The organism is Nocardioides sp. FY1077, assembly GCF_058681775.1.
Window position 1 is genome coordinate 55,530 of the sequence record NZ_JBZWDB010000001.1, and the last position, 226,931, is coordinate 282,460.

General features: G+C 74.9%; 208 protein-coding genes, 4 tRNA genes, 1 other RNA gene and 2 pseudogenes (2 of these 215 cut by a window edge). 87 read left to right on the plus strand and 128 right to left on the minus strand.

Features of this window, described 5'->3' with window-relative positions; genetic code table 11:
* The 4 genes in view from AC4OR8_RS00285 to AC4OR8_RS00300 are tightly spaced (each overlapping or abutting the next) and all read left to right on the plus strand, a layout consistent with a single transcriptional unit that may run on beyond the window.
* Positions 1-199 carry the final stretch of a glycosyltransferase family protein gene (locus tag AC4OR8_RS00285; protein ID WP_492163570.1) on the plus strand. 1,001 nt of this gene lie to the left of the window's left edge, so 199 of the gene's 1,200 nt are visible here — the last part of the coding sequence; its start codon lies beyond the left edge, outside the window; it ends in the stop codon at positions 197-199.
* A complete protein-coding gene (locus tag AC4OR8_RS00290) occupies positions 196-1,275 on the plus strand; it encodes a glycosyltransferase (RefSeq protein ID WP_492163571.1) in 1,080 nt (359 codons plus the stop codon). Before AC4OR8_RS00285 ends, AC4OR8_RS00290 begins: the two co-directional genes overlap by 4 nt.
* A complete protein-coding gene (locus AC4OR8_RS00295; protein WP_492163572.1) occupies positions 1,272-2,339 on the plus strand; it encodes a glycosyltransferase in 1,068 nt (355 codons plus the stop codon). Before AC4OR8_RS00290 ends, AC4OR8_RS00295 begins: the two co-directional genes overlap by 4 nt.
* Positions 2,336-3,160 (plus strand): glycosyltransferase family 2 protein, encoded by an 825-nt coding sequence (locus tag AC4OR8_RS00300; protein ID WP_492163573.1) that lies wholly within the window; start codon positions 2,336-2,338, stop codon positions 3,158-3,160. Before AC4OR8_RS00295 ends, AC4OR8_RS00300 begins: the two co-directional genes overlap by 4 nt.
* A 290-nt stretch (positions 3,161-3,450) precedes the next feature.
* Here the strand turns inward: AC4OR8_RS00300 and AC4OR8_RS00305 are convergent, their stop codons facing one another.
* The 6 genes from AC4OR8_RS00305 to AC4OR8_RS00330 all read right to left on the minus strand — a co-directional run bounded on the left by AC4OR8_RS00305 (position 3,451) and on the right by AC4OR8_RS00330 (position 9,099).
* On the minus strand, positions 3,451-4,104 hold the full coding sequence (locus tag AC4OR8_RS00305) for a helix-turn-helix transcriptional regulator (protein ID WP_492163574.1): 654 nt from the start codon (positions 4,102-4,104) through the stop codon (positions 3,451-3,453).
* 130 nt (positions 4,105-4,234) lie between these two features.
* A complete protein-coding gene (locus tag AC4OR8_RS00310; RefSeq protein ID WP_492163575.1) occupies positions 4,235-5,260 on the minus strand; it encodes an NAD(P)/FAD-dependent oxidoreductase in 1,026 nt (341 codons plus the stop codon).
* A gap of 63 nt (positions 5,261-5,323) precedes the next feature.
* A complete protein-coding gene (locus AC4OR8_RS00315) occupies positions 5,324-6,700 on the minus strand; it encodes a glycosyltransferase family 2 protein (protein WP_492163576.1) in 1,377 nt (458 codons plus the stop codon).
* A complete protein-coding gene (locus tag AC4OR8_RS00320; RefSeq protein ID WP_492163577.1) occupies positions 6,697-7,743 on the minus strand; it encodes a glycosyltransferase family protein in 1,047 nt (348 codons plus the stop codon). Before AC4OR8_RS00320 ends, AC4OR8_RS00315 begins: the two co-directional genes overlap by 4 nt.
* Positions 7,740-8,678, minus strand: coding sequence for a WcbI family polysaccharide biosynthesis putative acetyltransferase (locus AC4OR8_RS00325; protein ID WP_492163578.1), 939 nt, complete (start codon positions 8,676-8,678; stop codon positions 7,740-7,742). The genes AC4OR8_RS00320 and AC4OR8_RS00325 overlap by 4 nt, the downstream gene beginning before the upstream one ends.
* 133 nt (positions 8,679-8,811) lie before the next feature.
* Positions 8,812-9,099, minus strand: coding sequence for a DUF1330 domain-containing protein (locus tag AC4OR8_RS00330; protein ID WP_492163579.1), 288 nt, complete (start codon positions 9,097-9,099; stop codon positions 8,812-8,814).
* 195 nt (positions 9,100-9,294) lie between these two features.
* Between AC4OR8_RS00330 and AC4OR8_RS00335 the strand changes: the two are divergent.
* From AC4OR8_RS00335 to AC4OR8_RS00345, 3 genes and pseudogenes are all read left to right on the plus strand, one after another.
* Positions 9,295-9,345: pseudogene (locus AC4OR8_RS00335) on the plus strand (hypothetical protein); the annotation flags it as partial.
* A 104-nt stretch (positions 9,346-9,449) separates the two neighbouring features.
* On the plus strand, positions 9,450-9,566 hold the full coding sequence (locus tag AC4OR8_RS00340; protein WP_492163580.1) for a DUF3140 domain-containing protein: 117 nt from the start codon (positions 9,450-9,452) through the stop codon (positions 9,564-9,566).
* A gap of 113 nt (positions 9,567-9,679) precedes the next feature.
* Positions 9,680-10,291 carry a flavin reductase family protein gene (locus AC4OR8_RS00345; protein ID WP_492163581.1) on the plus strand — a complete coding sequence of 204 codons (612 nt, stop codon included), beginning with the start codon at positions 9,680-9,682 and terminating at the stop codon, positions 10,289-10,291.
* On the opposite strand, the gene AC4OR8_RS00350 is transcribed toward AC4OR8_RS00345, so the two are convergent.
* The 4 genes from AC4OR8_RS00350 to AC4OR8_RS00365 form a co-directional block, all read right to left on the minus strand.
* Complete coding sequence (locus tag AC4OR8_RS00350; RefSeq protein WP_492163582.1) at positions 10,272-11,015, minus strand: GAF and ANTAR domain-containing protein; 744 nt, start codon at positions 11,013-11,015, stop codon at positions 10,272-10,274. The genes AC4OR8_RS00345 and AC4OR8_RS00350 overlap by 20 nt on opposite strands.
* Before the next feature lie 142 nt (positions 11,016-11,157).
* Positions 11,158-11,715, minus strand: a complete 558-nt coding sequence (locus AC4OR8_RS00355) for a helix-turn-helix transcriptional regulator (RefSeq protein ID WP_492163583.1) — start codon at positions 11,713-11,715, stop codon at positions 11,158-11,160.
* 182 nt (positions 11,716-11,897) lie between these two features.
* Positions 11,898-12,353 (minus strand): SRPBCC family protein, encoded by a 456-nt coding sequence (locus tag AC4OR8_RS00360; protein WP_492163584.1) that lies wholly within the window; start codon positions 12,351-12,353, stop codon positions 11,898-11,900.
* Positions 12,354-12,458: 105 nt separating this feature from the next.
* A complete protein-coding gene (locus AC4OR8_RS00365; protein ID WP_492163585.1) occupies positions 12,459-13,640 on the minus strand; it encodes a zinc-dependent alcohol dehydrogenase in 1,182 nt (393 codons plus the stop codon).
* A 322-nt stretch (positions 13,641-13,962) separates the two neighbouring features.
* Between AC4OR8_RS00365 and AC4OR8_RS00370 the strand changes: the two genes are divergently transcribed.
* Entirely contained in the window at positions 13,963-14,877 is a 915-nt protein-coding gene (locus AC4OR8_RS00370) for a sigma-70 family RNA polymerase sigma factor (protein ID WP_492163586.1), read from the plus strand.
* 881 nt (positions 14,878-15,758) lie between these two features.
* Here the strand turns inward: AC4OR8_RS00370 and AC4OR8_RS00375 are convergent.
* Positions 15,759-17,096 carry an HNH endonuclease signature motif containing protein gene (locus AC4OR8_RS00375; RefSeq protein WP_492163587.1) on the minus strand — a complete coding sequence of 446 codons (1,338 nt, stop codon included), beginning with the start codon at positions 17,094-17,096 and terminating at the stop codon, positions 15,759-15,761.
* 287 nt (positions 17,097-17,383) lie between these two features.
* Here AC4OR8_RS00375 and AC4OR8_RS00380 point away from each other — a divergent pair, with 287 nt between their 5' ends.
* Positions 17,384-17,545, plus strand: coding sequence for a hypothetical protein (locus AC4OR8_RS00380; RefSeq protein ID WP_492163588.1), 162 nt, complete (start codon positions 17,384-17,386; stop codon positions 17,543-17,545).
* A gap of 92 nt (positions 17,546-17,637) precedes the next feature.
* Here the strand turns inward: AC4OR8_RS00380 and AC4OR8_RS00385 are convergent, their stop codons facing one another.
* The 5 genes from AC4OR8_RS00385 to AC4OR8_RS00405 form a co-directional block, all read right to left on the minus strand.
* Entirely contained in the window at positions 17,638-18,300 is a 663-nt protein-coding gene (locus tag AC4OR8_RS00385; RefSeq protein ID WP_492163589.1) for a DUF3618 domain-containing protein, read from the minus strand.
* Positions 18,276-18,770, minus strand: coding sequence for a phage holin family protein (locus tag AC4OR8_RS00390; RefSeq protein ID WP_492163590.1), 495 nt, complete (start codon positions 18,768-18,770; stop codon positions 18,276-18,278). The genes AC4OR8_RS00385 and AC4OR8_RS00390 overlap by 25 nt, the downstream gene beginning before the upstream one ends.
* Positions 18,767-19,537 carry a hypothetical protein gene (locus AC4OR8_RS00395; RefSeq protein ID WP_492163591.1) on the minus strand — a complete coding sequence of 257 codons (771 nt, stop codon included), beginning with the start codon at positions 19,535-19,537 and terminating at the stop codon, positions 18,767-18,769. The genes AC4OR8_RS00390 and AC4OR8_RS00395 overlap by 4 nt, the downstream gene beginning before the upstream one ends.
* A 124-nt stretch (positions 19,538-19,661) precedes the next feature.
* Positions 19,662-19,805: a hypothetical protein gene (locus tag AC4OR8_RS00400; RefSeq protein ID WP_492163592.1), complete on the minus strand. Its 144-nt coding sequence runs from the start codon at positions 19,803-19,805 to the stop codon at positions 19,662-19,664.
* Between the two features lie 10 nt (positions 19,806-19,815).
* Entirely contained in the window at positions 19,816-19,965 is a 150-nt protein-coding gene (locus AC4OR8_RS00405; protein WP_492163593.1) for a hypothetical protein, read from the minus strand.
* A 135-nt stretch (positions 19,966-20,100) separates the two neighbouring features.
* Here AC4OR8_RS00405 and AC4OR8_RS00410 point away from each other — a divergent pair, with 135 nt between their 5' ends.
* A complete protein-coding gene (locus AC4OR8_RS00410) occupies positions 20,101-21,102 on the plus strand; it encodes an alpha/beta hydrolase (protein WP_492163594.1) in 1,002 nt (333 codons plus the stop codon).
* Positions 21,103-21,116: 14 nt separating this feature from the next.
* On the opposite strand, the gene AC4OR8_RS00415 is transcribed toward AC4OR8_RS00410, so the two are convergent.
* A complete protein-coding gene (locus tag AC4OR8_RS00415; RefSeq protein ID WP_492163595.1) occupies positions 21,117-22,397 on the minus strand; it encodes a uracil-xanthine permease family protein in 1,281 nt (426 codons plus the stop codon).
* A 193-nt stretch (positions 22,398-22,590) separates the two neighbouring features.
* On the opposite strand from AC4OR8_RS00415, the gene AC4OR8_RS00420 reads away from it, so the two are divergent.
* Complete coding sequence (locus AC4OR8_RS00420) at positions 22,591-24,054, plus strand: aldehyde dehydrogenase family protein (RefSeq protein ID WP_492163596.1); 1,464 nt, start codon at positions 22,591-22,593, stop codon at positions 24,052-24,054.
* 55 nt (positions 24,055-24,109) lie between these two features.
* Here the strand turns inward: AC4OR8_RS00420 and AC4OR8_RS00425 are convergent, their stop codons facing one another.
* The 3 genes from AC4OR8_RS00425 to AC4OR8_RS00435 all read right to left on the minus strand — a co-directional run bounded on the left by AC4OR8_RS00425 (position 24,110) and on the right by AC4OR8_RS00435 (position 27,004).
* Complete coding sequence (locus tag AC4OR8_RS00425) at positions 24,110-24,964, minus strand: tryptophan 2,3-dioxygenase (RefSeq protein ID WP_492163597.1); 855 nt, start codon at positions 24,962-24,964, stop codon at positions 24,110-24,112.
* A gap of 76 nt (positions 24,965-25,040) precedes the next feature.
* Entirely contained in the window at positions 25,041-25,754 is a 714-nt protein-coding gene (locus AC4OR8_RS00430; protein WP_492163598.1) for a hypothetical protein, read from the minus strand.
* Positions 25,755-25,987: 233 nt separating this feature from the next.
* Positions 25,988-27,004, minus strand: coding sequence for a PIG-L deacetylase family protein (locus tag AC4OR8_RS00435; RefSeq protein WP_492163599.1), 1,017 nt, complete (start codon positions 27,002-27,004; stop codon positions 25,988-25,990).
* Between the two features lie 133 nt (positions 27,005-27,137).
* Here AC4OR8_RS00435 and AC4OR8_RS00440 point away from each other — a divergent pair, with 133 nt between their 5' ends.
* The gene (locus AC4OR8_RS00440; protein WP_492163600.1) at positions 27,138-27,851 is read left to right on the plus strand and encodes an FkbM family methyltransferase; all 714 of its coding nucleotides are present in this window, start codon (positions 27,138-27,140) and stop codon (positions 27,849-27,851) included.
* A gap of 111 nt (positions 27,852-27,962) precedes the next feature.
* Here the strand turns inward: AC4OR8_RS00440 and AC4OR8_RS00445 are convergent, their stop codons facing one another.
* The 4 genes from AC4OR8_RS00445 to AC4OR8_RS00460 all read right to left on the minus strand — a co-directional run bounded on the left by AC4OR8_RS00445 (position 27,963) and on the right by AC4OR8_RS00460 (position 32,039).
* A complete protein-coding gene (locus tag AC4OR8_RS00445) occupies positions 27,963-28,844 on the minus strand; it encodes an O-methyltransferase (protein ID WP_492163601.1) in 882 nt (293 codons plus the stop codon).
* Positions 28,837-29,004 (minus strand): hypothetical protein, encoded by a 168-nt coding sequence (locus tag AC4OR8_RS00450; RefSeq protein ID WP_492163602.1) that lies wholly within the window; start codon positions 29,002-29,004, stop codon positions 28,837-28,839. Before AC4OR8_RS00450 ends, AC4OR8_RS00445 begins: the two co-directional genes overlap by 8 nt.
* Positions 29,005-29,484: 480 nt before the next feature.
* Positions 29,485-30,519: a zinc-binding dehydrogenase gene (locus AC4OR8_RS00455; protein ID WP_492164453.1), complete on the minus strand. Its 1,035-nt coding sequence runs from the start codon at positions 30,517-30,519 to the stop codon at positions 29,485-29,487.
* Positions 30,520-30,530: 11 nt separating this feature from the next.
* The gene (locus AC4OR8_RS00460; protein WP_492163603.1) at positions 30,531-32,039 is read right to left on the minus strand and encodes a flavin-containing monooxygenase; all 1,509 of its coding nucleotides are present in this window, start codon (positions 32,037-32,039) and stop codon (positions 30,531-30,533) included.
* Between the two features lie 69 nt (positions 32,040-32,108).
* Between AC4OR8_RS00460 and AC4OR8_RS00465 the strand changes: the two genes are divergently transcribed.
* Together AC4OR8_RS00465 and AC4OR8_RS00470 are read left to right on the plus strand one after the other, a co-directional pair.
* Positions 32,109-33,119, plus strand: coding sequence for an AraC family transcriptional regulator (locus AC4OR8_RS00465; protein WP_492163604.1), 1,011 nt, complete (start codon positions 32,109-32,111; stop codon positions 33,117-33,119).
* Between the two features lie 194 nt (positions 33,120-33,313).
* Positions 33,314-33,634 carry a GNAT family N-acetyltransferase gene (locus AC4OR8_RS00470; RefSeq protein ID WP_492163605.1) on the plus strand — a complete coding sequence of 107 codons (321 nt, stop codon included), beginning with the start codon at positions 33,314-33,316 and terminating at the stop codon, positions 33,632-33,634.
* Positions 33,635-33,649: 15 nt separating this feature from the next.
* On the opposite strand, the gene AC4OR8_RS00475 is transcribed toward AC4OR8_RS00470, so the two are convergent.
* Both AC4OR8_RS00475 and AC4OR8_RS00480 read right to left on the minus strand, forming a co-directional pair.
* The gene (locus AC4OR8_RS00475) at positions 33,650-35,320 is read right to left on the minus strand and encodes an FAD-dependent oxidoreductase (RefSeq protein ID WP_492163606.1); all 1,671 of its coding nucleotides are present in this window, start codon (positions 35,318-35,320) and stop codon (positions 33,650-33,652) included.
* Between the two features lie 5 nt (positions 35,321-35,325).
* Positions 35,326-36,222 carry an AurF N-oxygenase family protein gene (locus AC4OR8_RS00480; protein ID WP_492163607.1) on the minus strand — a complete coding sequence of 299 codons (897 nt, stop codon included), beginning with the start codon at positions 36,220-36,222 and terminating at the stop codon, positions 35,326-35,328.
* Between the two features lie 119 nt (positions 36,223-36,341).
* On the opposite strand from AC4OR8_RS00480, the gene AC4OR8_RS00485 reads away from it, so the two are divergent.
* Positions 36,342-37,079: a TetR/AcrR family transcriptional regulator gene (locus AC4OR8_RS00485; protein WP_492163608.1), complete on the plus strand. Its 738-nt coding sequence runs from the start codon at positions 36,342-36,344 to the stop codon at positions 37,077-37,079.
* A gap of 36 nt (positions 37,080-37,115) precedes the next feature.
* On the opposite strand, the gene AC4OR8_RS00490 is transcribed toward AC4OR8_RS00485, so the two are convergent.
* The 5 genes from AC4OR8_RS00490 to AC4OR8_RS00510 form a co-directional block, all read right to left on the minus strand.
* Positions 37,116-38,012, minus strand: coding sequence for a bacteriorhodopsin (locus AC4OR8_RS00490; RefSeq protein ID WP_492163609.1), 897 nt, complete (start codon positions 38,010-38,012; stop codon positions 37,116-37,118).
* A 51-nt stretch (positions 38,013-38,063) separates the two neighbouring features.
* Positions 38,064-38,936: a helix-turn-helix transcriptional regulator gene (locus tag AC4OR8_RS00495; protein WP_492163610.1), complete on the minus strand. Its 873-nt coding sequence runs from the start codon at positions 38,934-38,936 to the stop codon at positions 38,064-38,066.
* A 23-nt stretch (positions 38,937-38,959) separates the two neighbouring features.
* On the minus strand, positions 38,960-39,724 hold the full coding sequence (locus AC4OR8_RS00500; protein WP_492163611.1) for an SDR family NAD(P)-dependent oxidoreductase: 765 nt from the start codon (positions 39,722-39,724) through the stop codon (positions 38,960-38,962).
* 158 nt (positions 39,725-39,882) lie between these two features.
* Positions 39,883-40,839, minus strand: coding sequence for a 5'-3' exonuclease (locus AC4OR8_RS00505; RefSeq protein ID WP_492163612.1), 957 nt, complete (start codon positions 40,837-40,839; stop codon positions 39,883-39,885).
* A 146-nt stretch (positions 40,840-40,985) separates the two neighbouring features.
* Positions 40,986-42,296: a DUF3500 domain-containing protein gene (locus AC4OR8_RS00510; protein WP_492163613.1), complete on the minus strand. Its 1,311-nt coding sequence runs from the start codon at positions 42,294-42,296 to the stop codon at positions 40,986-40,988.
* A gap of 156 nt (positions 42,297-42,452) precedes the next feature.
* Between AC4OR8_RS00510 and AC4OR8_RS00515 the strand changes: the two genes are divergently transcribed.
* The 9 genes from AC4OR8_RS00515 to AC4OR8_RS00555 are packed head-to-tail and all read left to right on the plus strand — an operon-like array spanning position 42,453 to position 50,784.
* Positions 42,453-43,292, plus strand: coding sequence for an amidohydrolase family protein (locus AC4OR8_RS00515; RefSeq protein ID WP_492163614.1), 840 nt, complete (start codon positions 42,453-42,455; stop codon positions 43,290-43,292).
* A gap of 32 nt (positions 43,293-43,324) precedes the next feature.
* Positions 43,325-43,849: an MSMEG_0572/Sll0783 family nitrogen starvation response protein gene (locus tag AC4OR8_RS00520; RefSeq protein WP_492163615.1), complete on the plus strand. Its 525-nt coding sequence runs from the start codon at positions 43,325-43,327 to the stop codon at positions 43,847-43,849.
* A 12-nt stretch (positions 43,850-43,861) separates the two neighbouring features.
* Positions 43,862-44,935 carry an MSMEG_0568 family radical SAM protein gene (locus AC4OR8_RS00525; protein ID WP_492163616.1) on the plus strand — a complete coding sequence of 358 codons (1,074 nt, stop codon included), beginning with the start codon at positions 43,862-43,864 and terminating at the stop codon, positions 44,933-44,935.
* Positions 44,932-46,353 carry an MSMEG_0567/sll0787 family protein gene (locus tag AC4OR8_RS00530; protein WP_492163617.1) on the plus strand — a complete coding sequence of 474 codons (1,422 nt, stop codon included), beginning with the start codon at positions 44,932-44,934 and terminating at the stop codon, positions 46,351-46,353. The genes AC4OR8_RS00525 and AC4OR8_RS00530 overlap by 4 nt, the downstream gene beginning before the upstream one ends.
* Positions 46,350-47,213: a carbon-nitrogen hydrolase family protein gene (locus AC4OR8_RS00535; protein WP_492163618.1), complete on the plus strand. Its 864-nt coding sequence runs from the start codon at positions 46,350-46,352 to the stop codon at positions 47,211-47,213. The genes AC4OR8_RS00530 and AC4OR8_RS00535 overlap by 4 nt, the downstream gene beginning before the upstream one ends.
* A 1-nt stretch (position 47,214) precedes the next feature.
* The gene (locus tag AC4OR8_RS00540; protein WP_492164454.1) at positions 47,215-47,529 is read left to right on the plus strand and encodes an MSMEG_0570 family nitrogen starvation response protein; all 315 of its coding nucleotides are present in this window, start codon (positions 47,215-47,217) and stop codon (positions 47,527-47,529) included.
* Entirely contained in the window at positions 47,526-48,845 is a 1,320-nt protein-coding gene (locus tag AC4OR8_RS00545; RefSeq protein ID WP_492163619.1) for an MSMEG_0569 family flavin-dependent oxidoreductase, read from the plus strand. Before AC4OR8_RS00540 ends, AC4OR8_RS00545 begins: the two co-directional genes overlap by 4 nt.
* Positions 48,845-49,684: a carbon-nitrogen hydrolase family protein gene (locus AC4OR8_RS00550; RefSeq protein ID WP_492163620.1), complete on the plus strand. Its 840-nt coding sequence runs from the start codon at positions 48,845-48,847 to the stop codon at positions 49,682-49,684. The genes AC4OR8_RS00545 and AC4OR8_RS00550 overlap by 1 nt, the downstream gene beginning before the upstream one ends.
* Positions 49,681-50,784, plus strand: coding sequence for an MSMEG_0565 family glycosyltransferase (locus tag AC4OR8_RS00555; RefSeq protein WP_492163621.1), 1,104 nt, complete (start codon positions 49,681-49,683; stop codon positions 50,782-50,784). The genes AC4OR8_RS00550 and AC4OR8_RS00555 overlap by 4 nt, the downstream gene beginning before the upstream one ends.
* Positions 50,785-50,804: 20 nt before the next feature.
* Here the strand turns inward: AC4OR8_RS00555 and AC4OR8_RS00560 are convergent, their stop codons facing one another.
* On the minus strand, positions 50,805-51,272 hold the full coding sequence (locus AC4OR8_RS00560) for a BLUF domain-containing protein (RefSeq protein ID WP_492163622.1): 468 nt from the start codon (positions 51,270-51,272) through the stop codon (positions 50,805-50,807).
* A gap of 221 nt (positions 51,273-51,493) precedes the next feature.
* On the opposite strand from AC4OR8_RS00560, the gene AC4OR8_RS00565 reads away from it, so the two are divergent.
* The 5 genes from AC4OR8_RS00565 to AC4OR8_RS00585 all read left to right on the plus strand — a co-directional run bounded on the left by AC4OR8_RS00565 (position 51,494) and on the right by AC4OR8_RS00585 (position 54,358).
* On the plus strand, positions 51,494-51,838 hold the full coding sequence (locus tag AC4OR8_RS00565; RefSeq protein ID WP_492163623.1) for a hypothetical protein: 345 nt from the start codon (positions 51,494-51,496) through the stop codon (positions 51,836-51,838).
* Between the two features lie 170 nt (positions 51,839-52,008).
* Complete coding sequence (locus AC4OR8_RS00570) at positions 52,009-52,728, plus strand: hypothetical protein (protein WP_492163624.1); 720 nt, start codon at positions 52,009-52,011, stop codon at positions 52,726-52,728.
* 191 nt (positions 52,729-52,919) lie between these two features.
* A complete protein-coding gene (locus tag AC4OR8_RS00575) occupies positions 52,920-53,111 on the plus strand; it encodes a hypothetical protein (protein ID WP_492163625.1) in 192 nt (63 codons plus the stop codon).
* Between the two features lie 178 nt (positions 53,112-53,289).
* Complete coding sequence (locus AC4OR8_RS00580) at positions 53,290-54,027, plus strand: Ig-like domain-containing protein (protein WP_492163626.1); 738 nt, start codon at positions 53,290-53,292, stop codon at positions 54,025-54,027.
* Between the two features lie 118 nt (positions 54,028-54,145).
* Positions 54,146-54,358, plus strand: a complete 213-nt coding sequence (locus AC4OR8_RS00585) for a hypothetical protein (protein WP_492163627.1) — start codon at positions 54,146-54,148, stop codon at positions 54,356-54,358.
* 560 nt (positions 54,359-54,918) lie between these two features.
* Here the strand turns inward: AC4OR8_RS00585 and AC4OR8_RS00590 are convergent.
* Both AC4OR8_RS00590 and AC4OR8_RS00595 read right to left on the minus strand, forming a co-directional pair.
* Positions 54,919-54,994: transfer RNA gene (locus AC4OR8_RS00590), tRNA-Thr, on the minus strand.
* 286 nt (positions 54,995-55,280) lie between these two features.
* On the minus strand, positions 55,281-55,475 hold the full coding sequence (locus AC4OR8_RS00595) for a hypothetical protein (RefSeq protein WP_492163628.1): 195 nt from the start codon (positions 55,473-55,475) through the stop codon (positions 55,281-55,283).
* 104 nt (positions 55,476-55,579) lie between these two features.
* On the opposite strand from AC4OR8_RS00595, the gene AC4OR8_RS00600 reads away from it, so the two are divergent.
* A complete protein-coding gene (locus AC4OR8_RS00600) occupies positions 55,580-56,506 on the plus strand; it encodes a LysR family transcriptional regulator (protein ID WP_492163629.1) in 927 nt (308 codons plus the stop codon).
* Between the two features lie 14 nt (positions 56,507-56,520).
* On the opposite strand, the gene AC4OR8_RS00605 is transcribed toward AC4OR8_RS00600, so the two are convergent.
* The 6 genes from AC4OR8_RS00605 to AC4OR8_RS00630 form a co-directional block, all read right to left on the minus strand.
* On the minus strand, positions 56,521-58,110 hold the full coding sequence (locus AC4OR8_RS00605) for an alpha/beta hydrolase (protein ID WP_492163630.1): 1,590 nt from the start codon (positions 58,108-58,110) through the stop codon (positions 56,521-56,523).
* Positions 58,107-59,306: a DNA polymerase III subunit delta' gene (locus AC4OR8_RS00610; protein ID WP_492163631.1), complete on the minus strand. Its 1,200-nt coding sequence runs from the start codon at positions 59,304-59,306 to the stop codon at positions 58,107-58,109. The genes AC4OR8_RS00605 and AC4OR8_RS00610 overlap by 4 nt, the downstream gene beginning before the upstream one ends.
* Positions 59,303-59,950 (minus strand): dTMP kinase, encoded by a 648-nt coding sequence (gene tmk, locus AC4OR8_RS00615; protein ID WP_492163632.1) that lies wholly within the window; start codon positions 59,948-59,950, stop codon positions 59,303-59,305. Before tmk ends, AC4OR8_RS00610 begins: the two co-directional genes overlap by 4 nt.
* 93 nt (positions 59,951-60,043) lie before the next feature.
* The gene (gene topA / locus AC4OR8_RS00620; protein WP_492163633.1) at positions 60,044-62,821 is read right to left on the minus strand and encodes a type I DNA topoisomerase; all 2,778 of its coding nucleotides are present in this window, start codon (positions 62,819-62,821) and stop codon (positions 60,044-60,046) included.
* 150 nt (positions 62,822-62,971) lie between these two features.
* Positions 62,972-64,480, minus strand: a complete 1,509-nt coding sequence (locus tag AC4OR8_RS00625; protein ID WP_492163634.1) for a DUF7059 domain-containing protein — start codon at positions 64,478-64,480, stop codon at positions 62,972-62,974.
* A 58-nt stretch (positions 64,481-64,538) separates the two neighbouring features.
* Positions 64,539-65,261, minus strand: a complete 723-nt coding sequence (locus AC4OR8_RS00630; RefSeq protein WP_492163635.1) for an SDR family oxidoreductase — start codon at positions 65,259-65,261, stop codon at positions 64,539-64,541.
* A gap of 103 nt (positions 65,262-65,364) precedes the next feature.
* On the opposite strand from AC4OR8_RS00630, the gene AC4OR8_RS00635 reads away from it, so the two are divergent.
* A complete protein-coding gene (locus tag AC4OR8_RS00635; protein WP_492163636.1) occupies positions 65,365-66,213 on the plus strand; it encodes a LysR family transcriptional regulator in 849 nt (282 codons plus the stop codon).
* A 101-nt stretch (positions 66,214-66,314) separates the two neighbouring features.
* Here AC4OR8_RS00635 and AC4OR8_RS00640 read toward each other — a convergent pair whose 3' ends face one another.
* Entirely contained in the window at positions 66,315-68,723 is a 2,409-nt protein-coding gene (locus AC4OR8_RS00640) for a sodium-translocating pyrophosphatase (protein WP_492163637.1), read from the minus strand.
* 230 nt (positions 68,724-68,953) lie between these two features.
* The gene (locus AC4OR8_RS00645; protein WP_492163638.1) at positions 68,954-69,304 is read right to left on the minus strand and encodes an anti-sigma factor antagonist; all 351 of its coding nucleotides are present in this window, start codon (positions 69,302-69,304) and stop codon (positions 68,954-68,956) included.
* A 187-nt stretch (positions 69,305-69,491) separates the two neighbouring features.
* On the opposite strand from AC4OR8_RS00645, the gene AC4OR8_RS00650 reads away from it, so the two are divergent.
* Positions 69,492-71,834, plus strand: a complete 2,343-nt coding sequence (locus AC4OR8_RS00650; protein ID WP_492163639.1) for a DEAD/DEAH box helicase — start codon at positions 69,492-69,494, stop codon at positions 71,832-71,834.
* Positions 71,835-71,869: 35 nt separating this feature from the next.
* Here the strand turns inward: AC4OR8_RS00650 and AC4OR8_RS00655 are convergent.
* From AC4OR8_RS00655 to ssd, 7 genes and pseudogenes are all read right to left on the minus strand, one after another.
* A pseudogene (locus AC4OR8_RS00655) lies at positions 71,870-72,205 on the minus strand (Rv3654c family TadE-like protein); the annotation flags it as partial.
* On the minus strand, positions 72,202-72,636 hold the full coding sequence (locus AC4OR8_RS00660; RefSeq protein ID WP_492163640.1) for a TadE family type IV pilus minor pilin: 435 nt from the start codon (positions 72,634-72,636) through the stop codon (positions 72,202-72,204). The pseudogene AC4OR8_RS00655 and the gene AC4OR8_RS00660, both read right to left, overlap by 4 nt.
* The gene (locus tag AC4OR8_RS00665; RefSeq protein ID WP_492163641.1) at positions 72,633-72,896 is read right to left on the minus strand and encodes a DUF4244 domain-containing protein; all 264 of its coding nucleotides are present in this window, start codon (positions 72,894-72,896) and stop codon (positions 72,633-72,635) included. Before AC4OR8_RS00665 ends, AC4OR8_RS00660 begins: the two co-directional genes overlap by 4 nt.
* 174 nt (positions 72,897-73,070) lie before the next feature.
* Complete coding sequence (locus AC4OR8_RS00670; protein ID WP_492163642.1) at positions 73,071-73,802, minus strand: type II secretion system F family protein; 732 nt, start codon at positions 73,800-73,802, stop codon at positions 73,071-73,073.
* Positions 73,799-74,641: a type II secretion system F family protein gene (locus AC4OR8_RS00675; RefSeq protein WP_492163643.1), complete on the minus strand. Its 843-nt coding sequence runs from the start codon at positions 74,639-74,641 to the stop codon at positions 73,799-73,801. Before AC4OR8_RS00675 ends, AC4OR8_RS00670 begins: the two co-directional genes overlap by 4 nt.
* Positions 74,638-75,831, minus strand: a complete 1,194-nt coding sequence (locus tag AC4OR8_RS00680; protein WP_492163644.1) for a TadA family conjugal transfer-associated ATPase — start codon at positions 75,829-75,831, stop codon at positions 74,638-74,640. Before AC4OR8_RS00680 ends, AC4OR8_RS00675 begins: the two co-directional genes overlap by 4 nt.
* The gene (gene ssd, locus AC4OR8_RS00685) at positions 75,828-76,907 is read right to left on the minus strand and encodes a septum site-determining protein Ssd (RefSeq protein WP_492163645.1); all 1,080 of its coding nucleotides are present in this window, start codon (positions 76,905-76,907) and stop codon (positions 75,828-75,830) included. Before ssd ends, AC4OR8_RS00680 begins: the two co-directional genes overlap by 4 nt.
* A 203-nt stretch (positions 76,908-77,110) precedes the next feature.
* Here ssd and AC4OR8_RS00690 point away from each other — a divergent pair, with 203 nt between their 5' ends.
* A complete protein-coding gene (locus AC4OR8_RS00690) occupies positions 77,111-77,902 on the plus strand; it encodes an HAD family hydrolase (protein ID WP_492163646.1) in 792 nt (263 codons plus the stop codon).
* 331 nt (positions 77,903-78,233) lie between these two features.
* Here AC4OR8_RS00690 and AC4OR8_RS00695 read toward each other — a convergent pair whose 3' ends face one another.
* Positions 78,234-78,962, minus strand: coding sequence for a Fic family protein (locus AC4OR8_RS00695; RefSeq protein WP_492163647.1), 729 nt, complete (start codon positions 78,960-78,962; stop codon positions 78,234-78,236).
* A 51-nt stretch (positions 78,963-79,013) separates the two neighbouring features.
* Here AC4OR8_RS00695 and AC4OR8_RS00700 point away from each other — a divergent pair, with 51 nt between their 5' ends.
* From AC4OR8_RS00700 to AC4OR8_RS00720, 5 genes are read left to right on the plus strand one after another with little or no spacing between them, the layout of a single operon-like run.
* The gene (locus tag AC4OR8_RS00700; RefSeq protein WP_492163648.1) at positions 79,014-79,997 is read left to right on the plus strand and encodes a class I SAM-dependent methyltransferase; all 984 of its coding nucleotides are present in this window, start codon (positions 79,014-79,016) and stop codon (positions 79,995-79,997) included.
* A gap of 7 nt (positions 79,998-80,004) precedes the next feature.
* On the plus strand, positions 80,005-81,129 hold the full coding sequence (locus AC4OR8_RS00705; RefSeq protein WP_492163649.1) for a sensor histidine kinase: 1,125 nt from the start codon (positions 80,005-80,007) through the stop codon (positions 81,127-81,129).
* Entirely contained in the window at positions 81,126-81,839 is a 714-nt protein-coding gene (locus tag AC4OR8_RS00710) for a LytR/AlgR family response regulator transcription factor (protein WP_492163650.1), read from the plus strand. Before AC4OR8_RS00705 ends, AC4OR8_RS00710 begins: the two co-directional genes overlap by 4 nt.
* The gene (locus tag AC4OR8_RS00715) at positions 81,836-82,219 is read left to right on the plus strand and encodes a hypothetical protein (protein WP_492163651.1); all 384 of its coding nucleotides are present in this window, start codon (positions 81,836-81,838) and stop codon (positions 82,217-82,219) included. The genes AC4OR8_RS00710 and AC4OR8_RS00715 overlap by 4 nt, the downstream gene beginning before the upstream one ends.
* Complete coding sequence (locus AC4OR8_RS00720; protein WP_492163652.1) at positions 82,216-83,754, plus strand: sodium/solute symporter; 1,539 nt, start codon at positions 82,216-82,218, stop codon at positions 83,752-83,754. Before AC4OR8_RS00715 ends, AC4OR8_RS00720 begins: the two co-directional genes overlap by 4 nt.
* A 15-nt stretch (positions 83,755-83,769) precedes the next feature.
* On the opposite strand, the gene AC4OR8_RS00725 is transcribed toward AC4OR8_RS00720, so the two are convergent.
* The 7 genes from AC4OR8_RS00725 to AC4OR8_RS00755 are packed head-to-tail and all read right to left on the minus strand — an operon-like array spanning position 83,770 to position 93,667.
* Positions 83,770-84,465: a sirohydrochlorin chelatase gene (locus AC4OR8_RS00725; RefSeq protein ID WP_492163653.1), complete on the minus strand. Its 696-nt coding sequence runs from the start codon at positions 84,463-84,465 to the stop codon at positions 83,770-83,772.
* Positions 84,466-84,496: 31 nt separating this feature from the next.
* Positions 84,497-85,675: a uroporphyrinogen-III synthase gene (locus AC4OR8_RS00730; RefSeq protein ID WP_492163654.1), complete on the minus strand. Its 1,179-nt coding sequence runs from the start codon at positions 85,673-85,675 to the stop codon at positions 84,497-84,499.
* On the minus strand, positions 85,672-86,031 hold the full coding sequence (gene nirD / locus AC4OR8_RS00735) for a nitrite reductase small subunit NirD (RefSeq protein WP_492163655.1): 360 nt from the start codon (positions 86,029-86,031) through the stop codon (positions 85,672-85,674). Before nirD ends, AC4OR8_RS00730 begins: the two co-directional genes overlap by 4 nt.
* Positions 86,028-88,598, minus strand: a complete 2,571-nt coding sequence (nirB, locus tag AC4OR8_RS00740) for a nitrite reductase large subunit NirB (RefSeq protein WP_492163656.1) — start codon at positions 88,596-88,598, stop codon at positions 86,028-86,030. The genes nirD and nirB overlap by 4 nt, the downstream gene beginning before the upstream one ends.
* On the minus strand, positions 88,595-90,052 hold the full coding sequence (locus AC4OR8_RS00745; protein ID WP_492163657.1) for an FAD-dependent oxidoreductase: 1,458 nt from the start codon (positions 90,050-90,052) through the stop codon (positions 88,595-88,597). The genes nirB and AC4OR8_RS00745 overlap by 4 nt, the downstream gene beginning before the upstream one ends.
* Positions 90,049-92,145, minus strand: a complete 2,097-nt coding sequence (locus AC4OR8_RS00750; protein ID WP_492163658.1) for a molybdopterin oxidoreductase family protein — start codon at positions 92,143-92,145, stop codon at positions 90,049-90,051. Before AC4OR8_RS00750 ends, AC4OR8_RS00745 begins: the two co-directional genes overlap by 4 nt.
* A 1-nt stretch (position 92,146) precedes the next feature.
* Complete coding sequence (locus tag AC4OR8_RS00755) at positions 92,147-93,667, minus strand: MFS transporter (protein WP_492163659.1); 1,521 nt, start codon at positions 93,665-93,667, stop codon at positions 92,147-92,149.
* A gap of 340 nt (positions 93,668-94,007) precedes the next feature.
* Here AC4OR8_RS00755 and AC4OR8_RS00760 point away from each other — a divergent pair, with 340 nt between their 5' ends.
* The 5 genes from AC4OR8_RS00760 (at position 94,008) to AC4OR8_RS00780 (ending at position 100,187) form a co-directional block, all read left to right on the plus strand.
* Positions 94,008-94,403: a DUF485 domain-containing protein gene (locus AC4OR8_RS00760; protein WP_492163660.1), complete on the plus strand. Its 396-nt coding sequence runs from the start codon at positions 94,008-94,010 to the stop codon at positions 94,401-94,403.
* Between the two features lies 1 nt (position 94,404).
* Complete coding sequence (locus AC4OR8_RS00765) at positions 94,405-96,039, plus strand: monocarboxylic acid transporter (protein ID WP_492163661.1); 1,635 nt, start codon at positions 94,405-94,407, stop codon at positions 96,037-96,039.
* A gap of 159 nt (positions 96,040-96,198) precedes the next feature.
* Positions 96,199-98,181: an acetate--CoA ligase gene (gene acs, locus AC4OR8_RS00770; RefSeq protein ID WP_492163662.1), complete on the plus strand. Its 1,983-nt coding sequence runs from the start codon at positions 96,199-96,201 to the stop codon at positions 98,179-98,181.
* 192 nt (positions 98,182-98,373) lie between these two features.
* Positions 98,374-99,699 carry a Na+/H+ antiporter NhaA gene (gene nhaA, locus AC4OR8_RS00775; protein WP_492163663.1) on the plus strand — a complete coding sequence of 442 codons (1,326 nt, stop codon included), beginning with the start codon at positions 98,374-98,376 and terminating at the stop codon, positions 99,697-99,699.
* An 83-nt stretch (positions 99,700-99,782) separates the two neighbouring features.
* Positions 99,783-100,187 (plus strand): phage holin family protein, encoded by a 405-nt coding sequence (locus AC4OR8_RS00780; protein ID WP_492163664.1) that lies wholly within the window; start codon positions 99,783-99,785, stop codon positions 100,185-100,187.
* A 282-nt stretch (positions 100,188-100,469) separates the two neighbouring features.
* Here AC4OR8_RS00780 and AC4OR8_RS00785 read toward each other — a convergent pair whose 3' ends face one another.
* Genes AC4OR8_RS00785 through nth form a run of 3 tightly spaced genes read right to left on the minus strand, consistent with a single transcriptional unit; the run spans position 100,470 to position 103,111 of the window.
* Positions 100,470-101,660 (minus strand): MarP family serine protease, encoded by a 1,191-nt coding sequence (locus tag AC4OR8_RS00785; protein WP_492163665.1) that lies wholly within the window; start codon positions 101,658-101,660, stop codon positions 100,470-100,472.
* 3 nt (positions 101,661-101,663) lie between these two features.
* Positions 101,664-102,410 carry an NUDIX hydrolase gene (locus AC4OR8_RS00790; protein ID WP_492163666.1) on the minus strand — a complete coding sequence of 249 codons (747 nt, stop codon included), beginning with the start codon at positions 102,408-102,410 and terminating at the stop codon, positions 101,664-101,666.
* Positions 102,407-103,111, minus strand: coding sequence for an endonuclease III (gene nth, locus AC4OR8_RS00795; protein WP_492163667.1), 705 nt, complete (start codon positions 103,109-103,111; stop codon positions 102,407-102,409). Before nth ends, AC4OR8_RS00790 begins: the two co-directional genes overlap by 4 nt.
* 194 nt (positions 103,112-103,305) lie before the next feature.
* Here nth and AC4OR8_RS00800 point away from each other — a divergent pair, with 194 nt between their 5' ends.
* The 3 genes from AC4OR8_RS00800 (at position 103,306) to AC4OR8_RS00810 (ending at position 105,910) form a co-directional block, all read left to right on the plus strand.
* Positions 103,306-103,983, plus strand: coding sequence for a Crp/Fnr family transcriptional regulator (locus AC4OR8_RS00800; protein WP_492163668.1), 678 nt, complete (start codon positions 103,306-103,308; stop codon positions 103,981-103,983).
* Between the two features lie 80 nt (positions 103,984-104,063).
* Complete coding sequence (locus AC4OR8_RS00805; RefSeq protein WP_492163669.1) at positions 104,064-104,567, plus strand: SigE family RNA polymerase sigma factor; 504 nt, start codon at positions 104,064-104,066, stop codon at positions 104,565-104,567.
* Positions 104,564-105,910 (plus strand): WD40 repeat domain-containing protein, encoded by a 1,347-nt coding sequence (locus tag AC4OR8_RS00810; protein WP_492163670.1) that lies wholly within the window; start codon positions 104,564-104,566, stop codon positions 105,908-105,910. Before AC4OR8_RS00805 ends, AC4OR8_RS00810 begins: the two co-directional genes overlap by 4 nt.
* Here the strand turns inward: AC4OR8_RS00810 and AC4OR8_RS00815 are convergent.
* The 5 genes from AC4OR8_RS00815 to AC4OR8_RS00835 are packed head-to-tail and all read right to left on the minus strand — an operon-like array spanning position 105,889 to position 109,581.
* Entirely contained in the window at positions 105,889-106,710 is an 822-nt protein-coding gene (locus AC4OR8_RS00815; RefSeq protein ID WP_492163671.1) for an MBL fold metallo-hydrolase, read from the minus strand. The two genes, AC4OR8_RS00810 and AC4OR8_RS00815, sit on opposite strands and share 22 nt — an antisense overlap.
* Positions 106,707-107,618, minus strand: a complete 912-nt coding sequence (locus AC4OR8_RS00820) for an NUDIX hydrolase (RefSeq protein ID WP_492163672.1) — start codon at positions 107,616-107,618, stop codon at positions 106,707-106,709. Before AC4OR8_RS00820 ends, AC4OR8_RS00815 begins: the two co-directional genes overlap by 4 nt.
* Entirely contained in the window at positions 107,618-108,079 is a 462-nt protein-coding gene (locus AC4OR8_RS00825; protein ID WP_492163673.1) for a RidA family protein, read from the minus strand. The genes AC4OR8_RS00820 and AC4OR8_RS00825 overlap by 1 nt, the downstream gene beginning before the upstream one ends.
* Positions 108,076-108,228 carry a Sp36 family protein gene (gene sp36 / locus AC4OR8_RS00830; protein ID WP_492163674.1) on the minus strand — a complete coding sequence of 51 codons (153 nt, stop codon included), beginning with the start codon at positions 108,226-108,228 and terminating at the stop codon, positions 108,076-108,078. Before sp36 ends, AC4OR8_RS00825 begins: the two co-directional genes overlap by 4 nt.
* Positions 108,229-108,273: 45 nt before the next feature.
* The gene (locus AC4OR8_RS00835; RefSeq protein ID WP_492163675.1) at positions 108,274-109,581 is read right to left on the minus strand and encodes an Nramp family divalent metal transporter; all 1,308 of its coding nucleotides are present in this window, start codon (positions 109,579-109,581) and stop codon (positions 108,274-108,276) included.
* 147 nt (positions 109,582-109,728) lie between these two features.
* On the opposite strand from AC4OR8_RS00835, the gene bagA reads away from it, so the two are divergent.
* Together bagA and bagB are read left to right on the plus strand one after the other, a co-directional pair.
* The gene (gene bagA, locus AC4OR8_RS00840) at positions 109,729-110,694 is read left to right on the plus strand and encodes an ATPase BagA (protein ID WP_492164455.1); all 966 of its coding nucleotides are present in this window, start codon (positions 109,729-109,731) and stop codon (positions 110,692-110,694) included.
* A 49-nt stretch (positions 110,695-110,743) separates the two neighbouring features.
* Positions 110,744-111,931 (plus strand): ATPase BagB, encoded by a 1,188-nt coding sequence (bagB, locus tag AC4OR8_RS00845; RefSeq protein ID WP_492163676.1) that lies wholly within the window; start codon positions 110,744-110,746, stop codon positions 111,929-111,931.
* A 41-nt stretch (positions 111,932-111,972) separates the two neighbouring features.
* Here bagB and AC4OR8_RS00850 read toward each other — a convergent pair whose 3' ends face one another.
* On the minus strand, positions 111,973-112,278 hold the full coding sequence (locus tag AC4OR8_RS00850; protein WP_492163677.1) for a WhiB family transcriptional regulator: 306 nt from the start codon (positions 112,276-112,278) through the stop codon (positions 111,973-111,975).
* A 195-nt stretch (positions 112,279-112,473) separates the two neighbouring features.
* Here AC4OR8_RS00850 and AC4OR8_RS00855 point away from each other — a divergent pair, with 195 nt between their 5' ends.
* Complete coding sequence (locus AC4OR8_RS00855; protein WP_492163678.1) at positions 112,474-114,852, plus strand: transglycosylase domain-containing protein; 2,379 nt, start codon at positions 112,474-112,476, stop codon at positions 114,850-114,852.
* 136 nt (positions 114,853-114,988) lie between these two features.
* Here AC4OR8_RS00855 and AC4OR8_RS00860 read toward each other — a convergent pair whose 3' ends face one another.
* On the minus strand, positions 114,989-115,450 hold the full coding sequence (locus AC4OR8_RS00860; RefSeq protein ID WP_492163679.1) for a GatB/YqeY domain-containing protein: 462 nt from the start codon (positions 115,448-115,450) through the stop codon (positions 114,989-114,991).
* 26 nt (positions 115,451-115,476) lie between these two features.
* Here AC4OR8_RS00860 and AC4OR8_RS00865 point away from each other — a divergent pair, with 26 nt between their 5' ends.
* Together AC4OR8_RS00865 and AC4OR8_RS00870 are read left to right on the plus strand one after the other, a co-directional pair.
* Positions 115,477-116,418 carry a metallophosphoesterase gene (locus tag AC4OR8_RS00865; protein WP_492163680.1) on the plus strand — a complete coding sequence of 314 codons (942 nt, stop codon included), beginning with the start codon at positions 115,477-115,479 and terminating at the stop codon, positions 116,416-116,418.
* A gap of 105 nt (positions 116,419-116,523) precedes the next feature.
* Positions 116,524-116,600, plus strand: a tRNA-Pro gene (locus AC4OR8_RS00870).
* Positions 116,601-116,754: 154 nt separating this feature from the next.
* Here AC4OR8_RS00870 and AC4OR8_RS00875 read toward each other — a convergent pair.
* Positions 116,755-117,150, minus strand: coding sequence for a RidA family protein (locus AC4OR8_RS00875; RefSeq protein ID WP_492164456.1), 396 nt, complete (start codon positions 117,148-117,150; stop codon positions 116,755-116,757).
* A gap of 128 nt (positions 117,151-117,278) precedes the next feature.
* Between AC4OR8_RS00875 and AC4OR8_RS00880 the strand changes: the two genes are divergently transcribed.
* Positions 117,279-118,250: a helix-turn-helix transcriptional regulator gene (locus tag AC4OR8_RS00880; RefSeq protein ID WP_492163681.1), complete on the plus strand. Its 972-nt coding sequence runs from the start codon at positions 117,279-117,281 to the stop codon at positions 118,248-118,250.
* Between the two features lie 356 nt (positions 118,251-118,606).
* Positions 118,607-119,329, plus strand: coding sequence for a hypothetical protein (locus AC4OR8_RS00885; protein ID WP_492163682.1), 723 nt, complete (start codon positions 118,607-118,609; stop codon positions 119,327-119,329).
* Positions 119,330-119,371: 42 nt separating this feature from the next.
* On the opposite strand, the gene AC4OR8_RS00890 is transcribed toward AC4OR8_RS00885, so the two are convergent.
* From AC4OR8_RS00890 to ffs, 7 genes are all read right to left on the minus strand, one after another.
* Complete coding sequence (locus AC4OR8_RS00890; RefSeq protein ID WP_492163683.1) at positions 119,372-120,406, minus strand: aspartate-semialdehyde dehydrogenase; 1,035 nt, start codon at positions 120,404-120,406, stop codon at positions 119,372-119,374.
* A complete protein-coding gene (locus AC4OR8_RS00895; RefSeq protein ID WP_492163684.1) occupies positions 120,403-121,677 on the minus strand; it encodes an aspartate kinase in 1,275 nt (424 codons plus the stop codon). The genes AC4OR8_RS00890 and AC4OR8_RS00895 overlap by 4 nt, the downstream gene beginning before the upstream one ends.
* 74 nt (positions 121,678-121,751) lie before the next feature.
* Positions 121,752-122,411: a DUF5063 domain-containing protein gene (locus AC4OR8_RS00900; protein ID WP_492163685.1), complete on the minus strand. Its 660-nt coding sequence runs from the start codon at positions 122,409-122,411 to the stop codon at positions 121,752-121,754.
* Positions 122,408-123,004 (minus strand): recombination mediator RecR, encoded by a 597-nt coding sequence (gene recR / locus AC4OR8_RS00905; RefSeq protein WP_492163686.1) that lies wholly within the window; start codon positions 123,002-123,004, stop codon positions 122,408-122,410. The genes AC4OR8_RS00900 and recR overlap by 4 nt, the downstream gene beginning before the upstream one ends.
* A 21-nt stretch (positions 123,005-123,025) precedes the next feature.
* The gene (locus AC4OR8_RS00910) at positions 123,026-123,403 is read right to left on the minus strand and encodes a YbaB/EbfC family nucleoid-associated protein (RefSeq protein ID WP_492163687.1); all 378 of its coding nucleotides are present in this window, start codon (positions 123,401-123,403) and stop codon (positions 123,026-123,028) included.
* 201 nt (positions 123,404-123,604) lie between these two features.
* Complete coding sequence (locus tag AC4OR8_RS00915) at positions 123,605-125,968, minus strand: DNA polymerase III subunit gamma and tau (protein WP_492163688.1); 2,364 nt, start codon at positions 125,966-125,968, stop codon at positions 123,605-123,607.
* Between the two features lie 347 nt (positions 125,969-126,315).
* Positions 126,316-126,406, minus strand: an RNA gene (ffs, locus tag AC4OR8_RS00920) — signal recognition particle sRNA small type.
* Between the two features lie 149 nt (positions 126,407-126,555).
* On the opposite strand from ffs, the gene AC4OR8_RS00925 reads away from it, so the two are divergent.
* Positions 126,556-126,643: transfer RNA gene (locus tag AC4OR8_RS00925), tRNA-Ser, on the plus strand.
* A gap of 65 nt (positions 126,644-126,708) precedes the next feature.
* Here AC4OR8_RS00925 and AC4OR8_RS00930 read toward each other — a convergent pair.
* The 6 genes from AC4OR8_RS00930 to AC4OR8_RS00955 form a co-directional block, all read right to left on the minus strand.
* On the minus strand, positions 126,709-127,989 hold the full coding sequence (locus AC4OR8_RS00930; RefSeq protein WP_492163689.1) for a S8 family serine peptidase: 1,281 nt from the start codon (positions 127,987-127,989) through the stop codon (positions 126,709-126,711).
* Positions 127,980-129,404 carry a type VII secretion protein EccB gene (locus tag AC4OR8_RS00935; RefSeq protein WP_492163690.1) on the minus strand — a complete coding sequence of 475 codons (1,425 nt, stop codon included), beginning with the start codon at positions 129,402-129,404 and terminating at the stop codon, positions 127,980-127,982. The genes AC4OR8_RS00930 and AC4OR8_RS00935 overlap by 10 nt, the downstream gene beginning before the upstream one ends.
* A 4-nt stretch (positions 129,405-129,408) precedes the next feature.
* Positions 129,409-130,761, minus strand: a complete 1,353-nt coding sequence (gene eccD, locus AC4OR8_RS00940) for a type VII secretion integral membrane protein EccD (protein ID WP_492163691.1) — start codon at positions 130,759-130,761, stop codon at positions 129,409-129,411.
* Between the two features lie 212 nt (positions 130,762-130,973).
* Positions 130,974-131,270 (minus strand): WXG100 family type VII secretion target, encoded by a 297-nt coding sequence (locus tag AC4OR8_RS00945; protein WP_492163692.1) that lies wholly within the window; start codon positions 131,268-131,270, stop codon positions 130,974-130,976.
* Positions 131,271-131,300: 30 nt separating this feature from the next.
* Entirely contained in the window at positions 131,301-131,627 is a 327-nt protein-coding gene (locus AC4OR8_RS00950; RefSeq protein WP_492163693.1) for a WXG100 family type VII secretion target, read from the minus strand.
* A gap of 214 nt (positions 131,628-131,841) precedes the next feature.
* Entirely contained in the window at positions 131,842-133,218 is a 1,377-nt protein-coding gene (locus AC4OR8_RS00955; RefSeq protein WP_492163694.1) for a ubiquitin family protein, read from the minus strand.
* A 245-nt stretch (positions 133,219-133,463) separates the two neighbouring features.
* Between AC4OR8_RS00955 and eccCa the strand changes: the two genes are divergently transcribed.
* The 4 genes from eccCa (at position 133,464) to AC4OR8_RS00975 (ending at position 138,792) form a co-directional block, all read left to right on the plus strand.
* The gene (gene eccCa, locus AC4OR8_RS00960) at positions 133,464-137,483 is read left to right on the plus strand and encodes a type VII secretion protein EccCa (RefSeq protein WP_492163695.1); all 4,020 of its coding nucleotides are present in this window, start codon (positions 133,464-133,466) and stop codon (positions 137,481-137,483) included.
* Positions 137,484-137,702: 219 nt separating this feature from the next.
* Positions 137,703-137,873: a hypothetical protein gene (locus AC4OR8_RS00965; RefSeq protein ID WP_492163696.1), complete on the plus strand. Its 171-nt coding sequence runs from the start codon at positions 137,703-137,705 to the stop codon at positions 137,871-137,873.
* 83 nt (positions 137,874-137,956) lie between these two features.
* Positions 137,957-138,280 carry a type II toxin-antitoxin system VapB family antitoxin gene (locus AC4OR8_RS00970; RefSeq protein ID WP_492163697.1) on the plus strand — a complete coding sequence of 108 codons (324 nt, stop codon included), beginning with the start codon at positions 137,957-137,959 and terminating at the stop codon, positions 138,278-138,280.
* Positions 138,277-138,792 carry a LytR C-terminal domain-containing protein gene (locus tag AC4OR8_RS00975; protein WP_492163698.1) on the plus strand — a complete coding sequence of 172 codons (516 nt, stop codon included), beginning with the start codon at positions 138,277-138,279 and terminating at the stop codon, positions 138,790-138,792. The genes AC4OR8_RS00970 and AC4OR8_RS00975 overlap by 4 nt, the downstream gene beginning before the upstream one ends.
* Here AC4OR8_RS00975 and AC4OR8_RS00980 read toward each other — a convergent pair.
* Positions 138,746-140,353 carry a potassium/proton antiporter gene (locus tag AC4OR8_RS00980; RefSeq protein WP_492163699.1) on the minus strand — a complete coding sequence of 536 codons (1,608 nt, stop codon included), beginning with the start codon at positions 140,351-140,353 and terminating at the stop codon, positions 138,746-138,748. The two genes, AC4OR8_RS00975 and AC4OR8_RS00980, sit on opposite strands and share 47 nt — an antisense overlap.
* Before the next feature lie 105 nt (positions 140,354-140,458).
* On the opposite strand from AC4OR8_RS00980, the gene AC4OR8_RS00985 reads away from it, so the two are divergent.
* From AC4OR8_RS00985 to AC4OR8_RS01000, 4 genes are all read left to right on the plus strand, one after another.
* Complete coding sequence (locus AC4OR8_RS00985; protein ID WP_492163700.1) at positions 140,459-141,655, plus strand: pyridoxal phosphate-dependent aminotransferase; 1,197 nt, start codon at positions 140,459-140,461, stop codon at positions 141,653-141,655.
* A 98-nt stretch (positions 141,656-141,753) separates the two neighbouring features.
* Positions 141,754-142,185: a hypothetical protein gene (locus AC4OR8_RS00990; RefSeq protein WP_492163701.1), complete on the plus strand. Its 432-nt coding sequence runs from the start codon at positions 141,754-141,756 to the stop codon at positions 142,183-142,185.
* A 51-nt stretch (positions 142,186-142,236) separates the two neighbouring features.
* The gene (locus tag AC4OR8_RS00995) at positions 142,237-143,160 is read left to right on the plus strand and encodes a hypothetical protein (protein ID WP_492163702.1); all 924 of its coding nucleotides are present in this window, start codon (positions 142,237-142,239) and stop codon (positions 143,158-143,160) included.
* Entirely contained in the window at positions 143,157-144,632 is a 1,476-nt protein-coding gene (locus AC4OR8_RS01000; protein WP_492163703.1) for a hypothetical protein, read from the plus strand. The genes AC4OR8_RS00995 and AC4OR8_RS01000 overlap by 4 nt, the downstream gene beginning before the upstream one ends.
* Here AC4OR8_RS01000 and AC4OR8_RS01005 read toward each other — a convergent pair.
* Genes AC4OR8_RS01005 through AC4OR8_RS01015 form a run of 3 tightly spaced genes read right to left on the minus strand, consistent with a single transcriptional unit; the run spans position 144,617 to position 147,606 of the window.
* Positions 144,617-145,219: a GNAT family N-acetyltransferase gene (locus AC4OR8_RS01005; RefSeq protein WP_492163704.1), complete on the minus strand. Its 603-nt coding sequence runs from the start codon at positions 145,217-145,219 to the stop codon at positions 144,617-144,619. The genes AC4OR8_RS01000 and AC4OR8_RS01005 overlap by 16 nt on opposite strands.
* Positions 145,220-145,264: 45 nt before the next feature.
* Positions 145,265-146,734, minus strand: coding sequence for a VWA domain-containing protein (locus AC4OR8_RS01010; RefSeq protein WP_492163705.1), 1,470 nt, complete (start codon positions 146,732-146,734; stop codon positions 145,265-145,267).
* Positions 146,731-147,606, minus strand: coding sequence for an AAA family ATPase (locus AC4OR8_RS01015; protein ID WP_492163706.1), 876 nt, complete (start codon positions 147,604-147,606; stop codon positions 146,731-146,733). Before AC4OR8_RS01015 ends, AC4OR8_RS01010 begins: the two co-directional genes overlap by 4 nt.
* 138 nt (positions 147,607-147,744) lie before the next feature.
* On the opposite strand from AC4OR8_RS01015, the gene AC4OR8_RS01020 reads away from it, so the two are divergent.
* Entirely contained in the window at positions 147,745-147,954 is a 210-nt protein-coding gene (locus AC4OR8_RS01020; RefSeq protein ID WP_492163707.1) for a hypothetical protein, read from the plus strand.
* Positions 147,955-147,957: 3 nt separating this feature from the next.
* On the opposite strand, the gene chrA is transcribed toward AC4OR8_RS01020, so the two are convergent.
* Complete coding sequence (gene chrA / locus AC4OR8_RS01025) at positions 147,958-149,319, minus strand: chromate efflux transporter (protein ID WP_492163708.1); 1,362 nt, start codon at positions 149,317-149,319, stop codon at positions 147,958-147,960.
* A gap of 229 nt (positions 149,320-149,548) precedes the next feature.
* Between chrA and AC4OR8_RS01030 the strand changes: the two genes are divergently transcribed.
* Positions 149,549-150,667, plus strand: a complete 1,119-nt coding sequence (locus AC4OR8_RS01030; RefSeq protein ID WP_492163709.1) for a hypothetical protein — start codon at positions 149,549-149,551, stop codon at positions 150,665-150,667.
* 103 nt (positions 150,668-150,770) lie between these two features.
* Here AC4OR8_RS01030 and AC4OR8_RS01035 read toward each other — a convergent pair.
* From AC4OR8_RS01035 to AC4OR8_RS01100, 14 genes are all read right to left on the minus strand, one after another.
* Positions 150,771-150,860 (minus strand) — tRNA-Ser (locus tag AC4OR8_RS01035).
* A 73-nt stretch (positions 150,861-150,933) separates the two neighbouring features.
* Complete coding sequence (locus tag AC4OR8_RS01040; protein ID WP_492163710.1) at positions 150,934-151,533, minus strand: LutC/YkgG family protein; 600 nt, start codon at positions 151,531-151,533, stop codon at positions 150,934-150,936.
* Between the two features lie 51 nt (positions 151,534-151,584).
* Positions 151,585-153,084, minus strand: a complete 1,500-nt coding sequence (locus tag AC4OR8_RS01045; RefSeq protein WP_492163711.1) for a lactate utilization protein B — start codon at positions 153,082-153,084, stop codon at positions 151,585-151,587.
* The gene (locus AC4OR8_RS01050) at positions 153,081-153,866 is read right to left on the minus strand and encodes a (Fe-S)-binding protein (protein ID WP_492164457.1); all 786 of its coding nucleotides are present in this window, start codon (positions 153,864-153,866) and stop codon (positions 153,081-153,083) included. The genes AC4OR8_RS01045 and AC4OR8_RS01050 overlap by 4 nt, the downstream gene beginning before the upstream one ends.
* Positions 153,867-154,186: 320 nt before the next feature.
* Complete coding sequence (locus tag AC4OR8_RS01055) at positions 154,187-157,240, minus strand: glycosyl hydrolase (protein ID WP_492163712.1); 3,054 nt, start codon at positions 157,238-157,240, stop codon at positions 154,187-154,189.
* 110 nt (positions 157,241-157,350) lie between these two features.
* Positions 157,351-157,560: a helix-turn-helix domain-containing protein gene (locus AC4OR8_RS01060; protein ID WP_492163713.1), complete on the minus strand. Its 210-nt coding sequence runs from the start codon at positions 157,558-157,560 to the stop codon at positions 157,351-157,353.
* 11 nt (positions 157,561-157,571) lie between these two features.
* Positions 157,572-159,074, minus strand: a complete 1,503-nt coding sequence (locus AC4OR8_RS01065) for a rhamnulokinase (RefSeq protein ID WP_492163714.1) — start codon at positions 159,072-159,074, stop codon at positions 157,572-157,574.
* A 4-nt stretch (positions 159,075-159,078) separates the two neighbouring features.
* Positions 159,079-161,115, minus strand: coding sequence for a bifunctional aldolase/short-chain dehydrogenase (locus AC4OR8_RS01070; protein WP_492163715.1), 2,037 nt, complete (start codon positions 161,113-161,115; stop codon positions 159,079-159,081).
* Between the two features lie 61 nt (positions 161,116-161,176).
* Positions 161,177-162,367, minus strand: coding sequence for an L-rhamnose isomerase (rhaI, locus tag AC4OR8_RS01075; protein ID WP_492163716.1), 1,191 nt, complete (start codon positions 162,365-162,367; stop codon positions 161,177-161,179).
* A gap of 3 nt (positions 162,368-162,370) precedes the next feature.
* Positions 162,371-162,763 (minus strand): L-rhamnose mutarotase, encoded by a 393-nt coding sequence (locus AC4OR8_RS01080; RefSeq protein WP_492163717.1) that lies wholly within the window; start codon positions 162,761-162,763, stop codon positions 162,371-162,373.
* Between the two features lie 134 nt (positions 162,764-162,897).
* The gene (rhaS, locus tag AC4OR8_RS01085) at positions 162,898-163,932 is read right to left on the minus strand and encodes a rhamnose ABC transporter substrate-binding protein (protein WP_492163718.1); all 1,035 of its coding nucleotides are present in this window, start codon (positions 163,930-163,932) and stop codon (positions 162,898-162,900) included.
* Positions 163,929-165,053: an ABC transporter permease gene (locus tag AC4OR8_RS01090; protein WP_492163719.1), complete on the minus strand. Its 1,125-nt coding sequence runs from the start codon at positions 165,051-165,053 to the stop codon at positions 163,929-163,931. The genes rhaS and AC4OR8_RS01090 overlap by 4 nt, the downstream gene beginning before the upstream one ends.
* Positions 165,050-166,201: an ABC transporter permease gene (locus AC4OR8_RS01095; RefSeq protein ID WP_492163720.1), complete on the minus strand. Its 1,152-nt coding sequence runs from the start codon at positions 166,199-166,201 to the stop codon at positions 165,050-165,052. The genes AC4OR8_RS01090 and AC4OR8_RS01095 overlap by 4 nt, the downstream gene beginning before the upstream one ends.
* Positions 166,198-167,787, minus strand: a complete 1,590-nt coding sequence (locus AC4OR8_RS01100; RefSeq protein ID WP_492163721.1) for a sugar ABC transporter ATP-binding protein — start codon at positions 167,785-167,787, stop codon at positions 166,198-166,200. The genes AC4OR8_RS01095 and AC4OR8_RS01100 overlap by 4 nt, the downstream gene beginning before the upstream one ends.
* A gap of 201 nt (positions 167,788-167,988) precedes the next feature.
* Here AC4OR8_RS01100 and AC4OR8_RS01105 point away from each other — a divergent pair, with 201 nt between their 5' ends.
* Positions 167,989-169,011, plus strand: coding sequence for a LacI family DNA-binding transcriptional regulator (locus AC4OR8_RS01105; RefSeq protein ID WP_492163722.1), 1,023 nt, complete (start codon positions 167,989-167,991; stop codon positions 169,009-169,011).
* Positions 169,012-169,048: 37 nt separating this feature from the next.
* Here the strand turns inward: AC4OR8_RS01105 and AC4OR8_RS01110 are convergent, their stop codons facing one another.
* The gene (locus AC4OR8_RS01110; protein WP_492164458.1) at positions 169,049-169,480 is read right to left on the minus strand and encodes a nucleoside deaminase; all 432 of its coding nucleotides are present in this window, start codon (positions 169,478-169,480) and stop codon (positions 169,049-169,051) included.
* Positions 169,481-170,184: 704 nt separating this feature from the next.
* Complete coding sequence (locus AC4OR8_RS01115) at positions 170,185-170,670, minus strand: tRNA adenosine deaminase-associated protein (RefSeq protein ID WP_492163723.1); 486 nt, start codon at positions 170,668-170,670, stop codon at positions 170,185-170,187.
* Positions 170,671-170,827: 157 nt separating this feature from the next.
* On the opposite strand from AC4OR8_RS01115, the gene upp reads away from it, so the two are divergent.
* Positions 170,828-171,469, plus strand: coding sequence for a uracil phosphoribosyltransferase (gene upp / locus AC4OR8_RS01120; RefSeq protein ID WP_492163724.1), 642 nt, complete (start codon positions 170,828-170,830; stop codon positions 171,467-171,469).
* Between the two features lie 170 nt (positions 171,470-171,639).
* On the opposite strand, the gene thpR is transcribed toward upp, so the two are convergent.
* Positions 171,640-172,221: an RNA 2',3'-cyclic phosphodiesterase gene (gene thpR, locus AC4OR8_RS01125; protein WP_492163725.1), complete on the minus strand. Its 582-nt coding sequence runs from the start codon at positions 172,219-172,221 to the stop codon at positions 171,640-171,642.
* 126 nt (positions 172,222-172,347) lie between these two features.
* Positions 172,348-173,493 (minus strand): acyl-CoA dehydrogenase family protein, encoded by a 1,146-nt coding sequence (locus AC4OR8_RS01130; protein ID WP_492163726.1) that lies wholly within the window; start codon positions 173,491-173,493, stop codon positions 172,348-172,350.
* A gap of 245 nt (positions 173,494-173,738) precedes the next feature.
* Between AC4OR8_RS01130 and glgX the strand changes: the two genes are divergently transcribed.
* From glgX to AC4OR8_RS01155, 5 genes are all read left to right on the plus strand, one after another.
* The gene (gene glgX, locus AC4OR8_RS01135) at positions 173,739-175,967 is read left to right on the plus strand and encodes a glycogen debranching protein GlgX (RefSeq protein WP_492163727.1); all 2,229 of its coding nucleotides are present in this window, start codon (positions 173,739-173,741) and stop codon (positions 175,965-175,967) included.
* A gap of 1 nt (position 175,968) precedes the next feature.
* Positions 175,969-178,374 (plus strand): malto-oligosyltrehalose synthase, encoded by a 2,406-nt coding sequence (gene treY / locus AC4OR8_RS01140; RefSeq protein WP_492163728.1) that lies wholly within the window; start codon positions 175,969-175,971, stop codon positions 178,372-178,374.
* Positions 178,374-180,206 (plus strand): malto-oligosyltrehalose trehalohydrolase, encoded by a 1,833-nt coding sequence (gene treZ / locus AC4OR8_RS01145; RefSeq protein ID WP_492163729.1) that lies wholly within the window; start codon positions 178,374-178,376, stop codon positions 180,204-180,206. The genes treY and treZ overlap by 1 nt, the downstream gene beginning before the upstream one ends.
* A 158-nt stretch (positions 180,207-180,364) precedes the next feature.
* Positions 180,365-182,089 carry an ABC transporter transmembrane domain-containing protein gene (locus tag AC4OR8_RS01150; protein WP_492163730.1) on the plus strand — a complete coding sequence of 575 codons (1,725 nt, stop codon included), beginning with the start codon at positions 180,365-180,367 and terminating at the stop codon, positions 182,087-182,089.
* Positions 182,086-183,837 (plus strand): ABC transporter ATP-binding protein, encoded by a 1,752-nt coding sequence (locus tag AC4OR8_RS01155; protein ID WP_492163731.1) that lies wholly within the window; start codon positions 182,086-182,088, stop codon positions 183,835-183,837. Before AC4OR8_RS01150 ends, AC4OR8_RS01155 begins: the two co-directional genes overlap by 4 nt.
* An 85-nt stretch (positions 183,838-183,922) precedes the next feature.
* Here AC4OR8_RS01155 and AC4OR8_RS01160 read toward each other — a convergent pair whose 3' ends face one another.
* The 3 genes from AC4OR8_RS01160 to AC4OR8_RS01170 all read right to left on the minus strand — a co-directional run bounded on the left by AC4OR8_RS01160 (position 183,923) and on the right by AC4OR8_RS01170 (position 186,272).
* On the minus strand, positions 183,923-184,633 hold the full coding sequence (locus tag AC4OR8_RS01160; RefSeq protein ID WP_492163732.1) for an NAD-dependent deacylase: 711 nt from the start codon (positions 184,631-184,633) through the stop codon (positions 183,923-183,925).
* 60 nt (positions 184,634-184,693) lie between these two features.
* A complete protein-coding gene (locus tag AC4OR8_RS01165) occupies positions 184,694-185,275 on the minus strand; it encodes a GNAT family N-acetyltransferase (RefSeq protein ID WP_492163733.1) in 582 nt (193 codons plus the stop codon).
* Between the two features lie 79 nt (positions 185,276-185,354).
* Positions 185,355-186,272, minus strand: coding sequence for a 1,4-dihydroxy-2-naphthoyl-CoA synthase (locus AC4OR8_RS01170; RefSeq protein WP_492163734.1), 918 nt, complete (start codon positions 186,270-186,272; stop codon positions 185,355-185,357).
* A gap of 64 nt (positions 186,273-186,336) precedes the next feature.
* Between AC4OR8_RS01170 and AC4OR8_RS01175 the strand changes: the two genes are divergently transcribed.
* The gene (locus AC4OR8_RS01175) at positions 186,337-186,783 is read left to right on the plus strand and encodes a nitroreductase family deazaflavin-dependent oxidoreductase (RefSeq protein WP_492163735.1); all 447 of its coding nucleotides are present in this window, start codon (positions 186,337-186,339) and stop codon (positions 186,781-186,783) included.
* A 110-nt stretch (positions 186,784-186,893) separates the two neighbouring features.
* On the opposite strand, the gene AC4OR8_RS01180 is transcribed toward AC4OR8_RS01175, so the two are convergent.
* From AC4OR8_RS01180 to AC4OR8_RS01205, 6 genes are all read right to left on the minus strand, one after another.
* Positions 186,894-187,502: an ACT domain-containing protein gene (locus tag AC4OR8_RS01180; RefSeq protein WP_492163736.1), complete on the minus strand. Its 609-nt coding sequence runs from the start codon at positions 187,500-187,502 to the stop codon at positions 186,894-186,896.
* Positions 187,503-187,596: 94 nt separating this feature from the next.
* Entirely contained in the window at positions 187,597-189,417 is a 1,821-nt protein-coding gene (recD, locus tag AC4OR8_RS01185) for an exodeoxyribonuclease V subunit alpha (protein ID WP_492163737.1), read from the minus strand.
* Positions 189,414-192,848 (minus strand): UvrD-helicase domain-containing protein, encoded by a 3,435-nt coding sequence (locus AC4OR8_RS01190; RefSeq protein ID WP_492163738.1) that lies wholly within the window; start codon positions 192,846-192,848, stop codon positions 189,414-189,416. Before AC4OR8_RS01190 ends, recD begins: the two co-directional genes overlap by 4 nt.
* On the minus strand, positions 192,848-196,252 hold the full coding sequence (recC, locus tag AC4OR8_RS01195; protein ID WP_492163739.1) for an exodeoxyribonuclease V subunit gamma: 3,405 nt from the start codon (positions 196,250-196,252) through the stop codon (positions 192,848-192,850). The genes AC4OR8_RS01190 and recC overlap by 1 nt, the downstream gene beginning before the upstream one ends.
* A gap of 52 nt (positions 196,253-196,304) precedes the next feature.
* On the minus strand, positions 196,305-196,796 hold the full coding sequence (locus AC4OR8_RS01200; RefSeq protein WP_492163740.1) for a PGPGW domain-containing protein: 492 nt from the start codon (positions 196,794-196,796) through the stop codon (positions 196,305-196,307).
* Positions 196,797-196,902: 106 nt separating this feature from the next.
* Positions 196,903-197,367 (minus strand): PGPGW domain-containing protein, encoded by a 465-nt coding sequence (locus AC4OR8_RS01205; RefSeq protein WP_492163741.1) that lies wholly within the window; start codon positions 197,365-197,367, stop codon positions 196,903-196,905.
* Between the two features lie 165 nt (positions 197,368-197,532).
* Between AC4OR8_RS01205 and AC4OR8_RS01210 the strand changes: the two genes are divergently transcribed.
* A complete protein-coding gene (locus AC4OR8_RS01210; protein ID WP_492163742.1) occupies positions 197,533-198,435 on the plus strand; it encodes a sulfite exporter TauE/SafE family protein in 903 nt (300 codons plus the stop codon).
* 217 nt (positions 198,436-198,652) lie between these two features.
* Positions 198,653-199,150, plus strand: a complete 498-nt coding sequence (locus tag AC4OR8_RS01215) for a hypothetical protein (RefSeq protein ID WP_492163743.1) — start codon at positions 198,653-198,655, stop codon at positions 199,148-199,150.
* Between the two features lie 117 nt (positions 199,151-199,267).
* Here the strand turns inward: AC4OR8_RS01215 and AC4OR8_RS01220 are convergent, their stop codons facing one another.
* A complete protein-coding gene (locus AC4OR8_RS01220) occupies positions 199,268-200,338 on the minus strand; it encodes a TerC/Alx family metal homeostasis membrane protein (RefSeq protein WP_492163744.1) in 1,071 nt (356 codons plus the stop codon).
* Between the two features lie 147 nt (positions 200,339-200,485).
* A complete protein-coding gene (locus AC4OR8_RS01225; protein WP_492163745.1) occupies positions 200,486-201,076 on the minus strand; it encodes a TetR/AcrR family transcriptional regulator in 591 nt (196 codons plus the stop codon).
* An 81-nt stretch (positions 201,077-201,157) separates the two neighbouring features.
* Between AC4OR8_RS01225 and AC4OR8_RS01230 the strand changes: the two genes are divergently transcribed.
* The 3 genes from AC4OR8_RS01230 (at position 201,158) to AC4OR8_RS01240 (ending at position 204,988) form a co-directional block, all read left to right on the plus strand.
* On the plus strand, positions 201,158-202,324 hold the full coding sequence (locus tag AC4OR8_RS01230; RefSeq protein WP_492163746.1) for an acyl-CoA dehydrogenase family protein: 1,167 nt from the start codon (positions 201,158-201,160) through the stop codon (positions 202,322-202,324).
* 42 nt (positions 202,325-202,366) lie between these two features.
* Positions 202,367-203,641, plus strand: a complete 1,275-nt coding sequence (gene ilvA, locus AC4OR8_RS01235; protein WP_492163747.1) for a threonine ammonia-lyase IlvA — start codon at positions 202,367-202,369, stop codon at positions 203,639-203,641.
* A 141-nt stretch (positions 203,642-203,782) separates the two neighbouring features.
* On the plus strand, positions 203,783-204,988 hold the full coding sequence (locus AC4OR8_RS01240) for a 4-hydroxybenzoate 3-monooxygenase (protein WP_492163748.1): 1,206 nt from the start codon (positions 203,783-203,785) through the stop codon (positions 204,986-204,988).
* Between the two features lie 51 nt (positions 204,989-205,039).
* Here the strand turns inward: AC4OR8_RS01240 and AC4OR8_RS01245 are convergent, their stop codons facing one another.
* Positions 205,040-205,663 carry a hypothetical protein gene (locus AC4OR8_RS01245; protein WP_492163749.1) on the minus strand — a complete coding sequence of 208 codons (624 nt, stop codon included), beginning with the start codon at positions 205,661-205,663 and terminating at the stop codon, positions 205,040-205,042.
* A gap of 195 nt (positions 205,664-205,858) precedes the next feature.
* On the opposite strand from AC4OR8_RS01245, the gene AC4OR8_RS01250 reads away from it, so the two are divergent.
* Positions 205,859-206,650 (plus strand): DUF2382 domain-containing protein, encoded by a 792-nt coding sequence (locus AC4OR8_RS01250; protein WP_492163750.1) that lies wholly within the window; start codon positions 205,859-205,861, stop codon positions 206,648-206,650.
* Between the two features lie 150 nt (positions 206,651-206,800).
* Positions 206,801-207,157: a hypothetical protein gene (locus AC4OR8_RS01255; protein WP_492163751.1), complete on the plus strand. Its 357-nt coding sequence runs from the start codon at positions 206,801-206,803 to the stop codon at positions 207,155-207,157.
* Between the two features lie 39 nt (positions 207,158-207,196).
* On the opposite strand, the gene AC4OR8_RS01260 is transcribed toward AC4OR8_RS01255, so the two are convergent.
* The 6 genes from AC4OR8_RS01260 to AC4OR8_RS01285 form a co-directional block, all read right to left on the minus strand.
* Positions 207,197-211,048, minus strand: coding sequence for a SpoIIE family protein phosphatase (locus AC4OR8_RS01260; RefSeq protein ID WP_492163752.1), 3,852 nt, complete (start codon positions 211,046-211,048; stop codon positions 207,197-207,199).
* Between the two features lie 17 nt (positions 211,049-211,065).
* Positions 211,066-211,482, minus strand: coding sequence for an STAS domain-containing protein (locus AC4OR8_RS01265; protein ID WP_492163753.1), 417 nt, complete (start codon positions 211,480-211,482; stop codon positions 211,066-211,068).
* A 105-nt stretch (positions 211,483-211,587) separates the two neighbouring features.
* The gene (locus tag AC4OR8_RS01270) at positions 211,588-212,262 is read right to left on the minus strand and encodes a 3-oxoacid CoA-transferase subunit B (RefSeq protein ID WP_492163754.1); all 675 of its coding nucleotides are present in this window, start codon (positions 212,260-212,262) and stop codon (positions 211,588-211,590) included.
* Positions 212,259-212,933 (minus strand): 3-oxoacid CoA-transferase subunit A, encoded by a 675-nt coding sequence (locus tag AC4OR8_RS01275; RefSeq protein ID WP_492163755.1) that lies wholly within the window; start codon positions 212,931-212,933, stop codon positions 212,259-212,261. The genes AC4OR8_RS01270 and AC4OR8_RS01275 overlap by 4 nt, the downstream gene beginning before the upstream one ends.
* Positions 212,933-214,144 (minus strand): thiolase family protein, encoded by a 1,212-nt coding sequence (locus tag AC4OR8_RS01280; RefSeq protein WP_492163756.1) that lies wholly within the window; start codon positions 214,142-214,144, stop codon positions 212,933-212,935. Before AC4OR8_RS01280 ends, AC4OR8_RS01275 begins: the two co-directional genes overlap by 1 nt.
* Before the next feature lie 54 nt (positions 214,145-214,198).
* Positions 214,199-214,690 (minus strand): MarR family winged helix-turn-helix transcriptional regulator, encoded by a 492-nt coding sequence (locus AC4OR8_RS01285; RefSeq protein WP_492163757.1) that lies wholly within the window; start codon positions 214,688-214,690, stop codon positions 214,199-214,201.
* Positions 214,691-214,802: 112 nt separating this feature from the next.
* On the opposite strand from AC4OR8_RS01285, the gene AC4OR8_RS01290 reads away from it, so the two are divergent.
* Positions 214,803-215,570, plus strand: a complete 768-nt coding sequence (locus tag AC4OR8_RS01290; protein ID WP_492163758.1) for a pirin family protein — start codon at positions 214,803-214,805, stop codon at positions 215,568-215,570.
* Positions 215,571-215,608: 38 nt separating this feature from the next.
* Complete coding sequence (locus AC4OR8_RS01295) at positions 215,609-216,115, plus strand: VOC family protein (protein ID WP_492163759.1); 507 nt, start codon at positions 215,609-215,611, stop codon at positions 216,113-216,115.
* A 185-nt stretch (positions 216,116-216,300) separates the two neighbouring features.
* Here AC4OR8_RS01295 and AC4OR8_RS01300 read toward each other — a convergent pair whose 3' ends face one another.
* Complete coding sequence (locus tag AC4OR8_RS01300; RefSeq protein ID WP_492163760.1) at positions 216,301-217,080, minus strand: IclR family transcriptional regulator domain-containing protein; 780 nt, start codon at positions 217,078-217,080, stop codon at positions 216,301-216,303.
* Between the two features lie 43 nt (positions 217,081-217,123).
* On the opposite strand from AC4OR8_RS01300, the gene AC4OR8_RS01305 reads away from it, so the two are divergent.
* Positions 217,124-217,693, plus strand: a complete 570-nt coding sequence (locus AC4OR8_RS01305) for a TlpA family protein disulfide reductase (RefSeq protein WP_492163761.1) — start codon at positions 217,124-217,126, stop codon at positions 217,691-217,693.
* A 4-nt stretch (positions 217,694-217,697) separates the two neighbouring features.
* Here the strand turns inward: AC4OR8_RS01305 and AC4OR8_RS01310 are convergent, their stop codons facing one another.
* From AC4OR8_RS01310 to pcaH, 5 genes are all read right to left on the minus strand, one after another.
* Positions 217,698-218,357, minus strand: coding sequence for an SCO family protein (locus tag AC4OR8_RS01310; protein WP_492163762.1), 660 nt, complete (start codon positions 218,355-218,357; stop codon positions 217,698-217,700).
* 109 nt (positions 218,358-218,466) lie between these two features.
* Entirely contained in the window at positions 218,467-219,741 is a 1,275-nt protein-coding gene (gene pcaDC, locus AC4OR8_RS01315) for a bifunctional 3-oxoadipate enol-lactonase/4-carboxymuconolactone decarboxylase PcaDC (protein WP_492163763.1), read from the minus strand.
* Positions 219,738-220,931: a lyase family protein gene (locus tag AC4OR8_RS01320; RefSeq protein ID WP_492163764.1), complete on the minus strand. Its 1,194-nt coding sequence runs from the start codon at positions 220,929-220,931 to the stop codon at positions 219,738-219,740. The genes pcaDC and AC4OR8_RS01320 overlap by 4 nt, the downstream gene beginning before the upstream one ends.
* Positions 220,928-221,500, minus strand: coding sequence for a protocatechuate 3,4-dioxygenase subunit alpha (gene pcaG / locus AC4OR8_RS01325; RefSeq protein WP_492163765.1), 573 nt, complete (start codon positions 221,498-221,500; stop codon positions 220,928-220,930). The genes AC4OR8_RS01320 and pcaG overlap by 4 nt, the downstream gene beginning before the upstream one ends.
* Entirely contained in the window at positions 221,497-222,303 is an 807-nt protein-coding gene (gene pcaH, locus AC4OR8_RS01330) for a protocatechuate 3,4-dioxygenase subunit beta (RefSeq protein WP_492163766.1), read from the minus strand. The genes pcaG and pcaH overlap by 4 nt, the downstream gene beginning before the upstream one ends.
* Positions 222,304-222,408: 105 nt before the next feature.
* Between pcaH and AC4OR8_RS01335 the strand changes: the two genes are divergently transcribed.
* The 5 genes from AC4OR8_RS01335 to AC4OR8_RS01355 all read left to right on the plus strand — a co-directional run.
* A complete protein-coding gene (locus AC4OR8_RS01335; protein WP_492163767.1) occupies positions 222,409-223,674 on the plus strand; it encodes an MFS transporter in 1,266 nt (421 codons plus the stop codon).
* 152 nt (positions 223,675-223,826) lie between these two features.
* The gene (locus tag AC4OR8_RS01340) at positions 223,827-224,573 is read left to right on the plus strand and encodes an IclR family transcriptional regulator (protein ID WP_492163768.1); all 747 of its coding nucleotides are present in this window, start codon (positions 223,827-223,829) and stop codon (positions 224,571-224,573) included.
* Between the two features lie 137 nt (positions 224,574-224,710).
* Complete coding sequence (locus AC4OR8_RS01345) at positions 224,711-225,985, plus strand: hypothetical protein (protein WP_492163769.1); 1,275 nt, start codon at positions 224,711-224,713, stop codon at positions 225,983-225,985.
* A 2-nt stretch (positions 225,986-225,987) separates the two neighbouring features.
* A complete protein-coding gene (locus tag AC4OR8_RS01350; protein WP_492163770.1) occupies positions 225,988-226,584 on the plus strand; it encodes a class F sortase in 597 nt (198 codons plus the stop codon).
* A 97-nt stretch (positions 226,585-226,681) separates the two neighbouring features.
* Positions 226,682-226,931, plus strand: the start of a protein-coding gene (locus AC4OR8_RS01355) for a DICT sensory domain-containing protein (RefSeq protein WP_492163771.1). Its footprint extends 683 nt past the window's final position; 250 of the gene's 933 nt are visible here — the first part of the coding sequence; its start codon is at positions 226,682-226,684; its stop codon lies off the right edge, out of view.

Sequence of the window (226,931 nt, forward strand, 5' to 3'; positions counted from 1 at the left end):
CGGCTACTTCGCCGAGCAGGGCCCGGTGCTGTCGTACGGGCTCGACGAGCACACCTTCGACGCCGACTCGCTGGCCGCTGCCGTGCGCCGCGCCCACGACGAGCGTCCGCGGCTGGGGGCGAGCATCGAGGAGCGCCGTCTGCAGCGCGACGGCGTCGCCGCCGCCCACCACCGGCTGTACCGGTCCCTGGCGTCGTGAGGAGCCGCCTGCGCATCTGCCTCGTCGCGAGCAGCCGCCACCCCATCGCCGAGCCGTTCGCCGGCGGCCTGGAGTCGATGACCCACCAGCTGGCCAGCGAGCTCGGCCGGCGAGGCCACGAGGTCTCCCTCTTCGCCGCCCCCGGCAGCGACCCCGCGCTCGACGTCACCGAGCTCGACGTGGCGACGTTCGAGCCGTCGGCCCCCGCCATGGCCGACGTGAACGCCCCGTCACGGCAGTGGATGGACGAGCACCACGCCTACCTCGGGCTGATGCTCCAGCTCGCCGAGGACGGCGGGTCGCGCTTCGACCTGGTGCACAACAACAGCCTCCACCACCTCCCCGTCGCGATGGCCCACACCCTCGAGACGCCGATGATCACCACGCTGCACACCCCGCCGGTGCCGTGGCTGGAGTCGGCCGTGGAGCTCTCGCCGCGCGGCAGCACCTTCGCCGCGGTCTCCGAGCACACCGCACGCTCCTGGGGTCACGTCGCGCCCGCCGTACCCATCCTGAACGGCGTCGACGTCAGCCGCTGGCGTCCCGGCCCCGGCGGCGGGCCGGCCGTCTGGTCGGGCCGGCTGGTCGCCGAGAAGGCCCCCCACGAGGCCATCGACGCCTGCCGGGCCGCGGGCATCCCGCTCGTGCTCGCCGGACCGGTGCACGACGACGTCTACTTCCAGCGCGAGATCGCGCCGCGCCTGGGCCGCCAGACCGTGCACGTCGGCCACCTCGGCCACGGCGCGCTCGCCCGGCTGCTGGCCCGGGCGTCGGTGGCGCTGGTGACCCCCGCCTGGGACGAGCCCTACGGCCTGGTGGCCGCGGAGGCGATGGCCTGCGGCACCCCGGTGGCCGCCTACGACCGCGGCGCCCTGGCCGAGGTGGTCGGCACCGCCGGCGGCGCGCTGGCGACGGCCGGCGACGTCGACGACCTCGCCCGCGCCGTGCAGGACGCGCTCACCCGCCCCCGCGGCGCGGTGCGCCGCTACGCCGAGGAGCACTGCTCGCTGACGCGCATGGTCGACGAGTACGAGGAGCTCTACCTGACCTCCACGTCGTCGCGCCGCGCCGCATGATCGGCTACTACGTGCACCACCACGGCCGCGGTCACCTGCACCGCGCCGTCGGCCTCGCCGCCGAGCTCGGCCGCCGCGGCACCGCGGTCACCGGGCTGTCCTCGCTCCCCCGGCCCGACGGGTGGGCAGGTGACTGGGTGCAGCTCGAGCGCGACGACGAGACCACCGACACCGACCCGACCGGCGACGCGGCCACCGACCCGACGGCCCACGGCCGGCTGCACTGGGTGCCCCGCCACGATCCCGGCCTGCGGGCCCGCGGCGCCCGGCTCGCCGCGTGGGTGGCCGAGGCCGACCCCGACGCCGTCGTGGTCGACCTGTCGGTGGAGGTCACCCTGCTGGTGCGCCTGCTGGGCGTGCCCGTGGTGGGCGTCGTGCTGCCCGGACGCCGTGGCGACGCCGCCCACCTCGTCGGCCTCGAGGTCGCCGACGCGCTGGTGTCGTTCTGGCCACCGCAGGCGCAGCACATGCTGCGCGACGTCCCGCCCGCCGTGCTCGACCGGCTGACCCCGGTCGGCGGGCTCTCCCGCCTGACCGCCCCGGCCGCCGCGGCCGACGCGACCTCGGCGGAGGCCGAGCCCGACGCCGGCGACGACCGCCGCTCGGTGGTGGTGCTGCTCGGCGCCGGCGGCGACGACGTGGACGCCGACACGCTGGCGCAGGCGGCGGCGGCCACCCCCGGCTGGCGCTGGACCGTCCTGGGCGGTGCCCACGGCACCTGGGTCGACGACCCGACGCCGCTGCTGGCCGCGGCCGACGTGGTGGTGACCCACGCCGGGCAGAACGCCGTCGCGGAGGTCGCCACCCTTCGCCGTCCGGCCGTGGTCGTGCCGCAGGCCCGGCCGCACGACGAGCAGGTCTGCACCGGCGAGGAGCTCGCCCGCGGGCCCTGGCCGGTGCTCGTCGAGCCGGCCTTCCCCCGCACCGGCTGGGTCGGCCGCCTGGAGGCCGCCGCCGCCCTCGACGGCGGCGCCTGGCGAGGCTGGTGCCTGCCCGACGCGGCCGCCCGGTTGGCCGACGTGGTGACCGAGGTCGCCGACCGGGGCGCGCAGGTGACCGCATGACCCGCGTCGCGGTCACCACCATCGCCCAGGGCCGCCACGACCACCTCGCCGCGCAGCACCGTTCGCTGGCGCTGGGCACCCGCCTGCCCGACGACTACCTCGTCGTCGCCATGGACGACCCCGCCATCGAGGCGCTCAGCGCCGAGGGCAGCGCGACGCTGCGTCGTCGGGTGGAGCGCGTCGCCACGAGCCCGCAGGGGCTGCCGCTGGCCCGGGCCCGCAACCGCGGCATCGAGGACGCGTTCCGCACGGGTGCCGACGTGGTGGTGGCCCTCGACGTCGACTGCCTGGCCGGCCCCGGGCTGGTCGCGGCGTACGCCGACGTCGTCACCCGCCGGCCCGACACGATCTGGGCCGGGCCGGTGACCTACCTCGACCCGCCGCCCCAGGGCGGCTACGACCTCACCGCCCTCCCCGCGCTCGACGCGCCCCACGCCGCGCGGCCCGCACCGGCGCCCGGTGTCGACGTGGCCAACGACGACCCCGACCTGTTCTGGTCGCTGTCGTTCGCGTTGTCGCGACGCGCCTGGGAGCGCTCGGGCGCCTTCTGCGAGGAGTACGTCGGCTACGGCGGCGAGGACACCGACTTCGGCCACCAGGCGGTGGCCGCCGGCGTCGGGCTGGGGTGGTCTGGCGGCGCCCGGGCCTACCACCAGCACCACCCGGTCGAGCGCCCGCCGGTGCGCCACGTCGACGACATCCTGCGCAACGGCGCGATCTTCGCCCGGCGCTGGGGCCGGTGGCCGATGCTGGGCTGGCTCGAGGAGCTGGAGCGTCTCGGCCACGTCAGGCGTGACGGCGACGGCTGGGTGCGCGCCTGAGCGAGGGCGTCGACGTCCCCGGTGACGGTCGCACTGACGTCGTGCCGGCGGCCGTGGGGAGAAGAGGAACGGGCGGCGGACCCGGAGGTCCGCCGCCCGTCAGCGTCTGGAGGTAGGCACCCATCAGCGCGCTCTGTCTCGGATCACCCGGTGCTGGTGAGAAGTCACCCGCGGTGGTGAAGATGAAGACAGGTGAAACATAGCGGATGGATCCTGACGACACGCCGGGCGGGCCGACATTTGTTGAACCGTTTCAGGATCGTCCGGGTGTCGCGGGGCGGGGCGGTGGGCTAGCCGACGTGGTCGGGCGAGCGGGTGACGCCGCCGAGGCCGTTCTGCAGGCCCCAGGCCACCGCCTGCGGACGACGCGTGACGTCGATCTTGCGGTAGGCGCCGCGCACGTAGGTCTTCACGGAGTTGATGCTGAGGTAGAGGCGCTGGCCGATCTCGACGTTGGTGTGGCCCTCCACGATCAGCGCGAGGATCTCGGCCTCGCGCGGGGTCAGCGACAGCGCCGCGGTGGCGCTGTTGCCGGTGAGGGTCTCGTGCGGACGGCGGTCGGCCGGGCGGTGGGCCTGCCCGGGGCGGGCGGCGGCCTCCTGCAGCTCCTCGAGCCCCAGCACCAGGTCGGCGGCGCTGATCGCCTTCGACAGCCGCCCCGGCGACGCCGCGCCGGCGAGGTGTGGCGCCTGCTCGCGCCAGGTGAACACCACCGGGCGGGCGCGACCACCGGCCACCACGGCCCGCAGCCGCTCGTGGCTGTGGGGCGCCAGGTCGACGGGCTCGTAGAGCACCACGTCGACCGAGGCGGGGTCGCGCAGCGCGTCGGCGAGCTCGACGAAGCGCACGCGGTCGGCGTACGGCTCGAGCATGTGTCTGACGCCCGGCGCGACGACGGCGTAGTCGTCGACGAGGGTCGTGCGGATCGGTGGGGAGAGACTCACGACGCGAAGGTACTGCCTCTGCGGCCCCCCGCCTCGTCCGGGCTCGCCGGCCTCACCCGTCCGCATGAGGCCCTGCCCGCCCCCTCCCGACGCCCGGTCAGCGCCCGGTCAGCACCCGGTCAGCACCCGGTCAGCGGGCCAGCGCCTCGCCGAGCCCGGTGCCGGAGAGCCAGGCGCCCTCCACCTTCGACTGCTCCCCCCACCCGTCGCCGCACACGCCGACTCCGAGCGGGTGGAGCAGGTACGGCGCGGCCCGCTCGCCGGTCGGCTTGGCCAGCGACCACCGGTGCACGAACGACTCCACCGGCGGCGCCAGGTCGAGCAGCCGGCACAGCGCCGCGGTGAGCCGGGGCCCGGCGGCCGCGGGGTCGTCGAGGTGGCGGGCGGCCAGGTCGGCGGTGGAGTGGGCCACCAGCACGGGCGCGTCGTCGCCGCGCCGGCGGCCGTCGTCGGCGATCCACGCGACGTCGTCGTCGCCGTTGACGAAGGCGCCGTCGCGGAACGGTCCGTCGTCCCAGGCCCGGTCGTCCCAGCGCGCGACCAGCGCCAGCACCGGCTCGGAACGGCGGTCGAGCAGCGGGGCCACGTCGTCGAGACCGTCGCCGAGCAGGCGCGCGGCCTGGGCGTCGGGCATCGCCAGCACCACCGCGCCCGCGCGGAGCACCCCGGCGTCACCGCCGGCCTCCGCATCGGCCTCGAGGTGCACCACGAGGTCGTCGCCGGTGCGATCGACGCGGGCCACGCTCGCGCGGCGCACGTCGAGGCCGCCGGCGAGGTCCTCGACGAGCGAGCGCAGGCCGCCGGGGGCACCCCACCGCACGGGTCCCTGCTTGTCGGTCGGCTGCTGCCCCGGCTCGAGCACGGTGAACGTGTCGGTCCAGGGCCGGGCCAGCCCGGCGGCCCGCCAGGCCTCCACCACCTCGACGAAGCGGGGGTCGGCGGCGGTGAGGTAGGAGGCGCCGGTGTCGACCGGGCGGCCGGCGAACCGGCGGCTGGCCATCCGGCCCCCGAGGCGTCGGCCGCGGTCGAGGACGACGACGTCGCGCCCGCCGGCCACCAGCGCCCGGGCGCAGGCGATGCCGGAGATGCCGCCGCCGACGACCACCACGGGCAGGACGGCGCCGTCGGGCGCGCGGGGGGTGTCGTCGGTGCGCATCCCGTCACCCTGCCGCGCAGCGCCCGCCGGCGCCCTCACCCCGCAGGACCGAGGTGGCCGGGGTCAGCCCCAGCCGCCGAGGTACGCCTCGAGCGTGGTCGACCCCGCCACCGGCCGCAGCCCGGGGTGCTCCTCCACGGCGTCGGCGAACAGCGCCGCGACCTCCGGCGCCGCCAGGCCGGCCGCCGCCCAGCGGGCCCGACGCCGGGTGGCCCGCAGCGCCGCCAGCCGGGCGAGCGGCGCGCCGTGCGGCGACGCCACGGTGAGCGACCCCGGGGCGTCGACCGGGCGCAGGCGCTCGAGCAGGGCGTGCCACGCCGGCGGGTCGCCGCGCAGGGGGGTGTGCAGCACGAGGTGATGGTCGGCCTCGCGCAGGTCGACGGGCCCGGTCACCACCCGGGGGTCGGCGGCCAGCAGCGCCCCCACCGGCTCCGACACGTGCACCCGGGCGGACGGCCAGGCCTGCAGCACGCTGTCGACGCAGACGACGTCAGCGGCCGTGGCGGCAGCAGCGGCGGTGGCAGCGGCAGGGGCGGGCGCCCCGCCGGCCCCGCGCAGCTCGACCACCGGACCCACCGGTCCCAGGGCCAGCCCGGTGGTGGTGGCGCCCGGTGCGCCGACCCGCCGCGCCACCGCGAGCGTCTCGGCGAGCGCGGCGGCGGGCTCGACCTCGCGCCCGGCGCGGTCGGGCCCGTCGTGCCAGGCGACCGCCCGCGGCTCGTGGGCGAGCAGCGCGCCGTGGCGCCAGGCGCGGTGGGCCCACTCCCAGTCCTCGCCGCCGTAGCCGACGAAGGTGTCGTCGAAGCCGCCGAGGCCCGTGAACAGCCAACGGCTGCACGCCAGCACCGCCGAGATGACGAAGCGGTAGGAGCGGTCGTCGGCGTGCAGCAGGTCGGCGGAGCCGGCGTACCCCTCGGCGAGCCACGCCGGGTCGTCGAGGGCGGCGGCCGGGCCGGCGACCTCCACCGGGTCGTGCGGTGCGGCCGCTGACAGGTCGGCGTGGCGGCGCCGGCCCACCACCACCGCCTCCGGACAGGCGGCCGGCAGCGCGGCCAGCGCGGCCACGAAGCCCGGCTCGGGCGTGGTGTCGGCGTCGAGGAACACCAGCACGTCGCCGCTGGTGGCGGCGGCGCCCAGGTTCCGCGCGGCCGCCGCGCGGAACCCGCGGTCGTCCTGGCGCACCAGGCCGACACCGTCCGGCACCACCGGCGCGGTGGCCGAGCCGTCGTCGGCCACCACCACCTCGAGGTCGCCGTGGGTCTGGCGACCCAGGGCATGCAGGGTGCGGGCGAGCTCGCGCGGCTGCTCGTAGTGGGTGACCACCACGCTGACGCGCGGCAGTCGGGTGGGTGGCGCCGCGAGGTCCCAGCGGTTGCCGGGCACGGTGGCGCCGTACGGCGCTCGCGCCAGGCCGGGCCGGTCGAGCAGCGGGCTGCTCACGGGTAGGGCTCGTGCACCGGCTGCGGGGGGTGCGGCAGGGCGCGGTGCACCACGGCCCACCAGGCCGCGTAGCCCCGGGCGGTGTCGTCGAGCCCGGGCCGCACGACGGCGTCGCCGAGGCGGGTGGAGGAGGGGTCGTTGATCGCCTCGGCGAGCGCCGCGACCAGCCCGGCGTCGTCGTGGAGCCGGTAGGCGTCGGGGCGCAGGGCGGCCATCTCGCGGGGGTAGGGCCCGTCGAGCACCAGCGGACGTCGTCCGGCGCCCAGCCACGCGTTCATCGACGCCGACGCGGAGGTGTGCCGGTGGCCGGCGACGGGCACCCCCACGGTGCGCATCGCCGCGGCGAGGTCGTCGTCGTCGAGGAACCCGGTCACCGTCAGCGGCACCCCGGCGTCGTCGGCGCGGCGGCGCAGCTCGTCGAGCAGGTCGGCGTGGCCGGCCACGGGCGCGCCGAGGAACACCACCTCGACGTCGCGCCCGCCTCGGCGCAGCTCGGCGGCGGCGCGCACCAGCTCGCGGTGGCCCTTGTCGGGGTAGACGAAGCCCAGCGCGGCCAGGCTGGTGGGGCCGGCCGGGTCGCTCACCGCAGCGGTGGGGGCAGCGGACGCCTCGGGCGGCAGCGGTGTCACCGGCAGGTGCAGCACGGCGCCGGAGCGCACCGGCGGCCCCGGCACCCGGTCGAGCAGCAGCGCCACCAGGTCGGCCTCGTGGTGGCTGTTGACCGCCCAGGCCCGGCACGCCCGCAGCACCGCGGCGTACGCCCGGTCGCGCCGCTCGCCCGCCCACGGCTGCGGGACGTCGTGCAGCGTCAGCGTGGTCGGCACCCGCTCGCACAGCGCGACCACCCGCGCCGCGGAGCCGGCGGGGTCGTCGCCGTAGAGCCGGTCGGTGAAGTGCACGTGCACCGGCCCCGCGTCGACGTCCTCGGGGGCGGCCGCCAGCAGCGGGGCGCCGAGGTGGCGTGCGACGTCGCCGGCGTAGAGCGTGACGCCGTGCTGGGCGAGGTCGGGCACGACGTGGGTGGGCAGCGCGCCCGCCGTCACGGCGTCAGTCCCAGCAGCTCGAGGTCCTCGCCGTGGCGGGCCACCGTCTCGCGGACCATCGCGGGGTTCTCGGCGTACCAGGCGAGGTGGGCCGCGTGCACCTCCGACTCCGCGACGACCTCGCCCGCGACGACCCAGTGGGTCGTGGGCGGCGTCGCGGGGTCGCGCACCTGGCCCACCACGGGGTGGCGCGGGGCGTGCACGTGGTCGAGCAGCGGCCGGCCGAGGTCGACCTCGGCGGCCACCAGCCCGAGGGCCTGCCGCACCCGGGCGGCCACGCCCGCGAGCACGCGCGGACCGGGGTGGTTGATCGTGCGCATGTCGTCGAAGGCCGGGGTGGCGACCAGGTCGGCCACCGCCACGGAGTCGTGGAGCCGCTGGCGACGCTCGAGCTCGCTGACCGAGGCGGCGCCGATGGTGCGCACGGCGTGGGGGGTCAGCTCGGGCAGCGCGGCGACCTCGGAGGCGTCCGTGCGGCCGCGGGCGGCCAGGGCGACGATGCGCAGGTCCTGGTAGGCCACCACCGGCGGCACCAGCCCGTCGAGCCCCGGCGGGTGGACCACCACGTGGTAGGGGTGCAGCCCGGCGTAGCGCACGCTCGGCACCCGCACGACGCGGACGCCGGACGCCGCGCGGGCGGCCACCTCCTCGCTGCCCAGCGGCAGGCCGCGGTAGCCGTCCTGCACCGGCTGGGTGACCAGCAGCTCGGTGCGGGCCAGCAGCCGGTCGAGGTGGGGCAGGTCGGCCGCGGTGAGCTCGTGCACCGGCGGCACCCGCACCCCGGTGAGGTCGCCGGCGCCGAGCAGCAGGCGCACCGACTCGGCCTGGCAGTTGCCCATCACCACCAGCACCGGACGGCCTCGCGGCAGCGGCTCGAGGCCGTAGAACGTGGCGTAGTGCCGACGGCGGGCGAGGTCGACGACCGTGGCGGTCATGATGTTCGCCTCCTCCGGCCGGTCGCCGCGGCACCGCGCCGCGGGCCGGGGGGGTGCCGGCACGACCAGTGCAGCAGGTCGCGCGCGTCCGGCGGCTCACCCGGGACGGTCGTTCCGGGGACCGGACCGGGCGTCAGGCCCCGGGCACGATCCGGATGTCGCGCACGGCGCCGTCGCCGAGGGCGACCAGCGCGGCCTGGTACTCCTCGGAGTCGTGGGCGGCCACGGCAGCGGCCACCGACGGGAACTCGATGAGCACCGAGCGCTCGGCGCGGCCGGCCTCCCAGGTGGCCTCGGGCAGGCCGCGGGCGAGGAAGCGGCCGCCGGCCGCCGTCAGGGCGGGGCCGGCGAGCTCGGCGTACGCCTGGAGCTTGTCGGTGTCGGTGACCTCGAGGTACGTGCTGATCCAGTAGGCGGGCATGACGCCATGCTGCCCCACACCGACCGCGCTCGCCCCACCGGAGCGGCCACCCGTGGGGGTGTGGGGTGCCCGTCGGGCCCGGCGTGGGATGGACCGACCCGGGCGGGCGCGCCGCCCTCGAGACGAGGAGCAGCCGTGGCCCAGGTCGCCGACGAGGTCAACGAGGTGTGGGACGACTGGAGCGAGGCGGTCACGATGACCGCCGCCCAGCTCGAGGACTGGCTGGAGACCGACGAGTCGAAGGCGGTGGGCCAGGGCGACGGCGAGTCCACGGGCCACCGCTCCGGACGGCGGATCGTGGAGACTTCCGGGCGGACAAGTCCGACCTCACCGCCGACGACGCCGACCACATGCGCAAGGTCGTCGGCTACGTGCACCGCCACCTCGCCCAGCGGCCGGACGGCGACGTCACCGACACCCGGTGGCGCTACTCGCTGATGAACTGGGGCCACGACCCGGTCGGCTGACCCTGCCGCGGCCCTCCCCCGTCACCCTGCCCCGCGACGCCCTGGGTGGGCCGGGCAGGCTGGACGGCACAGGTGGGGCCGCCGGGCCCGGCCGTGGTCACCCAGGAGAGCCCGTGCGCACCGAGTTCGACCCCAGCACGCCCGAGACCGACGCCTACTCGCTGCTGTCGTCGCTGGTCGTGCCCCGTCCCATCGCGTGGGTGGCGACGAGGTCGGCCGACGGGGTCGGCAACCTCGCGCCGCACTCGTTCTTCACCGTGGTCTGCGCCGACCCGCCGGTGGTGGCCTTCGCCTCCATCGGCGACAAGGACACGCTGCGCAACGCCGTCGCCACCGGCGAGTTCACCGTCAGCGTCGCGACGCTGCCGCAGCTCGACCAGGTCAACCACAGCTCGGCGCGCTTCGGACCCGACCAGGACGAGGCCGCCGAGCTCGGCATCGAGATGCGCCCGAGCACCGTCGTGGCGCCGGCCTCGGTGGCCGGCTCCCCCGGCACCATGGAGTGCCGGCTGCACTCCACGGTCGACCTCGGCACCTCCACCCTGGTGCTCGGCGAGGTCGTGTGGATCAGCGTCGACGACGACGTGCTGGTCGACGGGCTGCCGTCGTACGAGCGCATGGCGCCGGTCTCCCGGCTGGGCGGCGCCGGCTGGGGCCTGCCCGGGCCCGTGCGCGACGTGACGCGCCCCGGCGACCCCGGCGAGATCACCCGCCCGGCGCGCTGACCCCCAGGTCGCTGGCCGGGTCACCAGCCGGGTCGCCCGCGTCGGCGCCGCTCATCCGGGCCTGGTGCTCGGCGACCACCGACGCGGCGACGTCGCGCAGCTTGGTCTCCGAGCTGGCCGACATGCGGGTGAGGTAGGCGAACGCGGTGCCCTCGTCGATCGCGAGGCGCTGCATGAGGATGCCGAGCGCCACCCCGATGACCTTGCGGCTGGTCAGGGCGTTGCTGAGGTTGCCGATCCGCTCGGCGTGCCCCAGCGCGAGGGCGGCGTGGGAGGCGAAGAGCTCGCCCAGCTGCTCGGCCTCGCCCGACAACGTGTCGCGGGTGAAGGAGTACAGGTTGAGGGCGCCGAAGGTGCGGGCGTCGGAGTGCAGGCGCACGCCGAGCTGCGAGCGCAGGCCCAGCTCGACCGCGCACGGGATGAACCGGGGCCACCGCTGCTCGTGGCGGGCGTGCTCCACCCGCACCATGTCGGCGGTCTCCAGCGCCTGGAGGCAGGGGCCCTCGCCGAAGGCGTGCTGCAGCCGGTCGAGCTCGACCACGACGGGGTGGGTGCTGGCGCGGGTCTCGAGGCGACCCCCGCGGTGGGCGACGCTGATGCCGACGTGGTCGATGCCGGGGATCGACTCGCAGGCGACGGACACCATGGTGGCGAGGGTCGCGTCGAGGTCCTGAGGCTGCCTGAGGTCGGCCGAGGCCTGGGCCAGGGCCGAGGCGATGTCCATGGGTCCGAGCATGCTGGTCCGTCCGAGCTGGCCGCCGCGCCACGAGGGCATGGCGGGGCCGGGACGAGGTCGCTGTTGGGCCTCGTAGAAGTCGCCAGACCCTAGCAGTGACCGCAGCGCGCGCCGACGTCCAGGCGAGCCCTCAGACCGTCGAGCCGACGCACCCGTGCTCGACGCCCCACAGCACCGCCTGCGACCGGCTCGTCACGCCCATCTTGAGGTAGGCGGAGCGGATGTAGGTCTTGATGGAGTTGATGCTGAGGTAGAGCGACTGCGCGATCTCGTCGTTCGACAGGCCCTGGCAGATCAGCCCCACGATCTCGAACTCGCGGTTGGACAGCCCGGCGGGCGCCCCGGCGACCACGGCCGCGCCGAACGGCTCCGGCCCACCGACCGCCGCGGGGGTGTGCACGGCGCTCTCGAGAACCTCCACCAGCTCGTCGGCCTCGACGGTGATGGCCAGCACGTGCATGGCGCCCAGCGACTTGGCGCGACGCACGCTCCACGGCCGGGTGTCAGCGGTCAGCGCGACCAGGGGAAGGCCGGTGACCGGGACGGCGGAGCGGGCGGCGAGGGCCGACGGCTCGAAGACCGACACGTCGGCCGGACCGCTGCCGCGGGTCTGCAGGACCACCCGGTTGCGGTGCGGCTGGAGCATGGCCTCGAGGCCGTGCCGCATGATCGGCGGGAGGGCCAGCACGGAGGTGCGGACGGGACTGGGCTGAGACTCTGTCGCGTGGGAAGCCATGACGGTGCTCCGTTGCCGTGACAGCCGGTGAGTCGTTGTTGGACCCGCGCCGTCAGGACCAGGATAGCGGCACCACCCACCGCAGCGCCAGCGCACGCTGACGACCCCGTCCGGGCTCCCCCGGCGTGACGAGCCTACGACTTCCCGGGCGAGCCCGCCGAGCCCCGCTCCGCGACGTAGGCCAGCCGGCGCAGCGTCTCGGTGTTGCGCCACCGCAGCTGGACGTCGCGCAGCGGCTTCGGCACCAGCCGGCCGGGGCCGGCGACGGCGTCCTCCAGGATGGTGACCAGCGTGCCCTCCGGAGCCTCCTCGAGGCGGATGTCGACGTCGGCCTCGCCCGCGGGCCAGCCCCGGGCGCGCAGCAGCAGCCGGCGTCCGGGCTCGCAGACCCGTACGGCGGTCTCGTCGTCGATGAGCAGCGGCCAGGTGCCGACGGAGTGGTGCAGCCGGGCGCCCTCGGCGGGCCACGCGGCGTCGACGTCACGCATGCGGGAGGCGCCCACGACCCACAGCGGGTAGAGCCACCCGTCGGCCAGCACCTCCCACACCCGCTCGGGCGGCACGGCGAGCACCCGGCTCTGCTCGCTCATCGGTGGCCGCCCTGCGCGCGGCGTGGGGTGGGGCTGGTCGATCGGGTCACGGCTGGTCCTCGGGGTCGTCGTGCGGGTCGGGCGGGGTGCCGGTCAGGACGTCGGTCAGGGTGTGAACACGACCTTGACCATGCCCTGCTCCTTGGCCCGGAACGAGGCGTAGGCCTCGGGGGCGTCGGACAGGGGCAGCCGGTGCGTGGCGAAGCCCTCGGTGCCGAGGGGGTCGCTCGCGTCGGTCACCAGGGGCAGCAGGTCGTCGGTCCAGCGGCGCACGTTGGCCTGGCCCATCCGCAGCTGCACCTGCTTGTCGAAGAGCTGCAGCATCGGCATCGGGTCGGCGGCACCGCCGTACACGCCGGACACCGACACGGTGCCGCCGCGTCGTACGGCGTCGATGGCGGTGTGCAGCGCGTCGAGGCGGTCGAAGCCGGCCGACTTCATCAGCGGGCGCGCCACCACGTCGGGCAGCAGGCCGACGGCCTTGATCATCTTCTCCGCGACCGGGTTGCCGTGGGCCTCCATGCCCACCGCGTCGATCACGGCGTCGGGCCCGCGGCCGGCGGTGCGCGAGCGCACCTCCTCGCCCACGTTGTCGACCTCGTCGATGTCGATGGTCTCGGCACCGCGGGCGCGCACGCGGGCCAGCCGCTCCGGCACGCGGTCGGCGACGATCACGCGGTGACCCTCGAGCAGGGCCATCCGGGCGGCCATGTCGCCGATCGGCCCGGCGCCCATCACGAGCAGCACGCCGTCGGGCGGCAGGTCGGCGTACCGCACGGCCTGCCAGGCGGTGGGGAGCACGTCGGAGAGGTAGAGGAACCGGTCGTCGGAGGGCCCGTCGGGCACCTTGACCGGGTTCTTGTCGGCGAACTGCACCCGCAGGTACTCCGCCTGGCCGCCGGGCACCTGGCCGTACATCTTGCTGTAGCCCAGCAGGCTGGCGCCGGTGCCGTACTCGTGGTTCTGGGTGGTCTCGCACTGGCTCTGCAGGCCCTGCGAGCAGGTCCAGCAGGTGCCGCAGCTGACGTTGAAGGGGACGACGACGCGGTCGCCGACGCGCAGGTCGCGCACGCCCGGGCCGACCTCCTCGACGATGCCCATGGGCTCGTGACCCACGACGTCGCCGGGGGTCATGAACGGCGCCAGCGGCTCGTAGAGGTGGAGGTCGGAACCGCAGAGGCCGGTGCTGGTGACCTTGATGATCGCGTCGGTCGGGTCGACGATCTGCGGGTCGGGCACCTCCTCGACGCGCATGTCACGCACGCCCTGCCACGTCACGGCCCTCATCGGTGGTCCTGGCGCGTGCTCGGTCGGGTGGTCCGGGTCATCTGCTGGCCTCCGGTCGATGGGGTGCGAACAGCCGACCGGTGCCCTCGGTCGCCGACGGCATGCAGGGCCGAGGGCTCGTGGGTGCCCCCGGGCAAAGGGGGTACGCACGCGCGCGCGACGCGCGGCTTCACCCCGCCGTGCTGACCCAGTGGGGTGAGTTGGGGCCAATGCACCCCTGCGGGTGGCCATGGGCACGCCGAGGCGTGGCTAGCGTCCGAGACACCGCTTGATGAACCGCTGCTGGAACCACCGGCGAACCGCTCACTTCGGGAAGACGCTGATGATGTCCGAGACCGACATGACCTACACCTCTAGCAACGACCGCACCCTCCGGGTGCCCCGCGACGTCCGCTCGCGCCGTACCGGTGAGCTCCTCGAGCGCGCCCACTCCTGTGACGAGCAGGAGCGCCGCCGCCTCCTCGACGAGGTCATCCTGCTCAACCGCGGCGTGGCCGAGGCCGTCGCCGCCCGCTACCGCGGACGCGGCGTCTCGCAGGACGACCTGGTGCAGGTGGCCTACGAGGGCCTGACCAAGGCCGTGCAGCGCTTCGACCACGAGGCCCGCCACGACCTGCTCAGCTTCGCCGTGCCGACCATCCGCGGCGAGATCCTGCGCCACTTCCGCGACCACGGCTGGACCGTGCGGCCGCCGCGTCGGGTGCAGGAGCTGCAGCGCCACATCAACCGCAGCACCGAGGAGCTCGAGCACCGTCTCGGCCGCGCGCCCACCGACGCCGAGGTCATCGCCGAGTGCGAGGTCACCGAGGAGGAGTACCGCGAGGCCATCGAGGCCTTCGGCTGCTTCCAGCCGACCTCGCTCGACCAGCCGGTCGGTGAGTCGTCGGGCCTGCGCCTGGGCGACCTCATCCCCGGCGACACCGACGAGCACAGCGCCGTCGAGGCGCGCACCGCGCTCGCCCCGGTCGTGCAGCGCCTCAGCCCCCGCGACCGGCGCATCCTGCAGCTGCGGTTCTTCGACGACCTCACCCAGCGCGAGATCGGCGAGGAGTTCGGCTTCACGCAGATGTACGTCTCGCGCCTGATCACCCGGATCCTGCGCGACCTGCGTGCCGAGCTCGAGGAGCCCTCCTCGACCCCGGCCCGCACCGCGGTGGCCGACACCCGCACCGCTGCCCGCGTCCGACAGGCCCGCACCGCCGCCCCCGCCGGCTCGGTCGAGCGCAAGGTCGCCTGACACACCCCCGTCGTCCCACCCTCCGCCGGGCTCCTTGCCTGGCGGGCGGTGGGACGTCGTCGTCTGCCCTGGCGGGCTTGGGTGGTCGAGTGCCGAGGAGCCCTTCGAGACGCTCGCTGCGCTCGCTCCTCAGGAACCACGCCAGCGACGAGGTGGATCGAGACCACGGAACCATCCGCCGGGACTCGACCAGGGCAGGTCCCAGCGCTGGCGGCGGGGGTTTCGACACGGGCGCTAGCGTGCCCTGCTCAACCGACGGGCTGACTTCGGTGGTCGAGTGCCGAGGAGCCCTTCGAGACGCTCGCTGCGCTCGCTCCTCAGGAACCACGCCAGTGACGAGGTGTATCGAGACCACGGAACCCTCCGCTGGGACGCGCCCAGGGCGGGTCCCAGCGCCGGCGTCGGCGGTTTCGACACGGGCGCTGCGCGCCCTGCTCAACCAACGAACGGGCCGGCGCTAGCGCGCCCTGCTCAACCAACGAAGGGGACCGGGCCGGACGGGCGCCCTCTCGGTGGTCGAGTGCCGAGGAGCGCCAGCGACGAGGTGTATCGAGGCCGCCGCAAGCAACCGTGCGCCGGGACTGGCGCAGGGCACGTTCCAGCGCATGCTGCGGGGGTTTCGACACGGGCGCTAGCGCGCCCTGCTCAACCAACGAAGGGGACCGGGCCGGACGGGCGCCCTCTCGGTGGTCGAGTGCCGAGGAGCGCCAGCGACGAGGTGTATCGAGACCACGAAACCGTCCCCTGGGACGCGACCCAGAGCAAGTACCAGCGCGGGCTGCGGGGGTTTCGACACGGGCGCTGGCGCGCCCTGCTCAACCAACGAAGGGGCCGGGCGCTGCGCGCCCTGCTCAACCAGCGAAACGGGAGACGGGCGTCGCTCAGGTGACGTGGGTGGTGCCGGTCGGGTCGACGGCGTACCGGTGCCCGTGAGGACTCGTCCATTCATACGTCGACGCGGCGGTGCGGGTGTAGGTCCAGCCGTCGTGGGTCTTGGCCCGGTGGTGGCGCCTGCAGAGGCAGGCGAGGTTGTCCGTCGATGTCTGGCCTGGCGGGCCGCCGTCGGACAGTGCCCGATAGGGAGTGATGTGGTCGACGTCTGCCGACCGGGCTGGGCGGGTGCAGTGGGGGAAGCGGCAGGTGCCGTCACGCTGCACCACCTGCTCACGCAACCGGTCGGGGACCTCGTACGAGTCGGTGTGCAGCTGCTCCGCGAGGTCGAGGACCGGGCGGACGGTCACCGCGGTGCTAGTAGCGGCGCACCAGGTCTTGACCTGGTCGGCGGTGACGAACGAGCGGGTCCTCTCGACCCGGGCCAGGTGCAGGTCGTTGGGCTCGTCGTTGTGGAGTGCCGCCTCGCTGAGATGGACGTGCAGCACCACCTGCCGGGCCGGCCGCCGCCGCCGCCGCTGCGGCGAACGGTCTGCTTCGGTGTCGTCACGGGTCAGATCGAGAGCCGTCTGGGCACGGGCGATCTCCCCGACCGCCATCGCCCGACGAGCGTCGAGGGACTCGGCGCACCCCAGGTCGGCCAGCTGCGCCGCACAGTGCGCCACGGCGGCGTCCAGGTCGAGCGCGTCGGCGAGGTCGAGGTCGCCCTGCACGTGCATGGTGCCGAACACCGACACCTGGGAGGTGTCGACGTCGAAGCACCGGTCGTCGGCCGCTCTCGCGGCTCGGACCCGCGCCTGGTCGGGGTCGTGACGGACGACGGCCTCTTCGACCAGCCGGTCGAGCGCCCGGTAGCCGATCTTCGACGCCACCGGCGCCACGTGACGGTCCACGAACGCCGCAGCATCAGGAGACAGCGCCAGCGTCTGCTCCGCGACCTTGCGGGCGCGCCACACCGCCACGTCGCCCGCGGTCACCCGAGACCACAGCCGCGGCAGGCGGCGCGCGATCTCCAAGGCGTGACCGACGTACCGCATCCCGGCGTCGCTGCTCATCCCCAGCGCAGCAGCAAGTTCGACGACGGCGAACTCCGAGACCAGCGGCGCGCCGTCTCCGGCGACCGCCAGCCGACGGTCGGTGCCCGGCACGGTCGCTGCGTCCTCGAGGACGTCGTCGTACGGCTGCAGCTCGTTGGCTGCGGCCCACTTCACCGTGGTCACCATCAGGGCCGTCTCCGCCGCGTCCGCGGCCCGGCGGTGGCCCAGCGCCTCGGTCAGGAGCGCGTCGGTCGACGCGTCCTGACGGCGGTGACGGAGGGGGCTGGGCATGCCCTCATTCTACTCGAACACGTGTTCGAGCGCAGTGGTTCTCCACCGGACGATCGCCCCGGTTCGGGGGTCTCGATACACCTCGTCGCTGGCGTGGTTCCTGAGGAGCGAGCGCAGCGAGCGTCTCGAAGGGCTCCTCGGCACTCGACCAACGAGGGGCGCGGGGTCTCGATTCACCTCCAACGAGCGAAGGGCGCGGGGGTCTCGACACACCTCGCCCGACGAGAGCAGGGGGCACGACCCCCAGGGGTGGTGCCGGGTGGGGGGTGGCGGGCGACGCTGGGGAGATGGACTCCCACCCGAAGCCCGGTCGCTACTCTGTCCCCGGCCTGCCCGCCGAGGAGGGCGTCGACCTCACCGACGCCGACGAGCGCCTCGACGAGGCACCCGAGGAGGCGGTCAACCGCCCCGAGCAGGCCGACCCCGCGGAGCGTCCCGAGAGCACCTGACCGACCGGCCCCGGGACGCAGCTCGGCCCCGGGGCGTGGCGTCCGTCGTACGACGTCGCCACGACCCCGGGGCCGATGGGTGCTGCGGTGACTCAGGCGCCGGCGTCGGAACGCACGGTCTGGGCGGAGTCGGCGCCCTCTTCCTTCACACGGGTGCCGGCCTCGGTCGCGGTCTGCTTGACCTGGCCCACGGCCTCGGTGGCGCTGCCCTTGAGCTGCTCACCCACCTCTGCGGCCGCCGACTTGGCGTCCTCGACGAGGGGCTGGGCCTGCTCCTTGGCGGTCTGCACGGCCTGGGTGGCCGCACGCGACTCCGCGCGGGTGGCGGGGAACGCGGCGGCGAGCACCATGCCGAGACCGAAGGCCGCGACACCGGCAGCCAGGGGCGCGCCCTGGAACTGCTGGCGGGCGGTGTCGGCCGCGTCGGCGGCGGTCTGCTGCGCGCTGTGCTGCGCGGAGCCGACGGAGTCGCCGAGCGAGCTCTTGCTGTCCTGGGCGCTGCCCATGACCTTCTCGCGCACGCCGAGCACCTTCTCGCGGGTGGCGGCCTTGCGGCGGTCGACGATCGCCGACGGGCTCACCTTGTCCTGCAGCTCGTCGAGGTGCGAGGTGAGGTTGCCGCGGGTCGCCGCGATGTTGGCGGCGAGCTCCTCGGCGGTGGGCTGACCACCGGTCGAACCGGTCGTCGTCCCGGGACCGGTCGTGCCGGTCGTCGTGGTCCTGGTGGTGCTCAGCTGGTCGGGTGCTTCGCCCATTGTGCGTCCTCCTTGAGGGTCTGCTGGGTCGTGGGGAGCGGCGGGGTCGCCTGCTTGAGGTTCTTGCGGCCGATCGAGGCGAGCACGGCGGCCACGATGCCCCACAACACGGCGACGATCAGAGCAGCGAGCTCGATCGGCATCACGTTGTCGAGCAGGAACATCAGCGCCAGCGACAGGAAGACCAGCAGCATGTGGCCGCCGATCCCTGCACCGGCGAGCATGCCGGCACCCTTGCCGGCCTTCTTCGCCTCGTCCTTGAGCTCGACCTTGGCCAGCTCGAGCTCCTGCTTCATCAGCAGGCTGAGGTCGTTGGTGACCTCTCCGACGATCTCGCCGAGGCTGCGCGTGTCGCGGCTGGCGTGGGTCTCGTACGTCTCGTGACCGACGCTCGTGGCGCCCGTGGAGACGTCACCGCCCGTCCCGAGCAGGGGGTCGCCGGCGCCGCCGTAGGGGCCGCCGGCCGTCACGGGGTGGACCCCGGGAGGCCGGAGCGCTCGCCGTAGCCGGCCGCGTCGGTGCCGAGACCGGCGTCCGACAGGGTCTCACGCTGCTGCGTGGCCGTGGTGGTGGTCGTCGTCGTCGTGGTCGGCGGGACGACGGGCGGCATGGCCGGCGGCGGCGTGGTCGGCGTGGCGTAGGTGCCCGCCATGCCGGTCGGCGGCACGTACGACGGGGCGCTGCCCGACGCGGAGCCGGTGCTGTCGGCGTCCTTGACCCCGCGGGCCACGCGGCCGGCGATGACGCCAGCGGCGAGGGCGCCGACGAGGAAGGCGGCGGGACGGCGACGAGCCAGCGAGCGCGCGTCGTCGAGCAGGTCGCCGGGCTCGCGGGTCTCCAGGAAGTCGGTGACCTTGCGGACCTGGGCGGTGATCTCGCGGGCCGCGTCGGCGGCCAGGCCGGAGCCGGAGCCCTCGCCGTTGACCATCTTCTCGAGGTCGTCGCCGAGCGAGGTGAGCGTGGTGGCCAGCTTGTCCTTCTGGACGCGCGACTGGTCACCGACCTGGCTGGTGACCTGGGTGCGGGCCTCTCCGACGAGGGAGCGCACCTGGGTGCTGGCCTCGCCGGCGACGCGCTGGGCCTCGCCCTGGGCGACGCCCGCGACGTGGCGGCCCTCGTCGGCCGCAGTCGAGGCGGCCGCCTTGGCCTTGTCGGAGCCGGTCGGCTCTCCGCCGGAGCCGTAGCCCGGGGTGCCCGTCGCCGGGGTCGGGGTGCTCGCAAAGGGAGTGTCTGTCATGGATCCTCCTCGTAGGTGGGACCCCCAGTACCCACCCGACACACGCGTCCTCTCACCTGAGCAGGTGAGTTGTGGCGGTGTCGGTGCTGGTGCAGCGCGTGGGCGTCGGGGTCCGGTGGGTGGGTCAGCTGCTCGCGCTCTCGCCCGGCGCGGGGTCCGGGTCGCTGGCGGGCTCGGCGTCGGCCGGGGCCGGCGTGCGGGGTGCCTCGTCGCCCAGCGGCGTGGGCGGCTCGGCGTCCTGGTCGGGCTCCTGCGGCGTCTGCGTCATCGGAGCCTCCTCAGACCGGTGCGGTGACCGGCTCGGCCGGCCCGGGCCCGTCCGGCGAGGTCGCCGGGGTGGGGTCGGGGTCGGGGGTGGAGATCGGGCCGGGGTCGCCGCTCGGCACGACCGTCGGGTCGGGCGAGGGCTCGAGCGGAGTCGTGGTCATGGGTCCCGGTACCCCGCTGCACGACGGGCATCCCGGGCACCACCCGGGCCAGCGGCGGGCCGGGCGCGAGCCGGGGGCGGGCCGGGGGACGGACCCTGCTGCGGGGGGTCGGTGGCCGGTGGCAGGCTGACGCCCATGACCACCGGTCCCTCCGCCCCGACCTGGCAGCCCGACGTCCTCGGCGACGGCTACGCCCAGCAGCCGCTCGAGCTGGGGCCCGACCCCGACGGCGAGGGCGACCTCACCGCGGTGCTGGTGCGCCGCGACGTGCGCACCGAGGAGCATGTCACCGGCGCGGTGCTCTACGTGCACGGCTTCTCCGACTACTTCTTCCAGACCGAGCTGGCCGACCACCTCGCCGCCAGGGGCCTGGCCTTCTACGGCATCGACCTGCACAAGTCGGGCCGCGCGCGGCGCGACGGGCAGACGCCGCACTACGCCTCCGACCTCGCGCACTACGACGCCGAGCTCGACGCCGCGCTCGCCGTCGTGGCCGCCGACCACCCCGGCCTGCCGGTGCACCTGCTGGCGCACTCCACCGGCGGCCTGATCGTGCCGCTGTGGCTCGACCGTCGCCGCCGGCGCGGTGCGGTGGCCCCGGTGGTCGGGCTGCTGCTCAACAGCCCGTGGTTCGACCTGCAGGGCAAGCCCGTGATGCGCGGCCCGGTGACCCAGGCGGTGCGGGCGCTGGCGAAGGTCACGCCCCTGCGCGAGCTGCAGCTGCCGAGCGGCGTCTACGGCCAGACGCTGCACACCACCGGCACCGGCGAGTGGGAGTTCGACACCGTCTGGAAGCCGCTGGAGGGCTTCCCGGTGACGATCGGCTGGCTGAACGCCGTGCGCCGCGGCCACGCCGCGCTCCACCGTGGGCTCGACGTGGGGGTGCCGGTGCTGGTGCTGCGCTCCGACAAGTCCCACTGGTCCTCGCGCTACACCGAGGCCAGCGACCGCGCCGACATCGTGCTCGACGTGCGCCAGATCGCGCGCTGGTCGGGCTGCCTCGGCACCGAGACCACGGTGGTGCCGGTCGCCGAGGCCCGCCACGACGTGTTCCTGTCGCTGCCCGAGCCGCGCCGCGCGGCGTACGACGCGATGGACCGCTGGCTCGCGCTGCACCACCCCGCCGAGGTGGGCTGAGCGACGGGCCCGCCTCAGGCCGGCGGCCGCCCGGCGCCCGAGGGACCGCGCAGGCGCTCCAGCGCGGTGGCGCCGTGGAAGACCACCAGCGCTGCGAGCGTGCCGAGGGCGATGCCGGTGACCAGCACGTCGTCGCCGCCGAGGGTGAGGTCGCCGATGCCGATCACCAGCGCGACGGCGGCGGTGAGCTGGTTGACCGGGCGGGAGAAGTCCACCCGGTTGTCGATCCAGATCTTCACGCCGATGACCCCGATCAGGCCGTAGAGCGCGACGGTCACACCACCCAGCACGCCCGGCGGGATCGTGTTGACCACCGCACCGAACTTCGGCGACAGGCTCAGCAGCAGCGCCACCACGCCGGCCACCCAGTAGGCCGCGGTGGAGTAGACGCGGGTCGCGGCCATCACGCCGATGTTCTCGCCGTACGTCGTGGTGCCCGACCCGCCGGCCGTGCCGGCCAGGGTGGTGGCGAGGCCGTCGGCGAGCAGGGCCCGCCCGGTGAGCCGGTTGACCCCCTCGTCGCCGGTGAGGTGGGCCACGGTGCGCACGTGCCCGACGTTCTCGGCGACCAGCACGAGCACCACCGGCAAGAACGCCGGCAGCACGCTCCAGCTCGGCTCGGGGGCGAAGAAGTCGGGCAGGCCCACCCAGGCGGCCTCGCGCACGGGGGCGAGGTCGACCGCGCCGGCCAGCACGGCCACGACGTACCCGACCGCGACGCCGACCAGGATCGAGAGCCGTGCCAGCAGGCCGCGGGTGCCGACGGCCACCACCACGACCACCGCGAGCGTGACCGCCGCGGTCCACGGCGCGAGCTCGACGTTGCTGGTGGCCGCGCCCGCGAGGTTGAGCCCGATGAGCGCGACGATCGCGCCGGTGACGACCGGCGGCATCAGCGCCTCGATCCAGCCGGTGCCGGTGAGCAGCACGACGACCCCCACCAGCGACAGCGCTAGGCCCGCCACCAGCACGCCGAAGAGGGCGTTGCCGAGGCTGCCGCTGGCGGTGGCGGCCGAGATGGGCGCGATGAACGCGAACGACGAGCCGAGGTAGCTGGGCAGCCGGTTGGCGGTGAGCACCAGGAACAGCAGGGTCCCGACGCCCGAGAAGAACAGGGTGGTGGTCGGCGGGAACCCGGTCAGCAGCGGCACCAGGAACGTCGCGCCGAACATCGCCACCACGTGCTGCGCGCCGAGGCCGATGGTCAGCGGCCAGGCGAGGCGTTCGTCGGGTCGGACGATCTCGTCGTCGGCCACGGTGCGGCCGTCGCGGTGCAGGGTCCAGGAGAGGCGCATGGGTGCATCGTCGCGGGTCGCGGCGGGCGCGCCCCCGTCGGGTCACCCGCCGGAACGCCGCACACCCCCGGCCCGACCGCACGGGGGTTCCGCCTGACGGAAGCCCGACCCGCCCACAGTGACGACCACCACGTTGGATGGGCCTCGGCCACCGGCGGACGGCGCACGGCGGCGACGACGAGGGGACGCACCCATGGCACTGCTCGACACCGACCGCTGGTCGGGACGCATCCACGTGGACGGCACCTGGGCCGCCGGCGGGGGCGGCGACGCCGCCGTCGTCGAGCCCGCCACGGGCGCCGAGCTGGCCCGCACCGGCCTGGCCGACCCCGCCGACGTCGCCGCGGCGGCCGCGTCGGCGGCCCGCGCCCAGCGCGCGTGGGCCGCGCTCCCCCACCCTGCCCGGGCCGCGGTGCTGCGCCGCGCCGGCGACCTGTTCACCGAGCACGCCGCCGAGGTGGCCGACTGGAACGTGCGCGAGGTCGGCGCGGTGCGCGGCATGGCCAACTTCGCCCTGCACACCGCCGCCGAGGAGTGCTGGACCTCCGCCGGCCTGCCCGGCGCGGCGTACGGCGAGCTGCTGCCCAGCGAGCAGCCGCGGCTGTCGTTCTCCCAGCGTGTGCCGGCCGGCGTCGTGGGCGTGATCTCCCCGTTCAACGTGCCGCTCATCCTCAGCATCCGCTCGGTGGCCCCCGCGCTGGCGCTGGGCAACGCGGTGCTGCTCAAGCCCGATCCCCGCACGGCCGTCACCGGCGGGGTCAGCATCGCCCGGGTCTTCGAGGAGGCCGGCCTGCCGCCCGGCGTCCTGCAGCTGCTGCCCGGCGGCGCCGACGTGGGCCAGGCCATGGTGGCCGACCCCCACGTGCGCGTCGTCTCCTTCACCGGGTCGACCTCGGCCGGCCGGGCGGTCGGCGAGGCGGCCGGTCGCCACCTCACCCGCGCCCACCTCGAGCTCGGCGGCAACTCCGCGCTGGTGGTGCTCGACGACGCCGACGTGGAGAAGGCGGTGTCGCTGGCCGCGTGGGGCTCGTTCTTCCACCAGGGCCAGATCTGCATGACCACCGGGCGCCACCTCGTGCACGAGAGCCTGTACGACGACTTCGTCGCGGCGCTCGCCGCCAAGGCCGAGCGGCTCCCGGTCGGCGACCCCGCCCGCCAGGAGGTCGCGCTGGGCCCGGTCATCGACGCGGGCCAGCGCGACAAGATCCACGAGCTGGTCACCACCAGCCGCGACGGCGGCGCCGAGGTGGTCGCCGGCGGCACCTGGGAGGACCTGTTCTACCGGCCCACCGTGCTCGCCGACCCCACGGCGGCCACGCCGGCGTTCGTGGAGGAGGTCTTCGGGCCGGTCGCGCCCGTCGCCCGGTTCACCGACGAGGACGAGGCCGTCGCGATGGCCTCCCGCACCGAGTACGGGCTCTCGCTCGGCATCGTCACCACCAACCCGATGCGGGGGCTGCGCCTGGCCGACCGCATCCCGACCGGCATCGTGCACGTCAACGACCAGACCGTGAACGACGAGGCCAACGCGCCGTTCGGCGGCCTCGGCGCCTCCGGCACCGGCTCCCGCTTCGGGGGCGCCACCGCCAACGTGGAGGCGTTCACCGAGACCCGGTGGGTGACCCTGCGCGAGACGCCGCCGACGTACCCGTTCTGAGCCGTGCCGGTCACCTGACCAGGCGCCGGGCCAGGCGCCGGGCCAGGCGCCGGGCTCAGGCGCCGAGCTCGGTGCGCACCGCGATCAGCTCGGGGAAGAAGGTGAGGTCGAGGGCCCGGCGCAGGAAGTCGACGCCGCTGGAGCCGCCGGTGCCGTTGCGGAAGCCGATGGTGCGCTGCACGGTGCGCAGGTGGCGGAAGCGCCACAGCTGGAAGGCGTCCTCGAGGTCGACCAGGTCCTCGCAGATCGCGTAGGCCTCCCAGTGGGCGTCGCGGTCGCGGTAGATCGTGCGCAGCACCGGCACCAGCTCGTCGGCGAACACCCACGGCTCCCGCACGTCGCGCTCCAGCACCGACGCCGGCACGTCGAGGCCGTCGCGGGCGAGCAGGCGCAGGAACGCGTCGTACACCGTCGGCGCCGCCAGCGCCTGCTCGAGCAGCTGCTGCGAGGCCGGCTCGGCGGCGAAGACGGCCAGCATCGAGGCGTTCTTGTTGCCCAGGCGGAACTCGACGGCGCGGTACTGCGCCGACTGGAACCCCGACGACGAGCCGAGCACCCCGCGGAACTCGGCGTACTCCGACGGGGTGAGCGTGGCCAGCACCGACCACTGCTCGGTGATCGTGCGCAGCACGTGCTTGACCCGCGCGAGGTGCTTGCGGGCCTGCGCCGGCCGGTCGCCGTCGAGGTGGGCGGTGGCGCCCTCGAGCTCCTGGAGCATCAGCTTGAGCCACAGCTCGGTGGTCTGGTGCTGGACGATGAACAGCATCTCGTCGGGGTGGACCGGCGAGCTGAGCGGGCGCTGGGCCGCGAACAGCTGCTCCAGGCCCAGGTAGCCGGCGTAGCTCATCGACTCGGTGAAGTCGGTCCTGACGCCGTCCTCGATGCGGCGGGCGCCGCCCTCGACCTCCATGGTGCCTCCTCGGCCTCGGTGTCAGGCGAGTGTGCCGTCACGCCGCCGGAGCGCGCCAGCCGGCCAGCACGGCCGGTCAGCCGTCGGCGGGCCGGGCCCCGGCGAGGGCGTGCGTCAGGTCGCGCTCGCGCACCCCCGTGCGCAGCGCCGCACCCTGCACCCGGCGCCGCGCCTCGCGGACGTCGAGGCCGAGCTCGTCGGCCACCACCTGCACGGCCCGCCGGTCGGGGCCCGCGGCGTGCAGCACCCGCCAGGCCCGGCCCGCCACCTGCAGCTGCGCGAGGTCGAGGTCGGCGCCGGCGACCACCTGCGCCGCCCAGGGGCCCACCACCGCAGTGACGTCGCCGAGCAGCGCCGCGCTCGCGACAGCAGTCGCGCCTGCGCCCAGCACCACCGCCACCCCGGCGACGCCGCCCTGGCCCACGACCGGCACGGCGACCGCGCACCCCACCGACCGTGCGGCGGCGGCCCGGGCGAAGACCGGCCAGGCCGCGACGGCCAGCGGGTCGTCCTGGTCGAAGGCCGCCGGGGCGGCCGTGCGGGACGCCAGCGGGCCGGGCCCGCCGACGGCCTGCTGCACGGCGTCGAGGACGGCGACCTCCTCGCTGGTGGCCAGCAGCGTCAGGTCGGCGCCGCCGCTGGTGCGCGCGGCCACGACGAGGTCCACGGGCCCCGGCACCAGCTCGCACAGCGCGCCCACGACGGCCGCGGTGCTCGCCCGCAACGCGGCGTCGATCTCCAGCGCGCGGTGCGGGAGGGAGACCGCACGGGTCTGCGGCAGCGAGGGCATGGCGGAGCAGATACCCCCTCCCCCACCGTGGAAACCAGTCGACCGCCGTCGATGTGACCGGCGTCGCTGGTAAAGGAGTGGCCGAACCGCTGGCCGGCGCCGCGCCGACCCGGCACCGTGGGCGTGCGCGCCGCCCGGAGGGACCGGTCCCCCACCCCTCCGCTCGGGCAGCAGGCGGCCCCGGCTCCCGGCCAGACCCCCCGCTCGGCCGGGAGCCAGGGGGTCGCCGGCGCTCAGAAGGCCGTGGCGTCGCTGGTGCGGACCACCTCGAACGGCTCGGCGAAGCGAGCGTTCGGCAGCTGGCGGGCCCAGTAGCGGGCGGTGGCGAGGACCAGCTCGGGGTCCATGTAGTGCCGCGCGGCCTGCGAGGCGTAAGCGGCGAGCAGCTCGACCTTGGCGTGCACGGTGTCGTCGACGGGCACCAGCCGGGTCGGGTCGAAGCCGTTGCGCGACGACGGCGACTGGTAGCAGTACACCTGTCGCACGGCGCGGGCCGCGATGACCGCGGAGCGGTGCACCGCCCGGTGGTCCTGGTGGTTGTCGGCCGCGGAGTGCACGTAGACGGTGGTGGGCTGCACGGTGGCGACGACGCCCTCGATCAGCGCCGTCATCTCGTGGGCCTCCTCGAGCCGGGTGTCGGTGAGGTCGCCGAGGTAGAGGTCGGCCGACATGGTGGCCGCGGCCCGGGCGGCCTCGCGGCGACGCTCGTCGCGGGGCCCACCGACGGCCCCGCGGCTCATCGTCAGCACGCTCACGGGGTGGCCGAGGGCGGCGTGGCGCAGCAGGGTGGCCCCGCAGCCGATCTCGACGTCGTCGGGATGGGCGCCCACGGCGAGCACCCGCTCCCCCGGACTAGTGCTGCGGTCGGGCAGCAGCCGCTCGAGCCCGTCGAGGTCGCGCGGGTCGAGCACGTCGGCGAGACCGTGGCGCATCGCGGTGAGCAGCCCGGCCGCCCCGGTGTCGCCGTCGGCGAGCACGCACACCCGCGTCTGCGGGTGGGCGGCGCGCACCCGCTCGACCACGCCCAGGCTGGTGGCGTCGAGGAGGTCGGCCTCGACCAGCAGCAGCGACGGGGCGCCGGCGTTCTCCACCAGGTCCTCGGTGTCCTGGGGCTCGACCACCAGGGGCAGGTGACCGGCGGCCTCCAGCGCGGCGAGCAGTCCCGGCTGCGCGGGGTGGTCGGGGGTGGTCCACAGGACGACGAGCCGCGCGGGCCCGAACGCCTCGCGCACGATGCCGTCGGGCAGCACGGGTCTCCTCTGACGATGGGTGGCCGGCGGCTGGCCGGCGGGGGTGCGGTGCGGGCACATCGTAGGGGCGCACGGGCTGCCCGACCGGCGAACCCCGGCACCACCCGTCCCGTCGCGGTGGTAGGCATCGGGGGTGAACGATCCCCTGCTGCACCAACGTGACCTCGCGGAGGAGGCGCGCGACGCGCAGCTGCGCTGGCTCCTCGACGCCCTCGAGGTCGACACCGTGCTCGACGTCGGCGCCAACCGGGGGCAGTTCGCGCGCAGCCTGCGCGCCGGCGGCTTCGGCGGGCGCCTGGTGTCGTTCGAGCCCGCCGCCGGGCCGCGCGCGCAGCTCGAGGCCCGGGCCGCCGCCGACCCCGCCTGGGAGGTGCGACCCTGGGCGCTCGGCGACACCGACGGCACGGCGGTGCTGCACGCCGTCGACGACCAGTCGGAGCTCGGCTCGCTGCGACCGGCGTCCGACTTCGGTCGGTCGTGGAAGGACGTGATGGGCCGCACCCGCGACGAGGAGGTCGAGGTGCACCGCCTCGACGCGGTCTGGGACGACGTGGTGGCCCCCGGGTCGCGGGTGCTGCTCAAGCTGGACACCCAGGGCTTCGACCTGGCCGCCTTCCGCGGCGCCGGGCGCCACGTCGTCGACCCCGACGGCGCCGTCGTGGCGCTGCTGTCGGAGGTCGCGTGCGTGCCGATCTACGACGGGGTGCCGCTGATGGACGAGCACCTCGCGGCGTACGCCGCTGCCGGCTGGTCGCTGGCGGGGCTGCACCCGGTGTCGTTCGACCGCCCGACGCTGCGGGTCATCGAGCTCGACGCGCTGCTGGTGCGCACCCCGGGCCGGCCCTGACCGGCTCTCATCGGCTCTGACCGGTTCTGGTCGGCCCCAGCCGGTCAGACGGCGCCGAGGCGCCGAGGGCCGGGCCCGCGAACGCGGGTGTCGTTAGCGGGGTGCCGCTGGTCAGGCCCGCCGCACCAGGGTCATCCCGTCGCGCAGCGGCACCAGCACCTGCTCGACGCGCGGGTCGGCGGCGAGGCGGGCGTTGAAGTCCGCGACGGCGTGGCCGTCGGCGGAGCGCGCGGTCGACGACCACGGCTCGCCCTGCAGCAGGGTGTGGTCGACGCAGACGACCCCGCCGGGGGCGAGCAGGCCGCCGGCGAGCACGGCGTCGAGGTGGCCGACGTACCCCGCCTTGCCGGCGTCGACGACGACCAGGTCGAACTGCTCCCCCGCCGCGTCGAGGCGGGCCAACGTGTCGAGGGCGGGGGCGACCTCCACGGTGATCCGCTCCCCGCCGGGGGCGGCGGCGAAGCACTCGGCGGCCAGTGCGGCGGCCTCGGCGTCGAGCTCGCAGGCCACCAGGTGCCCGTCGTCGGGCAAGGCCTCGGCCATCGCCAGGGCGGAGTAGCCGGTGGACATGCCGACCTCGAGCACCCGCCGGGCGCCCGACAGGTGCACGAGGAACTTCAGGAACGCACCCTCGACGTGGCCGGAGCGCCTCCCCTGCTGCAGCGGCACCGACCCGGCCGGCCGCTCGCGCCCGTCGTGGGCGCGGGTGCGGGCCTGCAGGTGGTCGAGGCCCGCGGACGCCGGGGTCGTGCAGCGCTCGAGGTAGGGGTCGAGGCCCGCGACCAGCTCGCGCACGCGCTGCAGGTCGGTGCGCAGCTCGTCGGCGAGTCCCGGCACCGCGTCGAGGCGCCGGTCGAGGGAGGAGAGCAGGTCGGCGGCGAGGCCGAGCGGCGTCACCGGGCGCGGCGAGCCCGGCGGCGTCGGCAGCACCTGCTCGCCCGCCCCCACCACGGAGGCGACGGGCACCCCGTCGGTCGCGCCGCGCTCAGGCACCGGCGTGGACCGCGGCCGAGGTGTGCCCGTCGACCGTGACGTCGAGGACGTGGCGGGTGCTGATCGGGCCCGGCGCCGCCGCGCGCAGCAGCCCGTCGCGGGGCTCCAGCTCGCAGGTGTCGGCGATGGTGCTGATCGAGCCGAGGAGGATGACGGGCACGGGGTCGCTCCGATCTGTGCGCGGACGCACGGTGGCGGGCCGCGACGTCCGGGGCGGCTCCCGCTGGACCGTCCACGACCGGCGTCCCTCGAGGCGGAGGTGCCGGCCTGACGGCCTGCCTCGTGGTCGCTCGCCTCGACGCTCTCAACCCCGCCGGAGGGCTGGGCTCCCCCCTTTGGCCCGTTCTGCCCTCCCCCCGCGGCCCCGCTGCCACGCGCGGCACGTCCTTCCGCGTGGGGCCGCGAGGTGTGCGTCATACGAATGGTGGAGTCGCATCCTCGATACGTATGACGCCCCGGCCGACCAGCCGGCGCCAGGTGCTCGCGTCATACGAATGGTGGAGTCGCATCCTCGATACGTATGACGCCCCGGCCGACCAGCCGGCGCCAGGTGCTTGCGTCATACCAATCGTGGAGTCGCATTCACGATCCGTATGACGTCCCCACCCAGCACCGCCCAGCCCCGCCCCCCGCTGAGCTGTCAGGGCTGCACGAGGATGCGCACGGGGCTGCCGTCGCGCTCGCGCAGGCGGCGGATGCCCTCGCCGACGTCCTCGAGGCCGACGACGCCGCTGATGGAGCGGCTGAGGTCGAGCCGGCCGGTGGAGACCAGGCGGGCGAGCACGCCGATGTCCTCGACGCGGTAGCCGAGGTGGCCGCGCACCTCCTTGCGGCTGAGGTTGAACATCATGCTCGGGCCCAGCGACCACTCCTCGCCGCTCATCCCGACGCCGACCAGCCGTCCGCGCGAGCCGAGGCTCGCCATCGCCTGCTGGAAGGTCACCGAGAGACCGACGGAGTCGAAGGCGACGTCGAGCATGCGGCCCTCGGTGACCTCCGCGATGCGGGCCGCGAGGTCGGGGTCGCGGGAGTCGAGGGCGAGGTCGGCGCCGAGCTCGAGGGCTCGGGCGCGCACGGCCTCGTCGAGGTCGACCGCGATGATCGGGGTGGCCCCGACCAGGCGCGCCAGCTGCACGACGTGGGTGCCGACGCCGCCGGCGCCCCACACCCCGACGGCCTCGCCGATGCGCACCTGGCCGGTGTGCACGACCGCGCCGTACGGCGTGGACACCGCGTCGGCCAGGATCGCGGCCTGCTCCATCGACACGTCGTCGGGGATGCGGGTGAGCCCGGCGGCCTGCGCCAGCGTGTACTCCGCCCACGCGCCGTCGTAGGCGAAGGCCATCAGCGCGAGCTGGGTGCAGCTGCTCGGGTCGGCGCGACGGCAGAAGGTGCAGCGCCCGCAGGGCCGGCCCGCGGCCGGGACGACGCGGTCGCCCACCGACCAGTCGACGACGCCCTCGCCGAGCTCGGCGATCGTGCCGGAGGCCTCGTGGCCCTGGGTGATCACCGCAGGACCCATGGCCGGGAACGTGCCGTCGAGCAGGCTCAGGTCGGAGTGGCAGATGCCGCAGAACGCCACCTCGATCAGCACCTCGCCCGGGCCCGGCGAGGGCACCGGCACGTCGGTGACCTCGAAGGTGAGGCTGCGGGTGTCGAGGCGCTGCGCGCGCATGGTGCGGGTGGTCACGACGCGTCCACCGCGGGCTGGCGGCGCACGGCGGAGCGCGGCGTGGTGCGCAGCGTCTTGCCGAGGTCGCTGCGCAGGGTGGTCAGCGCGTCGAGCACGTAGTTCTGCCGCACCCGCCACGGGCCGCTGTCGCCCTGGCGGGGGAAGGCGTCGATGGAGCGCTGCACGTAGCCCGCGGCGAGGTCGAGCAGCGGGCGCTCGGTGAGCTCGCGGTCGGGGGCGGGCACGACGGAGGCGGTGTCGTGGGCGTCCATCCAGTTCAGCACCTTGCAGACGAGGCGGTGCGACAGGTCGGCGCGCAGGGTCCAGGAGGCGTTGGTGTAGCCGATGCACACCGCGAAGTTCGGCACCCCGGTCATCATCGCGCCCTGCCAGACGAACTGCTCCGACAGCGCCACGGTCTCGCCGTCGACGCTGGGGCTGATGCCACCGAAGGCGAGCAGCTGCAGGCCGGTGGCGGTCACCACGACGTCGGCCTCGAGCACCCGGCCCGAGGACAGCCGCACGCCCTCGGGCACGAACGTGTCGATGGTGTCGGTGACGACCTCGGCGTCGCCCTTCTTCAATGCCTTGAACAGGTCGCCGCTCGGCACGGCGCACAGGCGCTGGTCCCACGGGTCGTAGGAGGGGGTGAAGTGGTCGGCGACCATCTGCGGGTCGCCGAGGAACTTGGTGGTCATCCCCAGCAGCAGCTTGCGGGCCTGCTGCGGGCGACGCCGGCAGAACTGGTAGAACGCCGTGGTGAAGGCGATGTTCTTCGCCCGCGCGAGGGTGTGGGCGAGGTCGGCCGGCAGGTGGGCGCGCAGCCAGTCGGCGCGGGCGTCGTTGCCGGGCACGGCGCTGATCCAGGTGGGGCTGCGCTGCAGCATCGTCACGTGGGCGGCCCGGCCCTCGCCGCTGGTCATCGACGGCACCAGCGTCACCGCGGTGGCGCCGCTGCCGATGACCACGACGTCCTGGTCGGCGTAGTCGAGGTCCTCGGGCCAGAACTGCGGGTGCACCACGGTGCCGGCGAAGTCCTCGATGCCCGGGAAGACCGGCGTGTAGGTCTCGTCGTAGTCGTAGTAGCCCGCGCAGGAGTAGAGGAAGTCGCAGGTCAGCGTGGTCTCCTCGCCACCGCGCAGCAGGGTGAGGGTCCACCGCGCCTCGGCGGTGGAGAAGTCGGCGGCCACCACCTTGGTGCCGTAGCGGACGTGCTCGTCGATGCCGAACTCGGCGGCGGTCTCCTCGATGTAGCGCAGGATGCTCGGCCCGTCGGCGATCGACTTGGCCTCGCGCCACGGCTTGAACGAGTAGCCGAGGGTGAACATGTCGGAGTCGGAGCGCACGCCGGGGTAGCGGAACAGGTCCCAGGTGCCGCCCATCGTGTCGCGGGCCTCCAGCACCAGGTAGGAGCGCTTGGGGCACTCGGTCTGCAGCCGGTAGCCGGCACCGATGCCGGAGAGGCCGGCGCCGACGACGATGACGTCGACGTGGTCGGGCAGGGGCAGGTCGGTGACGGTCATGCCCCCATCCTTCGCCCTGTCTCGCCGGATTTCTTGACCCTGCGCGACATCTGCTTGACCCTGGACGACATGTCGGTGATCCGCTCGGCCGGGCTGCGCGGGTTCCGCGCGGTGGTGAGCGAGCTCGGCGGTGACGCCGAGGCGTACGCCGCGCGCGCCCGGCTCGACCCCGCCGCCCTCGACGCCGACGACCTGCTGGTGCCCGACGTCGCGGTCGCCGGCGTGCTGGAGGTGGCCGCCGCCGCGCTGGAGCGGCCCGACCTCGGCCTGCTGGTCGCCGCGCGCCAGGACCTCTCCCTGCTCGGCCCGCTCGCGCTGGCCATCGAGAACTCCCCCACGATCGCCGAGGCCCTCGAGTGCACCTCGCGCTACCTCTTCGTGCACGCCCCCGCCATGCGGCTCACCCCGCAGCCCGACCCCGACGGAGAGCGCGGGGTCGAGGCGCTGCGCTACGACCTCGCGCCGCCCGGGGTGGTGGCCGCCCGCCAGGCCACCGACCTGTGCCTCGGCACGCTGCACCGCATCATCCGCTCGCTGGTCGGCGGCGGCTACGGCCTGCGCACCGTCGACCTGCCCCACGCACCCGCCGCGCCGCGAGCGACGTACGAGGAGTTCTTCGGTGCGCGGGTGCGCTTCGAGCGACCGGCGGCGCTGCTGCGGCTGCCGGTGAGCCTCGGCGCACTGCCGATCACCGAGCGCGACGAGACGGTACGGCGCCTGGCGCTCGACTTCCTGGTGCGCCAGTCGCCGGCCGAGGACGACGTGGTGGCGCCGCGGGTGCGCGGCGCCGTGCAGCAGCTGCTCGGCACCGCCACCCCCGACGTCGCCGCCGTGGCCCGCCTGCTCGACCTGCACCCCCGCACCCTGCAGCGCCGCCTGGCGCAGGAGGGCACCGGCTTCGCGGCCCTGCTCGACGACGTGCGCCGCCAGGAGGCGCGCCGCTACCTGCTCACCACCGACCTCCCGCTGGCCCAGGTCGCCGGCCTGCTGGGCCTCTCCGAGCAGGCGGTGCTCACCCGCGCCTGTCGACGCTGGTGGGGCCGCACCCCCCGCGACGTGCGCCGCCACGGGCTCGCCTGAGGCGGGCGGGGCGGGCGGTTTCCCCGGCCGGCCGGGGAAACCGGCACATGGCGGCCGAAATTTCCGCCACCCAGTGACAGCTTCCGCCTCCCAGTCCGGTGCAGCGCGCCGCCGGACCCCTAGCCTGGACGTCGGGGCGGTCGGCGAGACCGCCCGGAGGACCGTGACCAGCCGACGTCACCAGGAAGGACCCCGTGAGCACCCAGCAGGCCGAGACCCACGTCGTGCGCAACGACGCCGAGAGCCGCTACGAGATCCGCCGCGGCGAGACGCTGCTCGGCTTCGCCGCCGTGCAGACCACGCCCCAGCTCGTGGTGTTCACCCACACCGAGGTGTTCCCGGGCTCGGAGGGCCAGGGCGTGGGCAGCGCGCTGGTGCGTGCCGCGCTCGACGACGTGCGCGAGCGCGGCCTGCAGGTGCTGCCGATCTGCCCGTTCGTGCAGGCCTACCTGCAGCGCCACCCCGAGGTCGCCGACCTCGACTACCGCGCCCCGCACAGCCAGGTGCACGACTGAGCCGGGCCCGTGCGCCTAGGGCGCAGGGGTGCGGTTGCGGGGCCGGGCAGTGGCGACCAGCTCCTCCACCGTCGCGATCTTGACCCGCGGCCGGCCGGCGGCACGGCCGACGGCGCGCTCGGCGCGGTCGATCACGTCGTGCTCGCGGCGCCCGAGGGTCGCGGGCTGCCGGCGGCGCAGCAGCCGGTCGAAGCCACGCGCCGAGCCGCGGCCCGTGCTGACCCGTCCGGCGTTGGCGTCGGCCACCAGCGAGCCCACGGTCTCGGCGGCGTCGGCGCGGTTCGACCCGATGCCGCCGCTGGGGCCGCGCTTGACCCAGCCCACGACGTACGTCGCCGGCACCCGCTCGCCGGTCGCGGGGTCGACCACGCGACCCGCGTCGTGCGGCACGGTGCCGCTGAGGTCGTCGAAGGGCAGCCCGGCCAGCGGCTCGCTGCGGTAGCCGATCGAGCGCAGCAGCAGCCCGGTGGGGATGCGCGTCGCGGGGCCCGGCCCGGGGGCGGCGCCGGCGAGCGAGGCGACCTGCACCGCACCCACCCGCTGCTCGCCCTCCACCGCGGAGACCACGGTGTGGAACCGCAGCACCAGCCGGCGGCGTCCGGGGGGCGGCGGCGCGGTCCAGTCGACCTGCTCCACGCTGACCCCCCGCAGGGCGGCGGCCAGCGGCGACGCGTCGGGGGCCTCGATCAGGTCGCGCTCGGCCTGCCCGCCGTCCACGACCACGTCGAGGTCGTCGCGGGCCAGCAGCGGGCGCAGCTCGGTGAGCGTGTACGCCGCCTCGCCCGGCCCGCGGCGGGCCAGCAGCACCACCTCGGTGACGGTGCTGCGGCGCAGCTGGTCGAGGGCGTGGTCGGCGACGTCGGTGGCGGCCAGCGCCTCGGGGTCGCCGAGCAGCACCCGGGCCGTGTCGAGGGCGACGTTGCCGTTGCCGACGACGACCGCTCGGCCGGGGCCCGGCGTGGTGAGGTCGACGGCGTCGGCCGCGATCTCGGGGTGGGCGTTGTACCAGCCGACGAAGGTGCGCGCCGAGAGGCTGCCGGGCAGGTCCTCCCCGGGCACGTCGAGGCGGCGGTCGGAGGTGGCGCCCACGGCGTAGACCACGGCGTCGTGGTGCTGCAGCAGCTCGGCGTGGGAGACGTCGACGCCGACCTCGACGTTCAGCGCCAGGCGCACCCGCGGGTTGCGCAGCACCGTCGCGAACCGCTCGCCGATGGCCTTGGTGCTCTGGTGGTCGGGGGCGACTCCGAAGCGCACCAGCCCGCCGGCCACGGGCAGCCGCTCGATCATGGTGACCTCGGCACTGGTGGTCAGCAGCGCGGCCGCGGTGTAGGCGGCGGCCGGGCCGGTGCCGACCACGGCCACCCGCAGGCCCGCCGCGGCCGGGGTCAGCGAGGCCGGGAAGACCGGCTCGCCCCACGCGCCGACCGGCTCGCGGTCGACGAAGTGGTCACGGTTGACGTCGGCGTAGACCGCGTCGGTGCCGACCAGCTCGTCGACCGGGTGGATCGCGTCGACCGGGCAGGCGTCGGCACAGGCGCCGCAGTCGATGCAGCTGCGCGGGTCGACGTACAGCATCTCGGTGGTGCCGAAGTCGGGCTCGTCGGGCGTCGGGTGGATGCAGTTGACCGGGCAGACCGCGACGCACGAGGCGTCGCTGCAGCACGACTGCGTGATCGCGAAGGCCACCTGCGTCAGACCATGTGCACGCGGCGGTAGAACGCCAGTGCGGGGCGGGTCAGCAGGCCGAGCTCGTCGAGGAACTCCATCAGGTGGGCGCAGCTCGCGCGCATCAGCGTGTGGTGGTGCTCGTTGCGCTTCGCCGCGGCGACCGCGCGCTCCACGTCGAGGCCGGCGGCGGCGTACACCTGGTCGTTCACCATGTTCGACACGATGACGTGGGCGGCGATCGCGATCACCAGCGCAGAGGCCTGGCGACGGCGCGGGGAGGCGCCCTCGATGCGCTCGCGCATCTCCTGGCGCGCGAACTTCATGTGCCGCGACTCCTCGACCACGTGGATCTTGCTCGTGGTGCGCACGATCGGGAGCACCTGCTCGCCGCGCATCCAGTCGCGCTGCATCACGTCGAGCACCTCCTCGGCCACGAGGATGCCGCCGTAGGCGATCTCGGCCATGGCGACCGACTTGAACACCCGGCCGAGCTGCACGCTGGCCTTGCGGGGGAAGTACGCCGGGATGCCCATCGTCGCGCACGCCTTGGCGAACATGATCGAGTGACGGCACTCGTCGCCGATCTCGGTGAGGGCGAACTGGAAGTCGGGCCGGGAGTAGTCCGCGCAGTACTGGTCGCGCAGGACCATCTGCTGCAGGATCATCTCGAACCAGATGCCGGTGCTCATGATCGACGCCACCTCGTGGCGCGTGAGCGTGACCCGCTGCTCGGGGGTCATCTCGTCCCAGAGCGGCGTCCCCCACAGGGTGCTCCACTCCGGGTTCAGCCCGAAGTGCGCGGGGTCGAGCGGGGTGTCCCAGTCGACCTCGGTCATCGGGTCGTACGACAGCGCTGCCGCGGAGTCGAGCAGGCGCTGGGAGGCGTGGGTGGCGGGCGCGATGTCAGCGGTGCTGGTCATGGTGGCCTCTCCGGTCCGTCGGTTAGTGCTACGGCGTGTCTCGAATACCTAGACGGTACACGCTGTACCCCTAGTCGGCCAGGGCTGCCCGAGGGTGTGTTCGCGGTAACATGGGCCGGGTGCCCGACTCGCCGCCCGACCCCGTGACGGGACCGGCGGACGCAGTGGTTGACGCAGCGGCGGGCGGCCTCCCCGCCGACGGCCGGGCGACCCGCTGGCGCGGCCAGCAGCAGCGCCGGCGCGCAGAGTTCGTCGAGGCCGCGCTGGTCGCGATCGACACCCACGGCCCCGACGTGTCGACCGAGCAGATCGCCGCGCAGGCCGGGGTGGCCCGCACCCGGCTCTACCGCCACTTCGACGGCGGCGCCCAGGCGCTGAACGCCGCGATCGCGGCGCGCGCGGAGGAGATGATCCTCGAGGGCCTCGCCGCGGCCTGGGACACCACGACCAGCCCGGCGCAGATCATCCACACCGCGGTGTCCACCCACCTGCGCTGGCTCACCGAGCACCACCAGCTCTACCGCTACCTCGTGCGCCACTCCGTGACCACCGCCGCCGGCGAGAACGTGGTCAACGACGTGAAGCGCCTGATCTCCGACCTGCTGAGCCGCCTGGTCGAGGAGTTCGCGCGCAGCCTCGACATCGACTCCCGCGTCATCCAGCCGCTGTCGTTCGGCCTGGTCGGCTTCGTGGACGCCGCCGCGGGTCGCTGGGTGGAGGACCCCCGCGGGGTGTCGCTGGAGGAGATGGTCGACTGGCTCTCGGAGTGGATCTGGTCGGTGATCTCCCGCGTCCTGCGCGAGCGCGGCATCGAGATCGACCCCACCACCCCGCTCGTCGGCGACGCCGCGACCTGAGCGGCGCAGCAGTCGGGTGGGAGGCGTGGGCGAGCCTCAGTCGGCGGGCGCGGGGGGCCAGGGTCGCTGGGCCGGCTGCACGCCGTCGGCAAGGTGCTCGCCGTCGACCCACACCGGCTCCGGGTGGGTGTCGGTGCCGGCGCGCAGGTCGTCGGCGGTGCGCAGCAGCGCGGCCCGGTGCACCAGCAGGCCGAAGCCCACCTTGGCCACCACGTCGGCGGCGGAGAACGCGACGTGGATGCCGGTCGTCCACCACCCGCCGGTGCCGAGCAGCGGCAGCAGGTAGACCACGGGGTAGACCGGGAAGACGCCGAGCAGCACGACGGCCGCGGCCCCGACGGCCCGACCGGCGGGGCGCGGCAGCGTCCGCACCGTGTGCAGCACCGCCGGCACGAGCACGGCGTACAGCACCAGGAAGCAGCAGCAGCTGACCGCCCACCACAGCCACAGCCAGAAGCGGCTCTCGCCCTCCTCGAACACCTGCGCGCCGAGGTAGCCGGTGACGATCATCGCCACCGACGCCACCACCGCGACGGCGCGGGTGACCACCAGCCGGCGCCCGACCAGCGCGCACACCGCCAGCAGCTCCACCATCAGCAGCGGCACGGTCACCGCCCAGTCCATGTAGCGCGGCGAGATCGTGGTCAGCGCCTCGGCGTTGGGCAGGTAGCGGCCGCCGACGAGGTCATAGCCGGCGTCGAGGTCGAGCCAGACCATCAGGTACGACGTCGTCGCGACCGCCGTCACGCAGAACCCGGCGACGACCGCGGGGCGGTAGCGCGCGCCGACCTCGCCGAGGCTGACCCGGTTGTGCAGCGTGGCGGCCAGCAGGGCGAAGCCGGCGACGACCACCGCGAACAGGACCAGGTCGTGCTGGGCCGGGCTCAGCGCCACCTTCTCGGGCGCCGTGACGGACAGGGCGACGGTGCGCATGGCGATCCCTCCGGGACGGGCCTGGGCGGGCCAGCGTCGGACGACGTCGGCCTACGGAGTCTCGACCGTCTCATGTCCCCCGGTGGCCGACCCCATCCTCTGGGTACCCAGGACGCCGAGCAGCCGCAGCTTCTCGTACGACTCCGAGCCGGGCGCCGCGGTGAAGACCAGCAGCCCCTGCGACTGCTCCACGTCGTGGAGCACCTGGCAGTGCACCTCGATCAGCCCGACGTCGGGGTGCAGCAGCCGCTTGGCCTGCGTGTGGCGCCGCCCGACCTGGTGCTCGGCCCAGACCTCGGTGAACTCGGCGCTGACCTGGTGGAGCACCTCCACCAGCTCGGCGGCCCGCGACCCCGGGCCGTCGCGCACCACCGCCGCGCGCAGGTCGGAGGTGAGCTGCCGGGCGTGCTGCGCGCGCAGGTCGGGGTGGTAGATCGACCGCGAGGCGGGGTCGGTGAACCAGCGGTGGGCGCCGTAGCGGTCCCAGCCCTCGAACGACGTCAGGTCGCCGAAGAGCGCGACCGCCGGCGGGGTCTGGCGCAGCGTCTCGCCGAGGCCGCTGATCACCATGGCCGGGGTGTCGCCGAGCCGGTCCAGCACCCGCATCAGCCCGGCGTCGACGTGGTCGGTGCGCAGCACGCGCGCCGGCGCGGCGTGCCCGGCCAGGCGGAAGAGGTGGTCGCGCTCGTCGAGGGTGAGGTGGAGGCCGCGCGCGATCGAGGCCAGCATCTGCTCCGACGGCTGGGTGCTGCGGCCCTGCTCGATGCGGCCGTAGTAGTCGGTGGACATCGCGCAGAGCGCGGCCACCTCCTCACGCCGCAGCCCGCCGGTGCGGCGCCGGGAGCCCCGCGGCAGCCCGACGTCCTCGGGCTGCAGCGCGGCGCGGCGCGTGCGCAGGAAGTCGGCGAGCTGGGCGCGGTCCATGGCGACCAGTCTGCCGTCCGCCCTCACAGCAGCATGCCGCCGGAGGCCTCGATGCGCTGGCCGGTGACCCAGCCCATGCCGTCACCGAGGATCGCCGCGACGGCGGCGCCGATGTCGTCGGGCTGCCCGACCCGGCCCATCGCGGTCACCGCGCCCAGGGCCGCACGGGTGGCGTCGTCGTCGCGCAGGTGGCCGCCGCCGAAGTCGGTGGCCGTGGCCCCCGGCGCGATCGTGTTCACCGCGATGCGCCGCTCGCCCAGCGCCTTGGCGAGGTAGCGCGACCAGACCTCGACGGCCCCCTTCGCGGCGGCGTAGACGCCGTACGCCGGGTCGCCGGTGAACCGGGCCAGCCCCGAGCTGGTGGTGAGGATGCGGCCGCCGTCGGCGACCAGCGGCAGCAGCGCCTCGGTCAGCATCACCACGCCCGTGACGTGGGTGGCCAGGGTGCGGGTGACGTCGTCGAGCGCGGTGGCGCCGATCGGCGTCCAGGCGGCCTCGCCGGCGTTGTGCACGACGGCGTCGAGGTGGCTGCGGCCCCACGTCTCCCCCAGCGTGGCGCGCACGTCGTCGGCGAACGCCGGGAAGCTGCCGGGCTCGCCGACGTCGAGGCGCAGGGCGACGGCGGTGCGACCGCGCGCGGCCACCTCGGCCACGACGGCCGCGGCGTCGTCGGCGCCGTTGCGGTAGGTGAGCACGAGGTCGGCGCCGGCGTCGGCGAGGTGGAGGGCGGAGCTGCGGCCGAGCCCGCGGCTGCCTCCGGTGATCAGGACGGTGCGTGTGGTGGTCATGAGGCCAGCCTGCGAGCCGCGGGCAGCGCGCGGAAGGGCGCGTCGATCCGGGGAGCGACGCTCCCTGGCTGGGCCTGGCCGGGCCTGGCCGGGCCGGGCCTGGCTGGGCCGGGCCGGGCCTGGCCTGGCCTGGCCTGGCCGGGTCGGCCGGCCGGGGCTCAGCCCTGCGACGCCGGCGGCTCGGTCAGCACGCGCAGCGCCAGCTGCGTCGTGGCCGGCACCCCGAGGTAGCCCACGACGCGGGAGACCCGGTCGGGCTCGAGCGGCAGCAGGCCCGGCGTGCCGGGTGCGTCGGGGGTGAGCCCGAGGTCGAGGTCGGTGCGGCCCGACATGATCGACAGGTTGAACTCGAAGCGCTCGCGCGCGCCCGGGGCGACCAGCCGCTTCAGCAGGCCCGCGCCGATGCGGCGCTGCCCGGTCTCCTCGCAGTAGGAGTCGAGCGCGGCGACGAGGGTGGCGCCGGCGCAGTGCTCGATGTCGGCCCACACCGCCGCCATCGACCCCATCTGCGAGAGCAGCACGGGGGCGGTCTTCTCCCCGATCCCCGGCACGCCGGGCAGGTTGTCGCTGGCGTCGCCGCGCAGGGCGGCGTACTCGAGGTAGTGCTCGGCCGCGATGCCGTAGAGCGCGTGCAGCCGCTTCGGGTTGAGCAGCGGCGAGCCGGAGATGCCGCCGGTGATCAGGCGCAGCACCTGGGTGTGCTCGCTGATGTGGGCGAAGGAGTCGCGGTCGGAGGTGATGATGACGCAGGTCCAGCCGCGGGCCTCCGCCCAGGTCGCCGCGGTGGCGCTGACGTCGTCGGCCTCGAGCCCTGCCGGGGTCACCGTGCGCAGCCCGAGGGCGTCGAGCAGGGAGGCGGCCCGCTCGAGCTGGTCGACGAGGGCGGGGTCCTTCGCGGCCCGACCCGCCTTGTAAGCCGGGTAGGCCTGCTCGCGCACCGATGCCGCACGGTCGTCGAGGCCGAACACCACCGCGTCGGGCGCGAACTGGTCGATGGCCTCCAGGATCTGGCGCAGCATCCCGTGCAGCGCCCAGGCGGGCCGACCCCCGTGGTCACGCAGGCCCGACTCGGCGCGGGCGTGGTGGTTGCGGTGCAGCAGCGAGGGGGCGTCCACGGCCAGCAGCATCCGCGGCGGGGCCCCGTCGTGCGGTGGCGACGCTCCCACCGACTCCACCTCCTCTCCGCGTCGGGCGCGGCCAGGATAGGTCGCGGGCCGGGGCTCGGCCGCGGGTGGGCCCAGCCGACCCGGGACGGCAGGGTTCAGCCGTCGGAGGACGGCATCTCACCGTCGGTGGGCGGGGTGCCACCTTCGGGCGGGGTGCCGTCGGTGGGCATGTCGCCGCCCTCGGGCGGTGTGCCGCCGCCCGTGCCGGAGGCCTCCTGCTGCGTCACGCTGCCCGCGTAGTCGTTCGAGGGGTCGCGGTAGATGGTGTGCACGTGACCCCAGCCGGCGGTCACCACGCCGTCGACGTCGGCGTCGGCGGAGCCCTGCTGGCTGGCGAGCTCGACGTAGACGTCGGGTCCGGAGACCTGGACGTAGATGCCGTCGCCCGACGTCATGTCGTACGTCGTGGCGCCGGACCAGCTGACGTAGGTCTCGTCGAGCGTCGCCTCGATCTCGGCGAGGGCGGTCGCGGTGGTCTCCTCGTCGGAGAGCCCCACCCAGTTGGCGAGCACGTCGAGCAGCAGCTGCTTCTGCTCCTCGCTCAGGTCGGCCCCGGACAGGCCGGTGCCGGTCGGGTAGTCGCAGGTGCCGCCGGGAGCGCAGACCATGGCCTGCACCTCCTCGCCCTGGTACAGCTTCTCGAGCTGGTCGTCGCTGAGGCTGTCGTAGAAGGCGAACGCCGTCTCGTACATCGAGGCGATGGGCTGCACCTCGTCGCCGTCGGCGTCGGTGTAGACCGCCGGCTGCACGCCCAGGTGGGTGGGGGCGAAGGTGATGGCGTCGGCGGAGCCGTCCAGCGTGGCGTTGATCCCGAGGTGGTGGCCGCCGAACTGCACCTCCCAGGCGTCGGTCGCGGACGGGTCGCCGAAGAACGCCAGGTAGTACTGGCCCAGCGACTCCTCGGTCGAGGTGCTGTTCTCGGCCAGGTACTCGTCGCCGCCAATGATGCCGGTCACCGTCGCGTAGCCCTCGTCGCTCAGCAGCGACTCGAGCACCGTCATCGCCGCCGCCTGTTGCTCCTCGGTCAGGTCGGCGAGGTTCAACCCCGCGCGGTCCACGAACGTGACCGGGAAGTTCGACCACGACGTCGTCCTGGTCTCGTCAGTGAAGTCGTAGAGGAGCTGCTCCTGCTGCTCCGCGCTCAGCGTCTCGAGGAACGCCTGCGCCGCGGCGGCGGTGTCGGTGACGGTGTCGGCCGTCGTGGTCGCGTCCTGCGGCGCGGTGGCCGCAGTCGCCGCGGTGGTGACCGCCGTCGTCGAGGTCGACGACGAGGACGACGAGGTCGAGGCGGTGTCCTGGGTGCCGGCGCAGCCGGCGAGGGCGAGGGTGCCCACGAGGGCCCAGGAGGAGAGGGCGGCGAACCGACGTCGCCGGGCGGGGGTGGTGGTCAGGTCTGGCTTCGTCATGTCCTGGACTGTGGGCCACCGGCTTGTCCGTTTCCTGTGCGCCGTCTGTGGCCCGGATCTGGCCTCGCCGGCAGGTAACCGGCTTCTTACACCGCGCGTCGTCGACGCCTTCCGCGCGAAACCATCAGGCAACACGGTCGCCGTTGACTCGACGTCGTGCCCAGGACCCCCCGTGTCGCCCACCGCGACGCCCACCGCCACGTCGGTCGGCTGCCGGCGCACGGGTTCTACGGCGGGCCGCCGGTCAGCCCCGACACCACCGCGGTCGAGACCGTCGCCGAGCTGCTGCGCAGCCTCGACGCCGAGGGCACCGAGCGGGCGCTGGTGCTGCCCAACTACGGCGTGCCCGACCCCGACGTCGCGTTCGCGCTCAACCACGTCGCCCTCGAGGCGGCCCAGAGCGACGACCGGGTGCGGTGCGGCCTGTGGGTCAGCCCGAAGGCCAGTGACGCCGCCCGCAACGACGCCGCCCTGCGCCTGGCCACCGAGGACGGCGTCGTCGCGCTCAAGACCAGCTTCCTGCTGGGCGGCGCCCCCGACGACCCCGACTGCGCCGAGCAGCTCGACCGCCTGTTCACCACCGCCGCCGAGCTCGGGCTCGTGGTGCACGTGCACACCTCGCCCGGCGCCGCCTCCGACATCGACCGCATCGGCCGGCTCGTCGAGGCGTACGGCGACGACACCAAGATCCACCTGGTGCACCTCGGCGGCGGGATGAGCGGCCACCTCAAGCTCGTCGGCGGGCTGTTCTTCGACTGGATCGAGGCCGGCAAGCAGGTCTGGACCGACACCAGCTGGGCGATCGGGTTCGCGCCGGCCTGGCTGGCCGGCGAGATCGAGCGCCGCGGCGTCGGGCACGACCGGGTGCTCTTCGCCACCGACGCCCCCTGGGGCGACTTCGCGGGCGAGCACGCCCGGCTGAGCGCCGCCGCCGGCGACGGCGCCCTGGCCGACGCCTTCTTCCACCAGAACTTCGACGCCCTCTACGGCGCCTGAGACCCCCTCACCCCGACCCCGAGGAGCACCGCATGTCCGTGTACGACGACGAGATCCTGGCCGCGATGGAGAGGTCCAAGGCCGAGGTGCCCCACCCCTCGCAGGGCAAGGGCACCAACCTCTACGGCTCCACCAAGCTGTTTCCCGACTACCAGGCCACCGAGGGCCAGGCCTGGCTCACGCTCGTCCACGGCATCCCGCACGAGTCGTCGGTGTCGTTCGTCGCGGTCCTGCAGACCACCCGCGCGCTGCGCAAGGGATTCGACGCCACCCTCTACTTCTACGGCCCCGGCGCGCTGGCCTGCGCCGACACCCGCGGCTTCCCCACCACCGGCGACGTGGCGTTCCCCGGCAACCAGAACATGAACGACGCGATCAAGACGTTCATCGCCGAGGGCGGCACGGTGCTGTGCTGCCGCTTCGGCATGGCGCTGCACGGGCAGCGCGAGGAGGACCTGATCGAGGGCGTCATCCCCTGCCACCCGCTCGACGTGCAGGACGCGGTCATCCACTTCGCCAACAAGGGCGCCGTCATCAACTCCGTCTACAACCTCTGAGCGGCTGACGACATGACGGCCGACACTCGCGTCGACGTGGCGATCCAGGGCATCCGCCTCCTGGACGCCCCGGTCGCGCGCCGCGCGGGCGCCGGCCCCAGCGACGACGGGCACGTCCTGCTCGACGGTGTGGGGGCGGCGGTCCCGCTCAACCCCCGCAGCCCCTACACCGTCAGCGGCGGCAAGCTGCTCCTCGACGGCGCCGACACCGGCATGGGCGTGGAGGCCGTGGCCCGGCCGCGGTTCTACGACCTGGAGACAGCCGACGGCGTCTCCTACGAGAAGATCGCGCGGCTGCACTCCTCCCACGTGCTCGCCACGACCGTCGTGCAGACCTGCGTGCGGTACGCCGAGGCGGAGCGCTGCCGGTTCTGCGCGATCGAGGAGTCGCTCGCCGCGGGCGCGACGGTGGCGGTGAAGAGCCCGGCGCAGATCGCCGAGGTGGCCCGGGCCGCCCACGACCTCGACGGCATCACGCAGATGGTGATGACCACCGGCACCAGCAACGGCCGCGACCGCGGCGCCACCCACCTGGCCCGATGCGTGCGGGCGGTGCGCGAGGTGCTGCCCGACCTGCCCGTCCAGGTGCAGTGCGAGCCGCCCGCGTCGCTGGAGACCATCCAGGAGCTGTACGACGCCGGCGCCCGCTCGATCGGGATCCACGTGGAGTCGCTCGACGACGACGTCCGGCGCCGGTGGATGCCGGGCAAGGGCACCGTCCCCCTGGCGGAGTACCGCGCCGCCTGGGCCGAGGCCGTGCGCGTCTTCGGCTGGAACCAGGTGTCGACGTACCTGCTCGTCGGCCTGGGCGAGGACCCCGACGAGCTCGTCGCCGGGGCCGTGGAGCTGATCGAGATGGGCGTCTACCCCTTCGTGGTGCCGTTCCGCCCGCTGGCCGGCACGCTGGCCACCGACGTCGACGGGGCGCTCGCCCCCGCACCCGGTGACGTCTACGCGGTGACCTCGCGGGTCGCGGCCGCGCTGCGGGCCCACGGGATGCTGGGCGCCGACCAGGCCGCGGGCTGCGCGGCGTGCGGCGCGTGCTCGGCGCTCGGGTCCTGCTCGGCCGAGGAGGCCGTGTCGTGAGCCTCTCCCCAGCGAGCGCGGGGCTGGTCGACGAGGTCGTCCTCACCGGCTCGCGCCGGCAGCCGCCCGCCCTCGACGCCTTCGTGGTGGTGCGGGCCGAGAGCCCGGCCGAGCACGCGGCCTACCACGCCCTGCGCCGCGACGTGTTCGTCGAGGAGCAGGGGCTGTTCGCCGGCTCCGACCGCGACGAGGTCGACGACGACCCCCGCACGGTGGTCCTGCTCGCCCGGGCCTCCGGGGGCGAGGTGCTGGGGGGCGTGCGCATCCACCCGGCGCTGCCGGGGCGCGACCTCGGGTGGTGGCGCGGGTCGCGGCTCGCCGTGGCCAGCGACGCCCGGCTGCTGCTGGGCGTCGGCGCCGCGCTGGTGCGGGCGGCGTGCGCCGCGGCCGAGGCCCACGGCGCGCTGCGCTTCGACGCCACCGTGCAGGCCCGCCACGAGGGGCTGTTCCGCCACCTCGGGTGGACGCCGCGCGAGCACACCCGGCTCCACGGCCACCCCCACGTCGTCGTCGACTGGCCGGTCGCCCGCGTGCAGCGACTGGTCGACGCCACCAAGTCCGCCCTCGGCGGGCTGCTGGCCGAGGTGGGCGGCGGCGTCCCGGCGGGCTTCCTCGGCGACGACGGCGCGCCCGTGCCCGGCTCCGACCTGGTCGCCGCCTGCGACGCGGTCCTGCCGTCGATGGTCGAGCGCGACCCGGAGTGGGCCGGGTGGTGCGCCGCGCTGGTCAACCTCAACGACCTCTCCGCGATGGGCGCCGCGCCCGTCGCGCTGCTCGACGCGGTCGGCGCCCGCGACGCCTCCTTCGCCCGCCGCGTCCTGGGCGGGCTCGCCGAGGCCAGCCGGGCCTGGGACGTGCCCGTGATCGGCGGCCACACCCAGCTCGGGGTGCCGGCCGCGCTCTCGGTCACCGCCCTGGGCCGCACCTCCCGCCCCGTGCCCGGCGGCGGTGGCGCGCCCCGCCAGGCGCTGCGGGTCACCGCCGACCTCGGCGGCGGCTGGCGCCCCCGCTACACCGGGACCCAGTGGGACTCCTCCAGCCACCGCACCGGCGAGGAGCTGCGCGCCCTCGGCGGCGTGGTCACCGCCCTGCACCCGACGGCCGCCAAGGACGTCAGCATGAGCGGGCTCGTCGGCACCACCGGCATGCTCGCCGAGGCCTCCGGCTGCCGGGCGGTCCTCGACGTCGCCGCCGTCCCAACGCCCGCCACGGCGTCGTACGGCGACTGGCTGACCTGCTTCCCCGGGTTCGCGATGGTCACCGCCGAGACCACGGCGACCCGGGCCGAGCTGCCCGGCACCGTCACCTCGGCGGTCTGCGGCGAGCTCACCACCGGCGCCGGCGTCGGCCTGCGCTGGCCCGACGGCGTCGTCACCGAGGCCGTCACCTCCACCGTCACCGGGATGGGACCCTCATGACCCTGCACACCTTCGGCGCCGTCAGCGCCGGCTTCGGCCGCGACCTCGAGGAGGACCTGCGCCAGGTCGGCACCCTCGTCCGCGACGCCCGCCACCGCGGGACCTCGCTTCTCGCCCTGCCCGAGGCGTGCCTCGGCGGCTACCTGTCGGTGCTCGGCTCGGGACGCGACGGCACCCACGGCGACGAGCCCGACTCGCTGCCCCCCGTCCTCGACGCCGCCGGTCCCGAGCTCGCCCAGGTCGCCGCGCTCGCCCGTGAGATGACGCTCGTCGTCGGGTTCTGCGAGTCCGACGGCGCGCGCCGGTTCAACAGCGCCGCGATCGTCACCGGCGACGGCGTCCTGGGCGTGCACCGCAAGGTGCACCAGCCGCTGGGCGAGAACCTCTACTACGAGGCCGGCGAGGTGCTGCGGGCCTTCGACACACCGGTCGGCCGGCTCGGGGCCCTGATCTGCTACGACAAGGCGTTCCCGGAGTCGGCCCGCGCGCTGGCGCTCGACGGCGCCGAGGTCGTCGCCTGCATCTCGGCCTGGCCGGCGTCGCGCACCGCCACCGCCGGCGACCTCGCCGACGACCGGTGGACGCGGCGCTTCGACCTCTTCGACCAGGCCAGGGCGCTGGAGAACCAGGTCGTCTGGGTCGCCTCCAACCAGGCCGGCACCTTCGGGTCGCTGCGCTTCGTCGGCTCGGCCAAGGTCGTCGGGCCGGGCGGCGACGTCCTCGCCGCGACCGGCACCGCCGCCGGCGTCGCCTACGCCGCCGTCGACGTCGACGACGTGCTGCGCACCGCGCGCCGCTCGATGTTCCACCTGCGCGACCGGCGTCCCGACCTCTACGCCGAGGCGGGCGTCGGTGCCTGAGATGACGGTGGTGGTGCGCTGGCCCGACGGCCGTGTCGAGGAGTGCTGGTCTCCCTCGCTGGTGCTGCACGACCACCTGCGCGCCGGCACGACGTACACCGTGGCCGACTTCACCCGGCGCGCCACCGAGGCGCTGCAGGTGGCCAGCGACAGGGTGCGGCGCAGGTACGGCTTCGCCTGCACCTCCGCGGCCGCCACCACCGCGCAGGTCGCGCGGTCGGCCGCCGCCTACCGCGCCGACGACCCCGTCGAGGTCGTGCGGATGTGGCCCCCGCTCCCCGCCCACGACACCGCCGCTCCCCCGGAGGCCCGATGACCACCGTGCGCACCACCGTCGCGGTCGTCGGCGGCGGGCAGGCCGGCCTCGCCACGAGCTGGTACCTCACCCGCGACGGCGTCGACCACGTCGTCCTCGAGGCGGCGACCGCGGCGCACGAGTGGGCCGACAGCCGCTGGGACAGCTTCACCCTGGTCACCCCCAACTGGCACTGCCGCCTGCCCGGGCACGCCTACGACGGCCCCGACCCCGACGGGTTCATGACCCGCGACGAGGTCGTCGCGTGGCTCGGCCGGTACGCCGCCACCTTCGACCCGCCGCTGCACGAGCACACCCGGGTGACCGCGATGCGCCAGCGCGACGGCGGCGGCTTCGTGCTCGAGAGCACCGGCCCGGGGGGAGACACGACGTGGGAGGCCGAGCACGTCGTGGTGGCCACCGGCGGCTACCACGTGCCGATCGTGCCGGCGTGGGCCGCCGGCCTGGACCCCGCGGTCACCCAGCTGGAGTCGGCGCACTACAGGCGGGGGGCCGACCTGCCCGAGGGCGGGGTGCTCGTGGTCGGCTCCGGCCAGTCCGGCACCCAGATCGCGGAGGACCTGCACCTCGAGGGCCGCGAGGTGCACCTCGCGCTGGGCGACGCGCCCCGCGTCGCCCGCACCTACCGCGGGCGCGACTGCATGACGTGGCTGGCCGACATGGGCCTCTACGACACGGCCGTGGCGCAGTACCCCGGCGGCCTGGCCGCCCGGGAGAAGACCAACCACTACGTCACCGGTCGCGACGGCGGCCGCGACATCGACCTGCGGCGCTTCGCCGCGGAGGGCATGCGCCTCTACGGCGTGCTCGACGGCCTCGGCACCCCGGGCGGCACCGACCTGCGCTTCCGCCCCACGCTGACCCGCTCGCTCGACGCCGCGGACGCGACGTACAACTCGATCTGCGCCGACATCGACCGCCACGTCGACCGCGTGGGCCTCGACGCGCCCCCGCCCTCGCGCTACGAGCCCGTCTGGACCCCGGAGGCCGACCCCGTCGCGCTCGACCTCGCGGCCGCCGGCGTGCGCACGGTCGTCTGGGCCATCGGCTACCGGCCCGACTACCGCTGGGTCGGCGTCGGCGCGTTCGACGGCAGCGGGCGGCCCACCCACGTCCGGGGCGTCACGTCGGTGCCGGGGCTGTACTTCCTCGGCCTGCCGTGGCTGCACACCTGGGGCTCCGGCCGCTTCCTCGGCGTCGCCCGCGACGCCGAGCACCTGGCCGGGGTGATCACCGGCACGACCACGGGCTCCACCGCCGGCTCGACCACGGGCTCGACCACGGGGGCGCTCCCGCGGGTGCGCCAGGTCTCCTAGTGCCCGTCACCATCGGCGCCGTCGCGGCGCACTTCGGCCGCGACCTCGACCGCGGGCTGGCCAAGGTGCAGCGCATCGTCACCGACGCCCGGGCCGCCGGCTGCGACGTGCTGGTGCTGCCCGACGCCACCCTGGGCGGCTACCTCGACGACCTGCGCCAGCCCTCCGGGCCACCGCCGGCGCTGCGCGCCGACTCCGAGGAGGTGCGCCGGGTCGTGGCGATGGCCGGCGACATGGTGGTGTGCCTGGGCTACGCCGAGGCCTCCGACGACCCCGACGGCGCCCCCTACAACGCCGCGCTGTGCGTCACCGGCGACGGCGTGCTCGGGCGCCACCGCAAGGTCCACCTGCCCGCCGGGGAGTCGCAGGTGTACGCCGCCGGCGACCGGTTCGCGGCGTTCGACACCCCGGTCGGCCGGATGGGCCTGCTCATCGACTACGACAAGACCTTCCCGGAGGCCGCCCGGTCGCTGGCCCTCGACGGCGCGCAGGTGCTGGCCTGCCTGTCGGCGTGGCCCGCGTCGGTGACCGACCGGGCCGACCGGCTGCCGCACGACCGCCAGGCGCGGCTGTTCGACCTCTACGACTGCGCCCGGGCGGCCGAGAACCAGGTCGTGTGGGCGTCGTCGAACCAGACCGGCGTGACGGGCGGGCTGCGCTTCCTGGGCCAGGCCAAGGTGGTCGGCCCCGGCGGCGACGTGCTGTGCCGCACCTCCGGCAAGGGCGGGCTCGCCGTCACCACCGTCGACGTGGACGCCGAGGTCTCACGGGCCCGGCGCACCCTGCACCACCTCGACGAGCTCAGCCGCGCGGCGTACCGCCTGGAGCGGCACCGGTGAGGATCGCGCTGCTCACCTACTCCACCAAGCCCCGCGGGGGCGTGGTGCACACCCTCGCGCTGGCCGAGGCGCTGGCGCGCACCGACGGGCTCGACGTGCACCTGTGGACCCTCGGGCGCGGCGGCGACACCACCTTCTTCCGCCCGGTCGACGCCGCCGTCACCGTGCACGCCGTGCCGTTCCCCGACCTCGGTGACGAGGTCGGGCCCCGCATCCTGCGCTCTATCGAGACCCTCGGCGAGGCCTTCGCCCGCGAGCGCGACGGCTACGACGTCGTGCACGCCCAGGACTGCATCAGCACCAACGCCGCGATGCGCTCGGGTGAGTGCCTGCGCACCGTCCACCACCTCGACACCTTCACCACGCCCGAGCTCGTCGCCTGCCACGAGCGCGCCGTCGTCGGCCCCGTCGCCCGCGTCTGCGTGTCGCGGGCGGTGGCCGACGAGGTCGCCGCCGGCTGGGGCCTGCCCGCCACGGTGATCGCGAACGGCGTCGACGCCGAGCGCTTCGCGGCCGGCGCCCGCGACGCCGCGGGCCGCGAGCGGTGGCGCGGGCGCCTGGGGCGCTACGTGCTGTCCCTCGGCGGCATCGAGCCGCGCAAGGGCACCCTCGATCTGCTCGAGGCCTACGCCCTGCTGCGGCGCGACCACCCCGACCTCCGGTTCGTGCTGGCCGGCGGGGAGACCCTCTTCGACTACCGCGACTACCGCGCGGCGTTCGACCGCCGGGCGCGCGAGCTCGACGTGCGTCCCGAGGTGCTGGGCGTCGTCGACCACGACAGCCTGCCCGCGCTCGTCGCGCAGGCCTCGGCGCTGGGGTTCGTCTCGACCCAGGAGGGCTTCGGGCTCGCCCCCCTCGAGGCCCTCGCCGCCGGCGTGCCGGTCGTCGCCCGCGGGCTGCCGGTGCTGCGGGAGGTGCTCGGCGACCACGTCGCGTACGCCGACACCCCCGCCTCGATCGCGGCGGCGCTGGCCCGGGCGGTGGCGGTCCCGCCGGACCCCGCACCGGGGCGCGCGCACGCCCACATCTTCACCTGGCGCGCTGCGGCCGCGGCCCACCTCGCGCTCTACCGCTCGCTCGCGTACGGCTCCGGCGGCTGACCGGGCCGAGACCCTGCGGCTCAGCGCATGGTGTCGCGGAACACCTCGAGCAGCCGGTGCACCGGGTCGCGCGTGCCGGTGGCGCCGGGCCCACCCGTCGCCCCGGTCCCGCTCGTCGTCCCGAACGTCTCGGTGGCCGACGGGGCGGAGCGCTGCATGAAGGTGGTGAAGCCGGCGACGTCCTGGGTGCCCTGGCCGCCGAGGTCGCGGAAGCCCATCGACCAGTCGGGGAACGACCGCTCCTCGATCTCGTCCTCCCAGACCAGGATGACCCCGCGGTGGCGCGGGTCGATCTCGATCGCGGCGAACAGGGCACGCACGACGTCGTCGGGCCCCTCGAGCACCTGGATGATGTTGCCGCCGCTGTAGAGCAGCACGCCGGTGACACCGGTGGCCTCGTTCTTCGCGCGGATGCCCTCGAGCATGCGCACGAGCTGCGGCACGTCCATCAGGTCACGCGCCGAGCTGACGTAGGTCAGGGACAACACCTGCAGTGCTCCTGTCGTGGGGGGTCCGGCGGCGCGGGGGTCACCGGCCGGGTCGGGGTCCGACGGCCCCGGTGCCCACTCTAAGGACGTGTGTCGTCGCGCGTCGGCGAACGGCCCCGGCCGGTGCGCGTCACACCGACCTGCCCGGCCGGCTCCTGGCGTTCGCCGGACAGAGCGCACCGGCCGGTGCGACGGTGGCCTCCCACCTACCTAGGAGTCTCATGTCCACCACCACGCCCACCCGTCTCGCCGCCGGCGTCGCCGCGGCCGCCGTCCTGCTCTCCGGGGGCGCCGTCCTGACCGCGCCGGCCGCGTCCGCCGACACCCCCGGCTGCGTCAGCCGGGACGAGTTCCGCCAGATCAAGACCGACGGCAGCATGTCGAAGGCCCGCGCCCACACGATCTTCGACACCTCCGGCACGAAGCTCGGCCAGGACGGCAACGAGCAGGTCCGCGCCTACGGCCGCTGCGGCCCCTCGGACCCCTCCACCGAGCGCACCGTCGTCCTCGACCTCGAGCGCCGCAACGGCGTGTGGAAGGTCATCAAGAAGACCCTCATCGGCTGACCGCGCCCGGAACCGCCGGGGGTCGCCACGACCTGTTGGTGGAGCCGCCAACGGCGTCGCCAGCGGCCACGCCGGCCCGGCGTTCCGGCGGCGAAGCGGTCCATCGGCAGCAAGGTCCCTTCCGGTCAGACCAGGTGGAGACTGCAATGACGGAATCTCGGAGAGCCCGCGTGGCGGCCGGCCTCGCAGTCGCGCTCGCCGCCGTCGGCCTCTGCGCGACCCAGCTCGACGACGGCTCGCAGGAGTGTTCCGTCGAGGCGGCCCAGGCCGCGACGCCGCCGGGTCGAAGGCTGGGGATGACGTGTGACGGTAGCGTTGTCGTCGCTGTCGATCGGGACGCATGGCTCGTTGAGAACAGCCCTACCGACGGGTTGGCAGCCGAACCTCACCTGATGGCGACCACCCCGTTTGTGCTCGACGGGAACTCGGTGGGGCCGTTCGATGCGTACCGCCTCTACGAGGTCGACGCGGACAACCGCGTACGAGAGGTCGTGACGATCGGGACGCTGCAGAACAGCTATGACGGTAGGGGGCCGTTGATCTGGGTCAGCGACGAGAACGGGGTGGAGATCTTGTGGGACTCAGACCCCGGCGCACCGTTTGCGGTCGTCCGCTCGAACGAGAACCTGACCATGGACCGCGCATCCGGGGACGTCGAGCCGGTCGACGAGGTGCTCAGCACGGACGCCACCAGCGTCTTCTACGACGACACCCCCGGGCGTCCTGATTCGCGGTACACCCTGAGTCAGGACCCGGTCGACGCCCCCGGCCGGTCTGAGGACTTCAACGGGAGGGCCTACTCCTTCACCGTTCCGAGCTACGACCGCGAGGGGTTAGTTGGCCGCGACGTGGAGAAGCTGCGCCCTGCCACCGCGGCGGGTCGGTCCTGAAGCACGACGAGGCCACGGCCCGAGGACAACGCACTCACCTCGAGGCGTTCATCGCCCGCACCTTCGACGCCACCCGCCGATTCCTCGACGCCCACCCGTTCGACGGCGACGAAGCGATCGAGGGGTAGATCGCGCGGCGGGTCGATGGCCTATCGTCGGCGCCACCCTCAGAGACGACGAAGGACCAGACCATGGCCGACGACGAGAAGCGAACCATCCTGCAGGCCCCAGGCTGGGTGCTGCTCCTGTTCGGCGCCGCGTTCGTCGTACTCGGCGTCATCAACCTGGTCGCCGACCTCCGTGAACTCCGGGGCGCACTGTTCGCGGTCGTCGGCGCCGTGTTCGTCGTCATGGGGCTCTACAGAACGATCCGCACGCCCTAGCCCGGAGCCCCTTGCTGGTGGTGGTACAGACCACTTGGACCCGTGGGGGCCTGGCGCTGCGGGTGCCACCGTCGGCCGCGGTGACGATCGGGTCACGATCAACCAGTTGGCCGCCGGGGCCGCGCGCCGCGCTTTACCTTGACCTCGCCGCTCGCTGGGAGCGGCGAGAGAGGGACAGATGACCACCGCCACCCCGGGCCGCCGACGCGCCGCCCTGACCGCCACCCTCACCGCGCTGCTCGGCGCCGCGCTGCTGGGTCCCGCCACCGGGTCGGCGGCTGCCGCCGACGGCGAGACTGCCCCGCCCGTCGCCGTCGACGACGCCTTCACGCTCTACTACGGCGAGACGCGGCGCCTCAACGTGCTGGCCAACGACTCCGATCCGCAGGGCGGCGAGCTGGGCGTGTGCAGGGTCAAGGCGGGCGAGCTTGCTGACTTCGCCGACGTGCAGGTGTTCAACGGCGACGTCTACTTCATCAACAACTTCTTCGGTAGTAGCGATGACTTCCCGTCCGAGTTGTCCTTCACCTACTACGCGTGCAACGACGAGTTCCTCACCCCCGCCACGGTGACCGTCTCGTTCGTCGAGCCCGAGCCTCTGAAGGTCACGAAACTCGACCGGCCCGGCCGAGTGAAGTTCACGAACCCCAACGACTTCCGCGTCCGGGTCTACTACGGCAACCTCATGCAGCCTGCGGAGCGTTTCGGCCTGGCTGGCGGCACGTCTGAGGTGGTCACCGCTAGCACCCGTCGCCTGCACTACTACGCCTTCTCGCCCCGCAAGGGCATCTACGTCGGCGACGGCACCGTGCGCGGCATCGACCTGCCCGGCGACCGCGCCGACCGCGGCGACCGCTCCTCGACCGACATCAGCGTGCCGGCCCGGGTCGCGCGCCACTGGGCCACTCTCGGCTGAGCCGTCGCACAGAGCCGAGGCCCGGCGCTGCCCCCATGGGGCGGCGCCGGGCCTCAGTGCTCCGGCACGTCTCGCGGTGCGCAGGCTCACCCCCTCTGACCACCCATACAGTGCGCCCATGATGAAGGTCATCTACGTCTACCTCGGCGTCATCTTCGGTGGTGCATTCGTCGCGATCATCTACTTCCGCGCGCAAGATCGAGGTTGGATCAGCACGGGCCTGTTCATCCTGTTCCTCACCGGGGTGACCCTCGTTCAGCACCGACGCCAGCAGAAACGCCGCGCGGCGGGGAAGATGACGTCAGGCGCGGCGGACAACGACCACTCCTGATCTCACCTCGGCCGATGTGCACGTCTTCATGGTGGTTGAGGCGCGTGGTGGGCGGCGGTCCTGCTGTAGCGCTGTGACCGAGTTCCGCTCAGAGCTGGCGCCTCGGCGATCGTGCTGAGGCGCCGCGCAGCGAGCGCCCTCGCCGACAGCTCGCGCGGATTGGTCGCCTCCCCCGGACAACCGTCCACGATCCAGCGCAGTACCGGGACTTGGCGCTCCGTCAGAGGTGTCCCGGCCGCGCGTCACCAGTCCCTTCCTCCGCCTGTCGGTCACGGGCGACGGAGGCAAGGATGGATGCGGGCGGCAGCCTCGACCTGCCCCTCCTGCAACGGGGGCGCCTCCTCAGCGAGCTTGCGGCCGTCCCCCCGGGGCGTCGTTCGAGTCGACATCGCTCCATCTTGCCGATGCGGCGTTCGGCTACCCCTCGGCGGGTCTCGACCCTCACCTCAGGCTGCAGCTGGCGGGGCCGACGGCGGTCAGCTCGGCCGTCATCAGCCGCCGCCACGAGGAAGGAAGAGGGCCCCTCGACCGCATCGACACTGGTGAGGGGCACTGCTTCGTGGAGCCGCCTGTCGGAATCGAACCGACGACCTTCTCATTACGAGTGAGACGCTCTACCGACTGAGCTAAGGCGGCGTGACGCCCGGCAGGTCGAGGACCGTCCGGGCGACCCGTCGGAGTATACGGACGATGCCGGTGCCGACGAAAACCGACGGCTCGCCCGACGCAGCAGCCCCTCCGTGCCGGGCACGGAGGGGCTGTCGTGTTCCTGGGCACCCGACCCGGTCGGTGGGCCTGGTGCTGCCGGAGCACCGGGTCGTGTGCCTGCGGACGCGCCGGGCCGCGTCGTGGGGCACACGACCCGGGCGGCGGACCGATGCCGCGCGCGCCCACGGGGCTGCCCAGGCCTACCAGGGCTCGCTCAGGCGGCGAGGACCCGCTCGGCGTGCTCGCCCGCGGGGGCGGCCGGGGCCCAGCCGAGCGGCGCGGACTGCTCGGCGCCGCACCAGCAGGTGAAGGTGGCGACGACGTCGTCGCCCGACGCGGCGACCGCCGTGATCTGGGAGGGGAAGATGAGCTGGCGCTTGCTGCAGGAGGTGCAGAGGTGGGTGAGCACGGCGGATCCTTTCTCGGGTCGTGACGGAGTGTCTGCCTCGAGTCTGACGCGCCGGGAGCCATAGAGGTAGCCTCACTTGCCTGCACGAGCCATAGGATGAACCTGTGCTTTCTGTGCACCAGCTCACATGTTTCCTCGCCGCCTACGAACAGGGGTCGCTGACCCGCGCCGCCGAGCAGCTCGGCTACGCCCAGCCGTCGGTGTCGGAGCAGATCCGCGCCCTCGAGAAGAGCCTCGGCGTCCAGCTCTTCCGCCGGGTGGGGCGCGGCGTCGTCCCGACCACCGTGGCCGACGAGATGCGCCCCTACGCCGAGCGGGTGATCGCCGCCGTCGACGAGACCCAGCGGGCCGTGCAGGGGGTGAAGTCGTTCGAGACCGGCACCATCCGCTTCGGCATGTTCGGCATCGCCCGCCTCTACGCCGGCGCCGGGCTGGTCGCCGACGTGCTCGCCCGCTACCCCGGCGTGCGCGTGGAGCTGATCGGGCAGAACTCCACCGAGGTGCAGGAGGACCTGCGCCGCGGGCGGCTCGAGGCGGCGATGCTCGCGGTGCACAACGTCGACAGCGAGGGCATGAGCGTCACCCCGGTGGCCCGCGAGGAGCTCGTCTACGTCAGCAGCGACCCCACCCACCTGGCCACCCCGGTCACCGCCCACCGGCTGTCGCAGGCCTCGCTGGTGATGCCGGAGACCACGTGGCGCGCGGTCGACTCCACCCGCCAGGCGCTGCGCCGCATGCTGCACGAGACCGGACGCAACCCGCAGACCCGCATCGAGGTCGAGGACATCGAGACCGCCGTCGAGCTGGTCGGCATGGGCCTGGCCGACACCGTCATCCCGCGCGGCGCCGCCGAGCAGCTGCTCCCCCGTCTCGCCCCGGACGCCGGCTGGGTGTCGCTGCGCCCGCGCCAGTTCGACACCTTCGCCGTGGTGCACCGCGCCGACGCGGTGCTCTCCCCGGCGGCGCGGCTGATGATCGAGCTGGCCACCGCCCGCATCCGCGCGGTCGCCGAGCCGATCCACCGCCGCTGAGGGCGGCGGCGCCCTCAGCAGTCGAGGCCGTCGTCGGGCACGGTGCCGTCGACGAGGTAGGCCTCCACGGCGGTGTCGACGCACTCGTTGCCGGAGTTGTAGCCGGTGTGGCCGTCGCCGTCGCGCGAGACCAGCACGCCCGACTCGAGCTGGTCGGCCAGCGCCTGCGCCCACTCGTACGGCGTGGCGGGGTCGCGGGTCGTGCCGACCACGACGATCGGCGCGGCGCCGGCGCCGTCGATCTCCGGGGCCGGCTCGGCGGCCTCCACCTCGATGCCGCGGCAGCCCACCAGGCCCCAGGCGAACACCCGGCCGAAGGTCGGCGAGGCCTCCTCGAAGTCGGCGTACTGCGCCGGCACGTCGGCCGGCTCGATCGCGGTGGGGTCGTCGAGGCAGTTGATGGCGTAGATCGCCTCGGAGGAGTTGTTCAGGTAGCCGCCGGCCAGGGAGTTGCGCGAGGCGTAGGCGTCGGCCAGGAGCATCAGCGTGGTGCCGTCGCCGGTGAGCGCGTCCTGGAGGCCCTTGGTGAGCAGGCTCCAGTAGTCGCGCACGTAGAGCGGGGTGATGATGCCGTAGAAGGCGCTGCCGACCGTGAGCTCGCGGCCGTCGTCGGTGGGCAGCGGCCCGTCGTCGATGATGTCGAGCAGGTCGGTGATCGTGGCGAGCCCCTCCTCGACGGAGTCGCCGAGGGGACAGTCGTCGGAGGAGACGCAGTCCTCGACGTAGGCCCGCAGCGCGGTCTCGAAGCCGCGGGCCTGGCCCAGCGAGGCCTCGCGGGTGGTGAGCGAGACGTCGACGGCGCCGTCGAGCACGAGGCGGCCCACCCGGTCGGGGAACAGCTCGGCGTAGGTGGCGCCGAGCTTGGTGCCGTAGGAGGCGCCGAGGTAGGTGAGCGCGGACTCGCCCAGCGCCGAGCGCAGCACGTCCATGTCGCGGGCGGCCTCGACGGTGCTGACGTGGGCGGCGAGGTCGCCGGAGCGCTCCACGCACCCGTCGTAGAAGGCGGCGAGGTCGTCGACCAGCACCTGCTCCTCGCCCGCGTCGTCGGGCTCGGGGTCGGCGGCCAGGAACGCGTCGAGCTCGTCGTCGTCGAGGCAGTCGACCGGCGCGGAGCCGCCGGTGCCGCGCGGGTCGAAGCCGACCACGTCGTAGGCGTCGAGCAGCGGCTGGCGGAACGCCTGGTCACCCGCTGCGGCATACGTCGTGCCGGGGGCGCCGGGGCCGCCGGGGTTGACCACCAGCGAGCCCTGCCGGGCGTCGGGGTCGTCGGCGGGGTCGCGCAGCAGCTGGAGCGCGATGGTCTCGCCGTCGGGCTCCGCGTAGTCGAGCGGGACGTCGAGCGCGGCGCACTCCATGTCGTCCTCGCACGACTCCCAGGCCAGCTCCTGGCCGTAGAAGTCGGCGAGCGCGGGGTCGGGCGGCTCCGCGGCGTCGGGCGCGGGCGTCGACGTCGGGGCGGGGTCGCTGCTCACCACCTCGGGGTCGGCGGAGCCCGACGAGTCGGACCCCGCCGACAGCCCGAGGCTCAGCGCCGTGCCGATCGCCCCGAGGACGAGCACGAGCGCGAGCACGACGGCCACGACCCGGGTGGTGGACGAGCTCATCGACGACTTCCCTCCGAGGACTGCAGGGCCACCATCATCGCCTCCAGCGCCAAGGCAGGCGGCACGTTGAACTCCAGCATCTGCTCACGGGCCTCGAAGACCGCCGAGATGCGGCGCAGGTTGAGCTCGGGGGTGGAGGTGCGCACGACCTGCTCCACGTCGCCACGGATCTCCTCGTTGACCAGCGGGCCCGTCGCCCCGCAGGCCAGGGCGATGGCGTCGCGGTAGACCGAGACCAGGTCCATCAGGCTGCGGTCGACCACGTCGAGGACGCGTCGCTTGGCGCGGGTCTTCTGCCCGCGCTCCATCTCGGCGAGCGCCGGGGAGTACTCGCGTGGACGCCGGCCGCGCTCGACCACGCCGTACGCCGCGTCGAGGTCGACCCGCTCGCGGGCGTCGAGCTCGGCGGTCTGCACCTCGGCCTCCTCCTTGGCCACCTTCGCCAGGTCGGCCGCGGCCTGCATGGCCGTGCCGAGAGACGTCAGCCGGGCGGGCAGGGAGACGACCTCGCGGCGCCGGTCGCGGGTGCCCTCGTCGCGCGCCAGCGCCCGGGCGCGCCCGATGTGGCCCTGGCTGGCGCGGGCGGCGTAGGCCGCCAGCGTCGGCGCGACGCCGTCGACGCGCGTGAGGAACGCCGCGACGTCGTCGGCCGCGGGCGTGGTGAGGGTGACCAGCCGGCACCGCGAGCGGATGGTGGGCAGCACGTCGTCGACCGTGGGGGCGCACAGCATCCACACGGTGCGGTCGGTGGGCTCCTCGATGGCCTTGAGCAGCGCGTTGCAGGCCTGCTCGGTGAGCCGGTCGGCGTCCTCGACGACCAGCACCTGCCAGCGCCGGCCGACCGGGGCCAGCGCCGCGCGGCGCACCAGGTCGCGCACCTCGGCGACGCCGATGGAGAGCTTCTGGGTGCGGATCACCGCGACGTCGGCGTGGCTGCCGGCCAGCACGGTGCGGCACTCGTGGCAGCGCCCGCAGCCGGCCTCGGCCGGGCCCTGCTCGCACTGCAGGGCCGCCGCGAAGGCCACCGCGGCGTTGGAGCGCCCGGAGCCGGGCGGCCCGGTGAACAGCCAGGAGTGGCTCATCCCCTTGCCACCGGCGGCCGTGCGCAGCGCCTCGACCACCTTGGTCTGGCCCACGAGCCGGTCCCAGACGGGCAGGGCGGTCTCGGGCGTCGTGGTCCCGGGCGGGGTGCTCATCGGGCGGCCTGCGCCAGCAGCGGCTCGACCCGCGCGCGCACCGCCGCGGCGACCTCGTCGACCGGCGCCCTGGCGTCGAGCACCAGGTAGTGCGCCGGGTCGGCGGCGGCCATCGCGGTGAACGCCTCGCGCACCCGCAGGTGGAACTCCAGCGACTCACCCTCGATGCGGTCACGGCCGGCGAAGCGGGCCAGGCCCGCCGACGGCTCGAGGTCGAGGACGACGGTCAGGTGCGGCCGCAGGTCGCCGGTGGCCCAGCGCGCCACCTGCTCCACCTCGGCGACCGGCAGCGTGCGCCCGGCGCCCTGGTAGGCCAGCGTGGAGTCGACGTAGCGGTCGGTGACCACCACGTCGCCGCGCACCAGGGCGGGCAGCACCACGGTCTCGACGTGCTCGGCCTTGTCGGCGGCGTAGAGCAGCACCTCGGTGCGGTCGGCCAGGGCCCCGGTCTCCGGGCTCAGCACGATGCGGCGCAGCTCCTGGCCGACCGGGGTGTCGCCGGGCTCGAAGGTCGACACCACGGCGTGGCCGGCGGCCTCCAGCCACCCGCGCAGCAGCCGCGACTGGGTGGACTTGCCCGAGCCCTCGCCGCCCTCGAAGCACACGAAGACCCCGGTGCGGGAGTAGACGCCGGTCGAGGTCACGCCCCGCAACCTACGAGGTGGCGCCGACACCCGCCACGCCGCCCCGGGCCGGGACGAGCCGGGCCGGGACGGGCCGGGGCAGCGCCGGACGACCTACGAGGTGGTGGCCTTCTTGGCGGTCGCCTTCTTCGTCGCGGTCTTCGCCGCCGGCTTCCTGGTCGCGGTCTTCTTGGCGGCGGTCTTGGCGGCGGCCGACTTCGTGGCGGTCTTCTTCGCCGGCGCCTTCTTGGCCGGTGTCTTCTTCGCGCCCTTGGCGGCCTTCTTCGCCGGGCCCCGCTCGCGTCGCTCGGCGAGCAGCTCGGCGGCCCGCTCGAGGGTGACGTCCTCGACGGTGTCGTCCTTGCGCAGCGTGGCGTTGTACTCGCCGTCGGTGACGTACTCCCCGAAGCGGCCCGACTTCACCACGACAGGCTGGCCGGAGACGGGATCGTTGCCGAGCTCCTTGAGCGGCGGGGCGGCCGCGGCGCGTCCTCGCTGCTTGGGCTGGGCGTAGATCGTCACGGCCTCGTCGAGGGTGACGGTGAACAGCTGCTCCTCGGAGGTGAGCGAGCGCGAGTCGGTGCCCTTCTTCAGGTACGGGCCGTAGCGACCGTTCTGCGCGGTGATCTCCTCGCCGTCCTCGCCCACGCCGACCACCCGGGGCAGCGACAGCAGCCGCACGGCGTCGTCGAGGGTGAGGGTGTCCAGCGACATCGAGGCGAACAGCGAGCCGGTGCGGGGCTTCGCGGTCTTCTTGGCGTCCTCGGGCAGGGCCTCGGTGACGTAGGGGCCGAAGCGGCCGTTCTTCGCCACGACCTGCAGGCCGGTCTCGGGGTGCACGCCGAGCTGGATCTCCTCGCCGGCAGGGTTGGCGAAGAGCTCGGTGGCCTTCTCCATGGTGAGCTCGTCGGGCGGCAGGTCGTCGGGCACGTTGGCGCGCTTGCCGACGGGGTTGCCCTCGTCGTCGGGGCCCTCGAGGTAGGGCCCGTAGCGCCCGACGCGCAGGTGGACGCCCGACTCGGGCCCGCCGATCGGGAAGGTGGCCAGCTCGCGGGCGTCGATGTCGCCGAGCTCGTCGACGAGCCGCTTGAGGCCCACGACGTCGCCGTTGCCGTAGTAGAACTCACCGAGCTCGGTGTTGCGGTCCTTGCGGCCCGCGGCGATCTCGTCGAGCACGTCCTCCATGGTGGCGGTGAACTCGTAGGAGATCTGGCGCGGGAAGTGCTCCTCCAGCAGGCGCACCACCGAGAACGCCAGCCAGGCCGGCACCAGCGCGGTGCCCTTCTTGTAGACGTAGCCGCGGTTGAGGATCGTGCCGATGATCGAGGCGTACGTCGAGGGTCGCCCGATCTCGCGCTCCTCGAGCTCCTTGATCAAGGTGGCCTCGGTGTAGCGGGCCGGGGGCTTGGTCTCGTGGCCCGACGCCGACACCGTGGCGGCCGACACCGCGTCACCCTCGGCGACGGCGGGCAGGCGGGTCTCGGCGTCGTCCTTGGCCGCACCCTCCTCGGTGCCCTCGACGTAGGCCTTGAGGAACCCGTGGAAGGTGATCACGCGACCGGAGGCGGAGAACACGACGTCCTCGGCGGTGCCGGAGGAGCCGGCGGCGGCCGCGCCGCCCAGGCGCACCGTGACCGACTGCCCCACGGCGTCCTTCATCTGGGAGGCGACGGTGCGCATCCAGATCAGCTCGTAGAGGCGGAACTGCTCGCCGCGCAGGCCGGTCTGGGCCGGGGTGCGGAACGAGTCGCCGGCCGGGCGGATGGCCTCGTGGGCCTCCTGGGCGTTCTTCACCTTCGAGGCGTAGACCCGCGGGGTGTCCGGCAGGTACTCCGCGCCGTACAGCTCGCGCACCTGCGCCCGGGCCGCGCCCACCGCGCTCTTCGAGAGCGTGGTGGAGTCGGTGCGCATGTAGGTGATGAAGCCGTTCTCGTATAGCCGCTGCGCCACCGACATCGTCACCGAGGCGCTCATGCCGAGCTTGCGGCTGGCCTCCTGCTGCAGCGTGGTGGTGCGGAACGGTGCGTACGGCGAGCGGCGGTAGGGCTTGGACTCGACCGAGCGGACCTCGAAGGTGGAGTCCTGCAGGCGCGCCGACAGGTCCTCGGCGCGGGTGCGGTCGAGGTGGGCCACCTTGCCGGCGGCGCTGGCCTTGAGCTGCCCGTCCTGGCCGAAGTCGGAGCCGCGGGCCACCCGGGCGCCGTCGACGGAGTAGACCTTGGCGGGGAACATCCGCTGCTCGTGCTTCGCGCCGGCGTCGAAGGTGGCCTCGAGGTCCCAGTACGACGCCACGCGGAACGCCATCCGGTCGCGCTCCTTGTCGACCACCAGGCGGGTCGCCACCGACTGCACCCGGCCCGCGGACAGGCCGGACATGACCTTCTTCCACAGCACCGGGGAGACCTCGTAGCCGTAGAGGCGGTCGAGGATGCGGCGCGCCTCCTGGGCCTCGACGAGGTCGTCGTTGATCTGGCGCGGGTTGGCCACCGCGGCCTCGATCGCGGGCTTGGTGATCTCGTGGAAGACCATCCGGTGCACCGGGATGCCCTTGGGCTTGAGCTCGTCGAGCAGGTGCCACGCGATGGCCTCGCCCTCGCGGTCCTCGTCGGTGGCGAGGAAGAGCTCGTCGGCGTCCTTGAGCAGCGACTTCAGCTTGGAGATGTGCGACTTCTTGTCGCGCGGCACGACGTAGTGCGGCACGAAGCCGTTCTCCACGTCGACCGCGAGCCGGCCCCAGGGCTTGTCCTTGATCTTGGCCGGGGTGTCGGCGGCGCTCTGCGGGAGGTCGCGGATGTGGCCGATGGAGGACTCGACGACGTAGCCCTGACCGAGGTACCCGCCGATGGTGCGGGCCTTCGCCGGGGACTCGACGATCACCAACTTGTGTGCCACTGGACCAGCCGTTCTGAGCTCGAGGGTGCGGAGGGCCCGCCGTTCCGGGGCCCACGGCGGCTCACGGTAGCGCGTGGCCCCGACGCCGACGGCCAACGGGCAGTCGGCGCGGACGGGCAGCCATGTGCGACCAGGGCTGCCGTGGCGCGCTCAGGCGGGGCGCAGGAAACCCTCGCGGACGAGCTCGGCGACCACCGGCAGGCGGTCCCTGCGCAGGGTGGCCGGGTCGAGGTCGAGCAGGTGGGCGACCGCGTCGAGGATCTGGCCCACGGTGAGGTCGCCGTCGCAGGCACCGACGAGGGCCGCCTCGACGGTGTCGACGCGACGGGCGCGGCGCAGGCCGCGCTGCTGGCGCAGCACGATCGTCTCGGGGTCCTCCGCCCCGGGGGCGCCGACGGTCTCCTGCAGCACGTCGACGCGCAGCACCAGACGGCTGTCGGGCCCGACCGGGGTGCGCACGGCCTCGCCCCACGCGTGCACCGCCGGGGCGACCGGCTGCTCGACGTCGTAGGGCCAGTCCAGCAGGGTGCGCGCCGGGGCCCCGGAGGCCTCAGCCGGGGCACCGCGGCGCAGGTTGATCCAGCCGAAGCCCACGGCCTCCACACCGTGGTCGTCGAACCACGACAGCCACGTGTCGTAGCGACGGCGGTAGTCGGCCGCGTCGGCGCCGCCGGTGCTCGGGTGCCGTCCTGCGTCCTTGAGCCACAGCTCGACGTACGCCGCGGGGTCGAGCACCTGGCGCTGCACGACCAGCGCGTCGCAGCCGGGGTCGAGCCAGCCGGCGAGCCGCTCCTCCCAGGGCGTGCCGCGGGTGACCACCCAGTTGGCCAGCACCTGGCACCAGCCGCCGTCGGTGAGGTGGGCCGGCGCGGCGCGCACGATGTCCTCCACCACGCGGTCACCGGGGAGCCCGGAGTCGCGGTAGACCAGGCGCTCGCCGGTGGCGGGGCTGATCACGAACGGCGGGTTGGTGGCGACCAGGTCGTAGCGCTCGCCGCGCACCGGCTCGAAGAACGACCCCTCCCGCACCTCCACCCGGTCGGCGACGTCGTTGAGCGCGGCGTTGAAGCGCGCGAGCCGCAGGGCCCGGGCGTTGACGTCGGTGGCGACCACGGCGCCGCTGTGGCGCGCGAGGTGGAGCGCCTGCACCCCGCAGCCCGTGCCGAGGTCGAGGCTGCGCCCCACCGGCTCGCGCAGCGTGAGCTGGGCCAGCGAGGTGGAGGCCGGGCTGACCCCCAGCACGTGGTCGCGGCCGACGCGCTGCGGCAGCCCGTCGAGGCCCGGCGTCGGGTCGCTGACCACCCACAGGTCACCGGTCCCGCCCACGTGGTCGGAGCCGAGATCGGTGGCGTGGGGCCGCACGTCGAGCCGGGCCGCCACCTCCCCCACCGACTGCTCGACCAGGCCCTCGGCGGCCATCCGGTCGAGGAGACCCGGCAGCGCCCGCTCCGCGTCGGCGGCGGCCACCGCCGTCTGCAGCAGGAAGAGCCGCACCAGCGTGGCCAGCGGCGAGCCGTCGGCGGTGGCCCCCAGCCCCGGGGTCGTCTCGTTGCGCGCCAGCGCCTCGTGGGCCCGCCGGCCCAGCAGCCCGGCCACGGCGTCGGAGGAGAAGTCGGCGCGCACGAGCGCGTCGCGCAGGAGGTGGGGGAGGTCGCTCACGCAGGCGAGCGTAGGGCGTGGGCCGCGCCCACCCGGCAGGCCGCCGGCGGGGCCGCCGTCACCAGGGGATGACGCCGGCGTCCTCGAAGTACCCGCCGCTGGGGCCGTCGTCCTCCAGGGTCGCCAGGTGCAGCGCGATCGCCGCGCCCTGCTGCGGGGTGCGGGTGCCGCGGAAGCCGTTGAGGTCGGTGGCGACGAACCCGGGGCAGGCGGCGTTGACCAGGACGCCGGTGCCGGCGAGCTCCTTGGCGTACTGCACGGTGACGGCGTTCAGCATCGTCTTCGACGGGGAGTAGGCCACCGCGATCGGGCCGCTCTCCCCCTCCGGATCGCTCTGGCGGGCCAGCGAGCCGACCCCGCTGGACATGTTGACGATGCGCGGCGACGCCGAGCGGCGCAGCAGCGGCAGCAGCGCGTTGGTCACGCGGACCACGCCGATCACGTTGGTCTCCAGGACCGTGCGGATCGTGTCGAGGTCGGCGGTGGTGGGCTGCTGCTGCTGGCCGCCGGTGATCCCGGCGTTGTTGACGAGCACGTCGAGCCCGCCCCGCTCCTCCAGCAGCCGGGCGGCGCCCGCCACGCTCGCGTCGTCGGTCACGTCGAGCGGGACGCCGAACGCGTCGACCCCGGCCGCACGCAGCCGTGCCAGGGCGTCGTCGCGACGCCCGTCGTCGCGCGCACCCACCCCGACCGACCAGCCCAGCGCGCCCAGCCCGGCGGCGATCTCGTACCCGATGCCCTTGTTCGCGCCGGTCACCAGCGCGGTCGTCGTCTGTGTCATGCCTCGATCGTGTCCGGCGTCGCGGCGCCCACCAACACCGTCGCGGTGGGCAGCGATACCCGCCGGGTATCGGTGCTGGGCCGAAGCGCAGTAGCCTGGGAGCGTGGAGACCCGGGAGCTGCGGTACTTCGTGGCCGTCGCCGACGAGCTGCACTTCGGCCGGGCCGCGGAGCGCCTCGGCATCGCCCAGCCGCCGCTGTCGCGGGCCATCCGCCAGCTGGAGCGGCGCCTGGGCGCCGAGCTGCTGGTGCGCACGAGCCGCAGCGTCGCGCTGACCGAGGCCGGCCGGGTGCTGCTGCGCGAGGGCACGGCGGCCCTCGACGCGGTGGCGGCCGCCGAGCGCCGCGCCCGCCGCGCGGGCCTGGCCGACGCCGGCGAGCCCGGCGTGGTGCTCGTCGCGAAGGCCGGCGCGTCCACCGAGCTGGTGGCCGCGCTGCTGGCGGCGTACGCCGAGCAGCCCGACGCCGTGCGCGTCGACGTGCAGCTGTGCGGGCCCGGGCAGCAGGAGCGGCTGCTGCGCGACGGCCGCGCCGACGTGGCGCTGCTCCACCGTCCGTTCGACACCACGGCCGGCTTCGACACCGAGGACCTGCACACCGAGCAGCAGGTGGCGGTGCTGCCCGCCGCCCACCCCCTCGCGGCCTGCGAGCACCTGCTGCTGGCCGACGTCACCGACCTGCCCGACCTGCCGGCGCCTCGGTGGCCCCGCCCCGACGGCACGTACGCCGACGGCCCCGGGCCGCAGGTGCGCGACCACACCCAGCTCCTCCAGCTGGTCGCGCTGGGGCGCGCGGTGGTCGTGGCCCCCGAGTCGTGCCGCGCCCAGCTGGGCGCCGACCTCGTCGCCGTGCCGGTGCTCGACGCGCCGGCGGTCACCACCGTGGTCGCCTGGCCGCCCCAGAGCCGCTCCCGCGGCGTCGCCGGCCTCGTCCGCGCCGCCACCGGGCTCTGACGCACCCGACCCGCCCGGCGGGCGCCGGGCGGGTCGAGTGGTGGTGCGGCAACCGCCGCCGGGGCCGGCGGGTCAGGGCCGGCGGGTCAGGGCTGGCCGGATCAGGGCTGGCCGGGGCCGTCGGCGGGTCGCTGGAGCGGCTGCTGCACGGGCCGCTGCACGGTCGGGGACGGGTCGACGTACCCGGCCGGCGGGTGGGCCGGCGGCGGGGGCAGCCGCGGCGGCGGCGGACCGGTCGGCTCGTCGCCCATCGACGTCTCGCGCTGCTTCGAGACGTAGACGGCGCCCGCGATGACGCCGAGCGCGGCCAGGGCGATGACGATGCGCAGCACGTCGTTCTGGTCCTCGCCCACGCTCATCGAGACCACGGCGCCCGCGATCAGCAGCGAGACCAGGTTCATCACCTTGATCAGCGGGTTGATCGCCGGGCCGGCGGTGTCCTTGAACGGGTCGCCGACGGTGTCGCCGATGACGGTGGCGGCGTGGGCCTCGGAGCCCTTGCCGCCGTGGTGGCCGTCCTCGACCAGCTTCTTGGCGTTGTCCCAGGCGCCGCCGGCGTTGGCCAGGAACACCGCCATCAGGGTGCCGGTGCCGATGGCGCCGGCCAGGAAGCCCGCGAGCGCGGTGGCGCCGAGGCCGAAGCCGACGGCGATCGGGGCGAGCACCGCCAGGATGCCGGGCGTCACCAGCTCGCGCAGCGAGTCCTTGGTGACGATGTCGACGACCTTGCCGTACTCGGGACGCCCGGTGCCCTCCATGATCCCGGGGATGTCGCGGAACTGGCGGCGCACCTCGTAGACCACCGCGCCGGCCGCACGAGCCACCGCGTTGATGGCCAGGCCGGAGAAGAGGAACACCACGGCCGCACCGAGCAGGACACCGACCAGCACCGCGGGGTTGAACACCGCGAAGTCGAGCAGGCCGCGCTCCTCGCGGCTCGGGTCGGCCTCCAGGACCGCCTCGAACACCGACGTGGCGTAGGAGCCGAACAGCGCGGTGGCCGCGAGCACCGCGGTGGCGATCGCGATGCCCTTGGTGATGGCCTTGGTCGTGTTGCCCACGGCGTCGAGCTCGGTGAGGATCTGCGCGCCCGCGGGGCTGACGTCGCCCGACATCTCCGCGATGCCCTGGGCGTTGTCGGAGACCGGGCCGAAGGTGTCCATGGCCACGATCACGCCGACGGTGGTGAGCAGGCCGCAGCCGGCCAGGGCCACCGCGAACAGCGACACCGTCAGCGCGGCGCCGCCGAGCAGGTAGGCCCCGAACACGGCGGCGCCGATCACCAGCGTGGTGTAGACCGCCGACTCGAAGCCGACCGACAGCCCGGAGAGGATGACGGTGGCGGCGCCGGTGAGCGAGGTCTTGCCGACGTCTCTGACCGGGCGGTGCTCGGTGCCGGTGTAGTAGCCGGTGAGCGCCAGGATGCCGGCCGACATCAGGATGCCGATCACCACCGCGGCGGCCGCGATGAACCGCGGGTCGCCGTCGGTGCCGGTGACGGCGAGGTCGACGTTGTCGAACTCCGCGAAGCTGCCCGGGAGGTAGACGTAGCAGAGCACCACGCTGGCCAGCGCGGCGATGGCGGAGGAGAGGTAGAAGGAGCGGTTGATCGTGGTGAGGCCGTTCTGCCCGGGTGTGGGCCGGGTGAGGTAGACCCCGGCAACCGCGGTCAGCGCGCCGATGGCCGGGATCAGCAGCGGGAACACCAGGCCCTGGTCGCCGAACACCTGCGAGCCCAGGATCAGCGCGGCGACCAGCGTGACGGCGTACGACTCGAAGAGGTCGGCGGCCATGCCGGCGCAGTCACCGACGTTGTCGCCCACGTTGTCGGCGATCGTGGCGGCGTTGCGCGGGTCGTCCTCGGGGATGTTGTTCTCGACCTTGCCGACGAGGTCGGCGCCGACGTCGGCGGCCTTGGTGAAGATGCCGCCGCCGACCCGCATGAACATCGCGAGCAGCGCGGCACCGAAGCCGAAGCCCTCGAGCACCTCGGGCGCCTTGTCCTGGAAGAACAGCACGACCAGGCTCGCACCGAGCAGGCCGAGGCCGACGGTGAGCATGCCGACCATCGCCCCGGTGCGCAGGCCGATCGTCATCGCGGCCTCGCGACCGGTCGTCTGCGCGGCCGCGGCGACCCGGAGGTTGGCCCGCACCGCGAGGTTCATGCCGAGGTAGCCGACGCTGGCGGAGAATCCCGCGCCGACGAGGAAGAACACCGAGCGGAAGATGCGCACCACCGCGTCGTCGGCGGGCAGCACGAGCAGGGCGAAGAAGGCGACGGCGGCGAAGATCGCCAGCGTGCGGAACTGGCGCGTGAGGTAGGCGTTGGCGCCCTCCTGCACCGCGAGGGCGATCGTGCGCATGTTCTCGGTGCCTTCACCGGCGGCGAGGACCTCGCGGCGGAACACCATCGCCATCGCCAGCGCGCCCAGCGCGATGACGGTGACGACGAGGACCAGGACGAGGTTGCCACCGGAGAGGTCCACGACGAACGGATGGGTCCCCGTCATCTGCTTCCTCCTGCGTGCGGGTGGGGCGCGGGGGTGAGCACCACGACGTGACCTGGGTCTCACCGGACGAGCCGGAGTCTACGCACGGCGCCACCCCGCGCCACCAGTTCGTGTGATCTGGGCCACACATGGCGGCGCGACGGACCGCACCACGCGGCGTACGCCGGGGCGCGCGGGTTCGGCCGCCGGGGTGAGGACGTCGGCCGGGGTCGGCCGGGGTCGGACCGGGCTCAGCTGGCGGCGAGGGCCTCGTCGGCGCTGCCGTGGATGTGGAACACCTTGGCGAGGCCGGTGATGCGGAAGATCTTGAGCAGACGGTCCTGGGTGCACACCAGCTGCAGCGAGCCGTGGTGGGCGCGGACCTTCTTCAGCCCACCGACCAGCACGCCGAGACCGGTGGAGTCGAGGAACTCCACGGCCTCCATGTCGACGACGAGGTCGTAGGTGCCGGCGGCGACGAGCTCGGTGATCTTGTCGCGCAGCTTGGGAGCGGTGTAGACGTCGATCTCGCCACCCACCGCAACGATGGTCTTCCCATCGACCTCGCGCGTCGCCAGGGTGAGGTCCACGTCAGCTCCCATGTCTGCCTGCTGGTCACGGCGGTCGGCGACGGCCCTGCGGGGCGCGAGGACGGCGTCCGCCGACCGACCCTTATGAAACCACGCCCGGGGCCCCGGCGCACAAAAAGGTTAAAGAGCATTCCCAGGCGCCGCACAGCCCCCGCCCAGGGGGGCGTGACTGTCGGTGCAGCCTGTCAGAATCGACGCCATGACGCAGGCGCTCGCCCCGACCGGCCGCCCCGGCGCCCTGGTCGACCGGCTCGCCGCGGTGCCCGGGCGCGAGGGCCGGCTCACCCACGTCGAGGAGCGCCCCGCGCGGGCCGCCCGCACCGCGTCCTGGCCGGGCTGGGTCGCCCCCGAGGTCCGCGCCGCGCTGGGCGCCCGGGGGGTCGCTGAGCTGTGGTCGCACCAGGTGGAGGCGGCCGACGCGGTGCACGGCGGCGAGCACGTGGTGGTCTCCACCGGCACGGCCTCCGGCAAGTCGCTGGCCTACCAATTGCCGGCGCTGACCGCGCTCACCCAGGCCCGCGGCAGCCGGGGCCAGCGCGGGGCCTCCGTGCTCTACGTCGCGCCCACCAAGGCGCTGGCCCAGGACCAGCTGGCCGCGCTGCGCGCGCTCGACCTCGACGTGCGGGCCACGACCCACGACGGCGACTCGGGGCGCGACCAGCGCGACTGGGCCCGCGAGCACGGCGAGTACCTGCTGACCAACCCCGACATGCTTCACTGCTCGATGCTGCCGGGCCACGCCCGGTGGGCCGACTTCCTCGGCTCGCTGCGCTACGTCGTGGTCGACGAGTGCCACCACTACCGCGGCGTCTTCGGCGCCCACGTCGCCCACGTGCTGCGCCGCCTGCGCCGGGTCTGCGCCCTGCACGGCGCCGACCCGACGTTCGTGCTGGCCTCGGCCACCGTGGCCGAGCCGGCGGTCGCGGCCGGGCGGCTCACCGGCCTCGACGTGCGCGCGGTGACCGACGACGGCTCCCCGCGGGGGCGGGTGTCGGTGGGCCTGTGGGAGCCGCCGCTGACGACCCACACCGGCGAGAACGGCGCGCCGGTACGCCGTGCCGCCTCCTCCGAGACCGCCGACCTGCTCGCTGACCTCGTCGTCGAGGACGTCCGCACGCTCGCCTTCGTGCGCTCGCGTCGCGGCGCCGAGCAGGTCGCGATGACGGCGGCCGGGCTGGTCGCCGAGGTCGAGCCGGCGCTGGCCTCCCGCATCGCGGCCTACCGCGGGGGCTACCTCCCCGAGGAGCGCCGGGTGATCGAGCAGGCGCTGCGCGACGGGCGGCTGTGCGGGCTCGCGGCCACCAACGCCCTCGAGCTCGGCATCGACGTGAGCGGTCTCGACGCCGTGCTGATGGCCGGCTTCCCCGGCACCCGGGCGGCGCTGTGGCAGCAGGTGGGCCGGGCGGGGCGGGGCGCCCAGGACGCGCTCGGCCTGCTGGTGGCCCGCGACGACCCGCTCGACACCTACCTGGTGCACCACCCCGAGGCGCTCTTCGGGGCCCCGCTGGAGGCCACGGTCTTCGACCCCGGCAATCCCTACGTGCTCGGGCCCCACCTGTGCGCGGCGGCCCAGGAGGCCCCGCTGACCCCCGACGACCTCGCGCTCTTCGGGCCCACCGCGCCCGACGTCGTCGAGCAGCTGACCGCGGGCGGCCTGCTGCGACGCCGCGCGCGCGGCTGGTACTGGACCGACCCCCGGCGTGCCTGCGACCTCGCCGACATCCGCTCCACCGGTGGGGTGCCGGTCTCGCTGGTGGAGGCCGGCACCGGGCGGGTGGTCGGCACCGTCGACGCCTCGAGCTCCCACGGCACGGCCCACGCCGGCGCCGTCTACGTGCACCGGGGCGAGACCTACCTGGTGGAGTCCCTCGACCTCGAGGAGCACGTCGCCGTCATCGCCCGCGCCGAGCCCGACTACTCCACGTCGGCGCGCGAGGTCACCGACATCGCCGTGGTGGCCGAGCGCGAGCACCGCGCCTGGGGGCGCTGCCGGCTCTCGCTGGGCGACGTCGACGTGTCGCACCAGGTGGTGTCGTTCCTCAAGCGCCGCCAGCCCGGCGGGGAGGTGGTGGGCGAGGAGCTCCTCGACCTGCCCGAGCGCGCGCTGCGCACCAGCGCGGTGTGGTGGACCGTGCCGGCCGACGTGCTCGCCGAGGCCGGGCTCGCCACCGCCGACCTGCCCGGGGCCGCGCACGCCGCCGAGCACTGCTCGATCGGGCTGCTGCCGCTCTTCGCCACCTGCGACCGCTGGGACATCGGCGGCGTCTCGACCGCCCTCCACCCCGACACCGGCGAGCTGACCGTCTTCGTGCACGACGGCCACCCCGGCGGCGCCGGCTTCGCCGAGCGCGGGTTCCACGCCGCTCGGGCCTGGCTGTCGGCCACCCGCGAGACCATCGGCTCCTGCGAGTGCGACGACGGCTGCCCCTCCTGCATCCAGTCGCCCAAGTGCGGCAACCAGAACAACCCTCTCGACAAGCAGGGCGCCGGCCGGCTGCTCGACGCGCTGCTGGCCGGCGCCCCGTCGCTGACGCCCGTCTGACCCCCTGCGCGGTGGGCCTGGGCGGGGCCCGCCCGGGCACTGCCCCGCAGGTCGCCGCGCTGGCCGAGCCACCGCGGACCGGTCACCTCGACCTCGACCCGTACGTCCCACCCGTCCACGGTGCAGGCGACCAGGCGGGCGCCGTTGTCGTGCGCCACGGCGTCGGCGACCCCGCACGGGTCGTCGAGCACTGCCCCGGCCCCGGCCAGCGCGGCCAGGTCGGCGGCCGACTGCGCGGTGCGGTGGTCGACCACCAGCGCCGCCACCACGCCCAGCGCCGCACCGACCAGCAGGAGCACCCCCAGGCAGGCCACGGCCAGCACGGTGGCGACCCCGCCGTCGTCGCGCCCGGCCCGCACCGCCGGGCTCACGGCTCCCCCGCGGTCTCGACGACCCCCACGGCCTCGGCGGCGACGTCGGCACCGGACAGCGCGCCGATGACGCCACCGGGCCCGTCGACGACCGCGCGCACCGAGACGACCACGCGGTCGCCGTCGCGGGCCACTGACACCGACGCCCCGTCGGGGGCGACCTGCTGGGCCGCCGCCACCGCCGCCGCGTCGCCGTCGCCGCGCGCGGCCACCCGCGCCGCCTCGCGCGCGGCGTCGACGACACGGACCTGCGCGAGCCCCACGCTCAGCAGCCACACCAGCAGCCCGGTGACAGCCAGCAGCACCGGCAGCACCAGCGCCGCCTCGGCCGTGACCGCCCCCTGCTCGGGGCGTGCCGCGCGGCGCCGCGGCGGTGCCGCCTGCGCCGCCCCCACGGCGCTCCCGCACGACGGCGTGGGGCCCGCGGTCACCCAATCCCCAGGAGCCCGAGGACGTGGTCGAAGAGGCGGGTGAGCAGCTGGTTGCCGAAGCCGCCGGTGAGCATCTTGTAGAGCAGCCCGGCGAGGCCGGCGCCGGCAGCGGTGCCCACGGCGTACTCGGCGGTGGTGATGCCGGCGTCGCCGCGGGTGCGTGCCGGGACGCGCGGCCGGGCGACCGGCAGGGGGACGGGCAGGGGGGCGGGCGGAGCGGCGGGCGGGGTGAGGGGCTCGGAGCGGACGGGTCGGTGCATCGGGGACCTCCTCGGGTCACGGCCGCACCCTGCGGCCTGGGCCGAGCCTCGCCCGCCCCGACCGGTCGGCGCCGGGCTCGGCGGCCCTGCTGTGGACGACCCCGCCGGACCCGGTGGGTGTGCACGGCTCGTGGCGCCTCCCCACGCTCACCACGCTCACCACGCTCACCACGCTCACCACGCCAGGGTCTCCAGCAGGGCGGCGACCACCGGCACGATGCCGACCAGCACGAACGCCGGCAGCAGGCACAGGCCGAGCGGGGCCGCGGACCGCACGCCGACCGCACGCGCGCGGTCCTCGACGTCGGCGCGGGCGCTGCGCGCCAGCTCGTCGGCCAGGCGGTCGACCGCGGCGACGACCGGGGCGCCGCTCTCGTGGGCGCGGGCCAGCGCTCGGCCGAGCGGTGCGAGGTCGGGGTCGCCCGCCAGCAGGCGCCACACCTGGCCGGGGTCGAGGCCCAGGCGCAGCCGGTGGCGCGACTCCTCGAGGCGCCGGGCCGCCGGGCCCGGCAGGGCGGCGGTGGCCACGGAGACCGCCTCCTGCGGCGAGGCACCTGCGCGCAGGGCCGAGCCCACCAGCGCGACGAGGTGGGGCAGGTCGCGGCGCACGGCCTCGCGTTCCAGGCGCACCCCGGTGGGCTCGGAGCGGCCCACCACCACCCAGACCGCGACCGCCGCGACCGGGGCGGCGAACGCACCCGCCGGGCCGCCGAGGAACGCCCACGCCCCGGCCCCCGCCAGCACCGACCACCAGGCGCGGTGACGGTGGAGCCAGCCCGCGTCGCTCACCGGGTGGCCCGGCGTCGGCGCCGGGCCGGGGTGGCGCGGCGGCCCCGGCCGGGGCCGGTGGAGCAGCAGCACCGCCGCAGCGGCCGCCGGCACCGCCACCCACACCCACGGCTTCACCGTGCGGCCTCGACCGAGCGGGCGATCGCCTCGACCCAGGCCACCCCGGCCAGCGCGAGCCCGAGGCCCCCGGCCAGGCACGCGAGACCGACCGGGTGGCCCAGCAGAAAGCCCCAGGGGTCGCCGCCGGCGCCGGAGCCCATCGCGAGCGCCAGCAGGGGGAGCACGGCCACCAGGCGCACCGTGGCCCGCACCGAGGCGAGCTCGCCGCGCACCACGCGGTCGGTGGCCCGGGACGCCCGCAGGTCGAGCGACACCCGGTCGACCGCCTCGGCCAGGCCCTGCCCGGTGCGGTGGGCGACCTGCCAGGCCCCGGCGAGCAGCCGCAGGTCGCCGGCCCCAGGCCGTGCGGCGACCTGCCGCCACGCGCTCGGCACGTCGGTGCCGAGGCGCTGGCTCTCCGCGACGGGCGCCAGCACGGGCCAGTCGGCAGCGGCGCGCTCCAGGGCCGCGGACGGCGGCCGCCCGGCCACCAGCTCGCCGGCCAGCTGCTCGCAGGCCTCGAGCACGCGGTCGGCCGTCGCCCGGGCCGCGGCGGCACGCTGGTGGGCGCGCCACAGCCGCCCGGCCGCGGCGCCGGCGCCGAGCACCACCAGCGCGAGCACGACCGGGCGCGGCCCCGGGAGCAGCACCACCGCACCGACCACGGCGAGCGGCACCGCCAGCCGGCCCCGCCACCGCGGCTCCCCGCCCGCCGCGGCACCGCAGGCCCGCGGCGCCCCCCGCCACCACAGGGCGGCCGCCAGCGCGGCGGCGCCCACCGCCACGGCGCTCCACGCGTCGACGGGCACGGCCGCCGACGCGCTCGGCACGCTCACCAGGTGGCGGTCCGGGCTCACCGCCGCGCCTCGAGCGCCTCCGCGAGCAGGCCCGCCCCGGGCCCCTCGACCAGGTCGCCCGCCGCACCCGGTGTCGACGGGCCGGCGGCCCACCGGGCCGCGACCGCCATCGCCACCATCCCGTCGTCGTCGCGCACCGGCACCGCCACCTCGGCCAGGCGGCGCACGCCGTCGCGTCCGCGCCGCAGGTGCAGCACCACGTCGATGCCGGCGGCCAGCTGGCTGTGGGCCGCGGCCCGGCCCAGGCCCGCGGCCAGCGCGAGCGCCTCGACCCGCGCCGGCACGTCGGTGGCGGAGTTGGCGTGCAGCGTGCCGCAGCCGCCGTCGTGGCCGGTGTTGAGCGCGGCCAGCAGCTCGACGACCTCGCCGCCGCGCACCTCGCCGACCACGAGCCGGTCAGGCCGCATCCGCAGCGCCTGGCGCACGAGGTCGCGCAGCACGATCGCGCCGGCGCCCTCGATGTTGGGCGGGCGGGCCTCCAGGCCGACGACGTGGGGGTGGTCGGGCCTCAGCTCGGAGGCGTCCTCGGCGACCACGATGCGCTCACCGGGGTCGACGAGCCCCAGCAGGCCCGCGAGGAGCGTGGTCTTTCCCGACCCGGTGCCGCCGGTGACCAGGAACGCGAGCCGCGCGTCGACGACCTCCCGCAGCAGCCGAGCGCCGTGGGGCCCCAGGGTGCCGGCGGCCTGCATGGCGACGAGGTCGAAGGTGCGCCGCGCCGGCACCCGCAGCGAGATGACCGTGCCGGGTCGGGCGACCGGGGCCAGCACGGCGTGGAAGCGGGTGCCGTCGGCCAGGCGCAGGTCGGCGCAGGGGCTGGCGTCGTCGAGGCGCCGCCCCGCCAGCGCCGCCAGCCGCTGGGCCAGTCGGCGCACCGCCTCGTCGTCGGCGAACCGCACGCCGGTGGGCTCGAGGCCGGCGCCGCGGTCGAGCAGCACCTGGTGGGCGCCGTTGACGAGCACGTCGGTGACCTCCGGCAGCCGCAGCAGCGGCTCGAGGGGGCCGGCCCCGACGACGTCGCGGCGCAGCGCCTCGTGCACGGCGAGCACTGTGGCGTCACCCACCGGTCGGCCGGTGGCGCGCAGCGCACCCGCCACACGGTGGGGCGTGAGGTCGCCGGGCTCGCGCGCCAGGCGCTCGCGCACCTGCTCCACGGTGGCCGCGTCGACCACCGGGGGCACCGCGCTCACGCGGCGACCCCGCGGGCGGGCGGCGCCGCCGTGGCGTCCAGCAGGCGCCCGGCGGCCCGGCCCAGCGGACCGCGCCACGAGCGCACCGGCCCGAGGCCCAGGTCCACGGCCTCGGCCAGCCCGCGCTGCTCGGGCACCACCCCGGCCACCGGCACGCCCGTCGCCCGCGCGACCTCCGCCGGCGCCAGCCCCCGACCGCGGACGGCGAGGCGGAGCACGCCCTCGTCGGGCGACGCGCCCGGGCTCGGTCCCGCCAGGCGTCGGCACAGCCGGGCGGCGGCCGAGAGACCGGTGACCGAGGCCGCCACCACCACCAGCACCACGTCGCAGCGGGCGCAGGTCTCCTCCACCAGCGCGTCGGCGGCGCGCGGCAGGTCGACCACCACGGTGTCGTGGCCCCGGCGGGCCGCGGAGAGCACCTCGCGCACCGCCACCGGGTGCAGCGGCCGGGGCGGGCCCGCGGGCCAGGCGAGCGCGCCCGTGCCGTCGCGGCGGGGCACGGCGTCGCGCAGCGAGCGGGAGCTGAGCCGTCCGGTGGTCTCGGCCAGCGCGTCCCAGCGCACCCCGGGCTCGCGCTCGAGGCCCAGCACCCGGTCGACCCCTGGGCCGAGCGGGTCGAGGTCGACCACCAGCGCCGGCCCGCGGCGTCCGGCCGCCTGCCCGAGCGCGCAGGCCAGGGTGGTGGCCCCGGCGCCACCCGAGCCGCCCACCACCGCGACCACCCGGCCCGGCGACGCGCGCCCCTCCCCCAGGTCGGTCAGCAGCTCGGTGAGCCGCCCGGCCGCCTCGGGCAGCGCCAGCACGCACTCGGCGCCCAGCGCGAGCGCCCGGGCCAGCAGGCCGGCGTCGGGCGGGGCGGAGGTCACGACGTGCACCCGGTCGCGCCGGCGAGGGCCGAGGGCCAGCAGCGCCTCGACCGCGTCGGCGCCCACCAGGACGACCGGGGCGGCGACCCACCCGCGCAGCACGGCGGCGTCGTCGTCGACCACCTCGGGCGCGGCGCCGGCCGCGGCGGCCAGGCGGGCCAGCTCGTCGAGGAGCACGGGATCGCGGGTGAGCAGGAGGGGAGCGGTCATGGTCCGAGGCTCACCCGGTGCTCCGACGTACGACGCCCGCCGGCGGAGCCGCTGTGGACGGGGCCGGCCGCAGCCGCCCTGGGGACGGCTCGTGGGCCGAGCAGCGCCTCGTCCACCGGCCCGTCCACCGGCCCGTCCACCGGCCCGTCCACCGCCTGCGCGGTCGGCGCCCGCGTCGACCGGGCCCGCCCTATGCTGGCGGCATGCCGGGAGCGGCCTTCTTCGACCTCGACAAGACCATCATCGCCAAGTCGAGCGCCATGGCCTTCACCAAGCCCTTCCAGGCGGGCGGCCTGATCTCCCGGCGCGCCATCATGCGCACGGCCTACGGCCAGTTCGTCTACCTCACCGGCGGCGCCGACCACGAGCAGATGGAGAAGATGCGGCTGTTCATGTCGCAGCTGGTCGCCGGCTGGGACGTCGCCACGGTGCGCGAGATCGTGGCGGAGACGCTGCACACCATCGTCGACCCGCTGGTCTACGACGAGGCGGTGACCCTCATCGAGGAGCACCACGCCGCGGGCCGCGACGTCGTGATCGTCTCCACCTCCGGCAGCGAGGTGGTGGAGCCGATCGGCGCCATGCTCGGCGCCGACATCGTCATCGCCACCCGCCTCGAGGAGGTGGACGGCCGCTACACCGGCGACATCGCCTACTACGCCTACGCCGAGGAGAAGGCCGCCGCCATCCGGGCGCTGGCCGCCGAGCGCGGCTACGACCTCGACGCCAGCTGGGCCTACAGCGACTCGATCACCGACGTCAGCATGCTCGAGACGGTCGGCCACCCCCATGCGGTCAACCCCGACAAGGACCTGCGTCGCGTCGCCACCGCACGCGGCTGGCCGGTGCTGGTGTTCACCCGGCCGGTCGCGCTGCGCAGCCGCGTGCCCGGCGTCCGCTCGGCGCTGGCCACCCTCGCCGTCACCGGCCTGGTCGCGGTCGGCGGCGTGCTCTGGAGCGGGGCCCGCCGCCGGGCCGAGCGCCCCGGGGCCTGACCCCGGCCGGCCGTCCCCGGAACCCGTGGCTACCCGGCGGTAGGGGTTGTGTGCCAGGTCACAGCGGCGTACACATGGGGGCAGCACAACAGCACAGAGACGTACACGCGAACCGGGGTACCCACGCGGCGATCCACCCTTCTTATGGGCGCATGCCGCGGGACACGCTCCCGTTGCAGCAGATGAGATGCACGCCTGGTAGCCGGCGGTCTCGCGTGTCAGCGGTGGCGCTCGGGTGGAACGACAACCCGGGCGCCACCTGCATGTCCCCACCCGCCCGGGTCCAGCGGATCGGCCAGATCGGCCAGCAGGGCCGGCGCGGCCAGCACGGTCAGGCCGAGGCCCGACGCAGCGGGCTCGCCTCGGCGCCGGCGGCGAACGCCTCCGCGGCGTAGAGCGCCCAGGCGTGCACGCCCGACTCACCGCCCTCGCGGTAGGCGCGCAGGTTCGACTCGTAGGTCTCGCGCAGCGCCAGGTGACCGGCCTCGGGCACCACCAGCGACTTCTCGTCGACCCCGCGCGCCACCAGCACCAGCCGCTCCGCGGCCCGCGCCACGATGCCGTTGTGGGAGGCGAACGGCGCCGACGTGGCGAGGTCGGCGTGCACCAGGGCCGCCACCAGCAGGGCCGGGGCCTGCGTGGGCGCGGTCAGCACGGCCGCGAGCGCGCGCAGCCGGTCGGCGGCGTCGCCGTCACGGGGGCGGCCGAGCCGGTCGTCGGGCAGCGCGCCACCCGCGGCGAGCGCGTGGATGCGGGCCAGCGCCTGCAGCGGGGAGCGGCCCAGGGTCGGCGCCAGCGACAGCAGCTCGGTCGACACCCGCACGGCGGCGGCCGCCACGTCGTCGCCGGCGCCCTCGCGCACCTGCGCCAGGGTCGAGCCGGAGCCCTCCAGCACCGCGGAGGCGTGCGCCCCGCGCAGCAGCGACTCCCCGGTGGTCTCGGGCGAGGTACGGCGCAGGCCGCGGTCGCGCAGCATCACGTCGATGCCGTCGCGCACGGCGACGTACGCGCTCGGCACCCCCTCCAGCGAGGTCAGCCAGGCCAGCGGGTCGGCGGTCACGCGGCCGAGGCTATCGCCGCTGCCGGTCGGGGCGGATATCGTCGCCGGACCATGGCCGACTCCCCCTCCCCCGCAGCCGACGCCGGCCACACCCCCGACCCCACCCCGGACCCCACCCCGGGCCGCCCCGACCCGGCCCGCTCGTTCGGCGCCGTGGCGCAGGCCTACCACCGCGGCCGCCCGGGCTACCCCGCCGCGGCGGCGGCCTGGCTCACCGGCGAGGAGCCGGTGACCGTGCTCGAGGTCGGCGCCGGCACCGGCAAGCTCACCGAGCAGCTGGTGGCACTGGGCCACGAGGTGCTCGCCACCGACCCCGACGCCGCGATGCTGGCCCTGCTGGCCGAGCGGCTGCCCGACGTCCGCACCGCCGTGGCGCCCGCCGAGGAGCTGCCGCTGCCCGACGCCTGCGTCGACGTCGTGGTGTGCGCCCAGGCGTTCCACTGGCTCGACCCCGACCGGGCGCTGCCGGAGATCGCGCGGGTGCTGCGCCCCGGGGGCTACCTCGCGCTGGTGTGGAACGAGCGCGACGAGCGCATCCCGTGGGTGCGCCGTCTCGGCGGGCTCATCGAGAGCGGCGGGTCGAACGCCTCCGACAGCGCGCTGGTGCACTCCCCCCTCTTCGGCTTCGTCGAGGACGCCACCTTCCGCTCCCGGCAGACCCTCGACCGGCGCAGCGTGCAGGACCTCGCGCTCTCCCGCTCCCACGTCGCCGTGCTCGACGAGGCCGGGCGCGAGCGGGTGCGCGCCCAGGTGCTGGCGTTCTACGACGAGTACGGCCGCGGCATGGACGGCATGCAGCTGCCGTACGTCGTGCGCTGCTTCCGCGCCGTCGTGGTGGAGCAGGTCCGCGAGCCGGCTCCCGAGCCCGACCCGGCCACCCGGGGCGGCGACGACACCGACGACGCGGATCCCGCCGACGGCGCCCCGCTGGTCGTCACCACCGGCAGCCTTCCGGCCGTCACCGACATCACCAAGGCCCCCGACTCCGCCACCACGGTCGACGACGACACCGTGCTCCTCTTCGACTTCCGGTGACCGGCTCGTGAGGCTGCGCTGGCGACGCCACCTCGGCACGGAGGCCGACCGGACGACGTTCCGCACGCTGCACACCGCCTCGCTGGCCGGGCCGGCGCTGCGCGAGGGGCTCAACCGCACCAGCGCGGAGCGCAGCATCCGTCACCTGCACGCCCTGCTCGGCGCGCCGGCGGTGACCCTCACCGACTCCGCCGACCCGGCCGAGGTGCTGGCGTGGGAGGGCAGCGGGTCCCACCACCAGGCGCAGGTGCCGGCGCTGGTGGCCGACGCGGTGGAGCGCGGCACGACGCGGGTGCTCGACCGCGCCGACCTGCCGTGCGACCAGGCCGGCTGCCCGGTGCGGCACGCCGTGGTGAGCCCGCTGCTGGTCGAGGAGCGGGTGGTCGGCACGCTGGCGGCGTTCGCGCCGTACCCCACGGCCGGGCTGGCCCGCGCCACCGACGAGGTGGCCCGCTGGGTCTCGGGGCAGCTCGAGCTGGCCGAGCTCGACGCCTCCCGCACCCGCCTGATGGAGGCCGAGGTGCGCGCGCTGCGGGCCCAGATCAGCCCCCACTTCATCTACAACTCCCTCGGCGCGATCGCCAGCTTCGTGCGCACCGACCCCGACCGGGCCCGCGAGCTGCTGCTGGAGTTCGCCGACTTCACCCGCTACTCCTTCCGCCGCCACGGCGACTTCACGACGCTGGCCGAGGAGCTGCGCAGCGTGGAGCGCTACCTGCTGCTCGAGCAGGCCCGCTTCGGCGACCGGTTGCGCGTCACGCTGAGCATCGCCCCGGAGGTGCTGGGCGTGGCGCTGCCGTTCCTGTGCATCCAGCCGCTGGTCGAGAACGCCGTGCGCCACGGCCTGGAGTCGGCGGAGGGCGGCGGCCACATCCGCATCGTCGCCCTCGACCGGGGCCAGGAGTGCGTGATCGAGGTGGAGGACGACGGCGTCGGCGAGGACCCCGCCCGGGTGCGCCGGGCGCTGGCCGGCGACGCCAGCCTCGACTCCGTGGGCCTCGGCAACGTCGACGGGCGGCTGCGCGCGGTGTACGGCGACGACCACGGCCTGGTCGTCGAGACCGCGCCGGGCGCCGGCACGAAGGTCGTGGTGCGGGTGCCGAAGTTCGCCCCGGGGGTGCACACGTCGTGAGGGTCCTGGTGGTCGACGACGAGCGGCCCGCGCTCGACGAGCTGCGCTACCTCCTCGAGCGCGACGCGCGGATCAGCGAGGTGCTGACCCGGGACTCCGCGACCGCGGGGCTCAAGGTGCTGCAGGAGACCGAGGTCGACGCGCTCTTCCTCGACATCCAGATGCCCGGGCTCACCGGCCTCGAGCTCGCCCAGGTGCTCGCGCGCTTCCGCACCCCGCCGCCGATCGTGTTCGTCACCGCCCACGAGGCGCACGCCGTGGAGGCCTTCGACCTGCGCGCGGTCGACTACGTGCTCAAGCCGGTGCGCGCGGAGCGGCTGGCCGAGGCGGTGCGCCGCGTGGTGGAAGGCACCGAGCGCAGCGTCGTCGTGCCCGACCTGCAGGTGCCGGTGGAGCTCGGCGGGGTCACCCGCTTCGTGGCGCGCTCGGAGATCACCCACGTCGAGGCGCAGGGCGACTACGCCCGGCTGCACACCGCGACTGGCTCCCACCTCGTGCGCACCCCGCTGTCCACGCTGGAGGAGGAGTGGGCCGAGGCGGGCTTCGTGCGCATCCACCGCTCGCTGCTGGTGGCGCTGGCCCACGTCGCCGAGGTCCGCACCGACGCCGGGCGGTGCACCGTGCGGGTGGGCCCGGGCCCCGAGCTGGTGGTCAGCCGGCGCCACACCCGTGAGCTGCGCGACCTGCTGCTGCGCCGGGCCGGGTCGTGAGCGACACCCCGCCGCCACGGGTGCGGGTCACCGGCCCCACGCGACGCCGTACGCAGGTGGCGCCGCGGGAGGTGGCCGTCGACGACCGCCTCGGCGGGCTCTACCTGCGCTCGCTGCTGCGCGAGCAGCTGTGGCTGGCGCTGCGCACCCTCGCCCTGCTCGTGGTGACGCTGGGCTCGCTGCCGCTGCTGTTCCACCTCGTGCCGGGCCTCGGCGGCCACCGCTGGCTCGGGGTGCCGCTGTCGTGGCTGGTGCTCGGCGTCGCGGCGTACCCGTGGCTGGTGCTGCTGGGCTGGCGCTACGTGCGGCGCGCGGAGCGCAACGAGGAGGCGTTCAGCGACCTGGTGCGCGACGCGCCGCGCGCACCGGAGCCCCGGTGAGCGCGGCGCCCGGCATCGTCGCGATCGTCCTGGTCACCCTGGCGACGCTGGCGATCGGCACCTGGGGGCTGCGGTTCTCCCGCACCACCAGCGACTTCCTGGTGGCCTCGCGCACCGTGCGGCCGGGGCTCAACGCCTCCGCGATCGGCGGGGAGTACCTCTCGGCGGCCTCGTTCCTCGGCGTCGCCGGCCTGCTGCTCACCTTCGGCGCCGACATGCTCTGGTACCCGGTCGGCTGGACCGCGGGCTACCTCGTGCTGCTGGTGCTGGTGGCCGCGCCGCTGCGCCGCTCGGGCGCCTACACCCTCCCCGACTTCGCCGAGGCGCGGCTGGGCTCGCGGCGGGTGCGCTCGACGTGCTCGCTGCTGGTCGTGGTGATCGGCTGGCTCTACCTGCTGCCGCAGTTCCAGGGCGCCGGCCTCACGCTGACCTCCGCGGTGGGCGCCCCGGGCTGGCTCGGGCCGCTGATCGTCGGGGCGGTGGTGCTGGTCAACGTGTCGTCGGGCGGCATGCGCTCGATCACCTTCGTGCAGGCCTTCCAGTACTGGCTCAAGCTCACCGCCCTGCTGGTGCCCGCCGCCGTGCTGGTGGTGGTGTGGCTCGGTGACGGCCGACCCGGTCCCGGGCCGGCGCCGGCGGGCTCGGCGGCGTCGTTCCCCGACATCGTGTCGTGGTCGCAGCCCCTCGCCGAGGGCGGCGGGCAGGGCCTCTACGTCACCTACTCCCTGATCGTGGCCACCTTCCTCGGCACGATGGGCCTGCCCCACGTCGTCGTGCGCTTCTACACCAACCCCGACGGCCGCGCGGCCCGTCGTACGACGCTCGTGGTGCTGGTGCTGCTCAGCGCGTTCTACCTGCTGCCGCCCGTGTACGGAGCCCTGGGCCGTGCCTACGCCCCCGAGCTCGCCGCGGCCGGTCGCTCCGACGTGCTGGTGCTCGAGCTGCCGCGGCTGATGGTGCCCGGCCTCGGCGGCGACGTGCTGACCGGCATGGTCGTGGCCGGCGCGTTCGCGGCGTTCCTGTCGACGTCATCGGGGCTGTCGATCGCGGTGGCCGGCGTGCTCAGCCAGGACGTCACCGGCCGCAGCTGGGGCGGACGCCGGCTCGGCGGGGTCAGCGCGTTCCGCGCGGGCGCGGTGGTGGCGGTGACGGTGCCGTGCGGGATGGCGCTGGTCGGCCCCGAGGTGGGGGTCGCCTCCACCGTGGGGCTGGCCTTCGCCGTGGCGGCCTCCACGTTCTGCCCGCTGCTGGTGCTCGGCATCTGGTGGCCCGGGCTCACCGCCGCCGGCGCCGTGGCCGGGCTCGTCGTGGGCGGCCTCGGCTCCGGCACCGCCGCGATCGTCACGCTGGTCGCCGACGTCGGGCCCGGCTGGGGGGCGGTGCTCCTCGAGCAGCCTGCGGCGTGGTCGGTGCCGTTGGCGGTCGCGGTGATGGTCGGCGTCAGCCTGGCCACCCGGGCCCAGCGCCCGCCCCACGCCGCGCGCTTCCTCGTGCGCCTGCACACCCCCGAGACGCTGGGCCTCGACCGCGGCTGACCTGCGGGACGGGCCTCAGGCGGGGACGGCCGGGACGGCGGCGAGGGCGCGGGCGCGCTGGGCGACGAGCTCGACCAGCAGCGGGTGCGGACCGATCACGTCGGCGACCACGACGGCGCCGGCCTCGCGGCACTCCCGGGCGGCGCGGTCGGCGAAGAAGCCCGGCGAGAGCAGGTACGGCGACACCGTGTCGCCGGGGCGCACCACCTCGGCGGGCCGCCGTCCCAGCGCGCTGAGGGTGGCCACCTCCACGTCGTCGACGCCCCAGGCGGTGGCGAGCAGCTCGGCGGCGCGGGTGAGGTCGCGGGTGGCCAGCGGGTCGGACGAGCCGGCGGCCACCATCACCAGCCGGCCGGTGCCGGGCCGGGCGCCGGCGGCGACCAGGCGCTCCACCTGCGCCGCCGCCACGAGGCGGTGGGGACCGAACGGCCGGCCCAGCACGAGCGGCCCCCCGGCGGCGCGGGCCATCCGCGGCAGGTCCTGGCGCAGGTGGAACCCGGTCGACAGCAGCAGCGGCACCACGAGGGTGGGCGCGGCGGACGCGGCGACGACGTCCTCGAAGAGCGGCTCGCACAGCTCGACGTACGAGCAGACGGCCTCGGCGTCGAGCGCCTCGCCGGCGGCGCGGGTGAGCGCGCGCGCCACCTCGTTGCCCGACCCCTTGCGGGTGCCGTGGGCCACGGTCACCAGGCGCGCGTCCATGCCCCTCATGCTGCCACCCTCCCCCAGCGCGCCCGTGCGGTCAGCCGGCGACGGCGAGGCGGTAGCCGCGCTTGACGACGGTCTGCACGGCCTTGGTGCCGATGCCGGCGCGCAGGCGGGCCACCGCCATCTCGACGGCGTGCTCGGAGCCGGCGGTGCCACTGGGCAGCATCGCGAGCAGCGCCCGGCGGGAGACGACGTTGCCAGGGTTGGCCACCAGCGCCGCCAGCACCGCGGCGGGCGCCGGCGAGAGCCGCACCTCCACGCCGTCGAGCAGCACCTCGTCGCCGTGCAGCAGCAGCTGGCGCCCGCCGACGAGGTCCACGGCCAGGCCCGAGGAGCGCGAGGGCAGCTCGGTCTCGAGCTGCTTGACCATGGCCGCGAGCCGGGAGCGCTCGGGGAAGATCGTCGGCACGCCCCACATCTCGAACGCCGCCGAGGTGACCGGTCCGACGCAGGAGGCCACCACGTCGGCCTGGAACGCGCTGACCACCTCGTCGCGACGTCCCACGACGCCGGCGGCCTCCATCAGCGCGGCCACCGCCGGGGCGGAGGTGAAGGTGACGGCGTCGAGGGCACGGTCGGCGACGAGATCGACCATGCGGAACGTCGGGCCGGGGTCCTCGGCGGTCAGCACGCGGTAGACCGTCACCGTGGTGACGTCGGCACCTTGGCGGCGCAGCGCGTGGGCCACCATCGACAGCGACTGGCCGTGCTCCTGCACCACGATGCGTCGTCCGGTGAGGTCGCGCCCGCGCAGGTGCTCGAGCACGTCCTCGAAGCACTCCGACTCCGGCGCCCACAGCTCGCGCAGGCCGCGGCGGCGCAGCGCCCCCACGCTCTTGGGGCCTCGGGCGAGGATCTCGCCGGCGTCGAGCGCGGCCAGCAGGTCGTCGAGCAGGCCCCAGCCCTCGGCCGCGGCGAACCACGCCTTCATCCCGACGCCGGTGGTGGCCAGGAAGACGTCGACGGGTCGGGCCAGCACCTCGCGGGTGGCGGCGAGCAGCTGCTCGTCGTCCACCTGGTTGGGCTCCAGCGACAACGCGGGCGCCCACTCCGTGCGGGCCCCACGGCGCTCGAGCAGGGCGATCTGCTCCTCCACCTTGCGGGCGGCGGTCACCCCGATGCGGTAGCCCGCGAGCGGGCGCTGGTCGAGCACGGGCGCGACCGCCGGCGGCACGGTGGGGGCCACGGGGGTCTCGGGGGTCTCGGGTGTCACGGGCCCTCCCTCTGCGGTCCGACGAGCACGACGCCCCCCTCGACCACGACCTCGTACGTCGGCACCCGCACGGCCGCGTCGTCGAGGCACTGCCCGGTGCGCAGGTCGTAGGCCTGCTTGTGCAGCGGCGACGCGACGAACGGGACGTCTCCCCGGGTGCCGACGATGCCGCGGGAGAGCACCGATGCCTTCCCGAGAGGATCGTAGTTGCCCAGCGCGTGCACCTGGTCGTCGTGGGTGCGGAAGACCGCGACCGCGGCCCCCTCCACCAGCGCGGCGACACCGGTCTCGCGGTCGATGCGGTCCAGCTCGCAGACGGCGGTGAAGGTGCGCCGCTCCGCCTCGGGCGCGCTCACCGCTGCCCCCCGACCGGGATGGTGGCGCCCAGCAGGACGGGCCCGGTGCTGTCGGCCGGCGCCACCTGGCCCCGCTCGTCGCGGAACGTGATGTGGGGGTCGGGCACGTCGGGGGCGTTGACGAACGACACGAAGCGGGCCAGCTTGTCGGGGTCGTCGAGCACCTCCTTCCACTCGTCGGTGTAGCCGCCGACGTGGGTGGCCATGGCGGCCTCCAGCTCGGCGCCGAGGCCGAGGACGTCGTCGACCACCACCGCACGCACCCGCTCCAGGCCGCCGTCGAGGGAGTCGACCCACGGCGCGGTGCGCTGGAGCCGGTCGGCGGTGCGCACGTAGTACATGAGGTAGCGGTCGAGGTAGCGCACCAGCGTGTCGGTGTCGAGGTCGCCGACCAGCAGCCGGGCGTGCACCGGGGTGGCGCCACCGTTGCCGGCGACGTAGAGGTTCCACCCCTTCTCGGTGGCGATGACGCCGAAGTCCTTGGAGCGGGCCTCGGCGCACTCGCGGGCGCAGCCGCTCACGCCGCCCTTGATCTTGTGCGGCGAGCGCAGCCCGCGGTAGCGCTGCTCCAGCATGATGGCCAGCGACGTGGAGTCCTGGACGCCGTAGCGGCACCACGTGGAGCCCACGCACGACTTCACCGTGCGCAGCGACTTGCCGTAGGCGTGGCCCGACTCGAAGCCGGCGTCGACCAGGCGCCGCCAGATGGCCGGCAGCTCCTCCATCCGGGCCCCCATCAGGTCGATGCGCTGCCCACCGGTGATCTTGGTGTAGAGCCCGAAGTCGCGGGCCACCTCGCCGAGCACGATCAGTCCCTCGGGCGTCACCTCCCCGCCGGCGATGCGCGGCATCACCGAGTAGGTGCCGTTGCGCTGGATGTTGGCCAGGAACGCGTCGTTGGTGTCCTGCAGGGCGCGCCGGTCGCCGCCCAGCACGTGCTCACCGACCAGGCTGGCCAGGATCGAGGCGATCGCGGGCTTGCACACGTCGCAGCCGCGGCCGGTGCCGTGGGCCGCCACCACGTCGTCGAAGCGGGTGTGGCCGTGCACGGCGATGACCTCGAACAGCTCCTGGCGGGTCAGCGGGAAGTGCTCGCACAGGCTGCGGTCGACCACACGGCCCTGGGCTGCGAAGAAGTCCTCGACGACCTTCTCCACCACCGGCTTGCAGGAGCCGCAGGTCGCGCCGGCGCGGGTGCAGGCGGTGACGCACGACGCGCTGTCGCACGAGCCGCCGTCGGCCACGGCGGCCTCGATGTCGGCGCGGGAGACGTCGTTGCACGAGCACACCTGCGCCTCGGGCGGCAGCGTCACCTCCGCGCCGCCGCGGGAGGCGGGCAGGATCAGGTCCTCGGGGTTGTCGGGCAGCGCGATGCCGGGGTTGGTGGCCGTGGCGACCATCGGGCGCAGCACCCCGTAGGCGCTGGCGTCGCCGACCAGCACGCCGCCGAGCAGGCGCCGGCCGTCGTCGGAGACGACCAGCTTCTTGTAGACCCCCGCCACGGCGTCGGCGTACACGAGCTCGAGGGCGCCCTCGGTGGTGGCGAACGCGTCGCCGAACGACGCGACGTCGACGCCCATCAGCTTGAGCTTGGTGGACATGTCGGCGCCGGTGAACGTGCCGGGGCCGCCGAGCAGCGCGTCGACGACGACCTCGGCCATCGCGTAGCCGGGGGCCACCAGGCCGTACATCGTCCCGGCGGGCGCCGCGCACTCCCCGACCGCCCACACGTGGGGGTCGCTGGTGCGGCAGCGCTCGTCGACCAGCACCCCGCCGCGCGGGGCGACCTCGAGGCCGGCCGCCCGGGCCAGGGCGTCGCGGGGACGGATGCCGGCGGAGAAGACGACCACGTCGGCGGCCACCGGCTCGGCGTCGCGCAGGCCGAGCCCGACGACCCGACCGTCGGCGCCGAGCACCTCGGTGGTCATCGCGCCGGTGTGCACGTGCAGCCCGAGGCCCTCGACGTGGCGGGCCAGCGTCGCGCCGCCGGCGTCGTCGACCTGCACCGCCATCAGCCGCGGCGCCATCTCGACGACGTGGGTCTCCAGGCCCAGGCCCGCCAGCGCGTTGGCGGCCTCCAGGCCGAGCAGGCCGCCGCCGACCACCGCGCCGACCCGGGCGGAGCCGGCCGCCTCGCGGATGGCCTCGAGGTCCTCGATCGTGCGGTAGACGAACACGCCGTCGAGGTCGGTGCCGGGCACCGGCGGCACGAACGGCGCCGCGCCCGTGGCCAGCACCAGCTCGTCGTAGCCGAGCACCTCGCCGTCGGCGTCACCGCCGAGCAGCAGGGTGCGGGTGGTGGGGTCGAGGCCCTCGACGGTGGTGCCGAGCAGCAGCCGCACCCGCGGGTCGTCGTACTCCCCCGTCGGCAGCAGCGACAGCTCCTCGGCCCCGCGCTCGAAGAAGGAGGTGAGGGCCACGCGGTCGTAGGCGGCGCGGCGCTCCTCGCCGACGACGACCACGTCGTGGGTCTCGGTGAGGCCGCGCTCGATCGCGGCCTGCACGAACCGGTGTCCGACCATGCCGTGGCCGACGACGACCAGGGTCCTGCGCAGGTGAGGGCTCATCGGGGGGTTCCTTCCAAGGTGGTGCGGGGTCGGGTGGCGAGCAGCCGGCGGACGGCGGGGGCGCAGCCGCCGCAGCCGGTGGTGGCGCGGGTGGTGTCTCGCACCTGCTCCAGGGAGGTGCACGCCCGCACGGCGCCGGCGCTGACGCCGGCGCAGGCGCACACCTCGGCGTCGTCGGGCAGCGGGGCCGGCGGGGCGGTGCGCTCGCCGAGCAGCAGGGCGCCGGGCTCGGTGGGCGCCAGCACGGTGCCGCGGTCGTAGTGCTGGGTGATCAGGCCGATGCGCGACAGGTCGCCGACGAGGGTCGCGGCCACCACCACGCCGTCGCGCACGACGAGACGGCGGTGGGAGCCGACCACCGGGTTGGTCACCTCCACCACCTCGCCCTCGGCGTGCTCCGGGTCGCCGAGCACGGCGACGTCGAGGTCGGTGGCCCGCAGCCGGGCCACCGTGCGCGACCCGTCGTACGTCGGCACGGCGGCGGGGGCGGGGAGCAGCTCGGCGGCGAGCACCTGCGCCAGCACCTCGGCCTGCTCCCAGGCGGGCGCGACGAAGCCGGTGGTGCGCTCGCCGCGCTGGGCGCAGTCGCCGACGGCGTGCACGGCGGGGTCGCTGGTGGTCAGCCGCGCGTCGACCACCACCCCGCGGCGCACCGCGAGCCCGGCCGCGCGGGCCAGTGCGGTCGACGGCCGGCCGCCGGCGGTGAGCACGACCAGGTCGAGGTCCGCCAGCACGTGGCCGTTGTCGAGGCTCAGCCGGCGCCGCGGCCCGTCCGCGCTGAGCCGCACGGCCCGGGCGCCGGTGTAGACGCCGGCGCCGAGGCGGCGCAGGTCGCGGGCGAGGATCGCCCCGGCGGCGGGGCCGACCTGGCTGCGCAGCAGGTGCTCGCCGCCCTCCACGACCTCCACGGCCAGCCCGCGCACGCCCAGCGCCCGGGCCACCTGCAGGCCGAGCAGGCCGCCGCCCACCACCACGGCACGACGTGCGTCGGCCAGGGCGCGGGTGAGCCGCAGGGCGTCGTCGAGCCCGCGGAAGGCGTGCACGTGCTCGTCGAGGCGACCGTCCATGCCCACCAGGCCGCGGATCGGCGGCAGCGTGGGGATGGCGCCGGTGGCCAGCACCAAGTGGTCGTAGCCGACGCGCGAGCCGTCGACGAGCACGACCTCCCGGGCCGCTCGGTCGATCTCGGCGACGCGGGTGCCGCGGCGCAGGTCGATCCCCGCCTCGGCCCACCAGCCGGGGGCGCGCAGGCCGAGCGCCTCGACGCGGTGGGTGCCCTCGAGCAGCGCGGAGAGCAGGATCCGGTTGTAGGGGTCGTGCGCCTCGTCGCCGAGCACCGTGATCGAGCGGGCCGCCGCCGGCACCCGCGCCACCAGCCCCTCGACGAGCCGGGTCGCGGCCATGCCGGAGCCGACCACGACCACGCGTCCGGGCTGCCCGGGCTGCCCGGTCATCGGCGCACCGCCGCGGCGCAGGCCTTGAACTCCGGCATCCGGCTCGCCGGGTCGAGCGCGTCGTTGGTGAGCCGGTTGGCGCCGACCCAGTGGAACGGCACGAACACGGTGTCGGGCCGGATGCCCGCCACGACGCGGGCCGGCGCCCGCAGCTCGCCGCGCCGGGTGGAGAGACGGACGACGTCGCCGTCGACGGCGCCGACGCGGGCGGCCAGCAGCGGGTGCATCTCGACGAAGGGGCCGGTGTCGGGCAGGTCGCGCACCCGCCGGGTCTGCGCGCCCGACTGGTACTGCGCGAGCACCCGACCGGTCGTCAGGTGCAGCGGGTAGTCGGCGTCGGGCACCTCCGCGGGACCGCGGTGGTCCACGACCACGCAGCGGGCCCGGCCGTCGGGGGTCGCGAACCCCTCGGCGAACAGCCGCGGGGTGCCGGGGTGGGCCGGCTCGCCGTCGGCGGTCGCGGGACAGGGCCAGAAGACGCCGTGCTCGGCGCGGATGCGGTCGTAGGTGATGCCGGAGTAGTCGGCGCGCCCGCCCGACGAGGCCCGGCCCAGCTCGGCGAAGACCTCCTCGGCGTCGGTGGCGAACGGCACGGGCGAGCCCAGGCGCTCGGCGAGGTCGGCGAGCAGCGCCAGCTCGTCGCGCACGCCCTCGGGCGGGGCGACGGCGCGCTCGCGCAGCACCACCCGGCCCTCGAGGTTGGTCATCGTGCCGGTCTCCTCGGCCCACTGCGTCACCGGCAGCACGACGTCTGCGCGCGCGGCGGTCTCGGAGAGCACCAGGTCGACCACCACGAGCAGGTCGAGGGCGTCGAGGCGGGCGGTGACGTGGTCGGCGTTGGGCGCGGAGACGACGATGTTGGAGCCCACGACGAGCAGGCCGCGCGGCCCGCCCGGGGTGCCGAGGGCGTCGAGCAGCTCGGCTGCCGAGAGCCCGGGCCCGGGCAGCGACTCGGGCGCCACCCCCCACACCCGGGCCACGTGGGCGCGGGCCTCGGGGTCGTCGACGAGGCGGTAGCCGGGCAGCTGGTCGGCCTTCTGGCCGTGCTCGCGCCCGCCCTGTCCGTTGCCCTGGCCGGTCAGGCAGCCCCACCCGGCGTGGGCGCGACCGGGCAGGCCGAGGGCGAGGGCGACGTTGATCCAGGCCAGCACCGTGTCGGTGCCCTGGGCGTGCTGCTCGGCGCCGCGTGCGGTGAGCACGACCGCCGAACCGGCGCCGGCCAGCAGCGCCGCCAGCGCCCGCAGGTCGGCGGCCGGCACCCCGCTCACGCGCTCGACCCGCTCGGGCCACCACGCCGTCACCGAGCGACGCACGTCGTCGAAGCCGGTGGTGCGCGCGGCGACGTACTCCTCGTCGACCGCGCCCATCCCGTCGAGCAGGTGCAGCAGGCCCAGCGCGACGGCGAGGTCGGTGCCGGGCAGCGGCTGCAGGAAGATGTCGGCGCGCTCGGCGGTCGGCGTACGACGGGGGTCGAGCACGACCACCCGGCCGCCGCGCTCGCGCAGCCGGTCGAGGTGGCGCGCCGCCGGCGGCATCGTCTCGGCCAGGTTGGAGCCCACGAGCACCACCACGTCGGTGTGCTCGAGGTCGGCCAGCGGGAACGGCAGTCCCCGGTCGAGCCCCAGCGCGCGGTTGGCCGCCGTGGCCGCCGAGCTCATGCACCAGCGGCCGTTGTAGTCGATGCGGCTGGTGCCGAGCGCGACGCGGGCGAGCTTGCCGAGCTGGTAGGCCTTCTCGTTGGTGAGCCCGCCGCCGCCGAAGACCGCCACCGCGTCGGGACCGCTCTCGGCCTGCAGCGCCCGCATCCCGGTGGCCACCCGGTCGAGGGCCTCGTCCCAGGTCGCCGGTCGCAGCTCGCCGTCGGCGGTGTCGCGCACCAGCGGGGTGGTCAGGCGCTCGCGGTGGCCGCGCAGCCCCGTCGCCGTCCAGCCCTTGCGGCACAGCGCGCCCTCGTTGACCGGGTGCGCCCACGGCTGCACCTGCAGCAGCCGTCCGGTGCGCTCCAGGGTCATCCCGCACTGCAGCGAGCAGTACGGGCAGTGGGTGCGGGTGCCGGCGGGGCCGGACCGGGCGTCGGAGTCGGTCGGGCTCACGTCAGATGCCCGCCCCGGCCATGGTGCGCGGCTTCGCGGCGGCGGCGGCCGAGGGACGGCGCAGGTAGACCGACCACACCACCACGGCGCAGACGACGTAGAACGCGGTGAACACCACGAACGCGCCCTTGGTGGCCGACAGCGGGTCCTCGACCCAGGGCGAGCTGAACGCGATCGGGATGAGGAAGCCGCCGAGCGCGCCCACCGCGCCGATCACGCCGATCGCGGCGGAGGCCTGCTTGGTGGCCGACAGCAGGGCGGCGGTGCGCTCGGGGGTGCCGGCGGGGCTGGTGCGCTCGGCCTCGGTGCGCCAGATGGCCGGGATCATCTTGTACGTCGAGCCGTTGCCGATGCCGGTGGCGGCGAAGACGCAGAGGAAGAACCCGAGGAACCAGGGGAAGAGCGACCGGTTGTCGGTGGCGATCGCCGGGTCCTGGGCGGGGTTGGCGGTGAGCCGGGTCAGCGTCCAGATGACCGCCAGGGTGAACACGATCATCGCGCTGAACGCCCCCAGGGTGACCCGCGCGCCGCCGAACCGGTCGGCCAGCCAGCCGCCGAACGGGCGGGTGGCGGAGCCGACCAGCGCGCCGAGGAAGGCGTAGTAGGCGAAGTAGACGCCGGTGCCGAGAGGGGCGGGGTCGGCCACCCAGAAGTTCAGCTTGATCAGCAGCGGCATCGCCGCGGAGTAGCCGATGAACGACCCGAACGTGCCGATGTAGAGGAACGCCATGATCCAGGTGTGCGGGGTCCGCACGACCTGCAGCTGCTCGCGCGGCGTGGAGACCGCCGTGCCGAGGTTGTCCATCCAGCGCCACGCCGCGAACGTCGCCACGACGGCCAGTCCGGCGTACACCCAGGCGGCCCGCTCCAGGTCGATGCCGCCCTCGGCGGCCTTGACCAGGCCGAAGATGCCCGCGCCGCCGACGATGACGGGCAGGAACAGCTGGATCAGCGCCACGCCGAGGTTGCCGCCGGCGGCGTTGAGCCCGAGCGCGGCGCCCTTCTTCGAGGCAGGGTAGAAGAAGTTGATGTTGGCCATCGAGCTGGCGAAGTTGCCGCCGCCGAAGCCGGCGGTCGCGGCGATGACGCAGAAGGCCCAGTACGGCGTGCTGGGCTCCTGCACGGCGTAGGCGAACAGCAGCGTCGGCACCAGCAGCATCGCCGCGCTGACCATCGTCCAGTTGCGCCCGCCGAACTTCGGCACCGCGAAGGTGTAGGGCAGCCGCAGCAGCGAGCCGACCAGGTTGGGCAGCGCCACCAGGAGGAACAGCTGCTGGGGGCTGAAGGCGAAGCCCTGGGCCACCAGGAACGCCGAGCTGACGCTCCAGATCAGCCACACCGAGAAGCCGAGGTGCTCGGCGAAGATCGACCAGAGCAGGTTGCGCCGCGCCACCTGACGCCCGCCGCCCTCCCAGAACTCGGGGTCCTCCGGACGCCAGTCGTCGATCCAGCGGCCGGTACGACGGGCCGTGGCGGGCGGGGCGACGGCGGCGCCGCCGGGCGGGTCGGTGGTCATCGTCATCGCGTGGCTCCTGGGGACTTGTGCTCGTCGGTGCCACCGAGACTCGGCGGCGGAGGTTTCCCCCGCCCCGCCGTCGCCGTCTCCCCGGCGTCAACTTGTCCTCACGACCTCACGGGCCTCACGGGCTCACGCCGCGGACGCCGTCGCCGCCCCGACCTCGGCCCGCCCTCGCCCCGTCCGGCGCCGTTCGCCGTGCCCGACCGACCGCTCGTCGCCCCGCTGGACCCGTTCGGCGACGACCCCGGCGCCGGGCCTGCCGCGTGAGCCGGGTCACTCCTACGGTGACCGCGATCACACCTGCGGCCACGCGGCCGCCACCCGCACGAGAAGGGACACCGCCGTGGCCACCCACGATGACCAGCCCGGGGCGACGCCGCCGGACCGGGCGCACACCGCCCCCCGGCACGACCCGGTCTACGACCGCCTGCACGACTCCGCCGACTTCGCCGCCCTGCGCAAGGCCTACCGGGGGTTCGTGATCCCGGCGACCGGCGCGTTCCTGGCCTGGTACCTGCTCTACATCCTCATGTCGAACTACGCCGGCGGCTTCATGAACACCAAGCTCGTCGGCAACATCAACGTCGCCCTGGTCTTCGGGCTGCTGCAGTTCGTCACCACCTTCGGCCTGGCCTTCGCCTACGCCCGCTACTCCGAGTCGCGCCTCGACCCGCTGGCACGCCGGCTCAACGACGACTACGACGCCACCGTGGCCGGCAACGACGGGAAGAGGCACTGACATGGACGACCAGGTGCTCACCACGGTCCTGTTCCTCGCCGTCGTCGCGGTGACGATCGGGATCACCTTCTGGGCCAGCCGGCAGACCTCCGGCACGGCCGACTTCTACGCCGGCGGCCGCTCGTTCTCCCCGGTGCAGAACGGTCTGGCCATCGGCGGCGACTACATGTCGGCCGCCTCGTTCCTCGGCATCTCCGGGGCCATCGCGCTCTCGGGCTACGACGGCTTCCTGTACTCCATCGGCTTCCTGGTGGCCTGGCTCGTGGCGCTGCTGCTGGTCGCGGAGATGCTGCGCAACTCGGGTCGCTACACGATGGCCGACCAGCTGGCCTTCCGCATGCGCCAGCGCCCGGTGCGGATGGCCGCGGCCACCTCCACCGTGGTCGTGTCGATCTTCTACCTGCTCGCGCAGATGGTGGGTGCGGGTGCGCTGGTCGCGCTGCTGCTCGGCGTCGACGACCAGGCGGTCAAGAACATCGTGATCTTCGGCGTCGGCGCGCTGATGATCTTCTACGTCACCGTCGGCGGCATGAAGGGCACCACCTGGGTGCAGATCGTCAAGGCCGTGCTGCTGATGACCGGCTCGGCGCTGATCGTCGTGCTGGTGCTCGCCAAGTTCGACTTCAACCTCTCCGAGCTGCTCGGCACCGCCGCCAGCAACTCCGGTGCCGGCTCGGCGTTCCTCGAGCCGGGCCTGAAGTACGGCGCCACGATGACCAGCAAGATCGACTTCATCAGCCTCGGCATCGCGCTGGTGCTCGGCACCGCCGGGCTGCCCCACATCCTGATCCGCTTCTACACCGTGCCGACCTCGCGCGACGCGCGGAAGTCGGTGCTGTGGGCGATCGGCCTGATCGGCGTGTTCTACCTGTTCACCCTGGTCCTGGGCTTCGGTGCGGCCGCGCTGCTCGACATCCCCGGCCTGCGGGAGTCCGGCGAGCTCGACGCCTCGGGCAACCTGGCCGCCCCGCTGCTGGCCGAGGCCGTCGGAGGTGGTGCCGGCTCGACCGGCGGCGCCGTGCTGCTGGCGATCATCGCCGCCGTGGCCTTCGCGACCATCCTCGCGGTGGTCGCCGGGCTCACGCTCACGTCGTCGGCCTCGGTGGCCCACGACATCTACAACAGCGTGCTCAAGAACGGCACGGCGAGCGAGGAGCAGGAGATCAAGGTGACCCGCTGGGCCGCCGCCGGCATCGGCCTGGTGTCGATCCTGCTGGCGATCCCGGCGCAGAGCCTGAACATCGCGTTCCTGGTGGCGCTGGCCTTCGCGGTCGCCGCCTCGGCGAACCTGCCGACGATCATCTACAACATGTTCTGGCGCCGCTTCAACACCCGTGGCGCGCTGTGGAGCATCTACGGCGGCCTGATCTCCGCCGTGGGCCTGGTGATCTTCTCCCCCGTGGTCTCGGGCAAGGGCCTCGACGCCACCGGCAAGAACCTGTCGCTGCTGCCGACCAGCGTCGACATCTCCTGGTTCCCGCTGGAGAACCCCGGCATCGTCTCGATCCCGCTGGGCTTCCTGCTGGGCTACCTCGGCACGATCACCTCGAAGGAGCCCACCGCCGAGGACCGCTACACCGAGCTCGAGGTGCGCGCCCTGACCGGCGCGGGCTCCGAGAAGGCCGTCTCGCACTGAGCGGCCACGCCCGGCCCTGCGCCGGGCTCCGGCCTGCCGGGTGCCTCGGCACCCGGCAGGCCCTCGTCACGCCGGGACGCCCGTCCTAGTGTGGCGTCCACCACCGGCAGCGCCGGCCCGCCCGGCGCCCTCGGCACCACCGTCACCCCGGAGGAACACGTGAGCGAAGAGACCCTGTCCAACCTGTCGCGCGAGGACCGCTCCTTCGAGCCCCCGGCCGAGCTGGCCGCCTCGGCCAACATCACCGCGGAGGCCTACGACCGCGCCGCCGCCGACCCCGAGGCGTTCTGGGCCGAGCAGGCCCGCCGGCTCTCCTGGGAGCGCGAGTGGGACCAGGTGCTCGACTGGACGAACCCGCCGTTCGCGAAGTGGTTCGTCGGCGGGCGCCTGAACGCGGCGTACAACTGCGTCGACCGCCACGTCGAGGCCGGCCGCGGCGACAAGGTCGCCCTGCACTGGGTGGGCGAGCCGGTCGACGACACCCGCACCATCACCTACGCCCAGCTGCAGGACGAGGTGAGCCAGGCCGCCAACGCGCTGGCCGCCCTCGGCGTCGCCACCGGTGACCGCGTGGCGATCTACCTGCCGATGATCCCGGAGGCCGTGGTCGCGATGCTCGCCTGCGCGCGCCTCGGGGCCCCCCACACCGTCGTGTTCGGCGGCTTCTCCTCCGACGCGCTGGCCTCTCGGCTCGTCGACTGCGGCGCCAAGGTCGTCATCACCGCCGACGGCGGCTACCGGCGCGGTGCCGCGTCGGCCCTCAAGCCGGCCGTCGACGAGGCACGTGCCAAGACCGCCTCGCAGGGCTTCGACGTGGAGCACGTGCTGGTGGTGCGCCGCACCGGCCAGGACGTCGCGTGGGACGACGCCGTCGACGTGTGGTGGCACGACGCGGTCGGCTCGGCCTCGACCGAGCACGCACTGGAGTTCTTCGACGCCGAGCACCCGCTCTACGTCATGTACACCTCCGGCACGACCGGCAAGCCCAAGGGCATCCTGCACACCACCGGCGGCTACCTCACCGGCTGCGCCTACACCCACCACGCCGTCTTCGACCTCAAGGCCGACACCGACGTCTACTGGTGCACCGCCGACGTCGGCTGGGTGACCGGGCACTCCTACATCGTCTACGGCCCCCTGGCCAACGGCGCGACCCAGGTGATGTACGAGGGCACCCCCGACTCCCCCAGCCGTGGCCGGTGGTGGCAGATCGTGCAGGACTACGGCGTGACGATCTTCTACACCGCGCCCACCGCGATCCGGACCTTCATGAAGCAGGGCCGCGAGATCCCCGACGGCTTCGACCTGTCGTCGCTGCGCCTGCTCGGCTCGGTGGGTGAGTCGATCAACCCCGAGGCCTACATGTGGTACCGCGAGGTCGTCGGCGGCGACCGCTGCCCGGTCGTCGACACCTGGTGGCAGACCGAGACCGGCGCGATCATGATCAGCCCGCTGCCGGGCGTGACCGCCGGCAAGCCGGGCTCGGCGATGACCGCGATCCCCGGCGTCGAGGCCGACGTCGTCGACGAGGCCGGCGAGTCGGTGCCGAACGGCTCCGGTGGCTACCTCGTGGTGAAGGGCCCGTGGCCCTCGATGCTGCGCACGATCTGGGGCGACGACCAGCGCTACCAGGACACCTACTGGTCGCGGTTCTCGCGGCAGGGCTACTACTTCGCCGGCGACGGTGCCAAGAAGGACGAGGACGGCGCCGTGTGGCTGCTCGGCCGCGTCGACGACGTCATGAACGTCTCGGGCCACCGCCTCTCGACCACCGAGATCGAGTCGGCCCTGGTGTCGCACCCGAAGGTCGCCGAGGCCGCGGTGGTCGGCGCCAGCGACGAGACCACCGGGCAGGCGGTGTGCGCGTTCGTCATCCTGCGCGACTCCGCCGGCGACGGCGGCGACGACATCGTGGAGGAGCTGCGCCGCCACGTGCAGAAGGAGATCGGCGCGATCGCCAAGCCCCGCCAGATCATGGTGGTGCCCGAGCTGCCCAAGACCCGCTCGGGCAAGATCATGCGGCGCCTGCTCAAGGACGTCGCGGAGAACCGCACGGTCGGCGACGTGACGACGCTGGCCGACAGCTCGGTGATGGAGCTGATCTCCTCGGGGCTGCAGTCGGGCAAGGCCGCCGACGACTGACCTCGTCCCGGCCACCACTGACGCCTGCGGCCGTCGGCACCCACGGTGTCGGCGGCCGCGGTGTCTCCCCACCGTGCACGACACCCTCTAGGGGGGACGCGCCGGTGCCCGTCCGGGTCCTAGGGTGGTGCGCAGGTGCGCCGGGAAGTCTGGTCGGCAACGACGCCGCCGACCCCTGAGGAGACCGACCCCGTGACCGACGACCACACCCCTCCCGCCCCCGGCCGCCAGCGCCTCTTCGCCCGGGGCTCCTTCCTGGAGCACTCCCGCGTCGCAGGGGTGCTGCGGGCCGAGACCACCGGCGGCATGCTGCTCATCCTCGGCGCCGCCATCGCCCTGGTCTGGGCGAACACCCCGTGGGCGGACGTCTACGAGTCGATCCGCGACGTGCGGGTGGGGCCCTCCGCGCTCCACCTCGACCTGTCGCTCGGCACCTGGGCCGCCGACGGGCTCCTGGCGATCTTCTTCTTCGTCGCCGGCCTCGAGCTCAAGCGCGAGTTCGTGGCGGGCGACCTGCGCGACCCGCGGCGCGCCGCGCTGCCGGTGGCCGCCGCCGTGGGCGGCATGGCCGTGCCGGCGCTGGCGTTCGTGCTGTGGAACCTCGGCGACGGCGGCGACCTGCGCGGCTGGGCCATCCCGACCGCCACCGACATCGCCTTCGCCGTGGCCGTGCTGGCGGTGATCAGCACGCACCTGCCCTCCGGGCTGCGCACGTTCCTGCTCACCCTGGCCGTCGTCGACGACCTGCTGGCCATCGCGATCATCGCGATCTTCTACACCAGCGACCTCGACCTGCTGTTCCTGGCGCTGGCCCTGCTGCCGATCGGGGCGTTCGCCCTGCTGGTGCAGCGGCGGGTGTGGAAGGGCTACCTCCTCATCCCCCTGGCGCTGGTGGCCTGGGTGCTCGTGCACGAGTCGGGGGTGCACGCCACCGTCGCCGGGGTGCTGCTCGGCTTCACCGTGCCGGTGCTGCGCCGCGACGGCCACGACGGCCCCGGGCTCGCCGAGCACCTCGAGCACGTCGTACGCCCGATCAGCGCCGGGTTCGCCGTCCCGGTGTTCGCGTTCTTCGCCGCTGGCGTGACCGTGGGCGGGTTCACCGGGCTGGTGGAGTCGCTGCGCGACCCCGTCGCCCTCGGCATCGTCACCGGGCTGGTGGTCGGCAAGACGGTGGGCATCGTGGGCTCCACCTGGCTGCTGTCGACCTTCACCCGCGCCGACCTCGACGGCGAGCTCACCTGGGTCGACGTGACCGGCATGGCCATGCTCGCCGGCATCGGGTTCACCGTGTCGCTGCTCATCGGCGACCTCGCCTTCGGCGCAGGCTCCGAGCGCGACGACCACGTGAAGGTCGGCGTGCTCACCGGCTCGCTGCTGGCCGCGCTGCTGGCCACCCTCGTGCTGCGCGCGCGCAACCGGGTCTACCGCCGGCTGTGCGAGGAGGAGGCCCGCGACGAGGACCTCGACGGCGTCCCCGACGTGTTCCAGCGCGACCACCCCTCCGGGGGACGGCCCTGACGCAGCGCCCGTCGGCCCCGGTAGGGTCGGGCGGAAGCAGCGCACACGCGTCGTTCTCGACGCAGGAAACGGGGAGCACCCACATGGCCATCGAGCCGGTCAAGGACACCGATCCCACCATCGGGAAGCTGGTCGCCGACGCCAGTCGTGACATCTCGACGCTGATCTCCAAGGAGATCGAGCTGACGAAGTCGGAGCTGAAGGTCAGCGTCAAGGCCGGCGGGGTCGGCATCGGCCTGTTCGCCGCCGCGGGCTTCCTCGCCCTGCTGGCCGTCATCATGCTCTCGGTGTCGATCGCCTACTTCATCAACTGGAACGGCGACGGCCTCGGCCTGCACTGGGCCTTCCTCATCGTCTTCGGCGCCTACCTCCTCCTCGCCGGCCTGCTCGGCTTCATCGGCCTGAAGAAGGTCAAGCAGGTCAAGGCCCCCGAGAAGGCCATCGCCCAGGGCAAGGAGATCCCCAAGGCGCTCAAGGGTCGCGCCTGACCTGAGGGTGCGTGGGTCGGGTCGGCAGTTTCCCCGGCCGGCCGGGGAAACTGCCTCTGGGTGGCTGAAATTTCGGCCACCCAGTGGCGGTTTCCGCCACCCAGTCGAGCCCATGCCGCCGTACGACCCGACCGGTCGGCCCAGACCCGCACCTGTCGGCCCGCGCGACGGCCGACAGGTGCGGGTTTCGCCAGCCGGCTGGTGAAACCCGCGAGTCCCGTGAGCCCCGCATCGCAGTAGCGAGGGCGTGACGGTTGCCCGCGTTGACGGCTCCGGGCGGGCTCAGCCGGCGCAGGCGCCGGTGTCGACCGGCTCGGTCGCGGCGCGGCCGCGGTCGATGCTGTCACCGGCCTGCGCGGCGGTGAGGGCGTAGCCGGTGTCGTCGTCGGTGACCGACGCGGCGAACACCACGCCCACCACGTCACCGTCGCGAGCGACGATCGGGCCGCCGGAGTTGCCCGGGCGCACCAGTCCGCGCAGGGAGTAGACCTCGCGGATGACCGTGCCCTGGCCGTAGATGTCGGGTGAGCGCAGCCGCTGCTCGGAGCGCACCCGGCCGGCCTGCTCGTCGTACGGGCCGTCCTGGGGGTAGCCCAGGATCGCCACGGGGTCGCGCTCTGCGGCGCCGGGGGCGACGTCGAGGGCCGGGCGGTCGCCGTCGAAGGCGATCACGGCCAGGTCGACGTCGGGGTCGTAGTGCACGACCTCGCCCGCCACGGTGGTGTCGCCGACGACGACCTCGGGCTCGCTCACCCCGGCCACCACGTGGGCGTTGGTCAGCAGCCGGTCGCGGCCGTCGGGCAGGTCGGTGGCGTAGACGAAGCCGCTGCCCTCCACCCCGCGTCCGCAGGAGTTGGTGGCGCGCACCTTCAGCACGCTCTGGGCGGCCGCGTCGACCGCCGGCCGGCCCAGCATCCGCTGGTCGCCGGGGGCCACCTCCACGATGCGCTCGGGGGCGAACGGCTCGAGGTAGCGCGGGAAGAAGCTGGTGCCGACGACGTCGTTGAACGCCTGCAGCACCCCGCCGGCCGCGCGGGGCAGCACGGTGTCGACCTTGCTCAGCACCGTCGAGCTGCGCACCAGCGGGGTCACCCCGTCGATGCGCGAGCCGGAGACCGCGACCCCGAGCGCCCACGCCACCAGCAGCACCGCCGCCGCGCTGAGCGCCGCCCCGCCGACGGCGTCGACCGCCCGCGCCGGCTGCCAGGTGAGCCGCGAGCGCAACCGGGCGCCGGCGTACTGCAGGGTGGCCTGGCCCAGGGAGGCCGCCAGGATGACGATGAAGAGCGCGCCCAGCGACACCAGCAGCGAGGGCGCCGCGTCGCCGAGCGCCACCGGTGCCAGCCACACCCCGAGCAGCCCGCCGAGCAGGAGCCCGCCGGTGGCGAACGCGCCGGTGATGAAGCCCTGCCAGTAGCCGGAGAGGGCGTAGGCCAGCACGAGGACGACCAGCAGCCAGTCGAGGAGGTTCATCGTTCAGATGTCCTCGAGGCTCGCAGGGGCGGCAGCGGTGCCCGCCCCGTCGGTCGTGCCCAGATCGTCGTCCTCGAGGTCGAGCAGCCGGCCACGCCGCGGTCGCGGGTCGGCGGTGAGCATGTACGGCGGCAGGTGCTGCACGCGCGTCTCGTCCCAGGGGCGGGTCCAGCCGAGGTGGTCGAAGAAGCGGCTGATGATGCCGCCGGTGAAGCCCCACAGCACCACGTCGTTGTCGGGGCCGATCAGGAAGCCCGGGCTGGTGAAGCCGCTGGGGTGGGTGACCATCACCCGGTGGGCGGGGTCGAGCAGCTCCTCGACCGGCACGCGGTGGATGGCGTGCACCTCGGCGCGGCTGGCGATGTGCACCTCGGCGTCGGGGCACCAGCCCAGCACCGGCGTCACCGCGAAGTTGCTCGGCGGCAGCCAGAGCTCCGGCAGCCGGCCGAACAGCTCGACCGACGCCGGGTCGAGCCCCACCTCTTCCTCCGCCTCGCGCAGCGCGGCCTCCTCGACGCCCTCGCCGGGGTCGAGCGACCCGCCGGGGAAGGAGACCTGGCCGGGGTGGGAGCGCATGTCGTGGGCGCGCTCGGTGAGCAGCAGCTCGGCGCCGCGGGGGCCCTCCCCCCACAGCATCAGCACCGCGCCGGCGCGGGCGCTGCCGTCGGCGGGCGGCGCGAACTGGGTCAGCTGCTCGACCCGGATCGCCGCAGCGCTCTCGCGCACCGGCTCCAGCCAGTCCGGGATCACGCCGGGCCCTGGGTCTTCAGCAACGCGCGGGCCGCCTCCGGGTCGGTGGGCCCCTCGCCGTACGCCGGGCACCAGCGGGCCACGGGGCAGGCGCCGCAGGCCGGCTTCTTGGCGTGGCAGCAGCGCCGACCGTGCCAGATGAGGTGGTGGCTGAGCATGGTCCAGTCGCGGCGGGGGAAGAGCGCCCCCACGGCGTGCTCGACCTTCACCGGGTCGGTCTCCGAGGTCCAGCCGAGCCGCCGCGCGAGCCGCCCGAAGTGGGTGTCCACGGTGATGCCGGGGACGTCGAAGGCGTTGCCGAGCACGACGTTGGCGGTCTTGCGGCCCACGCCCGGCAGCTCGACGAGGTCGACCAGGCGCGGCGGCACCTGCCCGCCGTGACGCTCCACGAGCGCCGCGCTCAGCTTGAGCAGGGACTCGGTCTTGGCGCGGAAGAAGCCGAGCGGCCCGACGATCGCCTCGAGGGCGGCGCGGTCGGCCTGCGCCATCGCGGCCGCGTCGGGGTAGGCCGCGAACAGCGTCGGTCGCACCGCGTTGACCCGCCGGTCGGTGGTCTGCGCCGAGAGCACCGTGACCACCAGCAGCTCGAAGGGGTTCGCGAAGTCGAGCTCGCAGCCGGCGTCGGGGTAGGTGGTGGCCAGCACGCGGTCGGTACGGCGGGCACGCCGCACCAGCGCGGTGGGGGTCTCGGCGACGGGCACCGGGTCAGCGTACGAGACCGCGCCGACGTCCCGACCGCACGGCCGGACCCGTGGCCGACCGCGCGGCGCTGCGGCCGACGGCCGGCCCAGGACGCTCGGCGCCGCGCCGGGGGCTGGCTGTCCCTGTGAGGTATCCCACGGATAGGATCCACGCGTCGCTCTGCGCACGTGCGGGCACAGATCGTGGAGGTTCCGTGGACAACGACGTACTTCGTCAGGCCCCGCTCTTCAGCGCCCTCGACGACGAGGCCGCCTCGGCGCTGCGCGCCTCCATGACCGAGGGTCGGATGCGTCGCGCTGAGGTGCTGTTCCACGAGGGTGACACCGGCGACAAGCTCTACATCGTGATCGACGGCAAGGTGAAGCTCGGCCGCACCTCCGCCGACGGCCGCGAGAACCTGCTGGCCGTGCTCGGCCCGGGCCAGATGTTCGGCGAGCTCTCGCTCTTCGACCCCGGCCCCCGCTCGGCCACCGTCACCGCGGTCACCGACGTCGTCTACGCCTCGCTCTCCCACGAGGACCTGCTGCGCTGGCTCGAGGGCCGCCCCGTCGTCGCCCGCGGCCTGCTCACCCAGCTCGCCGGCCGGCTGCGCAAGGCCAACGACGTGGTGGCCGACCTCGTCTTCTCCGACGTCCCCGGTCGCGTCGCCAAGGCGCTGCTCGACCTCGCCGACCGCTTCGGCCGCACCGCCGACGACGGCGTGCACGTGCACCACGACCTCACCCAGGAGGAGCTCGCCCAGCTGGTCGGCGCCTCCCGCGAGACCGTCAACAAGGCCCTGGCCGACTTCGCCTCGCGCGGCTGGCTGCGCCTCGAGCCCCGCTCGGTCGTCATCATGGACGTCGAGCGCCTCTCCCGACGGGCCCGCTGAGACCCCCTCCAAAAAAACCCGAGCACCCTGACCCCCGGGGTGCCCCCTGCGTGCGTCGTAGGTGGTGAGAGGGGGTCAGGATGCCGAGCAGCACACCCGAGGACGACTTCCACGGCTTCGTCGTGGCACGCACGTCTGCCCTCTCGCGCACCGCGTTCCTGCTGACCGGGGACGCCCACCACGCGGAGGACCTCGTGCAGGTAGCGCTGCTGCGGGCCGCCCGGGCCTGGCACCGCATCGAGGGCGATCCCGAGCCCTACGTCCGACGCATCCTCTACACGCAGAACGTGACGTGGTGGCGCAGCCGCCGTCACGTGCGCGAGCACGCCCTCGACGGGTACGACGCCGCCGCACCCGCCGCTGACCCCGACCTGCGGCTCAGCCTCGAGCAGGCATTGGCCCTGCTGATCACCCGCCAGCGCACCGTGCTCGTCCTGCGCTACTACGAGGACCTCACCGAGACGCAGACCGCCGACGTCCTCGGCATCCGCGCCGGCACCGTCAAGTCGATCGGCCGCCAGGCGCTGGCGCGGCTGCGCACCCTGGCCCCCGAGCTGGCCGACCTCGTGGGTGGGCCGTCGTGAGCGGCCCCGACCTGCGCACCGCCCTGCACCGGGTGGCCGAGGGTGCTCCGCTCGTCGACGTGCCCCGCGACACCTGGGCGCGCGGACGGCGCGCCCACCGCCGCGGCCGCCTGGCCATGGTGGCCGCGACCGCGACGGTCGTGGCGCTGGTCGTCGGCCTCATCGGGCTAGCCGGGTCGCCCACGCGCCAGGAACCGCCCGTCGCCGACAGCAGCGCGCTCGGCGTTCCCGACCACCTGTACGGCGTGCCCGACTGGTTGACCGGTCAGGCGGACGAGGGAGGCTGGACCGAGGACGCGGTGACCGACGACCTGGCCACGGGGCGCGCGGCCGCGGCCTACCTGACGGACACCGGGCTGCCCGTGGTGGTGGGGGCCTCCGACGGGGCGTACCACCTGCTCGACCTGCCCGACCCGACCGCGGAACAGCCCGTCCTGCTGCACGGGCTGGCGCCGCCGGCGATCGCCTTGTCACCCGACGGTCGTCGACTCGCCTACTCCTACAGCGTCATCGGTCCGGACGCTGCGACCGCGCCGATCCCGAGCGGGATCCGGATCGTCGACCTCGTCTCGGGCGACGTGGGCGAGGTGCCGCTGGCCGCCCGGGAGGGCACGGCCGTGACCGGGCTGAGCTGGTCCGCCGACGGGCGCTGGCTGGCGTTCACCGGCAGCGTGGCCTCGTCGTGGACGGCCGCCTCCTTCAGCACGCACTCGCTCGTGGTCGGTCGGGTGGCTCCGGGATCCGACCGCGCCGAGACGGTGGCCGTGGATCACGGCGACCACTCGGTGACCGTCAACGAGGACGGGCTGGTGGCGTGGCTGACCGACGACCGCCTCCGCCGTTGGGACGGCGACGCAGTCACGTCGACCCGCGCGCAGGTGACCCCGCTCCCCAGCAGGGCAGCCGCGCTGCCCGGCGGCACGCTGGCGGTTGGCTCCACCGAAGCGTTGAGCACGTCGATCGTGCGGCCCGACGGACGCACCCTGGTGCGGGAGACGGTCGGTGACCTGTCGGCGGTCGGCGGCGGTAGCACCGACGTCCTGGGCGCGGTGGACGGCCGGGTGCTCGTGCGCACCCGGCCGCTCGACGACGCCGACGGGGCTCTCCTGCTGGTCGACCCGATTGACGGCGACGAGCGCACCGTGGCCTCAGTCGAGCCCGACGTGCCGGGAACCGTGTCCGTCGCCACCGACCTGATGACTGTCCAGCGGCCGACGGTCCAACGGTCCGAGCCAGGATGGCCGTGGTCCCCCGGGCAGTGGCTCGCAACGACCGCGGCGGCGGGAGTCCTGCTTGCGCTCGCAGGCCTCGCGTTCCGGCGCTACCGGCGAGCGGCCAGGTAGGCCAGCTGCGCCCGCACCGACAGCTCGGCGGCGCCCCAGAGCACGGGGTCGACGTCGGCGTACACGACCTCGACGACGCGGCGGGCGAGGCCGTCACCGGCCGGCAGGTCGGGGTCGTCGGCAGACAGCGAGTCGAGCGCTGCCGCGACCTGCTCCAGGCGTGAGCGGCGGTGGCGGCGGTAGTGCTCGATGACCGCCAGCGCGTCGTCGACGACGGGGCCGTGGCCGGGCCAGACGGCGCCGACACCGTGCTCGGCGGCCAGCGCGTGGAGGCGGTCGAGGGAGCCGAGGTAGGCGCCGAGCTCGCCGTCGGGGTGGGCGACCACGGTGGTGCCGCGGCCCAGCACGGTGTCGCCGGTGAGCACCGCCGCCTCGGCCGGCAGCCAGAACGACAGCGAGTCGGCGGTGTGGCCGGGGGTGGCGACCACCCGCACCTCGAGGCCGTCGACGTCCACCACGTCGCCGTCGGCGAGGCCCTCGGAGCCGAGCCGCAGGGCGGGGTCGAGGGCGCGCACGCCGCAGCCCACCCGCTCGGCGAACTCCCGGGCCGCCTCCGCGTGGTCGTGGTGGTGGTGGGTCAGCAGCACCACGCCGACCTCGCCGGCGACCTGCGCCACCGCGTCGAGGTGGGCCGCGATCGCCGGGCCGGGGTCGACCACCACGCTGCGCCGCGCGCCCGGCTCCCGCAGCACCCAGGTGTTGGTGCCGTCGAGCGTCATCACGTCGGCGTTGGGCGCCAGCACGCAGCGGCCGCGCTCGCCGTACGCGCCCCCCGCCCAGCCGCTCGCGCTCACGCTCACGCGGAGCCGGCAGCAGGACCGGCAGCAGCACCGGCAGCGCGGGCAGCGACGCGGGCGGCGACCACCGGGCGCATCCGCTCGGGCAGCGACAGCGTCCAGCCGTCGCCGAGCGGCTCGACGGTGGGGGTGAACATCTCCACCGACCGCGACTCCGCCACCTCGAGCACCGCCGCGGGGGTGTCGTGGGCGCCGACCTCCATCACGGTGAGGTACGTCGGCGGCATCATCGCCAGCTCGCCGGCGTCGGCCCGGTCGGCGGCGACCCGTGCGGGCAGCCAGGTGACCGACGACGACTCGGTGGAGACGTCGCGGGTGCGCTGGCCCTCGGGCAGGGCAGCGGCGAAGAACCAGGTGCGGTAGCGCCGCGGCTCGAAGACCGGGGTGAGCCAGGCGTCCCACACCCCCAGCAGGTCGGTGCGCAGCACCAGCCCGCGGCGGGTCAGCAGGTCGGTGAGGGCGAGCTCGCGCGACTCCAGCGCCGCCCGGTCGGCCTCCCAGTCGTCGCCCGTGGTGTCGGCCACGACGTCGTCGCCCGACTCCCCCGCGAGCAGCACGCCCGACTCCTCGAACGTCTCGCGCACCGCCGCGCAGACCAGGGCCCGCGCCTTCTCCTCGTCGCAGCCGAGCCGCTCGGCCCACTGCGCCGGGCTCGGCCCGGCCCACCCGACGCCCGCGTCGAAGTCGCGCGGGTCGACGCCACCGCCGGGGAAGACCGCCATGCCGCTGGCGAAGGCCATCGAGGCCTGGCGCAGCAGCAGGTAGACCTCGGGCCCGCTGGGGCCGGGCCGCATCAGCACCACGGTCGCCGCGTCGCGCGGCACCACGGCCTCGCGCTCGCCCGCGGCGTGCTCCAGCGCCACCGCCGCGACCTCCTCGGGCAGGGGGACGGGCGGCAGCGGGATGCGCATCAGGCCACTTCCACCATGATCTCGACCTCGACGGGCGCGTCCAGCGGCAGCACCGGTACGCCGACCGCCGAGCGGGCGTGCACGCCGGCGTCGCCGAACACCTCGCCGAGCAGCTCGGAGGCGCCGTTGGCGACCTGCGGCTGACCGGTGAAGTCCGGTGTGGACGCCACGAACGCCACGACCTTCACCACCCGCACGACGCGGGACAGGTCGCCGATCTCGGAGCGCACCGCGGCGATCGCGTTGAGGGCGCACTGCTGGGCGCAGGCGTACGCCTCCTCGACGGTGACCTCGGCCCCGACCTTGCCGGTGGCCATCAGCTCGCCCGCCCGCATCGGCAGCTGGCCCGAGGTCAGCACCAGGTCGCCGGTGCGCACGACCGGGACGTAGACCGCCACCGGGGCCGCCACCTCCGGCACGGCCAGGCCCATCGCGGCCAGGCGCTCCTCGGGCGAGGTCACCGCGCCGGCCGCTTGAGGAACGCGACCAGCCCGCCCTGGGCGTTGGTCTGGATGGTCACCAGCTCCCAGCCGTCCTGGCCGAAGTTGTTGAGCATGAGCGCTTCGTTGTGGAGCGGAATCGGCGCCACCTGGTACTCCCACTTGGTCATGGCCCGCACCCTACTCAGGACCGCAGCCCCGCTCACAGGCCCCGCTCAGAGGAAGGGCAGGTACGGCTCCAGCACCCGGCGCAGCTCGTTGAGGGCGAGCGCGGCGAACAGCACCGCGCACAGCGCCATCAGGGTGTTCGAGAGCCACCGGTTGCGCCACTGCTGCGGCACCTCGGTGTGCGCCAGCGCCCCGGAGCGGCGCCGGTTCAGCAGCACCAGCAGCGTGACGGCGAGGAACGGCATGAAGAACGCGCCGAGCACGCCGTAGGCCAGGATCAGCCCGACCGGCTCGTCGAGCAGGAGCAGCAGCATCGGCGGGAAGGTCAGCCACAGCAGGTAGGCGCGGAAGAACCTGCCGCCGGTGCGGGTGTCGGGATGGCCGGTCGGCAGGTCGCGCAGGTTGCCGACGAAGTCGGCGAACATCAGGCTGACCCCGCTCCACACCCCGATCAGCGACGAGAACGACGAGGCGAAGAACCCGACCAGGAACAGCTTGCCGAAGACGTCGCCGTACCGGTCGTCGAGGACGTCGGAGAGCTGCACCAGCGCCTGGTCGCCGGTCTGCGCCGCGATGCCGGCGGAGTAGTACAGCTCGGCGCCGACCACGAGCATCGAGACCACGAACACGCCGGTGACGGCGTAGGCCACGCCGTTGTCGATGCGCATCACGCGCATGAAGGTCGGGGTGCTCCACCCCTTCTCGCGCAGCCAGTACCCGTACGCCGCGAGCGTGATGGTGCCGCCGACCCCGCCGGCGATCGCCAGCACGTTGACGACCGAGTCGTCGGGGAAGGCCGGTCGCAGCCCCCGCGCGATCTCGCCGAGGTGGGGCGTGGTGAGCACCGCCGCGCCGATGACGGTGACGAACATGACCCCGACCAGGGCGGTCATCACCTTCTCGAACGCGGCGTACGAGCCGAACCACACCAGCACCAGGCCGACCACCCCGATCACCACCGCGGTCCAGCGCAGCGACAGGCCGGGGAACAGCGCGACCAGCGGCAGCGCCGACGACGACATCGCGGTGGCGCCGTAGACCAGGCCCCACACCACGATGTACGGCGCGAAGTACCACGTGGTCCAGCGGCCCAGGCTGCGCCAGCCCTCGAAGATCGTGCGCCCGGTGGCCAGGGAGTAGCGCCCGGCGCCCTCGACGAGCACCACCTTGATCACCGCGCCGAGCACGGCCACCCACAGCAGCGTGTACCCGAACTTGGCCCCGGCCACCAGGGTCGCCACGAGGTCGGCCGCGCCGACACCGGTGGCGGCGACGACGAGGCCGGGCCCGACGACGCGCCACCGCGGGGGCCGCTGGTCGGCGGCGTCGGGGGCGGTGTCGGGCGGGTGGCTCACTGGACGGTCCCGAGACGAGTCATCGCACCATCATGGACCGCCGGCGGGGCGGCCGCCCGGACCCCGCCCGCGCGGCTGGGGCCGGGCCCTAGGCTCTGCCCCGTGGATGCGCAACGGCGGCCGGACCGGCCCGGGGTCAGGCTGCACGTGGTGACCGGCAAGGGCGGCACCGGCAAGTCGACCGTGGCCGCGGCCCTGGCCCTGGCCCTGGCCTCCCACGGCAGGAACGTGCTGCTCTGCGAGGTGGAGGGCCGCCAGGGCATCGCCCGCATGTTCGACGTCGACCCGCTGCCCTACGAGGAGACGCCGATCGCCACCGGCCTGAGCGGCGACGACGGCGCCGGCACCGTGCACGCGCTCCACATCGACCCCGAGTCGGCGCTGCTGGAGTACCTGGCGATGTACTACAAGCTGGGTCGGGCCGGGCGCGCGCTCGACCGGTTCGGCGTGGTCGAGTTCGCCACCACGATCGCCCCGGGCGTGCGCGACGTGCTGCTCACCGGCAAGGTCTACGAGGCGGTCGACCGCAACGCGCGCAACCGCGGCGCCACGACGTACGACGCGGTCGTGCTCGACGCGCCGCCCACGGGGCGCATCTCGCAGTTCCTCAACGTCAGCGACGAGCTGGCCGGCCTGGCCAAGGTGGGTCCGATCAAGACCCAGTCCGACACGATGATGACGCTGTTCCGCTCCCCGCGCACCGCGGTGCACCTGGTGACGGTGCTCGAGGAGATGCCGGTGCAGGAGACCGCCGACGGCATCGCCGAGCTGCGCGGCGACGGGCTGCCCGTGGGTGGTGTCGTGGTCAACCGGGTGCGCCCCGACGACCTGGACGCCGACGACCTCGCCGCGGCCCACGCCGGGACCCTCGACCGCACCGCCCTGGGTGCCGACCTCGCCGCCGCCGGGCTGCCCGCGAGCGAGGAGCTGCTCGACGGGCTCACCGGCGTCGCCCGCGACCACGCCGAACGGCGTGCGCTGGAGGACAGCCAGCGCGCGGTGGTCGCCGGCCTCGGCGTGCCGTCGTACGAGCTGCCGCGCCTGCCGGGCGGCGTCGACCTCGGCGGGCTCTACGAGCTGGCCGCCGCACTGAAGGAACAGGGCCTCGCATGAGCCGCCACCCGCTGCACCCGCTGCCCCACCCGCTGCTGGAGCGCCACCGGTGACCCGCTCCCGCCCCCGCGTGGGCCCGCTGGCCGGACGCGCCGGCGCCGCACCCCACCTCGACGTCGACGCGCTGCTCGACGACCGCGCCACCGGCATCATCGTGTGCTGCGGCTCCGGCGGCGTTGGCAAGACCACGACGTCGGCCGCGCTGGCGCTGCGCGCCGCCGAGCGCGGGCGCAAGGTCGTCGTGCTGACCATCGACCCCGCCCGACGGCTGGCGCAGTCGATGGGCATCGAGGAGCTCGACAACACCCCGCGCCCGGTCACCGGCGTCGGCGGGGAGGCCGGCGGCCACCTCGACGCGATGATGCTGGACATGAAGCGCACCTTCGACGAGGTGGTGGAGAGCCAGGCCACGCCGGAGAAGGCACGCCAGATCCTGGAGAACCCCTTCTACATCGCCCTGTCCAGCTCCTTCGCCGGCACGCAGGAGTACATGGCGATGGAGAAGCTGGGCCAGATCCACGCCGACGCCCAGGCCAGGGGCACCTACGACCTGATCGTGGTCGACACCCCGCCGTCCCGCTCGGCGCTGGACTTCCTCGACGCCCCCGAGCGGCTCTCGAGCTTCCTCGACGGCCGGTTCATCCGGCTCATGCTCGCCCCCGCCCGCGGCCCGGCGCGGCTGATGACGGCCGGCGTCGGCCTGATCACCAACGCCCTCACCCGCATCCTCGGTGCACAGGTGTTGCGCGACCTGCAGACGTTCGTGGCCGCCCTCGACACCGTCTTCGGCGGGTTCCGCCAGCGCGCGCAGCGGACCTACGCCCTGCTGCAGGCCGAGGGCACGGCGTTCCTGGTGGTGGCCGCACCCGAGCCCGACGCCCTGCGGGAGGCCGCCTACTTCGTGGAGCGCCTCAGCGGCGACCGGATGCCGCTGGCGGGGCTCGTGGTCAACCGCGCCAGCCCGCCGCCCGCCGGCACCCTGTCGGCCGAGGAGGCGCTGGCCGGCGCCGCCCGGCTGCGCGCGGACGACGACGGCACGGGCACCGGCGGGCTCACCGCGGGCCTGCTGCGGCTGCACGCCGACCAGGCACGGCTCGTGGAGCGGGAGGCCGGGCTGCGCGCGCGCTTCGCCGCGGCCCACCCGGGGGTGGCCACCGCGGTCATCCCGGCCCTGGCCGGCGACGTGCACGACCTCACCGGTCTGCGCCGGGTCGGCGACCTGCTGGCAGAGGGCTGACGCAGCGCACCGTCCGCGCGCCCGTCAGGCGCGGGGCCGGCTCAGACGGTGACGTCGGCGCGCACGGCGGGAGCCGCCGGCGTGTGCTGCGTGCGGGCCGCCTCGAGCACGGCGCGCCACGAGGCGTCGGGACGCCGGCGCAGCAGCGCCCGGCGCTCGCGCTCGGTCATGCCGCCCCACACGCCCCACTCGATCTGGTTGTCCAACGCCTCGGCCAGGCACTCGGTGCGCACGGGGCACCCGGCGCACAGCTGCTTGGCCTTGTTCTGCTCGGCCCCACGGACGAACAGCTGGTCCGGTTGCGCAGCGCGGCACGCGGCCCGCGGCGTCCAGTCTTCAACCCACATTGTGATGTCCCCACATCGGCGAGAGGAGGTGCGAGTCCCCATGACGTCGCGATCCTGTGCTCTCTGTAGGACCAAGTTAAAGAACACGTGTACTGCGACGACAGGCTCGATCAGCCCCAACCACATAGCCCGAAATGACTATGGCGCCGTAGCCAGGTTTCGCTGGGGGCTGGTCCGCTCCCGTACTCTCCCACCATGGCTGAAGTGCGTAACGACCGTCTGTCCAGCGGACGGGTGCTCACCCACCTCGGGGTGATGGTGGCGGTCGCGGCCGTCCTGGGCGTGGTGGTCGCCGGCCTGGCCATCCCCTTCGCCGGGGTCCTCGGCGTCGGCGCGCGCAACGTCGCCGACACCATGGACAGCCTGCCCGCCGAGCTCGAGACCGAGCAGCTGGCGCAGAAGACCGAGATCATGGACTCCGACGGCAAGCTGATCGCCACCCTCTACGACCAGAACCGCGTCGAGGTGCCGCTGAGCCAGATCTCGCGGCGGATGATCACCTCGATCGTGGCGATCGAGGACTCCCGCTTCTACGAGCACGGCGCCCTCGACGTGCGCGGCACCGTCCGCGCGTTCGTGACCAACCAGGCCAACAGCGGCACGGTGCAGGGCGGCTCGTCGATCACCCAGCAGCTGGTCAAGCAGACCCTGCTGGCCCAGGCGAAGACCGCGAAGCAGCGGGCCGCGGCCACCGACGACAGCTACGCGCGCAAGATCCGCGAGCTGCGCTACGCCATCGCCCTGGAGCAGCGCCACAGCAAGGACTGGATCCTCGAGCGCTACCTCAACATCGCCTACTTCGGTGACGGCGCCTACGGCATCCAGGCCGCGGCCCGGCACTACTTCGACGTCGACGCCAAGGACCTGGACTACCTGCAGTCGTCGATGCTCGCCGGCATGGTGAAGAGCCCCGACGGCTACGACCCCACCAACTCCCCCGACCGCGCGCTCGAGCGGCGCAACGTCGTCCTCGACCGGATGGCCGAGCTCGACGTCATCGGCGGCAAGAAGGCCCGGTCGCTGAAGAAGCAGCCGCTGCGCCTCGACGTGCAGCCCGCACCCAACGGCTGCGTGTCGACCGTCGCGCCGTTCTTCTGCGACTACGTCATCGCCTACCTGCTCGAGGACCCCGCGCTCGGCGACACCCGCCGCGAGCGCCGCGACATGCTCTACTCCGGCGGCCTGCGCATCCGCACGACGCTCGACCAGGGCTACCAGCGCGCGGCCGACGCCTCCGTCGCCAGCCACGTCTACCCCCGTGACAACGCCATCGGCGGGCTCGCCACCGTCGAGCCCCGCACCGGTGCGGTGAAGTCGCTGGCCCAGTCGCGCCCCATGGGTGACGACATGGCCGCCGGCGAGACCTACCTGAACTACACCGTCAACCAGCGACTCGGCGACTCCGCCGGGTTCCAGGGCGGCTCGACGTTCAAGGCGTTCGTGCTGGCGACCGCCGTCGAGCAGGGCACCCCGCTCACCGAGACGATCTACTCCCCGCCGACGATCGACATCAGCGAGTCGCAGTTCGAGGACTGCGACGGCGAGCCCTACGGCTACGGCACGTGGTCGCCGAGCAACTCCACCGACTCCGGCACGATGAACCTGATCACCGGCACCCAGCTGTCGGTCAACACCTTCTACGCCCAGCTCGAGGCCCGTACCGGCATCTGCGAGCCGTTCGAGCTGGCCCGCTCGATGGGCCTGGACCTGGACAACCCCACCGGTGACGAGTACGGCAACGGCGCCGAGCGGGTGCCGTCGTTCACCCTGGGCAGCCCCAACGTGAGCCCGCTCGAGATGGCCGAGGCGTACGCCACCTTCGCCGGCCGCGGCCTGCACTGCGACGCCCGCCCGGTCACCGCCATCGAGGACCTGCGCGGCAACCTGCTCAAGGAGTACCCCCCGACCTGCAGCCAGGTCATGGAGGCCGCCACCGCTGACGCCGTGAACTCGGTGCTGCGCGGGGTGATCGAGGGCGGGTTCGCCTCGGCCGAGGCGCTCGACTCCCCCGCCGCGGGCAAGACCGGCACCACCCAGGACGGCAAGTCGGTGTGGTTCGTCGGCTACACGCCGAAGCTCGCCACCGCCGCGATGATCGCCGGCGCCAACGCCGTCGGCACGCCGATCAGCCTGACCGCCCAGACCGTGGGCGGTGGCTACATCAGCTCAGCCTCCGGCTCGGGCGTCGCGGGCCCGATGTGGGGCGACGCGATGAAGGTCATGGACGACCGCCTCGACGACGTCGACTTCGTCGCCCCGTCGGCCACCGACGTGGTGGGCGTGCCGGCCACCATCCCCGACCTCGGCGGCCTCAGCCTCCCCGAGGCCCAGGCGCAGCTCGCCTCGGCAGGCTTCAGCTACACCCTCGGTGGCTACCGCGACACCGGGTACGCCGCCGACACGGTCGCCTACACCTACCCCAGCGGCGGCGAGTCGGCCCCGTCGGGCACCGCGGTGACCATCTACCAGTCCACCGGCGTCGAGGACGTTCCCGCCCCCGTCACCACCGACGACGGGGACGACGCCACCGCAGGCGGTCCGGCGGGCAACGGCCGCGGCCGCGGTCGCGGCTGACGCACCCCTCGCCGGTCGAGACACCACCGCCTCGTTGGTCAAGTGCCGAGGAGCGCCAGCGTCGAGGTGTATCGAGACCTCGCAACCACTCGCAGGCCCCTCGCCAGTGAACAAGGGGTGAGGAGACCCGAGCGGGTCAGGCGCCGAGCTGGCGGCGTACCTCCGCCGCGACCGCGCCGCCGTCGGCGCGGCCCTTCACCTGCGGCTGCACGACGCCCATGACCTTGCCCATCGCACGCATGCCCTCACCGGCCGCGCCGGTCTGGGCTACCGCGGCGGTGACGATGGCGGCGACGTCCTCGGCCGACAGCTGCTCAGGCAGGTAGTCGGCCAGCACGGCGGCCTCGGCCCGCTCCTTGGCGGCCATCTCGGCACGCCCGCCGTCCTCGAAGGCGGTGGCGGCCTCACGGCGCTTCTTGGCCTCGCTGGTCAGCACGCCCACGACGTCGTCGTCGGTGAGCTCACGGGCCTGCTTGCCGGCCACCTCGGCGGTGGTGACGGCGCTCAGCACCATGCGCAGCGTCGACGAGCGCACCTCGTCGCGCGCCTTGATGGCGGTGGTGAGGTCGGCACGGAGACGGTCCTTGAGGGCGGGCATGGCGCCCATTGTGGCAGCCTGTCCCGGTGCTCCTCACCTCAGTTGCGACCCGCCTGGTCGGCGGGTCGGCGCTGGCCGCCGCCGGCGCGACCGCCTGGGCGGCGGCGGAGGCCCGCGCCTACACGCTGCGCCGGGTGCAGGTGCCGCTGCTGCCGCCGGGCGCCGACCCGGTGCGCGTCCTGCACCTCTCCGACCTGCACATGACCCCCGGGCAGCGCCGCAAGCAGGAGTGGCTGGCGGGCCTGGCGGCCCTGCGGCCCGACCTCGTCGTCGACACCGGCGACAACCTGTCGCACCGCGACGCCGTGCCGGTGGTGCGCGACGCGCTCGGCCCCCTGCTCGACGTGCCGGGGGTGTTCGTGCACGGCTCCAACGACTACTTCGAGCCCAGCATGCGCAACCCCGTGCGCTACCTGCTGCCCGACGACGGCCGCCGCGCCACCCACACCCCCGAGCTGCCCTGGCGCGAGCTGTCGGCCACCTTCACCGACCGCGGCTGGCTCGACCTCACCAACACCCACGGCCGGCTCACGGTGCGCGGCACCACCTTCGCCCTCGCCGGGGTGGACGACCCCCACCTCGGCTACGACCGGCTCGACGTCGTGGACGCCCCCGCCGACCCGAGCGCCGGCGTGCGCCTCGGGGTCATGCACGCGCCCTACCTGCGGGTGCTCGACCACTTCGCGGCCCGTGGGTACGACGGGCTGCTGGCCGGGCACACCCACGGCGGCCAGGTGTGCCTGCCCGGGGGGCGGGCCCTGGCCACCAACTGCGACCTCGAGCCGGCCCGCGCCCGGGGCCTGCACCGCCACCCGGCGGGCTCCCGCGACGGCGACCCCGGCTCGTCGTGGCTGCACGTCAGCGCTGGCCTCGGCACCAGCCCGTACGTGCGCCTGCGGGTGGCCTGCCGCCCGGAGGCGACGCTGCTGACCCTGGTGGCCCGCCCGCACGAGCCCGCCGCGGCCTGAGCGCCGGTCAGGCGGTGGGTCCGCACCCCGGGTCGATTGGGGAGGGCCCGCGCTGCTCGGGTATGCTCCCGTGCTTGTGAGCCCGGCGATGCCGGTGGTCACGATCGGGCTGTGGCGCAGCTTGGTAGCGCGCCTCGTTCGGGACGAGGAGGCCGCAGGTTCAAATCCTGTCAGCCCGACCAGCAGGGCCCGGATCCGCGAGGATCCGGGCCCTTCGTGGTCTCCGACTCTCCGTCCCGGCCGTGGTCGCTGGGTCGTCCCTGATCACACCGCCACGTCCCGGAGCGACGAAGCGGCCGGCGACCGGGTGTGCGTCGACCACCGGCACGCGGCGCCTCAGGCGACGGCGGTTCCCTCGAGCTCGACCATCTGCCCGGGAACCGCGAGCCGCGCCACGCCCAGCATGGTGGTCGTCGGAGCGACCTGAGCCGTCCCGAGGCGCGACGCCAGGACTCCGTAGTGCGTGAACAGCAGGTCCACGTCGGTGGTGTAGACGTTGAGCCGGACGAGGTTGTCGAGCGACATCCCGGCTGCGCTCAACACGGCCTCCAGGTTGTCCAGGCTCAGGGCGACCTGCGCCGCCATGTCGCCCGCATGCTGTGGCGTGCCGTCCGCGTCCATCGCGGTCTGCCCCGAGCAGTACAGGGTTCGCGCGGGCCCGGTGACCAGCTCACCCTGGTTGAACCCCATCCCGACTGACCACATCACCGGGTTCACAGCCGATCTCTCGATTGCCACAGCATCTCCGTTCATCCTCGCGGGGCACCCCCGCATCGCACGATGGCCGTCCGGCCACGCACGGTGGAGTCTGTCGAGGAATCACGTCACCTCGTGTCAGGTATCCGGCTAGGGTCGGCACCGTGCGCGCCGACCGACTGGTCTCCTTGGTGCTGCTCCTGCGTCAGCACGACCGGCTCACCGCAGACACGCTGGCCAGCGAGCTCGAGGTCTCGACCCGCACGATCCTGCGCGACATCGAGGCGCTCTCGACAGCCGGTGTCCCGGTCTACGCAGAACGCGGGCGCCACGGCGGGTTCTCCCTGCTGCCCGGGTTCCGGACCGAGCTCACCGGGCTCACCCACGACGAAGCCCTCGCCGTGCTCACCGCCGGTCCGGGTCGCGGCGAGCAGGTCTTCGGGCTCGCCTCCGCTCTCGCCTCAGCCGTGCGGAAGGTCGTCGACGCGCTGCCTCGGAGTCACCAAGTCGCTGCGAACGACGCGGCCCAGCGGATCCTGGTCGACCCCGAGACCGACCTGCTCTCACGCCGACTCGTCGCCGACGCGGTCCCCGAGACCACGCTGGTCCAGGTCCGCCGCGCGGTCCTCAGCGGACACAAGCTGAGCATCGAGTACGCCTCCAGAGGCGGGGAACCGCAGTGGCAGACAGTCGACCCGATCGGCCTCGTCAACGTGCGCGACAGGGGCTACCTGCTGGCGACCCAGGCCGGCACGGACCGCACCTACCGGATGTCGCGGATCCTCGCCGCGGACGAGCTCGAGGTCCCTGCGGAGCGTCCCGCGCAGGTCGACCTCAGACGCGTGTGGGCGCAGCGGTGTGCACAGTTCCTCTCCGAGGGCCACCTCCCCGTCCAGGTACGGGTGAGCGCCGCCCGACGAGACCAGCTGCTCGACATGGCGGAAGCCGTGCGCGCCGAACAGCCCGAACCGAACGGGTGGCTCGAGCTGGACGTCACCTTCCAGGACCTGTGGCACGCCGAGTGGGCACTGTGGCAGCTGGGCAACGACGCCGAAGCCCTCGCCCCGCCGGAGCTGCGCACGTCGCTCCACCACCGAGCCCAGACCATGGCCGACCGCCACCGCGACCCTTCCTGAGGCGGCAGCCGCGGAGCGGCCGGCCCGGGGTCCGTCGCTGCGCCGCGAACACACCCGGACACGCCTGGATCCGGGACCTTCACGGTTGCCGCTCCCCGCGTCCGCCCCCGGGGCGGGGTGGCGCGTGACACACTGCCCCCATGCCAGACGAGGAGCCGCGCCAGGACGGCCCGTCGCTCGAGCTGCCCTCCTTCGGGCTCGGGCGCAAGCGCCGCCGGTCGACGACCCCGCCAGAGGCTCGGGCCGACGCCCCGCCCGTCGAGGTCCCGGCCGCCGAGGCTCCCCCGGCTCCCCCGGTCGCGCCGGCCCCCACTCAGCCCGTACAGCCCGTACAGCCCGTACAGCCCGTACAGCCCGTGCAGCGCGCACCCGAGACCCCGGTGTCGCCGGTGGCCGAGCCCGCCGAGCCGGTCACCCCGCCGGCCCCGGCGACGCGTCGTCCGCTGCTGCGCCGGCCGCGCTCCGTGCCCGCCGCGGGGGCCACACCGGTCGACGTCCGCCCCGGCACCGGAGCCGACCCAGGCACCCGGCCGCAGCCCGCGGTCGTCGACGAGCATCCGGCGCCGACCCGCGCCCTGCCCGCGGCCACCGCCGCGCCGGTGCGGGTCGAGCAGCCCGCCGCCCGTCCCGTCAGCCAGCCCGTCAGCGAGCCGGCACCGGCCCGTGCGCCCCGCCCGGGCCTGGCCACCGTGCTGTCGTCGGTCTCCGGGCCGGTGGCCGCAGCGATCACCGGTCTCGTCGTCGGCCTGGCCACCGTGGCCCTCACGAAGGTCGCCCTCGCGGGGTGCGAGGCCCTGCGCGGCACCTCCACCTGCGGTCGGCCCGGCTTCCTGGTGCTGATCGCGATCATGGTCGCGATGGTGCTGCTCGGCAGCGCGCTGCTGCGCGCCTTCCGTGTCGTCGAGGCCGGCAGCACCGCGTTCCTCGGCATCGGCCTGCTCTGCGTGGTGTGCCTGCTGTTCCTCGTCGACAGCCTGCTGGACCCGTGGATGGCGCTGGTGATCCCGCTGGTGTGCGTGGCGACGTTCTCGCTGGCGCACTGGGTGACGACCTCGCTGGTGGAGTCCGTCGACGCCTGAGCCATCCGCCTCCCCCAGGGAGGCGGGCGGGCGGAGCGTGGCTCAGCGGGCCGCGAGCAGCTCCGCGATCTGCACGGTGTTGAGCGCGGCGCCCTTGCGCAGGTTGTCGTTGCTGACGAACAGCGCCAGCCCGCGGTCGTCGTCGACGCCGGGGTCCTGGCGCAGGCGCCCGACGTACGACGGGTCCTGGCCGGCGGCCTGCAGGGGGGTCGGCACGTCGCTCAGCTCGACGCCGGGGGCGTCGCGCAGCAGCTCGGCGGCACGCTGCGGGGTCATCGCGGAGGCGAACTCGGCGTTGATCGCGAGGGAGTGGCCCGTGAAGACCGGCACCCGCACGCAGATGCCGGAGACCCGCAGGTCGGGGAGGTCGAGGATCTTGCGCGACTCGTTGCGCAGCTTCTTCTCCTCGTCGGTCTCGCCCAGGCCGTCGTCGACGATGGAGCCGGCCAGCGGCAGCACGTTGTAGGCGATGGTGCGGGCGTAGGTGACGGGGTCGGGGAAGCCGACCGCGGTGCCGTCGTAGGCCAGCTCGCGGGCCTTGTCACCGGCGCCGCTCACCTGGGTGGCCAGCTCCTCGACGCCGGCCACGCCGGAGCCGGAGACGGCCTGGTACGTCGAGACGACCAGGCGCAGCAGGCCGGCCTCGTCGTGCAGCGGCTTCAGCACGGGCATCGCAGCCATCGTGGTGCAGTTGGGGTTGGCGATGATGCCGCGGCGGGCGTGGGCGATCGCGCCGGGGTTGACCTCGGAGACCACCAGCGGGACGTCGGGGTCCATCCGGAAGGCCGAGGAGTTGTCGACCACGGTGGCCCCGGCCGCGGCGAACGCCGGCGCCAGCGCCCGCGACGTGGCGGCCCCGGCGGAGAACAGCGCGATGTCGAGCCCGCTGGGGTCGGCGGTGGCGGCGTCCTCGACGACCACCTCGCCGCCGGCGTACGGCAGCACCGTGCCGGCCGAGCGGGCCGAGGCGAAGAACCGCACCTCGGCGGCGTCGAAGCCGCGCTGCTCGAGGATCTGGCGCATCGCCACGCCCACCTGGCCGGTGGCACCGACGACGCCGAGGCGCACGCCGCTCATCGCCCGGTCCCGCCGTACACGACGGCCTCGACCTCGGTGGAGTCGAGGTCGAAGGCGGTGTGGGTGGCCTGCACGGCGGCGTCGATGCGTCCCTCGTCGACGATCACGGAGATGCGGATCTCGGAGGTGGAGATCATCGAGATGTTCACCCCGGCCGAGGCCAGCGCCGAGAAGAACCGCGCGGTGATGCCGGGGTGGGAGCGCATGCCGGCGCCGATCAGCGACACCTTGCCGATCTGGTCGTCGTAGAGCAGCTTGTCGTAGCCGACCTCGTCCTGGATGCGGGCCAGGGCACCCATGGCGCTCTGGCCGTCCTCGCGGGGCAGGGTGAACGAGATGTCGGTGAGCCCCGTGGAGGCCGCCGACACGTTCTGCACCACCATGTCGATGTTGACCTCGCTGGAGGCCAGGGTCTCGAAGATGCGCGCGGCCTCGCCCACCTTGTCGGGGACGCCGACGACGGTGATCTTGGCCTCGGACCGGTCGTGGGCGACGCCGGAGATGATCGCCTGCTCCATGGTGGGGTCTCCTGCTCGGGGGTCGGGGACGATCCAGGTGCCCTCGACGGTGTCGAAGGACGTGCGGACGTGGATCGGTACGTCGTGGCGGCGGGCGTACTCGACGCACCGCAGGTGGAGGATCTTCGCGCCGGACGCCGCCATCTCGAGCATCTCCTCGGTGGAGACCCGGTCGAGCTTGCGCGCCGCGGGCACGATGCGGGGGTCGGCGGTGAAGACGCCGGCGACATCGGTGTAGATCTCGCAGACCTCGGCGCCCAGCGCGGCGGCCAGGGCCACCGCGGTGGTGTCGGAGGCGCCCCGCCCCAGGGTCGTCACGTCCTTGGTGTCCTGCGAGACGCCCTGGAAGCCGGCGACGATGGCGATCGCGCCCTCGGCGATGGCGGCCTCGATGCGCCCGGGGCTGATGTCGATGATCTTGGCCCGCCCATGGGCGGAGTCGGTGATCACGCCGGCCTGCGAGCCGGTGAACGACTGGGCCTTGTGGCCGAGCTGGGCGATGGCCATCGCGACGAGCGCCATCGAGATGCGCTCGCCGGCGGTGAGCAGCATGTCGAGCTCGCGCGGCGGCGGCAGCGGCGTCACCTTCTCGGCGAGGTCGCGCAGCTCGTCGGTGGTGTCGCCCATGGCGGAGACCACCACGACCACGTCGTGGCCCTGCTTGCGCGTGTTGACGATGCGCTGGGCGACCCGCTTGATCCCGGTCGCGTCGGCGACCGACGAACCGCCGTACTTCTGCACGACAATGCCCACGGTTGGTGTCCTCGAGGTCCCGGTTGTCTGCTACGACGCGGCAGGTGGCCCCGCGTCACGACCGGTGGACGAGTCTATCCGCGCGGGGTGCCCGCGCCGCCCAGCATCTCATCGGCCGCGGCGACCGCGTCGGCGTCGAGGTCGAGGTCGACGTCGAGGCGGTCGTGGGTGACCACGGAGAGCAGCGCGTTCAGCGCGGCGCCGCCGAGGTTGCCCCACGAGGAGACGTAGGAGAACTGCCACCACCACAGCGCCTCGGCGACGTCGCCCTTGCGGAAGTGGCGCAGGCCGTTCTCCAGGTCGCTGGCGATGCTGGTGAGGTCGTCGGAGAGCTGGCTCTCCACCACCTCGGGGACGTAGGGGTCGAAGACGAACGCGTAGGTGTCGAGCCCGCCGAGCAGGTCGGAGAGGCGCAGCCGCATCTCGTCGAGGTCGGCCTCGGGACCCACGTCGGGCTGGTACTCCGCGATCGGCGTGAAGTCCTGCTGGGCGCCGAGGCGGGCGCCGGCCAGCAGCACCTGGCTGATCTCCAGCAGCAGCAGCGAGATGGTGCGCCCGGCGTCCTGCTCCTGGGAGACCGCGCGCACGGCGAGCAGGAAGCTGGCCACCTGGTCGGCGATCTGCTGGGCGAACTCCTCGGTCTCGGCGTCGAGCGGTACCCGTGCGGGCGCCACGCCCGCGGTGCCGGCCACGGCTCCGGTCGTGTCGTCGGTGTCCTGCGTCGTCTGCGTCATTCCGCTGCTCGCCTTCCTGCGAATGCCCGGCCCAGGGTGACCTCGTCGGCGTACTCCAGGTCGCCGCCCACCGGCAGTCCACTCGCCAAACGCGTGACGCGCAACCCGATGGGTCGCAGCATCCGGGTGAGATAGGTCGCGGTGGCCTCGCCCTCGAGGTTGGGGTCGGTGGCCAGGATCGTCTCGGTGACCGCACCGTCGGCCAGGCGCACCATCAGCTCACGGATGCGCAGCTGGTCGGGCCCGATGCCGTCGATGGGGCTGATCGCGCCGCCCAGCACGTGGTAGCGACCGCGGAACTCGCGGGTGCGCTCGATGGCCACCACGTCCTTGTACTCCTCCACCACGCACAGCACCGAGGGGTCGCGGCGCGGGTCGCGGCAGATGCGGCACTGCTCGTCCTCGGAGACGTTGAAGCAGATCGAGCAGAACTTGACCTTGGCCTTGACCTCCACCAGCACGTCGGCGAGCCGTCGGACGTCGACGGGGTCGGCCTGCAGCAGGTGGAACGCGATGCGCTGCGCGCTCTTCGGGCCCACGCCGGGCAGCCGGCCGAGCTCGTCGATCAGGTCCTGGACGACACCTTCGTACACGTGGGGTTCCCGGCTGTCGGGCTAGAAGCCCAGCTGGCCGGGCAGCCCCGGGACGTCGCCGCCGCCGGCGAGCGGGCCGAGGGCCTCGCTGGCCATGGCGTCGGCCTGGCTCTTCGCGTCGCGGTAGGCCGCCACGACGAGGTCGCCGAGGTCGGACAGGTCGCCCGCGTCGTTGCCGTCGAAGGTGCCGGCCGCGACGGTCACGCCGACGAGCTCGCCGACGCCGTTGACGGTGACCTTGACGGCCCCGCCGCCGACGGTGCCCTCCACGGTCGCCTCGGCCAGACGCTCCTGGGCGGCCTGCAGCTGCTCCTGCATCTGCTGGGCCTGCTGCAGCAGGGCGTTCATGTCGAAGCCGCCACCGCCGCCACCGAGCGCGTCGAAGGGGTTCTGCGTCATGGGGTCACCTCGGGGTGGGTCGGTCGGGGTCTGGGGTGGAGCGGCCGGTCGTCGTGCCCGGCGTGGAGCCGGTCGCCGTGGTGCGGTGGGAGTGCCGTGGCGCGCCGCCGTGGCCAGCATGCCCGGTGGGCGGGCGGCCGTCCCCACCGGTGTGGGTGGGACCGAGCCCGCGGCCGCGAGCGACACGGGGGCACGGGCGCCTCACTGGTGGCGGATCTCCTCGATCATCCGCGCCCCGAGCTCGCGCTCGAGCAGCTCGGCACCGCCGACCTCGTGGGTGTCGGCGTCGAGGTCGTCGGGGTGGGCGTCGGCGTCGCGCTCGGCGCTGTCGTCGGAGCGGGGCCGGTCAGGTCCCCCGGCGCGGGTCTGCTGGATCGCGCCCCGCGCCGCCGCGATCGCCCCCGGGTCGGCCGTGCGGGCCTCGACCGGCGGTGCGGCGGGTGTGGCCGGCGCGGGCACGCCTGCGGCGGGCTCCTCGTCGTCGAGCCAGGCCGGCGGGCCGGCGGGCTCGTCGGGGCCGCCGGGGCCGGCGTCGGGCGGTGCAGGCGTCGTCGCCCCCGCCGCGGGCTCGGCCGCCGGCTGCTCCGTCCGGGGACGCGCCGGGGGGGCGCTCGTCGCGGATCGGGTGACGGTGGGGGTGCCCTCGGCCTGGGCACCCGGGTCGACGATGGTCTCGACCTTCCAGTCGGTGCCGACGACGTCGATGGCCGACTGGCGCACGATCTCCCGGCTGCCGCCGTTGTCGAACGACTCCCGCGCGCCGGCGTTGGAGAACCCCAGGGTCAGCGTGGTCGCATCGACCCCCACGACCTGGGCGTGCTGGGTCAGGTGGATCCAGGTGACGCGGCGGCGCAGCTTGGTGGCCTCGACGATGTCGGGCCACAGCCGGCGCACCTCCACCAGGCTGAGCCCTCCCCCCGCCGGGGGCCTCGGGGACGTCGGAGCCGGGGTCGTCGGCGCGGCGACGGGGGCGGCGACGGGGGCGGCGACGGGGGCGGGGGCGGGAGCGGCGACGGGCTCGGGCGTCGGTGCGGTGGGCGCTGCGGCCGCCGGCTCGGGCCGGGTCTGCTGGGTCGGCTCGTCGTCCGGGTCGGGTCGAGACGCCTCGTGGTCCGGCTCGTCGTCCGGCTCGGGCTCGGGCTGGCGCTCGGGCTGGCGCTCGGACTGGTGCTCGGACTGGGCGGGCCGGCCGCGCGGCTCGGGCGCGCGCACCGCGGTCTCCTCGACCGGCGGCACGTTGACCTCCGAGCTGATCCGCGGGACGACGGCGTCGGGCGAGGCCACCGGCTCCGGCTCCATCGGCGGCTCGACCATGGCCCCGGTCTCCGGTCGGGTGCGGTCCTGGGCGGGCGCGCCGGCGCGGACGACGGGCGCCGCGGCTCCGGACGGCGCTCCGGTGATCGTCATGCGCCGCTCGAGCCGGTCGAGACGGGCCATCAGGCCCTCGGTGGAGTGGTCGGCGGCGGGCAGCAGCACCCGCGCGCAGATCAGCTCGAGCAGCAGCCGCGGGGCGGTGGCGCCGCGCATCTCGGTGAGGCCGGCGGCGACGAGGTCGGCGGCGCGGGTGAGCTCGGCGTTGCCGAAGCGGGCGGCCTGGGCCACCAGCCGCTCCCCCTGGTCCTGCGAGACGTCGATCAGGCCGGTGGCCGGCGCGTCGGGCACGGCGGCGACGATGACCAGGTCGCGCAGCCGGCGCAGCAGGTCCTCGGTGAAGCGGCGCGGGTCCTGGCCGGTCTCGACCACCTTGTCGACGACGCCGAAGACCGCCGAGCCGTCGGCGGCGGAGAACGCGTCGACCACCTCGTCGAGCAGCGCGTCGGGGGTGTAGCCGAGCAGCGCCGTGGCGAGCTGGTGGGTGACGCCCGCCGGACCGGAGCCGCCGAGCAGCTGGTCGAGCACCGACAGGGTGTCGCGCGCCGAGCCCGCGCCGGCGCGCACCACGAGCGGCAGCGCAGCCGGCTCGATCGCGACGGCCTCCTGCTCGCACAGCTGCAGGAGGTAGGCCGAGAGCAGCCGCGGCGGGATCAGCCGGAAGGGGTAGTGGTGGGTGCGGGAGCGGATCGTCGGCAGCACCTTCTCGGGCTCGGTGGTGGCGAAGATGAACCGCAGGTGGGGCGGGGGCTCCTCGACGAGCTTGAGCAGGGCGTTGAAGCCCTGCGTGGTGACCATGTGGGCCTCGTCGATGATGTAGACCTTGTAGCGGCTGCGCACCGGCGCGAAGAACGCCTTCTCCCGCAGGTCGCGCGCGTCGTCGACGCCGCCGTGGGAGGCGGCGTCGATCTCGATGACGTCGATCGAGCCCGGGCCGCCGCGGGCCAGGTCACGGCAGCTGTCGCAGACCCCGCACGGGTCGGCCACCGGCGCCTGCTCGCAGTTCAGCGCGCGGGCGAGGATGCGCGCCGACGTGGTCTTGCCGCAGCCACGGGGCCCGGAGAAGAGGTAGGCGTGGTTCACCCGGTTGGCGGCCAGCGCCGCGCGCAGCGGCTCGGTCACGTGGTCCTGGCCGATGACCTCGGCGAAGGACTCCGGCCGGTAGCGGCGGTACAGGGCGAGGGGTGACTCCACGCGTCGACCCTAGACGCCACCCCCGACAACCACCACGGCCCGGCCGGTGCCGGTGGACCGGCGCCGCGCAGCACCCGCCCCGGCTCTGCGACCGGGGCCGGACCACCGCCCGGGACCGCGCCGTGCCCGACCGGCGAAGGCGCCACGTGACACCCAGCACCCCCGCTCGGGGCCCCGACCAGCGCGATCGCGCCACTTGAGCACCCGGGCCACCGCCGGGGGCGGCTGAACCGGCGCGAGGCAGCCGTGGCCAGGCGGGGCCGGCCGGGCGACAGCGGCCGGGCGCGCCGATCGCCACCGCGATGCGACAGCCGCGCGTGGCCGGGCCGGCACGGCTCAGGGCAAGAAAAGGCCCCCCGCGCACCCGACAGAGCTCACTTACCCTTGCTGCCTTCCGGCCCTGGGGGAGTTGGGCGAGGTGCCGCCACACGGGGGGTTGGCCAGAAGTGTAGGTGAGCGCCCGGGGAGCGCCAACCCGGGCCGCGCCCGGCCCCCACGTCCGCTCCCCCACCGGCCGCACCGGGTCCACCGGCCGCGCGGCGGGTGCGATTTCACCCCCGCGCGAGGGCCCGGGTAGTCTCCGCCGCGGAGGATTCGCCTAGTGGCCTATGGCGCTCGCTTGGAAAGCGGGTTGGGTTAACGCCCTCAGGGGTTCGAATCCCCTATCCTCCGCCACCGAACGGCGCCGGCATCCCCGGCGCCGTTCGTCGTCCCGGGCCCAGCGCCCAACCCGGCGGGGATCAGCGACGCCGGGCCAGCACCGGCCGCAGCACCAGCGCGAGCAGCAGGACGCCGCCGCCGAGCAGGCCCCACCACAGCGCGTCGTCGCGCGCGGAGGCGAGCGGGTCGCCGACCGGCGGCGGCGCGGTGGCGCGGGTGTCGGGCACGACCACGCGGGTCTCCCCGAGCGTGTCACCGCGGGCGGGCAGCCGCGGCTGGGTGACGGCGTCGTCGGCCTGCACGACGCCGGCCCCGGTCAGCGGGGAGCGGACGTCGGGGCGCCCCGAGGCGGTGGCGACGAGCCGGTCGACGACCTGTGCCGGGGTCTCCTCGGGGTAGCGCGACAGCAGCAGGGCGAGCACCCCGGCGACCTCGGCGGTGGCGGTGGCGGTGGTGCCGGCCTCGTCGACGAGCAGGCACGGCGCCGCGTTGCCGCCCCACGACAGGATGCTCGCCGTCGGCACGGCCACGTCCACCTCGCTGCTGCGCAGGGGCTCGGCGGCGTCGGTCGAGGCCACGGCGACCACGTGCTTCGCGCCCGCCGGGCCGAGCACCGTCGAGGCGTCCTCGGTGGGCGAGGACGTCGCGAGCGGCACGTCGGCGGGGTCGACGGTCTCGTCCTCGACCTCCGGGCGGTCGCCGACGCCGGCGACCACGATCACACCGGCCTCCCACAGCTGCTCGACGAGCCGGGTGACCTCGGGGTCCTTCTCGACGGCCGTCGGCACGGCGACGACGTCGACGCCGGCCACCCCGCCGACCCGGTCGAGCGCCGCCTGCAGCCCGCGGGCGAGCGCCTCGGGGCTCGGGCCCAGGCCCTCGGAGTCGGGGTCGACGTCGTCGTGCACGCGGATCGGCACGACCTGCGCCGCCGGGGCGATGCCGATCGGGGTCGGCTCGTCCGACGACGCGGTCGCCGCCGCGTCGCCGGCGATGATGCCGGCGTACGCCGTGCCGCGGTGGTCGAGCACGGGGCCGGTGCCGGCGACGCTGACGCCCACCCCGGGGGCGACGGCGCCACCGGCGGGCAGCGAGCCGGAGTCGAGCAGCGCGACGGTGACCCCGGCGCCGGGCTCGGTGCCGGCGGCACGCACGGCCTCCTGCGCCGCCGGCACGCCGATGTCGGCCAGCGGCAGGCTGTCACCGCTGAGCGGGTCGTCGTTGACCACGTCGGGCTCCAGCACCTGGTCGCACGACGACGCCTCGGGGGTGTCGGCGCGCGCGGTGCCGGGCACGGCCACCACGACGCACGCCAGCGCGAGACCGGCCGCGAGCCCCCGGGCACGGACGCTCAGGCGCACGCCGTCGCCTCGTCCTCGCTCTGCGGCGGGCACAGCGCGAGGTCCTGCGAGAGGGCGACCCCGGCCTCGAACAGCTGCAGCCAGGCGTCGGGCACGACCGGGCGCTCGAAGCCGTCGTAGCCCAGCTGCACCGGGGTGTCGCCGCCCACCAGGTCGTAGGCCTTGCCGGTGGAGTCGACGACGAACACGCTGCCGCTGCGCGCGCCGTCCCAGCCGCCGACGTCGAAGAGCGCACCCGCGCCGGGCTCGACGCGGACGTCGCGCCGGGCCCGGCCGACCCCCTCGGCCGAGGCGTCCGCGCCGGGCTCGGCGTACACCTGGGCGCGCGGGGCACCTTCGGGATCGGTCTCGAGCAGGGCGCACTGGTCGGTGACCACGCGCTGCGGCAGCGCGAGGGGCCAGCGGGCCGCGTCGTAGACCCCGGAGGCCTGCGACCCGTCGGGCGGGCCGAGGGCCAGCAGCTCGCGCTCGGTACCGGCCGCGGCGTTGGCGTAGACGGTGTAGGCGAACGGCGTGAGGACCGCGGGACCGCGCTCGGTCAGCACGAAGCCGCCGTTGTCGGTCTGCAGGTAGTCGCCCACCTGTCCCTGGCTCACGCCGGGCGCGGGCTCGCCGAGGCGGCCGACGTCGAAGGAGTCGAGGCCGAGCGCCCCGCCCTCGGGGAAGAGCTGCAGCCACTCGGCGGCCACGGGCGTGGCCTCGCGCTCCGAGGCGACGCCGAGGTCGTTGAGGAACAGGTCGCGCCCCGACCCCATCGACAGCAGGTGCCGGTAGGCCTGGGCGGGCTCGGTCTCGGTGGCCGGCGCCTGGGCGATCACCCACACCTCGCGGCCGCGCCCACCCCGGCCGTCGGGGTCGGCCTCCACGACGAACGACTGCTCCGGCACGGCCCGGGCGTCGGGCTGCGCCGACAGGTCGAGCTTGATGGCCCGGCCCTTGCCGGTGCACGCCGTCCAGCCGCTCTGCACCATCTCCGAGGTGGTGGGCAGCGTCTCCGGCCCGCCCAGGATGCCGATCTCGGGCCCCAGCGGGAGGGTGTCGATGGTCTCCTGCGCGATGGTGGTCGGGGCGTCGGTGAGCCCGCCGAGCGCGAGCCGCGCCGAGGTGACGTTGTCGACCGGCCGGGCCACCGGCTCCCCCGTGGCGTCGTCGACCAGGACGACGAACGACGCGCCCTCCTCCTCGGAGATGAGCAGGCCGGGCTCGTCCCAGCCCTCGGGCGTGCGGTCGGTGAAGACGCCGGTGATCGCGGCGCCGGCCACCAGCAGCACGGCGAGCGCCGCCCCGCCGATGATGGTGCGCCCGGGCCGTGCCGGCTCCACCTCGCGTCCGCCCGGGGCGCCGGAGACGAACGCGGTGACCAGGCGGCGGCGGCTGAACGCGTGGGCCTCGACGAGGTCCTTCTTGGTGGCCACGCGCTCAGCCCGTGATCGCGGAGAACAGGCCGCTGGCCACGACCAGCAGCGGCAGCAGCGCGAGCAGCGCCACCGTCTCGACGACGTCGCCCAGGCGCCCGCCGCGCACCGACGGGGTGCGCGGCAGCAGCGTCACGGCGAGCAGCACCGCACCGGCGGCGGCCAGCACGACGGCGGTGGTGGGCCGCCAGTCGGGGTGCAGGTACATCAGGGAGAGCGCCACCGCGCCGAGCCCGGCGATGCCGCTGACCAGGCCGACGAGCACCTCCGACCCGGTGCGGTACTGCCGGGTGCGGAGCATCACCACGGGACAGGCCACGACCGCGAGGATGGTGCCGGCGAGCCCGAGACCCACCGCGAGCGGCACGATCAGCACCAGCAGCAGCCCGACGGTGGAGGAGATGGCCACCAGGATCTCGTGGGCCACCCGGGCGTCGGCGCCGACCCGGAGGGAGTCGATGTCGTCGGGGTCGTCGGTGATGTCGGCGACGGTGTAGATCTGCTCGACGGTGGTGCCGGTCATGCCCAGCGCCAGCCACGGGAAGACGCTGCCGGCCAGCACGACCACGGTCAGGGCGGTCGTGAGCACGACCGCGCCGTCGAGGTCGAGGGTGCGCAGCAGCAGGCCGGCGCCGGCGAAGACCGCGCCGACCACGACGGGCGGCAGCACCAGCGTGCGTCCCTCGCCGAGGCCGACCAGGCAGACCAGGCCCGCCCCGAGGGCAGCGGCGCCGGCGGCGGTCATCGCCGTGGCCCCGGCGTACGACGTCTCGGTCAGCACCAGGCCCGCCACCGCGGCGTACAGGCAGCCCATCCAGGCCACGGCCACCGCGGCCTCGGCCTCGCGCTGGGCGCGGGAGAGCACGATCGCGCCGGCCACCAGGCAGGTGGCGACGACGGCGGCGGCCACGCCGGCCAGACGGGCGTCGGTCTGCACCAGCAGCGCCACCGCACCCAGCGCCATCAGCAGGCCCGAGGCGCTCAGCGCGGTGCGCCGGCCCGAGGCGGGCGACCACGGCTTGAGGTCGCGCTCGACGACGTCGGTCATCGCCTCGACGACGTCGTCGTACACGCGGGGGGCGGGCTCGTCGATGCCGGCGCTGACGGTGAGCAGGCCGCCGTCCTCGACGCCCTGCATGATCAACCCGGAGTCGCCGGCGAGCTGACGGCCCTCGGCGGTGACCACGCGGTAGCCGCCGTGCACGGTGAGCGCGTCGAGCAGCCCGACGCTGCGGGCCAGCTCGGGCACCAGCTCGGCGACCGGCACCGACCCCGGCAGCACCAGGTCGACGCGTCGGGTGCCCGACGCGACGGTGACGCGCACCAGTCCGGTCGCGCTCAGTGCCGCCTGGCTCATCGGCGTCTCCTCGTCAGGCCGGACCGGTCCGGCGTCCGTTCGGGTGGGGCGGGTGGCGCGGCCGGACGTGGGACGCCCCGGGCCGGACCGGTGTGGATGCTACCCATCGGCGGGCCCCCAGGAGGGCGTACCCGAAGGCCGACGGGCGGGCGCGTGACGAGGGGGCCGGCACCTCGCGGTGCCGACCCCCTCGGGGCTCGCGTGGGTGGTGCTCAGCCGCCGAAGAGGCCGGCGCCGCGCTGGTCGGCGGCGGTGTACTCGGTGTTGGCGTTCTCGACGGCGGTGCTGGTCTTGGCCAGCAGCTGCTTCATCTCCTCGATGGCCTGGTCCCACTGGGCCTTGGCCTGGTCGTAGGCGAGGCGGGCGTTACCGACCCAGGCGCCCTTGAGCTCCTTGAGGTCGTCGTCGAGCTGCTGCATGCGGGTGTCGATCTTCTGGACCCCGGTGGCCAGGTTGCCGGCACCGCTGATCATCTCGCTGTGGTTGACGCGGATTCCGTCGAGGGACATGTCGCTTCTCCTGTGTCTGTGGGGTGGTGGTCAGACGCCGGGGGCGGCGTCGAGACCGGCCCGGATGCTGGTCATGGAGGCGGACTGGCTGTCGTCGGTCGACACGTTGTCCTTCTCGGTGGCGTTCAGGTTCTGCTCGAAGGTGTTGAGCGCGCTGACGATCTTCTGCTGCTTCTCGGCCCACTCGCGGCTGAGGTTGCCGAAGGAGCGCGCGCCCTCGCCGCCCCACTTCGCCAGGAGGGCCTCGACGTCGTTCATCAGCTGCTTCGAGATGTTGTCGAAGTCGCCCTTCGCCTCGAGGACCATGCCGCCTGCGCGGGAGAGGGCCTTTTCGCCTTGGCCGTACTCGTTGGACATGCCAACTCCTTTTCGGTGGTGCGGCCTTCGCGCCGCGGTGGTGGGGTGAGATCGGTGCTGCTGGAGGTCGGACGGGCCGGCGTCGTAGGGCTACCAGGACGGGCGTGTCGTCAAGGGATTTGACATCTCGCTCGCTGCCGTCGCCGGCCACGCATCGGTCTACCCGGGGCCTACACGACTAAACATGGACAGCTCGCGACCTGGGGACGACGTCCTAGGACGGCAGCTCGATGTTCTCCCAGAGGGTGCGGAAGACCCCGACGGCCACGACCACGCTGGCCAGCGCGCCGGCCCCCACCAGGCCCTCGGCGACCTCGGCGCGACGCGCCCACCACGCCGAGCGCCAGCCGCGGCCGGTGGCCACGGCGACCACGACCACGAGGGCGGCCACCACCACCGCGGCCCCCGCCAGCAGGGTGCCGGCGGTGTCGCGGATCAGGTCGGAGACCGCGACCAGCAGCGCCACCCAGCACACCAGCCCGGCGGTGCGCAGCAGGGCCCGCGCGGCGACGTGGCGGTAGCTGCGCGCGGCGAGCAGCAGGGCCGCGCCGCTCAGGCCGACCAGCACCCGGGCGCCCACCCGGTCGACGGGCAGCGTCGCCGAGGCGAGCAGCAGCGGGGCCGCGACCGCGACCACCACGAGCACCGCCGCCGACCACGCGGTGAGGGTGCGGGCGCCGCGCTCGGCCACGGCCGCGACGGCGGTGGGCCGCACGACGGTGCGCCCGCGCCGACCGCGGGGCCGCTCGCGCGCCGACCACGCCGTGACGGCGAGCCGCTCGAGGTCGATGAGCAGCTGGTCGGGCACGTCGACGGCGAAGCCCGGCACGAAGCGCGGCACCATCGTGGCCGCCACCACCAGCAGCGACCAGACCACCGGGGCGGGCAGGTCGAGCAGGGCGCAGCCGGTGGCGAGCAGGAACACCGCGGAGCCGACGACGATCCACACCCGCAGCGCCTCCTCCTGGCGCTCGTCGAGGGCCCGGCCGACCGCGGCCGTCAGCGCCGCGACCAGGGCGGCGAGCCCCACGACGGTCGGCAGCCGCTCGGGCGCGGGGTCCCAGGCCACCGCGAAGGCGGCCGCGCCGGCGAAGGCGGGAGCGGCCACGGCGCGGTGGCCGGCCAGGCCCCCGAGCGGGAGCACGCCCACCACCGCGGCGGCCACCAGCAGCCCCACGGTCACGTCGTACGTCGTGCCCTCGGCGCGGGTGGCGGTCCAGCCCGCCAGCGCCGCGACGCCCGCGGCGACGGTGAGCCAGAGCGTGGCGAGCGGGCCGGCGGTGTCGTCGGCGCCGCCGCCGGAGGACCGCAGCAGCCCGCGCTGGCGGGGCGCGTCGACCGGCGGGGTCGGGGTGAGGGTGACCAGGACGTCGCCGGGGCCCACCCCGGAGGCGGCCAGGGGCGCGTCGGGGCGCAGCGACGCCCCGCGGTGGGTGCCGAGCGGCGGCACCTCGGAGAGGCCGGCCTGGGCGGCGTACTCGCGGGCGACGTCGAGGACGGTGGCCGCGGAGGGCACCACCAGGTCGAGCGACCCGCGGGGTCCGTGCACGGTGAGGGCGAGGCTCTCGCCCACCTGCCTGGCTCCGGCCAAGGTGGTCTCCACGCGCCTGCGGCCCGGGCCCCCGGGCCGGCGCCGGACCCCGGGGCGTGCCGGGCGTTTGGCCCGGTCGGTCGCAGGGTAGTCGGTGCCGGCAGCGGCGCCTATCATCACCGGGCCGGCGCCCGCGGCCGTCCTCGGGTCCTGCCGCACCACCCCGCCCCAGCCCCCGCCCATCCCCCGTTCGTGGCTGCGTCGCCGACGCGTCCGCGACCGCACACCCCGATCGAGGGACCTCCGTGACCACCACGCTGCGCGGGAACCGGCTCGAGGAGCCGGCGATGCCCACCGGCCAGATCGTCCTGCAGGCACCCCCCGAGATCGAGGAGAGCGAGGGCGCCGGCGGCGTCCTGATGAACGCGATCCCGATGCTCGGCAGCCTGGGCTCGATCGTGCTGGTGGCGAGCATGGGCGGCCAGACCGGTGGCCGGTCCTACATCGCGGCCGGCATGTTCCTCTTCGCCACCCTCGGCTTCATCGTGGTGCAGATCGACCGGCAGCGGAAGCAGCGCGCCCAGAGCGTCACCGGCTCGCGCACCGAGTACCTGCGCTACCTCGCCGGCGTCCGCAAGATCGCCCGGGACGCCGCCGACCAGCAGCGCCGCGCGCTGACCTGGCACCACCCCGAGCCGGCGTCGCTGCCCTCGCTGGCCGAGGAGCGCTCGCGGGTGTGGGAGCACGGCACGGCCGACCCGCAGTTCCTCCACGTGCGCTACGGCGTGTGCGCCCAGCCGCTGGGCCTCGAGCTGGTGCCGCCGGAGTCGGCGCCCATCGACCAGGTCGACCCGGCCGCCGCCTCGGCACTGCACCGGCTGCTGGTGGTGCACCGCCTGCAGCCCGACCTGCCGGCGTCGCTCGACCTGCGCGCCTTCGACCGCCTCGAGCTGTGCGGCCCCGACGAGCCCGCCCGCTCGCTGGCCCGGGCCGTGCTGTGCTCGGCCGCCGCGTTCCAGTCGCCCGAGCACCTCGTGGTGGCCGTGCTGGCCTCCGAGCGCACGCTGGCCCACTGGGACTGGGTGAAGTGGCTGCCCCACAGCCTGAGCCCCCGCGCCACCGACGCCGTCGGCCCGATGCGGATGGTGAGCACCTCCCTCGACGACCTCGCCGCCCTGCTGCCCGAGGACCTCAGCGACCGTCCCCGCTTCGGCGCCGACGAGCGCCCCGCCGCTCCGCACATCCTGCTGGTGACCGACGGCGTCTCGTTGCCGCCGGGCAACCACGTGGTGCCGCCCGACGGGCTGCACGGCGTCACGGTGCTCGACCTGCCCGACCGCTGGGACGAGATGGACGACGCCAGCTCGCTGCGGCTGCTGCTCGACGGCGCCGTGGGGCCCGACGGGCGGGTGCCGCTGCAGGCGCTCCGGCTGCGCGAGGAGCCACTGCGCGCCCGCGCCGACCAGTGCGACCTGGCCACCGCAGAGGCCTTCGCGCGCCGGCTCACCCCCCTGCACACCGTCGCGGCGGTCCCGGGCGACGCCGCGCCGTCCGGGGAGATCACCGGGCCCACCGACTTCATGGAGCTGCTCGCCCTGGGCGACGTGCACACCTTCGACCCCGCCGTCGCCTGGCGCCCCCGCCCGGCGCGCGACCGGCTGCGGGTGCCGATCGGGAACGGCGAGGGCGGCGGCCTGGTCCACCTCGACATCAAGGAGTCGGCGCAGCAGGGCATGGGCCCCCACGGCCTGGTGATCGGCGCGACCGGCTCGGGCAAGTCGGAGTTCCTGCGCACCCTGGTGCTCGGCCTGGTGATGACCCACTCCCCCGAGCAGCTCAACCTGGTGCTGGTCGACTTCAAGGGCGGCGCGACGTTCGCCGGCATGGCCGACATGCCCCACGTCTCCGCGGTGATCACCAACCTCTCGGAGGAGCTCACCCTCGTCGACCGCATGCAGGACGCGCTGTCGGGGGAGATGGTGCGCCGCCAGGAGCTGCTGCGCTCGGCCGGCAACTACGCCTCGATCCGCGACTACGAGAAGGCCCGCGCCGCCGGCGAGGACCTCGAGCCGATGCCGTCGTTGTTCATCGTGGTCGACGAGTTCTCCGAGATGCTCTCGGCCAAGCCCGAGTTCATCGACCTGTTCGTCGCCATCGGCCGCCTCGGCCGCTCGCTGGGCCTGCACCTGCTGCTGGCCTCGCAGCGCCTGGAGGAGGGCCGCCTGCGCGGGCTGGAGTCGCACCTGTCCTACCGCGTCGGCCTGCGCACCTTCAGCGCCCAGGAGTCGCGCGCCGTGCTCGGCGTGCCCGACGCCTACGAGCTGCCGGCCGTGCCCGGCCTCGGCTACCTCAAGCCCGACCCCACCAGCATGGTGCGGTTCAAGGCGGCCTACGTCTCGGGCCCGCCGTCGGGTCGCGCGCGCGTCGTGCGCGACGAGGGCGGGCACGTGCAGGGCATCCTGCCGTTCACCGTCTCGGAGGTGCAGATGCTCGAGGCGCCCGAGCCCGAGCAGCCCGCTCAGGAGCCGACCCCCGTGCGCAGCAAGCAGGAGGGCCAGCAGAAGTCGCTGCTCGACGTCGCGGTGGAGCGGATGGAGGGCCAGGGCCCGGAGGCCCACCAGGTCTGGCTGCCGCCGCTCGACGTGCCCGACACCCTCGAGCGCCTGCTCGGCGACCTCGAGGCCGACCCCGACCTCGGCCTGGTCTCCCGGCGCTGGCGCGACCTGTCGGGTCTCACCATCCCGCTCGGCACCGTCGACCGCCCGCGCGAGCAGCGCCGCGACACCCTCACCGTCAACCTCACCGGCGCCGCCGGCCACGTCGGCGTCGTCGGCGGGCCGCGCAGCGGCAAGAGCACCCTGCTGCGCACGATCGTCACCAGCATGGCGCTGACCACCACGCCGGCGGAGTCGCAGTTCTTCGTCCTCGACTTCGGCGGCGGCACGTTCACCCCGCTGGCCCGCCTGCCCCACGTCTCGGGCGTCGCCACCCGCTCCGAGCCCGACGTGATCCGCCGCATCATCGCGGAGGTCGTCGGCATCGTCGACCGCCGCGAGGCCTACTTCCGCTCCCACGGCATCGACTCCATCGAGACCTACCGCAGCCGCCGGGCGCAGGGCCGCACCGACGACGGGTACGGCGACGTCTTCCTCGTCGTCGACGGCTGGAGCACCCTGCGCGCCGACTTCGACGACATCGAGATCCAGCTGCAGCAGCTGGCCGGTCGCGGGCTCACCTTCGGCCTGCACCTCCTCGTCGGCGCCGCACGCTGGTCGGACCTGCGCGCCGCCATGCGTGACGTGCTCGGCACCCGCCTCGAGCTCAAGCTCGGCGACCACATCGACTCCGAGATCGACCGCAAGATGGCCGCCCTGGTGCCGGCCGGACGCCCCGGACGCGGCCTGGTGGCCGGCAAGCTGCACTTCCTCGGGGCGCTGCCCCGCATCGACGGCGACGCCTCGCCCGACACCCTCGGCGACGGCGTGGACGACCTGATCACCCGGGTGGCCCAGGCCTGGACCGGCCCCGCCGGCCCCAAGCTGCGGCTGCTGCCCGACCGGATCGACCTGGCGCAGGTGCGCCAGCAGGCCGGCGCCACCGGCACCGAGGAGGGCGCGGCGAAGCCGGGCGGCCCGCTGCTGGTGGGCATCAACGAGAAGGACCTGGCCCCGGTGGCCCTCGACGTCGACCACGAGCCGCACCTGCTGGTCTTCGGCGACGGGCAGTCGGGCAAGAGCGCGCTGCTGCGGGCCTACGCCCAGGAGATCGTGCGCACCCGCAGCCCACGCGACGCGCAGATCTTCCTCGTCGACTACCGCCGGTCGATGCTGGGCGAGGTGCCCGAGGAGTATCTGCTCAACTACATGACCTCGGCCACCCAGGCCACGCCCGTGCTCAAGGACCTCGCCACCTACCTGCAGAACCGGATCCCGGGCCCGGACGTGACACCCGACCAGCTGCGCAACCGGTCGTGGTGGTCGGGTGCCGAGGTGTTCCTGCTCGTCGACGACTACGACCTGGTCGCGACCTCGCAGAGCTCGCCGGTCGCGGTGCTGCAGCCGCTGCTGGCCCAGGCCCGCGACGTCGGCCTGCACCTCGTGGTCACCCGTCGCTCGGGCGGCGCGTCCCGGGCGCTCTACGAGCCGGTCATCCAGTCGATGCGCGACCTCGCCATGCCGGGCATGCTGCTCTCCGGCAGCCCCGACGAGGGCCCGCTGATCCGCAACCTGCGCCCCGTGCCGGCCCCGCCCGGACGCGCCCGGCTGGTCACCCGCGACCGCGGCCTCGAGGTCGTGCAGACGGTCTGGACCGAGCCCACGGTCTGAGGCGCCCCCGGACGTCGGGCCCGCCCCCGGCGTCCGGAACCGGCGGTTCCCACACGCCCGGACGTGCCCGGGAGCACCCGCAGGACGACCCGCAACGAGTCGCAGGTCACCCGAGGTGGAACCTGCTCGTAACCCGGGCTCAACACCCCGGCCATCAGCGACCGCCACGCTGGGGTCTCCACCCGGGCACCGCCCGGGTCAGCCCCCAGGAGGCCGATGATGGCGAACCCCACCTTGTCCGAGCAGGACCTCGAGCGCGTGCGCCAGCAGCGGGACCTCAAGACCCGCCACTCCCAGGCCCTCGCCCGGCTCCTCGAGGAGCGCGCCGACCTGCGCGGGGTCAACGCCCTGGCCGACCTCGTCGACGACTCGCTGCGCTGGTCGGCCTAGCCGCTCGACCCCCGCGGCCCGCCGGCACCGCCCCTCGGTGCGGGCGGGCCGTGGACGGTCCCGGTGCTGGGTACACTCGCGCCGTGATCTTCAAGCGCGTGGGTGAGGGGAGGCCGTACCCCGACCACGGCCTCAGCTCCCGCGCCTGGGCCGCCGTGCCTCCCCGGCAGGTGCGTCTCGACGAGCTGGTGACCACCAAGGACACCCTGCAGCTCGCGGCGCTGCTCGACGAGGACTCCACCTTCTACGGCGACCTGTTCGCCCACGTCGTCGAGTGGCGCGGGGAGTACTACCTCGAGGACGGCCTGCACCGCGCCCTGCGTGCCGCGCTGCAGCAGCGCAACGTGCTGCACGCCCGGGTGCACGTCGTCGCCTCCGGTCGCCACGTCGCGACGGCACCGGCATGAGGAGCCGCCAGGTCCGCTCCGCGGTGACCCTCGTCGTGCTCACGCTGCTGCTCGTGGGCGGCGCCGTGTGGGGCTTCTCCGCCGCCACCAGCCCGCTCGGCGACGGCGGCGACGAGGCCGAGACCGCCGCCTGCGTCGACACCGACATCGCCCGCGGGGACCGGCTGCGGCCCCGTCAGGTGCTGGTGAGCGTGCTCAACGCCGGCGAGCGCGCCGGCCTCGCCGGTCGCACGATGCAGGAGCTCACCGACGCCGGCTTCGTGCAGGGCGACAGCGACAACGCCCCCGCCGACGCCGAGGTGGTGCGCGCCCAGATCTGGACCGCCGACCCGTCCAGCCCCGCGGTGCGGCTGGTGGCCTCCCACCTGGGCAGGGCGCCCGTCGTGCGCCGCGACACCCCCGCCGACGGCGTGGTGGTCGTGGTGGGCGACGGCTTCGGCGGGCTGGTCGAGGGCCTCGACGAGCTCACCGTGCGTGGCGCCGCCGTCGTGTGCGTGCCACCGCGCGGCTGACCGCTCCTGGCGTCCGCGCCTGCCCCGGCACCGGCACTGCGGACGTCGGCACGCTCCCGGTCTCGTCGGCCGGGGCGTTCCACTGCCCCAGGCGGCCGCCGGCGCTCACCTGGCGCAGCCGCTGCTCGGTGGTCTCGCGCTGGCGCCGGGGCGTCACCACGAGCACGTCGTCGCCGCGGCGCAGCACGGTGCGGGCCTCGGGCACCAGCGTCTGCCCGTCGCGGATGACCATCGACACCGACACCCCTGCCGGCAGCCGCAGCTCGCCCACCTCCACCCCGTGCAGGCGGGAGACCGGGCTGATCCGCAGCTGCAGCAGGTCGGCGGCCACCCGGTCGAGCGGGGCCGCCTCCAGCTCGAGGTCGCGCGGCTCGGAGCGCCGGGCCACCTTGAGCACCCGGGCCGCCAGGGGCAGCGTCGGGCCGGTGAGCAGCGTGTAGAGCACCACCATCACGAACACGATGTCGAAGAGCCGGGTGCTGCCGCCGACACCCTCGGACAGCGGGATGGTCATCAGCACGATCGGCACCGCGCCGCGCAGGCCCGCCCACGACAGGAACGTCAGCTCGCGCCACGGCACCGGTTGCACCAGCGTGCTGACCGCGACCGACAGGGGACGGGCCACGAAGGTCAGCAGCAGCCCCGCGGTGACGGCCAGGCCCACGGTGGAGAGCGTGATGCGCCCGGGCGAGAGCAGCAGGCCGAGCATGACGAACAGGCCGATCTGGGCCAGCCACGCCACGCCCTCGGCGAACGACCTCGTCGCCCCGCGGTGGGGCAGGTCGAGGTTGCCGAGCACGAGCGCGGCGACGTACACCGCGGCGAACCCGCTGCCGTGCAGTGCGGTGGCGGCGCCGTACCCGAGGAACGCCAGGCTGAGCACCGCCAGGGGGTAGAGACCCGAGGACGGCAGCGCCGCGCGGCGCAGCAGCCACCCGCCGCCGAACCCCGCCGCCAGGCCCATCGCGACACCGACGGCGAGCTCGAAGGCGATGATCGCGAGCACCACCGCCGGATGGCTGTCCTGCACCGCGCCGGTGGAGATCAGGGTGACCAGCACGACCGTGGGCGCGTCGTTGAGGCCCGACTCCGCCTCGAGGGTGCCGGTGAGCCGACGGGGCAGCGGCACGACCCGCAGCACCGAGAACACCGCAGCGGCGTCGGTGGGCGAGCAGACCGCCCCGAGCAGCACCGCCAGCTCCCACGGCAGGCCCAGCACGTAGTGGGCACCGACGGCCACCACGGCCACCGAGGTCGCCACGCCCACCGTGGCCAGCGACAGGCCGAGCCGCATCGCGGGGCGCGCCTCGCGCCAGCTGGTGGTGAGCCCGCCCTCGGCGAGGATGACCGCGAGCGCGGCGAAGCCGAGCGCGTGGGCGAGCTGGGCGTCCTCGAAGGCGATGCCGAGGCCCGCCTCGCCGAGGGCCACGCCCATCAGCAGGTAGATCAGCAGGCTGGGCAGGCCGGCGCGGGAGGTGAGCCGCACCGCGAGCACGGCCAGGAGCGTGACGGTCGACCCGACCAGCACGAACTGGTCGAGGTCGTGCACGTCGAAGGTCATGTCACCTCTGCTCGCTGGCGGGGGCGGCGCGCGCGCAGTCTATCGGCGCGCGGCCCCCGCCCCGACCGGTGCCGCGGGCCCGGACACCGCGCCTAGGCTCGCCGGGTGACCGACCGCATGCAGGTGGCCAGCCGCGCCGCCGTCCCGCCCTTCCACGTCATGGACATGCTGGCCGCCGCCGCGCGGCGTCGGCGCACCCACGGCGACCTGGTCGACCTGCTGGCCGGGCAGCCCAGCACCGGCGCGCCCCGGCCGGTGGCGGCCGAGGCGGTGCGGCTGCTGCAGTCGGGCGAGCCGCTCGGCTACACCCCGGCCACCGGGGTGCTCGAGCTGCGCGAAGCCATCGCCGGCCACCACCGGCGCCGGCACGGCATCGAGGTCGACCCCGACGACGTGGTGGTCACGACCGGCAGCAGCGGCGGCTTCCTGCTGGCGTTCCTCGCCGCGTTCGAGGTGGGCGACCGGGTGGCGCTGGCCCGACCCGGCTACCCCTGCTACCGCAACGTGCTGAGCGCCCTGGGCTGCGAGGTCGTCGAGCTGGAGACCGGGCCGGCCACCCGCTACCAGCCCACCGTCGAGCAGGTGGCGGCGCTGCACGCCGAGGTCGGCCTGCGGGGGCTCGTCGTGGCCAGCCCGGCCAACCCCACCGGCACCATGCTGCTGCCCGAGGAGCTCGCGGCGCTGGCGCGCTGGGCCGAGGAGCACGGCGTGCGGCTGATCTCCGACGAGATCTACCACGGCATCGAGTACGCCCCGCTCGACCACGGCCCGCAGGCGTCGCTGGCGCGCAGCGCCTGGGAGACCAGCCGGAGCGCGGTGGTCTTCTCCAGCTTCAGCAAGTACTTCTCGATGACCGGCTGGCGCCTGGGCTGGATGCTGGTGCCCCGCGACCTGCGCCGGGCCGTCGACGTGCTGACCGGCAACTTCACCATCTGCCCGCCGGTGCTGGCCCAGCGCGCCGCGCTCGCGGCGTTCACCGACGAGGCCCACGCCGAGCTCGACGGCCACGTCGCCCGCTACGCCGCCCAGCGGCGGGTCCTGCTCGACGGGCTCACCTCCCTCGGGCTGACCCGGCTCGCCCCCGCCGACGGCGCGTTCTACGTGTACGCCGACGTCGGCCACCTCACCGACGACTCGATGGCCTTCGCCCGCGACCTGCTCGACCGCACCGGGGTGGGCGTGGCGCCGGGCGTCGACTTCGACACCGTCGACGGCCACCGCCACGTGCGGCTCAGCTTCGCCGGGCCCGCCGCCGACATCGAGGAGGGCCTGCGCCGCCTCGCCACCGTGCTCGACCGCTGAGCCCACGGCCGGGCCGGACCGGGGTTTCACCGGGCGCCGCGCAGGGAAGGTGCGGAGGGATCCAGGGAGGGATTGCGATGCACGGCGACGTTGACGTCATGCGCAGACGAGCCGGCCAGCTGCGTGAGCAGGGCACGGAGGTGCGGGCGCTGGCCGACCGCCTCGTCGCGCGCACCGAGACCATCGGCTGGAGCGGTCGCGCCGCCGAGGCCATGCGCGACCGGGTGCGGGAGCGGGCGACGCACCTGCGCGAGGCCGCCGCGGCCCACGAGACCGCGGCGGAGTCGCTGGAGAGGCACCTCGCCCAGGTCGGCCTGGTGCAGGAGCAGATCGGCGACCGCGAGCGCCGCGCCACCACCCTCGTCACCGACGCCCGCACCCGCGTGGCGCAGCTGGAGGCCGGGGCGGGCGACGACGCCGCTGCCGGCGTCCGCCGCCTGCCCGACCCCGTCGACCGTCAGCTGGTCGCCTTCGACCCCCCGCCCAGCGGTCACCTCGACTGGCTGGACGTCGAGCTGCCCGGGCTCTGAGCCCGCGCTCGACCGCCGCCCGTCTCGACCGACGTCCCCCGAGGAGCCCCCGTGCCGACCATCGACCTGAGCAGCCCGCCGCCCCCCGCGGCCCACCTGCTCGACGCCCTGCCGCGCCGCGTGGCGCTCACCCTGCCCGAGCTGCGCCACGTCGCGGCCGCCGCGGGCGGGGCGCCGCTGCCCTTCCTCGAGCCCGACGCCGCCGACGCCTCCTCCCTCGACGGCCGCCTCGGCCTGAGCCCCGCCGCCGTCGAGGACGCCGCGTACTCCACGGCGCTGGCCTCGTTGCACGACCCGGAGACCAGCCTCGGACGACGCGGTCTGCTGGTGTCCGGCGAGGTGGACGGGGGCCTGCTCGGCGCCGTCGGCCTGCTCGCCACCCCGCAGGTCGCCCTCGACCTCGACCTCGCCGTCGACGGGGTGCAGGCCAAGGCGTGGCACCGCCAGGCCCACGACGCGGTGGCCACGCTCGCCACCGTCGACGGCGTGGTGTTCGAGCTCGCGTGGTTCCCCGCCTCGCAGTGGCCGATGGAGCTGGCCCGGGTCGCAGTCGTGCCCGAGGACGTCGCCCTGGGCGGCTCCCGCGCCCCGGCGCTGCTCGACCTGCCCTACGAGCTGGCCGACGCCGCCTCCGAGGCCGCACGCTCGGCGCGCCCCGACCTGCTGCCGGTGCTCGTCGAGCAGCACGCCGGCCGCGTGCTCGCCGACGGCGAGGTGGTCGGCACCGCCACCACCACCGCCGCCCTCGACGCGATGACCACCGAGGCCCGCGGGCGGCTGCGCGCGCTGGTGGCCGACGTCTCGGGTCCGACCACCGACGTGGTCGGCGTGGTGTCGTGGGTGCTCCTGGCCGACGGGTGGCACGCCCTGCGACCCCACCGCACCGACGGCGAGCAACGGGTGCTCGTGCGTCGTGTCGAGGCGCCCGACCTCGCCGCGGAGCTCGCGCCGGTGCTCGCCGAGGTGACGCGATGAGCGACGCGACCCGCCCGGCCACCGAGGCCGACGACTGGCAGCAGGCCCTCTCCCCCGAGGCCGACCTGCTCCCCGACGGCCCCGCCGACGGCCCCGCCGACGCCGCGACGGCCCCGACGGGGTCGCGACCGTCGGCGGTGGAGATGGCCGACGCCCAGGACCGCTACGACCAGATGATGCGGCTGGCCGAGGAGTTCGACGACGCCGGCGCGCAGGTGCGCACGCGCTCGCGCCTCGGCGCCGAGGTGCTGCGCGACCCCGACGTCACCGCCTCCGCTCCGCTGTCCCGCGCGACCTGGGCGCAGGTGGAGGAGGGCGTGCGCGCCGCGACCTCGGGCAAGCGTGGCCTGCTGACCCGCTCGATCGAGCTGGACGCCGACGCGCTGGTGCTGCGGGCCACCGTGCTCACCTACCGCTGGATCGACGAGCTGCAGAGCGCGGCGTACGACACCCTCGGCTCCATCGCGGGGCGCGCGATCGGCTACCTCGCCCCCGGGGTCGCCCTCGGCGGGGCGATCGTCTCGGCCGGCCTCATCGAGACCGACGCGCTCGACCGCGACGGGGTCGCGGCGTACCTCCACGAGCTCGCCGAGAACAATCCCGAGCTGATGGACCACGTCAGCAGCGGTGGCGGCGGACTGCTCGACGGGCTGCAGATGCGCTCGATGCTCACCGCCGGCGTGCTGGCCGGTGACCACCAGCGCTCCGCGGCCGCCGGCGGCCTGCGCGCCGCCGGCGTCGCGCCGTTCGGCGTCGACTTCGCCTCGGCGCTGCGCGACGTCGCCGGCGGGCTGGTGGACGCCGAGCCGATGGCCGAGCCGGCCACCGAGCCCGGCGCGGCGGCTCCCTCCGACGGCGCCGCCGCCTCGACCGCGCCGCGCACGATCGAGGAGCTGATGGCCACCCTGGCCACCACGCGGCGCAGCGTCAGCGTCGAGCGGGTCGCCCCGCACCGCTACATCGCCTACCTGCCCGGTCCCGGCGCGAGCGGCGGGCGCCGGCTGCGGCTCGTCGGCGGCGACCACACCGCCTACGACGCCCAGGTGGTGGCCGCGCTCGAGGCGGCCACCGCGGGTGACCCCGACGCGCGGGTGATGCTGGTCGGCTCCGCCCAGGGCGGCGTCGCCGCCGCCGAGCTGGCCGCGAGCGCCGACTCGCCGCACTTCGTCATCGACCAGGTCGTCACCGCGGGCTCCCCCTCGGCGCAGGTGGCGCGCATCCCGGCGCCCACCCGGGTGCTCTCGCTGGAGGACCGCTCCGACCCGGTGGCCCTGCTCGGCTCGCTGGTCAACGCCGGCCTGGACAACCGCCTGACCGTGGTCTTCGACCGCGCCGGCGAGCCCGCCGGCGACGGCGCCGGGCAGGCCGGCAACGACTACGTCGCGGGCGGCCGCGCCGCCGACGCCGCTGCCCACCCCGAGCTGCGCGCCGAGATCGAGCGCATCCAGGGCCTGGGCTACCTCGCCGGCTGAGCCCGCGGCGCGTCCGGCTCCCGCACGCCGAACCACTGCTCGGCGCCGAACTCCTCGAAGCGCTCCACCACGGTGAACCCCAGCCGCGCGGCGAGGCGCAACGAGCGGTCGTTCGCGGTCTGGGTGCACAGCACCACGGGCTCGCCGGGTCGCGCGGTGGCGAACCAGTCGAGCACCGCCGCGCACGCCTCGGCGGCGTACCCGTGGCCCCAGGCGTGCGGCAGGAACAGGTAGCCGAGCTCGGCCACCCCGGCGGCCACTCCGGCGGCCACTCCGGCGCCCGTCTCCTGCCCGACCTCCTGGGGCAGGCGGCCCGGGCGTGCGGCGTCACGGCGCCCGAGCGAGACGACGCCGACCACCGCCGCCTCGAGGTCCACCACGAGGAGTCCCGGCCGCCGCCGGGGCACCTCCGGCACCTCGCGCTCGAGCTCGTCGCGCGGCCGGGGGCCGCCGAGGAACGTGTGGACCTCCGGGGAGGCGTGGAGCTCCACCAGCGTCGCCCGGTCGCGGGCCTCGGGCTCGCGGAGCAGGAGCCGCTCGGTGGTGATCGGGGCAGGCGGCCAGGCGACAGGAAGGAGGTCGGCCACGCCGGAAGCCTACGAGGGCCACGCGGTCGCGGACCGCTCGCGGCCTCAGAGCACGTCGTGCACGAACGCGCCGAGCTGGGCCAGGTTGCGGCACTCCACCATCGGCACGACGTCGCCGTAGCGGGCGGCCGCGGAGTCACCGGTGTCCCAGTGCCGCCGGTGCTCGGGGTTGAGCCACCACGCGTGGCGGATGCCGTGGGTGAGGTCGCGCAGCACGTCGAGGTGCAGGTCGGCGTAGTTCGACCGGGCGTCGCCCAGCACCAGCAGCGACGAGCGCGGGCCGAGGGCGTCGGCGTGGTCCTCGCGGAAGCGGGTGAGCGCGCGGCCGTAGTCGGTGCGCCCGAAGCGGGCGGCGTGGGCGGCGCTGGCGGCGAGGTCGGCCATCACGTCGACCAGGTCGGCGCCGGGGGTGAAGCTGGCGGTGACCTCGTGCACGTCGTCGACGAAGGTGAAGGCCCGCACCGCCTGGAACTGGTCGCGCAGCGCGAAGACCAGCATCAGCGTGAACTGCGCGAAGTGGGCCACGCTGCCGCTGACGTCGCACAGCACGACGAGCTCGGTGCGGTGGGGCCGCCGCGGCTTGTGGTGGGTGGTCACCGGCACCCCGCCGGTCGACATCGACGCCCGCACGGTGCGTCGGAAGTCGAGCGGGCCGCGGCGGCGGGCGTGCTGCTCCTGGGTGAGGCGGGCAGCGAGCCGGTGCGCGAGGGGCTGGATCTCGCGGCGCAGCTCGACGAGGTCGGTGCGGCGCATGGAGAGGAAATCGAGGCGGTCGATGGCGGGGCGCATCGCGACCTTCGCGACGTGGTCGGCTCCCTTCTCCTCACCGATGCGGCGCCGGGCGTCGGCCTCCACGCGGCGGGTGAACTCCCCCACCCGCCGGGTCGCCGCGCGGGTGGCCTCCTCCTCGCCTCGACCGCCCGCGGCCAGGCCGGTGACGATGCGGTCGACCAGCTCGCCGGGCGCCACCCGCTGCAGTGCCGTGTACGCCGACCACGACGACAGCCCGGGTCCGCGACCGGGCATCGTCCCGAACCGCCCGACCATCTCGGCGGCGAGGCGGGCCAGCGCGTCGTCGTCGCCGGTGAGCAGGGCGTCGAGCAGCCGCTCGCGGAAGTCGCCGAGGGCGGCGGCGTTGTCTCGCACGCCCTCCCCCGCGGCGTCCGGGCCGTCGGCGGCCGCCGCGTCCCCGTCGTCCGCACCGTCGTCCGCGCCGTCGTCCCCGGCCCCGCCGGAGGGCGACCCGTCGAGCGCGAGCCCCCCGTCGCCGACGAGCCTCGGGAAGTACAGGTCGAAGAGCCCGTCGAACGTCGGACGCTGCGCCTGCCGCTTCACCAGCGTGGCGGCGTACCCCTCGCGCACCAGGGTGCGGTCGTCCCAGCTGAGCGCGCCGACGGCGGCGATGGCGTCGAGGTCCTCGGCCAGCGACACCGGCAGCCCGGCCGCCCGCAGCGCCTCGAGGAACGCGATGTGGCGCTCCAGCAGGCCGCTGCCCGGCGTCGACGGCGAGGTCATGCCCGCAGCCGCAGCTCTCGCACCGCACGCTCGTGGTCGGTGGCGTGCTTGAGCACGACGCCGAGGGTGTCGGTGACGGCCTTGTCGTCGAGGTCGCGGATCTCCAGCGCGATCAGGGTGCGGGCCCAGTCCACCGACTCCGCGATCGACGGCGCCTTCTTCAGCTCCAGCTCGCGCATCCGCCCGACCATCGCCACCAGCTGCTCGGCCACCCGGTCGTCGAGGCCGGGCACCTGCGAGACCACGATCTCCCGCTCGCGCTCGGCGTCGGGGTAGCCGAGGTGGAGGTAGAGGCAGCGGCGCTTCACGGCCTCCGACAGCTCGCGGCTGGCGTTGGAGGTCAGCACCACGAAGGGCTTGCGCACCGCGGTGACGGTGCCGAGCTCGGGGATGGTGACCTGGAAGTCCGAGAGCACCTCGAGCAGCAGGCCCTCCACCTCCACGTCGGTCTTGTCGACCTCGTCGACGAGCAGCACGGTGGGCTCGTCGCGACGGATCGCGGTGAGCAGCGGACGGGTCAGCAGGAACTCGTCGGTGAAGATGTCGTCGTGGGTCTGGTCCCAGGTGGCGCCGTCCTGGCCCTGGCTGGCCTGGATGCGCAGCAGCTGCTTGCGGTAGTTCCACTCGTAGAGCGCCCGCGCCTCGTCGAGGCCCTCGTAGCACTGCAGCCGCACCAGCTCGGCGCCGGTGGCGCGGGCCACCGCCTTGGCCAGCTCGGTCTTGCCGACCCCGGCCGGACCCTCCACCAGCAGCGGCTTCTCCAGCGCCCCCGCGAGGTACGACGTGGTCGCGGTGGCCGGGTCGGCGAGGTAGCCGGCCGCGGTGAGCCGCTGCGCGGCCTGCGCCGGGGAGGAGAACCAGGGAGAGGTCATGGACCCATCCTGACGCACCCGCCCGCGCCACCACGGGGCCGGCGACCGCTCGTCGGGCGCAGGCGACCGCTCGTCGCAGCGCCGTCCCGCGGGCGGCCGCCCCCGTCACCCCCGGGCGGCGGGATCGTTGGAGGGGGCATGCGACGCCGTCCGCCCGCCGCCGCCCTCACCGCCGTACGCGTGGTGAAGGGCACCGTGCTCGCGCTGCTGCTGATCCTGCTGGTCGGCCTGCCGCTCGGCAGCGGCCCGGGCGCCGGGCCCGCCGACCTCGCCGGCCGCGCCGGCCATGCCGACCACTCGGACCGGGACGTGCCGCGGGTCGTGGCCCCCGACGGCCGTACGCGCTGAGGCTCAGCCGGCCACCAGGGTCAGCACGACCCCGGCGACCGCGCACACGGCCAGGCTGCGCAGCACCGGCCACCCGCGCCAGAGCACGAGCACGCCGCCGAGCACGGTCACGGCCACCGCGAGCGGGTCGAGCGAGCCGAGCACCGGCAGCTCGAGGGCCAGCGGCCCGGTGTCGACGCGGCGGGTGTCGGTGAACAGCGTGTGCACCGCGAAGTACAGCGCGAGGCTGGCGATGACGCCGACCACCGCGGCGGTGATGCCGGCCAGCGACGTGCGCAGGGCGCGGTTGCCGCGCAGCCGCTCCACGTAGGGCGCGCCGAGCAGGATGAACAGGAAGCACGGCACGAAGGTGACCCAGGTGGTGAGCAGCGCGGCGAGCACCGCGGCCAGCCACGGGTCGAGCGAGCCGGGGTCGCGGTAGGCGCCGACGAAGGCGACGAACTGCACCACCATCACCAGCGGGCCCGGCGTCGTCTCGGCCAGGGCCAGGCCGCGCACCATCTCGCCGGGGCCGAGCCAGCCGTAGACGTCGACCGCCTGCTGCGCCACGAACGCCAGCACGGCGTAGGCCCCGCCGAAGGTGACCACGGCGGTGCCGCCGAAGAACAGCCCCTGGTCGACGAACACGCTGTCGCGCCCGGCGAGCAGGGCCGCGAGCGCCACCGGGGCCACCCACAGCAGCAGGCCCAGGCCCAGCACCTGGGCGTTGCGGACCCGCGACGGCGGGGTGGCGTGCAGGGCGTCGTCGGGCACCAGCGGGGCCGGGCCGTCGTCGGCCGCGGCGGCCGGGGCGCTGCCCAGCGCGGGCAGCCGGCGGCCGAGCAGCCAGCCGGCCAGCGCCGCCGCGGCGACCACCACCGGGAACGGCACCCCCAGCGCGGCCAGCGCCACGAACGACGCGATCGCGAGGCCCACCAGCGCGGGGTGGCCGAGCGCCTTGCGGGAGAGCCGCGTGACGGCCTGCACCACGATGGCCAGCACCGCCCCCGACAGTCCGAGGAACAGCCCCTCCAGCAGCGTCGTCTCGCCGTACCCGACGTACAGCGCCGAGAGCGCCAGCAGCGCGACCACCCCGGGCAGCACGAACAGCACGCCCGCCACGAGCGCACCCCGCAGCCCGTTGAGCAGCCACCCGACGTACGTCGCGAGCTGCTGGGCCTCCGGGCCGGGCAGCAGCGTGCAGTAGGACAGCGCGAACAGGAACCGCTGCTGGCCGATCCAACGGCGCTCCTCGACGAGCGTGCGCTGCATGACCGCGATCTGCCCCGCCGGCCCGCCGAAGGTCTGCAGCGAGATGAGGAACCACGCCCACGTCGCCTCGCGCAGCGGTACGACGTCGGCCTGCGCCTGGTGCTGCTCGCTCATCGCGTTCCTCCGGTCGTGGCCCGATCGCACTGGTCGTCGCGCCTCGGACGACCGGCAGCAAGGATGCCGCACCGGCCCGTGACGCCGTGGACGGCCGTTCCCGCGGCCATCTCTGCAGGTAGCACGCGGGGCCGGCGGAGGGTCGACGTGCCGCTGTCAGGCCCGGCAGCGTGACGGGTGTGGCACGTCCGGGGTGCGCGCGCGTGCGGGAGGCGGCAGGGTGGGCACGGTGACCCCGCGACCGCGCCCCGCGAACGGCGCCGCGGGTCTGGTCGGCCTGTGCACAGCCGCACTGCTCGTCGGCTGCGGCGCGGACGCCGACGTGCGGGCCGGTGACCGCATCGACCACGACCGGATGGCCGAGGTGGCCGCCGACGCCACGGCCACCGCCGACCAGGTCGTCGAGGCGGGCAGCGCCGTGGACGCCGCCGGGGTCGACGGCACCACCTTGGTGACCTACACCGTGCACCAGGACACCAGCGAAGGCCGCTCGGCCGGGGCCTGGCGGCTGCACGACGGCGACGGGAACGTCGTGGCGACCGAGCTGGCGGGGGTCACCGACGAGGGCGCCGCCACGACCGACGTTCTCCCGGCACCCGGTGGCTACGTGGTCAACGAGCGCGGCGGCCCGGTGTGGTTCGTGAGCCCGGACGGCGCCCGCGCGCGTGCCACCCGCGCCGCGCGGCCTCTGGTGCCGTGCCCCGGCGACGTGCCGCTCCAGGACGGCACGACCCGGTTGGTCCGGCCCGCCGACCGGACCGTCTTCGTCGCCGCACCCCGGGGTCCCGGGGGCCGGCAGGGGTGGACCGTGGCCGACGACGGCACCGTGTGGGTGCAGCGCCTGGGCCGGGCGGGACGCACCCCGTTCGACCGCAGCACCCCGGCAGGCCGGTGGCGACCCGTGGCGACCTGGACCCCCGAGGCTCCCGGCCAGTGGGTGAGCGGTTCCGCCCTGACCACGGTGGGCGCGCGAGTGGTGGTGCCGGTCGTGGCCGAGGAGAGTGGCGACCTGGAGGACGTCACCTTGGTGGGCCTGCTCGTCCGCCGCTCGGGTGCGCCCGCCGGCCGCCCGTGGGACCTGCTCGAGGTCGGCCTCCCCGGCACCGCGTGGTGGGACGCGCGCGCGGTCGCCGTCGACGAGGGCACGGTCGCCGTCGGCGCCTGGGGCGAGGCGCCGTACCTGGTCGACCTCGACACCGGCGCGTCACAACCGGTCGCGATGCCCACCGACGAACGCGGTCGGACCTTCGACGTCGAGGCCGGCGCGTTCTACGCCACCCACCGCGAGCACGCTGACGCCCGGGTCAGCCACGACCGGGGCGCCACCTGGGCACGCCTCCCGCACTGAGGGGTCGGGCCGTGGCCCTGCCGGGTGCGCACACGGCGCCGGGTCGCCGGCCCGGGGAACGCGAACGGCCCTCCCCCGCACGTGCGGGAGAGGGCCGTTCGACTGGCGGTGGCGGTGGGATTTGAACCCACGGTGGGTTTGACCCCACACATCATTTCGAGTGATGCACCTTCGGCCGCTCGGACACGCCACCGCGGGAAAAGATACCGGAGGCGGTGCGGGCCCGCGAATCGGTGCCCGGACCCATCGTCGAGCAGGTCCTGGGGTCAGTCGCCGACGAGCAGGACGTGCAGGGTGCGCGGGCCGTGGACGCCCTCGACCCGGTCGAGCTCGATGTCGCTGGTGGCGCTGGGGCCGCTGATCCAGGTGAGCGGACGGGCGGGGTCGAGCAGCGTCACGGCGTCGGGGACGTCGGCCACGACCTGGTCGGTGCGCACGACGCACACGTGGAGGTCGGGCACGAGCGTGATGGCGCGCCGGCCCTGGTCGGCCTCGTGGTCGAGCACGATCGTGCCGGTCTCGGCGATGCCGACGCGGGCGGCGGTGACCACCGCGACGCAGTCGTCGAGGTCGGCGGCCGAGAGCCCGTCGTCCACGACCGAGCGCGGGACGTCGACGCCGAGGCCCGGCGGCACGACGACGCGGCCCGAGGCCGGCAGCGCCGCGGCGACCCGGGCGGCCAGCTCGTCGGGACGGCAGCGCTCGACCACGGCGCGGTAGTCGGTGACCCGGTCGTCGAACAGGTCGACCAGCGCGTCGTGCGCCGCCGGGACCGCGCGGGGCGCGACCACCGGGGCGGGCTCGGGTGTCACGCCCTCGAGGGCGCTGCGCACCCGGGCGAGGATGTCGTCACGGGCGCTGCTCATGCGTCCTCCTGGGGGACTGGTGTCGACGGGTGGTGTCGAGACGCCCGCTCCTCAACCACCGTCGGGGCTCCCCTCGGTGCGGCCGCCGTCGGTGCGGGCGTGCCAGGCGCGGAACGACTCGGCCGGCGGGGCGGGCAGGTCACGGGCACCGGTCCAGGCGGCAGCGGGGCCGGGCAGGCGCCCGGCGGCGGCGCGTCCACCGGGCAGGGCGGTGCGCGAGAAGCGCGCCATCACCCGTCCCGACAGCCCGGAGGCCTTCTCGACCAGGCCCAGGCGCCGGGCGTCGGTGAAGGCCCAGGCGGCGCCCTTCATCGCGACGGCCTCCGCCTTCGGCACGAGGTCGCCGCGGTGGCCGTCGACGACCTTCGAGCGCAGGTGCACGAGCACCTCGGGGATGTCGATGCGCACGGGGCACACCTCGAAGCAGGCCCCGCACAGCGACGAGGCGTACGGCAGCGAGTCGGTCTGCGCGTCGCCGGTGCCCTTCATCAGCGGGTTGAGGATGGCGCCGATCGGGCCGGGGTAGACCGAGCCGTAGGCGTGGCCGCCGGTGCGCTCGTAGACGGGGCAGACGTTGAGGCACGCCGAGCAGCGGATGCAGCGCAGCGCCTGGCGCCCGACGTCGTCGGCCAGCGCGCGGGTGCGACCGTTGTCGAGCAGCACGACGTGCACCTCCTGCGGGCCGTCGCCGGGGGTGACGCCGGTCCAGGTCGAGGTGTAGGGGTTCATCCGCTCGCCGGTCGACGAGCGGGGCAGCAGCCGCAGCAGCGGGTCGAGCTCGGCCCAGGTCGGCACGACCTTCTCGATGCCGACCACCGAGACCAGCACCTCGGGCAGGGTCAGGCACATCCGCCCGTTGCCCTCCGACTCCACGACGACCAGCGTCCCGGTCTCGGCGACGGCGAAGTTGGCACCCGAGACGCCGACCTTGGCGCGCAGGAACTTCTCGCGCAGGTGGAGCCGCGCGGCGCCGGCGAGCTCGGCCGGCACGTCGGTGAGGTCGTCGGGGGCCGGACGGCCGGCCTCGGCCATGTGGTCACGGAAGATCTCGCGGACCTCGGCGCGGTTGCGGTGGATCGCCGGCACCAGGATGTGGCTGGGCAGGTCGTCGCCGAGCTGCACGATGAGCTCGGCGAGGTCGGTCTCCCAGGCCGCGATGCCCTCGGCGGCCAGCGCGGTGTTCAGGTCGATCTCGGCGGTGGCCATCGACTTCACCTTCACGACCTCGTCGACGCCGTGGGCCTTCGCCACCTGCGCGACCACGGCGCAGGCCTCGGCGGCGTCGCGGGCCCAGTGCACGGTCGCGCCGGCGGCGGTCAGGCTCGCCTCGAGCTCGACGAGGTGGGCGTCGAGGCCGTGCAGCGCCCGCTCCTTGACCGCGGCACCGGCCAGCCGCAGCTCCTCCCACTCCGCGACCTCGGCGACGACCTTGCTGCGCTTGGCGCGGATGGTGGCGGTGGCGTGGGCCAGGTTGTGCCGCAGCTGGGTGTCGCCGAGCGCCTCGCGGGCGGCGGTGGGGAACGGCGGCATGCCGACGAACGTGCGGCTCATGCCACGTCTCCGCTCGGGGTCGCGGCCTGCACCGGGGTGGCCTCGGCAGGCGCGGCCAGCACCGGCGCGTCCTCGGTGGCGGCGAGCACCTCGGCGAGGTGCACCACGCGTACGCCGGAGCGCTGTCGCGAGAGCAGCCCGCCGACGTGCATCAGGCAGGAGTTGTCGCCGGCCACCAGCACCTCGGCGCCGGTCTCGCGCACGTGGCGGGCCTTGTCGGCGCCCATGGCCACCGAGGTGTCGGCGTTCTTCACCGCGAAGGTGCCACCGAAGCCGCAGCACTCCTCGGCGCCGGGCAGGTCGACCAGCCGGATACCGCGCACGGCCTCGAGCAGCCGACGGGGCCGGTCGCCGACCCCGAGCATCCGCAGCGAGTGGCAGGTGGGGTGGTAGGTGACGCGGTGGGGGAAGTAGGCGCCCACGTCGGTGACGCCCAGGACGTCGACGAGGAACTCGCTGAGCTCGTGCACCTTGGGCGCGGTCTGCTCGACCGCCCGCTCCAGGGCGCGGTCGCCGCTGCGCCGCGCCACGATGCCGTGCTGGTGACGCGCCGAGCCGGCGCACGAGCCCGAGGGCGTGACCACGGCGTCGTAGCCGGCGAAGGCGTCGACGAAGGTGCGCACCACCGGCACCGCCTCGTCGAGGTAGCCGGTGTTGACCATCGGCTGCGCGCAGCAGGTCTGCGCGGTCGGGAACTCCACGTCGACGCCGAGGCGGCGCAGCAGCGTGAGCACGGCCCGCCCGGTGTCGGGGAACATCGCGTCGTTGACGCAGGTGACCATCAGTGCGACCCGCACGAGCATCTCCTCCTAGACGGGCCGACCGGCCCCGGGCCCGACGCTACGCCGGTGGCGCAGCGAAGGTGTGCCCGCCGTCACTGTTTGAAACGATTCATACCACACCGTCGACCTGGCTCACCACACCGAGATGGCCCTGGCCGAACGGGTCGCCGTCACCCGTTGACCCACCTGTCGGCCCGCACCCGCACCTGTCGGCCCGTGCGACGGCCGACAGGTGCGGGTTTCACCAGCCGGCTGGTGAAACCCGCCATGGCCCGGCGCCGGGCCCGGCCGGCGCCCGAGGGGGGCGCCGGCCGGGAGGCTCAGCCGAGCGGCACGTCGACGTACGGCACCAGGCGCACCGGGCCGACGAGACCGTAGGCCTGGCGCGCGGCGACGGCGTACACCTCCGGGGTGACGGTGCGCAGCCGGTTGATCAGCGTGGTGGCCACCTCCACCTCGATGACGTTGACGCCCTTCTTCAGCGCGTGGCCGAGGTCGACCGCCGGGTCGAGGGGGTCGAGGGGGTCGAGCCGCGTGCCGTTGACGCTGACGCGGAAGGTGTCGTTGACCTCGCCGAGCTGGAGCACCGCACCGTCGACGAACCGGGTCCAGTCGGAGCCGAGGTCGACCTCGGTGCGGTAGCGCCCGATGCCCGAGGTGTCCTCGAGGCCGGGGATCGACGACCACGGCACCAGCGCGTCGAGCGCCACCTCCACCACGGGCTTGACCGTCTCGGTGGCCGTGGCGCCGGGCTTCCAGTCCTCGACGGCCAGCGACCACGTGGTGAGGTCCATCGCCTCGCGCACGCGCTCGATCGTGGTGGTGACCACCTTGCCGTTGCCGCGGGTGGTCTGCACCTCGCCCGCGGTGCTGGCCCGCACGCTGAGGCGGTGGCCGTCGCTGAGGACGGCGTCGGCGGTGGTCGAGCGCGCCGAGGGGGCCCGCCGTCCGCGCGCCGGCGGCACCAGCGCGATGATCGTCGACTGGCCCGGCAGCAGGTCGACGCCCACCCGCACCCGGTCGCCGTCGCGCTCGTGCACCGCCACCGGCACCGCCCGTCCCGACCAGGCGTCGAGCTGCACCGGCACGGCCGAGGGGTCGGCGGCGGTCAGCCAGAGGTCCTGGGTGACGCGGGTGAGGCGGCGGTTCTCGGCGTGCTTGGCGTTGGCCACGTAGTACAGGTCGGTGTCGCGGAACCTGCGCCGCACGGTCATCACCGTCGACGTCTCGTGCACCACGTCGCGCTCGACGCCGAGCTCGGCCAGGGCGGTGGGGATGCCGGTGTCGACCAGCACCTGCCGCGTCGTCGGGAGCGCCATGATCTGGTCGAGCAGTCCGCGCAGCTCCTCGGTCTCCCCCGGCTCGGCGAGACCCACGGGAGCGGCGGTCGACCAGTCACCGAGGAACACCACGGGCAGGCCCTGCGTCGCGAGCTCCAGCAGGCGGCGGGCGGTGGCCACGGCCATCGTCCGCTCGCCCCCGCGGAACTGGTCGGGGCCCACGATCACGGCCTTGTACGCCGGCCCGGCCGGGGCGAGCCGGCCGTCCTCGACGACGGCGCGCGGCAGCTCGAGCAGCGCCGGGGTGGCGAAGGAGTGCGTCCAACCCGTGGGGATGCCGACGTTGGTGGCCCAGGGGGCGCCGATGCCGGTGGAGGTCCAGCCCTTCTGGCGCAGGAACACCACGTCGTAGACCGGTCGCCCGGTCTGCAGCACCAGCTGGGTGCGGGCGAGGTAGTCGGCGACGTCGCGCACGTGCTGCCAGGTCGGCGTGCGCGGGCCCCAGGCCTCGCCGTACCCGATCGCGCCGTTGTAGTACGGCGAGAACGCCGCGAAGCCCGGCCAGGTGACGCCCGGGGCGTCGGCGTAGGCGAAGCCGTGCAGGACGGCCATGTTGACGCCGCCGGCGTAGATGCTGTTCAGCGTCTGCAGGGCGCGGTCCCAGGTGGTCTGGTAGGCGGCGCCGAAGTAGCAGGCGGCCTCGCAGGAGAGCACCTTGGTGCCGCGCATGTCGCGACCGCCGGCCATCACGCGGTAGTCGTCGAGGTTCTTGAACCCCAGCGACTCGGTCTCCGGCACGTCGAGGAGCGCGGCGTGCTCCACGGTGTCGGTCTCCAGGCCGTACGGCTGCACGCGCAGGCCCATGCCGAGGCTGCGGGCGAAGGCCTGCACCGGGAGCAGGTGGTGGTCGCGGTAGAGGTCGCTGAGCACCTGGTTGAAGTCGTCGCGCACCCGCGTCGTGGTGACCGGGTCGAAGGCGTAGAGGTACTTCTCGTTGGCCTCCACCACGACCGGCAGGTAGGGCGTCAGCTCGTAGCCGGCGCGCTTCGCGAACTCCTCGAGCATGCGAGGGGTCCAGATGGTGGCGTCGGTCTCGATCTCGAGGGAGTCCTCGAAGAGGTAGCCGCCGGCGGCGCCGAGGAGCTTGCGCATCTGGGAGTCGAGGATCCGGTCCTCCCACAGGTCGATCAGCGCGCGCGAGCCGAGCGCGGCGAAGTGGTCGACGACGTAGGAGCGCGGCGAGGTGTGGGGGCCCGCCTCGGGCTCCTGGGCCGAGCCGCGGCGCCAGTAGGACAGCAGCACCCACGGGCCCTCGCCGGTCGCGGTGAACGAGACGCGGCCGTCGACGACCTGGTCGGTGAGGTCGACGCGGGAGGCCTCGTCGAGGGTGGTGACGGCGCGCACGGTGCCGAGGTCGCGGTAGGCCTGCACGGCCACCAGCGTGCGGCGGGTGCTGCCCTCGTGGGCCTCCACGACCGGCTCGGGCACGACGTCGTCGTACGTCGCGCCGGCGGCGAGGGAGACCGCACCGTGGGCCAGCTCGGTGCAGGCGGCGTCGTCGTCGGGGGTGATCGTGGAGACCGCGGCCGGCCACGACGGGCCCACCGTGATGTCGATGCGCACGTCGCGGCGCGCGCCCTGGCGCAGCGCCGCCTTGACTCCGGCCACCCAGGCCGGGGTGCCCCAGCCCTGGGTCTCCAGCGGGATCTCGATGTCGCGGGCGCGCAGGCTGTGGGTGACGTCGGCGATCTCGAGGACGCCGAAGCCGGCGTCGGCCACCTGGTCCACCTCGCGTCGCACCTGGGCGGGGGTCACCGCACCGTGGGGCCACCACCAGCGGAAGCCGGCGGCGGTGGCGGTGGTCGGGGCGGCGAAGCGGCGGGCCAGGCCCTTGGGCAGGCCGTTGACGGCGGGGCCGGCCGAGCCGCCCTTGGCCGCGGCGGCGGCGGGCGCGGCGGCCACGGCACCGGCCGCGCCGGAGGCGACGGTGACCCCGGCGGCGACCGCCGAGCCGGCGAACAGGCGACGGCGGGTGAGGCCGGCGCGGGGGGTGGTGCCGGCGGTCGGGCGACCGGACGAGGCGTCGTGGGACATGGGGGGTGGTCCTCCGAGTGAATCGATTCAGTGGACCGCCAAGGTAACCGTCGTCACACGCCGGCGACACCGTCTCGACCCGTGTTGGCCGGTTGCGGCCAGCGCCGGCCCTAGATCAGCCGGCGGCGCACGGCGGCCACCACCGCCTCGATCGTGGAGTCGACGCCGAGGTGGTCGGCGGCCCCGCGCAGGCGCCGGCGCACCGTGCGCTCCGAGACGTCGAGACGCCGGGCGACCGACTCCACGGTCAGGCCCTGCGCCACCAGCGCGAGGACGGCGAGCGCCTCCTCCCCCGGCTCCTCGTCGACCGTCCCGGTCACGTCACGGGCCGTCAGCGCCGCTGCGGGAGGCGGGCCTCGGCGGCGTCCCAGTCGAGGCCGGGGCGCGGCTCGTGGCGGCGCAGCTCGTGGGTGGCTCGCACGAGCGCCCGCATCGCGGCGAGGTCGGGCAGGTCGGCGCCCAGGGTGCGGGCCTGCACCAGCACGTTGCCGAGCGCGGCCGCCTCGGCCGGCCCGGCCAGCACCGGCAGCCCGCAGGCGTCGGCGGTGAGCTGGCACAGCAGCCTGTTCTGCGAGCCGCCGCCGACGACGTGCACCACCGGCACCCGGCGTCCGGCGAGCTCGCAGGCGGTGCGGAGGTGGCGACGGTAGGCCAGCGCGAGCGAGTCGAGCACACAACGCACGAGCGCCATCCGGTGCTCGGGCTCCGGCTCCCCCGCGGCCCGTGCCAGCGCCACGACGCGGTCGGGCATCGGGTCGGTGGTGGTGCTCGGGCGCAGCAGCGCCGGGTCGTTGATGTCCACGACCGTGCGCAGCGCCGGCGCCTCGCCGGCCCCGGCCAGCAGCGTCGGCAGGTCGACGCCCACCAGGCCCTGCTCCGACCAGGCGCGCACGCACTCCGAGAGCACCCACAGACCCATCACGTTCTTGAGGAACCGCACGGTGCCGTCGACGCCGCCCTCGTTGGTGAAGTCGGCCAGCCGTGCGGCCTCGCTCAGCACCGGCTCGTCGAGCTCCAGGCCCACCAGCGACCAGGTGCCCGAGGAGATGTAGGCGACGTCGTCGGGGTCGTCGCCGTCGGAGGGCACGCCCACCACCGCGGAGGCGGTGTCGTGGGAGCCCACGGCCACCACCGGCACGTCCTGGGCGAGGTCGAGGCCGGCGGCGACGTCGGGGCTCACCCAGCCGATGCGGTCGCCGGCGTCGCGCAGCGGCGGGAGGATCGCCCACGGCACGCCCACGCGGCGGGCGAGGTCGACCGACCACTCCCGCGCCGAGACGTCGTAGAGCTGGGTGGTGGAGGCGTTGGTGCGCTCGGCCCCCACCTCGCCGGTCAGCCAGAACGCCAGCAGGTCGGGCAGCAGCAGCAGCGTCTCCGCCGACTCCAGCGCCGCGGTGCCCCGCGCGGCCACCAGCTGGTAGATGGTGTTGAACGGCAGCTGCTGGAGCCCGGTGGTGGCGTAGAGGTCGGCGGCCGGCACGGTCGCCAGCACCTGCTCGGCCACCCCGTCGGTACGTCGGTCGCGGTGGCTGTGCACGTTGCCGAGCAGCTGGCCGTCGCGGTCGAGCAGGCCGTAGTCGACGGCCCACGAGTCGATGCCGATGGCGTGCAGGGGCCCGGTGCGGGCCACCTGGCGCAGCCCGGCGAGCACCTCGCGGTGGATGCCGACGACGTCCCAGAAAAGCGACCCGCGCACGGGCACGGCACCGTTGGCGAACCGGTGCACCTCGGTGAGCCCGAGGTGCCCCGGCCCGACGGTGCCCGCCATGACCCGGCCGCTGGTGGCGCCCAGGTCGACGGCGGCGACGCGCAGCGGGGTGGAGGCGCCGCTCACGCGCTCATCGCAGGAACGCCGCGGCGACGCCCGCGTCGACCGGCACGTGGAGGCCCGTGGTGTGGGTCATCTCGGGACCGCACAGCACGAACACGGCGTTGGCGATGTTCTCGGGGAGCACCTCGCGCTTGAGGATCGTGCGCTGGGCGTAGAACTTGCCCAGGTCCTTCTCCTCCACGCCGTAGACCGCGGCGCGGTTGGCGCCCCAGCCCGAGGCGAAGATGCCGGAGCCGGCCACGACGCCGTCGGGGTTGACGCCGTTGACCTTGACGCCGTGGGCGCCGAGCTCGGCGGCCAGCAGCCGCACCTGGTGGGCCTGGTCGGCCTTGGTGGCGGAGTAGGCGATGTTGTTCGGCCCGGCGAAGACGGAGTTCTTCGAGGAGATGTAGACGATGTCACCGCCCATCTCCTGGTCGATCAGGACCCGCGCGGCGGCCTTGGAGACCAGGAACGAGCCCTTGGCCATCACGTTGTGCTGCAGGTCCCAGTCGGCCTCGGTGGTCTCGAGCAGCGACTTCGACAGCGAGAGCCCAGCGTTGTTCACGACCAGGTCGAGCCCGCCGAAGGCGAGGACGGCGGCGTCGACCATCGCCTGCACCGCGTCCTCCTTGCTGACGTCGGCGGCCACGCCGACGGCGACGTCGGGCCCGCCGATCTCGGCGGCCGCGGCCTGGGCCTTGGCGAGGTCGAGGTCGGCGACCACGACGCAGGCGCCCTCGGCGGCCAGCTTCTTCGCGGTGGCCTTGCCGATGCCGCCGGCCGCGCCGGTGACCAGCGCGACGCGGGTGGCCAGGGGCTTGGGCTTCGGCATCCGCTGCAGCTTGGCCTCCTCCAGCGCCCAGTACTCGATGCGGAACTTCTCCGCCTCGTCGATGGGGGCGTAGGTCGACAGGCCCTCGGCGCCGCGCATCACGTTGATGGCGTTGACGTAGAACTCACCGGCGACGCGGGCGGTCTGCTTGTCCTTGCCGTAGCTGAACATGCCGACGCCCGGCACCAGCACCACGAGCGGGTCGGCGCCGCGGATCGCGGGCGACTCGGGGGTGGCGTGGCGGTCGTAGTAGGCCTGGTAGTCGGCGCGGTAGGCGGTGGCGAGCTCGCGCAGGCGGGCCTGGCAGTCCTCCACGCTGGCCGACGAGGGCAGGTCGAGCACCAGCGGCTTGACCTTGGTGCGCAGGAAGTGGTCGGGGCAGGACGTGCCGAGCGCCGCCAGGCGGGGGTGCTCGCTGGAGGCCAGGAAGTCGAGGACCTCGGGGGTGTCGGTGAAGTGCCCGACCATCGCCCGGTCGACCGAGGCCAGGCCGCGCACGGTCGCGCCGAGGGCGGCGGCCTTGGCGCGGCGCTCGTCGGCGGGCAGCGGGGCGTAGCCCTCCATCGGGGGGCCGAACGGCTCGGGGCGGCTGTGCTCGGCGATGTGGGCGGCGGCGGTGTCGATGATCCACAGCGAGTTGGCCTCGGCCTCCTCGCTGGTCTCCCCCCACGCGGTGATGCCGTGCCCGCCGAGCACGCAGCCGACCGCCTGCGGGTTCTTCTCCTTGATCTCGGCGATGTCGAGGCCGAGCTGGAAGCCCGGACGGCGCCACGGCACCCACACGACCTTGTCGCCGAAGACCGTGGCGGTCAGCGCCTCGCCGTCGGCGGCGGTGGCGATGGCGATGCCGGAGTCGGGGTGGAGGTGGTCGACGTGGGGGGCGTCGACGAGGCCGTGCATCGCGGTGTCGATCGACGGCGCGGCGCCGCCCTTGCCGTGCAGGCAGTAGTCGAACGCGGCCACCATCTCGTCCTCGCGCTCCACGCCGGGGTAGACGTCGACGAGCGCGCGCATCCGGTCGAGGCGCAGGACCGCGAGGCCCTTCTCCTGCAGCGTGCCGAGGTCGCCGCCGGAGCCCTTGACCCACAGCAGCTCGACGGGCTCGCCGGTGACCGGGTCGGTCTCGGTGCCCTTGGCGGAGGTGTTGCCGCCGGCGTAGTTGGTGTTCTTCGGGTCGGCGCCCAGGCGGTTGGAGCGGGCGATCAGGTCAGCGGCCGCGGGGTTCGTCATGGTCTCTTCTCGGTCTCGGGTGGGGTGCGCGGGGTGGGTGCGGGGCGTCGGGTACGGCGGGTCAGGTCCAGGAGAGCTGGGTGCCGCCGACGCGGGCGGCCTCGATGCGCTCCTGGTGGCCGGACGCGGCGTACGCCTGCATCGGGTGGGCGGGCAGCCCGCGCTCCTCGCGCCAGGCGGCGAGGTCGGGGCGGACGTCGGTGGAGAAGGCGTCCATGAACACCTCGTGGGCGCCGAGCACGTCGCCGGCCTCCTGGGCCGTGGCGAGCGCCGCGCGGTCGACGAGCAGCGCGCGGGCGGTCATCTCCTGCACGTTCAGCACGGAGCGGATCTGGCCGGGGATCTTGTCCTCGACGTTGTGGCACTGGTCGAGCATGAACGCGACGTCGCTGTGCCCGCCGGGGGCGGCGGGGCCGTAGCCGCCGCCGCGGATGACCTCGAAGAGGATGCGGAACAGCTGGAACGGGTCGGCCGAGCCGACGATGAGGTCGTCGTCGGCGTAGAAGCGGCTGTTGAAGTCGAACGAGCCGAGCTTCCCGAGGCGCAGCAGCTGCATGACGATGAACTCGATGTTGGTGCCGGGGGCGTGGTGGCCCGTGTCGAGGCACACCACGGCGCGCTCGCCGAGGGCGCTGACCTGGGCGTACGACGTGCCCCAGTCGGGCACGTCGGTGTGGTAGAAGGCCGGCTCGAAGAACTTGTACTCGAGCACCAGGCGCTGCTCGTCGCCGATGCGCTCGTAGATCGTGGCCAGCGACTCCGCGAGCCGGTCCTGGCGACCGCGCAGGTCGGCCTGGCCGGGGTAGTTGCTGCCCTCGGCGAGCCAGATCTTCAGGTCGCGCGAGCCGGTGGCGCCCATGACGTCGATGCACTCGAAGTGGTGGTCGATCGCCTTCTGGCGCACCTTCTCGTCGATGTGCGTCAGGGCGCCGAACTTGTAGTCGTCGTCCTGGAAGGTGTTGGAGTTGATCGTGCCGAGCGCGACACCCTCGTCCGCGGCGTGCTGGCGCAGGGCCGCCCAGTCGTCGGTGAGGTCCCACGGGATGTGCAGGGCCACGCTCGGGGCCAGCCCGGTCAGGCGGTGGACGGTGGCGGCGTCGGACACCTTCTCCTGGACCGAGCGGGGCGTGCCCGGCGTCCCGAAGACCTTGAAGCGGGTGCCGGAGTTGCCGAAGGCCCACGACGGGAGCTCGATCGCCTGGCCCTCCAGGAGGGGAGCGATGTCGGCGAAGCCCGGCTTGGTGTTGGTCATGGTTCAGCCTTCGTGTGCGGTGGGAGGTGCGGGGGCGGTCGCGGACGGCGCGGTGGCGCCGGCGGCCGGGAGCTGGTCCTCGAGGTGGAAGACCTCCTCGAGCTGCAGGAACCCCTCGTCGGGGGCCCGGCCGTCGAGGTCGACGAACATCTCGCCCATCTCGGCCTGCCAGCGGGCGTTGACCGCGGTGGCGGCCATCCCGGCCTGGGCGGCCGCGAGGTCGGGCGTCTCGAGGTAGCCGATGAGCAGGCCGTCCTCGCGCAGGAACAGGGAGTAGTTGTGCCAGCCGGTGTCGTGCAGCGCCTGGCACATGTCGGGCCAGACCGCGGCGTGGCGCCGCCGGTACTCGTCGATGCGGTCCGGGCGGACCTGGAGCTGGAAGCAGACGCGCGGCATGGGAGGGGCCTGTCGGTGGTGGTGGGACGTGGCCGGGTCGACGACCCGGGCGGGGTCCCGCAGACCCCCACGGGCCTGCGGGACCCTCCTCGACGCGGTCGCGTGCGGGCCCCCGGGAGCGGGGGCCGTGGCGATCAGAAGTCGAAGTCGCCGATGTTGTCGGCGTCGAAGACGAACGGGTCGCCGAGCAGGACGACGCCGTCGGCGCCGACCTCGTAGTCGCCGAGCTCGCCGGCGGTGAAGGTGTCGCCCTCCTCGCCGGAGATGTCACCGGCCACGAGCGCGTCGGCGGCGTACGCCGCGAGGTAGCCGAGGTCCTCGGGGTTCCACAGGGCGAACGCCTCGACGGTGCCGTCCTCGACGTACTCGCGCATCTGGTTGGGGGTGCCGAGACCGGTGACGGCGACCTTGCCCTTGTACTCCGAGGTGGAGACGTAGCGGGCGGCGGCGGCGATGCCGACGGTGGTCGGCGACACGATGCCCTTCAGCTCGGGGTTGGCCTGGAGCAGCGCCGCGGTCTTGTCGAAGGAGACCTGGTCGTCGTCGTCGCCGTAGACGACGTCGACGAGCTCGATGTCGGGGTGGTTCTCCTCGAGCTCGGCCTCCATCAGCTCGATCCACTGGTTCTGGTTGGTCGCGTTGGCCGCGGCCGAGAGGATCGCGATCTCGCCCTCGTCACCGATCTGCTCGGCGATGAGGTCGACCTGCGCCTGGGCGATGCCCTCGGCGTCGGCGGCCGAGATGTAGAGGTCGCGGCACTCGGCGTCGGTGTCGGAGTCGAAGGTGACGATCTTCGTGCCGGCGTCGCTGGCCTGGTTGAGCGCGTCGCAGATGGCGGTCGGGTCGTTGGCCGACACCACGAGGGCGTCGGTCCCCTGCTGGGCCGCGGTGTTGATGAACGGCACCTGCGCGTCGGGGGTCGCGGTGTCGGGGCCGACCTCCTCGAAGGTGCCGCCGAGCTCCTCGACGGCCGTCTCGCCGGCGGCGTCGCTGGTCTCGAAGTAGGGGTTGCCCAGGTTCTTCGGCAGGAAGGTGATCGAGGCACCCTCGCCACCCTCGCCGCCGCCGGAGGCGGAGCTGCTGTCGTCGCTGCCGCAAGCGGTCAGGCTCAGGCCGGCGGCCAGCGCCATGGCTGCGAGCGCGGTCGTGCGCCGGAGGTTCTGCTTCATCGTGCATCCCTTTCGTGGGTGTTCTCGGGCAGTGACCGCTTGCCGGTAGCTGCCGACGGCCTGCGGAGCAGACCGGTGGTCCTTCCTGAGGTGAGTCCCGAGACCCAGGAGAGGAGGCTGGTGGAGATGACCGACAGCACGAGGAGCACGCCGATCACGATGTTGATGACGTTGACCGTCTCGCCCTGCAGGGTCATCGCGCTGCGGATGACGCCGATGAGCAGGACGCCGGCCAGGACGCCGTGGAGCGCGCCGCGCCCGCCGAAGATCGACACCCCGCCGAGCAGCACGGCCGCGATGACCTGCAGCTCGAGGCCGGTGGCGTTGTCGCCGCGGGCGCTGCCGTAGCGCAGCGTGTAGTAGATGCCGGCGAAGGCCGACACGGCCCCGGCCATCACGAACAGCAGCAGCTTGGTGCGGGCGACGTCGACGCCGGCGAACCGCGCGGCCTCGTCGTTCAGCCCGATCTCGTAGACGCCGCGGCCGAAGGAGGAGAAGTGCAGCAGCAGGGCGAACAGTACCGCCAGCACCGCGATCGGGACGAGGATCAGCGGGTACGGCTGGTCCTCGACGATGCGGCGGGTGGCCAGGTCGGACCAGCTGTCGGGGAAGTCGGTCTTGGCCTCGGTGCCGAGCAGGCCCACCGCGATGCCGCGGTAGAGGGCCAGGGTGCCGATGGTCACCGCGAGCGACGGGAGACCGACGTAGGCGACCAGGAAGCCGTTGAGCGCCCCGCACAGGGCACCGACGACGACGGCGATCGCCCCCGCGAGGGGGATCGACAGCCCGGCGTCGACGTGGAGGACGCCGACCAGCACGCTGCTGAGCCCGACCACGCTGGCCACCGACAGGTCGATCTCGCCGGTGATGATGATCATCGTCATCGGCAGCGCGATCAGCAGGACCGGCGCGGTGTCGAGGAAGAGGAAGTACAGCGTCAGCGGGCCGTCGAAGAACTCGATGGTGCCGGTGGCGTAGAGGAACACCGCGACGAGCAGCGCGATCACCGTGAACTCGCGGGTGAGCAGGGCACGCATCCACAGCGGGCGCGAGTAGGCGTCGTAGGTGCGGGCCTCGCGGTCGCCGAGCGGCGCGCCGGGGCGCACGGGGGTGGTGGTCATGCCGTCACCTGCGTCCGGTCGGAGGGGCCTGTGCCGTCGTGGGGGCCGCCGGGGCTGCCTGGACTGTCCGGACCGCCTGGGCCGCCTGGGCCGCCTGGGTCGCCCGGACCGTCGGACGACGGTTGGTCGCGGGCCGCCACGAGGGCACGCTCCTGGCGCAGGGTCACCACCCGGTCGAGGACGACCGCGGTGAGGATGAGGGCGCCGACCACGGCACGCTGCCAGAAGTCGGAGATGCCGACGATCGGGAGCGAGGAGTTGATGGTCACCAGGAGCACCGCGCCGACGGCCGCGCCCCACACCGTGCCGCTGCCGCCGAAGATCGCGACGCCGCCGATGACGGCCGCGCCGACGGCCTGCAGCTCGATGTTGAGACCGGCCCCCGAGCTGATCGAGCCGTAGCGGGCGGCGTAGAAGACGCCGGCCAGGCCGGCCAGCGCGCCGCTGAGCACGAACGCGCCCAGCACCCGGCGGTTGACCGAGAGGCCGTAGAGCGTGGCGGCGTCGGGGTCGGAGCCGATGGCGTAGAGCTCGCGCCCGCCGCGGGAGGTGTGCAGGTAGTAGCCCACCAGGAGGAGCACGACGACCGCGATGATGGTCAGCACCGGGATGGTCAGCACCTGGCGGGTGCCGAGCTCGGAGAACGCCGAGGGGAAGTCGCCGGCGTTGATCCGGCTGCTGCCGGCCCAGCTCAGGAAGATCCCGCGGTAGATGTAGAGCGTCCCGAGGGTGATGACCAGCGCCGGCACCTTGCCGAAGGCCACCAGCACGCCGTTGACCAGCCCGAGCACGGCCCCCGCGGCGACCGCCAGCAGGAAGACCACCGGGATCGGCAGGCCGGGGTAGTCGACGAAGAGGCGCCCGGTGAGGTAGGCCGTCAGGCCGAGGATCGAGCCGACGGAGAGGTCGACGTTGCGGGTGACGATGACGACCGTCTGGCCGATCGCGAGCACCAGCAGGATCGAGGGGTTGAGCAGCAGGTTGCGCCAGCCGTCGCTGCTGAAGACGAACGAGCTGCTCTTGAGCGTCGTCACCAGGATCAGCAGCAGCAGCACGGCCGCGACCGCGGCCTCGCGCGATCCGAGGACGGCGCGCAGGCGTCGGGTGGTGGGGCTGAGCCGACTCGGCTCGACGAGCGTGGTGCTCACGCCGTCACCTCCTGTCGGTGGGCCGGGTCGGTGGGGTCGTGGGGGGCGTCGGGGGCGCTGCCCGCCCCACCGGCGACGTGACCGTCGCGGTGGGTGGCGGCGTGCATGACGGCCTCGGGCGTGGCCTCGGCGCGCGGGAGGTCGGCGGTGATCCGGCCCTCGCAGACCACCAGCACGCGGTCGGCCATGCCGAGCACCTCCGGCAGCTCGGAGGAGATCATCAGGATCGCGAGGCCCTGGCCGGCGAGGTCGGAGAGCAGCCGGTGCACCTCGGCCTTCGTGCCGACGTCGATGCCGCGGGTGGGCTCGTCGATGATCAGCAGCCGCGGCTCGGTGGCGAGCCACTTGGCGATGACGACCTTCTGCTGGTTGCCACCGCTCATCGTGGTGGCGCGCATGTCGAGGGCGTTGGTCTTGACCTCGAGGCGGCCGGCCCAGGGGCCCGCCGCCCGGTTCTCGGCGCCGGAGGTGAGCAGGCCGCCCTTGCTGAGCCGTCCGCGGATGACCGCGGCGACGTTGCGCGACACGGTGCCCTCGGTGACCAGGCCCTGCTTGCGGCGGTCCTCGGGCACGAACGCCATGCCGGCGGCAACAGCCGACTTCGGGCTACGGGGGCGCACGGGCCGCCCGGCGAGGGTGACGGTGCCCGAGTCGTAGCGGTCGACGCCGAAGACGGCGCGGGCGATCTCGCTGCGCCCGGCGCCGACGAGTCCCGCGAGGCCGACGATCTCCCCGGCGCGCACCTCGAGGCTCACGTCGTGGAAGACGCCGGCGGAGGAGAGGCCCTCGACCGACAGGACGACGTCGCCGACCGTGGCGGGGGTCTTCGGGAACAGCTCGGTGACCTCGCGGCCGACCATCAGCGCCACCATCTGGTCGACCGAGGTGTCGGCGATGGCCCGCGTGGCGACGTACTCGCCGTCGCGCATCACCGTGACGGTGTCGCAGAGCTCGAAGACCTCCTCGAAGCGGTGGGAGATGAAGACCAGGGCGCGGCCCTCGTCGCGCAGGCTGCGCGCCACGGCGAAGAGCCGCTCGACCTCGACGCCGCTGAGGGCGGCGGTGGGCTCGTCCATGATCAGCAGCGCGGCGTCGAGCGAGATGGCCTTGGCGATCTCGATGATCTGCTGGTCGGCGATCGAGAGCCCGCGCGCCACCCGACGGGGGTCGAGGGTGACGCCGAGGCGCTCGAAGATGGCGGTGGCCTCGGCGTGCATGCGGGCGCGGTCGATGCGCCGGCCGCGGCCACGGGGCTGGCGGCCCATGAAGATGTTCTCGGTGACCGAGAGGTCCGGGAACAGCGTGGGCTCCTGGTAGATGACCGCCACGCCGGCGGCCTTCGACTCGGCGGTCGAGGTGAAGTCGACCGGGGTGCCCTGGAGCTCGAACACACCGGAGTCGCGGCGGTGCACACCGGCGACGATCTTGACCAGCGTCGACTTGCCGGCCCCGTTCTCCCCCACGAGCGCGTGGATCGAGCCGGGGCGGACCGTCAGGCTCCCGGACCGCAGCGCGGCCACGGCCCCGAAGGACTTGGCCACGTCCTGCAGCACCAGGGTGGCATCGGCGGGCGCCGCTGCAGCCATGGGACCCTCATCTCGTTCGTGATTGAAAGGTTTCAATCGAGTGCCCCGACCGTAGGTGACTGCGATCACAGCGTCAAGTGACACGACGGAAAACTTGCCGACTCGTGACCGACACGGGCACTGGCGCCGAATGTGGCCCGCACCACTAGGCTGCGCTTGATCGTTTCAGCAGCGGGACCGCCCGCACCTCGAGGGGGCCCCGTGCACGACTCCACGCGCAGCGCCTCGGTGAAGGACGTCGCCGCGGCCGCCGGGGTCTCCCTCGGCACGGTCAGCAACGTGCTGAACCGGCCCGACCGGGTCAGCCCCGCCACCCGCTCGCGCGTGCAGGACGCGATGCGCGAGCTGGGCTTCGTGCGCAACGAGTCGGCCCGCCAGCTGCGCGCCGGCACCAGCCGCACGCTGGCCTACGTCATGCTCGACGCCGGCAACCCGTTCTTCACCGACGTCGCCCAGGGCATCGAGGACGCCGCCGAGGACGCCGACCTCACCGTCGTGCTCTGCAACTCCGCCAACCGCGCCGACCGCGAGTCGGCCCACCTGACCCTGCTCGAGCAGCAGCGCGTGCAGGGCGTGCTGGTGACCCCCGTCGACCCGCACACCGCCGCCCTGGACGACCTGGTGCGGCGCGGCACCCCCGTGGTGATCGTCGACCGCACCCGCGACGACTCCTCGCTGTGCTCGGTGGCCGTCGACGACGTGCTCGGCGGGCGCCTGGCCGTCGAGCACCTCGTCGACCAGGGCCACCAGCGCATCGCCTTCGTCGGAGGCCCCGCCAGCCTCGGCCAGGTCGGCGAGCGGCTCGCCGGCGCCCGGCAGGCGTGGGCCGACGCCGGCCGCGCCGCCGACGACCTCACCGTGGTCACCACGCGGGCCCTGCTGGTGGCCGAGGGGCGCGAGGCCGGCCAGCGCCTGGCCGGGCTCCCCGCGCGGCGTCGTCCGACCGGGGCGTTCTGCGCCAACGACCTGCTCGCCCTCGGCCTGCTGCAGCACGCCATCGGCGCCGGCATCCGCGTGCCGGAGCAGCTCGCGATCGTCGGCTACGACGACATCGACTTCGCCGGCGCCGCCGCCGTGCCCCTCACCTCGGTGCGCCAGCCGCGCCAGGAGCTCGGGCGCACCGCCGCCGACCTGGTGCTCAGCGAGGCCACCGACGTGGAGCACACCCACCGGCAGGTGCTGTTCACCCCCGAGCTGGTCGCGCGGGCCTCCACCACCGGTTGACTCGCCGTGCCCTCCGGTGCGTGCGTGAGGGGCGGGGTCAGCGGTGGCCGCGGAAGAACCGGTCGAGCAGGGCGGTCGACTCCCCGGCCAGCACGCCGGCGAGCACCTCGGGGCGGTGGTTGAGCCGGCGGTCGCGCACGACGTCCCACAGGCTGCCGACCGCGCCGGCCTTCTCGTCCCACGCCGCGAACACCACGCGGTCGACCCGGCTCAGCACCGCCGCCCCCGCGCACATCGTGCACGGCTCGAGGGTGACCACGAGCGTGCAGCCCGCCAGGCGCCACTCCCCGCGGGCCGTCGCCGCCGCGCGCAGCGCCACCACCTCGGCGTGCCCGGTCGGGTCGGCGTCGGCCTCCCGCACGTTGCGCCCCCGCCCGACCACCACCCCGCCGACGTCCACCACCACGGCCCCGATCGGGACGTCGTCGGTGGCCAGCGCCGCACGCGCCTCCCGCAGCGCCTCGCGCATCGGCTCCTCCCAGGGGCCGCTGGTGCCGGCGGGGCCGGTGCGGCCGGTGCGGCCGGTGCGGCCGGTGCGGCCGGTGCCGGGGCGGTCGGGGTCCATGGGCGCATTCTGCCCGCCGCCCCCGGTGTCCTGGGGTGCCGCTCGGTCCGCCCGCGTCCTTGCCCGCTCCTCGCCGAGTCGCCGCCACCGAGTCGCCGCCACCGGGTCACCGCCACCGGGTCACCGCGGGGGTCGTGTGCCCCGCGACGCGTCGGAGCGCGTCACCAGGCACACGACCCGGACACCGACCCAGGAAGGCCGCCCCGCCAGCGAGCTCCAGGTGCACGGCGGGCGGGTCATCAGGGTCGTGTGCCCCACGACGCGTGGGGGCGCGCACTCAGGCACACGACCCGACCACCGACCCGGGAAGGCCGCACCGCCAGCGAGCTCCAGGTGCGCCGCGGGCGAGTCCAGGGTCGTGCGCCCCACGACGCATCGGAGCGCGTCACCAGGCACACGACCCGGACACCGACCCCGGGAAGGCCGCACCGCCACCGAGCTCCAGGTGCACCGCGGGCGAGCCACCGGGGTCGTGTGCCCCACGACGCATCGGAGCGCGTCACCGGGCACACGACCCGGACCGCGCCCCCGGGCACACGACCCAGGCACGCGACTCACCGGTCACCCGGCGGCAGGAGCAGCCAGCAAGACCCGGCGGAGGGACAGCGCTAGGCGTCGATGAGACCGACGGCGTCGTCGAACAGCTCACCGAAGCCGAGGCGGCCGGCGATGTCGGAGAGCATCTCGTCGGGGTAGAGGTCGTCGTCGTCGAGCAGCACGCCGAGGTCGAGGGCGTGCATGCCGAGGTCCTCGAGCAGGCCGAGGTCGCCGGCCGGCAAGGGGTCGGCGTCGTCGTCGTCGGGGGCGGGCAGGCCGAGGTACTCCAGAGCGGAGTCGGCGAGGTCCCAGTCGTCGGCCGCGGTGACGTCGGAGAGCAGCACCCGCACCGTGGGGCCGCTCACCCGCACGAGGAGGAAGAAGTCCTCGTCGACGGCCACCAGGCCCAGGGCGCCGTCACCGGGCAGCCGGCCCAGCGCCTCCGCCAACGTCTCGACGTCGGTGAGGTGGTGGTGGGTGAGCTCGTCGACCGTCCACTCGCCGTCCTCGCGGTAGGCGGCCAGCGCGAAGTCGACCGCGTCGAGCTGTTCGGTCACGACTGCCTCCTCCGCTGGGGCTGCGGGTCGCCGGCGGTGGCCCACCACCAGCGTGACAGACCCCGGGAGCCGGGGCCACCCCCTTCCCCGTCGCCCCCGTCGCGGGCGGCCCGTTCCCGCCCCGGCCACCGCTGCGGCGTGCCCTAGGGTTCCGGGCATGCGCACCCACGTCGTGGACCACCCGCTCGTCACCCACAAGCTGACCACGCTGCGGGACGGCGACACCGACTCCCCCACGTTCCGCGCCCTCACCGAGGAGCTGGTGACGCTGCTGGCCTACGAGGCCACCCGCGACGTCCGGGTGGTGCCGGTCGAGATCTCCACGCCGGTCTCGCGCGCGACCGGCGTACGCCTCAGCACGCCCAAGCCGCTGGTGGTGCCGATCCTGCGCGCCGGGCTCGGCATGCTCGACGGCATGCTGCGGCTGCTGCCCACCGCGGAGGTCGGCTTCCTCGGCATGGTGCGCAACGAGGAGACCCTGGAGGCGTCGACGTACGCCGAGCGGCTGCCCGACGACCTCTCGGGGCGCCAGTGCTACGTGCTCGACCCGATGCTCGCCACCGGCGGCACCCTGGTGGCGGCCATCCGCTTCCTCACCGACCGCGGGGCCGACCACATCACCGTCATCTGCCTGCTCGCCGCTCCCGAGGGCTGCGCGCGCCTCGAGGCCGACCTCGCCGACCTCGAGGTGCCGGTCACCGTGGTCACCGCGGCGATGGACGAGCGGCTCGACGAGAAGGGCTACATCGTCCCCGGCCTCGGCGACGCCGGCGACCGGCTGTACGGCGTCGCTGGCTGACCCCTCACCCGCTGATCCCTCCGACCGACCCCCTCCGGCCAACCCCTCCGGCCGACCCCTCCGGCCGACCCCCTCCGGCTGTAACGCGGGGTTGTCGGCTCTGCCACCCCGTCGTGACGGGGTGGCAGAAGCGACAACTGCGCGTTACAGGGAGCGGTGGCGCGGGGCGGTCAGCCGAACGGGAGCTCGGCCACCACCTCGTGGCGGGGGCGGCCGCGGGGGCCCTCGCCGAGGTGGGAGCCGACGAGCACGACGCGGTCGGCGGTCCAGGTCGGGCCGCGGTAGGTGTCGAGGAGCCGCACCCAGTCGTCGACCCCGCCGGGCACCGACGTGCGGGCGAGCGTGAGGTGGGGCCGGAAGCGTTGGCCGTCGACGGCCACCCCGGCGCGGGCGGCGGCGGTGCGGCAGCCGGCGCTGAGCCGGTCGAGGTCGGCCCGCGTGTCGGCGCCGAGGTCGTCGCCGTCCTCGTCGGCGACGCCCGTCCACAGCACCCGCGCCGCGGCCGGGTCGGGGAAGGCCCCGCCGCCGGCGAGCCGCAGGCGCACCGGCGTACGGCGGAGCGCGGCCTGCTCGAGGCCCTCGACGAGGTCGTCGAGGCGCCGGTCGGGCACGTCGGCGCAGAACGCCAGCGTCAGGTGCACCTGGTCGGACGCCGACCAGCGGAACGGCGCCGCCGCGCGGCGCGGCTCGAGGAACGAGTCGAGGTGGTCGAGGGCGTCGGGAGGGGGCACCAGGGCCACGAACATCCGCATCACGACCAGGCTAGGCCGCGGCCGGCCCGTGCGCGACCGGGTTCGCCGTCGTGGCCGCCCCGACCGGCGCAACTGCGCCGGTCGGGCAGCAGTCGCCCGGGCGAGCGGCCCGACGGGCGCCCCTGCTCAGAGGCCGAGGTCGCGCCCGATGAGCTCCTTCATGATCTCGTTCGAGCCGGCCCAGATCTTCGAGACGCGGGCGTCCTTCCAGGCGCGGGCGACGCGGTACTCGTTCATGTAGCCGTAGCCGCCGTGCAGCTGCACGCAGTGGTCGATCACGTCGTTCTGCACCTGCGAGGTCCACCACTTGGCCTTGGCGGCGTCGACGGCGGTGAGGTCGCCGCTGGTGTGGGCGACCACGCACTGGTCGATGAACGCCTGGGTGACGTCGATCTGGGTCACCAGCTCGGCGAGCAGGAACTTGTTGTGCTGGAACGACCCGATGCCCTGGCCGAACGCCTTGCGCTCCACCGCGTAGACCAGCGTCTCGGCGAGGATCTGGCGGGCGTGGGCGAGGTTGGAGACCGAGCAGTTGAGCCGCTCCTGCGGCAGGTTCTGCATCATGTGGATGAAGCCGCGGTCGACCTCGCCGACGACGTCGGCGTCGGTGAGGCGCAGGTCCTCGAAGAACAGCTCGGCGGTGTCGGACTCCGGCTGCCCGACCTTGTCGAGCTTGCGGCCGCGGGAGAACCCGGGCTGCGAGGTGTCGACGGCGAACAACGTGATGCCCTTGGCCTTCTTCTCCGGCGAGGTGCGCACGGCGGTCACCACGAGGTCGGCGGAGTAGCCGTTGGTGATGAACGTCTTCGACCCGTTGAGCACCCACTCCTCGCCGTCGCGCACCGCGGTGGTCTTCAGCGCGGCGAGGTCGGAGCCGCCGGAGGGCTCGGTCATCCCGATCGCGGTCAGCACCTCGCCGCTGGCGACGCCCGGCAGCCAGCGACCGCGCTGCTCCTCGGTGGTGAGCTCGACGAGGTACGGCGCCACGATGTCGGCGTGGATGCCGACGCAGGAGGGCAGCGAGGCGTTGACCTTCGACAGCTCCTCGGTGAGCACGGCGTTGAACCGGTAGTCGCCGGCGCCCATGCCGCCGTACTGCTCGGGGACCTCGAGGCCGAGCAGGCCCTGCGCGCCGGCCGCCAGCCACAGCTCGCGCGGCAGGCCCTTGGCCTCGAGGTGCTCCTCGAGGTGGGGGGTCACCGAGCGGTCGACGAACTCCCTGACCGATGCCCGGAACGCCTCGTGGTCGTCGTCGTAGATCGTCCGCTTCATGCCCGCCATGCTACTGGCCGGTAACAGCCGCGACCACGCCTGCCGGGCGTGAGCGGGGCCACAGTCGAGCCCCCGCCGAACGTACGGCGGCGCGGTGCGCGAGCCCTCGGGCGGGGTACCGGTCGGCCACCGCACGGGCGGGCACCGGTGCGGACGCCCGCAGGGGTGGACAGCGCCGGACCCGCACTGTGCTTGTATCGATCCAACGCTCGATCCCCGCCGAACCACGACAGCACGGAGCACCCATGGAGACCTGGCCCGGACACGCGTACCCCCTCGGTGCGACCTACGACGGGAGCGGCACCAACTTCGCGCTGTTCAGCGAGGTCGCCGAGCGCGTGGAGCTGTGCCTGTTCGACGGCAACGGCGACGACTACTCCGAGACCCGCGTCGAGGTCACCGAGGTCGACGCCCACGTGTGGCACTGCTACCTGCCCCAGGTGCAGCCCGGCCAGCGCTACGGCTACCGGGTGCACGGCCCGTGGGACCCCGAGCAGGGCCTGCGCTGCAACCCCAACAAGCTGCTGCTCGACCCCTACGCCAAGGCCACGACCCACGAGATCGACTGGGACCCCAGCCTGTTCGCCTACACCTTCGGCGACGAGGACTCGCGCAACGACGACGACTCCGGGCCGCACATGATGCTCGGCGTCGTGATCAACCCGTTCTTCGACTGGGAGGGCGACCGCCACCCGCGCGTGCCCTACAACGAGACGGTGATCTACGAGGCCCACGTCAAGGGACTCACCAAGCTGCACCCCGACGTGCCCGAGGAGCTGCGCGGCACCTACGCCGGCCTCGCCCACCCGGCCGTCACCGAGCACCTCACCCGGCTCGGGGTGACCGCGATCGAGCTGATGCCGGTCCACCAGTTCATCCAGGACAACACCCTGGTCGAGAAGGGCCTGCGCAACTACTGGGGCTACAACACCCTGGCGTTCCTCGCCCCGCACGCCGACTACGCCGCGGCGGCCCGCGACGAGGAGGGCCGCGGCCAGCAGGTGCAGGAGTTCAAGGCCATGGTCAAGGCCATGCACGCCGCCGGCATCGAGGTCATCCTCGACGTGGTCTACAACCACACCGCCGAGGGCAACCACCTCGGCCCGACGCTGAGCTTCAAGGGCATCGACAACCAGGCCTACTACCGCCTGGTCGAGGACGACCAGCGCTACTACATGGACTACACCGGCACCGGCAACACCCTCAACGTGCGCCACCCCCACTCGCTGCAGCTGATCATGGACTCGCTGCGCTACTGGGTGACCGAGATGCGCGTCGACGGCTTCCGCTTCGACCTCGCCTCCGCGCTCGCGCGGGAGTTCTTCGACGTCGACCGCCTCGCCACCTTCTTCGAGCTCGTGCAGCAGGACCCGGTGGTCAGCCAGGTCAAGCTCATCGCCGAGCCGTGGGACGTCGGTCCCGGCGGCTACCAGGTCGGCGGCTTCCCGCCCCAGTGGTCGGAGTGGAACGGCGCCTACCGCGACGTCGTGCGCGACTTCTGGCGTGGTGAGCCCTCCCTGGGCGACTTCGCGAGCCGCCTGGCGGGCTCCTCCGACCTCTACGAGCACTCCGGTCGCCGTCCGTTCGCCAGCATCAACTTCGTCACCGCCCACGACGGCTTCACGCTGCGCGACCTGGTGTCGTACAACGACAAGCACAACGCGGCCAACGGCGAGGACAACAACGACGGTGAGAGCCACAACCGCTCGTGGAACCACGGCGTGGAGGGCCCCACCGACGACGCCGAGGTGCTCGGGATGCGTGCGCGCACCCAGCGCAACTACCTCACCACCCTGCTGCTGAGCCAGGGCGTGCCGATGCTGCTGCACGGCGACGAGGCCGGGCGCACCCAGGACGGCAACAACAACACCTACGCCCAGGACTCCGAGATCGCCTGGATGCACTGGGACCGCCTCGACGAGCCGCTGGTGGAGTTCACCGCCACGGTCGCGCGGCTGCGCGCGCAGCACCCGACGTTCCGGCGCAAGCGGTTCTTCACCGGCAACGAGGTCCGCACCGGCGACGGCGAGCGGCTCAACGACATCGTGTGGCTGCACGCCGAGGGCCGCCCGATGGACGACGGCGACTGGGAGGCCAGCAACGCCGACGGCGGGTGCCGCGCGATCGGCATGTACCTCAACGGCCAGGGCATCGCGGGCCTCGACGAGCGCGGCCAGCGCATCGTCGACGACCACTTCCTGCTCTACTTCCACCCCTGCGGTGAGGACATCGACGTGGTGCTGCCGCCCGACGAGTACGCCGAGCGCTGGGAGGTGGTGATCGACACCGCCGGCACCCACGACGGCGCGGCGCCGCTCGACGCCGGCGCGAGCCTGTCGCTGGCCTCGCGCAGCGTCGTGGTGCTGCGGGAGTTCACCTCCGCCGAGGCCGCGCCCGACAGCTCGGTGGCCGCGTCGGTGGCCGCCCTGTCCACCCTCGACCAGACCGCCGCCGGCGGGCCCGAGGAGCTCTGACGTGTCGGCCCCGCAGCGCCGCCGACCGGTCTCGACGTACCGGTTCCAGGTGACCGAGGAGTTCGACCTCTTCGCCGTCGCCGAGCGGCTCGGCTACGTGCACGACCTGGGCGTCGACTGGGTCTACCTCTCCCCCGTGCTGGCCGCCGAGCCGGGCAGCACCCACGGGTACGACGTGGTGGCCCACGAGCGCGTCGACGCCTCCCGCGGCGGCGCGGCCGGCCTGGCCGCGGTGTCGGCGCGGGCCCGCGAGCTGGGCCTCGGCGTGCTCGTCGACATCGTGCCCAACCACGTCGGCGTGGCCACCCCCGCCGAGACCGCGTGGTGGTGGGACCTGCTGCGCCTGGGCCGGGCCTCCGAGCACGCCGCGGCCTTCGACGTCGACTGGGCGGCCGGCGACGGACGCCTGCGCGTCCCGGTGGTCGGCGACGACGACGTGCTCGACGGCGGCCGCGTCGGCCACCTGACGCTGAGCGAGGACCGCACCGAGCTGCGCTACCACGACAACCGCTACCCGGTGGCGCCCGGCACCGCCGACGGCCTCGGCGCGGTCACCGACGGCGCCGTGGTCGACGCCGACGCCGTGCACGCCCGCCAGCACTACGAGCTGGTCGACTGGCACGTCGCCGACCACGGGCTGAACTACCGCCGCTTCTTCGCCGTGAACACCCTCGCCGGGGTGCGCGTCGAGGACCCCGAGGTCTTCGCCGCCTCCCACGTCGAGATCCGCCGGTGGTTCACCGAGGGCCTCGCCGACGGCCTGCGCGTCGACCACCCCGACGGCCTGCGCGACCCGCGGCGCTACCTCGACGACTTGGCCGCGCTCACCCACGACGCCTACGTGCTCGTGGAGAAGATCGTCGAGCCCGGCGAGGAGCTGCCGCGCTCCTGGGCCACCGACGGCACCACCGGCTACGACGCGCTCGCCCACGTCGACCGGGTGCTGACCGACCCCGCCGGGCAGGTGCCCCTCGACGTGCTCGAGACGCGGCTGCGCGGCCACGACGTCGACTGGGCGCAGCTCATCCACGACACCAAGCGCGAGGTCGCCGACGGCATCCTGGGCTCCGAGGTGCGCCGGATCAGCCGCGAGGTCGCCCGCACCGACTCCGCCGCCGCCCGCGAGGCGGCGTACGACGGCGTGGTCGACGCGGTCGCCGAGCTGCTGGCCTGCTTCCCCGTCTACCGCTCCTACCTGCCCGAGGGCGAGGCCCACCTCGACGAGGCGTTCGCGCTGGCCCGCGAGCACCGCCCCGACCTCGGCGCCACCCTCGACCTGCTGCGCCCCGTGCTGGGCGACCCGTGGGCGCCGCCGGCGCGCCGCTTCCAGCAGACCAGCGGGATGGTGATGGCCAAGGGCGTCGAGGACTGCGCGTTCTACCGCTGGTCGCGGCTCACCTCGCTGAACGAGGTGGGTGGCGACCCCAGCGTCTTCAGCCTCGACGTGCCGGGCTTCCACGACGCGATGGCCGCCCGCCAGCGCGACTGGCCCCACGCGATGACGACGCTGTCGACCCACGACACCAAGCGAGGCGAGGACGTCCGCGCCCGGATCACCGCGCTCGCCGAGGTGCCCGGCTCCTGGGAGCAGGCGCTCGACCGCCTGCTCGAGCTGGCGCCGGTGCCCGACCCGGCGTTCGGGGCCCTGCTGTGGCAGGCCGTCGTGGGGGCGTGGCCGGCCGCCGGCCAGCCCGAGGCCCCCCTCGACTACCGCACCCGGCTGCACGGCTACGCGATGAAGGCGATGCGCGAGGCCGGCGACCGCACCACCTGGACCGGCGTCGACGAGGCCTACGAGGCCGCGGTGCACGCCGCGGTCGACGCGGCCCTGGACTCCCCCGAGGTGCGCGAGGTGGTCGACGGGCTGCTGGCCCGCGTCGTCGCCCCCGGCTGGAGCAACGCGCTGGCCGCCAAGCTGGTGGCGATCACGATGCCGGGCGTGCCCGACGTCTACCAGGGCAGCGAGCTGTGGGAGCAGTCGCTGGTCGACCCCGACAACCGCCGTCCGGTCGACTTCGACCTGCGCGCGCGGCTGCTGGCCGCCACCCGCACCGACGACGCCCCGCTCGGCACCGACCTCGACGACGCCGGCGCGGCCAAGCTGCAGGTGACCACCCGCGCGCTGCACCTGCGCCGCGACCGGCCCGAGCTGTTCACGACGTACGCCGGGGTCGGCGCCCGCGGCGACGCCGCCGACCACGTGCTGGCCTTCGACCGCGGTGGCGCCGTCACCGTGGCCACCCGGCTGCCGGTGGGCCTGGCCGCCCGCGGCGGCTGGGGCGACACCACTCTCGACCTGCCGTCCGGGCGCTGGCGCGACGTGGTCACCGACCGCGTGGTCGGCGACCGGCTCGCCGACGTGCTCGCGACCTACCCCGTGGCCCTGCTGGTCCGAGAGGACTCCTGATGACCGAGACCACCCCCGCCGGCACCGCCCCGGCCCGGCCCGCTCCTGGGCCCTACGACGTGTGGGCGCCGGCGCCCGACCGGCTCCGGCTCCACGTCGCCACCCCCGACGGCGCCAGCGTGGTGGCGATGACCCGCGGTGAGGGCGACTGGTGGCGTCCCGACGGCGCCGTGCCCGACCCGGTGGCCGGGCCGGTCGACTACGGCTACCTCGTCGGCGACGACGACACCCCGCGTCCCGACCCGCGCTCGCGCCGCCAGCCCGACGGCGTGCACGGGCTGTCGCAGACCTACGACCCCTCGACGTTCGCCTGGACCGACGCCGGCTGGACCGGACGCCAGCTCGCGGGCGCGGTGGTCTACGAGCTGCACGTCGGCACGTTCACCCCCGAGGGCACCCTCGACGCCGCGCTGGGCCGCCTCGACCACCTCGTCTCGATCGGCGTCGACCTGGTCGAGGTGATGCCGGTCAACGCGTTCAACGGCACCCACAACTGGGGCTACGACGGCGTCGACTGGTTCGCCGTCGATGAGTCGTACGGCGGCCCGGAGGCCTACCAGCGCTTCGTCGACGGCTGTCACGCCGCCGGTCTCGGCGTCGTGCAGGACGTCGTGCACAACCACCTGGGCCCGTCGGGCAACTACCTCGGCCTCTTCGGGCCCTACACCGGCTCGGGCGCCAACACCTGGGGCGACCACCTCAACCTCGACGCCGTGGGCTCCGCCGAGGTGCGCCGCTTCATCCTCGACAACGTCGCGATGTGGCTCGCCGACTACCACGTCGACGCCCTGCGCCTCGACGCCGTGCACGCGCTGCAGGACTCCTCGCCGGTGCACCTGCTCGAGGAGATGGCCGTCGAGGTGGCCGCGCTGTCGGCCCACCAGCGCCGTCCGCTCACGCTGATCGCGGAGTCGGACCTCAACGACACCCGGCTCATCACGCCCCGCGAGGCCGGCGGCTACGGCCTCGACGCGCAGTGGAGCGACGACTTCCACCACGCCGTGCACGTGGCGCTCACCGGCGAGACCACCGGCTACTACGCCGACTTCGAGCCGCTGACCGCGCTGGCCAAGGTGATCACGAAGGGGTTCTTCCACGACGGCACCTGGAGCTCGTTCCGCGAGGCCGACCACGGCGCGCCGGTCGACACCGCGACGATGCCCACCTGGCGCCTCGTGGTGGCCAACCAGAACCACGACCAGATCGGCAACCGCGCGATCGGCGACCGGCTCACCGAGCACCTCGACGAGGGCCTGCTCGGGTGCGCCGCCCTGCTGACGCTCACCGGCCCGTTCACCCCGATGCTGTTCCAGGGCGAGGAGTGGGCGGCGTCCACGCCGTTCCAGTTCTTCACCAGCCACCCCGAGCCGGAGCTCGGCACGGCCACCGCCGAGGGCCGGATCGCGGAGTTCGCCAAGATGGGCTGGGACCCCGCGGTCGTGCCCGACCCGCAGGACCCCGAGACCTTCCGCCGCTCCAAGCTCGACTGGTCGGAGCCGGAGCGGGGCCGGCACGCGCGGGTGCTCGACCTCTACCGCCGCCTCGCCGCCCTGCGCCGGGCCCGCCCCGAGCTCACCGACCCCGCCTTCGCCGCCACCACCTGCGAGGTCGACGAGGCCGCCCGGCTCGTCGTCATGGGCCGCGGCGCCCTGCAGGTCGTGGTCAACCTCGGTGACCAGCCGGTCGTCGTCACCACCGGCCCCGGCGACGTCCTGCTGCTCACCGACCCCGCCGCCGACCCCGTCGCCGCGCTCTCCCCCGACGGCACCCTCACCGTGTCCCCGCACTCGGGTGCGGTGGTGGCGCCGCGGGTTTCACCAGCCGGCTGGTGAAACCCGCACCTGTCGGCCGTCACGTGGGCCGACAGGTGCGGGTCCGGGCCGACAGGTCAGCGGCAGCCACCCACCAGCAGTACGTCGGGCCGCTGCCACCACCCGTCGCACGACGGGCCGCTGCGGCCGGGCGGGACCGGTAAGGCTAGCCTTACCCGGTGTCGACCAGCGTGGAGCAGCCGCCGGCCACGGCGGCCGCGCTGCTGAGGCGCACGCTGCGCCGCAACGGGCGCCGGCTGGGCGCGGCGTCGGGGTTCATCGCCGTCTGGCAGGTCTGCGAGGCGCTGGTGCCGGTGCTGATCGGGGCGGTGGTCGACCGTGCGGTGGCCACCGGGTCGTGGTCGGCGCTGGCGGTGTGGGGTGGCGCGCTGTGCCTGCTCTTCACCGTGCTCGCCCACAGCTACCGCGCGGGTGCCCGCGTCGGCGAGGCCGCGCTGCAGCGCGAGGGCCACCGGCTGCGCACCGAGGTCTCGGCCCACCTGCTGCACCCCCGCGGGGCCCGCGCCGACCAGGTGCCGGGCGACCTGCTCACCGTCGCCACGGCCGACGCCGACCAGGCGGCAGCGGTGCTGCGCCAGGCGTGGTTCGCGGTGGCCGCGCTCGCCGGGTTCGCCGTCACCGCCGTGGTGCTCGCCCGCATCGACCTCGTGCTGGCCCTGCTGGTGCTGGTCGGCGTGCCGCTCGCGCTGCTGGTCAACCAGCTGCTCGCCGGCCCCCTCGCGCGCCGCAGCGCCGTGCGCCAGGAGGCGCTGGGCCGCGCCACCGGCATCGCCACCGACCTGGTCACCGGCCTGCGCCCGCTCAAGGGCGTCGGCGCCGAGGACGTCGCCCTGGAGCGCTACCGCCACGAGAGCCACCGCGCGGCCGAGGCCAGCGTCGCCGCGGCCCGCTGGGAGGGCCTGCTGTACGGCGTGACCCAGGGGCTCAGCGGCGTGGTGCTGGTCGTGGTGGCGCTGGTGGCCGGCAGCCGCGCGCTCGACGGCACGATCAGCGTCGGCGAGCTGATCGCCGTGGTGGGGCTCGCACAGTTCGTCGCCGAGCCCCTGCAGACCCTGGCCTACTTCGTCTCCCAGCTCGCCCAGTCGCGGGCGTCGGCCGGTCGCATCGTCGCGGTGCTGGCCACGCCCCACCTGCTGGAGGAGGGCACCGCCACCGCCGACGGCGCCGGCGCCGCTGCCCTGCACGTCGAGGACGTGCACCACGGCCCCCTGCACGGCGTCGACCTCGCCGCGGCCCCCGGCGAGCTGGTGGCGGTGGTCGTCGACGACCCGGCCGACGCCGCCGCCCTGATGACGCTGCTGCGCGGCGAGGCCCGACCCGACGCCGGCGTCGTCCGGCTCGGCGGTCGCGCGCTCACCGACCTCCGCCTCGCCGAGACCCGCCGGCTGCTGCTGGTGGCCGACCACCACGTCGACCTGTTCGAGGGCACCCTGCGCAGCAACGTCGACCCCGCCGACCGTCTCGACGACCCCCGGATCGCCGCCGTGCTCGCCGCGTCGGCGGCCGACGAGGTGGTGGCGCAGGCCCCCGGCGGGCTGGCCGAGCCGGTGGCCGTCGGCGGTACGACGCTGTCGGGCGGGCAGCGCCAGCGCGTGGGGCTGGCCCGGGCGCTCGCCGGGGCGGCGCCCGTGCTGGTGCTGCACGACCCCACCACCGCCGTCGACGCCGCCACCGAGCACCGCATCGCCCACGCGCTGGCCGCCGAGCGCCACCGACCCGCCGCCCCGCTGGCGCTCACCACGGTGGTCCTCACCGGCAGCCCCGTGCTGCTCGCCCGCGCCGACCGCGTCGTCCACCTCGTGGCCGGCCGCGTGGTCGCCACCGGCACCCACGCCGACCTCGTCGCCAGCAGCCACGCCTACCGCGAGGCGGTGCTGCGGTGAGCGACACCCTGCTCCCCCGGTCCACCCCCGGCGAGGCGTGGCGCCTGGTGCGGCGGCTGCTGCGCCGCCGCCGCGTCGACGTCGCGCTCACCACCGTGATGTTCGTGCTGGTGGGCCTGGCCGGGCTGGTGGCGCCCTGGCAGCTGGGCGTCGTGGTCGACGCGGTGGTCGACGGCGGCGACCGGTCCGTCGTCGTGCGCGCCGCGCTGTGGATCCTCGGCGCGAGCGCCGTGGTCACCGTCGGCACCGCCCTGGCCATCGGTCGCCTCGCTCGCGCCGGCGAGCCGACGCTGGCCGAGCTGCGCGAGCAGGCCCTCGACCGCGCCCTCCACCTCGACGGCGCCGAGCTCGAGGCCGCCGGCAGCGGCGACCTGCTCAGCCGGGTCGGCGACGACGTACGCCTGGTGGCGCAGTCGCTCACCGAGGTGGTGCCGCTGCTGGTCGGCTCCGCGCTGGCGATCGTGCTGACCGCGGGCGGGCTCTTCGCCCTCGACTGGCGCCTGGGGCTGGCCGGGCTGGCGGCCGCCCCGGCGTACGTCGCGTCGCTGCGGTGGTACCTGCCCCGCTCGGCCCCGCTCTACCGCCGCGAGCGCGAGGCCAACGGGGTGCGGGCCGGGGCGTTCCTCACCGGCGTGCACGGCAGCCGCACGCTGCGCGCCCACGGCCTGTCGCAGTCCCAGCAGGAGCAGGTCGACCGGGCGTCGTGGGACTCCGCGCGCCTCTCCCTCGACGTCGTCGGGTTCTTCACCCGCTTCGGCCTGCGGATGAACGGCTCCGAGCTGGTCGGGCTGCTCGTCGTGCTGGTCACCGGCTTCCTGCTGGTGCGCGCCGACGAGGCCACGGTGGGCGCCGTCACCGCCGCCGGGCTGTACTTCCACCGGCTGTTCAACCCCATCGGCGCGGTGCTGTTCCTCTTCGACGCCGCCCAGTCGGCCGGGGCGTCGCTCACCCGCCTCGCGGGCCTCGCGCTGCTGCCGGCCCCGCTGCCGCCCCACGGCGCCCGCGCCGCCGACGACACCACGCTGGAGGTCCTCGGGCTCCACCACGAGTACGTCGCCGGCCGCCCGGCCCTCGCCGGGGTGTCGGTGCGGGTACCGGCCGGGCAGCGCGTCGCGGTCGTCGGGGCCAGCGGGGCCGGCAAGACCACCCTGGGCTCGGTGGTGGCCGGTCGGCTGCGGCCCACCGCCGGCGAGGTGCTCGTCGGCGGCCGGCCCCGCGACCTGGTGGTGGCGCCGGGGCGCACCGGGCGCCCCACGGTGGCTGTGGTGACCCAGGAGGTGCACGTGTTCACCGGCAGCGTGCGCGACAACCTCACCCTGGCCCGCCCCGACGCCGACGACCCCCTCGTGCGCGAGGCGCTCACCCGCGTCGGCGCCGCCGGCTGGGTCGACGCGCTGCCCCAGGGGCTCGACACCGCGGTCGGCGCGGCCGCCCACCCGCTCACCCCCGCCCAGGCCCAGCAGCTCGCGCTGGCCCGGGTGCTGCTGGCCGACCCCCTGGTCGTGGTCCTCGACGAGGCCACCGCGGAGGCCGGCTCGGCCGGCGCCCGCGACCTCGAGGCGGCGGCCGCCGCGGTCACCGCGGGGCGCACGTCGCTCACCATCGCCCACCGCCTCACCCAGGCCGCGAGCGCCGACCGGGTGCTGGTGATGGCCGGGGGCCGCGTCGTCGAGGAGGGCACCCACGCTGAGCTGGTCGCCGCCGGTGGCACCTACGCCGACCTCTGGGCCGCCTGGTCGACCGACTGACACGCTGGCGACCCCGCGCTTGCAACGCGCAGTTCGCAGCTCTGCTGCCCCGTCGTGACGGGGCAGCAGAGGGGACAACGGCGCGTTACAGCTTCCCGCCGCTGCCGACCGCGGCGAGGACCTCCTCGACCCAGGCCGGTACCAGCACGCCGGCGGGGCCGTGGCGGGCCTCGCGGAACCACGCCGTGCCCTCGCTGGGCAGCAGGTTGAGCTCGAGGGTCCGTACGCCGTGGCGTGCGGCCTGCTGCACGAAGCCCGCGGCGGGGTAGACCGCCCCGGAGGTGCCGACGGACACGAACAGGTCGGCGCCGCCGAGCGCGCGCAGGATGCGCTCCATCTCGTAGGGCACCTCGCCGAACCACACCACGTCGGGCCGCAGCGCCGCCTCGCCGCAGCCGGGGCAGGGCGGGCCGTCGGCCATCGTGCCCGTCCACGGCACCCGGTCGTCGCAGGCCGTGCACCACGCCCGGAGCAGCTCGCCGTGCATGTGCAGCACCCGCGTGGAGCCGGCGCGCTCGTGCAGGTCGTCGATGTTCTGGGTGACCACGAGCAGGTCGTCGCCGAGCGCCTCCTCGAGCCGGGCCAGCGCCCGGTGGGCGGGGTTGGGCGCCACCCCGGCGAGCGCGGCGCGGCGGGCGTCGTAGAAGTCGTGGACCAGCGCCGGGTCGGCGACGAAGGCCTCGGGGGTAGCGACGTCCTCGACGCGGTGGCCCTCCCACAGGCCGTCGGCGTCGCGGAAGGTCGGCACCCCGCTCTCGGCGGAGATGCCCGCCCCGGTCAGCACCACGATCCTCACGCCGCACACCCCATCACCTGCGGGAGCCTACGGCGCCGGTGTCCCAGCCGGTGGCGCCCGTCACGGGCCGAGCTCGCGTCGCACCACCAGCCGCGGCATCTTGCTGGCCACGGCGTCGGTGGTGCCCACCACGACGAACCCCGCCTTCTCGAACATCGCCCTGGTGCCGACGAACGCCATCGTCAGGTCCATCCGCCCACCGCCCGGGTCGACCGGGTGCGCCTCGACGGCCGGCGCGCCGTTCGAGGCGGCCCAGTCGACGGCGCCGTTCAGCAGCGCCGTGGTGACACCCTGGCGCCGGTGCCCCGCGCGGACGACGACGCAGATGATGCTCCAGACCGGGACGTCGTCGACGGGACGGATCAGCCTCGACCGGGTGAGTCGCGGGATGTCGGCGCGGGGACTGATGCTGCACCAGCCGACCGGGGTGCCGTCGCGGTAGGTGACGACCCCCGGCGGGACCTCCCGCTCGCACAGCGCCCTCGCCGCGCGCTCGCGGCTGCCGCCACCGAGCTCCTCGACCTGCGGTGCGGTGAGCCGGTGCGACAGGCACCAGCAGTGGGTGGCGCGGCGCGTGGGGTTGACGACGTCCGCGAAGTCGTCGAACCGGTCAGGGGTGACCGGGTGCGTCTCCCACTCCATCGCCGCATCGAAGCACACCGCGCCCACCACCGCACCCGGTCCGCGACGGCGTCCGCGGGCTCAGCGCTCGTCCGCGGGCTCAGTAGTACCAGGGGTAGGGCGACCAGTCGGGGTCGCGCTTCTCGAGGAACTGGTCGCGCCCCTCCTGCGCCTCGTCGGTCATGTAGGCCAGGCGGGTGGTCTCGCCGGCGAAGAGCTGCTGGCCGACCAGCCCGTCGTCGATGGCGTTGAAGGAGTACTTCAGCATTCGCTGGGCCGTGGGCGACTTCCCGTTGACCAGCCGCCCCCACTCCAGCGCGGTGGCCTCGAGCTCGGCGTGCGGCACGGCGCGGTTGACGGTGCCCATGCGCACGCCGTCCTCGGCGGAGTACTCCTCGCCGAGGAAGAAGATCTCGCGGGCGAACTTCTGGCCCACCTGCCGGGCCAGGTACGCCGACCCGAACCCGCCGTCGAAGGACCCGACGTCGGCGTCGGTCTGCTTGAAGCGGGCCTGCTCGCGGCTGGCGATCGTCAGGTCGCAGACCACGTGGAGGCTGTGGCCGCCGCCGGCGGTCCAGCCCGGCACGACGCACACCACGACCTTCGGCATGAAGCGGATCAGCCGCTGCACCTCCAGGATGTGCAGCCGTCCCAGCCGGGCCTTGTCGACGGTCTCGACCGTCTCGCCCTCGGCGTACTGGTAGCCGGCGCGGCCGCGGATGCGCTGGTCGCCGCCCGTGCAGAAGGCCCACTTGCCGTGCCGCTCGCCGGGGCCGTTGCCGGTGAGCAGCACGCACCCGACGTCGCTGGTGGTGCGGGCGTGCTCCAGGACCCGCAGCAGCTCGTCAACGGTGTGGGGACGGAAGGCGTTGAGCACGTCGGGGCGGTCGAAGGCCACGCGCACCGTGCCGTGGGCGCGGGCCCGGTGGTAGGTGAGGTCGGTCAGGTCGTCGAAGCCGGGCACGACGTCCCAGGCCTCGGCGTCGAAGGTCTCCGACACCCCGTCGATGGCGCTCATGCGGGCAGGCTATCGGGGCCCCGTGGGACTGGAATACGGGCCCGCCGCGTGCTCTTGTGGAGGCATGGCACTGAGTGGAGAGTACGAGCCCAGCCCCGAGCAGTGGGTCCGCGACCAGGTCGCGACCTACGAGGCCACCGGCGGCGCCGAGGCCAACACGCTGCCCGACCACCCCGAGTGGCCCATCGTGGTCATCACCTCGCGCGGGGCGAAGTCGGGCAAGCTGCGCAAGAACCCGGTGATGCGGGTGGAGCGCGACGGCGTGTACGCCGCGGTCGCCTCCAAGGGCGGCGCCCCCGAGCACCCGACCTGGTACCACAACTTCCTGGCCCACCCCGAGGTCGACCTCCAGGACGGCCCGGAGCCGCACACCTACCGCGCTCGCGTCGCCGAGGGTGCCGAGCGCGCCGAGTGGTGGGAGCGCTGCGTCGCGGTCTACTCGCCCTACGCGGAGTACCAGGAGAAGACCGACCGCGAGATCCCCGTGTTCCTGCTGGAGCGGGTGGGCTGAGGTCTCGGGCGGTTTCCCCGCTCGAGCGGGGAAACTGCCACTTGGTGGCTGAAATTTCAGCCGCCGAGTGCCGGTTTCCCCGGCCGGCCGGGGAAACTGCCCGCTCGTGCCTAGGGCCGGGCGATGGTCATCGCGAGGCCGGCGAGGTGGCCGATGCGGGCGACCTCGGAGTCGAGGAACTCCGGACCACCGCGGCGGCCGAGCACGACGATCTCGTTGCCCGAGAGCCGTGCGCCGACGTGGATGGTGGTCGTCTCGCCCTCGATCTCCAGGCGCTCGGCCCGCTCGATCTCACGGAACTCGAGCCGGTCGGGGGCCGCGCCGGTCGCCCGGACGATGCCCTTGGCGCGGTGCACCCGCACCGCCCAGTCGGCGCGGAAGACCACCGGGAGCAGGTCGACGAGGCGGTCGGGGGCCTCGTCGGGGTTGGCCGTGAGGTCCTCGACCGCCTCGAGGTCGAGGAAGAGGTTGCCGCCGGCGCCGTACCGGCTGATCCACACCACGCGCACGCCACTGAGTGCGTTGCAGGCGGAGACGATCCCGTCGGGCAGCGCCGTGGGCGGCAGCTCCAGCAGCACGTCGTCGACCGCGGTGCCGTCGCGGCGCTTGTCGACGATCTCGATGGCCTCGATGTCGCCGCCCGCCTCACCGATCGCGCTCGCCAGGCGACCCAGCGAACCGGGGACGTCGGGCAGCTCGACACGCAGCAGGAAGGGCACGCCGCGACCCTAGTGGCTCGACGTTGCGGGCGCGTGTCGCGTCACGGGCCTCAGCGGGGGCTCAGCCGGGGCTCAGCCGGGGCTCAGCCGGGGCTCAGCCGGGCTCGACCAGCCGCCGGCGCAACCCGCTCGCTCGGCGCGCCCGCCGCTCCACCGCGGCGCGCACCGCGTCGGGCGAGCCGACCACCCGCACCCGCTGCTGCGCCCGGGTGACGGCGGTGTAGAACAGCTCGCGGCTCAGCAGCGGGGAGTCCTGCGGCGGCAGCAGCAGCGTCACCTCCGCGGCCTGGCTGCCCTGGCTCTTGTGGATCGTCATCGCGTGCATGGTGTCGACGTCGCCGAGGCGCGACGGGCTCAGCTGCAGGTGCTCCTCCACGCCGGCGACCACCGCTCGCAGCGCGGCGTCGGGACCGGCACCGGCCACCACGACGCCGGTGTCGCCGTTGAACAGGTGCTGCCCGTAGTCGTTGGCGGTCACCAGCAGCGGGCGCCCGACGTACCACTCCTGGCCCCACGACGCGCCCACCGGTGCGCCGGTCGTCTCGGCCAGCCAGCGCTCGACCTGCCGGTTCCAGTGCTGCACGCCGAAGGAGCCCTCGCGGTGGGCGCAGAGCAGCCGGTGGCGCTCGAGGACGGCGACCGCCTCGTCGACGCGGCCGGCCTCCGCGGCGGTGCGCAGGTCGAGGGCGTGGCCGAGCAGGACGTCGCGCAGCCGGGCGGTGCCGTCGGCGCCGAGACGGTCGTCGTCGCCGCCGGGCTCGACCCACTCGACCTCGTCGCCACCGGCGGCCAGCAGGTCGAGCACGGCGTCGGCGTCGCCGGTGCGGACGGCCTCGGCCAGCCGGCCGATGCCGGCGCCGAAGCGGTGGGAGGTGCGCAGCGCGACGACCGAGCCGGGGTCGCGCTCGTCGAGGCCGCCGACCAGGTCGGCGAGCACGGCGCCGGCCTCCACCGAGGCCAGCTGATCGGGGTCGCCGACCAGCACGAGGCGGGCGTCGGGGCGCACCGCCTCGACGAGGCGGGCCATCATCGTCAGCGACACCATCGAGGTCTCGTCGACGACGACGACGTCGTGGGGCAGCTTGTTGCCGCGGTGGTGACGGAAGCGGGTGCGCGAGCCGGGCCGCCAGCCCAGGAGCCGGTGGAGGGTGGAGGCCGTGAGTGGGCCGAGCCGTTCGCGGTCGACCTCGGGCAGGTCGCGGGTGGCCTCGGCCACCGCCTGCTGCAGCCGCGCCGCGGCCTTGCCGGTGGGGGCGGTCAGCGCCACCCGGGGCCGCGGACCGGTCGCCTCGGCCTGCTCGGCGAGCATCGCCAGCAGCCCCGCGACGGCGGTGGTCTTGCCGGTGCCGGGGCCACCGGTGAGCACGGTGGTCCAGCGGTCGGCGGCCGTGCGCGCGGCGGCGCGCTGCTCGGCGTACCCCGCGTCGGGGAACACCCGCTCCTGCGCGGCGCCCAGCGTCGCCGGGTCGACGGACGGGGCGGGGCGGGTGGCGCGGGCGAGCAGGTCGTCGCGCACCTGCCCCTCCTCGCGCCAGTAGCGGTCGAGGTAGAGCAGGCTGCCCTCGACGTGCACGACGCCGGCCCCGGCGAGCGCCCCGCCCGCCACGCGCTCGGGCCAGCCGGCGGCGTCGGGCCAGGCCAGGGCGGTCACCTCGGGGGCGGCCTGCAGGTCGGCGGGGTCGAGCAGGTCGGCGAGGTCGACGCAGACCGACCCGTGGCGCACCGCGCGCACGGCCAGCGCCAGGGCCAGCGCCACGCTCTCGTCGTGCTCGCCGGCGAGCGCGCAGGTGCGCTCGGCGACGTGCACGTCGGCGGCGGTCAGCACCCCGGCGACGTTGAACTCGCCCAGCAGGCCGGTGGCCCCCCGCGCCACGCGCGGGTCGTGGGGGTCGTCGGTGGTGAAGAGCTCGATCACGGGGCGCCTCCTGCGCCGACACCGGCGAGCAGGTCGGAGGCGGCCAGCACCAGCGCGGCCGGCGGGCGCCAGCTGAAGACGCCGGCGGGGTGGCCGTCGACCAGCGGGGTCTGCGGGCCGCACATGCCGCGCACGTAGAGGTAGAGCACGCCGCCGAGGTGGACGTCGGGGTCGTAGCCCGGCACCCGCCAGCGCAGGTAGCGGTGGGCGACCACGGAGTAGAGCAGGGCCTGCAGCGGGTAGTGGGAGTGCAGCATCGCCTCCACCAGCCGGTCGCGGGCGTAGTCGGAGGCCACCAGCGGCCGGCCCGGCTCGCCCAGCAGGTTGGTCTTGTAGTCGACCACCACGAACCGCTGTGCGCCGTCGACCTCGGCGCGCAGCACGACGTCGACGGAGCCGGAGAGGTAGCCGCGCAGGACCTGGTCGCCGAGCAGCGGCTGCTCGAGGCGCTCGGCGTACGGCGCCAGCGGGTCGTCGGCAGGGAGGTGCTCGCGCAGCAGCTGGCCCAGGCCCCGCAGGTGCACCTCGGCGGGGCGGCCCCGCACGTCGCCGCCGTCGAGGGGCAGCTCGAAGTCGAGCTCGCGCAGCCGGTCGCCGAGGCCGACGTCGCCGAGGGTGAGCCCGGGCAGCAGCGGGCCGAGCGGGGTGTGGTGCAGCGGCACCAGCGCGGCGGCGAGCTCGTCGGCCGGCACGCCGACCGGCCACCACCGCAGCTGTTCGGCGGCGCGCTGGTGCAGCTCGGCAGCGAGGTCGGGGGCGTCGGGGTCGGCGTGCTCGAGCACGGCGTGCACGAGGCTGCCGAAGCCGGCGCCCGCGGGCAGGTCGGCCATCGGTGACGCCGGGTCGTCGGCCGGGTCGTCGGCCGCACCGGCGGCGTCCGGGGCGGTCCCGGGCGCCGTCTCGGCCACGTCCTCGGCCACGTCGGCCGCCCGGCCGGCGTCGCCGGCGAGGGTGGCCTCGTCGTCGCGCAGCGTCTCCTCCGGCTCGCTGACCACCCCCGGCGTGGCCGGCCCGGCCTGCTCCTCCACGCGGATCAGCGCGGAGTAGGAGGTGCGGCGCCAGTCGGTGTCGACCCGGCGCCCGAACCGGCGCACGGCGAGCCGCTCGCCACCACCGGCGACCGGCTCCGCGACCGCGTCGGCGACCACCGACTCCTCGCGGGTCGGCCCGCCCAGCTCCTCGAGCAGCCCCAGCACGCGGGTGACGTAGTCGTCGTCGCGCAGCGCCTGCTGGTCGGGGACGTCGGGCACCCCGGGCTGCCGCCCGAGCAGCAGCCGGTGGAGGCCGCCGTCGGGCGTGGTGGGCGTCGGGGCCCACCACGCCACGACCTGCGACTGCGCGCGGGTCAGCGCGACGTAGAGGTTGCGCAGCTCCTCGCCGCTCTCCTCGCGCTGGTGGGCGGCGACGCTGGCCGCCCACTGCGGGCCGCCGCCGGTGACGTCGAGGGCCCGGTCGGTGTCGTGGTGGAAGCGCGCGACGTCGACGGGCCAGACGTAGTTCTGGAAGAGGAACGGCAGGTAGGTGACGGGGTACTGCAGGCCCTTGCTGCCGTGCACCGTGACGACCTGCACCGCTGCGGCGTCGCTGTCGAGGCGGCGGGGGCGCTCGCTGCCGGTGTCGGAGCGGCGCTCCTCGCGGAACCACTGCAGCAGGGAGGTGAGGCCGAGGCCCTCGCGCACGGCCGTCTCGTGCATCAGCTGGGCGAGGTGGCGCAGGTCGGTGAGCAGCCGCTCGCCGTCGGTGCGGGCGAGCACGCGGGCGCTGAGGCCGCGCTCCTCGGTGGCCTCGAAGAGCGCGGCCACCCCGCGCCCTCGCAGCAGCAGCGCCCAGCCGCGCAGGGTGTCGGCCACCTCGTCGGTCAGCCTCGCGCCGCCGGCGTCGAGGTCCTCGGTGGTGCGCCCGAGGAAGCAGGTCAGCGCCGCGGCGCGCACCCGGCCGGAGCGGTGGGGCTGCTCGATGCCCTCCAGCAGGGTCAGCCAGTCGTCGGCGGCGGCGGTGGCGAAGACGTGGCTGCCGCCCGGCACCACCGACGCCAGGCCGCGCTCGGCCAGGGCGCGCTGCACCAGCAGGCCGTGCTCGCGGGTGCTGACGACCACCGCGACGTCGGCCGCGCGCAGCGGCCGCCCGCTCCACGTCGGTGCGGCGGCGAGCAGCTCGGCGATGTCGGCGGCGCAGTCGCGGGCGACGTGCTCACGCGCCTCGGCGGCACGGACCGCACCCGAGCGCAGCAGCCGAAAGCCTGACCGGGTCACCTGCCGCAGCCGGAACGGCGAGGGGTGCGGCGCCCCGACGAGGCGGCCGGGCTCGCCGTGGGCCCCGTGCCGGGCGGCGACGTCGCGCACCACGATGCGCGGATCGCCGAGCGCGGCGCCGCGCAGCACGACCTGCAGGCGGCGCACCAGCCCCTCGTCGCTGCGCCAGTTGGTGGCCAGGGTGGCCTGGGTGGTGGCGGTGGCCGCGGCCTCGAGGTAGGCCACCACGTCGCCGCCGCGGAAGGCGTAGATGGCCTGCTTCGGGTCGCCGATCAGCACCATCGTGGCGACGCCGCTGAAGGCGCGGTCGAGCACCTGCCACTGCACCGGGTCGGTGTCCTGGAACTCGTCGACCAGCACGATGCGCCAGCGCCCGCGCATCCGCTGGCGCGCCGGGGCGTCGTCGGACTCCAGCGCGGCAGCGAGCCGGCTGAGCAGGTCGTCGTAGCTGAGCACGCCGCGGCGGCGCTTGCGCCGGTCGACCTCCACCCGGACGGCCCGGGCGAAGTCGACGCGGGCGCGGCCGGGCGAACCGGGCTCGGGGGCCGGGTCGGAGCCGGGGCCGCCGTCGGGCACCAGCCGGGCATGCGGGTCGCTGACCGCGGTGCGGGCCAGGGCGAGCGCGGTCGCCCGGTCGAACGGCGGTGCGTCGGGCAGGTGGCCGAACCGGGCGAGGTAGAGGTCGTCGACCACCTCGACCACGAGGTCGTCGAGCGACTCCACCAGGGTGGCGCCGGTGTCGGTGTCGCCGGCGACACCCAGCGAGCGCAGCACGAGCTGGCAGAACTGGTGGGTGGTGGCGATGGTGGCGCCGTCGAACGCCGCGAGCGCGTCGCGGAGCCGGTGGCGACGCCGCGCCCGCTCCGCGTCGTCGACCCAGCCGACGGCGCCGGGCGCGCCGTGCACGAGCAGGCCCAGCAGCGTGTCGTCGGGGTCGACGCCGTCGGGGTCGCCCAGGGCGCGCTCCGCGGCGACCAGCTGCTCGCGCACCCGCTCGCGCAGCTCCTGGCTGGCGGCGCGGCCGAAGGTGATGACGAGCATCTCCTCGAGGCGGGCGTGGCCCTCCGCGACGTAGCGGGCCACCAGCGCGCCGACCGTCCAGGTCTTGCCGGTGCCGGCGCTGGCCTCCAGGAGCGTGGTGCCGGTGGGCAGCGGACCGGTGACGTCGAACGGCTCCATCACCACGCCCCCTGCTCGGAGTCGAGGAGCGGGCTCCACAGCCGCAGCGCGAGCGCGCCGAAGCGGGTGGGCTCGCCCGGCTGCTGCTCGTCGGCGCCCGGCGCCTCGGCGAGGCCCGGCACCGGGGCGCGCGGGCCCCACACCCGCAGGTGCGCGGCGTCGGAGCACTCGCCGGGGTAGCGCCCGTCGTCCCAGTCCCAGGCGACCTTCTCCAGCGCCTGGGCCTGCGGGGCGCCGGTGCGGCGCTGGGTGGCGTAGCGGAACGACGACTTCACCGGCAGCGGGAGCGGCTCGAGGCGGCCCTGGTCGAGCAGTGCCACGAGGTCGCGCAGCACGTCGACCGCGGTGTGGTCGACCGGGCCGAGCAGCGAGCGGCCCACCGCCTCGCGCGAGCGGCTGTTGGTGGGCCGGCCCAGGGTGCGGGCGGTCCAGCTGCGGTCGGGGTCGCTGGCGGCGAGCGCGAGCAGGTGCACCCACGACTGCAGCCGGTGGGTGGCCCCCAGGCGGGAGTAGGAGACCGGCACCAGCCGGTCGCCGAACACCTCGGGGACGGTCCCGCGCAGCCGTCGGCCACGCCCCAGGTCGACGTCGACGTCGACGGCCCGGGGGTCGTGGCCGCGTCGCTCCTCCAGGCCCGCCGCGGCCAGCGGCTGCGCCCGCTCGACCACCTGGCGCAGCAGCCGCCACCCGAGCCGGCCGGGCGGCAGGACGCCGCGGCGCCACTCCCGCTGCGTGGCCTCGGCGGGGTCGAGCCCGGCGAGCAGGTCGCGCACGACGCGGTCGCCGACGCCCCACTGCGCGAGCTGGTCGATCTCGACCGGCAGGCCGTCGTCGACGGGGTCGTCGTCGAGCGGCAGCGCGACGTCGAGGCGGCTGCGCAGGAAGTCCCTGACCGGGTGCTTGAGGAAGCCGGCGAGCTCCTCCAGCGACACGTCGTCGGGAGTGCCGTCGTCGGCCGGCGCCGGCAGCGGTCCGCGCAGGAACGGCGCCGCGGGCGAGCGGGGCCCGGCAGCGGCGCGGGCACCGGCCAGGGCGGCGGGGTCGAAGGTGAACGGCGCACCGGGCACCAGCGCGCCGACCGCGAGGTTGCGCTCGTCGAAGGGCTGCAACGGGTGACGGGTGCGCACGACGTCGGCCACCCGGCGCGGCGTGCCGTCGGCGCCTGGCGTGACGGTGGCGGTGAGGTCGAGGGTGTCGAGCAGCTCACCGAGGGGCACGGCCGGCGGCCGGGGGCGCCCGGAGTACTCGTCGGCGCCGGTGTAGGTGACCACGAGGCTCTCGGTGGCGGCGAGCACGGCGTCGAGCAGCAGCTGGCGGTCCTCGCTGCGGGCGTCGCGCTCACCGGTGACCGGGTCGCGGGCGAGCACGTCGTCGCCGTCGACCGCACCCGCCCGGGGGAACACGCCGTCGTCGAGGCCGAGCAGGCACACCACGCGGTGGGGCACCGAGCGCATCGGCACCATCGTGCAGACCGTGAGCGTGCCGGTGCGGAAGCTGGCCCGGGTGGGCCGCCCGGCGAGCCGGTCGTCGAGCAGGGCGCGGACGTCGGGCAGGCGCAGCTCGGTGCCGCCGAGGCCGGCGGCGGCCTCCCGCACCCGGGCGAGCTCGCGCTGGGCCTGCCCGGCCTGCCACGCCTCGGTCGACGGCACGGCGGTGAGGTCGCGCACCCCCTCGGCGAGGGCGTCGAGCCAGTGGTCGAGGGGGTGGGCGCCGACCAGTCGGTCGGTGACCGCGCGCAGGCGGGCGACGTACTCGGCGAGCCGGCCGGCCAGCTCGACCTGGCCGCTGCCGACGTCGTCGAGGGGCAGGGTGCGGTCGAGCCAGGCGCCGGCGTCCTCCGACATGGTGACGCCGGCCAGCAGCCGGTCGAGGCCGAAGCGCCAGGTGTTGGACACGTAGTCCTGCAGGCCGTAGTCGGCGCGGTGCTCGGCGTCGAAGGCCCACCGCACGCCGGCCTCGCGCACCCACTCGGTGAGCTGCTGGAGGTCGTCGTCGCCGAAGCCGAACCGGCGGCGCACCGGCTCGGTGTGGGCGAGGTCGAGGACGTCGCCGGCACCGGCGCGGCCCCCGGCGAGGTCGAGCAGCCGCGCCGCGACCGACAGCAGCGGGTTGGTGCGCGCGAGCGAGCGGTCGGCCAGGCTCACCCGCAGCCGGTGGGCGGGGTGGCCGTCGTCGCCGACGACGTCGCCGAGGCCGAAGCCGGCGGAGACCAGCGGCGCGAAGGCCTCGATGTCGGGACACATCACCAGCACGTCACGCGGCTCGAGGGTGGGGTCGTCGGCGAGCAGCCCCAGCAGCACCTCGCGCAGCACGTCGACCTGGCGGGCCTGGCCGTGGCAGGCGTGCACCTGCACCGAGCGGTCGTCGTCGCGCAGGGTCCGTGCGGCGGCGTCGCCGACCCGGTCGCCGCGCAGGTCGTGCTGGAGCCAGCCGAGCAGGCTGCCCGGGTCGCCGGCCTCGACCGGCGGCGCGCCCGCGGCCGGGGTCGCGTCACGGGGCTCGACGGTGGCCAGCACGCGCTGCAGCTCGCGGGTGTCGCGGCCCAGGGTGGCCAGCAGGGGGTGGGCCACGCGCTGGTGGCTGGTGTCGTCGAGGCGCGCCACCGGGCCGGCGGCGGCGTCGTCGGCCAGGGCGCGCCACAGGGCGGCGGAGGGGTGGGGCAGCCAGAGGTGGACGTCGCGGTGGGTCCCCAGCGCGGCGAGCAGCTCGACCTCGGTGACCGGCAGCCGGGTGTGGCCGAAGAGCGAGAGCCGCGGCGGCAGGTCGACCGCGCCGGGCTCGTCGTGCAGCGTCGCGAGGGTCTGCGCGTGGCGGACGTCGGGCGCCGGAGCGTCGACGCGGGCGACCAGCCGTCGCCACAGCTCGGGCTGCCAGGCGAGGTCGGGCGCCAGCGGGCCGCCCCGGCCGTCGGTGTCGCGGCCGGCGGCCCAGTCGGCGACCAGGGCGGGGCGCTGCACGGCGTACCCGGCGAGCAGCCGGGCCAGGCGTCGCGCGACGGCGAAGCGGCGGCCGCGGCGCAGGTCGCCCTCCTCGCCGCCGAGCCCGTGGCCGAGGTGGAGCGCCAGGGGGGCCGCCCACGGCTCGCCGAGCGAGGCGTCGACGACCGCGAGCAGCGGCCACACCAGCGCCTCCGGCGCCCACGGGTCGTCGTCGCGGGTGCCGGTGACCTCGGCGACCAGGGAGGCCGGGCTGCGGAACTCGACCCCGGCGCACACGCCGTCGCCCGACCCGGCGCCCGCGCCGAGGCGGTGGGAGACGCGCTGCGAGAGCCAGCGCTCGACACCACGGGCCGGCACCACGACGACCTCGGTGGCGAAGGGGTCGGCGAGGGGGGAGGCGAGCAGGTCGGCCAGGCCGTCGGCCAGCACGTCGGCGCGGGGCGCGCGGTGCAGGGTCAGGGCCATGCGGCGCACCTTAACGGCCGGTCCCGACAGCGTCCGGGGCGCGGCGGTGGGCTCAGGCGTCGGCGAGCGGTGACTGCTCGTCGGCGCGGTCGATGTCGCGCTCGATGGCCGCGACGGCCTCGGGGTGGCCGTGGAAGCGGCGGTAGCTCCAGACGAGCAGGGCGATCGCCATCAGGCCCGAGGCCACCTGGGTGATGCCGGTGGCGATGCCGCCGGGCAGCCACCAGAAGTCCGACAGCGGCCACCACGAGGGCGACGGCGGGCCCCAGATCCACAGCGCCCCGCAGGCGAGCAGGCCGACGGCGACGCAGGCGGTCACCACGATCGCCAGCCAGGACGACACGCTCTGCGCGGCACCCTTCATCGCGCGGTACTTCAGCGGCTCGAGGCGCCGCTCGGCCCACTCGTACTGCTGGGAGAGCACCGCCACGCCGGCGAACAGCAGGATCAGACCGGGGCCGGGCAGCACCAGGGCCGCGATCCCGAGCAGGACGAGCGTCCACCCGGCGACCTCGAGGCCGACCCGGCGGACGGCGCCCTTCACGACGTGGCTCCCCTGCGCATGACCCGAGCATCCCAGAGACCACCAACCGGCGGGAGTGTTCCGCGCCGCTCGTCCGCGCAGGTCACGGCCGGGGTCACGGCCGGGGTCACGGCCGGGGTCCGGGGACGGGGGCGCCGTGGAAGCGCAGGTGGGCCCAGGCGGTGAGCGCGAGACCGACCAGCCCGGAGACGACCTGCCCCACGCCGGCCCAGAGACCGCCGGGCAGCCAGGTCCAGGCGGGCAGCACCCACCAGGAGGGCTGGGCGGGGTCCCACAGCCACAGCAGGCCGCTGGCGCCGAGCGCGGCGGTGACCGCTGCGGTGGTCAGCGTGCGGGGCCAGGTGGCGACGCCCCGGGCGGCCTCGTGCAGCGCCCACCGCCGCACCGGCGCGAGCCGGCGGGCGGCCCAGGGGTCGTGCTGGGCGAGCAGCGCCGTCCCGGCGAGCAGGAACAGCACGCCCGGACCGGGCAACGGGAACAGCACCACCCCGACGGCCACCAGCGCCCAGCCCGTGCCCGACAGCGCCGCACGCCGCACGCCGGACGGCGCGGGCGGCGGGGCGGTGGTCATCGAGCCAGGGTGCGCCGGGCGGGTGAACGCCGCACGACGGGCGGCCCGCGCGGCGGTGACGACACGCCGACGTGTGGTCGTGTGCGTCAATCGTGTGCATAATCTCTACCGACACACTAGCCAATGAGCGGCGTCCCGCCGTCTCCCACCGAACGGTGACCACCCATGCGCAAGCTCCTCGTCCTCGGATTCGTGGGACTCCTCGCCCAGCTCATCGACGGCTCCCTCGGCATGGCCTACGGCGTCACGTCGTCGACCCTGCTGCTCGCCGCCGGTGTCGCCCCGGCCGCGGCCTCGGCCGCCGTCCACTTCTCCGAGATCGGCACCTCGCTGGTCTCCGGCTTCGCCCACCACAAGCTCGGCAACGTCGACTGGCGCACCGTCTCGATCCTGGCCGTGCCCGGCTTCGTCGGCGCCTTCGCCGGCGCGACGTTCCTGGTGAGCCTCGACGGCGACACCGCCAAGCCCTGGGTGGCCGGCATCCTGCTCGCGCTCGGCGTCTACGTGATCTGGCGCTTCCTGGTGCTCGGCGGCCGTCGCCCCACGTTCAAGTCGCGGCCCTCGGCGGCGATGCTCGCGCCGATGGGCGTCGTCGGCGGCGCGCTCGACGCCATCGGCGGCGGCGGCTGGGGCCCGGTCGGCACCACCACCCTGCTGTCCTCGGGCCGCCTGGAGCCCCGCAAGGTCATCGGCTCCATCGACACCTCGGAGTTCGTCGTCGCCGTGGGCGGCTCGCTCGGCTTCATCCTCGCCCTCGGCTCGCAGGGCATCGAGTGGTCGTACGCCGCGGCGCTGCTCGCCGGCGGCGTGGTCGCCGCCCCGGTGGCGGCCTGGCTGGTGAAGAAGCTCGCTGCGCGGGTGCTCGGCGTGGCCGCCGGCGGCCTGATCGTGCTCACCAACTCCAAGACGATCCTCGAGTCCCTCGGCGCCTCCGGCACCACCGTGGTCGTCGCCGCGGCGGCCCTCTTCGTGCTGTGGATCTCCGGCATCGTCTGGGCCGTGCGCCAGGAGCGCCGGGCCCGCGCCGAGGACGCCGCCACTCCTGAGCCGGCGCTCGCCGGCGCCTGAGCAGCACCAGAGCAGCACCAGAGCAGACCTGAGCAGCACCGCCGAGGGGCGGTCGACCGTGGCCCGAGGCCCGGTCGGCCGCCCTCGCGCACGTGCGGCGGTCCGGCCGCGGGACGGGTAAAGATGTCGCCGATACCCCACGCGGGGCCTCCCCGGGTTCGTAGCCTCACCTCACGCCGGCCCACCCCCCAGGGCCGGACGAGACAGGGAGAACCCCATGATCCGCACCCTCCTGACGGTGGCCCCCGCCACCTGCCTGAGCGTCCTGCTCGCCGCCGGCGGGCTCGCCACCGCCACCTCGGCCACCGCCGCGACCGCCCCCGCCGCGCCGGGTGCCGCCTCGAGCACGGCCGACTGCACCGGTGAGCAGACCCGGCTCGACAAGGCCCTGGCCGCGCGTGAGCGCGCGCTCACCCGCTCGACCCGGGCCGACGAGGCCGTCGAGCAGGCCCGCGACGCCGCCGCCCGCGCCGACACCCGCCGCGAGGAGGCCCGCGCCCGCAAGGAGCTGAAGGCCGCCAAGCAGCAGGAGACCGAGGTCGACCGGGTGACCAAGGCCCAGCAGATGCGCGTCACCCGCGCGCAGGAGCGCCTCGACGCGTGCCAGGCCGAGCCCGAGCCCGAGCCCGAGCCCGAGCCCGAGCCCGAGCCCGAGCCCGAGCCCGAGCCCGAGCCCGAGCCCGAGCCGGAGCCCGAGCCCGAGCTGCCTGCCTGAGGCACCGGCCGCACGGCGCCAGGCGTGACCTGAGCGCGCCGTACCCGCTGCACCCGCGAGGGCCCTGCCGACCACCAGGTCGACAGGGCCCTCGTCACGTGTGGCCGGCGCTGCGCGTCAGCCGGTGGTGACCCGCTCGTCCCGGTCGTCCAGGTCCTCGTCCCGGTCGCCGGCCGCGGCGGCCGCGTCGGCCCGCGAGGAGGCCACCAGGCTGGTCGTGGTGGTGACCACCAGGATGCCCACGATGACCGCGAGCGAGGCCAGCGTCGGGATCTCCGGCACGGCGCTCCACTCCATGTGCGCCCAGTGCAGCACCAGCTTCACGCCGATGAAGCCGAGGATGGCCGCGAGGCCGTAGGAGAGGTGCACCAGCCGGGCCAGCAGCCCCTCGAGCACGAAGTAGAGCGCGCGCAGGCCCAGCAGGGCGAAGGCGTTGGTGGCGAACACCAGGTAGGGGTCGCCGGTGATGCCGTAGACCGCCGGCACCGAGTCGATGGCGAACACGACGTCGGTGGCGAAGACCGCCACCACCACCAGGGCGAACGGCGTCAGCGCGCGACGCCCGGCCTGGCGCACCGTGAGGCGCGGGCCGGCGTACTCGTCGGTGACCGGCATGACCCGGCGCACCAGGCGCACGACACGCATGTCGGCGACCTCGGTGGTGTGCCCGCTGCCGCGCAGGGCGTCGCGCAGCAGCTTGGCGCCGGTGAGCAGCAGCACCAGGCCGAAGACCAGGAAGACCCAGTCGAACGCGGAGAGCGCGGCGGCCCCGAGGGCGATGAAGATGCCGCGCAGCACCAGCGCGCCGACGATGCCGTAGAGCAGCACCCGCTGCTGCAGCGCCTTCGGCACCGCGAAGGCCGCGAGCAGCAGCATGAACACGAAGAGGTTGTCGACGCTGAGCGCCTTCTCGACGAGGTAGCCGGTGTAGTACTCCACGCCGCGCTCGCTGCCGTGCTGCGACCACACGTAGCCACCGAAGGCGAGCGGGAGGGCGACGTAGAACAGCGACCACATGGTCGCCTCGCGCATCGACACCTCGTGGGGCTTGCGGGTGGCGATGAAGTCGACGACGAGCAGGCCGACGACGGCGGCGATGGTCACGGCCCACAGGGTGGGCGTGCCGATGGTGTCGATCGCGAGCGCCGACGGGGCGGCGGTCACGACGAGGTCGGGCAGGGACGGCATGCAGACTCCTCAAGCGACATGGCTTGAGGTCTCCCCCGCCCGGCCGTCACGGCCCGGGCGTCCGCCCGGGACGTCTGTGGAGACGTCGTACTGACCGGGCGGGCCTTGGGTGGGGTACTCCCCTCGCCGGTGAGTCTAGGGGACGCGTCATCGACCGGACAAGCCGTGCACCACGAGGTCGGCGAGGTGGCGGTACGCCGCCGCGTCGTCGAGCCCGGTGGCCTCGCCGATGACCCCCGACCTGATCGCGGTCATCACCTGCGCCACGGCGGCGCCGACGAACGCGGCGTCGACCGGGCGCAGGGCGCCGGCGCGCACCCCGTCGTCGACGAGCTGCTGCACCCGACGGGCGGCCAGCCGGGTGTTCTCCCGGTAGACCTCGCCGGCCGGCGGGTAGGCCTCGAGGTCGGCGTGGAACCGGGCCGAGGCCGGCTCGAGCTCGGTGGCCACCGCGTCGAGGTACGCCGGCAGCCGCCCGCCGGCGTCGTCGACCGCGGCGACGCGCTGCTCGATGCGCTCGGCGGCGCGCTGGAAGTAGCGGCGCACGGCCGCCTGGATCAGCTGCTCCTTGCTGGTGGCGACGTCGTACAGCGTGGAGCGGGAGCAGTGCAGCCGGGCGGCGAGGTCGCCCACGCCGAGCGCCAGGAAGCCCTCGGCGAGGAAGAGGTCGGCGAGGCCGTCGAGCAGCTCGGCGCGGCGGGCGCGCGCCCGCTCGGGCAGCACCCGTGTCGACGTCACCGGTGGAGGCTATCGCCCACGACCGGCCCAGTACCGAGACCAGTACCCTGGTACTGCCGTCGATCCCACCCTGGAGAACCCATGCCCGCCCGCCGTGTCCTGGCCACCGAGGAGGCCGCCGACCTGCTGCGCCTCGTGCGCCAGATCGCCACCGACCACCTCGCCCCCCGCGCCGCCCAGGCCGAGGCCGACGAGGAGTTCCCTCGCGACGTCTTCACCCTCCTCGGCCGCTCGGGGCTCCTCGGCCTGCCCTACCCCGAGGAGCACGGCGGCGCCGACCTGCCCTACGAGGTCTACCTGCAGGTGCTCGAGGAGCTGGGCGCCGTGTGGTCCAGCGTCGGCGTCGGGGTCTCGGTGCACGCGCTGTCGTGCTTCGGGCTGGCCACCCACGGCACCGAGGCCCAGCAGAAGGCGTGGCTGCCCGACATGCTGGGCGGTGAGCTGCTCGGCGCCTACTGCCTCTCCGAGGCCCACGCCGGCTCCGACCCCTCCGCCATGCGCACCACCGCGCGCCGCGACGGCGACGACTACGTGATCGACGGCGCCAAGGCCTGGACCACCCACGGCGGGCACGCCGACTTCTACAAGGTGATGGCCCGCACCAGCGAGGGCCGTGGCGGCATCTCCTGCTTCCTGGTGCCGGCCGACACCCCCGGCCTGTCCGCCGACGTCCCCGAGCGCAAGATGGGCCTGACCGGCTCCGCCACCGCCACCGTGCGCTTCGAGTCGGTGCGGGTGCCGGCCGAGCGGCGCCTGGGCGACGAGGGCGCCGGGCTGCGCATCGCCCTCGCGGGCCTCGACGCCGGCCGCCTCGGCATCGCCGCGGTCGCCACCGGCCTGGCCCAGGGCGCGCTCGACACGGCCACGGCGTACGCCCAGCAGCGCGAGACCTTCGGCCGGCGGATCATCGACCACCAGGGCCTCGCCTTCGTGCTCGCCGACATGGAGGCCGCCGTGCAGGCCGCGCGGGCGACCACCCTGCACGCCGCCCGCCTCAAGGACGCCGGCCTGCCGTTCGGCCGCGAGGCCTCGGTCGCGAAGCTCGTCGCCACCGACCAGGCCATGAAGGTCACCACCGACGCCGTGCAGGTGCTCGGCGGCGCTGGCTACACCCGCGACTTCCCCGTGGAGCGCTACATGCGCGAGGCCAAGGTCATGCAGATCTTCGAGGGCACCAACCAGATCCAGCGCATGGTCATCGGCCGCTCCCTCGACAAGGACCCCGGCGGCGCCATCACCGTGGCCTGACCCGCGGCCGGACGACGGTCCCGCACCGGCCATCATGGGGTCGTGACCACGCCTCCCGCCCCCGCGACGCCGGACGACGTCGACCGCGCCGCGGCCGGGCTGGCCGGTGTCGTCGAGCCGACCCCGCTGCACCGCAGCGACCGGCTCTCGGCGCTCACCGGGCTCGAGGTGTGGCTCAAGCGCGAGGACCTGCAGCCGGTGCGCTCCTACAAGCTGCGCGGCGCCTACACGCTGATCGCCGACCTCGACGCCGAGGCCCGCGCCCGCGGTGTGACCTGCGCCAGCGCCGGCAACCACGCCCAGGGCGTCGCCTTCGCCTGCGCCCGCGCCGGGGTGCGGGCCCGGGTGCACCTGCCGCGCACCACCCCGCGCCAGAAGCGCGACCGGGTGGCGGCGCTGGGCGGCGCGATGGTCGACGTCGTCATCGGCGGCGACACCTACGACGACGCCGCGGCGGCCAGCCGCGCCTTCGCCGCGGCCACCGGCGCCACCCCGGTGCCGGCCTTCGACGACCCCCGCACCATCGCCGGGCAGGGCACCGTGGCCACCGAGGTGCTGGCCCAGCTCGCCGCCGCCGGGCTCGGCGAGCCCGCCGCCGTGGTCGTGCCGGTGGGCGGCGGCGGACTGGTGGCGGGGGTGCTGACCGTGCTGGGGGCGCGCGCGCCCGGCGTACGGGTGGTGGGGGCGGAGCCGGCCGGTGCGGCCGGCATGGCGGCGGCCGTGCGGGCCGGCGAGCCGGTGGACCTCCCCGACCTCGACGGGTTCGTCGACGGCGCCGCCGTGCGCCGGGCGGGCACGCACACCTACGACGTCGTGCGTCGGCACGGCCCCGACCTGGTGGCGGTGCCGGAGGGCCTGGCCTGTGTCGAGATGCTCGACCTCTACCAGTCCGACGGCATCATCGCCGAGCCCGCCGGGGCCCTGGCCACCGCAGCGCTTCGGCTCGGGGCGGGCGGCCTGGCCCCCGGCTCGCTGGTGGTGGCGGTGGTCTCGGGAGGCAACAACGACGTCAGCCGCTACGCCGAGGTCGTGGAGCGCGCGCTGGTCTTCGAGGGCCTCAAGCACTACTTCCTCGTCGAGTTCCCCCAGGAGCCGGGCGCGTTGCGCCGCTTCCTCGACGAGGTGCTCGGCCCCGACGACGACATCACGCTCTTCGAGTACGTCAAGCGCAGCAACCGCGAGACCGGCCCCGCCCTCGTCGGCGTCGAGCTGCAGGACGCCGACGACTACGCCCCGCTGCTGGCCCGGATGGACGCCTCCCCCCTGCGCGTCGAGGCCGTCGCGCCCGACAGCCCGCTCTTCCGCTTCGTGCAGTAGCCCCGGCCGCGTCGGGTCTCGACCCGCTCGCTGCGCCGCTCCTCGGGAACCACGCCAGCGACGAGGGGTGTCGCGGCCCCATCTTCCGCCCACCGGAAGAACCCTGCCGGTCGCCACCGGCGGACGTCGTACGGTCGCGGTGTGAACGCCGTCACCCCCGAGACCACCCGCGTCGGCATCGTCGGCGGCGGACCGGCCGGCCTGATGCTGGCCCACCTGCTCGCCCGCGCCGGCATCGAGTCGGTGGTGGTCGAGACCCGCGCCCGCGAGGTGATCGAGCAGACCCACCGCGCGGGCATCCTGGAGCGCGACAGCGTGCGGATGCTGGTCGACAGCGGTCTCGACCGCGTGCTGCGCGACGGCCACGAGCACCGCGGCATCGACCTGCGCTTCGACGGCACGAGCCACCGCGTGGACTTCCAGGACCTGGTGGGGGCCTCGACGTGGCTCTACCCCCAGACCGACGTCTTCACCGACCTGGCCGACGCCCGGGCGCGCGACGGCGGCGACGTGCGCTGGGAGGTCGGCGACGTCAGCGTGAGCGACGTCCTCGACCGCCCGAGCATGCACTTCACCGACGCCGACGGCACCCGCCGGGAGGTCCGCTGCGAGGTGGTCGTCGGCTGCGACGGCTCCCGCGGCACGTGCCGCGACCAGGTGCCGGAGGCCGAGCGCCGCCGCTACTTCCGGGAGTACCCGTTCGCCTGGTTCGGCATCCTGGCGCAGGCCCCGCCGAGCATCGAGGAGCTGGTCTACGCCCGCGGCCCGGAGGGCTTCGTGCTGGTGAGCTCGCGCACCGAGACGGTGCAGCGGATGTACTTCCAGTGCGACCCCGGCACCGACGTCGCCGACTGGTCCGACGACCGGATCTGGGAGCGGCTGCAGGAGGGCGTGGCCGGCGACGACGGCCTGGGCCTGGCCGAGGGGCCCGTGCTGGAGAAGACCGTGCTGCCGTTCCGCAGCTTCGTGCAGGAGCCGGTGCGCCACGGCCGGCTGCTGCTGGCCGGCGACGCGGCGCACACCGTGCCGCCCACCGGCGCGAAGGGGCTCAACCTGGCGCTGGCCGACGTGCGGGTGCTGGCCGAGGTGCTCGAGCAGGCGCTGGTGCACCGCGACGACGCCGCGCTCGACACCTACCAGCCGCGAGCCCTGGAGCGGGTCTGGCGCACCCAGCACTTCTCCTACTGGATGACCACCCTGCTGCACCGGCTGCCCGGCGCCTCCGAGTTCGACGAACGCCGCCAGCTCGGCGAGCTGGCGGCGTTGACGTCGTCACGGGCGGGCTCGGCCTACGTGGCCGAGTGCTACACCGGGTGGCCGCAGGGCGCCTGGCCGGGCCGGGGCTGACCCCGGCCCGGCGGCGCACCGGCAGCGCCGTCGTGCGGTGGAGCGGTCGGGTCAGCGGCCGGCGGCGCGGTCGACGCGGTCGTGGTAGCGGTGACCGAGCTTGCCGCCGAGCACGGCGGCGAGCAGCGTGAGCAGCACGACGGCGATGGCGGTGATGATGCCGCCGGCGCCGAGCTCGTCGGTGCCGAGCGGGATGCGGGGCAGGCTGACGCGGTCGAGCAGGTTGTACTGCGAGCCGAACACAGCGCCCAGCACGATCGCCAGGATCGTGACGAGCAGGCCGATGACCCACACGCCCGCGCCCTGACGGCCACCGTCGAAGCGCGACATGCGCCCGGCGACGTATCCGCCGAAGAAGTAGCCGATGACGAGCACCGCGAGCAGCACGGCCGCGGCGACGACGCCGATGGTGCCGGCGGAGCGCTCGGCCTCCGACTGGGTGATGGAGGTCGACGAGCCCACGGCGGCGGTCACGGCGCCGACGATGCTGGTGAGCAGGATGGCCACGGCGATCGCCACCAGCCAGCCGAAGAAGCAGGCACCGATGTTCAGGCCGCCGAACTTGTCCCGCGCGTGGTCCTCGCGGCGGCGGTCGGTGTCGTGCCGGTCGTGCCGGTCGTAGGCGCGGCTGTCGGCCGCCTCGGCGCTCGTCGCGCCCTTGTCGTGTCGGGCCATGACTGCTCCTCGTGGTCGGGCCGCGGCTGTTCCGCGGTGACCGCCCCGGTACCCGACGCGCGACGCGCGACCCGGGCGTGCGCGGAAGAGGACTCTCACCCGCCCAAGGGGGTGACTTACAGCGTCAGCGCGCTTGAACCGCGTGAGCGGGGTCACCGGGTCTGGTCCGAGACACCAAAGCACGAAGGGGAAGACATGATCAACGAGACCCAGGCACGCGACGTCATCGGCTCCACCGCTTACACCCGCGACGGGGACAAGCTCGGAAAGGTGGGTCAGCTCTTCCTGGACGACGAGACCGGTCGCCCCGAGTTCATCACCGTCAACACCGGCCTGTTCGGGACCAGCGAGTCCTACGTGCCGGTCGCCGACGCGACGTTCGACTCCGACCGCCTCACGGTTCCCTACACCAAGGACCAGGTGAAGGGCGCGCCGCACGTCGACCTCGACGGCGGCCACCTCGACGCCAGCGACGAGCGTCGCCTGTACGACCACTACAGCCTCAGCTACGGCGGCGGCGTGGACACCACGACGACCACCGGCACCACGACCGGCACCACGACCGGCACCGGCGTGGACACCTCCGTCGGTCACGACACGTCCGGTCCCACCACGGACGACGCGATGACCCGCTCGGAGGAGCACGTCAACGTCGGCACCACCTCGGCCGAGGCCGGCCGGGTGCGCCTGCGCAAGTACGTCACCACCGAGACCGAGACCCACACGGTGCCGGTGGCCAAGGAGCGCGCGGTGCTCCAGACCGAGCCCATCACCGACGGCAACGTCGGCGACGCGGTCGACGGCCCCTCCATCTCCGAGGAGGAGCACGAGGTCGTGCTGCACGAGGAGCGCCCCGTGGTCGAGAAGACCGTGGAGCCCGTCGAGCGCGTGCGCCTCGGCACCGAGACCGAGGTCGAGCAGAAGCAGGTCTCCGAGCAGGTCCGCAAGGAGAACATCGAGGTCGACGGCGACGCCGACCGCCGCTGATCCACCCGGCCCCTCGGGGCCAGCACCGTCCGGCCCGGCCCTCCTTCGAGGGGCCGGGCCGGCGGTGCGTCCGGAGCCGCCGGCGCGGCACGGGAGGGCGCCGGACGGTGCACGACTGCCGGTGTCGGCGGCGTGGCGCAGGATGGGGCGGTGCCCACCACCGTCGACGCCCCCGGCTCGGTGATCCTCGTCGTCGGCAGCGAGCAGTTCACCCCGCCCACCTCCTTCGCAGGCCTGGCCTGCGCCGCCACCGACGACTGCGTGGCGGTGGTGGTGGCCGACCCGGTCGTCGTGGAGTTCTCCGCCGACGCCCCGGGCGGGCGCGGGGTCGACCTCGGCACCTTCACCCTCCACACCGAGGGCCAGCTGTCGGTGCGCGACGTCTACAACCGCGGCCTCGACACCGCCGGCGTCTCCGCCGGTGCGGTCACCGTGACGGTGTGGGGCGACCGCGCCGAGGACCCCGGCCGCGTGCGGGTCCAGGTGCACCCGGACCGGCCGGACTGACCCGACCGGCCTGACCCGATCGCAGGGCGTGGCGCGGCGTCAGCCCGACCAGCGCACGGTGCACCACACGGCCTTGCCGGACCGGGTCACCCGGGTGCCCCAGTCGTGGGCGACCGCGTCGACGATGTTCAGTCCGCGGCCGTGCTCGTCGGCGTCGTCGGGACGCCGTCGTCGCGGACGCAGCAGGGTGTGGTCGGAGACCTCGAGCACCAGCTCGTGCCGGGTGCGCCGCAGCTGCAGGTCGATCGGCGCCCGGGCGTGCACGAGCGCGTTGGTCACCAGCTCGGAGGTGGCGAGCACCAGGTCGTCGACCAGTCCGTCCGGCACGCCCCACGTCGCGAGCCGGTCGGCCACGGCCCGGCGCGCCAGCGAGGGGGCGACGTCGCCGTGGTCGAAGCGCCGGTGCAGCACGTCGGCCTCGGCCCCGCCGGTGACGCGCACCGCCATCACGGCGATGTCGTCGTCGACCGACTCCCCGGCGAACGCGCTCACCAGCGCCGCCGGCAGGTCGCGGGCGGTGTCGGCGGAGCCCAGGTGCTCGGCCGTGCGCTCGACGAGCCGGGCGACGGCGGCGTCGAGGTCACCACCGCGGCGCTCCACCAGCCCGTCGGTGTAGAGCAGCACCGTGCTCCCCTCCGGCAGCGGCTCCACCTCGGTCTCGGCGCCGAAGAAGCCCGCCCCGAGCGGCGGTCCGCTGACCGCCAGCAGCGTGGTCCCGCCGGCGCCGTCGCTCCCCGCGCCGCGCCCCGGCGGGGTCGTCACCAGCACCGGCAGGTGGCCGGCGTTGGCCCAGGCCAGGGTCTGGTCGGTGGCGTCGTGGACGCAGAACACGCAGGTGACGATCTGGTCGCCGGCCAGGTCCTGCACCAGCCCGTCGAGGTGCTCGAGCACCTCGGCAGGGCCGAGTCCCATCCGGGCGAAGGCCCGCACGGCGGCGCGCAGCTGACCCATCACGGCCGCCGCGCGCACCCCGCGGCCCATCACGTCGCCGATGACCAGCGCGGTGCGGCCGGCGCCGAGGTCGAACACGTCGTACCAGTCGCCGCCGACCTGCGTGCCCTCGGTGCCGGCGCGGTAGAACACCGCGATGTCGAGCGCGCGCACGTCGAAGCGGTCGGCCGGCAGCAGGCTGCGCTGCAGCTCGTCGGCCAGCTCGCGCTCCCGCGCCGCCGCCTCGGCCGCGGCGCGCGCCTCGATGAGACCCTGCTGGGTCGCCCGGGCCTCGGTGACGTCCTGGAACGAGCCGCGCACCACCCGCCGGCCGTCGCCGGTCACCGCGGCCTCGCCGCGCACCAGGCAGGTGCGCTCACCCCCCGAGGGCAGCAGGACGCGGGTGTCGTACTCCACCACCTCGCCGGGTCGCACCCTGCCCAGCTCGGCGCGCACCCGGTGGAGGTCGTCGGGGTGCACGAGCGAGCGGATCACCGCAGCGGTGCCGAGGCGGTCGAGGTCGTCCTGGGTGTGCTCGACGAGGTCGAGGAAGGCGCGCGAGGCGACGATCGTGTCGGCCTCGGGGTCGATCTCCCAGCTGCCGACGCGGGCGAGCCGCTGGGCCTGGTCGAGGAGCTCCTGGCTGCGCACGAGCACCTCCCGCACCCGCTGGACGCGGTCGAGCTCGAGGTTGACCCGCACCCGCGCCAGCAGCTCGCGTCCGGAGAACGGCTTGACCAGGTAGTCGTCGGCGCCGGCCTCGAGGCCCTCGAGGGTCGCGTCCTCCCCGCCGCGCGCCGACAGCATCACCACCGGCACGGTCGCCAGCAGCGGGTCGGCCTGCATGGCGTGCAGCAGCCCGAAGCCGTCGAGGCGCGGCATCATCACGTCGGTCAGCACCAGGTCGGGGCGGCGCCGTGCCATCACCGCGAGCGCGTCGATGCCGTCGACGGCGGTGTCCACGTCGTACGGCTCCGCCACCAGCAGGTCGCGCACGTAGTGGCGCATGTCGGGGTTGTCGTCGACGACCAGCACCCGCGGCGGCCCGGGTGAGGTGTCCGCGTCCGGGTCGGTCGGCACGGCCATCGGCAGCGGCACGTCGTCCTCGGGGCCGGTCGCCGGCTCCGCCAGCCACCGCAGCGTCTCGGAGACCAGGCTGCGCGCCTGGGCGCCGGCCACCGACGGCCGGCGCGCGTCCCCGCCGGGCGACCCGTCGCCGCCGTCGGGCTCGGCGACCACCTGGTCGGACGGCAGGTGCGCGACCCCCACGGGCACGGCGACGGTGAAGGTGCTGCCCACGCCGAGCTCGGAGTCGACCGCCACCCGGCCGCCGTGCAGCGCGGCGAGCTCGGCGACGAGCGCCAGCCCGATGCCCGAGCCCTCGTGGCTGCGCGAGCGCACCCCGGCCACTCGGTGGAACCGGTCGAAGAGCTGCCCCAGCTCGTGCTCCGGGATGCCGGCGCCGGTGTCGGCGACGCGCAGCACGACCTCGCCGTCCTGCTCGACCAGGGTGAGGGTGATGGCGCCGTCGAAGGTGAACTTCACGGCGTTCGAGAGCAGGTTCAGCACGATCTTGGCCCAGTGGTCGCGGTCGACCCACGTCGGCGACGACACCCGGCAGTCGACCTCGAGCCCGATGCCGGCGCGCGCCGTGGCCGACTCGAACATGCTCGCCAGGTCGTGGGTGTAGGCGGCGAGGTCGACGCGCTGGAAGCGCGAGCGGGTGTGGCCCGCCTCGAGGCGGGAGAAGTCGAGCAGGGTGTTGACCAGCTGCAGCATCCGCTGGCCGTTGCGCGCCACCACCTCGAGACGACGACGCTGGTCGCCGGCCAGGGGGTCGCGCTGGTCGGCCAGGGCGTCCTCGGCCGGGCCGAGCAGCAGCGTCAGCGGGGTGCGCAGCTCGTGGCTGACGTTGGTGAGGAAGTCGGTCTTGGCCTGGTCGACGCGCGCCAGGCTCTCGGCGCGCTCCTTCTCCGCCTCGATGGCGCGGGCGTCGCTGACGGTCGAGGACAGGTGGGTGGCGATCAGGCCGACGAAGTCGCGGTAGCCGTCGTCGAGCGGCCGGTAGCGGTTGGCGCCCACCACGACCACCCCGTACGGCGCCGCCTGCTGCCCCTGCGCGGGGATCGGCACGACCAGCGCCTGCAGCGGTGGCTCGCTCCAGGCGCCGGTGGGCAGGTCGGCGTGGCGCCGGTCGGCGACCAGGTCGACCGCGACGTGCTCCTCGGCCAGCGCCTGCGCCACGGGCCACACCGGGTCGACGTCGTCGAGCAGCAGGTGCGACGGGGCGGCGGGGTGGTCGGCGCCGATGCCCGACGAGCCGGCGCGCACCAGCGTGCGCCCGTCGGCCTCGAGCAGGTAGACCAGCGTGAAGGGCAGCGACTCGGGGTTGCGGGCCAGCGACGCGCAGGCCACGGTCACCGCCTCGGCGTCGGAGCGTGGCGAGCCGCCACCGATACCGAGGTCGCGCAGCGTGGTCATCCGCCGCTGCGAGATCACCGTGTCGGTCACCTCGGCCACCACGCAGAGCAGGCCCGCGGCCTCGCCGTCGTCGTCGGTCAGCGGGCTGTAGGAGAAGGTGTGGTAGCTCTCCTCCGGGAAGCCGCTGCGCTGCACGAACAGCCGCAGCGCCTCGTCCCAGGTCGACTCGCCGGTGGCCATCACCGTGGCGACCCGCGGCCCGATGTCGTTCCAGATCTCCGACCACACCTCGTGGGCCGGGCGACCCAGCGCCCACGGGTACTTCTCGCCCAGGGTGTCGCGGCGGTAGGCGTCGTTGCAGAAGAAGGTGAGCTCGGGCCCCCACGCCATCCACATCGAGAACTTCGAGGTGAGCATGATGCCCACGGCGCTGCGCAGGCTCAGCGGCCAGGTGTCGGGGTCGCCGAGCGGGGTCGCATCCCAGTCGACGTCGAGCAGGTCGCGCCCGACCGCTCCTCCGCCCGCCAGGACGTCGCGCATCGACCGCGCGGTCTGGGTCAAGCGTCCGGCCCCGAGCCCGCGCGTCCGTCGGTGACGGCCGCGGCGCGGGCCTCGGCCAGCGCGTCGTCGAGGCGGTGGTGCACGGTGAACACGCGGTCCAGCGCGGTCAGCCGCAGCACCCGCAGGATCGCCTCGCTGTCGACCACGAGCACCAGCGCGCCGCGGAACACCCGCGCCCGCTTCTGGGCGCTCACCAGCGCGCCGAGGCCCGAGGAGTCCATGAAGCCCACCCCGGTCAGGTCGACGACCAGGTGGGGGTTGCCGTCGACCAGCAGGTCGGTGAGGCGGCTGCGCAACGCGGCCACGGTGCGGACGTCGACCTCGCCGCCGACGTGGAGGACCGTCGCCGGCGGGTGGTCCTCCTGACGCAGCTGCAGCCCGGGGGCGGGCGCAGACGGATCGGCCGAGGACATGCGCCGCACTCTCCCAGACCCCCGCCCCGAACGGATCACCCTCTCGGGAAGTCCACCCCTTCGGGCGGACGGAACCCCCGCCTCCGCCCGTGCCTCAGCCCTGCCTCAGGCCTCGAGGGGCAGGCCGAGGCGCTCGGCGAGGGCGGCGACGGTGGTGCCCCAGGTCTCGCGCACCCGCACGCCGCCGGCGCCGACGTCGAAGGTGGCCAGGTCGGTGTAGACGCGGTCGACGCAGCCGGTGCCGGTGAGGGGGTAGGTGCAGGACGGCACCAGCTTGGGGCTGCCGTCTTTGGCGAACAGCGTCATCATCACCAGCACCTGCTCGGCCCCGATGGCGAGGTCCATGGCCCCACCGACGGCGGGGATCGCCCCCGGGGCGCCGGTGTGCCAGTTGGCGAGGTCGCCGCCGACCGAGACCTGGAAGGCGCCGAGCACGCACACGTCGAGGTGGCCGCCGCGCATCATCGCGAAGGAGTCGGCCTGGTGGAAGTACGACGCCCCGGGCAGCTCGGTGACCGGCACCTTCCCGGCGTTGGTCAGGTCGGGGTCGACCGGGTCGTCGGGGCCGCCGCGGGCGGCAGGACCCATGTGGAGCATGCCGTTCTCGGTGTGCAGGACGACGCCCGAGTCGTGCGGCAGGTGGTCGGCGACCAGCGTGGGCTGGCCGATGCCGAGGTTGACGTAGGAGCCGGGCGGCACGTCGCGGGCGACCACCGCGGCCATCTCGTCCTTGCCCAGGGGGCCGCGGTCGGTGTGCTCGACCACCGCTGCGGCGCTCATGCCGCCACCTCGGCGGACACGACGCGGTCGACGTAGATGCCGGGGGTCACCACGTGCTCGGGGTCGAGGCCGCCGAGGTCGACGACGCGGGAGACCTGCACGATCGTGGTGCGCGCCGCGGTGGCCATCACCGGCCCGAAGTTGCGCGCGGTCTTGCGGTAGACCAGGTTGCCGGCCCGGTCGGCGACGTGGGCCCCCACCAGGGCGTAGTCGCCGCGGATCGGCAGCTCCAGCACGTAGCGGCGTCCGTCGATCTCGCGCTCCTCCTTGCCCTCGGCCAGCGGGGTGCCGACGCCGGTGGGGCCGTAGAAGGCGCCGATGCCGGCGCCGGCGGCGCGCATGCGCTCGGCGAGGTTGCCCTGTGGCACCACCTCGAGCTCGATCTCGCCGGCGCGGTAGAGCCGGTCGAAGACCCAGGAGTCCGACTGCCGGGGGAAGGAGCACACCACCTTGCGCACCCGCCCGGCCGCGAGCAGCGCGGCCAGGCCGGTGTCGCCGTTGCCGGCGTTGTTCGACACCACGGTGAGGTCGCTCGCGCCCTGGCGCACCAGCGCGTCGATCAGGGCCACCGGCATGCCGGCCATCCCGAAGCCGCCGACCAGCACGGTCGCGCCGTGCTCGATGCCGGCCACCGCCTCGTCGTACGACGCGGGGAAGGTCGTGGCCGCCATCAGGCCGCCGCCTCGGTGTTCTCCAGCACCACGGCCAGGCCCTGGCCGACGCCGATGCAGATCGCGGCGACGCCCCACCGCTCGCCGGTCGCGCGCAGCCGGTGGGCCAGCGTGCCGAGCACCCGCGCGCCGCTGGCGCCGAGGGGGTGGCCGATGGCGACCGCGCCGCCCCAGGCGTTGACCACCTCGGGGTCGCGCAGGCCCTGCGCCGTCCAGGCGTCGATGCAGGCCAGCGACTGCACGGCGAAGGCCTCGTTGAGCTCCACGGCCGCGACGTCCGACCAGCCGATGCCGGCGCGGGCCAGGGCACGCCCGGCGGCCTCCACGGGGGCGAAGCCGAAGCGCTGGGGCTCCAGCGCGTGGGTGCCGCGCCCGGCGATGCGCGCCAGCGGAGCCGCACCGACCAGGTCGGCGGCCGCGGCGGAGCCGATCACCAGCGCGGCGGCGCCGTCGTTGAGCGGCGAGGCGTTGCCGGGGGTGATCGTGCCGCCGTCCTCGGCGCTGCGGAACGACGGGCGCAGCCCGGCGAGCGACTCCACCGTGGAGCCGGGGCGGATGCCCTCGTCGCGGGCGAGGTCGACGCCGTCGACCGGCACCACCAGGTCGTCGTAGCGACCCTCGGCCCAGGCGCGGTCGGCCAGCACGTGGGAGCGCGCGGCGTAGGCGTCCTGGCGCTCGCGGGAGATGCCGAACTCGTCGGCGAGCGCCTCGTTGCTCGCGCCCAGCGACACCGTCCACTCCGCCGGCATCCGCTCGTTGACCAGCCGCCAGCCCAGCGTGGTCGACACCGCGGCCAGGTCGGTGGCGGGGAACGCACGCGACGGCTTGGGCAGCACCCACGGGGCGCGGGTCATCGACTCGACGCCGCCGGCGACCACCACGTCGGCGTCGCCGGTCTCCACGGCGCGGGAGGCCTGCATCGCGGCGTCGAGGCTCGACCCGCAGAGCCGGTTGACCGTCGTGGCCGGCACCGAGACCGGCAGTCCGGCCAGCAGCACCGCCATCCGCCCGACGTTGCGGTTGTCCTCGCCGGCGCCGTTGGCGTTGCCCCAGACCACGTCGCCGAGGCGGGCGGGGTCGAGGTCGGGCACCCGCGCGAGCACGCCGGTGAGCGCCGTGGCCGCCAGGTCGTCGGGACGCACCTGGGCCAGGGCGCCGCCGAAGCGGCCGAACGGCGTACGGGCGGCGGCGTAGAGGTAGGACTCGGTCATGGCGCTCCTGTCCGGTTGTTCGCAGAGCGAACAGTCATTCGCTGTGCGAACAGCCTACTCCTCGCGGCCCTCCAGGCGCGAGAGCACCGAGGCGGTGATCCGGCGCAGGTGCTCGACGTCGGCGGGAGCCAGGGCGTCGAAGACGACGTCGCGCACGGTGCGGACGTGGTCGGGCGCGGCGTGCTCGATGGCGCGGCGGCCGGCCTCGGTGACCACGACGAACGCGCCGCGGGCGTCGTCGAGGCACTCCTCGCGCACGACCAGCCCGCGGCGCACCATGCGACCGACGTGGTGGGAGAGGCGGCTGCGCTCCCACTGCAGTGCGTCGGCGAGACCCGAGACGCGGATGCGGCCCTCGCGGCTCTCGGTGAGCTGCACCAGCACGTCGAAGTCGGGCAGCGAGAGGTCGCTGCTGCGCTGCAGGTCGCGGTGGAGCACCCCGGGAAGGCGGGAGGTGACGGCCAGCCACTGGCGCCAGACCTGCTGCTCGTCGTCACTCAGCCACGGGACGTCGTCGTCCGGGTCGACACCCGCGCGCTTGCTCATGGGGACATCCTACCGGAATAGTTGACACGTCACCTAAGTTGTCGGAGGGTGAGCGGGCACCCCCGCCGACCCCCATCCCCCTGCAGCAACGACGGCCCCGGAGAGGACCACCATGAGCACTGTCCAGCTGGACCCGCAGGTCGACGTCCGCCGGTCGGCCGACCGCTACTCGAGCCAGTTCGGGTGGCTCGACTCCAAGCACTCGTTCTCGTTCGGCCACCACCACGACCCGGCCAACACCCACCACGGCCTGCTGCTGGTCAACAACGACGACGTCGTCGACGCCGGCACCGGCTTCGACACCCACCCCCACCGCGACATGGAGATCGTCACCTGGGTGATGCAGGGCTCGCTCGTGCACCAGGACTCCACCGGGCACAACGGGATCATCTACCCCGGCCTGGCGCAGCGGATGAGCGCCGGCCGCGGCATCCTGCACTCGGAGAAGAACGACTCGTGGCGCCTCGAGGGCGAGACGCACGCCGACCCGGTGCACTTCGTGCAGATGTGGGTCGTGCCCGACGAGAGCGGCGTCGTGCCCGGCTACGAGCAGCTCGAGATCGACGCCGACCTGATGAGCGGCAGCCTGGTGCCGGTGGCCTCCGGCATGGCGAAGCACGACGGCGCCTCCGCCATCCGGATCCGCAACCGGTACGCCGCCCTGCACGCCGCCCGTCTGCAGCCCGGTCAGAGCGTCGAGCTGCCCGAGGCGCCGTTCCTGCACCTGTTCGTGCCGCGCGGCGCGGTGGTGCTCGAGGGCGCCGGGCCGCTGTCGACCGGTGACGCCGTCCGCTTCACCGCCACCGGCGGTCAGCGCGTCACGGCCACCGAGGCATCCGAGGTGCTGGTGTGGGAGATGCACGCCACCGTCGCGGCCTGACCTGCCCTCTCCCCCACCCCGCTTCCGAGGAGCCGACCATGACCGAGCAGACCCCCGTCGACCTGGACGCCGTCGCCGCCGCGCGCGACCGCATCCGCGACACCCACCTGCGCCCCGCCGCCGAGCGTCCGGCCTCGACCGCCCGCGGCCTCCACCACACCGCGCTGGTCAGCAGCGACGTCGAGCGCACCGTGCGCTTCTACCAGGACGTGCTGGGCTTCCCGCTCACCGAGCTGATCGAGAACCGCGACTACGCCGGGTCGTCGCACTTCTTCTTCGACATCGGCAACGCCAACCTGCTGGCGTTCTTCGACTTCCCCGGCCTCGACCTCGGCCCCTACGCCGAGGTGCTCGGCGGGCTGCACCACCTGGCGATCTCGGTGGAGCCGGAGCGCTGGGAGGCCCTGCGCGCCCGCCTCACCGACGCCGGTGTCGAGCACGAGGTGCACAGCGGCGTGTCGATCTACTTCCGCGACCCCGACGGCGCCCGCATCGAGCTCATCGCCGACCCCCTCGGCGAGATGTACGGGCAGCACGTGCTCTGAGGGGCGGGCGGGCGGGCGGTATCCCCGGCCGGCCGGGGAAACCGGAACATGGTGGCCGAAATTTCAGCCACCAAGTGGCAGTTTCCGCCTCCCAGTACGTCGCCCCGGCACGGCTGCCCGGTGGCGACGGTTCCCCGGGACTCGGCCCGGCTACGAGCCGACGGCCATCCGGGTGTGCACGCGCCTCAGCCCGCCGTGAGCGCCAGGTCCGCCTCGACCGCGGCGGCGGTGGCCCGCAGCGCGTCGAGGTGGGTGAGCGGGTCGGGCCCGGTGGCGGCGGTGGAGATGTTCAGCGCGGCCACGACGTCGCCGCCGGCGCCGCGCAACGGGACGGCCAGCGACCGCAGCCCCAGCTCGAGCTCCTGGTCGACCAGCGCCCACCCCTGACCGGCGACCTGCGCCACCACCTCGCGCAGGGCGGCGGGGTCGGTGACGGTGCGCGGGGTGAGCGCGGGCGGGCCCGCGGCGAGGTGGGCGTCGAGGGCGTCGGGGGGCGAGGCGGCCAGCAGCACGCGGCCCATCGAGGTGGCCAGTGCCGGGAACCGCGTCCCGACGGTGATGCCGACGGTCATCAGCCGGCGGGTCGCGACGCGGGCGACGTACACGATGTCGGTGCCGTCGAGCACCGCCGCCGACGTCGACTCCCCCACCGCCGCCGAGAGCCGCTCGAGGTGGGGCTGGGCCACCTGCGGCAGCCCCATGCCCGAGAGGTACGCCGTGCCGAGGCGCAGCACCTGCGGGGTCAGCTCGAAGGTGGCGCCGGTCAGCCGCACGTAGCCGAGCTCCACCAGCGTCAGCAGCAGCCGGCGCGCGGTGGCCCGGCTCAGGCCGGTGCGGGCCGCGACCTGGCTCAGCGTCATCGCGCCGTGCTCGGCGTCGAAGGCCGTGACGACCTGGAGCCCCCGCGCCAGCGACTGCACGAACTCCTCGCCCGGGGCCCTGGGGGCGTCACCGGCGGCGGTCATGGCCGCGAGCATAGGGCGCTGCGCCGCGACGTATCCTGAGGCCGTGACCCGTCGCCCGCTCCGCCGCGTCGCCGCGGCCGCCGCGCTGGTCGCCACCTGGGCCCTGGCCGGCTGCAGCACGACGTACGTCGACACCACGCCCGACGGGGTCGACGGCCGGGCGCCCGTGACCGGCTGGCAGGAGGTCGACCCCGTCGCGGTCGAGCTGCCCACCGCCGAGCCGCTCGACGGCACCGAGGCGACCACGGCCGACCTGACCGAGCCGACACTGGTCAACGTGTGGGCCAGCTGGTGCGGGCCCTGCCGCGAGGAGATGCCGCTGCTGCAGGGCGTCTCCGACGACGGCGACCTGCAGGTGCTGGGCCTGTCGCGCGACTCCACCGCCGACAACGCGCAGCGGATGATCGACGACTACGACATCACCTTCGACTCCTGGCTCGACACCGCCGGCGAGCTCGCGGTCGCCCTGGACGGGCGGGTGCCGTTCGTGGCGATGCCGTCGTCCATCCTGGTGGTCGACGGCGAGGCCGTCGCCGTCCACGTCGGCGAGTTCGACGACGAGGCCGAGGTGCTCGAGGGCCTCGAGTACGTCGAGCCCCGCGCGACCCGCTGACCCGTCAGCCGGCCGCCTGCACCTCGCCGGTGAGCAGGAACCCGATGTCGTCGGCGAAGTCCGACGGCGTGGTCTCGCGGCCCCAGATCGCCGGGGCCTGGCCGTCCTCGTCGACGGCGATGACGTAGGTGCCGTGGGCGTTGGGGTCGTAGCCGCCGCCGTCGAGCGGCTCGCCCTCGTCGACGTACACGCCCACCGACTGACCCAGCGCGGTGACGTCGGTGAGGTCGCCGGTGAGGCCGACGAAGCCGGGGTCGAAGCGGGACAGGTAGTTCTCCACGACCTGCGGGGTGTCGCGCTCGGGGTCGGTGCTGACGAACACCACGTCGACCTCCTCGCGCTGCTCGTCGTCGAGCTGCAGCAGGCCCGACGCCAGCGACTGCAGCACCTGCGGGCAGATGTCGGGGCACTGGGTGTAGCCGAAGAACAGCAGCGTCAGCGGCTTGTCGGTGTCGCTGGCCAGCGTGAACGGCTCGCCGTCGGTGGTCTCGAGCGTGGCGTCGGCGACGTCGAAGGGCGGGTCGACCACGCGGGCGCTGAAGTCGACCGCCTTCTCCTCCGAGCAGCCCGACGCCACCAGGGCGGTCACGGCGACGGCGGCGAGCGCCGCGGCCGTACGCCGGCGCCGCGGGCTCGAGAACGGGCGGGAGGGTCGCAGGTGCACCCCACGATCGTACGGAGGCACCCGCGGCCCGGCGCCGGCCGCTCCGAGCACCGCCGCCCCGGTGTCGCCTGGCGCACACCGCCCGACGCACGGCCCCTCGCGGCAGCGCTCAGGCCTCCCCCATCTCCTCCAGCACCCGCTGGGCGACCCGGAACGCGCTGTTGGCGGCGGGCACGCCGCAGTAGACGGCGCTCTGCAGCAGCACCTCGGCGATCTCCTCCACGGTGACGCCGTTGGTGCGCGCGGCCCGCACGTGCAGGGCCAGCTCCTCGAGGTGGCCGTGGGCGACGAGCGCGGTGAGGGTGACCAGCGACCGGCTGCGGCGGTCGAGGCCGGGGCGGTTCCAGATGCCGTCCCAGGCGTAGGTGGTGATGAAGTCCTGGAAGTCACGGGTGAGGTCGGTGGTGGCGGCCTCGGCGCGGTCGACGTGGGCGTCGCCCAGCACCTCGCGGCGGGTGGCGGTGCCGGCCTCCCACGCCGCGCTGCGCCCGCCCGAGGCCGACACCGACGCCGCCGCCGATGCCGACGGGTCCGGCGGGGCGTCCAGCGGCAGGCCCAGCACGTGCGCCCGCACGAGCCGGGCGACCTCGGCAGGTGCCTCCACCGGGGCGAGGTGCCCGACGCCGGGCAGCTCGACGTACGCGCCCTGCGGCACCGCGTCGGCCACCTCGCGCAGCGAGACCGGCGGGGTGGCCACGTCGTGCTCGCCGGCCACGGCCAGCACCGGCGCCCGCACCTCGCCCAGGCGCTCGCGGACGTCGAAGTCGGCCAGCGCCCCGCACACCGCGGCGTAGCCCTCGTCGCGCACGCCGGCCAGGTCGTGCAGCAGCGCGGAGCCGGCCTCGGGCTCGCGGTCGAGGAAGCCGGGGCCGAACCACCGCTGCGCCGAGGCCGCCACGACCGCCGACGTCCCGGAGGCGCGCACCGTCGCCGCGCGCTCGGCCCACGACGCGGCGGTGCCGATGCGGGCGCCGCTGCACAGCACGACCGCGGCCGACACCCGCGCGGGCGCGTCGAGCAGCAGCTGCAGGCCCACGGCGCCGCCCACGGAGTCGCCGGCGTGGGCGAACGACGAGCCCGGCGCGTCGCCGCGCTGCTGCTGCACCTCGTCGACCAGCGCGAGCACGCCCGCGGCGAGCCCGGCCATCGTGAAGGGCTCGGGCGGCACGGCGGTGTTGTGGCCGTGACCGGGCAGGTCCCACGCCACCACGTCGAAGGCGTCGGTGAGCCCGGCGCGGGCGCAGCGCGTCCAGAGCCCGGCCGCGGTGGTCCCGAGCGACGGGCCGAGCACCAGCAGCGGCAGCTCGGCGCGGTGGGCGGCGGCCGTGAGGCGGGCGCCGGTGAGCACCGGCACGACCTCCGGTGCGGTGCTGGCTGTGGTCACGTCGTCGCTCCGTGGGCCCGCTCGAGGACGGCGTCGACGAGGGCCGGCGTCGCGCCGAGGTAGGTGTCGCGCGGCGCCCGGCCGGTGAGGTCGGCCATCGCCCGTTGCTCGGCGCGCACGTCGGGCGCCGCGGCCGCGAGGGTGGCGGCCATCCGCTCGGGGTGCACCTGCAGGCCCTCGACGAGGTCGACGGCCTGGCCGGCGGCCACGTGGGCGCGGCGCAGCAGGTCGCGCAGGGTGGCCCACTCGGCGTGCCAGGCGCCGTCGGCGCGCTGGTCGACCTGGTCGGCCGCGGCGAGGTGGAGCGTGGCGGCCAGCGGGGGTGCGGCGAGCGCGGCCCGGCGCAGCAGCACCGACAGCACCGGGTTGGCCTTGTGCGGCATCGTCGACGACCCGCCCCCGGCGCCCTCGGAGACCTCGCCGACCTCGGGGCGCGACAGCACCAGCACGTCCCGGGCCACCCGCCCCCAGGCGTCGGTGCAGCGCACCGCGACGTCGCCGAGGCGGGTGACGGTGGTGCGGGTGGTGTGCCACGGCGGGGCGTCCACGAGGCCGAGCGCCCCGGCCACCAGCGGCCCCACCGCTGCCGGGTCGCCGCCGAGCTCCACCAGCGCCGCGTGGGTGCCGGCGGCGCCGCCGAGCTGCACCGGCAGACCGGCGTCGAGCAGCGCCGACACGTCGTCGAGGGCGTCGAGCACGCCGGTCAGCCAGCCCGCGGCGACCAGCGCGAACGTCGTCGGCACGGCGTGCTGGGTCAGCGTGCGCGCCACCATCGCGGTGTCGCGGTGCGTCGACACCAGACCGGCCAGGGCCCGGGCCTGGTCGCGCAGGCGCGCCCGGACGTCGTCGAGCGCCTCGCGGGCGGCGTGCACCAGCGCGCTGTCGACGACGTCCTGGCTGGTCAGCCCGCGGTGCAGCCAGCGCGCCGGCTCGGCGCCGAGGCGTGCGCGCAGCAGCGCGAGCAGGGGCACGACCGGTGTGCCACCGGCCTCGGCGTCGCGTGCCAGCCCGGGCAGGTCGGCGGGGCCGACCAGCCCCGCCAGGTCGGCGCGGGCGGCGGCGGGCGCCACCCCGGTGTCGACGAGCGCGTCGAGCCAGGCCTGCTCCACCGCCACCATCGCGACCAGCACCGCCGCGTCGGAGAGCACGTCGCGGGCCCGGTGGTCACCGGGCCAGAGGAGGTCGCTCACCGGGCCAGTGTGGCCGACGTCCGCCGGTGGTCCAGGAACACGGTCTCGCCCTCGCCCTGCAGGCGCAGGTCGAGGCCCAGTGCACCGTCCGGCTCGGCGGCCAGGCGCAGGGTGGCGGCCCGCTCGGGGGTCAGCGAGGCCAGCAGCGCGTCGGCGGGCGCGTCGGGCAGGTAGGCGCGGGTCTGCAGCCGGTCGAGCAGGCCGCGGGCGAACACCGTGAGCGCGACGTACGGCGTGCCGGGCCGCAGGGTCACGAACGACCAGCGCCCCTCGTTGTCGGTGGCGCAGCGGCCCCAGCCGGTGAAGGTGGCGCCGTCGCGCTGGATCGAGCCGGCCTGCTGCACGACCTCGCCGTCCGGCCCGGCCTGCCACAGCTCGACCAGCGCGTCGGGCACGGGCGCGCCCTCGCCGTCGAGCAGCCGCCCGCGCAGCACGACCGCACCCGGCGACCCGGGCGGCACGAGCTCGCGGTCGCGGGGGTAGGGCAGCGCGTAGTGGAAGAACGGCCCGACGGTCTGGCCGACGGTCGGCGTGCCGCCAGGGGTGCCCGGCGTGCTCGTGCGGGTCATGCGGCGTCCTCGTCGTGGTCGGCGTCGTGCACGGTGTCGCCCTCGCGGGGCGTGCGGTGGGCGCCGGTGAGCACGATGTCCCAGCGGTAGCCCAGGGAGAGCTCGGGCTCGGTCAGGTCGTGGTCGTAGGTCGCCACCAGGCGCGCCCGGTCGGCCGGGTCGGTGATCGCCTGGTAGATCGGGTCGAGCGCGAACAGCGGGTCGCCCGGGAAGTACATCTGGGTGACCATCCGCTGGGTGAACTCGTCGCCGAACAGCGAGAAGTGGATGTGGGCGGGGCGCCAGGCGTTGCGGTGGTTGCGCCACGGGTAGGCCCCGGGCTTGACCGTGGTGAAGCGGTAGACGCCGTCGGCGTCGGTCAGGCCCCGGCCCGCGCCGGTGAAGTTCGGGTCGAGCGGGGCGGGGTGCTGGTCGCGCTGGTGCACGTAGCGCCCGCCGGCGTTGGCCTGCCAGATCTCCACCAGCTGGTGACGCACCGGGCGGCCCTCGCCGTCGACGACGCGTCCGGTCACCACGATCCGCTCGCCGATCGGCTCCCCGCGGTGCCCGATGGTGAGGTCGGCCTCGAGCGGGTCGACGTCGCGCCCACCGAAGACCGGCGACCACAGCTCGACGCCCTCGGGGTCGACCTGCACCGGGTCCTTGGTGGGGTGGCGCAGCGCGCTGGAGCGGTACGGCGGGTAGTCGAGGCGCGGCTGGCGTCCGGGACTGCCCTGCAGCGCGTCGATCTCGGCGCTCACGCCGGCCTGGGTGTCCGGGGCGGGGCCGCTGGTGGCTGGGGGGTCGTCGCGCAGGTCGGTCACGGCGCCGACTGTAGGGCGACGTGCGTCACATCCACCCCCGCCGACTTCCGTCCACCGGAAACAGCAGGTGGGCAAGGGCTTGTGAGCGCTGTCACGGTGGCCCGCATGTCCACGACCTCCTCCTCACCCGCCGGCGCCGCCACCCGCCGTCCCGGCCTGCCCTGGGCGGTGCTGCTGTGCTGGGTGGCCGTCGCCCTCGACGGCTTCGACCTCGTCGTCCTCGGCGTCGTCATCCCCGTGCTCTCCGCCTCGGGGGCGCTCGGCTTCACCGACGCCTCGCTCACCCTCGCCTCCACCCTCGGCCTGGTCGGGGTCGGCATCGGGGCGGTGGCCATCGGCCCGATCACCGACCGCTACGGACGGCGTACGGCCCTGATCACCAGCATCGCGCTCTTCTCGCTGCTCACCGTGGTGCTGCCGCTCGCGCGTACCACCACCGAGTTCACCGTGCTGCGCTTCCTGGCCGGCCTCGGGCTCGGGGCGTGCCTGCCGACGGCGCTGGCGTTCATGTCCGAGCACGCCGCACCCGGGCGCGCCGGCAGCGCGGTGACCCGGATGATGACCGGCTACCACGTCGGCGCCGTGCTCACCGCGCTGCTGGGCCTGTGGCTGGTCGACGCCTACGGCTGGGAGGCGATGTTCGTCGTCGGCGGCGTCGCCGGGCTCCTGACCCTGCCGCTGATGTGGGCCAAGCTGCCCGAGTCGGAGAGCTACCTGCGGGCCCGTGCGGCCCGCGAGCGCGGCGACCTCGACCAGGCACCGGCGAGCCGCAGCCGCGACGTGGTGCGCGGGCAGTACCTGCGCATCAGCCTCGGGCTGTGGGTGGCCTCGTTCATGGGTCTGCTGCTGGTCTACGGGCTCAACACGTGGCTGCCCAAGATCATGGGCGAGGCCGGCTACTCCATCCAGGCCGGCACCGGGCTGATCCTGGTGCTCAACGTCGGCGCCGTCGTCGGGCTGCTGGTGGCCGGCCAGATCGCCGACGCCCGCGGCAACAAGACCACCGTGCTGGCGTGGTTCTCGCTGGCCGCGGTGTTCCTCGCGCTGCTCAGCATCCGCATCGAGAGCTCGACGCTGGTCTACGTCGCCGTGCTCCTCGCCGGGGTGTTCGTGTTCAGCGCGCAGGTGCTGGTCTACGCCTTCGTCGGCCATCTCTACCCGCCGCAGGTGCGTGGCACCGCGCTCGGCATGTCGGCCGGCGTCGGTCGCATCGGCGCGATCGTGGGCCCGACGCTGGGCGGCGCCCTGGTCACCGCCGGCGTGGCCTACCCGTGGGGGTTCTACGCCTTCGCCGTGGCCGCCGTCTGCGCCGTGCTCGCGCTGGCCACCGTCCCGGCGCACGTGCGCCAGGACGCCCCCGCTGCGCGTTGACGCCCGCCGGTCGGTCGACGGGGCCGGCTCGGCGTACCCGGGGTCGGCCGGGGGTCGTCGACCCGAACCTCTGGTCGTCGACCGAGGCTTCGGCTGACAACCGAGGGTTCCACCGGATGTCCGGTGGAACCCGCACCTGCCACACTGACCCGGTGACCGGCGGCGCACCCGGCCCGGGACCCAGCGTGACCAGCAAGGCGCTCGCGCTGCTGGGGGCCTTCGACGACGAGCACCGGCGCCTGCCGCTGACCGCGCTCGCCCAGCGCGCGGGGCTGCCGGTGCCGACGGCCCACCGCCTCGTCGCCGAGCTGGTCACCTGGGGTGCGCTGCACCGCGAGGACGACGGGGCGTACGTCGTGGGGCGCCGGCTCTGGGACCTCGGGCTGCTGGCACCCCACCAGGCGGGGCTGGTGGAGGTGGCCTCGCCGTTCCTGCAGGACCTGTTCGGCGCGACCCGGGCGACCCTCCACCTCGCGGTGCGCGACGGCGACGAGGTGCTGTACCTCGATCGGCTGCGCGGGCGCACGTCGGTGCCGATCGTGAGCACCGTCGGCTCGCGCCTGCCGCTGCACGCCACCGGGGTGGGCAAGGTGCTGCTCGCGCACGCCCCGCCCGAGGTGCAGGCCCGGGTGCTGGGCCGGCTGACCCGGATCACGCCGTACACGGTGGTGGCGCCGGGCACGCTGCGCCGCCAGCTCGACCGGGCGGTCGCCGACGGCTACGCGACCACCTCGGAGGAGATGAGCCTCGGGGCCTGCTCGGTCGGGGTGCCGGTGCGCGCCGGCGACACCGTGGTCGCCGCGGTGGGCATCGTGGTGCCGTCGCTGACCCGCGACCGCGCCCGGCTCGTCGCCGCCCTCGAGGTGGCGGCCCGCGGCATCGGCCGCTCGCTGGGCTGACCGCCGGCCGCCGACCGGCACCCACGACGTGCCCGACCCGGGGTGAGACGGGCGTAACCCCGCCGGGGCCGAGGCGTTGACCCGGGTGCGGGAGGGACCGGCCGGTCCGCCCTGCCCCCGGCACGGAGGTCTCGGACATGACGCACACCGCTCGACGCAGGCTCGTCCGCCACGGCGCCACCGCCACCGCAGCGGCCGTCGTGCTGCTCAGCGCGGGGCCCGCGGCCGCCGCCGGCCCGGTGGCGCAGGCCTCCGCCACCGCCGTCGTCGTCACCGTCGGCGGCACCCCCGAGGACTCCGGCACCTACCGGGTCACCCACGACGGCCGCAGCGAGACCGCCTCCGGCTCCAACGAGCCCGTGGTCACCGCGCTCGCGGGCCAGGACTTCCTCGCCGCCGGCACCCTCGCCCAGGACGCCACCACCCGCGTCGTGGGCCGCGACGGGCGCTCGGCGGCCTGCGCCGGCCTCGCCGGTGACGGCGCCACCGTGGTCGCCGCCGGCGAGGGCAGCTGCCTGACCCCCGGGCAGGACCTCACCCTCGACGCCGCGAGCCTCGACCTCGGCAGCGTCGAGCTGGTGCGCGCCGACGTGCTGATGGGCCTCGACCAGCAGCTGCAGGACGCGCTGGCGCCCCTGCTCGACCAGGTCTTCCCGGCCCTCCAGGCCGGCGTGCAGCAGGTGCTCGACGGCGCCGACCTGGGCGTCTTCCTCGACGCCGGCGCGATCCAGAGCCGCTGCACCGCCGGCCCGGGCACCGCCGACGGCAGCGCCGAGCTCACCGACGTCGCCGCCTACGCCCGCGTGATGGGCCAGCGCGTCGACCTGGTCTCGCTGCCCGTGCGACCCGCCCCGAACACACAGGTCGTCACCGACCTCGGCGCGGTCTCCGCACTGCTCACCGACGCCCTGCGCAGGCAGCTCACCACCGCCCTCGACGGCGCCCTCGGCCCGGCGGGCGCCGGTCTCGACCAGGCCGCCGTGGTGGAGGAGGCGCTCGGCACCCTCGGCGAGCAGCTGGCCCCGCTGGAGGAGAACCTGCTCGACCTCACCCTGAACAAGCAGGTGCGCCCGCAGCCCGGCGCCGTCGAGGTCACCGCCCTCGACCTCGCGGTGCTGCCGGCCGCGTCCGACTTCGGGGTGGAGGTGCTCGGCGCGCAGGTCGGTCGCAGCACCTGCGGCCCCAGCGGCCGCGTCGCCGCACCGGCCCCCGAGACCGCCCCCACGCCCACCCCGACCCCGACGCCGAAGGCCGCCGTGCCCACCTCGGTGCCGGCCGGTGTGGCCGACGCCGGCCGCGCCGGCGGGTCGGGTGCCCTCGACGGGCCCGTGGGCGTGCTCGGCCTCGGCGCGCTCCTCGCGCTGGCCGCCGGCGCCGGCGTGCTCAGCTACCGCCGCAGCCTGCGGGGCTGAGCGTGCTCGACCGGCTCGTCGCGCAGGTCACCGCCCTCGCCACCGCCCTGGCGGTCCTCGCCGCCGGACTGGTGGTGGTGGGGCTGGTGCTGCCGGCCGACCGCGGCTCCGACGGCCCGGCGTACGCCGACCTCGGCCCGGCCGACCCCGTGCGGCTGCGCGTGCGCTCGCTGCGCATCGACGCACCGGTCGTGCCGATCGGGGTGAGCGCCGACCGCGTGCTCGACCCGCCGACCGACGTCGTCGACGTGGGCTGGTGGAACGGCTCCGCGCAGCCCGGCGCCGAGGTGGGTCAGACCGTGATCGCGGGGCACACCGTGCACACCGGCGGCGGCTCCCTCGACCGGCTGGGCGACGTGCGCCCTGGGGCGGCCGTCGACGTCGTCACCGCCCGCGGCACGATGCGCTACGAGGTCAACCGGGTGGTCGTGCTCGACAAGGAGCAGCTCGCCGCACAGGCCCAGGACGTGTTCGGCCAGTCGCGGCGCGACGGCCGGCTGGTGCTGGTCTCCTGCACCGGGTGGGACGGCTCGTCGTACGCCAGCAACGTCGTGGTGTTCGGCACCGCCCTCGGCCGCCCCACGACCGAGCGCGCCTGAGCCCACCGGCGGACCCGGGCGGGCGGCCCGGGGGCCCGAACGGCCAGGAGGTCATCCACAAGGTCCTCAACAGGCTGTGGAGGTTTAGGATCGCGCCATGGACGGCGTGTCGACCCCTGGTCAAGAGAGCCTCACCATCGGCGACCTCGCGTCCCGCACCGGTGTCGCTCCGGGCACGCTGCGGATGTGGGAGCAGCGCCACGGGTTCCCCGACCCCCACCGCCGCGACAGCGGCCACCGCCGCTACTCCGCCTCCGACGTGCGGGTCGTGCTCGACGTGGTGCGTCGCCGCCAGCTCGGCAGCCGGCTCGACGTCGCCATCGAGCAGGCCGTGGCCGCCGCCTGGT

Coding starts and splice junctions, on each gene's coding strand:
- rhaS (WP_492163718.1), bottom strand. CDS start 163,932: ATGAAGCAGAACCTCCGGCGCACGACCGCGCTCGCAGCCATGGCGCTG.
- AC4OR8_RS01000 (WP_492163703.1), top strand. CDS start 143,157: ATGAGCGACGCGACCCGCCCGGCCACCGAGGCCGACGACTGGCAGCAG.
- AC4OR8_RS01260 (WP_492163752.1), bottom strand. CDS start 211,048: ATGCGCGACGTCCTGGCGGGCGGAGGAGCGGTCGGGCGCGACCTGCTC.
- AC4OR8_RS00510 (WP_492163613.1), bottom strand. CDS start 42,296: ATGACGAAGCCAGACCTGACCACCACCCCCGCCCGGCGACGTCGGTTC.
- AC4OR8_RS00405 (WP_492163593.1), bottom strand. CDS start 19,965: ATGACCACGACTCCGCTCGAGCCCTCGCCCGACCCGACGGTCGTGCCG.
- AC4OR8_RS00525 (WP_492163616.1), top strand. CDS start 43,862: ATGACGGCCGACACTCGCGTCGACGTGGCGATCCAGGGCATCCGCCTC.
- AC4OR8_RS00765 (WP_492163661.1), top strand. CDS start 94,405: ATGGACGACCAGGTGCTCACCACGGTCCTGTTCCTCGCCGTCGTCGCG.
- ssd (WP_492163645.1), bottom strand. CDS start 76,907: ATGACCGCTCCCCTCCTGCTCACCCGCGATCCCGTGCTCCTCGACGAG.
- AC4OR8_RS01300 (WP_492163760.1), bottom strand. CDS start 217,080: ATGACCGCCGCCGGTGACGCCCCCAGGGCCCCGGGCGAGGAGTTCGTG.
- AC4OR8_RS01100 (WP_492163721.1), bottom strand. CDS start 167,787: ATGGCTGCAGCGGCGCCCGCCGATGCCACCCTGGTGCTGCAGGACGTG.
- AC4OR8_RS01285 (WP_492163757.1), bottom strand. CDS start 214,690: ATGAGCAAGCGCGCGGGTGTCGACCCGGACGACGACGTCCCGTGGCTG.
- AC4OR8_RS01335 (WP_492163767.1), top strand. CDS start 222,409: ATGTCCACGACCTCCTCCTCACCCGCCGGCGCCGCCACCCGCCGTCCC.
- AC4OR8_RS01110 (WP_492164458.1), bottom strand. CDS start 169,480: ATGCGCGAGGCGCTGCGGGAGGCGCGTGCGGCGCTGGCCACCGACGAC.
- AC4OR8_RS01205 (WP_492163741.1), bottom strand. CDS start 197,367: ATGACCACCGCCCCGCCGCCCGCGCCGTCCGGCGTGCGGCGTGCGGCG.
- AC4OR8_RS00630 (WP_492163635.1), bottom strand. CDS start 65,261: ATGACACAGACGACGACCGCGCTGGTGACCGGCGCGAACAAGGGCATC.
- AC4OR8_RS00980 (WP_492163699.1), bottom strand. CDS start 140,353: ATGACCTTCGACGTGCACGACCTCGACCAGTTCGTGCTGGTCGGGTCG.
- AC4OR8_RS00500 (WP_492163611.1), bottom strand. CDS start 39,724: ATGACCACCACACGCACCGTCCTGATCACCGGAGGCAGCCGCGGGCTC.
- AC4OR8_RS00755 (WP_492163659.1), bottom strand. CDS start 93,667: ATGACGATGACCACCGACCCGCCCGGCGGCGCCGCCGTCGCCCCGCCC.
- pcaG (WP_492163765.1), bottom strand. CDS start 221,500: ATGACCCGCACGAGCACGCCGGGCACCCCTGGCGGCACGCCGACCGTC.
- AC4OR8_RS00950 (WP_492163693.1), bottom strand. CDS start 131,627: ATGTCCAACGAGTACGGCCAAGGCGAAAAGGCCCTCTCCCGCGCAGGC.
- AC4OR8_RS00380 (WP_492163588.1), top strand. CDS start 17,384: ATGGACTCCCACCCGAAGCCCGGTCGCTACTCTGTCCCCGGCCTGCCC.
- AC4OR8_RS00480 (WP_492163607.1), bottom strand. CDS start 36,222: ATGACCAGCACCGCTGACATCGCGCCCGCCACCCACGCCTCCCAGCGC.
- AC4OR8_RS00535 (WP_492163618.1), top strand. CDS start 46,350: ATGACCCTGCACACCTTCGGCGCCGTCAGCGCCGGCTTCGGCCGCGAC.
- AC4OR8_RS01210 (WP_492163742.1), top strand. CDS start 197,533: ATGCGCAAGCTCCTCGTCCTCGGATTCGTGGGACTCCTCGCCCAGCTC.
- AC4OR8_RS00785 (WP_492163665.1), bottom strand. CDS start 101,660: ATGAACCTCCTCGACTGGCTGCTGGTCGTCCTCGTGCTGGCCTACGCC.
- AC4OR8_RS00975 (WP_492163698.1), top strand. CDS start 138,277: ATGAGGAGCCGCCAGGTCCGCTCCGCGGTGACCCTCGTCGTGCTCACG.
- AC4OR8_RS01050 (WP_492164457.1), bottom strand. CDS start 153,866: ATGGTCACCTGCGTCAACGACGCGATGTTCCCCGACACCGGGCGGGCC.
- AC4OR8_RS01130 (WP_492163726.1), bottom strand. CDS start 173,493: ATGAAGCGGACGATCTACGACGACGACCACGAGGCGTTCCGGGCATCG.
- thpR (WP_492163725.1), bottom strand. CDS start 172,221: ATGCGGATGTTCGTGGCCCTGGTGCCCCCTCCCGACGCCCTCGACCAC.
- AC4OR8_RS00855 (WP_492163678.1), top strand. CDS start 112,474: ATGGCTGAAGTGCGTAACGACCGTCTGTCCAGCGGACGGGTGCTCACC.
- AC4OR8_RS01265 (WP_492163753.1), bottom strand. CDS start 211,482: ATGTCCTCGGCCGATCCGTCTGCGCCCGCCCCCGGGCTGCAGCTGCGT.
- AC4OR8_RS01295 (WP_492163759.1), top strand. CDS start 215,609: ATGACCGAGCAGACCCCCGTCGACCTGGACGCCGTCGCCGCCGCGCGC.
- recC (WP_492163739.1), bottom strand. CDS start 196,252: ATGGCCCTGACCCTGCACCGCGCGCCCCGCGCCGACGTGCTGGCCGAC.
- AC4OR8_RS00325 (WP_492163578.1), bottom strand. CDS start 8,678: ATGACCGCCACGGTCGTCGACCTCGCCCGCCGTCGGCACTACGCCACG.
- AC4OR8_RS00520 (WP_492163615.1), top strand. CDS start 43,325: ATGTCCGTGTACGACGACGAGATCCTGGCCGCGATGGAGAGGTCCAAG.
- AC4OR8_RS01345 (WP_492163769.1), top strand. CDS start 224,711: ATGACGCACACCGCTCGACGCAGGCTCGTCCGCCACGGCGCCACCGCC.
- AC4OR8_RS00640 (WP_492163637.1), bottom strand. CDS start 68,723: ATGACGGGGACCCATCCGTTCGTCGTGGACCTCTCCGGTGGCAACCTC.
- AC4OR8_RS01015 (WP_492163706.1), bottom strand. CDS start 147,606: ATGACCTCTCCCTGGTTCTCCTCCCCGGCGCAGGCCGCGCAGCGGCTC.
- AC4OR8_RS00455 (WP_492164453.1), bottom strand. CDS start 30,519: ATGCGCGCGCAGCGCCTCGACACCCGCAGCCTCACCTTCGAGGTCACC.
- AC4OR8_RS00540 (WP_492164454.1), top strand. CDS start 47,215: ATGACGGTGGTGGTGCGCTGGCCCGACGGCCGTGTCGAGGAGTGCTGG.
- AC4OR8_RS00650 (WP_492163639.1), top strand. CDS start 69,492: ATGACGCAGGCGCTCGCCCCGACCGGCCGCCCCGGCGCCCTGGTCGAC.
- AC4OR8_RS00805 (WP_492163669.1), top strand. CDS start 104,064: ATGCCGAGCAGCACACCCGAGGACGACTTCCACGGCTTCGTCGTGGCA.
- AC4OR8_RS00745 (WP_492163657.1), bottom strand. CDS start 90,052: ATGACCGGGCAGCCCGGGCAGCCCGGACGCGTGGTCGTGGTCGGCTCC.
- AC4OR8_RS01280 (WP_492163756.1), bottom strand. CDS start 214,144: ATGACCGAGTCCTACCTCTACGCCGCCGCCCGTACGCCGTTCGGCCGC.
- AC4OR8_RS01010 (WP_492163705.1), bottom strand. CDS start 146,734: ATGACCTCGCCGTCGACGCCGGGCAGCGGCCTGCTGGAGCGCCACATC.
- AC4OR8_RS01220 (WP_492163744.1), bottom strand. CDS start 200,338: ATGCCGTCCCTGCCCGACCTCGTCGTGACCGCCGCCCCGTCGGCGCTC.
- AC4OR8_RS00495 (WP_492163610.1), bottom strand. CDS start 38,936: ATGGACCGCGCCCAGCTCGCCGACTTCCTGCGCACGCGCCGCGCCGCG.
- AC4OR8_RS00410 (WP_492163594.1), top strand. CDS start 20,101: ATGACCACCGGTCCCTCCGCCCCGACCTGGCAGCCCGACGTCCTCGGC.
- AC4OR8_RS01245 (WP_492163749.1), bottom strand. CDS start 205,663: ATGGCCCGACACGACAAGGGCGCGACGAGCGCCGAGGCGGCCGACAGC.
- AC4OR8_RS00400 (WP_492163592.1), bottom strand. CDS start 19,805: ATGACGCAGACGCCGCAGGAGCCCGACCAGGACGCCGAGCCGCCCACG.
- AC4OR8_RS00460 (WP_492163603.1), bottom strand. CDS start 32,039: ATGACCGTCACCGACCTGCCCCTGCCCGACCACGTCGACGTCATCGTC.
- AC4OR8_RS00700 (WP_492163648.1), top strand. CDS start 79,014: ATGGCCGACTCCCCCTCCCCCGCAGCCGACGCCGGCCACACCCCCGAC.
- AC4OR8_RS00330 (WP_492163579.1), bottom strand. CDS start 9,099: ATGCCCGCCTACTGGATCAGCACGTACCTCGAGGTCACCGACACCGAC.
- AC4OR8_RS00375 (WP_492163587.1), bottom strand. CDS start 17,096: ATGCCCAGCCCCCTCCGTCACCGCCGTCAGGACGCGTCGACCGACGCG.
- AC4OR8_RS00900 (WP_492163685.1), bottom strand. CDS start 122,411: ATGACGCAGACGACGCAGGACACCGACGACACGACCGGAGCCGTGGCC.
- treZ (WP_492163729.1), top strand. CDS start 178,374: ATGACCGAGACCACCCCCGCCGGCACCGCCCCGGCCCGGCCCGCTCCT.
- AC4OR8_RS00395 (WP_492163591.1), bottom strand. CDS start 19,537: ATGACAGACACTCCCTTTGCGAGCACCCCGACCCCGGCGACGGGCACC.
- AC4OR8_RS00350 (WP_492163582.1), bottom strand. CDS start 11,015: ATGGACATCGCCTCGGCCCTGGCCCAGGCCTCGGCCGACCTCAGGCAG.
- AC4OR8_RS01040 (WP_492163710.1), bottom strand. CDS start 151,533: ATGAGCAGCGCCCGTGACGACATCCTCGCCCGGGTGCGCAGCGCCCTC.
- AC4OR8_RS00910 (WP_492163687.1), bottom strand. CDS start 123,403: ATGACGCAGAACCCCTTCGACGCGCTCGGTGGCGGCGGTGGCGGCTTC.
- AC4OR8_RS00295 (WP_492163572.1), top strand. CDS start 1,272: ATGATCGGCTACTACGTGCACCACCACGGCCGCGGTCACCTGCACCGC.
- AC4OR8_RS01215 (WP_492163743.1), top strand. CDS start 198,653: ATGATCCGCACCCTCCTGACGGTGGCCCCCGCCACCTGCCTGAGCGTC.
- AC4OR8_RS00415 (WP_492163595.1), bottom strand. CDS start 22,397: ATGCGCCTCTCCTGGACCCTGCACCGCGACGGCCGCACCGTGGCCGAC.
- AC4OR8_RS00365 (WP_492163585.1), bottom strand. CDS start 13,640: ATGAGGGCCGTGACGTGGCAGGGCGTGCGTGACATGCGCGTCGAGGAG.
- AC4OR8_RS01165 (WP_492163733.1), bottom strand. CDS start 185,275: ATGGAGTGGGAGACGCACCCGGTCACCCCTGACCGGTTCGACGACTTC.
- AC4OR8_RS00360 (WP_492163584.1), bottom strand. CDS start 12,353: ATGAGCGAGCAGAGCCGGGTGCTCGCCGTGCCGCCCGAGCGGGTGTGG.
- AC4OR8_RS01070 (WP_492163715.1), bottom strand. CDS start 161,115: ATGACGAACCCCGCGGCCGCTGACCTGATCGCCCGCTCCAACCGCCTG.
- AC4OR8_RS00725 (WP_492163653.1), bottom strand. CDS start 84,465: ATGAGGGGCATGGACGCGCGCCTGGTGACCGTGGCCCACGGCACCCGC.
- AC4OR8_RS00425 (WP_492163597.1), bottom strand. CDS start 24,964: ATGGAGGTCGAGGGCGGCGCCCGCCGCATCGAGGACGGCGTCAGGACC.
- AC4OR8_RS00860 (WP_492163679.1), bottom strand. CDS start 115,450: ATGCCCGCCCTCAAGGACCGTCTCCGTGCCGACCTCACCACCGCCATC.
- AC4OR8_RS00990 (WP_492163701.1), top strand. CDS start 141,754: ATGCGCAGACGAGCCGGCCAGCTGCGTGAGCAGGGCACGGAGGTGCGG.
- AC4OR8_RS01080 (WP_492163717.1), bottom strand. CDS start 162,763: ATGCCGCGCGTCTGCTTCCAGCTCCAGGTCCGCCCGGACCGCATCGAC.
- AC4OR8_RS00385 (WP_492163589.1), bottom strand. CDS start 18,300: ATGGGCGAAGCACCCGACCAGCTGAGCACCACCAGGACCACGACGACC.
- AC4OR8_RS01250 (WP_492163750.1), top strand. CDS start 205,859: ATGATCAACGAGACCCAGGCACGCGACGTCATCGGCTCCACCGCTTAC.
- AC4OR8_RS00890 (WP_492163683.1), bottom strand. CDS start 120,406: ATGAGCGGCGTGCGCCTCGGCGTCGTCGGTGCCACCGGCCAGGTGGGC.
- AC4OR8_RS00820 (WP_492163672.1), bottom strand. CDS start 107,618: ATGCGCATCCCGCTGCCGCCCGTCCCCCTGCCCGAGGAGGTCGCGGCG.
- AC4OR8_RS01190 (WP_492163738.1), bottom strand. CDS start 192,848: ATGGAGCCGTTCGACGTCACCGGTCCGCTGCCCACCGGCACCACGCTC.
- AC4OR8_RS00580 (WP_492163626.1), top strand. CDS start 53,290: ATGACCACCGCCACCCCGGGCCGCCGACGCGCCGCCCTGACCGCCACC.
- AC4OR8_RS00585 (WP_492163627.1), top strand. CDS start 54,146: ATGATGAAGGTCATCTACGTCTACCTCGGCGTCATCTTCGGTGGTGCA.
- rhaI (WP_492163716.1), bottom strand. CDS start 162,367: ATGACCAACACCAAGCCGGGCTTCGCCGACATCGCTCCCCTCCTGGAG.
- AC4OR8_RS01275 (WP_492163755.1), bottom strand. CDS start 212,933: ATGGCGGCCACGACCTTCCCCGCGTCGTACGACGAGGCGGTGGCCGGC.
- AC4OR8_RS00780 (WP_492163664.1), top strand. CDS start 99,783: ATGGCCATCGAGCCGGTCAAGGACACCGATCCCACCATCGGGAAGCTG.
- AC4OR8_RS00370 (WP_492163586.1), top strand. CDS start 13,963: ATGATGTCCGAGACCGACATGACCTACACCTCTAGCAACGACCGCACC.
- AC4OR8_RS00430 (WP_492163598.1), bottom strand. CDS start 25,754: ATGCCCTCGCTGCCGCAGACCCGTGCGGTCTCCCTCCCGCACCGCGCG.
- AC4OR8_RS00465 (WP_492163604.1), top strand. CDS start 32,109: ATGTCGGTGATCCGCTCGGCCGGGCTGCGCGGGTTCCGCGCGGTGGTG.
- chrA (WP_492163708.1), bottom strand. CDS start 149,319: ATGAGCGAGCAGCACCAGGCGCAGGCCGACGTCGTACCGCTGCGCGAG.
- AC4OR8_RS01090 (WP_492163719.1), bottom strand. CDS start 165,053: ATGACCACCACCCCCGTGCGCCCCGGCGCGCCGCTCGGCGACCGCGAG.
- AC4OR8_RS00565 (WP_492163623.1), top strand. CDS start 51,494: ATGTCCACCACCACGCCCACCCGTCTCGCCGCCGGCGTCGCCGCGGCC.
- AC4OR8_RS00420 (WP_492163596.1), top strand. CDS start 22,591: ATGGCACTGCTCGACACCGACCGCTGGTCGGGACGCATCCACGTGGAC.
- AC4OR8_RS01170 (WP_492163734.1), bottom strand. CDS start 186,272: ATGAGCGCCATCGACGGGGTGTCGGAGACCTTCGACGCCGAGGCCTGG.
- AC4OR8_RS00645 (WP_492163638.1), bottom strand. CDS start 69,304: ATGGGAGCTGACGTGGACCTCACCCTGGCGACGCGCGAGGTCGATGGG.
- glgX (WP_492163727.1), top strand. CDS start 173,739: ATGGAGACCTGGCCCGGACACGCGTACCCCCTCGGTGCGACCTACGAC.
- AC4OR8_RS00665 (WP_492163641.1), bottom strand. CDS start 72,896: ATGCACCGACCCGTCCGCTCCGAGCCCCTCACCCCGCCCGCCGCTCCG.
- AC4OR8_RS00340 (WP_492163580.1), top strand. CDS start 9,450: ATGCGCAAGGTCGTCGGCTACGTGCACCGCCACCTCGCCCAGCGGCCG.
- AC4OR8_RS01175 (WP_492163735.1), top strand. CDS start 186,337: ATGGCACTGAGTGGAGAGTACGAGCCCAGCCCCGAGCAGTGGGTCCGC.
- AC4OR8_RS01270 (WP_492163754.1), bottom strand. CDS start 212,262: ATGAGCGCCGCAGCGGTGGTCGAGCACACCGACCGCGGCCCCCTGGGC.
- sp36 (WP_492163674.1), bottom strand. CDS start 108,228: ATGACCAAGTGGGAGTACCAGGTGGCGCCGATTCCGCTCCACAACGAA.
- eccD (WP_492163691.1), bottom strand. CDS start 130,761: ATGAGCCAGGCGGCACTGAGCGCGACCGGACTGGTGCGCGTCACCGTC.
- AC4OR8_RS01290 (WP_492163758.1), top strand. CDS start 214,803: ATGAGCACTGTCCAGCTGGACCCGCAGGTCGACGTCCGCCGGTCGGCC.
- AC4OR8_RS01020 (WP_492163707.1), top strand. CDS start 147,745: ATGCGACGCCGTCCGCCCGCCGCCGCCCTCACCGCCGTACGCGTGGTG.
- upp (WP_492163724.1), top strand. CDS start 170,828: ATGCGCACCCACGTCGTGGACCACCCGCTCGTCACCCACAAGCTGACC.
- AC4OR8_RS00945 (WP_492163692.1), bottom strand. CDS start 131,270: ATGTCCCTCGACGGAATCCGCGTCAACCACAGCGAGATGATCAGCGGT.
- AC4OR8_RS00545 (WP_492163619.1), top strand. CDS start 47,526: ATGACCACCGTGCGCACCACCGTCGCGGTCGTCGGCGGCGGGCAGGCC.
- AC4OR8_RS00310 (WP_492163575.1), bottom strand. CDS start 5,260: ATGCGCACCGACGACACCCCCCGCGCGCCCGACGGCGCCGTCCTGCCC.
- AC4OR8_RS00690 (WP_492163646.1), top strand. CDS start 77,111: ATGCCGGGAGCGGCCTTCTTCGACCTCGACAAGACCATCATCGCCAAG.
- AC4OR8_RS00610 (WP_492163631.1), bottom strand. CDS start 59,306: ATGAGCACCCCGCCCGGGACCACGACGCCCGAGACCGCCCTGCCCGTC.
- AC4OR8_RS01045 (WP_492163711.1), bottom strand. CDS start 153,084: ATGAGCCGCACGTTCGTCGGCATGCCGCCGTTCCCCACCGCCGCCCGC.
- AC4OR8_RS01055 (WP_492163712.1), bottom strand. CDS start 157,240: ATGTCCCACGACGCCTCGTCCGGTCGCCCGACCGCCGGCACCACCCCC.
- AC4OR8_RS00300 (WP_492163573.1), top strand. CDS start 2,336: ATGACCCGCGTCGCGGTCACCACCATCGCCCAGGGCCGCCACGACCAC.
- AC4OR8_RS00490 (WP_492163609.1), bottom strand. CDS start 38,012: ATGCGCACCGTCGCCCTGTCCGTCACGGCGCCCGAGAAGGTGGCGCTG.
- AC4OR8_RS00965 (WP_492163696.1), top strand. CDS start 137,703: ATGGCGAACCCCACCTTGTCCGAGCAGGACCTCGAGCGCGTGCGCCAG.
- nirB (WP_492163656.1), bottom strand. CDS start 88,598: ATGAGCCCTCACCTGCGCAGGACCCTGGTCGTCGTCGGCCACGGCATG.
- AC4OR8_RS00605 (WP_492163630.1), bottom strand. CDS start 58,110: ATGAGCTCGTCCACCACCCGGGTCGTGGCCGTCGTGCTCGCGCTCGTG.
- AC4OR8_RS00850 (WP_492163677.1), bottom strand. CDS start 112,278: ATGTGGGTTGAAGACTGGACGCCGCGGGCCGCGTGCCGCGCTGCGCAA.
- AC4OR8_RS01230 (WP_492163746.1), top strand. CDS start 201,158: ATGCCCGCCCGCCGTGTCCTGGCCACCGAGGAGGCCGCCGACCTGCTG.
- AC4OR8_RS00575 (WP_492163625.1), top strand. CDS start 52,920: ATGGCCGACGACGAGAAGCGAACCATCCTGCAGGCCCCAGGCTGGGTG.